The sequence below is a fragment of the Micromonospora sp. B006 genome, assembly GCF_003408515.1.
Lineage (GTDB): Bacteria > Actinomycetota > Actinomycetes > Mycobacteriales > Micromonosporaceae > Micromonospora > Micromonospora echinospora_A.
In genome coordinates, this window is the sequence record NZ_CP030865.1 from 4,540,787 (window position 1) to 4,770,230 (window position 229,444).

The window sequence follows — 229,444 nt, forward strand, 5'->3', positions numbered from 1 at the left end:
ACGTGCCCCAGCTTCTGCGGGAGGAGCGCGAGGCGTTCGTCGCCTACCGCGCCTCCTTCCTCGACTGACGCCCGCCCCGATCGGAGAACTCGTTTCATGCTCACTCTCTGTCAGGCACTGAACAGCGGCCTGCGCCGCGCCATGGAGGACGACGACAAGGTCCTCCTGATGGGCGAGGACGTCGGCCGCCTCGGCGGCGTCTTCCGGGTCACCGACGGTCTCCAGAAGGACTTCGGCGAGGCCCGGGTGGTGGACACGACCCTCGCCGAGTCCGGGATCATCGGCACCGCCATCGGCCTGGCGCTACGCGGGTACCGCCCGGTCTGCGAGATCCAGTTCGACGGCTTCGTCTACCCCGCGTTCAACCAGATCGTCTCGCAGCTGGCCAAGATGCGGGCCCGCACCGGCGGCCGTACCGCCCTGCCGGTGGTCGTGCGGATCCCGGTCGGCGGCGGCATCGGCGCGGTGGAGCACCACAGCGAGTCGAACGAGGCCTACTTCGCGCACACCGCCGGGCTGCGGGTCGTCTACTGCGCCAGCCCGGACGACGCGCACTGGATGATCCGGCAGGCCGTCGCCGGTGACGACCCGGTGATCTTCTACGAGCCGAAGCGCCGCTACTGGGTGAAGGGCGAGGTGACGCCGGAGGACGCCGGGCCGCCGCTGCCGCTGGACCGCGCCCGGGTCGTGCGCCCCGGCGCCGACGTGACGCTGCTGACGTACGGCGGCACTGTCGCCACCTGCGTCGCCGCCGCCGAGGCCGCCGCACAGGAGGGACGTGACATCGAGGTGATCGACCTGCGGTCCATCTCCCCGCTCGACGTGGCGACAGTCGAGGAGTCGGTCCGCCGTACCGGGCGGGCGGTGGTGGTCCACGAGGCCCCCACGTTCGCCGGATTCGGCGCCGAGGTCGTCGCGCAGGTGACGAGCCGGTGCTTCTACTCGCTGGAGGCGCCGGTCGAGCGGGTCGGCGGCTTCAACCTGCCGTACCCGCCCGCAAAGGTCGAGGAGGAGTACCTGCCCGACCTGGACCGGATCCTCGACGCCGTCGACCGCGTCCTCGCCGCCTGAAGGGAGAGGTATCCATGACCGTTCAGCAGTTCCGCCTTCCCGACGTCGGCGAAGGGCTCACCGAGGCCGAGATCGTCACCTGGCGGGTGGCACCGGGCGACCCGGTCCGCCTCAACGACATCCTGGTGGACATCGAGACCGCCAAGGCCGTCGTCGAGCTGCCCAGCCCGTACGCCGGTGTGGTGGACCGCCTCCTCGCCGAGGAGGGCCAGACCGTCGACGTCGGTTCGCCGATCATCGCGATCCGGGTGGCGGGCGACGGCCCGGCGGCCACGCCCGCCGACGAGCCCGCCGCCGAGCCGCCGACCGGAGACGGACCGACCGCCGACGAGCCGGCGGCGGAGCGTACCGCGGTGCTCGTGGGCTACGGGGTGTCCGCCCAGGCGCGGACCCGCCGGCCACGCCGCGCCACGCCGTCCGTCCGCCCGGCCGAGCCGGCCCGCGGGCCGCACACGTCCCGGCCGCCGGTGCTCACCAAGCCTCCGCTGCGCAAGCTCGCGAAGGACCTCGGTGTGGAACTGGCCGACGTGCGCGGCAGCGGTCCCGGCGGTCTCATCACGCGCCAGGACCTGCTCGACCACACCACCGTCCGGACGCCGGCGGCCGACCACCGGCGCGACGAGCGCCTGCCCGTACGCGGAGTGCGCAAGGCGACGGCGGCCGCCATGGTCGCCAGCGCGTTCACCGCGCCGCACGTCACGGAGTTCCTCACCGTCGACATGACCGGCACCGTCGAGTTCGTGGACCGGCTGAAGCAGGACCCGGCCTTCCAGGGCGTGAAGGTCAGCCCGCTGCTCGTGGCGTCGCTGGCGCTGCTGGACGCGATCCGCCGGTACCCCGACGTCAACGCCCGGTGGGACGAGGAGAACCAGGAGATCGTCCGGTTCGCCGACGTCAACCTCGGTATCGCCGCCGCGACGCCGCGCGGCCTGCTGGTGCCGAACGTCAAGGCCGCGCAGACCCTGGCCGTACGGGATCTCGCGGTCGCCCTGAACGAGCTGGCGGGCACCGCGCGGGAGGGCCGCACCCGTCCCGCCGACCTGTCCGGCGGCACCATCACCATCACCAACATCGGTGTGTTCGGAGTGGACGCCGGCACCCCGATCCTCAACCCCGGTGAGGCGGCGATCCTCTGCCTCGGCGCGCTGCGCCGCATGCCGTGGGTCGTCGACGAGCAGGTCGTTCCCCGGTGGACGGTGCAGTTGTCGCTGTCCTTCGACCACCGGCTCGTGGACGGGGAACTGGGCAGCCGGGTGCTCGCCCACGTCGGGCGGTTCCTGGAGGACCCGCTGTGGGGCCTGGCCCTGCGCTGAGGCCCCGGCAGACAGACGGCGCGTGGACGGACAACGAGGTCCGTCCACGCGCCGTCGCCGTACGCGCCGCGCGTCAGTCCACGACTTCGAACCCGACTCCGGCCGACGGCCGCGGCGCGACGTCGTCCGCCGTCGCGATGGGCTCGCCGACCTCCTCGGACGCGGCGAGCCGGAACCGCACGTACTCCAGTTCGCCGGAGAACTCGTGCCGGGCCGGGTAGCTCGGCGACACCGGCGAGTGGATGCTGCGCCCGACGTCCATGCCCGCGAACCCGTGGAAGAACGGCAGCAGCTGCGGGAACAGCGCCTCGCCCGCCGCCTCGCCGTCCACGTACAGCCGGCCGACGCCCTGGCAGTCGGCGGTCTTCGTCAGCTCGAAGGTCAGCTCCACCGGCCCCAGCGGCAGCTCGCCCTCGGACCGCAGCACGTGGTGGGTGCCGAGGTGGTTGTACTCGTACACCAGGTGGTTGTCCTTGATGTGCAGCACGTACCCGCCGCTCACGTTGCCGAGCACCACGATCACGCCGCCCTGCGCGGCGTCGGTGCGGCGCACCCGCGCGGTGATCGCGTGCGAGCGGTTCATCGTCGGCGGCACCGCCGCGCCGGAGACCGTCGGTACGCCCGCCAGGTAGGTGAAGACCAGCCGGTCCCGCACCGACCCGGGGCGTGGCACCCGGGCCCGGATCGCGAATCCCCTGTCGTCCAGCGGCAGCACGTCGTAGCGGGCCGCCTCGATCCAGAACTCCTCGATGAGACGCCGCAGCACCTCCGGGTGCTCGGCGGCGAGGTCACGGCTCTCGGTCGGGTCCTCGTCGATCCGGTACAGCTCCCAGCGGTCCTCGTCCCACGAGGTGCCGCGCTCGTGGAACGCGACAGCCTTCCAGCCCTGGTGGTAGATGCCGCGGTGGCCGAACATCTCGAAGTACTGGCGGTCCCGCGACGGCGGCGCCGCCGGATCACGCAGCCCGTCGCGGAAGCTGCGGCCGTGCAGCGGCATCTGCGGTATGCCCCGGCGCACCGCGGGCGGCTGCACCCCGACCAGGTCGAGCACCGTCGCGGTGACGTCGATGCTGTGCTGGAACTGCGTCCGCACCTGCCCGCCGGGCACGTCACCGGCCGGCCAGCTCAGCACGAACGGCACCCGGACCCCGCCCTCGTGGGTGTGCTGCTTGTAGCGGCGGAACGGGGTGTTGCTGACCTGCGCCCAGCCCAGCGGGTAGTTGCTCTGCGCCCGCGGGCCGCCGATCTCGTCGATCCGGTCCAGGCTGTCCTGGAGGTTCTCCGGCACCCGGTTCTGGAAGGCGGTGGGGTTGAGCGTGCCGAGCGGCGTGCCCTCGGGGCTCGCCCCGTTGTCCGACATGACCACGAAGATCGTGTTGTCGAGGCGGCCGATCCGCTCCAGGAAGTCGACCAGGCGCCCGAGCTGGGCGTCGGTGTGGTCGACCATCGCCGCGTACGCCTCCTGCATCCGGGCGAACAGGCGCCGCTGCTCCGGCGGCACGTCGTCCCACGGCACGACGCCGGGGTTGTGCGGTGGCAGCGGCGCGTCCGGCGGGACGATGCCCAGCCCGATCTGCCGCCGGTGCCGGTCCGCGCGGATGACGTCCCAGCCCCTGTCGTAGCGGCCCCGGTACTTCGCCAGGTACTCCGGCGGCGCCTGGTGCGGCGCGTGCGCGGCGGCGTACGCCAGATAGAGGAAGAACGGCTTCTCCGGCGTGAACGAGGTCTGGTCCCGGACGAACCCGATGGCCCGGTCGGTCAGGTCCTCGGTGAGGTGGTAGCCCTCCTCCGGGGTGGCCGGCGGGTCCACCTGGTGGTTGTCGTAGACCAGCTCCGGATAGAAGTTGTCGGTCTCGGCCTCCAGGAAGCCGTAGTACCGCTCGAAGCCGCGGCCCAGCGGCCACTGGTCGTACGGCCCCGACGGCGTGGTGTGCTCCAGCGGCGCGACGTGCCACTTGCCGACCGCCATGGTGTTGAAGCCGGCGTCGGCGAGCATCTCCGCGACGGTGGCGGCGGCGTGGGTGATCCGGCCCCGTCCACTGGGGAAGCCGCTGTCGAAGTTGGACAGCATGCGCATGCCGACGCTGTGGTGGTTGCGGCCGGTGAGCACGCTGGCCCGGGTCGGCGAGCACAGCGGCGAGGTGTGGAAGTTGGTGTACCGCAGCCCGGACGCGGCCAGCCGGTCGATCGTCGGGGTGTCGATCTCGGCGCCGAAGCAGCCGAAGTCGGCGAACCCGACGTCGTCCAGCAGCACGTACACCACGTTCGGGGTGCCCGCGGCGGCAGACGGCGGCGCGCTCCAGTGCTCCGTCGACTCGTGGTAGGTGCGTCCGATCGTGCCCTCGTACGGGGGGTCCGCCAGCGAACTGGTCACGGTACGCCTCAGCCGGCCGTCGTGCCGCCGTCGAGGACGAGCGTGTGGCCCGTCACCATCCGCGCCTCGTCGCTGGCGAGGAACACCACCGCGTCGGCGGAGTCGCGCGGCGTCGCCATGCGGCCCAGCGGGATCGACGCCCGGAAGTTCTCCCGGGCGCTGTCCGGCACGTCGCCCATGCCGCCCAGGAACGCCGAGAGCATCGGCGTCTCGGTCGCCGCCGGGGCGATCGCGTTGACCCGGATGCCGTGCGGCGCGAGTTCCAGCGCCAGCGCCTTCATCAGGCCGATGACGCCGTGCTTGGCGGCGGTGTACGGCGCGTACCGGGGGCGGGCGATGACGGCCTGAAGGGACGCGGTGAACACGATCGAGCCGCCGCCGGCCTCGATCAGCGGCGGCGCGGCGGCCTGCGCGGTCCAGAACGCGCCCTTGAGGTTGACGTCGATCACGCGGTCCAGCGTCGCCTGGTCGACCTCGTCCAGCGGGCCGGTGAACGGCGTACCCGCGTTGGCGTGCATGAGGTCGAGCCGCCCGAACCGCTCGACGGCGGTCTCGACGGCGGCGCGGCAGTCAGCGGCGCGGGTGACGTCGCAGGCGACGCCGACGACGGCGGACCCGAAGCCGGCGGCCGCCTCGGCGGCGCGGTCGCCGTCGAGGTCGGCGATGACGACGCGCGCCGCCTCCTCGACGAGCCGGCCGACGGTCGCCAGTCCGATGCCGCTGGCGCCTCCGGTGACGACGGCGACGCGGTCAACCAACCTCATGTGCTGCTCCTGTTGAATCGGTCCAGGAGGTCGCCGCTCAGGGTGGGCACCGCGGACAGCAGCCTCTGGGTGTAGGGGTGCTGGGGGTCGGAGTAGATCGATTCGGTGTCACCCGTCTCGACGATCCGGCCCTGGTTCATCACCGCGATCCGGTCGCAGAGATACCGGACCACGGACAGGTCGTGGGAGACCAGGATCAGGGTCAGCTTGAACTGCTCGGCCAGGTCGGTGAGCAGATTGAGGATCTGCGCGCGCACCGACACGTCGAGCGCGCTGACCGGCTCGTCCCCCACGATGACCTTCGGCCCGGCCGCGAGGGCGCGGGCGATCGCGATGCGCTGCCGCTGGCCGCCGGAGAACTGGTGCGGGTAGCGGGTCACCGCCTCCTCGGGCAGGCCGACGGAGTGCATCAGCTCGGCAACGCGGGCCCGGTGGTCGCCCGGCAGGCGCAGGGCACGCATCGGCTCCGCGATGATGTCCGCGACGCGCATCCGCGGGTTCAGCGACGACATCGGGTCCTGGAGCACCATCTGCACGTCGCGCCGCAGGAACGCGAGCTTCCGCTCCGGTACGCCACTGATGCGCTGGCCGTTGTAGAACGCGGTGCCCGACGTCGGCTGGTCGAGAGCCATGAGGATGCGCGACAGCGTGGACTTGCCGGAGCCGCTCTCCCCCACGATCCCGAACGCCTCGCCCTCGTGGACCTGCACGCTCACGCCGTCCAGCGCGCGGATCGGCTGCCCGGGCGTCCGCAGGGACCGCCGGGGGGACCGGTACTCGCGCACCACGTCGACGGCTTCCAGCAACGGGGTCGTGGTCATGCGCTGGCCTTCCCGCTTCCTAGGGGCTGGTCGCTCTCGATCGGGTGGTGGCACGCGGCCCGCTGCGTGCTGCCGGGCGGCGCCGTCAGCAGCGGCACGGTGCGGCAGACGTCGTCGGCGCGCGGGCAGCGGTTGCGGTACACGCAGCCGTCGGGGAAGGACCCGAGCGACGGGACCCGGCCCGGGATGGTCGACAACCGGCCACTGCCGTCGGTGCTCTCCAGCACGGTGGACGCCCGCAGGCCCGCCGTGTACGGGTGCCGGGGCGAGTCGAAGACGGTGGCCACGTCGCCGTGCTCGACGATCGAGCCGCCGTACATGACGAGCAGTTCCTCGCAGATGCTGGCGACCACCGGCAGGTCGTGCGTGATCAGCAGCAGGGACGCGCCCTCCTCCCGCACCAGCGTGTCCATCAGCCGCAGCATCTCCGCCTGCACCGTGACGTCGAGCGCCGTGGTCGGCTCGTCCGCCACCAGTACGGCGGGGTCGCACGCCAGCGCGATGGCCAGCACGACGCGCTGGCGCTGGCCGCCGGAGAGCTGGTGCGGGTACTTGCGCGCGGTCCGGTCGGGCTCGGGCAGCTGGACCCGTTCGAGCAGTTCGACGGCGCGGGCGGAGGCCGCCGCGCGGCTCATCCCCTTGTGCAGCCGCAGCGACTCGGCGACCTGGTTGCCGACCCGCATCAGCGGGTTCAGCGCCGTCATCGGCTCCTGGAACACCATGGCGATGTCGTTGCCGCGGACCGCGCACATCTGCTTGTCGGACAGGTCGAGCAGGTTCCGGCCGTTGAGCAGCACCCGCCCGGACGCCGTCACGCCGTGCGGCAGCAGGCCCATCAGGGCGAGCGCGGTCAGCGACTTGCCGCAGCCGGACTCGCCGATGAGCCCCATCCGGCGGCCCCGCCCGATCTCGAACGAGACGCCCTTGACGGCCTGGATGTCGTGGACCTTGACGACGAGGTCCTCCACCACGAGCCCGCTCACGCCGGTCACCGTCCTCTCAGCCGCGGGTCGAGGGCGTCGCGCAGCCCGTCGCCCATGAGGTTGAAACCGAGCACCGACAGGGCGATGGCCAGACCGGGCCAGACGGCGAGCATCGGCTGCACGACGAAGTAGTTCTGGGCCTCCTGGAGCATCCGGCCCCAGGTGGGGGTCGGCGGCGGGGTGCCGTACCCGAGGTAGGACAGTGCCGCCTCGGCGAGCACCGCGTGCGCGAACGACACCGACGCCTGGACGATCAGCAGGGCCGCGATGTTGGGCAGCACATACCGCACCATGAGCACCACGCCCCGGCGCCCGTAGCTGCGCGCGGCCAGCACGAAGTCGCTCTGCAGCACCTGCATCGCGCCGGCCCGGGTGAGGCGGCCGAACACCGGGACGTTGGCGACGCCGATCGCGATCATGCCGGTGAGCGTGGAGGCGCCGAAGCCGGCCGCCAGGATGATCGCCAGCAGGATGGCCGGGAAGGCGAAGACGATGTCCAGCGCCCGCATCACCGGCTCGCTGAGCCAGCGGTGCCCGGTGGCGGCGAGCAGACCCAGCGGTACGCCGACCGCCGCGGCGATCGCGACGGCGACCACACCGACGAACAGTGTGGTCCGCGCGCCGACGAGGAGCTGGCTGACGATGTCCCGGCCGAAGTGGTCGGTGCCGAGCCAGTGCTCGCCGCCCGGGGAGAGCAGCGTCTGCGACGGGTCGACCCGGGTGGGGTCGTACGGCGTCCAGAGGAACGACACCAGCGCGGTGAGGACGACCAGGCCCACCAGGCCGGCGCCGATCACCAGCGTGAGGTTCCAACGGCGGCGCGGCTTGACGGGGCCGGCCACGACGACGTCGGCGGTGGCGTCCGGTGGGGCGTCGGCGACTGATGTCATGCCTTGCTCCTCAGCCTGGGGTCGACCGCGTGGTAGACCACGTCGACGACGAAGTTGATCAGAAGCACCGCGGCCGTCAGCACCATCACCGTGCCCTGCACCTTGAGCAGGTCGCGGTTGCCGACGTCCTGCAGCAGCATCCGGCCGAGACCGGGCAGGCCGAAGACGTTCTCGATCACGACGGTGCCGATGAGCAGCGTCGCCAGTTGCAGACCGAGGACGGTGATGACCGGGATGGCCGCGTTGCGCAGCGCGTGCCGGGTCAGCGCCTGCGAGCGGCTGAGACCCTTGGCCCGCGCGGTCTGGATGAAGTCCTCCTGCATGACCTCGACCACCGCGGACCGGACATAGCGCATCAGGATCGCGCCCTGCGCCACGCCGAGGACCAGCGCCGGCATCAGCAGGGCCCGCACGGCGCCGCCGAAGTCGTCCCACCCGGTGAACCCGCCGGCGGGCAGCCACTGCAGCTTCACCGCGAACACGGTGATGAGCAGGATGCCGAGCCAGAACGACGGAACGGCGATGCCGACCTGGCTCAGCGCCGACAGCGCCGTCCCGATCGCGGTGCGGCTCTTCACCGCGGCGAGGATGCCCAGCGGTACGGCGATGAGCAGCGCCAGCGTCATCCCGGCCAGGATGAGCGGCACGGTGACGCCGAGCTTGTCGGAGATCTCCGAGCCGACCGACACCCCGCTGAGCGGCGAGATCCCGAAGTCACCGCGGATCAGGCCGCCGGCCCACTCCATGTACCGCTCGGTGAACGGCCGGTTCGTCCCGAACTGCTCCCGCAGCGCCTCCAGCGCCTCCGGGGTGGCGTTGACGCCGAGCATCGCCTGCGCCTGGTCGCCCGGCAGCAGCGACAGCATCGTGAAGACGAGGATCGACGCGGCGAACAGCGACACCGCGAGGATGGCCAGCCGCCGGACGAAGTAGATCACCATGCGTGTGTGCTCCCACTCCGAGTCATGGCCTGATCATCACCATCTTGGTCACGGTCAGCTCCTCCATGGCGAAGCGCGGTCCCTCCCGGCCGATGCCGGAGTCCTTGACGCCGCCGTACGGCATGTTGTCGGCACGGAAGCCGGGCACCTCGTTGACCAGCACGCCACCCACGTCGAGTCGGCGTACGACGTCGAGGGCCACCGCCAGGTCGCAGGTGAAGACGGCGGCCTGGAGCCCGTAGCGGGACCGGTTGACCAGCTCGACGGCCGCGTCCATGTCCGGCACCGAACGGACGCACACCACCGGCCCGAAGATCTCCTCCGCCCAGCACTCGGCGTCCTCGGGGACGTCGACGAGCACAGTCGGTTGCAGCACCCGGCCCTGCGCCGTACCGCCGGCCAGGCAGCGCGCGCCGCCGGCGACCGCGCGGTCCACCCACGAGTGGACCCGCTCGGTGGACGCCTCGTCCACCAGGGCGGACACGCGGGTGTCGGCGGACCGGGGGTCGCCGGTGGTGACCGTCTTCAGCAGCGGCTCGAGACGCTCCAGCAGCGCCTCGCGGACCGGCTCCTCGACGATCACCCGCTGGACGCTGATGCACGCCTGACCGGAGGCGTAGAACCCGCCCCGTACGACCGCTTCCGCGGCCCGGTCGAGGTCGGCGTCGCGGCCGACGACGAGCGCCGCGTTGGACCCGAGTTCCAGCAGCACCTTGCGCGGGGCCGCGGCGCGGGCGATCTGGTGGCCGACCTGCGCGGACCCGGTGAACGACACGGCGGCGACGCGCGGGTGGGTGGTCAGGAGCTTGCCGACCTCGACGCCGCCGGTGACGAGCTGGACGCCGGCGGCCGGGCAGCCCGCCTTGCGGAACAGGTCGATCAGCACCAGCGTGGCCAGCGGCGTGTTCGGCGCCGGCTTGACGATCACCGGGCAGCCCGCCGCCACCGACGGCGCGACCTTGTGCGCGGCCAGGAGCAGCGGGTAGTTGAACCCGGTGATGCCGACGACGACACCGACCGGGCGGCGCACCCAGAAGCCGAGCATGCCCTCGCCGGCCGGCTGCATGTCCAGTGCCACCGTCTCGCCGGTGAGGTGGCCCACCTCCTCGGCCGCCGTCTCCAGCGTGACCAGCGTGCGGGCGACCTCGACCCGGCAGTCGACAAGCGGCTTGCCGGTCTCCAGGACCAGCAGCTCGGCGAGGTCGTCGGCGCGGGCGCGGATCTCGGCGGCGACTGTCGTGAGGATGGCGCGCCGCCGGTGACCGGGCAGGCCGGCCATCTCCGCGGCTACCTCGTGCGCGGCCTCGACAGCCGCTTCCGCGTCGGCGGGGTCACCCCAGGGCGCCTGGGTCACGGTGCTGCCGTCGTACGGGAAGCGCACCGGCGCGGTCTGCGCGGTGGTGGTCCAGCCGGAGCCGATCGGCAGTCCGGCGGGCAACCCGGCCAGCAGCTCCTGCGCGGTCACGACGCCTCACCCGCCCGCGCGCCGGTGGCGCCGGTCAGGAAGGCCAGCGCCGCCTCGGCGTACACCCTGGTCTTGCGGACGATGTCGTCGACCTCGACGTACTCGTCGGGCTGGTGGGCGATCCACTTCGGGCCGGGGCCGTACACCACGTTCGGGATGCCGCTGTCGCGCCACAGGATGGTGCCGTCGGTCGCGCCGGGCACGCCGCCGAAGACGGGCGCCGTACCGGTGACGGCGCTGTGCGCCTGCGCCACGGCAAGCGAGATCGGGTGGTCCTCCGGGGTGACCGCGCACGGCCGGTCGTCGACGACCTCGACGGCGAAGCTGACACCGTGCCGGGCGCCGATGGCGTCGGCGTCGGAGCGCACGCGCGCGGCGAGCGCGGCGTGGTCGACGCCGGGCACGGTCCGGCAGTCGACGCCGAGCACGGCGCGGCCGGGGATGACGTTGAGCTGGTCGGCGGAGCCGGCGTCCAGGACCGTGGGGGTCAGGAACGTCAGGCCGAGGTGCTCGTGCTCCCCCGGGTCGGCCTGCAGCTCCTTCTGGTACCGGCCGAGCGCGGCGACCAGTTCGGCCACGGCGGGGACGGGGTTGCGGCCGTGCTGCGGCATCGCGCCGTGCGCCATCTTGCCGGTGCAGGTGACCAGCAGGCGGACCGCGCCCTTGGCGACCGCGCAGATCTCCTCGGCCTCCGGCTCGCAGATGATCGCGGCGTCCACCTCGCGGGCCAGGGCCGTGGTGGTGAAGTGCTTCGCGCCGAGCATCTGGCCCTCTTCGTCCACCAGGGCCGCCACCACGATCCGGCCCGGGAACGGCCCGGCCAGCTCGACGGCCCGGGCCGCGTGGATCATCGCGGCGACGCCGGCCTTCATGTCGGCGGAGCCGCGACCGTACAGCCGCCCGTCGACGATGTCCCCGCCGAACGGGTCGACCGTCCATTCCTCGGGAGAGCCCTCGGTGACGACGTCGGTGTGCCCCTCGAACATCAGCGTCGGGCCGGGCAGGCCGCCGTCCACCACCGCGACGACGTTGGGCCGCCCGGGGACGACCTCGGTGACCTCCGGCCGCCAGCCGAAGCCCCGCATGATCTCCGCGACGAGTTCCGCCACGGGCTGCTCGCTCCGCCCCTGCGCGGTGTCCCAGGTCGAGGGGATGCGGACCAGGTCCTGGGTGAGCGACACGACGGCTTGCTCGTCCACGAGATGGCCGGCGCGGAGGGAGGCATGGGTGTCCGACGTCATGGCGTCGGAGGTTACGAACTCCGACCCCGGAGGGGAACGTCCAGTTTCCGGGCCGGTGGGGGTACCAGTCGTGGCCGGACCTGCTCTTCTACGGCCGCGGCGACCCGCCGGACCCCCTCGTCGATCCGGTCCAGCGGCATCACCTGGTAGCCCAGCCGCAAGTGGTGACGCGGGGTGGGGCGGGTCGTCCAGTACGGCTCGCCGGGGTCGAGCAGGACGCCCTGGCGGCGCAGGTCGACCGCGAGCTGCCCGGCGTCCAGCCCCGGCGGCCCGGTGATCCACCGGGCCAGGCCGCCGCGCGGCACCGGCTGCGGCCCCCAGCGCACGTGCCGCTCGATCGCGCCCGCCATCTCCTCGTACAGCCCCTGGTAGTGGGCGCGGATGCGGCGCACGTGGCGGGCGAGGTCGCGGCTGGCGATCATCCGGGCGAGGGCGCGTTGCATGGGTCCGGGCGGGTGGCGCAGCACGTAGCGGGAGCGGGCCCGCATGGCCTCCACCAGCGCCGGGGACGCCACCACGTAGCCGAGCCGCAGGCCCGGCGCCAGTAGCTTGCTGAAGCTGCCGAGGTAGACGACGCGGTCCTCGTCGTCCAGCGCCCGCACCGCCACCGCGGGCATCCCCCGGAACGTCATCTCCGGGTCGTAGTCGTCCTCGATCACCACCGCGTCCGCCGCGCCGGCCCGGCGCAGCAGCTCCTCCCGCCGGGACGCCGACATCGTCGCGCCGGTCGGGTACTGGTGGCTCGGCGTGACGTACACCAGCTCCGCGCCGTGCAGGTCGGCCGGCAGGTCCTCGACGACGAGGCCGTCCTCGTCCACCCGGCCGGGCACCACGTCGGCGCCCGCCATCTGCATGATCGTCCGCGCGTCGGGGTAGCCCGGGTCCTCCACCAGTACGACGCTGCCCGGCCGGACCAGGACGCTCGCCAGCAGGTGCAGCGCGTGCGTCGAGCCCAGCGTGATCATCACCTGGTTCGGCTCGGCAGAGATGCCACGCGACGGCAGCACGTGCTCACAGAGCTGGCGGACGAGCTGCGGGTCGTCGGCCTGGCCGGCGTCCCCGATCACCCGGGACAGCCCGTCCTGCCGCAGCGCCTCACGCTGCGCCCGCTCCCACGCGCCGGTGGGGAACATGCCGGGGTCCGGCTGGCCGACGACGAACGGGAACGGCGCCCGCGACCACGCCGGGTCCCGGTGCACGGGGGTGGGCGGCGGCTCGGGCAGCCGCGCCTGCCAGTCGATGGGCCGCGTCGCGGAGCGGGAGGTCCGCCGCGCGGCCCGCATCCGGACCACCGCTTCGGAGGAGACGTAGAGGCCGCGCCGGGGGACGGTCGCGATCAGGCCCTGCTCCATGAGGCGGTCGTACGCGGTCAGCACCGTGTTCCGGGAGACGCCCAGCGCCTCGGCCAGACGGCGCGTGCTCGGCAGCGGGCCGTCGTCGTACTGCCCGGCGAGGATGGCGTCCTCGAGCCCCGTGATGATCTGCTCGTAGAGCGGAACCGTGCTCTGCGGGTTGACCGGCAGCAGGAAATCCGCCATCTCGACCTCCCCACCTCTCGCGGGGATCTCGCCTCGTCCCGTCGTCGCACTCCCGTGCACACCATCCGCGTCCCGCTGGTACTAGCCTAGCCGGAGACCTGGACCTGTTGCGGAGGGCCCGATCCCGCCACTCTTGGCCGGGCGATGGCAGGTGACGGTCTCCTGCACGCGGACAGGGGTGGACTAATGAGCGCCCAGCGAATCGCGCTGGTGCCCGGCGACGGCATCGGGCCCGAGGTCACCGCGCAGGCGGTCAAGGCGTGCGACGCCGCCGCCCAACGGTTCGGGCTGGACCTGGTCTGGGAAGACTACGAACTCGGCGCGGACTACTGGCGGATCACCGGCCAGGTCGTGCCGCCGGACGTGGAGCAGGAGCTGGCCAAGGCGGACGCCATTCTCTTCGGCGCCGTCGGCGACCCGTCGGTGCCACCCGGCGTGCTCGAACGCGGCCTGGTCATCCACCTGCGGACCGCCTTCGACCAGTACGTCAACCTGCGGCCGGTCAAGCTGCTGCCCGGGGTGCCCTCGCCCATCGGCGGGCTGCGTCCCGAGCAGTGCGACCTGGTGATCCTGCGGGAGAACACCGAGGGCGCCTACGTCGGCGCCGGCGGCTTCATCCACCGGGGCAGCCCGGACGAGATCGCCACCCAGGAGTCGGTCAACACGCGCAAGGGGGTCGAACGCCTCATCCGGCACGGTTTCCGGCTGGCCCTGACCCGCCGCAAGCACGTGACACTGGTGCACAAGGCGAACATCCTCACCTTCGCCGGCGACCTGTGGCAGCGGACCTTCGAGGAGGTCGCGGCGGAGTACCCGGAGATCGCGGTGGACTACGTGCACGTCGACGCGATGTGCCTCTACCTGGTCACCCAGCCGGAGCGGTTCGACGTGGTGGTCACCGACAACCTGTTCGGCGACATCATCACCGACCTCGGCGCGGCCGTGCAGGGCGGTCTCGGCCTGGCCGCGAGCGGCAACCTCAACCCGACCGGGTCGGCGCCGAGCATGTTCGAGCCGGTGCACGGCTCCGCGCCCGACATCGCGGGCCGGGGCTGGGCCAACCCCGCCGGCTCGATCCTCAGCGCCGCGCTGATGCTGGAGCACCTGGGCCACCCGGAGGCGGCCCGCAGCCTGGAGGACGGGGTGAAGGCGGTGCTGCCGCGCCTGGGCGCCATGCGCGGGCCGGAGATGGGCATGTCGACGGAAGACTTCGGGGACGCCGTCGCCGCCGCCATCAGCGAGGACGCGTACCAGGCGGACGCCCTGCCGGCGTAACACGGATGTGAGCACCGAATCGGCTGAACCGGACGACGGCGGGGACCTCACCCCGCCGTCGCCGTGTTGCGCGCCGAAACGCCCGCCCGCGCCCGGCGCCGGCGCGCCGTCGGGTGCGAGCGCCGTCCGTTCGGGGGGTACGGACGGCCTCGTCGCGCTGCCCGGCGGCGCGTTCCTCATGGGCACCGACGATCCGGAGGGCTTCCCGGAGGACCTGGAAGGGCCGGTCCGCCCGGTGACGGTGGCCCCGTTCGAGATCGCCGCGACACCCGTGACGAACCGGCAGTTCGCCCGCTTCGTCGAGTCGGCCGGCTACCGCACCGACGCGGAACGGTACGGCTGGTCCTTCGTCTTCCATCTGCTGCTGGCGCGGTCCGCACGCCCGTACGTGCTCTACGCCGCGGTGCCGGGGGCGCCCTGGTGGCTGGCGGTCGAGGGCGCGCACTGGGCGGCCCCGGACGGGCCCGGCTCGGGCCTGTCGGGACGCGAGCAGCATCCGGTCGTCCATGTCTCCCAGCGGGACGCCGAGGCGTACTGCGCGTGGTCCGGGACGCGACTGCCGGCCGAGGCCGAGTGGGAGTACGCGGCCCGCGGCGGGCTGTCCCAGGCGCGCTTCGCCTGGGGCGACGAGCTGACTCCGGACGGGCGGCACCGGTGCAACATCTGGCAGGGCGCCTTCCCTGCTGTCAACACCGCGGACGACGGTTTCGTGGGCACCTCTCCGGTGACCGCGTTTCCGCCGAACGGCTACGGGTTGTACGACGTCGCGGGCAACGTTTGGGAACTCACGGCCGAACCCTGGCGCGACCGCCGAGGACGCATCTCACCAGGTGAGAGCGTCATCCGGGGCGGTTCATACCTCTGCCACGACTCCTACTGCAACCGTTACCGCGTGGCCGCACGGAGTCGGACCACCGTTGACTCCTCAAGCGGCAACACCGGATTCCGCGTGGCACGGTAGTCAGACGCCGATTGGTACCTGCCGACCCCGCTGAACTGGCCCTTTTGCATCGGGTACCACGCTCCTAGTGTCCCGCCTCACAGGCTACGAGCGCCCTTGGCGTTCTTCGCGATGGGACACACGAATGAATCGGCTGAAGATAACGCTGCCCGCCGTGCTGCTCGCCACGGCGCTGGCTCTGACCGCGTGCAGTAGCGATGGTGACTCCGAGACCACCACCGGCGGTGGCGGTTCCGGCAACGGTACGGTCACCCTCGGTGCCTACCTGGAGCCGGTGAGCCTCGACCTGACCGCCGAGGCCGGCGCCGCGATCCCGCAGGTCCTGCTCTACAACGTGTACGAGGGCCTGGTGCGCCAGAACGCGGACACCGGTGAGGTGGAGCCGCTGCTGGCCAGCGAATGGAAGATGTCCGACGACGGCACCAAGTACACGTTCAAGCTCCGCGACGGCGTGACCTTCCACGACGGCCAGAAGCTCACCGCGCAGGACGTGGTGTGGAGCTTCAAGCGGGTGACCGCGGAGGGCTCGACGAACCCGTTCAAGTCGCAGATGACGGTCGTGAAGACCGTCGAGTCGCCGGACGCCTCCACGGTGGAGGTGACGCTGTCGCGGCCGAGCCAGAGCTGGCTGTTCGACGTCGCCGGCCGCGTCGGCGTGGTGCTCAAGGAGAACGCCACCGACCTGGGGACGAAGCCGAACGGCACCGGCCCGTTCAAGTTCGACAAGTGGAACCGGGGCGACAGCATCACCCTGGTGCGCAACGACGGCTACTGGGGTGAGAAGGCGAAGGTCGCCACCGCAGTCTTCCGGTACATCACCGACGCCAACGCGCTGAACAACGCGATGCTCTCCGGTCAGCTCGACATCGTGGCGAACATCCAGGCGCCGCAGCTGCTCGAGGTGTTCAAGGGCAACAAGCAGTTCGAGGTGGTCGAGGGCAAGACGACCGGTGAGGTCGTCCTGTCGATGAACAACAGCAAGGGCCCGCTGGCCGACGCCCGGGTGCGCCAGGCCATCCGCCACGCGATCGACCACGACGCGCTCATCAAGACCGTCTGGTCCGGGTACGGGACGAAGATCGGCAGCATGGTGCCGCCGAGCGACCCGTGGTACGAGGACCGCACCGGCGACTTCCCGCACGACCCCGCCAAGGCCAAGCAGCTGCTCGCCGACGCCGGTCACGCCAACGGGCTCACCCTGACCATGGACGTCCCGCCGCCGGGGTACGCCCGCGCGTCGGCGCAGTTCGTCGCCTCGCAGCTCGCCGAGGTCGGCATCAAGGTGACCCAGAACAACGTCGAGATGCCGCAGTGGCTCGACAAGGTGCTCGGCAAGGCCAACTACGACCTGTCGATCATCGCGCACGTCGAGCCCCGTGACCTGGTTCGCTACGGCCAGCCGGAGTACTACTACCGCTACAAGAACCCGGCCGTCACGCAGCTCATGAACGAGGCCGACACGGCCCTGGACGCGGCGACCCGGGACAAGAAGTTCGCCGAGGCCGCGAAGGTCATCTCGCAGGAGGCCGCCAGCGACTGGCTCTTCCTGCTGCCGAACCTGGCGGTGATCCGCGACGGCGTCGAGGGCTACCCGAAGGACGCGGTGACCCAGTCCTTCGACGTCACCAAGGTGTCGAAGAAGTAACCCAGCTCCACGCACAGAAGGACCTGGTGGGCCCCGCCCACCAGGTCCTTCTTCGCATTCCCCACCCCCGCCCTCCTCGCCTTCCCTCCCCGCTCCCCGCTCCCCGCTCCCCGCTCCCGGCTCCCGGCTCCCGGCTCCCGGCTCCCGGCTCCCGGCTCCCGGCTCCCGCGATCTTGCAATTGCGGCCCTCGGCGTGGGGGATTTACCCCTTTCGCCGGGGCGCAAAGTGCAAGATCGACGGCCTGGAGGGGCGGACGCCGGATCCGCAGTGCCGCCGGCGCAGCGTGGCGACCCCTCCAAGGCAGGCGAATCGTCCTGCCGGCCCGCAGCGCGCGTTGCGTCGAGCGTCGAGCGTCGAGCGTCGAGCGTCGAGCGTCGAGCGTCGAGCGTCGAGCGTCGAGCGTCGAGCGTCGAGCGTCGACATGAGAATCGCCGAGCCAGGGCTGAACAGCGCACGCCCGCCTCGGCGTACGAGCACCAGCGCGCGGCGCAGGAGCCTGTGGAGGGCAGTCATCCCGACCCGCGTCCGCATACCCAGCAACGGGTCTGCTGCGAGGGTCCCGGCCCGTGCACGGCCCACTCCGTCGATCTTGGAGTTGTGGTGCCAAGAATGCCCCGTAAGCGAAGTGCGCGAGGGACCACAACTCCAAGATCGACGGGGCGCCGCCGAGCGCACCCCGGCCGCACCGGCCGAGCGCACCACGAACGCACCCCCGGGCGGGCTGAGGAACACAGCGAGGCGGGTCCCGTCCGGTATGGACGGAACCCGCCTCGATCGTTCACTCGCGCCTAGCTACCGGCGCGACGGTGAGACAGGGGGTGCGTGTCAGGCGAGCTGGTCGGAAGCCTGCCCCCGGCGGCGACCCCGCAGGTGCATGCCCAGCAGGCCGACGCCCAGGATGCCCGCGGCCAGCAGGCCGGTGGTCACGCCGGTCGGGACGCTGGGGCCACCGGCGTTACCGGAGGCGAGAACCATGCCGTTCTGCGAGTCCTGCTGAGTGGTGTTGCCGGCCGGAGCAGCCTTGGGCTTGGGCTTGCCGTTGTCGGCGGCGGGCGGCGCGGGGACCGGGGTCTGCGCCAGCGCCTGCGACGCCTGGGCGAAGGTCTCCGGGGTCACGGTCGGGGCGTTGCCCTGGGTACGCCACTGCTTCAGCTGCTTCATGCCCTTGCAGGCCGAGGGGTAGCGGTCGCAGTAGCTGGTGGTGTTGCCGATGCTCTCGGACGAGAGGACGGCCTTGGCGATGGCACGGGCCAGCGTGCTGGCGCCCGCGTTGAAGATGGCGTTCAGCTGACGGGTGTCGGCCGGGTCGTTGATCTGCAGCGCCTCGCCCTTGCCGGTGGAGACGGCGAAGACGGTGTCACCGTCGCCCAGGGTGTGGATCGGGCTGATCGCGCGGGCCATGCCGTCGTGCGCGTTGCCGGACATCCGCTGGGCGGCGGCCTTCTCCAGCGGCGCGTTGGTGGCGACCACGGCGATCGTGGTGTTCGCCGGCTGCTGGGCGGCGGTGCTCGGCGGGTTGCACTCCTTCTTCTTGGGAGCCTTGTAGCCGGCGAACTCGTCGCCGATGCCGAACTTGACGCCGTACAGGGTGCAGTCGGCCGGGTCGACCGGGGAGCCGGCCGGGTTGACGATCACCATGGCGCCGACGTAGATGCCGTCACCGAGGTGAACGCTGGCGGTGCCGACGCCGCCGCGCAGGCCGCCGCCGCGGGCGCCGGTGCCGCCGCCGACGCCGCCCTGACGGACCGGACCGTCCGAGGTGGCCTGCGCCGCGAGGTAACCCCACTCGGCGGAGGTACGCGCCTTCGGGTCACCGCCGCGGCCGAGGTCGAAGATGTCCGCGGCCGGGACGATCGGGGCGACGCCGCCGGCGCCGACGCGTACGCCCTCGCCACGGTCCTCGAGCCAGCGGATGATGCCGTTGGTGGCGGACAGCCCGTACATGCTGCTGCCGCCGAGCTGGATCGCGTTGACGCCCGGGTTCGAGTTGAGCGGGCTGAGGAGGTCGGTCTCCTTGGTGGCGGGGGCACCGCCACGCTGGTCCACGCTGGCCACCGACATCTGCGGCATGTACACGACCGAGGTGCCGGTCAGGTACGGGGCGATGTCGGACTGAACCTGGCCGACCTGGATTCCGGGAACGTCGGTGATGGCGTTGTGGGCGCCCGGCGCGCCGGCGGCGGGATTGGCCGACGCGGGCGAGCCGCTGACGAGCACGAGTCCCGGACAGACCAGGGCAGCCGCGGCGAGCGCGGCAAATCTGGACGACTTCATGGAGCTTCTCCCATGCGAAGCACTGCGACTCCCGCCCAGCTTGGGACGGTCGCGGCATTGGTCAACTGCGGAGTCCCCCGTGTACACGACGGTGATGTGGGGGAGGCTACTGGTCAGACCAGTTGAAGGGAAGAGCCGCTCAGTTAATGGCCGATCTTGCATCATCCGAGGTCAGGCCACATCGGGTTGTTTCAGAGCAATACGTCCACCATCGAGCGCCGGGGCTCCGGCACGTACTCGGTGTAGTAGCGGTGCAGCTCCTCGCGGGTCAGCCGGGCGACCTCGTCGGCCTCGCCGGCCCGCATCGCGTCGAGGACGCGACGGTGGTGGGCGAGCGTGCGCTCCATCAGCGCCTCGCGGTCCGGAGCCTCGGCGAGCTTCGTGGAGATCAGGTCCAGCACCATGCTGCGCACCGCGTCGAGGCAGAGCACGAGCAGCTCGTTGCCCGACAGGCGGGCGACGTGCTCGTGGAAGCGGACGTCCGCGGCGCTGAAGGCCTCGTAACCGTCGGCCATGGCGTCCCTCATCCCCGCCAGCGCCTGCTCCAACTCGTTCAACTCGGACGGTGACGCCAGCCGGGCGGCGACCGACCCGGCCGCCGATTCGATGATCATGCGGAACTGGAGCAGCTCCGCCACGCCGAGCCGCCGGCTTTCCACGACCCGGGCGAACAGCTTGCGCATCGCCGAGGCGGTCGACGCGATCACCTGGGGCCCGAGCGGGTCACCCGGGCGGGAACGGATCAGGCCGCTGCTCTCCAGGACGCGCAGCGCCTCGCGCACGGTGGACCTGCTGACGTCGAACTGGGTCGTCAGCTCGCGCTCGCTGGGCAGCCGGTCCCCCGGCCGCAGGTCCCCGGCGGCGATCCGCTCCTCGACCTGCCGGACGATCCCCTCGTACGCCCTCACGGTGCGCACTGGAGCGAACGAGACACCCTTCGGCATGGCGAACCTCCCGACGCACGGCGGCCTCGCGCCGCTAAGAACAACGGTACGGGTCGTTGGCCCGTCGGGCGGGGAGGGTCAGGCCGCGGGAGGCGGCGAGCCCATCGACACGTCGTCGACCTTGATGTTGATCTCGTCGACCCGCAGCCCGTACGCCTCGACGGCGGACGCGACAGCGATCCGCACCTCGTCGGTCACCTGCGGAACCGGGTGGCCGGCCTCGATCACGAGGACCAGGTTGATCACGGCTGCGCCGTTGGTGACGTGGGCCGTGCAGCCCCGCCGGGCGTCGCCGACCTGGTCGAGCCCGACCCGGTCGAGCACCGCGTTGAAGAACCGGGCCACGTCACCGCCCAGCTCGGCCACCCCGGGCACCCCGCGGGTGGCGGCCACCGCGATCTTCTCCACCACCTCGTCGGAGACATGCGTGGTCCCGCCCGCCACCGCGTCCGGCGTCACCTGAAGTTCCTGGGTCGCCTCGTCAGCCATGCTCTCCCACCCGTCGCACCGCCCCGCGCCGACGGCGTGGGGCGGTGCGAGCGTACTGGACGGAGGCGGTCCGCAGTGGACGGACGCGCGGTTCAGCGCGCCCCGGCCGACTCCAGCTCGCCGATCCCGTCCAGCCCGCCGGAGGCGCCCGGCACCGGGTGCGGCCCGGCGTCACCAGCTGCCTGCTCGCGGCGCCGCAACCACCGGTCGACGCCGAGGTTGAGCAGCAGGCCGACCGCGGCCCAGACCGCCACGACGGCCAGGTTCCGCCCGACGCCGACCCCGCCGAAGTAGACGAGCGACCGGGCCGTGTCCACAGCGGCGGGCAGCGGTAGGACGCCCTGGAGCGTCCGGAAGAACTCCGGCACCATGTAGACCGACAGGCCGCCGCCGGACGCGGGCACCCCGGCCATCATCAGCACCACCATCATCGGGATGATCGCGGCGAGGCCGAAGGTACGGGTGAACACGGCGGTCACCAGCGACACGGCGAAGATGGTGAGCGCGCCGAAGCCGATCATCTCCGGGGCGTGCCCGTTGACCGCGCCGATGATCACGTCGAACAGCAGCCACAGCCAGGCGGACATGCCGATCGCCCATCCGCCGAGGATCGGCAGGAACTGGCGCAGCCGCCGGATGTGCGGCGCTCCGCCGCGGAGCACTGCCAGCATCAGGAAGCCGGACATGATCCAGGACATGCCGACGTACAGGCTGTTGCTGCCCATCGTGTCGGTCTCGCTGAGCGGCGCCACGTCGGTGACCGCCAGCGGCGTCTGCTGCCCGGCGGCGACCTGGCGGAACATGGTCTGCACCATCATGTGCTGGCTGGACCCGGCGGCCGACGACGAGTACAGGGTGGCCTCGCCGCCCGGCGTCGCGGGCAGCACGTACGCGGCGACCAGGTCCTGGGCGAGGATGCGCTCCCTCGCCTCGTCCACCGACGCGGCCACGGAGATGTCGGCGACCCCGCCGAGACCGGCCCGCAGGCCGGCGGCGACCTGCTCCGCCTGCTCAGGGACCGCGGCGACCACCGCCACCGGGATGTCGTGCGGCTCGGGCTTGTGCATGGAGAAGCTCATCAGGCCCACCACGGCGACCAGGATGCTCAGCGGGAACGCCGCCACCGTCACGTACCGGAACCGCTTGGACCGCGGCGGGCCGCCGGCGAGCGCGGGCAGCGGCGTGTCCGGACCGTCGACCTGCGGCGCCTGCGGGATCGGCGCCCCGCCGCGCTCCTTGAGCAGGCAGAGCAGCACGGCGGCGACGATCCAGGCGGCGAGCGTCAGCAGGTGGACGCCGATGCCCCGACCGTCGAAGTAGAGCGCCGACCGCAGCGCCTCACCCGCCGCCGGCAGGGGCAGCACCCCGTGCAGGAACTGGAAGAAACCGGGCATCGTGTCGACCGGCAGCGCCAGGTTCGACGCGGGCATGCCCAGCACGACGAAGAACAGCATTCCGAGCAGGACCGCCAGCGGCCCCATCACCTTGGTGAAGAGCAGCTGGGCGAGACCGACGGCACCGGTCGTGAGCATGCCGACGCCGAGGAACGTGAGGTAGTGGCCGTCGACCGCGCCCACACCGGGTCCGAGGATCAGCCAGATGATCGTGCTGGTGAGCGCCGACCAGCCGGCCGCCAGCGGAACGAACCGCCGCAGGCGCAGCAGGTGCGGGGTGGCCATCAGGAGCATGCTCAGCGGTACGTAGCCGGCGAGCATCATGCCCATCGCGGCGAACAGCACCGAGATCCCGGCCCGGTCGTCGTCGGGCAGCGGCGCGACGTCCTCGGTCGTGGACGCCCACTGCTGCTGCACGGCGACCGGGGCGAGGAGCTGTTGCGCGGTGGCGGCGCGGGAGGCGCCGGCCGCCGACGCGGTGATGATTGTCGCCTGGTCCGACCCCGCGGCCGGGAGCTGCAACGCCCCGCTGATCTCCCGGTCCCGCAGGAGTTCCACGGCGGCGTCCCGGGACGCGACCAGCCGGGCCTCGGCCGGATCGCCGGGGGTGGCGTTGAGCGCGTCCACGACGCCCTGCGCCTGGGCGCCGCTGCCGACCACCGCCAACGGCATCTGCCGGGGGTGCGGTGAGTGCATCGTCGCCATGTAGGTCGCGAACATCATCGTGACCATGAGGAACGGCATGACGAAGAGGGCGACCGAGCGGACGATCCGCTCCTTGCGGTCGGCGGCGTTCGGCTCGGCGGTCGCCGGGTCGGTGGTGGGCTGCACAGGCATGCTCCGGAGGGGGTTCGCGGCTGCGTCGGCAGCCAGATGTAAGTCAAGTGACTTACGAAGTGTAGGCGACGCCGGCGCCGGACCACGAAACGACTAGGTTTGGCCTGCGCCACAGTCGGCGCGCGAGCCACGAGGAGAGGTGCGTTCATGGCACGGTCGGAGGCAGCCCGCGCCGCCCTGCTCGACGCCGCGGAACGCCTGTTCGCCGAGGAGGGGATCGCTCAGATCTCCGACAGCCGGGTGGCCGAGGTGGCGGGCAACACCAACCACTCCGCGGTGCGCTACTACTTCGGCGGGCGGGAGGGTCTGCTGCGGGCACTGGTCGCCCGGCACGTGGACGCCCTCGCCGAACCCCGCCGGGCGATGCCCGAGCAGCCCGACTCCGTCCTCGGCGACGTACGCAGTCTCGTGCAGCCGTCCATGGCTGTGCTCGCGAGCCTGCCCAGGCCGAGCTGGCGGGCCCGCTTCCTCGCCCAGGCCCTGCACGACCCGACGCTGCGGGTGCTGATGCGCGAGGCGTTCGAGTCGGCCTTCGTCGACCTGCCGGCCCGCGCGTCGCTGGCGTCGCGTCTGGCGCACCTCGACCGTGGGGTGGTGGCCGGCCGGTCGGCGCTGATCGCCCGCATCGTCATGACCGCCACCGCCGAGGTCGAGGCCCGGGCCGAGCAGGAGGGGCAGGACCCGCACTGGCTGGACGTCGGCGACTTCCTCGCCGACGCCATCGCCGGCATGCTGGCGGCTCCGGTCAGCCGACCCGGAGCCGCCAATCCACTCACCGACGCGGAACTCTGAGCCCGGAGGCGGACCGGCGGAACCCGGCGGCCCGAGCCTTCAGGAGCCGAGCTGCGCGAGCAGGTCCTCGGCTGCGGCGTACGGGTCCAGGGCGCCCTCGGCGACCTTGGTGGCGAGCGTCGGGAGCTGCGTACCGTCGCGCAGCGAGCCGATCCGGGCACGCAGCACGCCCAGCGCGATCGCCTCGATCTCGGCGGCGGCCCGCGTCTCCCGGCGGCGGCGCAGTTCGCCGTGGCGCTCCAGCCAGTCGCGGTGCTTGTCGATCGCGGCGGCGATGTCGTCGATGCCCTCGGCGCGGGCGGCGATCGAGCGCACCACCTGCGGACGCCACTCCCCCGGCCCGCGCTCGCCGAGCGCGATCATGCCCTGGATGTCGCGGACCGTGGCGTCGGCGCCGTCCCGGTCGGCTTTGTTGACCACGAAGACGTCGGCGATCTCCAGGATGCCGGCCTTGACGGCCTGGATCGCGTCACCCATGCCCGGCGCGAGCAGCACCAGCGTGGTGTCGGCGAGCGAGGCCACCTCCACCTCGGCCTGCCCGACGCCGACGGTCTCGACGAGCACCACGTCGCAGCCCGCGCCCTCCAGCACCCGCACCGCCTGCGGCGTGGCGGCGGAGAGCCCGCCCAGGTGGCCTCGGCTGGACATCGAGCGGATGTAGACGCCCGGGTCCGTCGCGTGGTCCTGCATCCGGACCCGGTCGCCGAGGATGGCCCCGCCGGTGAACGGGCTGGACGGGTCGATCGCCAGCACGCCGACCCGGTGACCGCGCGCCCGCAGCGCCCGGACCAGCTCGTTGGTGGTGGTCGACTTGCCCACCCCGGGCGAGCCGGTCAGGCCGACGACCTGGGCCTGCCCGGCGTACGGCGCGAGCGCCGCCGCGACCTGCGGCAACACCTCGTCACCGGACTCGACCAGGGTGATCAGCCGGGCCACCGCGCGGGGGTCACCCGCGCGGGCCCGCTCGACAAGCATGGGTACGTCCCGGCTGCGGCGCACCGGGCCGGTGGCCGCCGCCGGGGCGTTCTGTACGTCACTCACAGGTATCAGCTATCAGCTCTCGTCGCCGTTCGGCACATGGATGATCAGCGCGTCGCCCTGCCCGCCACCGCCGCAGAGCGCCGCCGCGCCGGTGCCACCGCCCCGGCGCTTCAGCTCCATCGCCAGCGTGAGCACGAGCCGGGCGCCGGACATGCCGATCGGGTGGCCGAGCGCGATGGCGCCGCCGTTGACGTTCACCTTGTCGGTGCCAACCCCGAGGTCACGGGCGGACTGGATGCCGACTGCCGCGAACGCCTCGTTGATCTCGATGAGGTCGAGGTCGTCGACGCTCAGGCCGCCCTTCTTGAGGGCGTGGTTGATCGCGTTGGACGGCTGCGAGTGCAGGGAGTTGTCCGGGCCGGCCACGTTGCCGTGGGCGCCGATCTCGGCCAGCCAGGTGAGCCCCAGCTCCTTGGCCTTGGCCTTGCTCATCACCACGACGGCGGCGGCGCCGTCGGAGATCGGCGAGGAGCTGCCGGCGGTGATGGTCCCGTCCTTGGTGAAGGCAGGGCGCAGCTTGCCGAGCGACTCGGTGGTGGTGTCCGGCCGGATGCCCTCGTCCTCGCTGATCACCACCGGCTCGCCCTTGCGCTGCGGAATGACCACCGGGGTGATCTCCTCGGCGAAGTGCCCGTTCTTCTGGGCGGCGGCGGCGCGCTGGTGGCTGGCCGCGGCGAACGCGTCCTGCTCCTCGCGGGTGATGCCGTGCTTCGCGCCGTGCCGCTCGGTGGACTCGCCCATCGAGCAGCAGTCCCAGGCGTCGGTGAGGCCGTCCAGGGCCATGTGGTCCTTGACCGCCACGTCGCCGTACTTGTAGCCCGAACGCTGGCCGAGCAGCAGGTGCGGGGCGTTTGTCATCGACTCCATGCCGCCGGCCACCACGACGTCGAACTCGCCGGCCCGGATGAGCTGGTCGGCGAGCGCGATCGCGTCCAGCCCGGAGAGGCAGACCTTGTTGATGGTCAGCGCCGGGGTGGACATCGGGATGCCGGCCTCGACGGCAGCCTGCCGGGCCGGGATCTGTCCGGCGCCGGCCTGGAGCACCTGCCCCATGATCACGTACTGGACCTGCTCGGGCGCGACGCCGGCGCGCTCCAGGGCCGCCTTGATCGCGATGCCACCGAGTTTGGTCGCGGGGAGGTCCTTGAGGTTGCCCAGCAGGCGCCCCATCGGGGTCCGCGCGCCGCTGACGATCACCGAAGCCATTGCCTGCCTCCGAGGGGTGCCGACCTGTACGCCTTAACGATTGTTCGGTCAGACTAGCGTCATGGCTGAGAACTCCCCCGTCGAGCCCGCTGCCGAGTTTGTCACAGACATCGGCCTGCGCCGCATCGACCACGTCGGGATCGCCGTTGGCGACCTGGACGCCGCGATCGACTTCTACCAGCGCACGTTCGGCATGCGCTGCGTGCACACCGAGACCAACGCCGAGCAGGGCGTACGCGAGGCGATGCTGGCGGTCGGGCCGGACGCCTCCGGCGGCATGGTGCAGTTGCTCGCGCCGCTGTCCCCGGACACCACGATCGGCAAGTTCCTGGACAAGCGCGGCCCGGGCATCCAGCAGGTCGCGTACACGGTGGCGGACATCGACGTGGCCTGCGCGGCGCTGCGCGAGCGCGGCGTGCGGCTGCTGTACGACGCCCCCCGGCGCGGCACGTCGAACTCCCGGGTCAACTTCGTGCACCCGAAGGACGCCGGCGGCGTGCTGATCGAGCTGGTCCAGCCCGCCTGAGGCGCAAGGAAGGGCCCCTTGTTAACAGACGTCTGTTAACAAGGGGCCCTTCCTAACAAGTGGGAACGCGCGCGGCAGTGCGCGCTTGCGCGTTCCCACGGACACCTCCACTCATCGGCCGATGCAGTTTTTCACAGAGGGCTTCCCGCTTTAGCTACCGTTAAGTAACGTCCGCCGGAACAGCAGCGGCGACCGGTGCCGAATGTGTCGATTGCCGACATGGCGGTCCCGTCGCACCGGCGCCGACGATGGCAGCACCCCTGCCCGCGTCGTGCGGGTGTGGACTAACGGGAGGTCACCGTGCAGGACATCCTCGAAGCGATCATGGCGGCGGAGGGTTCGTCGCAGCCGGAGCGGGAGCTCGCCGGGCTCGCCGGCCTGCCCGTGCCGGAGAGCTACCGGGGCGTGGTGGTGCGCGCCGAGGACACCCGCATGTTCGACGGCATGGCCACCCGCGACAAGGACCCGCGCAAGGCGCTGCACGTCCAGGAGGTGCCCACCCCGGAACTGGGCCCGGGTGAGGCCCTGGTCGCGGTGATGGCCAGCGCGATCAACTACAACACGGTGTGGACCAGCATCTTCGAGCCGCTGCCCACGTTCAAGTTCCTCCAGCGCTACGGCCGGCTCTCCGAGCTGACCCGCCGCCACGACCTGCCGTACCACGTGGTCGGCTCGGACGCCGCCGGCGTGGTGCTGCGTACCGGGCCGGGCGTGACCAAGTGGAAGGCCGGCGACGAGGTGGTCGCGCACTGCCTGTCGGTCGAACTGGAGGACTCCGCCGGCCACGACGACACGATGCTCGACCCGCAGCAGCGGATCTGGGGCTTCGAGACCAACTTCGGCGGCCTCGCCGAGCTGGCGATCGTCAAGGCCAACCAGCTGATGCCGAAGCCGCGCCACCTGAGCTGGGAGGAGGCGGCCAGCCCGGGGCTGGTCAACTCCACCGCGTACCGGCAGCTCGTCTCGCACCACGGCGCGAACATGAAGCAGGGTGACGTGGTGCTGATCTGGGGCGCCTCCGGCGGCCTCGGCGGCTACGCCACCCAGATGGCGCTCAACGGCGGCGCGATCCCGGTCTGCGTGGTCTCCTCCCCCGAGAAGGCCGAGCTGTGCCGCAAGATGGGCGCCGAGCTGGTCATCGACCGCACCGCCGAGGGGTTCAAGTTCTGGTCCGATGAGCAGACCCAGGACCAGGACGAGTGGCGCCGCTTCGGTGAGCGCATCCGCGAGCTGACCGGCGGCGAGGACCCGGACATCGTCTTCGAGCACCCGGGCCGGGAGACGTTCGGCGCCAGCGTCTACGTCGCCAAGAAGGGCGGCACGATCGTCACCTGCGCCTCCACCAGCGGCTACATGCACCAGTACGACAACCGCTACCTGTGGATGCACCTCAAGCGGATCGTCGGCAGCCACTTCGCCAACTACCACGAGGCGTGGCAGGCCAACCGGCTGGTCGCGCTCGGCAAGGTGCACCCGACCGTGTCGAAGACGTACGCGCTGGAGCAGACCGGCCAGGCCGCGTACGAGGTGCACCGCAACGCGCACCAGGGCAAGGTCGGCGTCCGGTGCCTGGCCCCCGCCGACGGGCTCGGCGTCCGCGACACCGAGATGCGCTCGCGGCACGAAAGCGCGATCAACCGCTTCCGCGGTCACTGACCGTACGGTCGTCCCGGATTGCCTTTCGGACGACCCGGGCGCCATTCGACCGGCGTACGCACAAAGGGCCGCGGGTGCCGACCCGCGGCCCTTTTCGCGCCGCCTTCCCCGCAGAAGCCCGACCCGCCCGACCCGCCCGGGAGCTGCCAAGATCGCCAATTGGTCCGGTCCCGCCGGCCGACCGAGTTGACCATGTAAACAGGACGCGAAAGGTGCCGACCGCTCTTGCGAACCACCCTGGGGCGTCTGCCAGTATGTCCCAATGCCCCAGCAGCAGTCCTCCCCTCTCGCGTTCTTCGATAACGCGAACTCGCAGCCCGATTTCACCGTCGGCCTGCGCGGTTACAACACCAACCAGGTCGACGACTTCATCGGCCGCCTCACCGCCGCCCTGAGCCAGTCCGAGCAGGCCCGCGCCGAGGCCGAGCAGCGGATGAACGACGCTCAGCGCCGGCTGCGGCAGGCCGAGCAGCGCCAGAGCGCGCTCGAGCAGAAGCTCACCGAGACCAACAAGCAGCTCGAGGAGAACAGCCGGCCGACCCTGTCCGGCCTGGGCACTCGCGTCGAGCAGATCCTGCGGCTGGCCGAGGAGCAGGCCAACGACCACCGCAACGAGGCCAAGCGCGAGTCGGAGGGCATCCTCTCCGCCGCCCGCCTCGAAGCGCGGGAGATCACCGACAAGGCGCGCGCCGAGGCGGCCGCCATGAAGGCCACCGCCGAGCGCGAGGCCGGCAGCGTCCGTACCGCCGCCGAGCGCGAGGCCGCCGAGGTCCGGGTGCAGGCCCGCCGCGAGGCCGACACGCTGCGCGCCGACGCCGACCGGGAGACCAAGCAGCTGCGTACGGTCACCGCGCACGAGGTGGCCGAGCTGAAGTCGACAGTCGAGCGGGAGGTCGCCACCCTGCGCGCCACCGCCGAGCGGGAGATCACCCAGCAGCGGGCCAAGGCCGCCCGGGAGGCCGAGGAGAAGCGCGCCGAGGCGACGAAGCTGCTCACCGACGCCCGCGACAAGCGCGACAAGGACCTGCAGGCGCTGGAGCTCCAGCTCGCCGAGCGGCGGGAGAAGGCCGAGCGCGAGGAGTCGGAGCGGCACGCCGCCCAGGTCTCGCAGACCCAGAAGCTGGTGAACGAGGCCGAGCAGCGGGCGCGCGCCGCGCAGGAGCGGGCCAAGGAGATCGAGCAGCGGGCCGAGGCCCGCCGGGTCGAGTCCGAGCGCACCGCCAACGAGACCGTCGACAAGGCCAAGGCGCTGGCCGACAAGACGCTCAACGAGGCGCGTGCCGAGGCGCAGCGGGTGCTCAACGAGGCCCGTACCGAGGCCGAGCTGACCACGCAGGCGGCCCGCCGCGAGGTCGAGGACCTGACCCGCCAGAAGGACGCCGTCACCTCGCAGCTCGGGCAGATGCTGTCCGGCCTGGCCGGCATCGTGCCGGGCGTCCCGGCCGGCGGCAAGGGCGAGACCCCGAAGGCCGACGCCTCCGGGCAGAAGGTGACGGCCGAGTCGGCCGGCTGATCGATTCACCCGCTGTCGGGGGCATGAGCCACGGCGCGGGGTGACGCCGGGTGACCGGTGTCGCCTCGCGCCGTCATGCTGTGCGGGCCCGTTTCGCCAGGAGGGTGAAGTAGCTCCCAGAAGGGGCGTCCGTATCGCCCCAGCAGAACCGGATGCGTGTGAGGATGGGGTCATGTCGCACGGCGAGGAACTGTTCGCGCTCGGCGGGGACGTGACGACGGAGCCCAGCTTCGAGTCCGCCCTGCGGGGGTACGAGAAACGGCAGGTCGACCGCTACGTCGCTCGCGCGGAGCACGAGATCGCGGCGCTGACCACCGAGCGGGAACAGGCGTACACGCAGATCCACAAACTGGCCGGTCAGGTCGAGGTGCTCCAGCGCGACCTGGCCCAGGTGCGCAAGCAGGCGGCGGTGGTGGACCGGGCGTCGTTCCGGCACCTCGGTCCGCGTGTCGAGCAGATCCTCACCATGGCCGAGGAGCAGGCCGACGAGATCCTCGCCGCCGCCAACGAGGAGATCGAGGCCCGCCGGGCCGCCGCCGAGCACATCGTCGAGGAGGCCCGGGAGCAGGCCGCCCAGGCGCTGAAGGACTTCGAGATCGCGCTGGCCGCCCGCCGGTCCGAGGAGGAGCGGCACACCGCCGCCCGCAAGGCCGAGGCCGAGGCCACGCTCAAGGCCGCCAAGGACGAGTCGGCGACGCTGCGCAAGAGCGCGCAGGACGAGTCGGAGAAGCTGCGCGCCGCTGCCCGGGACGAGGCCGAGAAGCTGCGCCGGACCGCCCAGGACGCGCTGGCGAAGGCCCAGCAGGAGGCCACCCAGCTCCGCGACACCGCCAAGGAGATCCACTCCCGCGCCCAGCAGGAGGCGGCCCGGCTGCGCGAGACGGCCAAGGAGGCGCTGGCCAAGGCCCAGCAGGAGGCGAGCCAGCTCCGCGAGGCGGCCAAGGAGGTGCACGCCAAGGGCCAGCAGGAGGCCAAGCGGCTCACCGACGCCGCCGCCGAGGCCGGCCGGGCCTCGCACGCCAAGGCGCTGGCCGAAGCCAAGAAGATCGTGGACGACGCGGAGGAGGCCGCCAAGGCCACCCGCGGCCGGGCGCGCACGGAAGCCAACCGGCTCACCACCGAGGCCGCCGAGGCGGGCAAGCGCAACCGCGCCGAGGTCGAGGCGTACGTGCAGCGCATGCGCACCGAGACCGAGACGTACGTGCAGCAGTCCCGCGCCCAGACCCAGCAGGAGCTGGGCGCCTGGCGGGCCGGGGTGGAGAAGGAGGTCGCCGAGCGGCGGGACAGCGCCGAGCGGGAGCTGGCCCAGCGCCGGGCCGCCGCCGAGCAGGAGTTCGCCAAGCGCCGCGACGAGCTGGACAAGCAGCACGCCAAGCGCCAGGAGGAGCTGGAGCAGGCGTTCACGACCCGCCGCGACGAGATCGAGCGCACCGCCGCCGACGTCCGGCAGGCCGCCGAGGCCGACGCGCTGAGCATGCGGCAGCAGGCCGAGCTGGAGGCCGCCGAGCTGCTGCGCCGGGCCGAGGAGGACGCCACCGCGCAGCGCCGCAAGGCCGACGAGCACGTCGCGGCCTCGCGCCGCCAGTTCGAGGAGTACGCGGCCACCACCCAGCAGCACCTCGCCACCACCCAGCAGCACCTGGCCGCCACCCAGCAGGAGGTGGCCGCCGGCCGGCAACAGCTCGCCGGCGTGATGCTGGAGATCGCCAAGGCGCAGCAGGAGCTGGCCGACCTGCGCACCGAGACGTGGAAGTCCCGGCAGGAGTCCGACGACCTGGAGCGGCAGCTCACGGACCTGCGGAGCGAGGCCGGCTCGGCCGGCATCACGGCCACCCCGGTCGACCCGGACGACCTCGCCACCGCCGCCTCCACCGGCCGGTCCACGGACGACGGCAAGCCGGCGGGCGAGGGCACGCCGGTCGGCAGCGGCGCGGAGACCGTCGGCGACACCCCTGCTGGCGGCGGTGCGGCGGTGGCCGCGAAGGGCACCGCCACCGCGGTCCCCAACGGCGCCGGGCCGGCCAAGGGTGACGGCGAGCCCGCCGACGCGGGCAAGGCGAAGCCGGTCGGCGAGCCGGTGACCACCATGGACTCCTCGGCCGGCGCGGGCGTCGACGGCGAGCCCACGGTGGCCGCCGTACCGGGTGAGGGTGGGCGCGGCGCCACCCCCACGAAGATCACCAGCACCGGTGAGAACGGCAAGCGCCCGACCAAGCCGACCACCGACGAGCGCAGCGCCAAGCCCAGCACGGTGACGGTCGACAAGGACTGACCCACCCGCCTCCGCCGCGCCACCTCGGGGAGGTGGTGGCATCCGCCTCACCCGGACCACGCCACCTCCCCGGACTGGCGGGCCCAGCGCCACGTCGGCGAGGTGGCGGCATCCCACCCACCCGGACCACACCACCTCCCCGACCTGGCGAGCCCAGCGCCACTTCGGCGAGGTGGCGGCATCCCACCCACCCGGACCACGCCACCTCCCCGACCTGGCGGGTGACCCGCGCCAGGACGGCCCGGCGGGACAGCCCGGCGGGAAGTGGTGGTGGGATGGTCGGGGCGGACGGCGAGGACTACCCTGCGGGCAGAGGGCCGCGCGTCGGGCGTGGACGGCACCGGCGGACGAGCCGGGCAGCGCGGGAGCCGGGAGGCACGGGTGTCGCAGGAGGGTTCCGCCGTCCCGGGTGACGAGGCGGCGACCGTGAACCCCACCGGCGAGGCGGAACCCGCGCGCGACGCCACGACCGCCGCCGGCGACCCGAGATCCGGCACGGACACGAGCAGCGGACGGCCCGCCGACGTCGAGCCGGGCGAGTTCGAGCCGAGCGGCCGGTTCGGCGTGCCGGGGCGTCCGCTGCGACGCAGCGCCTTCCTGATCGGCTTCACCGGCGCGCTCGGCGTGCTGCTGGCGTACGCGCTGTTCCTGGGCGTGCGCAACGCCGCGGGCATCCTGGTGCTCGTGGTGATCGCGCTGTTCCTCGCGGTCGGCCTGCACCCGGCGGTGGTCCGGTTGCGCCGCTGGGGCCTGCCGCGCGGGCTGGCGGTGGCGGTGGTGACACTCACCCTGCTGCTGCTGATCGTCGCCGGCCTGCTGGCCCTGGTGCCGCCGGTGGTGACCCAGTCCGGCCAGTTCATCCAGCAGTTGCCCGGCTACGTCGAGGAGCTGCGCCGCAATCAGACCGTCAACGACCTCGTGGTCCGCTACGACGTGATGGAACGGGTCCAGGCGGCGGCGAACGCGGACAACGTCGAGCGGGCGCTCGGCGGTGTGCTCGGCGGGGCGCAACTGATCTTCGGCACGCTGTTCCGCCTGCTGACCGTGCTGGTGCTGACGATCTACTTCCTGGCGTACTTCGACAGGATGCGCGAACTCGGGTACGCGCTGGTGCCGCGCACCCGCCGGGAGCGGGTCCGGCTGATCGGCGACGAGATCCTGACCCGGGTCGGCGCGTACATGGTCGGCGCGCTCGCCATCGCGGTGATGGCCGGGGTGAGCACGTTCGTGTTCGCGCTCGCGGTCGGCCTGCCGTACCCGTTCGCGCTCGCCGTGGTGGTCGCGGTGACCGACCTGATCCCGCAGATCGGGGCGACGCTGGGCGCGGTCGTGGTGACGCTCGTCGGGCTCGCCACCGACCTGCCGGTGGGCATCGCCTGCCTGGTGTTCTTCGTGGTCTACCAGCAGATCGAGAACTACCTGATCTACCCGAAGATCATGCGCCGGGCGGTGTCGGTGAACGAGGTGGCCGCGTTGCTCGCCGCGCTGCTCGGGGTGTCGCTGCTGGGCGTGGTGGGCGCGCTCATCGCGATCCCCACGGTGGCCGCGTTGCAGCTGATCCTGCGCGAGGTGGTGCTACCCCGCCAGGATGCCCGCTGAGCGGCTACTCGGCGCGCCGCTGGGCCGGGCCGGGCACCGGGGTGTCGGCGAACGCGGCGACAGTGCGGTCCGCGTACGCGCTGACGTCACCGGTCTCCATCGGGCCGTCCCAGGTGGTCGGCAGCGGCAGCGGTACGCCCGGGGCGACCCGCCGGACGATCTCGTCCAGCGCCTTCTCCGCGTCGCCGACCCAGAGGTGCTTGGCGCCGTCCACGCCGACCACCTCGGCCTGCGGCACGGCGGCGAACCGCTGCCCGGCCTCCTCCGGCCGCAGGTAGTCGTCGAACTCGGGGACCAGCGCGGTGAGCGGCTTGCCCGTCTCGGCCCAGACCGCCAGGTCCTCCGGGGCGGAGTAGCGCAGCGGCGGGGAGAGCAGGATCGCGCCGGTCACCGCCGGGTCGCAGCCGTACTTCAACGCCAGGTCGGTGCCGAACGACCACCCGACCAGCCAGATGTTCGGCAGCTCGTGGAACTCGGCGTACTCGATCGCGGCGGCCACGTCGAACCGCTCGCCGACCGCGCCGTCGAAGGCGCCCTCGCTGGTGCCGCGGACGCTGCTTGTGCCCCGGGTGTTGAACCGGAGCACTGCCAGGCCGGCGAGCGCGGGCAGCCGCCAGGCCGCCTTGCGGAACACGTGGCTGTCCATCATCCCGCCGTGGGTGGGCAGCGGGTGCAGGCAGACCAGGGTGGCCGACGGCTCGCCCTCCAGCGGCCGGGCCAGCTCACCGACGAGCGTCAGCCCGTCGGCGGTGTGCAGCTCGATGTCCTCCCGGCGACCGGGCAGGATCGACGACGCGCGAATCGGAGTGCTCACGCCTGCCAGTCTCCCGTGTCGGCGGCCCAACCGCCCACCGGGACGGGAACCGGGTGATCCAGATCGCTCAGCCGTAGCGTGGGGCGCCCCGGCCGCGCTGGAGGTTCGGGCCACGCCGGTCCCGGGCCCGCCAGCAGCCGGAGTGCCAGTGCCGGCGGTCGGTCAGGTCGCCCCGGTCGTCCGCCGGCCAGGCCACCAGGTGCGCCGTCCCCGGCCGGATCTCCTGGTCACAACCGGGACAACGGTACGTCTTGACTGACGCGCCGCCGCTGATCGCGCGTATCTGCCAGTCGCCGTCGCGCCACTGCTGCACGGTCGGCACGCCGTGGCGGGCACGCTCGGCGTCCACGGCGGCGATCTCGTCCCGGCGGGGGCGGTTGCGACGGGGGCTCACGGTCACCAAGCGTACGGGCCGCCGGCCGGACCGGCCCGGGTCGGGCGGCCCGGCCGACGGGCGTCAGCGCCAGGTCTGCGGGTCGGTCAGGTCCTGCGCCACCCGTGTTCCGGCCAGCACGCTCGCCGCCTCCGTCTCGGTGAAGTCGATCTGCCCCTTGGGCGGGTCCTCCGGCCACTGCCAGCCGAACGTGGCGGTCAGGTGCGCCTTCGGGATGCCGAGCAGTTCGAGCTGGTGTCCGTCCGGATAGAGGTAGGCGGGCCGACCGCCCACCGTCCGGTCGGCCCGGGTGACGTCCCGGGCGATCTGCGCCCCGTAGACCAGTCTCACCTCCATCGTCGCCGCCGGCGACCGCACGAGCGTGAGAACGACGGTGAGGCCGCCCGGGAAGGCACTGGCTTCGACCTCGCAGGTTGCCACCCGGGCGTCCTGCGGCACGGCGCCCAACCGCAGGGGCGCGTCGCACCGGCGTGCCTCGTTCCAGCGGATGGCGCGCACCGCCTCGGCCAGCGCGTTCCGGTCGCCGCCGAGCATGCTCGCCCGGGCGTACAGGCCGGGAACCGGCTGCCATGCCCGGACCACGCCGCCGGCCCCGACCCGGAACTCCCGGACCTTGCCGTCGAACGTCACCGGGATCGCTCCCTCGGCGCCGGGAAGGCCGTCGAGCAGGAGTTCGTCCACCGCCCGGGCGTCCGGGCTCACCTCGACGAGCACCGGTTTCCCGCCACCGACGCGGTACCGGATCGACTCGGTCCGGTTCGAGCCGAAGACGGCCCACCGCAGGTAGCGGGCCCGGCTGGTGTCCACCCCCAGGTGCAGCACCTGCGGGTCGGTGCCGACGAGTTCGGGACGCTGGTCGGCGGCCGGCACCCCGTCGGCCTTCGGCGGCACCGGCGCGCCGGCTGTCGACGTCGCGGCCGTCCAGGGCATCCGCCCGGCCAGCCCACCCACGTCCGCCCGGATCACGCCGCTGAGACCGAGCACGCCGACAAGCGCGAGCGCGGTGCCGGCGGTGGCCCGGCGGCGTACCTGCCGGCGCCGGCCGAGCGCGCGGGAACCGCGCAGCAGGCGTCCGGTGTCTGTCTCCCCTTCGGCCTGCTCCCGCAGCACCGAGGCGATCCGCTGGTCGAGGTCGGTCACAGCCGGCTCCCCTTCGTCGTCGGGACGCCGCAGCGCTCCCGGAGGTGGGCGAGCGCCCGCATCGCGTGGGTGCGGACGGTGACCGGGGAGCAGTCGAGGATCTGGGCGATCGTGGCGTCGTCCAGATCCTCGTAGTAGCGCAGCACCAGCACGGCGCGCTGACGGTCGGGCAGGGCGCGGATCAGCCGCCACATCTCGTCCCGCTCCGCCGCCTCGCCACCGAGGTCGCCGCGCTGCGGCCGGTCGGCGAACGTGTCGACGGCCAGCTCGCGGCTGGACCGCCGTCGCCACCAGGACGTGTTCGCGTTGACCAGCATCCGGCGCACGTACACGTCGGGCCGGTCGACCCGGGCGATCTTCCGCCAGTGCACGTACGCGCGGGCCAGCACGTCCTGCGTGAGGTCCTCGGCCCGGTGCGCGTCGCCGGTGAGCAGCCGGGCCAGGCGCAACAGCGCCGGACCGCGGCTGCCGACGTACTCCTCGAATGTCACACCCGGAAGACGCCGTCACCGCCGCCGGGCGTTGACCGGGATCAGCGCCGGGTGTGGTCGCGGAAGCCGCGGCCGGTCTTGCGGCCCAGGTAGCCGGCCGTGACCAGGTGCTCCAGCAGCGGCGCCGGGGCGAAGCCGGGCTCGCGCAGCTCCAGGTACAGCTCCCGCTGGATGGCCAGCGAGACGTCCAGGCCGACCACGTCGAGCAGCTCGAACGGGCCCATCGGGTAGCCGCAGCCGAGCTTCATCGCGTAGTCGATGTCGTCGGCGGTCGAGTAGCTGGCCTCCAGCATCTTCACCGCGTCGTTCAGGTACGGGAAGAGCAGCGCGTTGACGATGAAGCCGGACCGGTCGCCGCAGACGACGCCGGTCTTGCCGAGCTTCGCGCAGACCGCGCGGGCGGTGGCCGACGTCTCGGCGGAGGTGCGGATGGTCTGCACGATCTCCACCAGCGGCATGATCGGCGCCGGGTTGAAGAAGTGCAGGCCGATCACGTCGGCCGGGCGCTGGGTCGCCATCGCCACGTCGATCACCGGCAGCGACGAGGTGGTGGTGGCGAGCACGACGCCCGGCTTGCAGATCTCGTCGAGGCTGGCGAACAGCGCCTTCTTGACGCTCAGCTCCTCGATCACGGCCTCGACCACCAGGTCGACGTCGGCCAGGTGGTCAAGCGTCGCGGACCAGGTGATCCGGCCGAGCGCGGCGTCCCGGTCGGTCTCGCTGAGCTTGCCCCGCACCACGCCCTTGTTGAGCGAGGTCTTGACCGCCTCGCAGACCTTCGCGGACTTCTCCGCGCCCCGGGTCACCGAGATGACCTCGTAGCCGGCCTTCGCGAAGACCTCGATGATGCCGGTGGCCATGGTCCCGGAGCCGACCACGCCGACCTTCGCGATGCCCCGGGCGCCGTCGGCGAGCGCGGCGTCCCCGGCCGGCGGCGTGTACTCGTCGGGTACGACCTTCGGCGAGCCCGGCCGCTCGTAGGTGTAGAAGCCGCGACCGGACTTCCGGCCGAGCAGCCCGGCGGTGACCATCTGCTTGAGCAGCGGGGCCGGTGCGTGCCGGCGGTCCCGGCCGCCGCGCCGGTACATCGTGTCGAGGATCTCGTACGCGGTGTCCAGGCCGATCAGGTCCATCAGCGCCAGCGGGCCCATCGGCAGGCCGCAGCCGAGCTTCATGGCGGCGTCGATGTCCTCGCGGGTGGCGTAGCGGGCCTCGAACATGCCGACCGCGTGGTTCAGGTAGCCGAACAGCAGCGCGTTGGCGATGAACCCGGCCCGGTCGCTGATCGTCACGTCGACCTTGCCGAGCCGCTCGCAGAGCGCCTCCACGTCGGCGACCACGTCGGCGGAGGTGACCACCGTGCGGACCACCTCGACCAGCTTCATCACCGGGGCCGGGTTGAAGAAGTGGATGCCGATGACCTGGTTGGGCCGGGTGGTGGCGACGGAGATCTCGGTGACGCTCAGCGAGGACGTGTTGGTGGCGAGGATCGCCTCGGGCTTGCAGACCCGGTCCATCTCGGCGAAGATCCGCTGCTTGAGGTCGAGGTGCTCGGGCACCGCCTCGATCACCAGGTCCACGTCGTGCAGCGCGTCCAGCCCGACCCGGAAGTCGACCCGCGCGAGCAGCGCGTCCCGGTCAGCCTCGGCGAGCTTGCCCTTGGCGACGGCCCGGTCGGTGGAGCCGGTGAGCGTGACCCGGCCCCGCTCCACCGCGGCCTCGGAGATCTCGACTGCTGTGACGTCGAGGCCGTTGCGGGCGAACACCTCCACGATGCCGGCACCCATGGTGCCCAGACCCACCACGCCTACCCTGGTGAACTCCCGCGCCACGACCGGCCTCCCCTGGCTCGACTCCGCCGTCCGCGACATGAACGGCCGCTAAGGTTATGGGCCGGAGTCTGCCACGTGACGCTGTGTTGTCGAGACGCCGTGGGATATTTCACGCACCCCGCCTCAGGCGGTGGCGTTCTCCCCGGCCAGGGCCAGCAGTTCGGCGACGAATTCCGCCGGTCGCTCCAGGTGCGGGCTGTGCCCGCAGCCCGGCAGCACCACCTCCCGGTACGCCCCGCCGGCCGCCGCGTACCGCTCCAGCACCGCGCGGGTCTGCCCGACCATCGGCTGCGGCGGGCACTCCTGCGCGCCCGGCCAGCCGGGCACCACACCGAGCTGACCGAGGTACGCCAGGTCGAACAGCGAGGTGTCCGAGACGATCACGTCGGCGTCGCCGCGTACCCAGGTCACCGGCGGCTTGACCGGCACGGCGACCAGCTCGTCGGCGAGCCGGAAGTGGGCCGGGGCCAGCGCGTTGAGCACGCCGCGTCGCCCGCAGGCGGTCCCCGGCCAATGATCCGACGCCACGGCCGTGCCCGGGTAGTTGTCGTCGCCGGTGGCGGTGGTCAGCATGCTCTCCAGCAGCAGGTCCTCGTGCTCGCCCAGCGTGGCCGGGTCGGCCACGTACGCGGCACGCAGCACCGCGCGCGGGCTGGTCGGGCCGTCCGCGCCCCGGTCACCGGCGGCGAGCCGGGCCACGAAGTCGGGGTTCGCGCCCCCGGCGCCGGTGCCGGCGAAGTCGGGCGTGGTCGGGGTGCCGTCGAGGTCCCGGGTGCCGCCGAAGCCGTACGGGGACACCGGCGCCTCCAGCAGCAGCCCGGACACCCGCTCGGGGTGGCCGACGAGCAGCCGCATCGCCACCCCGCCGCCGAGCGAGTGCCCGACCACCACCGGCCGGGCGCCGGGCGGGAACAGCCCCGGGACGTCCAGCAGCGCGGCCACGTCGTCGGCGAAGTCGTCGAGCCCTCGGGTGGCGTCCACGGGCGCGGTGTCCGTCTCGCCGTAGCCGCGCAGGTCTGGGGCGACCACCCGCAGCGTGTCCGGCAGGCGGGCCAGCAGCGGTTCCCAGAAGGCGGAGGAGGAGACGTTGCCGTGCACCAGCAGGACCGGCACGCCGTCCGGCGGACCGGCCACGCGGACCGACTGGGTGATGCCGTTGGCCTGGACCGTCTGCCGTGCGCTGCGCATCCGCGCATGCTGGCACGCGCGGGTGGGCCCGGTCCATGTGCCCCACCACCACACCGCCCCACCCGAGCGTGGCGCACGCCCCCTTACCGCGTCGATCATGAAGTTGGCGGCGACAAATCGGACGCGGAACGGCGCCAACTTCATGATCGACCGGGGGCCGAGTGGCGGGGCGCGCGCCCCGGGGAGGGTCTAGTGGGCGTCGGCCGGCTGCGTCTCGCGCGCCTCGATCGGCTGACGGGGTGCCGGGACCGGCAGCGGCAGGGTCGGGCGCTGGTCGCGGCGCATCGCGCCGAAGCTCATCCCGACCGGGTCGGTCCGGGCCACGCCCGGGTCGTAGAGGCGCAGGTCGGTGCGGCCCAGGCGGACCACGTCCCCGTCGGCGATCGGCACGCTGCCCGTGATCCGGGTGTCGTTGAGCCAGGTGCCGTTCGTCGAGCCGAGGTCGGTGAGCAGCACCCCCTCGGGCGTGGCCCGGACGGTGGCGTGCCGCCGGCTCAGGTGCGGATCGGCGAGCACGATGTCGGCGGTCGGCGCGCGGCCGATCACCTGCGCGTCCCGGCCGACCCTGAAGGTGAGCCCTCGCATCGCCCCGCCGGACACCGTCAGCAACGGCATCAGCTCCGGATGCTCCTGCATGGACAGTCGACCTCCACCCCACATCGCCCCGCGGCGTCAGCCTGCCACCTCACCGTAGTGGCTTGCACCACCGCGCGGTCACCCCCGCGACCCCGGCCGGTCATCTCCCGTTCGCCGTTTCGGACGGCACCTCCGTCGATGTGACGGGCTGATCGTCCGCGCAGCGTACGGCCCGTCCGCACCTACCGGCGAGTAATCTTCGGGTCTAGACTTCGGCCATGACCGCAGTGCATGTGCCGGGCGCCCCGCTCATCTCCGAGGGTCGACTGGTGTCGACCAGCCCGGCCACCGGCGCTGAGGCCGGTCGATTCCCGCTGGCGGCCGAGGCGGACGTGCGTGCCGCCGTCGACCGCGCCCGGGAGGCCGGCAACTGGTGGGCCGGGCTCGGCTTCGCCGGCCGGCGGGACCGGCTCCAGCGCTGGCGCGGCGTGCTCGCCCGGCGGATCGAGGAACTGGCCGACCTGATGCACGCCGAGGGCGGCAAGCCGGTCGGTGACGCCGTCGTGGAGATCCTCACCGCGCTGGAGCACATCGACTGGGCGGCCCGCAACGCGCAGCGGGTGCTCGGGCCGCGCCGGGTCCGGTCCCGCCTGGTCCTCGCCGAGTTCACCGGTCACCTGGAATACCAGCCGTACGGCGTGGTGGGCGTGATCGGTCCGTGGAACTACCCGGTCTTCACCCCGATCGGCTCGGCCGCGTACGCGCTCGCGGCCGGCAACGCCGTGGTGTTCAAGCCGAGCGAGTACACCCCGGCGGTCGGTCAGTGGCTGGTCGACCGGTTCGCCGAGGTGGTGCCGGAGCAGCCGGTGTTCCAGGCGGTGCACGGCTTCGGCGCGGTCGGCGCGGCGCTGTGCCGCTCCGGCGTCGGCAAGGTGGCGTTCACCGGCTCCACCGCCACCGCGAAGCGGGTGATGGCCGCCTGCGCGGAGACGCTCACCCCGGTGCTGCTGGAGGCCGGCGGCAAGGACGCGATGATCGTGGACACCGACGCCGACCTGGACGCCGCGGCGGAGGCGTGCGTCTGGGGCGGGATGACGAACGCCGGCCAGACCTGCATCGGCATCGAGCGGGTCTACGCGGTCGACCAGGTCTTCGACGCCTTCGTGGAGAAGGTGGTGGCGAAGGCCGGGCGACTCACAGTCGGCGCCGACGGGACCGACCTCGGCCCGATCACCATGCCGTCGCAGATCGACATCATCCGCCGGCACATCGACGACGCGCTGAGCCGGGGCGGCCGGGCGGTGCTCGGCGGCCCGGACGCGGTCCAGCCGCCGTACGTGCACCCGACGGTGCTCGTCGACGTGCCGGAGGACTCGGCCGCCGTGCAGGAGGAGACGTTCGGCCCGACGCTCGTCGTGAACCGGGTCCGCGACGTGGACGAGGCGGTCGAGCGGGCCAACGCGCTGCCGTACGGGCTCGGGGGTTCGGTCTTCGGCCGGGCGCGGGCGGTGGCGGTCGCGCGGCGGCTGCGCTCCGGCATGGCCTCGGTCAACTCGGCGCTGACCTTCGCCGGCATGTCGACGCTGCCGTTCGGCGGCACCGGCGAGTCCGGCTTCGGCCGCATCCACGGCGAGGAGGGGCTGCGCGAGTTCGGCCGCCCGAAGTCGGTCACCCGCCGCCGGGCCCGCTCGCTGCTGCCGGCGATGACGTTCGAGCGCACCCCGGCCGACATCGCCCGTATCGTCAAGATCGCCAAGCTGATGTACGGCCGGGGCCGCTGAGGCAGCGCCTCAGAACAGCGTCAGCTCGTCGCGCTCGATGCCGCGCAGCTTGTCGTAGTCGACCACCACGCAGCGGATGCCCCGGTCGGTGGCGAGCACCCGCGCCTGCGGCTTGATCTCCTGCGCGGCGAACACGCCGGCCACCGGCGCGAGCAGCGGATCGCGGTTCATCAGCTCCAGGTAGCGGGTGAGCTGCTCCACGCCGTCGATCTCGCCGCGCCGCTTCACCTCGACCGCCACCGCGCCGCCGGTCGCGTCCCGGCAGAGCAGGTCGACCGGCCCGATCGCGGTCATGTACTCCCGCCGGACCAGCGTGTAGCCCTCCCCCAGCGTCTCCGGGTTCGCGGCCAGCAGCTCCTGCAGGTGCGCCTCGACGCCGTCCTTGCGCAGGCCCGGGTCCACGCCCAGCTCGTACGACGTGTCCTGGAAAATCTCCTCCAGGGTGATGCGCAGCTCCTCGCCGGCCTTGTTGACCACCCGCCACACGCCGGGCGCCTCCTCTAGCCGGCAGGGCGGGCTCATCCAGTTCAACGGCTTGTACGCCCGGTCGTCCGCGTGGATCGACACCGAGCCGTCCGCCTTCACCATGAGCAACCGGGTGGCCGGCGGCAGGTGAGCCGAGAGCCGTCCGACATAGTCCACCGAGCACTTCGCAATGACCAACCGCACCCGCCGAGGGTAGCCGAGCCCTCGGCGGACGCCGACGAGCGCCACTGGCGTACCGGTGCCATATTGAGATCGTGCTCGAAGTCCTCACCGGTTCCGGTCTGGCCGCCTCGGCGGGCCTGAACGCCTACATCCCCCTCCTGCTGATGGGTCTGCTGTCCCGCTACACCGACCTGGTCGAGCTGCCCAGCGGCTGGCAGTGGCTCGGCAACGGCTGGGTGGTGCTGATCCTCGCCGTCCTGCTCGTGGTCGAGACCGTGGCCGACAAGGTGCCGGTGGTCGACCACGTCAACGACGTGGTGCAGACGGTGGTCCGGCCGACCGCCGGCGGGCTCGCGTTCGGCGCGGGCGCCGGCTCGGAGACGGTCACCGTCAGCGACCCGGACACGTTCTTCTCCACGCACCAGTGGGTGCCGGTGGTGGTCGGCGTGCTCATCGCGCTCGGCGTGCACCTGCTCAAGGCCGCCGCCCGGCCGGTCATCAACGCGACCACGGCCGGGGTGGGCGCGCCGGTGGCCAGCACCGCCGAGGACGCGACGAGCGTGGTCATGTCGGTGGTGGCGCTGCTGCTGCCGGTGCTGGTGCTGGTGTTCCTGCTCGGCCTGGTGTTCTTCGTACCCTGGCTGTTCCGCCGCCGCCGGGAGCGGCGACGGGAGCGCGCCGCCGCCCGGGCGGCCGGCTTCCGCGTCTGACCCGCGCCGACTCCCGAAACCTCTAAAATTAGGGCAAGACACCCAAGGAGGTACGGGAAGATGACCGCGTCGTTGGAGATGCCCCGGGTCCAGGAGTGCGCCGTCCGGTCCTGCGCCTACAACCACACGAACGACTGCCACGCCTTCGCCATCACGATCGGCAGCAGCGACCACGCCCACTGCCACACGTTCGTGGAGATGCCGGTGCGCGGCGGCATCGACCAGTTGGTCGCGCAGGTGGGGGCGTGTTCGCGCGCCGACTGCCGGCACAACGCCGACCTGGAGTGTCACGCCCCGGCCATCACCGTCGGCCCCGACATGGACATGGCCGACTGCATGACCTACCAGAGCCGCTGACCCACCCGGGCGTTAAGAAGGGGCCCCTTCTCTACCGGAGGCGTTAACAAGGGGCCCTTCCTTTCACCCCAGCGCGTTGGCGTCGCGGATCACCGTTACCAACTCGTCGATGATGCCGGTGAGCGCGAAGTCCTTCGGCGTAAACACCCGGGCCACCCCGGCCGCCCGCAGCGTCTCGGCGTCGGCGGCCGGGATGATCCCGCCCACCACCACCGGCAGGTCGCCCCGCCCGGCGGCGCGCAGCCCGTCCAGCACTGCCGGCACGGCCGCCAGGTGCGAGCCGGAGAGCACGGAGAGCCCGACCAGGTCGACGTCCTCCTCCACGGCAGCCGCCACGATCTGCCCGGCGGTCAGCCGGATGCCCTGGTAGACCACCTCGAACCCGGCGTCGCGGGCGCGTACCGCGATCTGCTCCGCGCCGTTGGAGTGCCCGTCCAGCCCCGGCTTGCCGACCAGCAGCCGCAGCCGGCCGCTGCCCAGCTCCCGGGCGGTGGCAGCGACCCGCTCGCGGACCCCGGCGAGTGTCGCGTCACCGGCTGTCCCGACCGCCCCGGCCAGTCCGGTCGGCGCGCGGTACTCGCCGTACACCTGGCGCAGCGCGCCCGCCCACTCGCCGGTGGTGACCCCGGCCCGGACGCATCCGAGCGTCGCCGGCATCAGGTTCGCCGTGGTGGCGGCGTCCGCGCGCAGCTTCGCCAGCGCCTCCTCCACCGCCGCCGCGTCCCGGCCGGCCCGCCATTCGCGTACGCCCGCGGTGGCCGCCTCCTCGACGGCCGGGTCCACCTGCTCGATCGCCTCGGCGCCCGCTGCGGTGAGCGGGGACGGCTCGGTCTCGGTGAACCGGTTGACGCCGATGACCACGTCCGAGCCGGACTCCATCCGGCGGCGCCGGTCGGCGAGCGAGGCAACCAGCGCGCTCTTGAGGTAGCCGGACTCGACGGCGGTGACCACGCCGCCCATCTCCAGCACCTTCTCCAGCTCGACGCGCGCGCCGGAGACGATGTCGTCGACCAGCGCGGTCATCACGTGCGAGCCGGCGAACAGGTCCGGGTACTCCAGCAGGTCCGACTCGTACGCCAGCACCTGCTGCATGCGCAGCGACCACTGCTGGTCCCAGGGGCGGGGCAGGCCCAGCGCCTCGTTCCAGGCGGGCAGCTGCACGGCGCGGGCGCGGGCGTCGCGGGACAGCGTGACGCCGAGCATCTCCAGCACGATCCGCTGGATGTTGTTCTCCGGCTGCGCCTCGGTCAGGCCCAGCGAGTTGACCTGGACGCCGTAGCGGAACCGGCGCTGCTTCGGGTTCTCCACGCCGTATCGATCGCGGGTGATCTCGTCCCAGAGCGCGCCGAACGCGCGCATCTTGGCGATCTCCTCGACGAAGCGCACCCCGGCGTTGACGAAGAACGAGATCCGCTGGACCACGTCGCCCATCCGCTCGGGCGGCACCTGGCCGGAGTCGCGGACGGTGTCCAGCACGGCGACCGCGGTGGCCAGCGCGAAGCCGACCTCCTGCACCGGCGTGGCGCCGGCCTCCTGCAGGTGGTACGAGCAGATGTTCACCGGGTTCCACCGGGGCATCTCGCGCAGCGTGTACGCGATCACGTCGGCGGTCAGCCGCAGCGACGCCGCCGGCGGGAAGATGTACGTCCCCCGGGACAGGTACTCCTTGATGATGTCGTTCTGGGTGGTGCCGGCGCAGCGGCTCAGCTCGGCGCCCTGCTCGGCGGCGACGGTGCCGTAGAGGCCGAGCAGCCACATGGCCGGGGCGTTGATGGTCATCGAGGTGTTCATCTCGGCCAGCGGGATGCCCTCGAACAGCGCCCGCATGTCGCCCAGGTGCGCCACCGGCACGCCGACCCGGCCCACCTCGCCGGAGGCCAGCTCGTGGTCCGGGTCGTACCCGGTCTGGGTGGGCAGGTCGAAGGCGACCGACAGGCCGGTCTGCCCCTTCGCCAGGTTGCGGCGGAAGAGCGCGTTGGTGGCCGCGGCGGAGGAGTGCCCGGCGTACGTGCGCATCACCCACGGGCGGTCCCGCTCGGGCAGCCGTCCCGGCATCGCGTCGTCCATGGCCGGAGTTTAAGTTACCGTTCAGTAAAAGAGAGTGTGGAAAACCACACAACCCGAGGCCCGCACCGGTGGGCCGACGTGCCGGCCGGCCCACCGTACGAGTCACTCGCTGCGGGCGGTCTCCGGGCCGGTGATCCGTTCCAGCAACGGCAGGGTGGCGGCGACGACGGCGAGGCAGCCCAGGACGCCGAGCACCACCACCGCCGCGAACCCGGCCCCCGGCATGCGCAGGTCGTAGTCCATCTGCGCGCGCAGGAACAGGTGTGCGGCGACCAGTCCCATCCCGACCGCGACCACGGCGACGGTCAGCAGCGGCACCACGCTCTCCAGCGTCACCACCCGGCGCAGCAGCCGTACCGGGGCGCCACTGAGCCGCAGCAGGCTGAACGGCCGCTTCCGTTCACTGAGACCGGCCGCCACTGCCACGGCCAGGCTGCACCCGGCGAGCACGAGACCGGCCACCACGACGAGGTCGGCCAGCCGCTGCCAGCCCCGCATCGTGTCGGCGAAGTCAGCCTCGAAGTCGCCGGGCACGTTCGGCGCCACGAAGAAGGTGGGGAACGCGGCTTCGAGGACCGTTCGGGCCCGCTCCACTGCCACCGGATCCTCCGCGTCGACCGCCACCGAACCAGCCGGGAGTCCCGCGAGGGCAGCCGGGTCCACAGGGGACGACGGCCAGACCCGGTCGGCCGAGGCGGACTCCCGCCAGGGGATCAGGCCCGGCGGCACCTCGGCGACGCTCACGCCGGCTGCGCACCGCCCGTACGCGGGCGGGATGTCCGCGCAGGCGATCACACCGGAGTCGCGGCCGTCACCGCGTACCGGGTTCTCCCGGACGAGCACCGGGTTGCGTACCCCGGGAATCGCCGCCAGATCGGCCAGCAGCGTGCCGGGCGCCGGAGCGTCGTCCGTCAGCACCATCGACAGCCGGCCGGCCTCCAGGGAACCCCGGGGCGCGGGACCACGCTCGTACGTGATCGTCCCCATCACGCCCACAGCCACCGTCGTGACGAACAGCGCGAGCATCACGCCGCCCACCGCGCGGAACCCGGCGGCCGGATTGTCGGCGAGCCGGCGCGCGGCGATGAGCGCGGCGGGCCGGCTGGCGCGAGCGGCCATCGCCCGGGCGCCGACCATGGTCAGCCACGGGCCGCCGGTGATCAGCCCGACCATGACCAGCAGCAGGGCGGGCAGAAACAGCGCGGTCTGGCCGTCCGACGTGGGAGGCCGGTACACCAGGGCGAAGCCCAGCCCGGCCAGGCCGAGCGCGAGCGGGATCAGCCGGTACACCCGGGGCGGCCGCGGCGTGACCCGGCGGCTGACACCGAGCGGGGAGATCCGGACCCGGCGCAACGCGATCCAGGCCGCGGCCGCCGCGCCCGCCGGCACGCCGAGCGCCACCAGGACGGCCTCCGGCGCACCGATGGCCATGTCGCCGGGGAAGAACGGCATGCCGGTGAACGGGATGCCGGCGAGCTGCCCGCGGAACGCGAAGAACACCGCGAAGCCGGCCGCCGCGCCGGCCGCCGCCGCGAGCGCGGCCTCGACGGCCGCGACCGCCGAGATCTGCCGGGGCGTGGCCCCGACCAGCCGCATCGCGGCGAACCGTTGCTCCCGGCGGGCGGCGCCGAGCCGGGTCGCCGTGCCGATGAAGACGAGTACGGGGAACAGCAGCCCGCCCGCGACCACGCCGAGAATGAGGTCCACAGCCGCCCCCGGCAGCGCGGCGCCGTTGCCGTCGAGCCGGGTGACCTTCCGGACCTGGTCCAGCCTCCCGACCTGCTCCGGGGTGCCGCCGACCAGGACGAGCAGCGTGTCCGGCGAGGTGAGCGCCGCCGTCCCGACCTCGCCGAGGTCCCGGCCCGGGTAGCGGTCGGCGAGCTGGTCGGCGGGGGCGGTCGCCAGCAGCTTCCGCAGCGCCGGGGAGGCGTAGTACTCGCCCGGCCCCGGAACGCGGGGAACGCCGATCGGCGTGGGCGCGTCCGGACCGGTCGCGGCGACGTCGACGCGGACGATCTGATCGCCCCGGAAGTAGTCGGTCCGGGTGGACCAGAGCAGCGGGTCGGCGGACGCGTCGGCCGTCTCCTGCGGGTACATCGACGCGTAGCGGGTGAGCTGGGCGTCGGTGGCGTGCACACCGGCGAGCGTGGTGAGCAGCAGCCCGGTGCCGACCGCGACGGCGGCGGCGATGGCGACCAGCCGGAGCAGCGCCTCCCGGCCACCGGCGACGGCGAGCCGGAGCGCGAGCCCGATCACGAGGCGACCCCGGCGGGGGCGTTGACCCGGCCGTCCCGCACCATGACCTCCCGGTCGGCGTACGCGGCGATGCGCGCCTCGTGCGTCACCAGGACGACTGTGGTGCCCTTCTCGCGGGCGGCGTCCACCAGCAGCGTCATCACCTCCTCGCCGGTGAGCGAGTCGAGCGCGCCGGTGGGCTCGTCGGCGAACAGCACCCGCGGCTCGGCGACCAGGCCGCGAGCCAGCGCGACCCGCTGGGCCTGCCCACCGGACAGTTCGCCGGAGCGGCGGTGCTCCAGGCCGGCCAGGCCGAGTCGCTCGAACCAGCCCCGCGCGGCGCGCAGCGCCGGGGTGCGGCGGACACCGCGCAGCAGCAGCGGCAACGCCACGTTCTCGGCCGCGGTGAGTTCCGGCACGAGCTGGCCGAACTGGAAGACGAAGCCGAAGCTGTCACGGCGCAACGTGCTGCGGTCGGCCTCGCCGAGCGTGTCGATCCGGGCGCCGTCGAACCGGACCTCACCGGAGTCGGGGCGCAGGATGCCGGCCAGGCAGTGCAGCAACGTCGACTTGCCGGAGCCGCTCGGTCCCATCACGGCGACGACCTCACCGGCCGCCACGGCGAGGCTCGCGCCGCGCAGGGCGGGTGTCTCGCCGAACGCGTACGTGACGTCGCGTGCCTCGATCATCGGGCTCATGGCCGTACCGCCTTTCTCAGGGCGTCCAGCCGGGCGCCCGTCGTCTCGATCCACCGCAGGTCCGCCTCGAGGTGGTAGAGGCCGTGGTCGGCCAGCATCACGTCGACGAGTTCGCCGCTGCGTTTGATCTCCGTGAGTTCGCGCATCCGGCGCAGGTGCGCGGCACGCTGGGTGTCCAGGTACTCCTCGGCCGGGCGGTCCAGCATCAGCGCGAGCACGACCTTGGTGAACAACAGCGTCTGCAGGTGTGGTTCCGGCTCAACCGGCTCGGTCAACCAGTGCTCCACCTCGGTGGCGCCCACGTCGGTGATGACGTAGCGCTTGCGGTCCGGCCCGGCGCCCTGAGCGACGTCGCCGACCACCACCTTGCCGTCGCGGGCCAGCCGGCTCAGCGTCGAGTAGACCTGCCCGTACGGCAGCGGCCTGCCGCGCCCGAAGAAGGTGTCGTAGTCGCGCTTGAGGTCGTAGCCGTGGCTCGGTTCGCGTTCGAGCAGCCCGAGCAGGGTCAGGGGAACCGTCATGACCAGAGACTACACCGAGTGTATACCTCGCGTATATAGCTGACCCGGCAGCGGAACGGGCCACCGCACGACGCACACTTGACGGCATGGAGAACGAGCTCGCGATTTCCGTGCGAGGGCTGCGCAAGGCGTACGGCGACAACGTCGCCGTGGCCGGGGTGGACCTGGACGTCCACCGGGGCGAGGTGTTCGCCCTGCTCGGCCCGAACGGCGCCGGCAAGACCACAACGGTCGAGATCCTGGAGGGCTACCGGCAGCGCGACGCCGGCGAGGTACGCGTCCTCGGCGCCGACCCCGCCCACCCCGACGCCGGCTGGCGCTCCCGGGTCGGCATCGTGCTCCAGGGCACCGGCGAGTTCGACGAGCTCAGCGTCATCGAGGTGGTCCGCCACTTCTCCGGCTTCTACCCGGGCGCCGACGACCCGGACAAGGTGGTCGAGCGGGTCGGGCTGGGCGCCAAGGCAAAGGCGCGTACGCACACGCTCTCCGGCGGGCAGAAGCGCCGCCTGGACGTGGCACTGGGCATCATCGGCCGCCCCGAGCTGCTCTTCCTCGACGAGCCGACCACCGGCTTCGACCCGGAGGCCCGGCGCGAGTTCTGGGAGCTGATCCGGGACCTGTCCGCCGCCGGCACCACGATCGTGCTCACCACCCACTACCTGGACGAGGCCGAGGCGCTCGCCGACCGGGTCGGCGTGATCGCCGCCGGGCGGGTGATCGAGGTCGCGCCGCCGAACGCGCTGGGCAACCGGCAGGAGTCGCTGGCGACCGTCTCCTGGCGTACCCCGGACGGAACGCCGGCCTCGGCGGAGACCGCGACGCCGACGGCGCTGGTGTACGACCTGGCCGCGCGCTTCGGCGGCGAGGTGCCAGGCCTCACCGTGACCCGGCCGACCCTGGAAGACGTCTACCTGCGGATGATCGGACACTCATGACCACCACGACGAACCCCGCGGCACCGGTCACCGCCGCCGCGGCCCGGCGGCCCGGCGCCGGCGCGCTGGCGCTGCGCCAGGGGCGGCTGGAGATCACCCAGTTCCTGCGCAGCCGGGAGTCCGTCGTGTTCACGATGGGCTTCCCGATCATCATGATCCTGATCTTCGCGGCGATCTTCAGCGACGAGATCGCGCCCGGGGTCAGCTACACGCAGTACTTCATCACCGGCATGATCGCGACGGGCCTGATGACAGTCAGCTTCCAGAACCTCGGCATCTGGATCCCGATCGAGCGGGACCGGGGCGTGCTCAAGCGCTACCGCGGTACGCCGATGCCGAAGTGGGTCTGGTTCGCCGGCAAGGTGATCATGGTGGTGGCCATCGGCATCGCCGAGACCGTGCTGCTGCTCGCCGTCTCGGTGGCGATGTTCGACCTGGACCTGCCGCAGACCACCGCCAAGTGGCTGACGTTCGCCTGGGTCTCCGTCCTCGGCGTCACCGCCTGCACGCTCTGCGGCATCGCCATCTCGTCGCTGGCCCGCACCGCCCGCAGTGGCTCGGCCGTGGTCACCCCGGTCGCGCTGGTGCTCCAGTTCATCTCCGGCGTGTTCTTCGTCTTCACCAGCCTGCCCACCTGGATGCAGCAGGTCGCGGCGATCTTCCCGCTCAAGTGGATGTGCCAGGGACTGCGCTCGGTCTTCCTGCCGGACAGCTTCGGCGCGCGGGAGCCGGGCGGCTCGTTCGAGCTGGGCACCGTCGCGCTGGTGCTGGGCGCGTGGTGCGTCATCGGCCTGGTGCTCTGCCTGACCACGTTCCGCTGGACCACCAAGCGCGACGGCTGAGGTGTAAGGAAGGGCCCCCTTTTAACGCCTGCGGTAGAGGAAGGGCCCCTTCTTAACACGCGCCTGGCGGTGGCACACTCGCCGGCATGGCACCCACGCTGACCCGGCGTACCCTGCTCGGCGCCGCCGCCGGCGTGGCCGGCGCCGCAGTGGTCGGCGGCCTGGCCGCCCGGCAACTGGCCGGCCCCCGCCCGGGACCGGCGCCGGCCCTGCCGGACGCACCGGCCGGCGACGAACGGCTGATCCGCATCGCGTCCGCCGCGCGCGGCCGCGAGGTCGACTTCTGGACGGCGGTGCCCGACGGGTACGGCGACGGCCGCGGCCTGCCCGTCTGCCTGGTGCTGCACGGCGCGTCGGCCACCCCGCGCGACTACGGCCGGTTCGGGCTGGCCCGCTTCCTCACCGACGCGGTACGCCGGGGCGCCCCGCCGTTCGCGCTCGCCGGCGCCACCGGCGGGCGGCTGTCCTGGCGCGCCTCCGGTGACGACGACCCGCAGCGGATGGTGCGCGAGGAGGTACCCACCTGGTGTGCCCGGCGCGGCTTCGACAGCAGCCGGCTGGCCGTGTGGGGCTGGTCGATGGGCGGCTTCGGCGCGTTGCTGCTCGCCGAGACGTACCCGAAGTGGCTGCGGAAGGCGGCGGCCTTCTCCCCCGCGGTGAGCCCCGGCGACGCGGTCTTCACCGGCGTGGCGAAGCTGCGCGGCACCCCGGTCGGGCTCTGGTGCGGGCGGCAGGACAACTTCCTCAAAGACGTCCGCGCGCTGGCCCGGGCGCTGCCCGAGGAGCCGGTGCGCGCCGCCTGGGCCGACGGGCGGCACAACTTCGGCTACTGGGGCACCGTCATCCCGGACGCGTTCGCGCTGCTCGGCGCCGCGCTCGACCCGCCCCGGACGTGAACCGCCCCCGGCCGCGCGGGCCGGGGGCGGGACGGCCCGGTCAGTACGAGTAGAAGCCCTGGCCGGTCTTGCGGCCCAGGTCGCCGGCCGTGGCCATGCGCTGGAGCAGCTCCGGCGGGAAGAACTTCTCGTCGGCGGTGTCGGTGTAGATGTTGCGGGTCGCGTTCAGGAGCACGTCCACGCCGGTCAGGTCGACGGTGGCCAGCGGGCCCATGGCGTGGCCGAAGCCCAGCTTGCAGGCGGTGTCCAGGTCCTCGGCGGAGATCACGCCGGACTCGACGAGCTTGACCGCCTCCATCGCCAGCGCGCAGATCAGCCGGGTGGTGACGAAACCGGCGATGTCCCGGTTCACCACCACCACCGTCTTGCCGATCTCCTCGGCGAACGACTTGACGGTGTCCATCGTCGCGTCGCTGGTCTTGTAGCCGCGTACCAGCTCGCAGAGCTTCATCATCGGCACCGGCGAGAAGAAGTGCGTGCCGACGACCGACTCCGGGCGCTCGGTGGCGGTGGCGATCTGGGTCACCGGGATGGCCGAGGTGTTGGTGGCCAGCACCGCGTCCGCCTTGCAGATCTTGTCGAGCGCGCGGAACACCTCGTGCTTGATCTCGATCTTCTCGAAGACCGCCTCGACCACGATGTCCGCGTCGGCGGCCGCCTCCAGGTCGGTGGTCGGGGTGATCCGGCCCAGCGTCGCCTCGACGTCGGACGCCTCGATCTTGCCCTTCTCGGCGAACTTCGTCAGCGACTTCCGGATGCCGTCCACACCGCGCTTCGTGGCCGCGTCGTCGATGTCGCGCAGCGTCACCTGCCAGCCCGCCTGCGCCGCCACCTGGGCGATGCCCGAGCCCATCAGCCCGGCACCGACGACCGCGAGTCGACCCGCCATCTGCTTCTCCCTCGCCGTGTTCTGCAACGTCTGCCAGAACCCTACTTAACGACGGATAAGCACCGGCTGTCAGATGGCCAGGTCCGGCTCCTCCGGCGCGGTGCCGCGTTCCACCTCGACTCCGAGCGCCCGCAGGTCCGCCACGAAGTCCGGGTAGCCCCGGTCGACGTGGTGCACGTGCGAGACCTCGGTCAGCCCGTCCGCGCAGAGCCCGGCGATGATCAGACCGGCGCCGGCCCGGATGTCCGTCGCGCGTACCGGGGCGCCGGACAGCCGCTCCCGGCCGCACACCAGCGCGTGGTGGCCGTCGGTACGGATCTCCGCGCCGAGCCGCATCATCTCGTTGGCGAACATGAACCGGCCGTCGAAGATGTTCTCGGTGATCAGCGAGCCGCCCTCGCTCACCGCCGCCAACCCGATCGCCATCGGCAGCAGGTCGGTGGCGAAACCCGGGTACGGCAGCGTCACCACGTCCACCGCCCGGGGGCGGTCGTCCATCCGTACCCGGAAGGCGTCGCCCCGGGTCTCGACCAGGCCGCCGGCCGCGACCAGCTTGTCCAGCGCGACCTCCAGGTACGCCGGGTCCAGGCCGGTCACCGTCACGTCGCCGCGGGTCATCGCGGCGGCGAACGCCCACGTCCCAGCCACGATCCGGTCCCCCACCGTGGCGTGCCGGACCGGCCGCAACTCGGGTACGCCGACGATGTGCAGCGTCGACGTGCCGGCCCCTTCGATCCGCGCGCCCATCCGGGTCAGCATTGTGCAGATGTCGACGATCTCCGGCTCCCGGGCCGCGTTGTCGATCGTCGTGGCGCCCCGCGCCAGCACCGCCGCCATCACCAGGTTCTCGGTCGCGCCCACGCTCGGGAAGTCCAGCACGATGTCCGCGCCGTGCAGCCCGTCCGGCGCCTCGGCGATGACGAAGCCGTGCTCACCGGAGATCTCCGCGCCCATCCGGGCCAGCCCGGCGATGTGCATGTCCAGGCCGCGCGAGCCGATCGCGTCGCCGCCCGGGTGGGCCACCCGGACGTACCCCCGGCGGGCCAGCAGCGGACCGAGCACGCAGATCGACGCGCGCAGCCGCCGCACCAGGTCGTAGTCGGCCTCCGCGCCCGGCCGCTCCGGCACGTCGATGAGCACCGAGCGGGACCGCTCCACACCGCCGTGGGCCACCATCGGGTCGACCGGGTCGTCCGGGCCGAAACGTACGCCGCAGCCGAGCCGCCGCAGCACCTCGCCCATGATCGCGATGTCGGTGATCCGGGGCACGTTGGTGATCAGGCTGCGGCCGGGCGCGAGCAACGCGGCGGCCATCAGCTTCAGCGCGGAGTTCTTCGCACCCACCACGTGCACGGCGCCGGCGAGCCGGGCGTCACCGCGTACCCGGATGACGTCGACGTCGTTGAGGGCCGGATCTCCCGCGTCCCCTGGCCCTACCGGGCTCGGCCGGGCCGGGATCGTCAGTTCCGGTATCCGTAGGCTGTGCGTCATGGCCGTCCACCTCACGCGCATCTACACCAAGGCCGGCGACGCCGGCATGACCAGGCTGAGCAACAACGAGCAGGTGCCGAAGACCGATCCGCGCATCGCCGCGTACGCGGACGTGGACGAGTGCAACGCCTCGGTCGGCGTCGCGCTCGCCCTGGGGCAGCTCTCGGACGAGCTGCGAGCCGTGCTGGAGTCCGTGCAGAACGACATGTTCGACGTCGGTGCGGACCTGGCGACACCGGTGGAGCCGGACCCGAAGTACCCGCCGCTGCGGGTGACCGAGGAGTACGTCGAGCGCCTCGAGGGCTGGTGCGACGAGTACAACGCGCGCCTGAGCAAGCTCGACTCCTTCATCCTCCCCGGCGGCACCGCGGGCGCGGCACTGCTGCACGTGGCACGGACGACCGCCCGGCGCGCCGAGCGTGCGGCATGGGCGCTGGTCGCACACGACCCCGATCGGACCAGCCCTCTGCCGGCAAAGTATCTCAACCGGCTCTCCGATTTGCTCTTTATCCTGTCAAGAACGGCAAATCCGGACGGCGACGTGCTATGGGTTCCGGGCGGGAAGCGCTGACCATCGGCGGCCTCCATCACGTGGAGGTGTGGGTACCCGATCTCGCGGCGGCCAGTCGTTCCTGGGGCTGGCTTCTCGGCGAGTTGGGCTGGACGCAGTACCAGGGCTGGCCCGCCGGCCGCTCCTGGCGTCTCGGCGCGACCTACCTCGTGCTGGAGGAGTCACCGGCGCTCACCGGCCGCACCCACGACAGGTGCGCGCCCGGCTTGAACCACCTGGCCTTCCACGCCGGCCCGCCGGCCGCCGTCGAGCGCCTGGTAGCCACCGCCCCGGGGTACGGCTGGACGCTGCTGTTCCCGGACCGGCACCCGCACGCGGGCGGCCCGGACACCTACGCCGCCTACCTCACCGACGGGCAGGGGTACGAGGTCGAGCTGGTCGCGCAGACGTGAAAGGCCGGCACCCCGTTGTTCGGGGTGCCGGCCTTTCGCTGCGTCCTAACTTGTTGGTCTTACTTGTTCCAGTGCTGGGCGACGAGGTCGGCGGCCTGCTGCTCCCACTGGGCGTAGTGGTCCGGGTAGGCGGAGACCTGGACGGTCTGGGCGGCCTTGGTCAGCGGCATGTCCTGCCAGCCGTCAACCTGCTTCAGACCCTTCAGGAACGCGGTGGTGGAGTATTCGGGGTCGGTGATCTGCTCGACCGTGCCCCAGCCGGAGGAGGGGCGCTGCTGGAACAGGCCCTGCGAGTCGTGGTCGTTGCGGTCACCGAGGTGGCCGAGGTTCTCCAGCTTCGACTCCTGCAGCGCGGTGGCGATGGACACGACGGCGGCGCGTTCGTCCATGCCGGCCTTCTTCGTGGCCGCGATGATCGCCTTGACGTTCTTGGTCTGCTCGTCGTTGAGGTCGATGCGGGACTGGTTGCCCTGCACGCCGTGCGGGATCAGCTTGTCACCCTGCACGCTCACGCTCACCGGCTTGACGCTGGCGGTGGTGGTGTCGGCCGCGTGGGCGGCGACCGGGCCGGCGAACACGCCACCGGTGAAAGCCAGACCAGCAATACCCAGGATGCTCTTACGCAGAATCGTGTTCATGATGGGGGCTCCATTCGGGGGATCGACGCCCACACCGACAGGGGGTTCGGCGCGGGTACGAGCACCGTCAGGCACTCAACAAAGTCTTCGAGAGTTCGGCTGCTCGCGGGGGCGGGGGGCCTCTACGCGGCGCCGGAAGCATGTCCAACGACCCGCGACCCGGCGTCATTCCCGGGCGCCTCACGCCACCGGCAAGCGGCGCGGGTTCACGTCGTCGGAACCAGGTTCAACGACCGGCCGGGCGCGATGATTCCCGCGGCTCACGCCGCCGGAACCGGACCCAACGATCGGCAACCGGGGGCTGTTCCCATACCCGGCGCCGCCGCCCTGGGGGCGCGGCCTTGCTCGGTCGTTCACCTAGTTACAACGCCCCGCACCCGCCAGCGATTCCACCACGAGACTGCCGCCGGCCACCCCCGAACCGGACATCCATCCCACACACGCCGAACCTTCACCGAGCCCAGTCCGGGCACCTCGCTCTGCGCCCGTGATCAAGGAGTTTGCGGCCTTTTCCGTCCACGAGGACACAAACTCCTTGATCACCCCCGACGGAGCCCTCCCCAGGCACCCACCACAGCGTTGATCATGAGGTTGGCAGCGACATAACCGACACCGGGTGCCGCTAAGTTCATGATCGACGCTCTCGGAGCGGGCTGACCCGAGGCGCCCGCCCCGCCACAGGCCACAGGCCACAGGCCACAGGCCACAGGCCACAGGCCACAGGCCACAGCTGCGATCTTGCACTTTGAGCCCTCGGAGCACCCGATTCGCCGGGTTTATGAGGCACTCAAGTGCAAGATCGCGCGGGGCATCAGGAGCTAGATGGGGCGGCAACTCGTCCCGAACTCGTGGGGCCTCGGCGATCTTGGAGTTGTGGCGCCTCGCATACCTCGTCAAACGGGCATCGTAGGCGCCACAACTCCAAGATCGATGGCCAGGTGAGGGCTGTCGTGCGCGGGCAGCCGGACTGGGCGACCCGGGTGCCGGATCCAGCCGAGGAACAAGGGCCGGGCACGGCTCAAGCCCTGCCCGGCCAAGGTGTGTGGGGGCGCCGCCACTTCGGGGAAGTGGGCGTATCCGAGGCGCTGCGATACCGCCACCTCGGCGAGGTGGAGTCGATCAAGCGGCCGAGGGCCGGGGAGCCACGAACCGAGGGCGACATGCGAACCCACGGCCGAGGTCAGGCGGCGGGCCAGTCCTGGGAGGCCAGACGCGGCGAGACCGCCCCGGGTGGGGCGGCCTCGAGCCAGGACAGGAATCCGGTGACCGTGGAACGCGCCATGGCGATCTCGATCGGCGCGTGGTGGCTGGTACAGCGCAGGATCACCCACTCGGCGGGCATCGACATGCGCTCCTGGCCCTCGGGCAGCCGACGTCGCTCGACCGCCAGCCCTTCGCGGGAGAGCACCCGCTTGGGGCGCAGCGCGAAGCTGAACATGCGGTACCAGCGGAGTTCGTCGCCGACGAAGCGACCGAACCCTGGCGACCAGCCACGACCGTCGAGGATCGTGGAGACGCGGACGCTCAGCCGGATGGTGCCACCGCTACGGGTGAACAGTGCCCGCCGGATGAAGAGGATCAGAATGCCGACGACGATTACCGCTACGCCGATTCCGAACCCTTCGACGATCTCCATCGGCGGGTCGGCTCAGCGGGCCGGGGTGGCGGGGGTCGCGCTCTCGGCGAGCACCGTGACGCCCTCGCCGGTCACCGACAGGAAGCCGCCGGGTACGTCGTAGACGACCTGCTGGCCACCGGCCTGCTTGATGCGTACCTGGCTGGGCTCCGCGAGCTGGCCGAGCAGCGGTGCGTGCCCCGGCAGCACACCGAGCTCACCCTCGGTCGTCCGTGCGACGACCATTTCGGCCTCGCCGGTCCAGACCTTCTCCTCGACGGCTACGAGCTCGACGTGAAGCTGCTGTGCCACGCTGTCTCCTTGCTGCGGCGGCGGATTGCCGAAAGTCTAGTCGCGCCCCCGCGGCCCACCCAACGCGGGTGGTGAGAGCCGGACCACCACGGCCCCGCACCCGCTCAGGCTACTTGGTCTTCTGAATGAAGTCGGGGTGCTCCAGGAGGAAAGCGTCGAGCTGTTCGGTACGCAGAGCGGTGAAGAAGTCCTCCGCCGGTTCGAGCAGCTGCTCGCCCCGGTACGCGTTGCCGGTGCCGATCGAGTCGCCCGGCAGCTTGATCGTCTCGATCGCGTTGGGGCGGATGTCCTTGAGCGCCAGCCCGAAGTCCACCACGCTGTTGCCGCGCCCGTTGAAGACCAGCGACTTGCCGGCGGCCCGCAGCACCCGGTCGAGCTTGACCGGGTTGGTCACCACGTCGGCGCTGAACGCCTGGCTCGCCATCGCCTTGACGAACTGCTGCTGGTGCCGCTGCCGGCCGTAGTCGCCGTCGGGCACGCCGTTCTTCGGGTAGCGCTGCCGGACGTAGTCCAGCGCCTGCCAGCCTTCGAGGTGGGCGTTGCCCTTCTTGTACACCGCCTGCGGTCCGAGGTAGCCGCCGCCACCGGGCCGGAGTTGGCGGGGCGTGCCGTCCGGCTGGAGGTGTTCGGAGCGCACCTCCCGCTCGATGTACATGTCGACGCCGCCCATGGCGTCGACGATCTTCTTGAAGCCGCTGAAGTTGATGATCGCGCCGGCGTCGAAGCGCTTGATGCCGGTGACGTCCTGCACGGTCTTGGCGAGCAGTTCGAAGCCCTGCGCGGTGCTGGGGTTCTGCCCCGGCACGTTGCTGCCGTGCGACATGGCGGCGTTGAGGCGGTCGTTGCCGCCGGAGTAGTCGGCCTTGGAGAAGGCCGGGATGTCCACCCGCAGGTCGCGCGGGAGCGAGAAGAGGTAGCCCCGGTCCATGCTGGCGGGCACGTGCAGCACCATGATCGAGTCGGCGAGCGGCCGGGCGGTCGACGTACGCGGGTCGACGCCGACGAGCAGGATGTTGAGCGGGCCCTTGATGTCGCTCTTCTTCTCGTTGGCGCCGGCGGCCTGGTCGCCGAAGAGGTCAGCCTTGCCAACCGATCCCTCGTAGCGGGCGACCAGGGCGCGGGAGCCGATCAGCACGGAGCCGCTGAGCACCAGCATGACGATGCCCAGGATCGTGCAGACGCGGGCCCACCGGGGCACGCCGCGCCATCGGGACCGCTTGCCGCGGTCAGTGCCGCCCTTACCGCCCACGAGCATCTCCAATCGTCGCGCCCACGGGTAGGAGACGGGCGCGGGGGTCCGTTTGGTTGCAGAGATCAACGGCCGGGATGTGAAGTCGTGTCAGGAACGGTACCGCGCGATCCGGCGAACCGCTTGCCGGAGAACCGGGCATCTGATAGTGCAGCGGCCCGAAACGGCGAGGGCCGCCCCGGCTTTCGCCGGGACGGCCCTCGCTTGTGTGAGCGGGCTCTCAGCCCTCCTCACCCATCAGCTCCTTGGCCTTGGCCTTGAGGTCTTCCAGGCCGCCGCACATGAAGAACGCCTGCTCCGGGAAGTGGTCGAACTCCCCCTCGCTGATCCGGCGGAAGGCGTCGATGGTCTCGGCGATCGGGACCGTCGAGCCGGGCACGCCGGTGAACTGCTCCGCCGCGTACGTGTTCTGCGAGAGGAACCGCTCGATCCGGCGGGCGCGGCCGACGGTGAGCTTGTCCTCCTCGGAGAGCTCCTCGATACCGAGGATGGCGATGATGTCCTGCAGGTCCTTGTAGCGCTGCAGGATCCGCTTCACCTCGGTGGCGACGGCGAAGTGCTCCTCGCCGACGAACTCCGGGGCGAGAATCCGGGACGAGGACGCCAGCGGGTCCACGGCCGGGTAGATGCCCTTGTCGGAGATCGACCGCTCCAGGTTGGTGGTCGCGTCGAGGTGGGCGAACGTGGTGGCCGGCGCCGGGTCGGTGTAGTCGTCGGCGGGCACGTAGATCGCCTGCATCGAGGTGATGGCCTGGCCCCGGACGGAGGTGATCCGCTCCTGGAGCTGGCCCATCTCGTCGGCCAGGGTCGGCTGGTAACCCACGGCGCTCGGCATACGGCCGAGCAGCGTGGACACCTCGGAACCGGCCTGGGTGAAGCGGAAGATGTTGTCGATGAAGAGCAGCACCTCCTGCTTCTTCACGTCACGGAAGTACTCCGCCATGGTGAGCGCGGAGAGCGCGACCCGCAGACGGGTGCCCGGCGGCTCGTCCATCTGGCCGTAGACGAGCGCGGTCTTGTCGATGACGCCGGACTCGGTCATCTCGGCGATGAGGTCGTTGCCCTCGCGGGTGCGCTCACCCACGCCGGCGAAGACCGAGGTACCACCGAAGTTCCGGGCCACCCGGGTGATCATCTCCTGGATGAGCACCGTCTTGCCCACGCCGGCGCCGCCGAACAGGCCGATCTTGCCGCCCTTGACGTACGGGGCGAGCAGGTCGATGACCTTGATGCCGGTCTCCAGCATCTCGGTCTTCGGCTCCAGGTCCGCGAAGGCCGGGGCCTTGCGGTGGATGCCCCACCGGTCGTCGGCCTCGATCGTCTCGCCCTCGGTGAGGTTGAGGCACTCGCCGATCGCGTTGAAGACGTGGCCCTTGACCGCGTCACCCACCGGCACGCTGATCGGCGCCCCGGTGTCACGCACGTCGGTGCCGCGGACCAGACCGTCGGTCGGCTGCATCGAGATCGCGCGGACCAGGTTGTCGCCCAGGTGCTGGGCGACCTCCAGGGTCAGCGTCTTCTCACCACCGGAGAGGGTCACATCGACGTGCAGAGCGTTGAACAGCTCCGGCATGGCGTCGCGCGGGAACTCGGCGTCGACGACCGGGCCGATGACCCGGACCACGCGACCCGTGGCCGTCTTGGTCTCAACTGCGGATACAGTCATCACACTTCACTTCCCGACGCGGCCAGCGCGTTCGCGCCGCCGACGATCTCACTGATCTCCTGGGTGATCCCGGCCTGACGGGCCGAGTTCATCTCGCGCGTGTACTTCTCGATCATCTCTTCGGCGTTGTCGGTGGCGCTCTTCATCGCCCGCCGGCGGGCGGCCGACTCGCTGGCCGCCGACTCCAGCAACGCCGCGAAGATCCGCGTGTTGATGTACTTCGGCAGCAGGGCGTCGAGCAGCGACTCCGGCTCCGGCTCGAACTCGTACGCCGGCAGCGCGCCCTCGGTCCGCGGCCGGTCCTCGACCTGCATCGGGCCGATGATCCGGGTCACCGGGTTCTGCGTCATCAGGGACTTGAACTCGGTGTAGACGATGTGCAACTCGTCCACGCCGAGGATCCCGTCGGCGCCGGCATCCCCGTCCACGTCGTCCGCGCCGGCGGTGAACGCCTTGATCAGCGTGTCACCGACCTCGCGGGCGTCGGCGAACGTCGGCTGCTCCGAGAAGCCGGTCCAGCTTCCGGCGATCTGCCGGCTGCGGAACCGGTAGTACGCCACGCCCTTGCGGCCGATGACGTAGAGCACCGGCTCCTTGCCGTCGGCGCGCAGCCGGGCGATCAGCGACTCGGCGGTCCGGATCGCGTTCGAGCTGTAGCCACCGGCCAGACCCCGGTCGGCGGTCACCAGCAGGACGCCCGCCCGCCGCACCCGCTCGCGCGGGGTGAGCAGCGGGTGGTCGATCCGCGCGTTCGAGGCCAGCGCCGTCAGCACGCCGGTGATCGCCTCGGCGTACGGCAGCGAGGCCGCCACCTTGGCCTGGGCCTTGGCGATGCGGCTCGTCGCGACGAGCTCCATCGCCTTGGTGATCTTCTTCATCCCCTTGGCGGAACGAATCCGCTGCCGGAGAACGCGTACCTGGGCGGCCATCGGATCAGCTCTCGGCCGGGCGGTCGGCGCCGTCGCGCAGGCGGGTCACCGTCTCGCGGGACTGCTCACCCTCCAGCGGCTTGGCCGGCGCCTCGTTGATCCGGACCTCGTCCTCCTTGCCCAGGAAGAGCTGCTTGAACTCGGCGATGGCCGAGTCGAGCGAGGCGATGATGTCGTCGCCCCACTTGTGGTCGGCGATCGAGGCCAGGACGCCCTCGTGCTTGTGCCGCAGGTACTGCAGGAACTCCGACTCGAAGCGGCGGACCTCGCCGACCGGGACGTCGTCCAGCTTGCCCTCGGTGCCGGCCCAGACGGAGACGACCTGCTCCTGCACCGGGTACGGCGAGTAGTTCGGCTGCTTGAGCAGCTCGACCAGCCGGGAACCGCGGTCCAGCTGGGCCCGGGAGGCCCGGTCCAGGTCGGAGGCGAAGGCGGCGAACGCCTCCAGCTCGCGGTACTGGGCCAGGTTCAGCCGCAGCGAGCCGGCGACCTTCTTCATCGGCTTCACCTGCGCGGCGCCACCGACCCGGGAGACCGAGGTGCCGACGTTGATGGCCGGCCGGACGCCCTGGTTGAACAGGTCGGTCTCGAGGAAGATCTGGCCGTCGGTGATGGAGATGACGTTGGTCGGGATGAACGCCGAGATGTCGTTCGCCTTGGTCTCGATGATCGGCAGGCCGGTCATCGAGCCGCCACCCAGCTCGTCGGAGAGCTTGGCGCAGCGCTCCAGCAGACGCGAGTGCAGGTAGAAGACGTCACCCGGGTAGGCCTCCCGGCCCGGCGGGCGGCGCAGCAGCAGCGACACGGCGCGGTACGCCTCGGCCTGCTTGCTCAGGTCGTCGAAGACGATCAGGACGTGCTTGCCGCCGTACATCCAGTGCTGCCCGATGGACGAGCCGGTGTACGGGGCGAGGTACTTGAAGCCGGCCGGGTCGGAGGCCGGGGAGGCGACGATGGTGGTGTACTCCATCGCGCCCGCCTCCTCCAGCGTCCCCTTGATGGAGGCGATGGTGGAGGCCTTCTGGCCGATCGCGACGTAGATGCAGCGGACCTGCTTCTTCGGGTCGCCGGAGCGCCAGTTCTCGCGCTGGTTGAGGATCGTGTCCAGCGCGACGGTGGTCTTGCCGGTCTTCCGGTCGCCGATGATCAGCTGACGCTGGCCGCGGCCGATCGGGGTCATCGCGTCGATGGCCTTGATGCCGGTCTGCAGCGGCTCGTCGACCGACTTGCGGGACATCACGTTCGGGGCCTGGAGTTCCAGCTCGCGGAAGCCCTCGTTGGCGATGTCACCGATGCCGTCGATGGGCTCGCCGAGCGCGTTGACCACGCGGCCGAGGAACGCGTCACCGACCGGCACGGAGAGCACCCGGCCGGTGCGCTTGACGCGCTGACCCTCTTCGATCCCGCCGAAGTCACCGAGGACGACGACACCGATCTCCCGGACGTCGAGGTTCAGCGCCACACCGAGCGTGCCGTCCTCGAACTCCAGGAGCTCGTTGGTCATGGTCGAGGGGAGGCCCTCGACGTGGGCGATGCCGTCGCCGGCGTCGGCGACGGTGCCGACCTCCTCGCGGGAGACGTCGGCCGTGTAGGAGGAGACGTAGCGCTCCAGGGCGCCGCGGATCTCCTCCGTCGAGATGGTCAGCTCGGCCATCCTCTGCTTCCTTAAGTATCAGGGGCCCGGGATACCTAGTACCGACCGGTCCGATGGCGTCGAATCAGGGCTGCTAAGACGCTGGTCAGCGCTTCGCGAGCGCGTTGCGGGTCTCGTTGATGCGGCGCAGGACGGTGCCGTCGTACAGGTCGGAGCCGACCTGTACGCGCGCTCCGCCGAGCACGTCGGGGTCGACCGTCTGCTTGACGGAGACCTCCCGACCGTACATCTCCGAGAGGCGGGCACCGAGGCGTCGCTCCTCGTCCTCGGTCAGCGCGGCCGCCACGGTCACGTACGCGACCTGACGGTCCCGCCGGTCGGCGGCCAGCTCGACGAGCCGGGTGAGCGCACCGGTGAAGGAGCGTCCCCCGAAACCGGCGAGCGCGGCCTCGACGAGGCTGACGGTGACCGGCTGGGCCTTGCCGGCGAGCAGCTGCCGGGCCAGTTCGGCCCGGCGCTCGACCGAGGCCATCGGGTCGGAGAGCGCGTTCGACAGCTCGGCGGAACCACCGACGACCTGCCCGAAGCGGAACAGCTCGTCCTCCACCTCGCCCAGGTCTCCGGACAGGTCCGCGCTGGCGAGCAGCGCTTCCACGCCGAGGCGCTCGACACCGTCGAGCAGCTCGGTCGGGACCGACCAGCGGCCGGAGACCAGCGTGGCGAGCAGGTCGAGCGCTTCCGCGCCGATCCGGCCGCGCAGCATGTCACCGAGCAGGCCGGACCGGTCGGCGCCGGTCCGGGCCGGGTCGGAGAGCGCCCGGCGCAGCCGCGGCTCACGCCGCAGCAGGGCGGCGACGGAGAGGATGTCGTCGGCGGTGGCGGCCACCGCCGACGGCTCCGCGCCGCGGACGTACGCGTCGAGGCGCTCGGCCCCGGCCCGGTACGACTCCCGGCTGGCGGCCTGCATCAGCGGGCCCCCGTGCTCTCGAGATCGCTCAGGAACCGGTCGACGGTGCCCTTGCGACGCGCCTCGTCGGCGAGCGACTCACCGACGATCTTGCTGGCCAGGTCCACCGCGATGGTGCCCACCTCGGTGCGCAGCTCGCGCACGATGGTGGCGCGCTCGGCGGCGAGCTGCTCCTTGCCGGCGGCGATGATCCGGTCGGACTCCTCACGCGCCTTGGCGAGGATGTCCTGCCGGATGCCGTCGGCGTCGGCCCGCGCGTCGTCGCGGATCTTGGCGGCGTCGGTACGCGCCTCCGCGAGCTGGGCCCGGTACTGCTCGAGCAGCTGGTTCGCCTCGGCCTGGGCCGCCTCGGCGCGCTTGATGCCACCCTCGATCGCGTCGACCCGCGCCTGGTACATCGCCTCCATACGGGGCATGACGAACTTCAGCAGGACGAAGACGAGCAGGGCGAAGGAGATCGTTCCGACGACCATCTCCTGCCAGATCGGCAAGATCGGATTGTGCGCGCCTTCGGCGGCGAGATACATGTCAGACCTCCGGGTCGGGAGAGCTCGCGTCAGCTAACGGCGAAGGCGAGCACCAGGCCGAACAGCGCCAGCGCCTCGACCAGGGCGAAGCCCAGCACCAGCCAGGTGCGGTTGTAGCCGGCCGACTCGGGCTGGCGGGCGCTCGACTGGATGTAGGCCGCGAAGACCAGAGCCACACCGATACCGGGGCCGATGGCGGCGAGGCCGTAGCCGATGGTGTTGACGTTGCCACCGATCTCGGCAAGAACGTTCATTGCGGGTATTCCTCCTAGTTCACACGTGAGGGCTCACGTGTACGCGGTCGGTACCAGATGCTTGGCCGGGCCGGGTGCCCGCCGAGCCGGATCTCAGTGCTCGTCGGCCAGCGACGTGCCGATGTAGTTGGCGCTCAGCGTGACGAAGACGTATGCCTGCAGCACCGCCACCAGCGCCTCGAAGAAGGCCATCACGATCGCCATCGCGAAGGAGAAGACCGAGGTCGCCTGGACGAAGACGCTGCTCGACCCGAGCATCACGAAGCCGCCGACGGTGAAGACCAGCAGGAGCAGGTGGCCGGCGAACATGTTGGCGAAGAGCCGCAGTGCCAGGGTGACCGGGCGGACGACGAAGTTCTGCAGGAACTCGATCGGAATCAGCAGGAAGTGCATCGGCCACGGCACGCCGGGCAGGATGAGGCTCTGCTTGAGGTACTTGCCGAGGCCGTGCTTGCGGATGCCGACGTAGTTGTACATGACGTACGAGATGGCGGCGAGCACGATCGGGAACGCGATGTGCGAGTTCGGCGAGATCTGCAGGCCGGGCACGATGCTGAAGATGTTGGTCAGCAGGATGAAGCTGAACAGCACGGTGAGGTAGGGCGCGAAGCGGATGCCCGCGTTGCCCATCTGCTCACGGGCGATGTTGTCCCGGACCAGCCCGTAGACCGCCTCGGCGGCCCACTGTCCCTTGCCCGGCACCAGCTTCGGCTTCCGGTACGCGGCCACGAAGAAGATGATCAGCAGCGCGACGGCGATCCAGATCATGATGCTGAACTTGGTGACCCAGGGGCCGGCCACGTCCGGCGGGTAGAAATCCCCGACGCTGGGGGGCCAGGGAAGGTCCTGGGCGACGACCAGCTGTCCGCTCACCGTGTCATCCTCCGCACTCAACAGACCCGCGCGTGCCGGAACTCAGGCACTGAGCCTCTTCATGATCAGGTAGATCGCCCCGGCCGCGCCGAGCATCATGCCGACGGCGACCCCGATGCCGGCTGGCAGACCGAGGAACCGCTCCGCCAACCAGCCGAGGCCACCCCACATCAGAATGCCGGCGAGCAGGTAACCCACGACGGCGCCTGCCACACCCTCCGACGAGTGCTCGTCGGACTTGCGGGAGTGGGGGTCATCGGCCATGACGTGGCGAACAATATCAGCAGGGGCGCGCGGGGATGTGCGGCACCCCCCACACTGCGGACAGCGTGCGGGCCGTACTGCGGGCGCGTCAACCTGGCGCCACGTTACTCCTGTCGCGCCCGTCAGGGCACCCGCCGTACCGGACAGAATTCGGCGAAGTCACTCGATGTCGTCGCGGCGCTGGAAGGTAGGCAGCGGGGACCTCATCGCCCAGGTCAGGTGGGCGCCGGTCCACACCACCACGGCCGCGATGATCGCCACGCCCATGTCCGGCAGGCCAGGCCAGCCGGTGGCCGCCACGGCGGCCATCACCACGCCCAGGATCACGATTTTGGTGGCGTAGGTGACCAGGCCCACCGACATGATCATCCGAGGGTGGATGGCGTCCGCCCAGGCCACCGAGAGGCTGGAGATCAGGTAGCTGACGATCACCAGCGCCACCCCGGCCGCGAAGCCGGCTGCCCCGGTCGCGCCGCGCAGCAACGCCGCCGCCGGCACCCCCACCACCGCGAGTGCCGCGCACGCCAGCAACGGTAGCCGCAGATGGTTCAGCCGGGCCCGGATCGCGCCGGGCTCACCCGCCCGTGGCGCCGTCATCGGGGGTACGCCGGGAAGGCGGCGACCAGCTCGGTGACCTCGCGGGCCACCCCGGCCAACGTGTCGGCGCCACCGGGAGCGCCGGGATCGGTGCGTACCGCGCGCGCGATCAGCCCGGCGATCCGGCCCATCTCCCCCTCGCGCATGCCCTGGGTGGTCACGCTCGGCGTACCCACCCGGATGCCGGAGGCGACGAGCGGCGGCTGCGGGTCGTACGGGATGGCGTTCTTGTTGAGCGCGATGCCGGCGGCCTCGCAGCGGGCCTCGGCCTCGGCGCCGGTCACGCCCGTCTCGCGCAGGTCGAGCAGCGCCAGGTGGGTGTCGGTGCCGCCGGAGACCGGCCGCAGGTCCTCCGCGGCCAGGCCGTCGGCGAGCGCCCGCGCGTTCGTCACCACCTGGGCGGCGTACGTGCGGAACTCCGGCTGCGCGGCCTCGCGCAGCGCGACCGCCTTGGCCGCCACGGCGTGCATCAGCGGGCCGCCCTGGGTGAACGGGAAGACCGCCTTGTCGATCCGGGCGGCCAGCGGCTCCCGGCACAGGATCATGCCGCCGCGCGGGCCGCGCAGCACCTTGTGGGTGGTCGCGGTGACCACGTCGGCGTGCGGCACCGGGGACGGGATCGCGCCGCCGGCCACCAGGCCGACGAAGTGGGCGGCGTCCACCATCAGGTACGCGCCGACCTCGTCGGCGATCTCGCGGAACCGGGCGAAGTCGATGAGCCGGGGGTACGCGGTCGCGCCACAGATGATCAGCTTCGGCCGGTGCGCCCGGGCCAGGTCGCGCACCTCGTCGTAGTCGATCGTCTCGGTGTCCGGCCGGACGGTGTAGCCGACCGGGTGGAACCACTTGCCGGAGAAGTTCACCCGGCTGCCGTGGGTCAGGTGCCCGCCGTGCGGCAGGTCCATGGCCAGCACCGTGTCGCCCGGCTGCGCCAGGGCGGCGTACGCGGCCAGGTTGGCGCTCGCGCCGGAGTGCGGCTGGAGGTTGGCGTGCTCGGCGCCGAACAGGTCCTTGGCCCGGGCGATGCCCAGCTCCTCGGCGCGGTCCACCTCGGCGCAGCCGCCGTAGTAGCGCCGGCCCGGGTAGCCCTCGGCGTACTTGTTGGTGAGGGTGGAGCCGAGCGCGGCCAGCACCGCGGGCGAGGTGAGGTTCTCGCTGGCGATCAGTTGCAGGCCGCCGCGCAGCCGGTCCAGCTCCCCCAGCACCACCTCGGCGATCTCCGGGTCGACGGTACTGAGCTGCTGGAAGTCCGGCCCCCAGAAGGTGTCCCTCGCGTTCTCCACAGCGAAGGAGTCTACGGAGCCGCAGACTGGAGGCCGTGAGATGCCTCGTCACCGGCGCGACCGGCTACATCGGTGGGCGCCTCGCGCCCCGGCTGCTGGCCGAGGGGCACACCGTACGCTGCCTGGCCCGCACGGCCGGGCGGCTGCGGGACGTGCCCTGGGCGGCCGACGCGGAGATCGTCGAGGGCGACCTGCGCCGCCCGGAGACGCTGCCGTCCGCGTTCGAGGGCGTGGAGGTCGCGTACTACCTGGTCCACTCGCTCGGGCAGCGCGGCTTCGAGGCGGCCGACCGGGAGGCGGCGACCAACTTCGCCGAGGCGGCGCGCGCCGCGGGCGTACGCCGGATCGTGTACCTCGGCGGGCCGGAGCCGGCGGAGCGCGACGGCCTGCCGTCGGCGCACCTGCGCTCCCGGGCGGAGGTCGCGCGGATCCTGCTGGACAGCGGCGTGCCGACAGCGGTGCTGCGCGCCGCGGTGATCATCGGATCCGGCTCGGCCTCGTTCGAGATGCTGCGGTACCTGACCGAGCGGCTGCCGGCGATGGTCACCCCGCGCTGGGTACGCAACCGGATCCAGCCGATCGCGGTCCGGGACGTGCTGCGCTACCTCGTCGGGTGCGCGCGCCTGCCGGCGGAGGTGAACCGGGCCTTCGACATCGGCGGCCCGGACGTGCTGACGTTCACCGAGATGATGCAGCGCTACGCCCGGGTGGCCGGGCTGCGTCCCCGGGTCATCCTGCCGGTGCGCCCGCTCACCCCGTCGCTCTCCTCGCACTGGGTCGGCCTGATCACGCCGGTGCCGAACGCGATCGCCCGGCCGCTGGTGGAGAGCCTGGTGCACGAGGCGGTGGCGCACGAGCACGACATCGCGGCGTACGTGCCGGACCCGCCCGACGGGCTGACCGGCTTCGACCAGGCGGTCGCGCTGGCGCTGTCCAAGGTGCGCGACGCGCAGGTGGAGACGCGCTGGTCGAACGCGAGCGGTCCGGACGCGCCGGCCGAGCCGCTGCCGTCGGACCCGCGCTGGTCCGGTGGCACCGCCTACACCGACATGCGGGAGCGGGCGGTGGACGCGCCACCGGAGGCGCTGTGGCGGGTCATCGAGGGCGTCGGCGGCGAGAACGGCTGGTACTCGTTCCCGCTCGCCTGGTCGGTGCGCGGCTGGATGGACCGGCTGATCGGCGGCGTCGGGCTGCGCCGGGGCAGGCGTGACCCGCACCGCCTCCAGGTCGGCGAGGCGCTGGACTTCTGGCGGGTCGAGGAGATCGTCCCGGGCGAGCTGCTGCGGCTGCGCGCCGAGATGCGGCTGCCCGGCCGGGCCTGGCTGGAGATGCGCGCCGAACCGGACGGCAACGGCGGCAGCAGGTACGTGCAGCGCGCCGTGTTCCTCCCGCGCGGTTTGCCCGGCCACCTCTACTGGGCCTCGGTGGCCCCGTTCCACGCCGTCGTCTTCGGCGGCATGGCCCGCAACATCGCCAAGGGCGCCGAACACCCGGCCGGTTAGGCAGGAGAGCCGCTCGGCAGTGCGGGGCCGAGGAGCAGTCCCCCGTCGATGACGTACTCGGCGCCGGTGATGAAGGCCGCGTCCGGCGACGTGAGGAACAACAGCAGCGCGGTGACGTCGGCGGGCTGCCCGAGTCGCGGGACGGCGAACGGCTCGGGCGAGTAGAAGTCGGCGATCGGGGCGTCGCTGCCGGCCGCCGGCTCGGTGATGAACGGAGTCTCGATCACGCCCGGGTGGATCGCGTTGACGCGGATGTTGTCGCGGCCCAGCTCAAGGGCGGCGGTCCGGGTGAGCCCACGCACCGCCCACTTGCCGGCGACGTAGGGCGCGTAGAAGGCGGTGCCGCCCAAGCCCATGGTGGAGCCGATGTTGACGATCGCTCCTCCCCCCGCTCGCCGCAGCGCCGGGGCGGCTGCCTTGATGCCGAGGAACGTGCCGGTGAGGTTGACGTCGAGGATGCGAGCCCACGTGGCCCCGTCGGTGGACTCGATGAGGGCCGGCGGGTTCTGCACCCCGGCGTTGTTGACCAGGATCGTGAGCGCGCCGAATGCCTTCTCGGTCTCCGCGACGGCGGCGGCCCACGACTCCTCGCGGGAGACGTCCAGGCGGACGAACCGTGCCCGGGGTCCCAGCTCGGCGGCGAGGTCGGCGCCACGCTCGCCATTTGTGGCGCCGATGACGACATTGGCGCCTTCGGCGTGCAGGGCGCGTACGTGGCTGGCCCCCTGCCCGCCGGTGCCGCCGGTCACGAGAACTGTCTGATTGGCGAAGCGGGACATCGGATCCTCCGGTAGGTGCGAGACGACAACCCGGGACCGGGTGGTGAGTCAGGCGACTCACCATGTCGAAGCTACGCCCCCGCGAATGGTGAGTCAACCCACTCACCTCGCTATGATGGCCGCATGACCCCAGCGCCGTCGGCCTATCACCAGCGCGTGGCGGAGGAGAAGCGCGCGCTGATCGTGCAGGCCGCCACCGAGCTCTTCCTGGAGTTGGGCTACGACCGGGCCTCACTGGCGCGCGTCGCCGCCGACGCCGGCGTGTCGAAGGCGACGCTGTTCAAGCAGTTTCCGACGAAAGCGGCACTGTTCGACGCCATCGTCATCGACTCGTGGGCCCGCAACGAGATCGCCGACGTGCCGCCCGCCGGTGACCTGGCGGCCGGCTTGACGGTTCTCGGACGGCACTACGCGACGCTGTTGCGCCGGCCGGAGATGACCGACCTGTTCCGCATCGTGATCGCCGAACTGCCACGCTTTCCCGAACTGGCCAGAGCGCATTTCTCCCAGGGCAAACTGCCGTACTTCGAGTCCGTCCGGATCTACCTCGTGAGCGAGCACGAGGCGGGAGCCGCGGACATCGCCGACCCGGAGATGGCCGCCACGCAGTTCCTCGGGATGATCTCCAATTACCTGCTCTGGCCGAGCCTGGTCCTCCCGGACTGGACGGTCACCCCCGACCGCACGACAGCGGTCGTCGACGAAGCCGTCCGAACCATGGTCGCGCGGTACGGCAGGTCGACGAGCTGACTCTCAGTCGCCGGTGCGCGGGCTGGTGTGCTGGAAGGCGACGGCCTGGCCGGGCGGGACGAAGTCGCGTACCGGCTCGTCGCGCAGCGCCCACGCGAGGATGCGGCCCACCGCAGCGATCTGCCGCTTCTGCACGCCGCCGCCGACCGCGTCCCGGGGGTCGTCCGGGTTCGCGGCGATCGTCGCCACCGAGAGCTGCGGGGTGAACGCGACGACCGTCTCCGTGGCGTTCCGCTCCGAGCTGCCGGTCTTGCCGGCCACCGGACGGCGCAGGCCCGGGGCCAGCTCCTCGGCCGTGCCGCCGTCGCAACGCCGGTACATGGACTGGTCGCCGACCGGGCAGCGGTTGGCGTCGGCCGCCGCGCGGGCGACCTCGGTGTCGAGCACCTGCCGGCAGTCGGTGTTCCCGGCGGCGACCTTCCGGCCCGACGGGTCGGTGATGGAGGTGACCGGCGTGGGCCGGCACCAGGTGCCCTCGGCGGCCACCGCGGCGTACGCCCCGGCCAGGTCGAGCGGCGTGGTGGCGGAGACGCCGAGCGTGAACGGCCCCCAGCTCTTGGCGCCGTCGCGGGCCATCCGTGCGTCGGCCGGGGCGCGGAACACGATGCCCAGCCGCTGGGCCATCTCGACCACCCGGTCCGCGCCGACCCGCTCGGTCAGCCAGGCGAAGTACGTGTTCACCGAGCGGCCGAACGCGTCCCACATGTCCCGGTCGCCGTCCATCCAGTAGGTGTTGGCGTTCGCCGGGCACCACCGGCCGGCACAGCTCGCCGGGCCGGCGCCGACCGGGTACTGCGTGACGTAGACGCGCGGCGCGTCGAACACGGTGTCCAGCGGCAGCCCGGACTCCAGCGCGGCCAGCAGGGCGAACAGCTTGAACGTCGAGCCCGCCTGGTAGCCGGTGATGCCGCCACCGCCGGCCACCAGCTGGTTGACCGTGTTCGGGTAGTTCTGCTGCCCGTCCGGGTTCGCGGCCACGCCGTACGCGCGGTTCACCGCCATGGCCAGCACCCGTCCGGTGCCCGGTTGCACCACAGCGGTCGGCGCGGCGCGCGCGATCGTCTCCGGGTAGACCTCCCGCACCTGCTCGCTCGCCTTGGCCTGCACGTCCGGGTCGAGGGAGGACACGATCGACCAGCCGCCGCGGCGCAGCGTGCGCTGCCGCTCGTCGACGGACTTGCCGAACGCCGGCTGGGCGTTCCACCACTGGGTGAACCAGTCGCAGAAGAAGCCCCAGTCGTTGTGGTCGGCGGGCACCGCGGCGCAGTCGTTCGGCGTGGTGTTGGGCTTGAGGGCCAGCTCCGTCGCCTTCGCCGCCTCGGCGTCGGCCGCGCTCGCCCGGCCGGTCTCCACCATCCGGTCCAGCACGTACGCCCGCCGTTGCAGCGCCGAGTCGGCGTCGCCGTTGATCGGGTCGTCAGCCGGGGACCGGACCAGCCCGGCGAGCAGGGCGGCCTGGGCCAGCGTGAGCCGGTCCGGAGTGGTGGCGAAGTAGCGCTTGCTGGCGGCGGCGATGCCGTACGCCCCGGCGCCGAAGTACGCGATGTTCAGGTAGCGCCCGAGGATCTCGTCCTTGCCGACCTGCCGTTCCAGCGTCAGCGCGTACCGCATCTCGCGGATCTTGCGGCCGACGGTGATCTCGGTGGCGGCGGCGCGCTGCTCCTCGGTCAGCCGGGTGTCCCCGGCCAGCGCGTTGCGCACGTACTGCATGGTCAGCGTGGAGGCGCCCTGACGGGTGCCCTCGCGGCGGTTGGCGGTGAACGCCCGCGCGACGCCGCGCACGTCGACGCCGTGGTGCTCGTAGAAGCGCACGTCCTCAGCGGCCACGATGGCCTCGCGCATCACCGGCGCCACCTCGGCGACCGGCACGTCCACCCGGTCCTCGACGTAGAACGAGGTGATGAGCGTGCGGCCGTCGCTGGCGTACAGGTTGGAGCGCTGCGCCGGCTGTGGCGCCTTGAGCGCCTCCGGCAGCGCGGTGTACGGCATCAGGTTCTTCAGGCCCAGCCCGAAGACCAGCGCGGCCGGCAGCGCCGCGACGGCCAGGACCAGCCCGGCGAGCACGCCGGCGAGCACAACGGTGAACAGCTTGTTGAGATAGGCCCGGTTCATCAGCTCTCCCCGCAGGAGCCGGCCGTACGGACCTGTTCAGAATGACCGGAATGTTCGCTTTTGCCGCCACCTTCCGAGAAAGGCGCAGGAAGTTCGCGAGGAAGGATGAATCTCAGGGCAACAGCGCGGCAGCCAGCGGCTGCACCGTCTCCTCGATCTCGTCCGCGACCCGGCTGAAGCACTGGTCGCCCCGGCCCCACGGGTCGTCCAGATCGTCGGTGGGCAGCGCGGAGGCGTTCTGCCGGGCCGCGTCGGCGGCCGCCACCAGCGCGACGCCGCGCGCGTACACGGCGTCCGGCGTGGGCTCGGCCGGCGGCAGGGCGGACCGGTCCAGCCCGCCGAGCAGGCGGCCGAACTCACCCAGCACGAACGTGCGCGCGGTGGCGTCCGGCCGCAACGCCACCACGTACTCCTGCTGGTCGGCGGTGGCGGTGAGCACCAGGTCGGCGGCGTCGATCAGGTCGGAGCGCAGCCGCCGGGCGGCGAACCCCTCGGTGTCGCCGCCGCGCGAGATCACCTGGCGGGCGGCCGGCGGGTTCATCTCCTCACCCGCGTGCCAGCCGCCGGTGCCGGCGCTGTGACTGTGCACGAGCGCGTCCGACCCGGCCGGGTCGACGTCGAGGCGGGCCAGCCGCTCCCGGACCGCGAGCAGCAGCAGCCGCTCGGCCATCGGCGACCGGCAGATGTTGCCCATGCAGACGTGCAGGACGGTGAAGGGCGGCACTCAGACCCCCCGCTCGTCGAGGATGTCCGGCACGACCTCCCGCAGCTTCGCCAGCGTCACCGCGCCCTCGCGCAGCACCCGCGGCACCTCGCCGGTCAGGTCGACGATGGTGCTCGGCACCGGGTCCACCGCCGGCCCGGCCTCCAGGTAGGCCCGGACGCCGTAGCCGAGCTGGTCACGCGCCTCCTCGGCGGTGAGCGCGGCCGGCTGGCCGACCTTGTTGGCCGACGCCACCGCCATCGGCCCGGTCTCCCGCAGCACCTCCAGCGCCACCGGGTGCAGCGGCATCCGTACCGCCACCGTGCCGCTGCTGTCGCCCAGATCCCAGGCCAGGCTCGGCGAGTGCTCCACCACGATCGTCAGCGCGCCCGGCCAGAACGCCTCGACCAGGTCGCGGGCCGCGCCGGGCAGCGAGAACACCAGGCCGTCGAGCGTGTGCCGGGAGCCGATGAGCACCGGGGGCGCCTGCCGGGCGCCGCCCTTGGTGTCCGCCAGGGCCTTCACCGCGTACGGCGTGAACGCGTCCGCCCCGATGCCGTAGACCGTGTCGGTCGGCAGGACGACGAGTTCCCCGTTCTTGACCGCCTCGATGGCAGCGGCGATGCCGCGGTCCCGGTCGGCGGGCGACCGACAGTCGTAGAGCATCACGAGGAGTCAGTCTGCCACGCCCGGGCGGTCTCGGCGTGGGTGCCGTCCGCCCGCCGGGACGCGCTCGCCCACCGGGGCCGCCCGGCCAGGTCCCGGTGCTCCTCGACGCGGTCGTAGCGGCCGTCGCCGCGCAGCAGCGCGGGCACCGCCGTCGCGTGCGTGTCGTCGTGCTCGATCCCGATCGCGCCGCCCGGGCGCAGCAGCGCGGCGGCCCGGCGCACCACCGGGCGGATCACGTCCAGCCCGTCCGCGCCGCCGAAGACCGCCTCGTCCGGGTCGTGTCCGGCCACCTCCGGCGGCACCGTCACCGACCTCGGCACGTACGGCGGGTTGCAGAGCAGCACGTCGACCCGCCCGGTCAGGTCGGCCAGCAGGGCCGGACCGGTCACGTCGGCGGCCACCACCTCGACCGGCCGGTCCCCCGCGGCGGCCCGGTCGGCCGCGTTGCGCCGCAGCCACGCCAGCGCGGCCGGGGACCGTTCCACAGCCACCACCCGGGCCGCTGGCACCTCCTGCGCCACCGCCAGGGCGATCGCGCCGGAGCCGCTGCACAGGTCGACCACGAGCGGCGCCGTACGCTCCCGGGCCCGCTCGATCCCCCAGCCGGCCAGCAGCTCGGTCTCCGGGCGGGGCACGAACACGCCCGGCCCGACCGCCAGCTCCAGCAACCGGAAGCCCGCCGTGCCGATCAGGTGCTGCAACGGCTCCCGGGTCACCCGCCGTCCGACCAGCGCCTCCAGGTGGTCGCGCTGCGCCGGGGTGAAGCCGTCGGCAAGCGCCAGCCGGCCGCGCGGCACCTGGAGGACGTACGCGGCCAGTTGCTCGGCCTCGGCGCGGGGCGCCTCGACGCCCGCCGCCGCGAGCGCCCGGGCCACCCGGGCGATCACCAGCGAGGGCCGTTCGCGTTCTGTCCCTTCGGACGGGTGTTGCGGGAGTGCTGTCACGCAATAATCATGAAGCGTCGCGGCCCACCTCACGAGCGGGTGCGTCCGGGCGCACACGGCAGGGAGGTCGCGAGTGGGCTGGCTCGACCAGGTCGAGGACCAGGTTGACGCTCTCCGACGCGCTCGGTCACTGCAGGAGGCCAGCCGGTCAGCGGAGGCGTGCGCCCTGCTCGACCGCGTCATCCGCACCACCGGCGACCCGTACGCCCGCGCCGACGCACTCGTGCAACGGCTGTCCGCGCTGATCAATCTCGGCCGGACCGCCGAGTTCACCCGCGCCGTCGAGGACGCCTCCGCCGCCGTACGCGACCTCGCCGAGCCCTACCTGCATGGGCACCTCAACGCGCTCGCCGCGCTCGCCGCCCACCACCAGGGCGCGCTGGACCGGTGCGTGATGCACCTGGTCCGGGCCGCCCGCGCGCTGGGCGCCGACGACACGCCGGACCGGGACACCGCGTGGGGCTGGCACGACCTCGCGATGGCGTACTCGTACCTGAGCTTCCACGGCCACGCGCTGGGCGCGATCGAGCGCGCCCGCGAGGTGGGGCTCAGCGCCGGCATCCCGGAGGAGACGTTCGCCGCGCCGGGGATCCGGCTGCGCAACGCGGTGGCGCTCGACCACAACGGCGACAGCGACGGCTGCCTGCGGGTCCTGCGCGACGTCGCCGGTGACCTGGCCCGGTTCCTGCGCGGCGGGCGGGCCGGCAACCTACGTCCCAGCAGCCTCGCCGCGTACGGCTACGCCGCCGCCCGGCGGGCCGCGCTCGGCGACCGGGTGGAGTCCGCCGGGGACGCCGACCCGAAACGGCTGCTCGGCCACGGCGGCGACAGCGCCCGCGCCCGCGACCTGCGCCAGCTCGGTCAGGTCTGCCTGGCCGTCGCCGCCGACCGCCCGATCGAGGCGGTCACCCGGCTGGACGCGCTCCAGGTCTCCGACGAGACGCTCGGCGCGGCCGAGGCGCCCCGGCTGCGCAGCGTCGCGCTGGCAAGGGCCGGCGACCACGCGGGCGCGCACCGGGCCGACCGGCACGCGTTCCGGCTGGCCGCGCGGCGCAGCGACCGGCTGCGGGACGTCTACATCGACGGCATCGCCGCCCGGATCGACCACGAGGAGATGCGCCGCGAGGCGGCCCGGTACGAGGGCGAGGCGCTCACCGACCCGCTCACCGGTCTGCCCAACCGGCGCCGGCTGGAGCGCTACCTGGGCGCTGTGGTGTCGCGGGGCGAGCGGGTAGTGATCGGCGTCTGCGACCTCGACGGGTTCAAGGCGGTGAACACCCGCCACGGCCACCACTCCGGCGACCTGGTGCTGCAACGGGTGGCCGGGGTGATCAACCGGGTGATGCGGCGCGGCGACTTCGTGGCCCGCTACGGCGGCGACGAGTTCGTCGTGGTGCTGCCCGACACCGTCATGCCGGAGGCGGTCGAGGTGGCCCGGCGGATAGAGGCGGCCGTCCGCACCGAGGACTGGGAGTCCCTGGTGCCGGGCACCCCGGTCGGGGTGACCATCGGTTTCGCCGAGGTCGACGGCAGCACCACTGTGAGCGTGCGGGAGGCGCTCGGCACCGCGTTCGAGCTGGCCGACCGGGAGATGCTGCGCGCCAAGGCGCGACCGCGCGCGAGCTGAGCGGTAAGGAAGGGCCCCCTGTTAACGCCTCCGGTAGAGGAGGGGCCCCCGCTTAACACCCCCAGCGGTCAGCGGCGGGACAACTCCGTCTCGCCGGCCAGGCGGGCCGCGCGGTCCGCCTCGGTCAGCGCGTCGAGCACCCCGTCCAGCTCGCCGGCCAGCGCCAGGTCCAGGTTGTACGCGGTGTAGCCGATGCGGTGGTCGGTGATCCGGTTCTGCGGGAAGTTGTAGGTGCGGATCCGCTCGGACCGGTCCACGGTGCGGACCTGCGCCTTACGGGCGTCTGACGCCGCCGCGTCGGCCTGCTCCTGAGCGGCGGCGAGCAGCCGGGCACGCAGGATGCGCATGGCCTGCTCGCGGTTCTGCAGCTGCGACTTCTCGTTCTGGCAGGAGACCACGATGCCGGTGGGCACGTGGGTGATCCGTACCGCCGAGTCGGTGGTGTTCACCGACTGGCCACCGGGGCCGGACGAGCGGAACACGTCGATGCGCAGCTCGTTCGGGTCGATGGTGACGTCGACGTCCTCCGCCTCGGGCAGCACCAGCACGCCCGCCGCGCTGGTGTGGATCCGGCCCTGCGACTCGGTCACCGGGACGCGCTGCACCCGGTGCACGCCGCCCTCCCACTTGAGCCGGGACCAGACGCCGTTGCCGCCCTCCGGCACGCCCTTGCTCTTGATCGCCAGCGACACGTCCTTGACGCCACCCAGGTCGGAGTCCTGGGCGTCGATCACCTCGGTGACCCAGCCGTGCCGTTCGGCGTACCTGGTGTACATCCGCAGCAGGTCCCCGGCGAACAGCGCGGACTCCTCGCCGCCCTCGCCGGCCTTGATCTCGACGATCACGTCCTTGGCGTCGTGCGGGTCGCGCGGGATGAGCAGTTCCGCGAGCCGTTCCTCCAGCGCCGGCAGGGAGGCGGCGATGGCCTCCGCCTCGGTGGCGAACGTCGCGTCCTCGGCGGCCAGCTCGCGCGCGGCGGCCAGGTCGGCGCGGGCCTGCTCCAGCTCGCCGGCCGCCTTGTGCAGCGGGACCAGTTCGGCGTACCGACGGCCGACGCGCCGGGCGGCGCCCTGGTCGGCGTGGATGGCCGGGTCGGCCAGCCGCCGCTCCAGCTCGGCGTACTCGTCGAGGAGGGCGGCCAGGCGCTCACTGCTCATGCTGCGGATGCTCCTTGGGGATTAAACCGGCGCAAACGGACGAACGCCCGTGCCCGGCGGGAGCCGGACACGGGCGTCGTCGACGGAGCTACTTGGCCTTCTTGGCCTGAACCTTGGCGTACTTCTGCTGGAACTTCGCGACCCGGCCGGCGGTGTCCAGCACGCGCTGCTTACCGGTGTAGAACGGGTGGCAGGCGCTGCAGGTCTCGACGCTGATGGCGCCGCCCTTGGCGGTGCTGCGGGTCGTGAAGGTGTTGCCGCAGGAGCAGCGGACCTCGGTGGTCGCGTACTCCGGGTGGATGTTGGGCTTCATGTCGCCTCGGTCCTTTCGTCGGTGGTCGCCGGGTCGCCGTCGGTGCTCCCCGTCGTCCGCGACGGGCTCGGGCGTGAACCGGAACCGGTGGCCGATTGACCAGTGTGCCATGGGGCTCGCCCACCCGGCACAGGAGGTCCGCCACCCGCAACGCCCGCCCACACTCCCGCATTCCCACCCCCTCCCACCCCTAACTGGTTGATCATGAACTTGGCGGCACCTTCTGTCGCTTTTGTCCAGGTCAAGTTCATGATCAACGGGGCAAGGCCGGGGGGCCGGGGCTCCTCCCCCAGGATGAGGAGCCCCGGCCCCGGGTCAGGCCGCGGGCGCGCGGACCGCTGCGGCGGTGGTCACCGTCGTCTCGGCCTTCACGCCGTTGACTGTCACCGCCAGGAGCACCTGAGCCCCCGGGCGCAACGCGGTCAGCCGGCCGGTGGCCGGGTCGAACCGGGCCACGTGCCACGGCCGTACGCCCGCGGCACCCCCGATGTGCAGGTTCGGCGAGCCGGACCAGTCCGCGCTGACCGGCGCGGCCACCGGCACCTGCCGGCCGCTGGGCTGGGTGAGCGTGGCCGTCACGTCCACGGGCGAGCCCTGGCGCGCCTGCGCGGGCGCGGTCAGCGCGAGCCGGTCGACGTGCGCGTGCGTCTCCGCGCTCACCCACGTCGGGCCCTCGGCCAGCGGGTCACGGCGGGCCCGCTCGGCCTCCCCCGGCGTCACCGGGTCCACCCCGAACTCGGTCCAGCCGGTGAACCCGCCGAGCCCGGCCGGGGTGGACGGGTCCTTGCCCGAGTTGCCGTTGATCACGTACGGCACGCCGTCCACCCGGTCGGCGTGGAACGTGCCGACGTGGCCGTTGACCATCAGCGCGCCCTTGCCGGTGCGGTGCTGGAAGTCGGCCAGCCACTGCTCGACCAGCGCCGCCTCCTTCCGGTCGCCGAGCTGGCTGGCCTTGGCCGGGCTCGGGTCGCGCGGCGGGTGGTGGAACAGCACTGCCACCGAGCCCACCGAGCGGTCGGCGGCGGCCTGGTCGAGCGTCCGGCGCAGCAGCTCCACCTGGTCGAACCCGCCGCCGCGCAGCGACCCGGTGGCGGTGCTCAGCGTGAGGAACCGGGTGCCCCGGTGGTCGAATACGCGCGAGGTGTCCCCGAAGACGCTGCGGAAGTTGTCGATCGGCGCGCCCATGATCTCGTGGTTGCCAGGTACGTAGTGGTACGGCACCTCGCCGCCCAGCTCCTCGTCCAGGATGCGCTTGGCCAGCGCGAAGTCCGCCGGGTAGGCGGTGTCCACGAAGTCACCGTTGATGATCAGGAAGTCCGGCCGGGCGGCGCGGACCTCGCGCAGCGTACGGCGGGCCTGGGCGACCAGGTCGCTGTCCGGGTTCGCGGCGACGAACTGGGCGTCGGAGAGCACCGCGAAGCGCCAGGGCGCCCCGTCCACGGTGCCGTCGCGGACCACCACCCGGTCGGTGCGGTTCGGCTCCGGCGGCGCCTGCACGTCCGGCGGCACCCGGGCGACCAGGTCGTCGATGACCACCTCGCTGCGGTACTGCTTGGCCGGGTCCGTCTCGGCCACGTAGAACCGGCGCACCCGCACCGGGTACTGCACGCCGGGCGGTACGGCGAACTCGACGTACTTCCAGCCGGTCCAGTCCAGGTACGGACCGCGCAGCACGAACTGGGTGTCCTGCGCGTCGTGCAGGTGCAGGCTGGGCCACTCGCCGGTGCCGTTGGCCTTGATCCACATGCCGAACGCCTGCGGCTGGCCGGGTACGTCGATCCAGGCCGGCGGGTCGGCGTACGCGGCCCGGGTGCCGGTGGACTGGCTGAAGTCGTACGACATCCGCAGCCCGGTGCCGGTGTGCCCCTCGGCCGGGGCGACCGCACCGGAGGCGCGGGCCTGGCTGAACTTCCACGACGCGGCGTCGTCGAACCCGGCCACCGGCACGTCGGTGAGCCCGACAGTCACCGGCAGGACCGTGCTGTGGTTGCCGACCCGCGCGGTGACCAGCGCTGAGCCGGTCTCGCGGAGCGCCTCGACGGACAGGTTGCCGTCGGCGGTGGGGGTGATCGAGAGCAGGTCGCTGTCGTACTCCAGCTTCAGGTCGGCCGGCTCGATCGGCGCGGTGTTGCCCTCGGCGTCGTAGCCGACCACGCCGAACAGGCCGCGGTCCCCGGCCCGGTCCAGGCCGACCCGGTCGACGGTGCCGTCGATGCGCGCCAGCGGGCCGAGCACTGTCAGCTCGATCGTGCCCCGGGCGCGTCCGCGCGCGGCGGTGACGGTGCTGCGGCCGGGCACGGCTGCCCGGAACACGCCGTCGCCGTCCACCCGTCCGTGGGTGGCGTGCCAGCGCGGCTCGCCGGCGGCCGGGCCGTACGTCTCGTCGTATCCGGCGGCGGTGAGCCGGCGGGTGAGGCCCGGGAAGACCCGGTCCGGCCGGCCGCCGCGCACCGGCGCCACGCCCGGCGCGGCGGTCGGGTCGCTGGCGGTCTCCAGCCAGTAGCCGGTGAGCCGGCCGCTGCCCTTCGGGGCGTAGACGGCGAGCCCGTTGGGCACCGGCCGCTCGCTGCCGTCGGACGGGCTGTTCTCCACCTGGACCGTGGCCGCGCCCGGTTCCCTGGCCAGCAGCGTGGACGAGCCGCCGCCGTCGAGGTTGAGCGCGTTCGCGGCGCCCAGCTCGGCCATCATGCGGCCCATCTCGGTCTGCGTGACGCCGCGGCTGTCGACCTGCCGGCCGTCCACCGTCAGCATGATCATCTTGCGTCCGTCGGCGGAGAAGCCGACAGCGGTACGCGGAGCCAGCGACTGGTCGGCGATGTCCTGCACCACGCCGTCGCGGACCAGCACGTTGCCGCCGCCCACCGCGGCGCGCAGGTCACCGCCGTCGGAGGCCCGCGTCCGCCAGGACACGTCCACCGCGTCGCCGGGCCGCAGCGCGGCGAGCGCGTCGGCGCCGGCCTCGCGGCCGAGCAGCACGGTGCTGCCGGCCGGGATCGGGCCCTCGCCCGCCGTGGTGGCCACGCTCGCGACCCGGCCGCCGGTCAGCGTCACCTCGACCGTCCGGGCCGCGCCCTCCACGGCCCGCTTGCGGGTGTACGAGCCCCAGAGCGGCGTGAAGACTCCCACGCCGTCGCGCTGCACCATGTTGTTGAACTGGGTGAGCGGCACCGGCCCGGTGGGCAGCGTCGCGGCGCCCTCGAAGCCGACCTCGACGACCCGGCCGATGCCCTGGGCGCTGACGCCCACCGCGTTGGGGTGCCCGGCGACCGGCGACTGCACCAGCTCGCCGGAGCGGATGCCGACGCCCTGGGCGGCGCCGGAGTTGTTGATGTCGAAGAAGTCGCCGTTCACCGCCGCGACCGCGCGGGACCGGTCCACCGCGGCGCGCAGCGGCTCGTCCCGCGTCACCTCGCCCGAGTTCACGTAGTCCACGGTCAGCCCACCGCTCAGATCCGCGGTGAGCGCGTCGGCGCGCAGCCAGCCGGCCGCGTCGTACCTGTCGAAGGAGGTCAGGTTCAGGCCGGGCGCGACCGGCCGGGTGCTCTTGGCGGTCTCCAGGCCGCCGGCCGGCTCCACACCGGCCAGCGCGACGGCGGGGTCGGGACGGGACGAGGCGCGTGGCGCGTCCTCGGCGGCGGTGGCGGCCGGCGGCGCGACGGGCGACGGCCCGGCGGCCGTCGCGGCGGACGGCGTCGGCGCGGTGATGGTCAGCAACGGCGTCAGCAGCAGGACGCCGGCGAGGCGGGCGGGTCGACTGCGGGTTCGCATGGACGACAGTCAACCCGACGATGAACAGAAGTTTCAATACCTAGCGGCTGAACCGAAGGAAAACTTCACCGTGGCGGTGCCGGGAACGCGACGAGGGGCACGGCCGCGTTCGGCCGTGCCCCTCGTTCGTCGTCCGTCAGATCACTCGCCCGGAGTGGACTTCGCGATCTGCATCAGGAACTCGATGTTGGTGCGGGACTGCTTGAGCCGGTCCAGCAGGAGGTCGAGCGCCGCCTGCGAGTCCAGCGAGTGCAGCACCTTGCGGAGCTTGTGGATGATCGCCAGCTCCTCCGGCGCGAGCAGGACCTCCTCCTTGCGGGTGCCGGAGGGGTTGATGTCGATCGCCGGGAAGACCCGCTTGTCGGCGATCTTCCGGTCCAGCTTCAGCTCGGCGTTACCGGTGCCCTTGAACTCCTCGAAGATGACCGTGTCCGCCATGGACCCGGTCTCCACCAGCGCGGTGGCGAGAATGGTCAGCGAGCCGCCGTTCTCGATGTTGCGCGCCGCGCCGAGGAAGCGCTTGGGCGGGTAGAGCGCGGTGGAGTCGATACCACCCGACATGATCCGGCCGCTGGCCGGCGCCGCCAGGTTGTACGACCGGCCGAGCCGGGTCACCGAGTCGAGCAGCACGACCACGTCGTGCCCCAGCTCGACCAGGCGCTTCGCCCGCTCGATCGCCAGCTCCGCGACCGTGGTGTGGTCCTGCGGCGGACGGTCGAACGTGGCCGCGATGACCTCGCCCTTCACCGAGCGCTGCATGTCGGTGACCTCTTCGGGCCGCTCGTCGACCAGCACCACCATCAGGTGGCACTCCGGGTTGTTGCGGGTGATCGCGTTCGCGATCGCCTGCAGCACCATCGTCTTACCGGCCTTCGGCGGCGACACGATGAGCGCCCGCTGGCCCTTGCCGATCGGCATGACCAGGTCGATCACCCGGGTGGTGAGGATGTGCGGCTCGGTCTCCAGCCGCAGGCGCTCCTGCGGGTAGAGCGGGGTGAGCTTGTAGAACTCCGGCCGGCGCTTCGCCTCGTCCGGCTCCATCCCGTTGATGGTGTCCAGCCGGACCAGCGGGTTGTACTTGTCGCGCCGCTGCTCGCCGTCCCGCGCGGCCCGCACGGCGCCGGTGATCGCGTCACCGCGGCGCAGGCCGTACTTCTTGATCTGGGACATCGAGACGTACACGTCGTTCGGGCCGGCCAGGTAGCCGGTGGTCCGGACGAAGGCGTAGTTGTCGAGCACGTCGATGATGCCGGCGACCGGGACGAGCACGTCGTCCTCGCCGACCTGCGGCTCGCGGCCGCCACCGCCACCGCTGTCGCCCTCGCCCCGCTCGCCACGGCCGCGACGGCGGTCCCGGAACCGGCTGCGCCGGCCCCGCCGGCCGCCGCCCTCGTCGTCGTCGCCGTCGTTGTCCCGCTCGGCGCGCTGACCCCGGTCGTTGCGATCGTTGCGGTCGCCCCGATCGTTGCGGTCGTTGCGGTCGTTGCGCTCCGCACGCTCGCCCCGGTCGGCACGCTCGTTGCGGTCGCCACCGCGCTCGGCCCGGTCACCACGGTCGCCGCGCTCAGCCCGGTCACCACGGTCGTTGCGCTCGGCACGCTCGCCGCCACGCTCGGCACGCTCGCCACGCTCGGCCCGGTCGCCGCGCTCGGTCCGGTCGCCGCCGCGCTCGGCACGGTCGGCACGCTCGGTCCGGTCGCCGCCGCGCTCGGCACGGTCGGCACGCTCGCCGCCACGCTCGGCCCGGTCGCCGCGCTCGGCCCGCTCACGGCCTCGGCCCTCGGCCCGCTCGCCGGTCTCGGCGGGAGCCTCCTCGGCACGGGTCTCGGCCGGCCGCGCCTCGGCCGCCGGCGTCTCGGCCGGCCGGGCCTCGGTGGTCGCGGCGGCGGCCCGGCTGCGGCGGCCACGGGTACGACCCTCGGTCGCCTCGGCGGGCGCCTGCTCGGCGGGGCGCGCCTCGGCCCGCTCCTCACGGACCTCCGCGTGCACCTCCTCACGGGCGGGAGCAGCAGCCGCGGCCGCTACCTCGGCGCGCGGTCGAGGGGTCCCGGCGGCGGCGCCGCCCTGCTGCCGCTCGGTGATGGCACTGATCAGCTCGCCCTTGCGCATGCGGGCCGTACCAGAGATGCCGAGCGACGCGGCCAGGCTCTGCAGCTCCGGCAGCAGCATCGCCGACAGGCCGGTGCCGCTCCGGCGACGGCGCGTGGGGGCGGCGGTGGTGGCATCGCCAGCGACGTTGGAAACATCCGACGTCACGTCGGTGGTGTCGCTCAATGGATTCCTTCCCTCGATAGGCCGGAGCTGCCCGGAGTCGTGGAACCAGGTGGCCGGGCGGCCTCGGTGCACCCGCCTCGCATGGACGCGTCGCGGGAGTCTGTGACACAGCAGCCGGTGGTTTCCCGACTCACCACCATCGGTGAGCAGGTCTCGCCGCCTGCGGCGACCTGTGGAAACTGCGGTGCGGCGTGGGCCTTGGGCAGGGGTGACGGGCTGACCGCCGAGAGCTTCGGGGGTGCGCCGAACCGCAGGAAGATCGCATGCTTCGCGGCTGTGCTAGGTCTAGAGCGTAATCAACTCTTCCGACCTGCGGCAACAGGGCCCCGCTCGGCGTGTCAAAGTCTACCCCGGATGACCCGGGCACCGCTGACATCTATCGGCAACTCCCACCGGCGCCAATCTGTTCCCGCCTCGAATCCCACCGGGACCTGGGAAAGCGCCAGCACTGTCGGCCCCGCCCCACTGACCACAGCCGCCACACCCGACGCACGCAGCGCGCCGACGAGCGCCGCGGTGGCGGGCATCCCCGGCGCCCGCTGCTCCTGGTGCAGCCGGTCGACGGTGGCCGGCAGCAGCAGCGCCGGATCGGCCGTCAGCGCGTGCACCAGCAGGGCCGCCCGGCCCGCGTTGAGCGCCGCGTCCGCGTGCGGCACGGTGGCCGGCAGCGCGGCCCGGGCCACCGAGGTCAGGCCCCGCTCGGCGGGCACGAAGACGGTCGGGCGCACGGCCGGCGCCACCGGCAGCGAGACCGCCCGAGCGCCGCCCGGCTCCGTCCAGGCGATCGTGAAGCCCCCGAGCAGGCAGGGCGCGACGTTGTCCGGGTGCCCCTCCAACTCGGCGGCCAGCCGCAGCGCGGCGTCGTCGTCCATCCGCTGCTGGCCGTCGGCCACCAGCGCGCGGGCCGCCAGCACCCCGGCCACGATCGCGGCCGAGGACGAGCCGAGCCCGCGGGCCTGGGGGATGCGGTTCTCGCACTCCAGCGTCAGGCCGGCCGGCTGCGCGCCGAGCGCGTCGAAGGTGGCCCGCATGGCGGTCACGATGAGGTGCCGCTCGTCCGCCGGCAGCTCACCGGCGCCCTCGCCGGTCACCGACACCTGCACTCCGCCGCCGGTCACCTCGGCCGTGACGTCGTCGTGGCGGCCGAGCGCCAGGCCGAGCGCGTCGAAGCCGGGGCCCAGGTTGGCGCTGGTCGCGGGCACCCGGACCCGGACCGGGCCGGGGATGAAGGTCGTCGGCACCGGCTCATGCTAGGACGTCACCCCGACAGCCCGGCCGGACCGCCCGGACCGTGGGACCGGCGGGTCAGCCGGTGCGCTCCGGGGTCGGCGTGTCGACCGGGTCGGTGAGCGAGAGCCGCCGGGTCGCGAACCGCCAGCCGAGCGCGTAGACGACGGTGACCAGGCCGCAGCCGGCCAGCACGGTGCGCTCGTCCACCCGGTCCACCACGAGCGCCACGACCAGCTGGCTCACCGCGATGGCGAGCGTGGCCAGCATCATGTCGGTGGCGAAGACCCGGCCGCGCAGCCGGTCCGGCACCTCGCCCTGCAGCGCGTAGTTGGACAGCACCCAGTTGCTGCCGCCGCCCAGGTGGGCCAGGAAGACCAGGATCAGCACGAGCGGGAACCAGGACACCGCCGAGGCGCCCAGGTAGGCCAGGCCGTACAGCGACATGGACAGCGCCAGGCCGGTGAGCAGCCAGGCCCGGTTGCTGAGCACCCGGCGCATCAGGATCGGGCCGACCAGGGCCCCGGCGCCCCGGGCGGCGAAGAGCAGGCCCGCGCCGACCGCGCCGACGCCGTACACGCCGGCGAGCAGCGGGAAGACGGTCAGCACCCCGTTGCCCAGGCCGACCGCCGACTTCACGGTGACCAGCGCGAGCACGCGCGGGCGCTGGGCGATGTAGCGCAGCGCCTCCCGGATCGCCGCCCAGGTGCGCGGCACCGCGGCCGCCGGGTCGCGCGGCGCCTGCAACGGCCGGCGGATCGACGCGGCCAGGAAGAAGGCGGCGAGCAGGCCCGCGGCGGCCACCCAGAAGCTGACGTACGGGCCGGACGCGGCGCTCAGGATGCCGCCGAGCGAGGCGCCGACCACTGTCATCGTGCCCCAGGCCGAGCCGGCGACCGCGTTCGCCGCCGCCAGGTCCGCCGGGTCGACCACGTTCGGCAGCGCGGCCTGGGCGGCCGGCGAGTAGAACGCCTTCGCCACCGCCACCAGCGCGATCGCCGCCAGCGCCAGCCAGGCCGTCCCGGAGCTGCGCACACCGAGCAGCAGCAGGACACCGGCCAGGGCGGCGACGTTCGCCCCCATCATCACCTTGCGGCGGTCGAACCGGTCGGCCACGGTCCCGGCGTACGGCAGCAGCAACGCGGTGGTGCCGGTGTCCACGGCCAGCACCAACGCGCCCCACACCCCGCTGCCGGTCAGTTCCGGCAGCAGCACCAGCAGCGGCACCATGACGAACCAGTCCGCGCCGAACACCACCAGCTCGGCGATGAACAGATGGCGGAAGTCGCGGTTGCGGACGAGGACGGAGAGGGTGGGCGACACGCGGGCACCCTATCGGGCCGCTCCCCCGCCGGCAGCTCGGCGCAGCAGGTCGGAGACCGTGACGAAGGTGTATCCCCGGGCCCGCAACCCGTCGATCATGTCGGGTAGGCCGCGGAGCGCGACAAGCCGCCGGTCGTCGCCCACGTCGTGCCCGAGCACGATCGTGCCGGGGCGTACGTCGGCCACGATCCGCCGGGCGTGCCCGGCCGGGTCGTGCGGGAACTCGCTCTCGACCATCTGCAGCGTCCAGAGCACCAGCCGGTAGTCCAGGCGGGCCGACGCGTACAGCACCGCCCCGCCCAGGTGCCCCCAGGGCGGGCGGAGCAGGCGCGGGGGCGATCCGGTGGCCGCCGCGATCGCGTCGTGGCTGCGGCGCAGGTCGTCGTAGACCGTCGCGGCGTCCATCCGGGCCAGGTCGCGGTGCGCCCAGCTGTGGTTGCCGACCTCGTGGCCGTCCATCCGGCCCCGGACCAGCGGGGCATGCCGGCGCGCCCGCTCACCGACCAGGAAGAAGGTGGCCGGCACCCGGTGCTCGGCCAGCGTGTCCAGCACCATCGGCGTCCACTGTGGGCGAGGGCCGTCGTCGAAGGTGAGCGCCACCAGGGGTTCGTCGGTGCGTACGCCCCAGAGGACCTGGACCCCGCCGCGGCCGACGTCCTGGTGGCCGTTGCCGAGGGTGGCGCTGGCCGGCCCGCCCGCCAGCGGGAGCCGGCGGTCGGCCACCCAGGTGCTCTCGACAGTGGCGGCCGAGCCGAGCGCGGCGCCACCGAACAGCAGCGCGGACCGGCGCAGCACGGTACGCCGATTCCACCGGCCCGCGACCCCCATCGCGCCCCCGCACCCCACGTAGGCATCAGCTCACCGAGCGTACCGCCGGACAGGGGTCCGGTGTGTCCCGTGCGCCGAGGTGTCGGGAGGGGCCGCGCGGGCCCCTCCCGACCCCGTCACTCGGTGGGGGGAAGCGGGGAACGACGCGTCTTGGGCAGGCGGAGCACCTCGAACTGGTCCGTACCGTCGATCAGCGCGCCCGACGGGCGGGCCGGCGGCGGCGCGACCCCGGCTCGCTCCTCGGCCCGCTCCTCGCCGCCGCCGACCGGCACCGGCACCGGATCGGCCGTCGGCCCCGGCTCGACCGGCTCCGGGGTGCCCCGGCGCCGGGCCCGGAACGAGCCCTTGGTGTGCTCCACCATCGTGTAGAGCGTCGGCACCAGCACCAGCGTCAGCAACGTCGAGCTGAGCAGGCCGCCGATCACCACGATCGCCAGCGGCTTGGAGATGAAGCCGCCCTCGCCGGTCAGCCCCAGCGCCATCGGCAGCAACGCGAAGATGGTGGCGACGGCTGTCATCAGGATCGGCCGGAGCCGGCGGCGACCACCCTCGACCACGGCCTCGGTCACGTCCATGCCCTGGGCCCGGTACTGGTTGATCAGGTCCAGCAGCACGATCGCGTTCGTCACCACGATGCCGACGAGCATGAGCACGCCGATCAGCGCCGGCACGCCCAGCGGCGTACCGGTGACCAGCAGCAGCCCGATCGCCCCGGTCGCCGCGAACGGCACCGAGATCAGCAGGATCAGCGCCTGGGTCAGGCTGCGGAACGTGGCCACCATGATCAGGAAGACGATCGCGATGGCGGCCAGCACCGCGAGACCGAGGTCCGCGAACGCGTCCGCCTGGTCGGCGCTGACGCCGCCGATCTCGTACGTGGCGCCCGGCACGTCCAGCGCGTCCAGCCGCTTCTGCAGCTCCTGCGTGGTGGCGCCGAGGTTCGAGCCGGTCGCCGTGCCGGTGACCGAGACGCTGCGCTCACCGTCGATCCGGGTCACCTGCTGCGGGCCCTCGACCTGGTTGACGTCCGCGATCGCGTCCAGCGGCACCGCGCCGACCGGCAGCGCCCGCAGCTCCTCCACCGTCAGCGGCGGCCGGGCGCCGCTGCTCAGGACCACGGTCTGGGCCGTGCCGTCGAGCGTGACCTGGCCGAGCGGCGCACCCCGGTACGTCTGCGCGACGAGCTGCCCGACGGCCGCCTCGGTGAGCCCGGCGCGGGCCGCGGCCAGCCGGTCCACAGTCACCTCGACGCGCGGCACCTGGGTGGCCAGGCTGGTGGTCACGTCCTCCACGTCCGGCGTGTCGGCCATCGCGGCCCGTACCGCCTCGGCGGCCCGGGTCAGCGTCTCCTGGTCGGCGGCCTGCACCACCACCTCGACCTGGTTGGCGGAGGCGTTCTGCCCGCCGCCGAACGTCAACTCGCCGACCTCCGGGCCGAGCGCGTCGAACTCCTTGCGCAGGCCCTGGCGTACCGTCGCGGCGTCCGTGTCGTCGGAGAGCGACAGCGACCAGGTGGCCCGGTCGCTGCCGCCGCCGGCGAACGGATTGTCGCCACCGCCGGCGCTGACCTGGTAGGTCTCCACCCCGCGGGTACGCCGCAGCACCTCCTCGATCCGCGCGGCGGCCCGGTCGGTGCCGGCGAGCGAGGTGCCGGCCGGCATGTCCTGCCGGATGGCGAGCGTGTCCTGGCCCGAGTCGTCCAGGAAGTTCGTCTCCAGCTTCTGCGCCAGCCCGAACGTGCCCAGCAGCACCAGCAGGCCCAGACCGACGGTCGCCCACCGGGTCTTCCGGGAGCGGGTGGCGAAGTCGATCACCGGCAGGTACGCCCGCTGCAACGGGTTGCGCAGCTCCTTCTCCTCGGCGGCCCGCCGGGCGGCGGCGTCGTCAGCGCGGCCGCGCGGCCGCAGGAACCAGTACGCCAGCACCGGGATGACGGTCAGCGACACCAGGAGCGAGGCGAGCAGCGCCACCGTCACGGTGATCGCGAACGGAGCGAAGAGCTGCCCGACGAAGCCGCCCACCAGGGCGATCGGCGCGAACACGGCCACCGTGGTGAGCGTGGAGGCGGTCACCGCGCCGGCCACCTCGCGTACCGCGGTGAGGATGGCGTCCCGCTTCGGCTCGCCGTACTCCAGGTGCCGTTTGATGTTCTCCAGCACCACGATGGAGTCGTCCACCACCCGCCCGACCGCGATGGTCAGCGCGCCCAGGGTGAGCAGGTTCAGCGAGTAGTCGCCGGACCAGAGCACGATCAGCGCGACCAGCACGGACAGCGGGATGGAGACCGCGGTGACCACCGTGGAACGCACCGACAGCAGGAAGACCAGGATCACCACCACCGCCATGACCAGGCCCAGCAGGCCCTCGGTGGTCAGGCTCTCGATGGACTTCTCGACGAACGGGGCCTGGTCGAAGACCACAGTCAGCTCGGCGTCCGCGGCGGCGCCCAGCTCGTCCAGCCGGTCCCGGATCTCGTGCGAGATCTCCACCGCATTGCCGTCCGGAGCGGCCGTCACCGCGATGCCGAGGCTGGGCTTGCCGTTGGTACGGGTCAACGAGGTCGCCGGCGCGAGCTGCTGCTCCACCGCCGCGACGTCGCCGAGGCGTACCGGGGCGGCGGGCGCCGTGGTGAGCACGATGCCGCGCAGGTCGTCGAGCGTACGGATCGGCGTGCCCACCTGCACCGGCAGCGACCGGTCACCGTCGGCGAGCGCGCCCGCCGGCACCGCAACGCCGTTGCTCTTGAGCGCCGACGCGATGGCGGTCGGCGCCACCCTGGCGGCGGCGAGCTTCGCCGCGTCGGGGGTGATCGTCACGACCTGGTTCCGGGCGCCGGTGACGTCCACCGAGCGGACGCCGTCCAGCGCCTCCAGCTCCGGCACGACGGCGGTGCGCAGCTTCTCCGCCAGCGCCCGCTCGTCACCGTCACCGGTCGCGGCGACCACCACGGCGGGCAGATCGTCGGTGCTGCCGGCGATCACCTGCGGATCGACGCCCTCGGGGAGCTGGGCGTCGATCCGGTTGAGCGCCGTCTCCATCTTGTTCGCGACGTCGTCCAGGTCGGTGCCGAACTCGTACTGCACCTGGACAGTGGCCGAGCCCTCGCGGGAGGTCGAGGTGACCTTGTCCAGGCCCGGGATGCCCTTGAGGCTGTTCTCGATCGGCTCGGCGACCTGGGACTCGACGATCTCCGGCGCGGCGCCCGGGTACGTCGCCACGATGAACGCGGCGGGAAACTCCAGCGACGGCAGGAGCTGCTGCTTCAGCGACGGCACGGCGAACAGGCCGAACGCCGTCGTCACCAACGCGACGAGGGCGATCAGGCCCCGGTTGGCGAGACTGAATCTGGCGAGCAGCGACATCGGCGTTATTCACTCCTGAAGAGGGGTTTGCGGGGCCCTGAGTCTGCCGCACGCCCCGACACTCCCGGCATCCGCCCCAGCCGATGACATTGCCGCCCTCGGGGTCGCCCGCGCCCGCCTTGATCGACTCCACCTCGCCGGGGTGGCTGCGTCCCACGCGCCCCGATCCCGCCACCTCCCCGAGCTGGAGTAGATCAAGGTTCGATCCGGAGGCGCGGACACGCGAGGCGGGCGGGGATGCCCTCGTCGGGCCGACCCGCAAGCGCGGACACGCGAGGCGAGCGGGGATGCCCTCGTCGGGCCGACCCGCAAGCGCGGACACGCGAGGCGAGCGGGGATGCCCTCGTCGGGCCGACCCGCAAGCGCGGATGCGCGAGGCGGGCGGGATGCCCTCGGGCCGACCCGCCACCACCCGACCCTCGGGTGTGGCCACCTTGCCCCACCTCAACCTGCCCGCCCGGGCACTCGGCCCCCGCCCTCACCGTTGATCCACTCCACCTCGCCGAAGTGGCTGCATCCCACCCGCTCGGATCCCGCCACCTCCCCGAAGTGAAGTGGATCAAGCTCGGGGATGCCACCACCTCCCCGAACTGGTGTCGGAAGAGCACGCCTGCCAGGGCGAGGGGCCCCACGCGCTGTTGCGTGCCGGTTGTGGAAGCACGGGAGCGAGGCGAAGTGCGGTCGGCGAGGGCGGGGGCGGGGGCGGGTGGGATGCAACTGTCAGGTCGGCCTGACACCACTCGGCACCCGATGCGGCGGCATGGCCGCCCCACCCACCTCGCTCGGCCTGCCCGCCCGCGCACATCGCTTCCGGCCACGAGCCCACCCTTGATCGACTCCACTTCGCCGAAGTGGCTACTTCCCGCCCACCCCGACCCCGCCACCACCCCGAACTGGAGTGGATCAAGGAAGGGGACTCCACCACCTCCCCGAACTGGAGTCGATCAAGTGCGGAGGAGGCCGCCACTGTCCCAAAGTGGCATGGATCCGGGAGGGGAACCGCCACTGTCCCAAAGTGGCATGGATCCAGGAGGGGGATGCCGCCACGTGCCCCGAAGTGGCCTGGGTCAGGGAGGGGAATGCCGCCACGTGCCCCGAAGAGGCGTGAGTCAGGGAGGGGGATGCCACCACCTGCCCCGAAGAGGCGTGGATCAGGGAGCGGGATGCCGCCACGTGCCCCGAAGAGGCGTGGGTCAGGGAGAGGACTGCCGCCACGCGCCCCGAAGAGGCGTGGATCAGGGAGCGGGATGCCGCCACCTCCCCGAAGTGGCGGCGATCAGGGCGGAGAAATCCCCAAGAAATGAGGTCCGGGAGGGAAGCGCGGAGGCCCCGTGAGGTCCAGCGAGTGCGTCACCAAAGGGCCCCGGAAGGTGTGAACCGGGCCGGGGAGCGCCGCAGGAGACGGAGAGATCAGACCAGGTCGAGGGAACGCGCGGCGGCCAGCGCGTCGTTGGCGATGGTCACCGGCGCGGGCGCGGTCGAGATGGCCCACTCCGGGTCCTTCAGGCCGTGCCCGGTGACCGTGCACACCACCCGCGAACCGGCCGGCACCTTGCCGGCGGCGGCCTGCTGGAGCAGGCCGGCGACGCTCGCCGCGCTGCCCAGTTCCACGAAGACACCCACCTCGCGGGCCAGCAGACGGTACGCCGACAGGATCTCCCGGTCGGTGACCGCCGAGATCAGTCCGCCGGAGGCGTCCCGCGCGTCGAGGGCCTTGGTCCAGCTCGCCGGGTTGCCGATCCGGATGGCGGTGGCGATCGTCGACGGCTCCGGCACCACCTGACCGGTGACGATGGGGGCCGCGCCGGCGGCCTGGAAGCCGTACATCCGGGGGGCCTTCGTGGCGTTGCCGTCGCGCAGGTCCTCGGAGTAGCCCATCCAGTACGCGGTGATGTTGCCGGCGTTGCCGACCGGCAGGCAGTGGATGTCGGGCGCGTCGCCGAGCGCCTCGACGATCTCGAAGGCGGCGGTCTTCTGGCCGTGCAGCCGGTCGATGTTGACGGAGTTGACCAGCGCGACCGGGTAGTCCTGGGCGAGCTTGCCGGCCAGCCCGAGGCAGTCGTCGAAGTTGCCCTGCACCTGGAGCAGCTTCGCGCCGTGCACGAGCGCCTGCGCGAGCTTGCCCAGCGCGATCTTGCCCTGCGGCACCAGCACCGCGCAGGTGATCCCGGCGCGGGCCGCGTACGCGGCGGCGGAGGCGCTGGTGTTGCCGGTGGACGCGCAGATGATCGCCTTGTCACCGGCCTCGACGGCCTTGGAGACGGCGACCGTCATGCCCCGGTCCTTGAACGAGCCGGTCGGGTTGGCTCCCTCGACCTTGAGCCAGACGTCCGCGCCGACCCGGGCGGAGAGCACCGGCGCCGGCAGCAGCGGCGTGTTGCCCTCGTGCAGGGTGACGACGGGAGTCGCGTCGGTGACCGGCAGCCGGTCCCGGTACGCCTCGATCAGTCCCCGCCACATGTCGCGCTCCTCGCCTCTGTCGCCCCGCTCCGGGGCCTGCCAACAGCGTGGACCAGCCTGCCCGGCCGGCCACCGGCACACCCTGCCTTAACCATCAGGCGGGACGCGCTGGTTACGCGCCGCCCTCCACCCGCAGCACGCTCGTCACCGAGCGGACGATGTCCAGTCCGCGCAGCTCACGGACGGTGGCCGCGAGCGCGGCGTCGGGCGCGACGTGGGTGACGATAACCAGTTCCGCGTCGCCGCCGGCCGGTCCCTGCCGGACCGTGGCGATGGACACCTCGTGCCGGGCGAAGACGCCCGCCACCCCGGCCAGCACACCCGGGCGGTCGGTCACGTCGAGGCTGATGTGGTAGCGGGTGAGCGCCTCCCCCATCGGCCGCACCGGCAGGTCGGCGTACGCCGACTCGCTCGCCGCACGCACCCCGGCGAGGCGGTTGCGGGCCACCGCCACCACGTCGCCGAGCACCGCGCTGGCGGTCGGCGCGCCACCGGCGCCCCGGCCGTAGAACATGAGCTGCCCGGCCGCGTCGGCCTCGACGAACACCGCGTTGAACGCGTCGCCGACGCTGGCGAGCGGGTGGGTCAGCGGGATCATCGCCGGGTGCACCCGGACGTTCACCGTCTCCCGGCCCTCCGGGTCGACGCCCCGGGCGGCGATGCAGAGCAGCTTGATCGTGCAGCCCATGGCCTTGGCGCTGGCCACGTCGGCGGCTGTCACCTCGGTGATGCCCTCGCGGTGCACGTCGGCGGCGGTCACCCGGGTGTGGAACGCCAGCGAGGCGAGGATGGCGGCCTTGGCGGCGGCGTCGAAGCCCTCCACGTCGGCCGTCGGGTCCGCCTCGGCGTACCCCAGCTCGGTGGCCTCCTCCAGCGCCTCGGCGAAGCCGGCGCCGGTGGCGTCCATGGCGGAGAGGATGAAGTTGGTGGTGCCGTTCACGATGCCGGTGACCCGGGTGATCCGGTCGCCGTGCAGCGACTCGCGCAGCGGCCGCAGCAGCGGGATCGCCCCGGCGACGCTCGCCTCGTAGTAGAGGTCGGCGCCGCCCTCGGCGGCGGCGTCGTGCAGCGTGGCGCCGTCCTCGGCGAGCAGCGCCTTGTTGGCGGTGACCACGCTCTTGCCGGCGCGCAGCGCCTCGACCAGCCAGCCGCGGGCCGGCTCGATGCCGCCGACCACCTCGACCACCACGTCCACGTCGTCGCGTTTGACCAGCCCGAGCGCGTCGGTGGTGAACAGGGCCGGGTCGACCGGCAGGTCACCGCGGTCACGGCCGAGCCGGCGTACGGCGATCCCGGCGATCTCCAGCGGGGCGCCGATCCGGGCGGCGAGGTCGGCCGACTGCTCGTGCAGCAGTCGGACCACGTCGCTACCGACCGTGCCACAGCCGAGCAGCGCCAAGCGAACCGGTGAGGTCATCCCACATCCAATGCCAGCAGGTCGTCTTCGGTCTCCCGGCGGACGATCAGCCGCGCTCGACCGTCACGGACGGCGACGACCGGGGGCCGCGGGACATGGTTGTAGTTGCTGGCCATGCTCCGGCAGTACGCCCCGGTGCCGGGCACCGCAACAAGATCTCCGGGCTGCACGTCGGCGGGCAGGAATTCATCCTTCACCACGATGTCCCCGGACTCACAATGCTTTCCCACCACGCGGGCGAGCATCGGCTGCGCGGACGACGTGCGATTCGCCATCGTTGCCGAGTACGAGGCGTCGTAGAGCGCGGTACGGATGTTGTCGCTCATCCCGCCGTCCACGCTCACGTACGTGCGCAGGCCGTCGACGTCCTTGACGGTCCCGACGCCGTAGAGCGTGAACACGGCCGGGCCGACGATCGCGCGGCCCGGCTCGACCGACAGGTGCGGCACGGCGAGGTTCTCCGCCGCGCACTCCCCGTCGACGATCTTGCGCAGCCGCTTCGCCAGGTCGTGCGGCGACGCCGGGTCGTCCTGGGTGGTGTACGCGATGCCGAACCCGCCGCCCAGGTCCAGCTCGGGCAGCTCCACGCCCCGGGCGTCGCGGATCTGCGACTGCAGGGCGAGCACCCGGCGGGCGGAGACCTCGAAGCCGCTGGCGTCGAAGATCTGCGAGCCGATGTGCGAGTGCAGGCCGCGTAGCTCCAGCACGTCCTCGTCGAGGATCTTGAACGCGGCCGCGGCGGCGGCCCCGCCCGCGAGCGAGAAGCCGAACTTCTGGTCCTCGTGCGCGGTGGCGATGAACTCGTGGGTGTGCGCCTCCACGCCCACGGTGACCCGGACCAGCACCTTCGGGCGTACCCCGCGCTCGCGGGCCAGCTCGGAGAGCCGGTCGATCTCGGTGAACGAGTCGACGATGATCCGGCCCACCCCGGCGTCGACCGCCCGGGTCAGCTCGGCAACAGACTTGTTGTTGCCGTGGAAGCCGATCCGCTCCGCCGGCATCCCGGCCGACAGCGCGGTGGCCAGCTCACCGCCGGTGCAGACGTCGAGGAACAGGCCCTCCTCGGCGATCATCCGGACCACCGCGCGGCAGAGGAACGCCTTGCCGGCGTAGTAGACGTCCGCGTCCGGGAAGGCCGCGCGGAACTCGCGGCAGCGCTCGCGCAGGTCGTCCTCGTCCAGCACGTACGCCGGGGTGCCGTACTCGGCGGCCAGGTCGCGGACGTCCAGGCCCGCTACGGTCAGCGCGCCGGCGGGGCCGCGCGCGACGTTGCGCGGCCACAGTTGCGGCACCAGGGCGTTGACGTCGACCGGGGGACGCAGCCAGGCCGGCCCCCGGCTGCCGATCTCGCCGTGCAGCGCTCCTGCCTCGTGAGCCCGCATCTACTCGTCTCCGCTTCGCGACTGCGGGGCTCGCAAGCTCACTCCTCGCGCTCGCATGACTACATCCTCTCCGGCGCGGACACCCCGAGCAGGCGCAGGCCGTTGGCGATGACCACCCGGGTGGCGTCGTTGAGCCAGAGCCGGGCCCGGTGGGTGTCGGTGATCTTCTCGTCGCCCTGCGGGGCGATCCGGCAGTTGTCGTAGAACCGGTGGTACGCCTGCGCGACGCTCTCCTCCAGGTAGCGCGCCACCCGGTGCGGCTCGCGCAGCTCGGCGGCGGTGGCCACCACCGCGGGGAACTCGGCGAGCGCCTTGAGCAGCTCGTTCTCCTTGTCGTGGCCGAGCAGCTCGGGCTGGAACGCGGCGGCGTCACCCCGGGTCAGCCCGATCTCGGCCGCGTTGCGGGCCACCCCGGCGGTCCGGGCCGCGACGTACTGGACGTAGTAGACCGGGTTGTCGTTCTTGGCCCGCGTCCACAGCTCCACGTCGATGTCGATGGGCGAGTCGGCCGAGTAGCGGGCCAACGCGTACCGGGCCGCGTCCACGCCGATCGCGTCGACCAGGTCCTCCAGCGTGACCACGGTGCCGGCCCGCTTGCTCATCCGCACCGGGGCGCCGTCGCGGACCAGGTTGACCAGCTGGCCGATGAGGATCTCCAGGTTGCGCGCCGGGTCGTCGCCGAAGCAGGCCGACATCGCCTTCATCCGGCCGATGTAGCCGTGATGGTCCGCGCCCAGCATGATCACGACCCGGTCGAAGCCGCGCTCCCGCTTGTTCAGGTAGTAGGCGCAGTCGGCGGCGAAGTACGTCCACTCGCCGTTGGACTTGCGCAGCACCCGGTCCTTGTCGTCGCCGAACTCGGTGGTGCGCAGCCAGGTCGCGCCCTCGGACTCGAAGACGTGACCCTGCTCCCGCAGCCGGGCCAGCGCCGCGTCCAGCGCGCCCTGGTCATGCAGGTCCTTCTCGTTGAAGTAGGTGTCGAACTCCACCCCGAAGTCGCGCAGCGAGGACTTGATCTCGGCGAACATGAGCTGGACGCCCTCGGTCCGGAACACCTCCTCGGCGGCGTCCGGCGTGAGGTCGAGCACGTCCGGCCGGCGACGGACCACCTCGGCGGCGATCTCCGCGATGTACGCGCCGCCGTAGCCGTCCTCCGGCGCGGGCTCGCCCTGCGCGGCGGCCAGCAGCGAGCGGGCGAACCTGTCGATCTGGGAGCCGGCGTCGTTGAAGTAGTACTCCGTGCCGACGTCGGCGCCGGTGGCGCGCAGCAGACGGCTGAGCGCGTCGCCGACCGCCGCCCAGCGGACCCCGCCGATGTGCACCGGGCCGGTCGGGTTCGCCGAGACGAACTCCAGGTTGATCCGCTGCCCGGCGAGGGTGTCGCTGCTCCCGTACGCCGGGCCGGCCTCGACGATGACCTTGGCGAGCTGGCCGGCGGCGGCCGCGTCGAGGCGGACGTTCAGGAAGCCCGGCCCGGCGATCTCCACCGATTTGATCCCCGGCGCCTTGGCCAGCTCGTCGGCCAGCGCGGTGGCCAGCTCCCGCGGCGGTACGCCGACCTTCTTGCTGAGCTGCAGCGCCAGCGTCGAGGCGTAGTCGCCGTGATCCGGATTACGGGGTCGCTCGACGGTGGTCTGCGCGGGCAGCGCGGCGCGGTCCAGCCCGCGCTCGTCGAAGACGGCGTGGGCTGCGGCGAGGACGACCTCGGCGAGTTCTGCGGGAGTCACTGATCCATGTTATCGGGGGTAGACTCGGGCACCGCGGCGGCGACCCAGCATGTGAACCGGCCCCGCGGTCCCCCTGACCGACCGACCTGACGAGGCACGATGAGCATCAGCACCCCGGGCGGCCCGGAGCGCCGTCCCACCGTGGTCAGCACCGGCAAGAAGCCGGCCGCCGGCCGGCCTGCGGCTGCCGACAAGCCCGCCGCGAAGGCCGGCGCGGGCAAGGCCGGGGGTGGCAAGGGCACGCCACGGCCCGGTGCCGGCGGCAAGGGCCGCAAGCCGATCGCCCCGGTGAAGGTCAGCCAGGGTCGCTCGTGGGGCCCGATCGCCCTCTTCGTCGCGGTCGGCGTGCTGGCCGTGGGCATCGTCGGCGTCGGCGCCTGGGCGGTCTACCAGGGCGGTCAGCCGTGGGAGAAGCGGGCCCAGGCGATCGACGGCATCGTGGACTACCGCGAGAAGGACAAGGACCTGGTCAAGGGCGGCAACCACCAGCCCGGCGCGATCAAGTACGACGTCCTCCCGCCGGTCGGCGGCCCGCACAACCAGGCCTGGCAGAACTGCATGGGTGACGTCTACGACGCCCCGATCGCCAACGAGCACGCGGTGCACAGCATGGAGCACGGCACGGTCTGGATCACCTACCGCCCGGACCTGCCCGCCGACCAGGTGGAGAAGCTCAAGAGCAAGGTGCAGGGCAAGGAGAAGCTAATGCTCAGCCCGTTCGAGGGGCTGGACAAGCCGATCTCGCTGCAGGCCTGGGGCTACCAGCTCAAGGTCGACAACGCCGACGACGGCCGCATCGACGACTTCATCAAGACGCTGCGGGTGAACGCCTCGATCGAGGGCCCGAACGCGCTCTGCGACCAGGGCATCACGGCCACCGGCACCACGCCGCGCGACAACCTGCAGAACACCATGCCCCAGCAGCCCACCCAGTAAGGACGACACCGCGATGACCGCTCCGGCGACCACCGACAGCGAGCTGGACGAGGCTCCGGCCGCCGACCAGGGCGGCCGGGGCGCGATGCGCCGCTACGGCCTGCCGGCGGTGGTCGCCGCCCTCGTGGTCGGGCTGCTCCTCGGGTACGCCGGCGGTCTGCTCACCCCGACGCTGACCCGGCCCGGTGAGAACTCGGCCGAGGCCGGGTTCGCCCGGGACATGACCGCCCACCACAACCAGGCCGTGGCCATGGGCCTGCTGGCGTTCAACCAGGGCCAGGACCCAGAGGTACGCCAGGTCGGCGTCGACATCGCCACCGGCCAGCAGGGCGAGATCGGCACCATGCAGACCTGGCTGCGGTCCTGGAAGCTGGACCCGACCGGCGAGCAGGCGCCGATGGCGTGGATGTCGGACGGCGGCGGGCTGATCAAGGACGGCCTGATGCCGGGCATGGCGACGCCGGAGGAGATGGCGAAGCTGCGGTCCGCGAGCGGCCGCGAGTTCGACGTGCTCTTCCTCCAGATGATGATCCGCCACCACATCGGCGGGGTGCACATGATCGACGGCATCCTCGACCAGGGGCGCGACGACGACGTGCTGGCGGTCGCGCAGGTCATGAAGAACACCCAGCAGAACGACCTGACCAACCTGAGCGCGGCGCTGAAGCGCCTGGGCGGCACCCCGTAACACCACCCGCCACCCCGGCACGATCCCCGAGGCCCGGTCCCCTTCCCAGGGGCACCGGGCCTCACCCGTCCCCGCCCGCCCGCTCCGGCGATCTTGCACTTGCTGCCCCGCTTTGAGAGGGCCGCACGTGCAAGATCGCGGGAGGATGGGTGAAGACGGACCGAGGTCGGCCCGACAGGGAATCCTCGCCGCCTCGCGCGTCCGCGCTTCCGGCTGGGCGCTTGATCGACACCAGCTCGGGGAAGTGGCCGTATCCCCGCCCTTGATCCGCTCCAGCTCGGGGAGGTGGCGGCATCCCCACCCTTGATCGACACCAGTTCGGGAAGGTGGCGAGGTCGAGGTGGGCGGGATGCAGCCACTTCGGCGAAGTGGAGTCGATCAAGAACCGTTCGGACAGGCGGGCCGATCGAGGTAGGACGGGGAGGCCGCGTCGAGGGCGGGTGATGGCCGAGGGCCAGCCCGACAGGGCATCCACGCCCGCCTCGCGCGTTCGCGCCTCCGGTTCGGCGCTTGATCGACAGCTGTTCGGGGAGGTGGCGGCATCCCCGCTCTTGATCCACTCCAGATCGGGGAGGTGGCGGGGTCAGGGTGGGCGGGATGCAACCACTTCGGCGAAGTGGAGTCAATCAAGGGTGGGCTCGTGGCCCGGGGTGATGTGTTCGAGGCATGCGGGCCGGTCGAGGTGGGACGGAGAGGCCACGTCGAAGGTTGGGGCGCGGGGTGATGTACTGGTTTGGGGGTTTGTAACGGTTTGGGGTTAACGGGTTATTGTGGGGGTTGGAGAGTTTTCTACCCACATATCGTGACCAGTTGCGATTCGGGCTCGTTGCCCAAGACGTGGGGGTTGCACTCAGAGACGCAGGGCGGTCGGTGACCAGCTGGTGCCGACGCCACACCATCGGCGGTGACGGAGCGGTGGCAGCCGTCCGTCGCGGACTGCGGCAGGGCGAGCCGGGAACGCTCAGCCGCGAACAGGAACTCGAACTCATCGACGTGCTCCGGGGCGTCCACCCCGACGAGTTCGGCCTCGACGAGGAGCTCTGGACACGGCAGAGCCTGACCGCCCTCATCGAGCGCCGGTTCGGGCTGACGATGGACGCCGGCACCGTCGGGGCGTACCTGCGGGCCTGGGGGCTCGGGCCGCGCGAGCCGCGCGAGCGGGCCTGCGGCCTGTGCGTCAGCGCGGTCGAGCGCTGGGTACGCAGCGAGTACCCGGCGATCACGCGGGCGGCCCAGGAGCACGCCGCCGAGGTCTACTGGATCGGCCGGGTACGCCTGCGCGGCACCATGCCCGCTGCCGACGTGGTCTCGGCGGTCTCCTCGCGGGGACGGGTGCGGTTCATGGTCACCACGCCGTCGGTGGACCCGCCGCTGCCCCGGGACTTCGTGCTGCGGCTCAGCGGCGCCGAGGAACGCACCGTGCACCTGATCGTGGACGGCTCGTGGCCGCGCAACGAGTGGCCCCGCCGGCTGCCCCGGCGCGTCGTGCTGCACCCGCTGCCGAGCTGCGGTCGCGCCGTCGCCGCCGCCTGATCCGACGAAGATCGACTCGCGGGATACCGATTCGGTGATCCGGGAGGGGGTTTGCTACTCTTCTCGGGTCGCTGAGCCCCCGTAGCTCAGGGGATAGAGCACCGCCCTCCGGAGGCGGGAGCGCAGGTTCGAATCCTGCCGGGGGCACCAGATCGGATCACCGCAAGGCCCTTGACCAGCCCGGTCGAGGGCCTTCGTCGTCTCCGGGGTGTGTTGAGCAGTTGTCCCCGAATTCGGGAATGTACAGGTCACAAGCTGGCTAACCTCGCGGTGAACGGGTCGAACCCCAGCACCTGCGAAGGCGAGCCAGTTGCCCGAGACTCCGTTGACCAACCGCCCCAAGATGCACACGGGCGTTCCCTCCTCCCTGACCACCGCGCAACGGTGGGTCCTGCGCGGCACCGCCGTCGCCGACGCCCCCTGCGGGCTGTGGTTCCTCGAAGCGGTGGCCGGCCGTACCGGCACCACGCCGGACGAGCCGATCGACGCGACGGTGGAGGAGCTGATCTCGCGCGGCTTCCTCGTCGACGCCGCCGCCGGGCTGCGGCTGGCCTCGATCGCGCTGCGCGACGACGTACTGCGGGACACCCCGCCCTCGGTACGTCAGGCGCTGCGCGAGGCGGCGGCCGAGGTGCTCGCCGACGCCGGGCGCCCGGCCCAGGCCGCCCGGCAGCTCCTGCGGGTCCTGCCGGCGGTGAGCCGGTCCGCCCGGGCGCTGGCCGCGCGGCTGGCGGTCGACCCGGCGGTCGGTCCCAGCCTCGCCGCGGATCTGCTGCTGGCCGCCCCCGCGCCCGGAGCGGCGGAGGAGCGCCTGACCTGGCTGGTCGACGTCGCCGACAACCTCTATCTGGCCGGCCGGGTGGACGAGACGCTGCGCATGCTGCACCGGGAGGTCGCCGCCGACCGGTACGGGCCACGTCAGCGGGCGATGCTGCTCGGGCGGCTCGGCGCCTACTACGCGACCCAGCGCCCCTCGCTGTCCCTGACGTACCTCGGGCGGGCGCTGAACCAGGAGCTGGACGTCGCGGGGCGGAGCTGGACGCTCACCATGCTGGCGTCGCTGGCGGCCCGGTTCGGGCACCCCGACGCCGCCGAGCTGGTGGCGGCGGCGGAGCGGGCGCACGAGCGCAGCCCCTCCCCCGGCGACGCCATCCGGCTGGCCCTGGCGAACGCGGCCCGGGCCACCGCCACCGGCGACCTGCACCGCGCCGCGCGGATCCTGCGGGAGGTGGACGCGGGCGAGCCGGCCGCCCGTACCCAGGCGATCTTCCTGCGCGTCGACCGGGTGGCGAACCAGATCGCGCTCGGCCGGCACGTCGACGCGGCGACCGCGCTGGACAGCGTCGCCGCGGAGATCGACACGCTCGGGGCGGTGGCGCAGCCGCTGGTGACGGCGCTGGACTGCGTCCTGCGGCTGACCACCGGCGAACTGGCCGAGGCGGAGGCCCGGGCCCGCCTCGCCCTGACCGGACGCGGTGCGGCCCTGCCGGCGCAGGCCCGGGCGGACCTGCTCGCCACTGTCGTGGAGGTGCTGCTGCGCCGCGGTGAGGTGGCCGCGGCCCGGGAGCTGCTGGCGCGGGAACGCCCCGCGGTGGGCTGGCCCGACGACATGCAGTGGTTCCGGCTCGGCTGCGCCGCCGCCGGCGACCCGGACCCGGGCCGGCACGCCGCGCTCCTGGGCGCCGCCTTCGCCGTGCCGGACCGCTCGATGGCGCCGGTGCTGCTGGTACCGCACCACGGTCCGCGACTGGTCCGCGCGGCGCTGGCGCTCGGCGACCGGCGCCGCGCCGAGACTCTCGCCGATCACCTGAAGCGAGCCGCCGGCATGGCGAACAACGCGCTCTGGCGTGGGGTGGCGCACCAGGTCGACGGGCTGCTGACCGGCGATCCGGTGGCGCTGCGCGCGGCGGTGCGGCTGCTCCGCACCACCTCCGCCCGGCCAGCCCTGGCCGACGCGCTGCACGACCTGGCGCGGTCGCCCGGGCTGCCGCCGGCGGAGGCGCCCGGCCTGCTCGCCGAGGCCGCCGCGATGTACACCCGGATGGGCGCCGCGGGCGGCGGGGACGGGACGCGGGACCAGGACGGCACGGCCGCGACCACAGCGGGCGACGACGCCGGCCGCCCGGCCGTGGCCGCGCTGACCCCCGCCGAGCTACGGGTGGCCGAGCTGCTCGCGATCGGCATGACGAAGCAGGAGGCGGCCCGGCACCTGTTCGTCTCGTTCCACACCGTCGACACCCACCTGCGCTCGATCTACGCCAAGCTCGGCGTCCACAACCGGGTGGAGCTGGCGCTGGTCTGGGAGTCCCGGGACAACGGCTGAGCGCGGACGCCACCGGGTCGTGGCGTCCGCGCCCAGCCGCGTTCTCAGTGCCGCTGCAGCGGGCTCTTCGTCTTCGGAAGCGCCTCGATCAGCTCGCGTGGCACGTTGATCGTGTCCGCGACCACCTCCGGCGGGACGTTCGCCAGCCACTGGGCGAGCGACACGTCCTCGAACTTCGCGGTCCGGAACAGCTCCAGGTAGACGAAGGGCTTGTCGCCGATGTTCTCGATGTAGTGGCCCATCGAGATCGGCACGTAGCCCACGTCACCGGTCTCCATGTTGAAGGTGCGCGCGGTGCCGTGGTTGGCGAAGACGCCCATGCGTCCCTTGCCCGAGATCACGTACTGCATCTCCGCGCCGTTCGGGTGCCAGTGCAGTTCCCGCATCGCGCCGGGCTCGATCTCCACCATGGCGACGGTGGTGGTGATCGCCGCGGCGAAGTTGCTCGAGTCGGCGATCCGTACGCTGCCGCCCTCGAACTTCTCCGGCGTCTGGGCGAGCAGGCTGTGCTTGAACGTTCGGGGCACGTCGCCGGTGGGGCTGAAGACCCGGTCCTCGGCCAGCGGCGGCGGACTCTGGCCCGGGAAGATGTACCGCTCGGACTCGGCCGGGAAGTTGGCCATCTGCTGCATCGTCCAGCCGAAGTTCTTGGCGATGACCTCCCTCGGCACGTGCGAGAAGAAGTCGGTCACCTGGAACGTCGCGTCCTCGGAGTAGCAGCCGTCGTCGAAGACGAGCAGGAACTCCACGCCCTCGTCGTGCGCCTGGATGTGGTGCGGGATGCCGGCCGGGAAGTACCAGAGGTCACCCGCCTTGACGTCCTCCAGGAAGTTGCGGCCCTCCTGGTCCACGGCGGCGATCCGGCAGCTGCCGGTGAGGACGAATGCCCACTCGGACTGGATGTGCCAGTGCAGTTCCCGGTACGCGCCGGGGTTGAGCTTCATGTTCACGATCGCCAGGTCGTGGGCGATCGGCAGGAGACGGTTGGTGACCTCCCGGGTCCAGCCGCCGCTCTCCTGGCGGGTGTGCGACAGCGAGAACGGAAACACCAGGTTGGGCATGAGCCCGTTGTCGGTCGACGGCGGATTCACCAGGTCCGGATGTGACTTGTCGATCGCCGGATTGCGCGGGACCGTTCCGACCATCTGGTGGTCCTTGGGCGATCCCATTCCGCGGCCGTCAGTGGAACTGGGCATGACGAATTTCCTTCCGGGTGTGGGCTGCCTCGTCGGCGGCCCGGGACGGGACGAACAACGCCCGCAGGTACTCCGGGCTCTGAAAGGCCACCGCGAGCGGAATCGCGACACAGAGGAACAGCGACGCCGCAATGCTCCAGACCGGAGCATCCGTGGCGACTCCGGCGACGGCCAGCGTCGCGATCGAATAGAACGTGACGCGGAGTCTGGCGACGGGGAGCACGAACATGCGCTCGGCCTCCTTCGGCTTCGAGTCTTGCCGTCGAGACGCAATTGCGATGCTGCCGAACCGGATACGAATGGTGAATAACGCGATCGCGCTATTCACCGGAAACGACAGGAAACACTTTTCCCGGCACTTCCGCGCATCGCGCGCACCAGCGGTTTCACGGGCTCAGCCAGGGGTAGGGAGGGCGATGTCCAACAAAGCTGAGGATCGCTGGCGGGTGGGGGAATACGACTTCCACGTACCGTTGCTGGCGCTTGCGCTCGCCACCGGCCTCGCCGGTGTGGTCGACGCATTCTCATTCCTCAAGTACAAGGTCTTCGTGGGTATTCAGACCGGCAACGTGGCGTTCGTCGGAATGGGTGCCGCCGATCACTTTCCGCCCTGGCCGGCCGCGGTGGCGTCACTTGTCGCGTTCGGCCTCGGCGGCCTGCTCGGCGCCGGGATCCGCCGCCTGCGCCCGGCCGGCCCGCTCACTCCGCCGGGCATGGAACTGCTCGCCATGCTGGCGCTGCTGGTGCTCTGGGGGGTGGTGGACCGGTCCCTCGACTCGGGTCGCGACTCGCTGACCGAGCGCACCGTCCTGACCGCGCTGCTGGCGTTCCCGGTCGGCATCCTCGGCGGGCTCGTCGTCCGCACGTTCGGCGTGCAGACCGCCACGTCGTACCAGACCGGAACCGTGCTGCGCACGACGAAGGGCATCGCCGACTGGGTGTTCGAGCCGGAGGGCCGGGCCGCGGCCGGGCGGCTCGCCGCGACCGGGCTGCTCTGCCTGGTCAGCTATGCGATCGGCGGGTTCGTGGGCGCGGCCACCGAGACCCGCCCGATCTGGACCATGATCGTTGCCTGGGGCCTGGCCGTCGTGCTCATCGCGTCCACCTGGGGCAAGCACCCGCCGGCGACGGTGACCCGGCGGCGCTGACGCGGGCCGGGCTCACCCGGCCTCGCGCCGGGCCTTGGCGCGCCGCTTGCCCTCGTGCATCGCCTGCACCCGGGCCACCGGGATGGTCCGCCCCTGCTCGGCCAGATCCGCCGGCAGCCGCTGCGGCGCGGGCAGCGCCTCCGCCCAGGGATCCCGGTCGCCCAGCAGCGCGGGCACGCTCCGCACGGTGAAGTCGGCCGGGCTCGCGCTCTCCAGGTCGGTCCAGCCCACCGGGTACGACACCGGGGCGCCGGGCCGGATCCGAGGGCTGTAGGCGGCCACCACTGTCGCCCCGTACGCCCGGGTGGAGTCGACGAAGACGCGGCCGCCGCGGTCGGCGACGATGAACGCGGTGGTCGCGGCTGCCGGGTCGAGCTGTTCGGTACGGACGGCGAGCGCCCGGGTCGCGGCGGCGGCCTCCTCCGCCGTGGTGGCCGGGTCGACCGGCACGATCACGTGCAGCCCCTTCGCCCCGCTCGTCTTCACCGCGCCGGCCAGCCCGGCGTCGGCGAGCGCCTGCCGGACCAGCAGCGCGACCCGCACGGCGGCCGGGAACGAGTCCCCCTCCGGCGGGTCCAGGTCGAGCACCAGGTGGGTCGGGTGCTCGGGCTGCCCGGCACGGCCGAGCGTCGGGTGGTACTCGACCGCCCGCTGGTTGGCGAACCAGAGCAGCGTCCGCCGGTCGTCGCAGAGGGCGTACGAGATCCGCCGGTGCGACGCCTCGGCCCACACCTCGGTGCGGTGGACCCACTCGGGCGTGTACTTCGGCAGGTTCTTCTGCATGAACGGCTCCTGGCCGGGCCGCACGCGCAGCACCGACAGCGGCCGGTCCCGCAGTTCCGGCAGGATCCGGTCGCGCATGGCGTCGAGGTAGTCGACCAGGTCGCGTTTGGTCGCGCCGGCGCCGTCGAACAGCGGCTGGTCGAGGTTGGTCAGCGACACTCCGGCCCGGGTCTCGTCGGCTGCGCCCATCGGACCACCTTCCCGGGCCGGGCCCGGCTCGGCAACCCCGACATGGTGCCGGGCGCGCTTCGGCGGCCGGCACCTGCGACGATCAGGGCGTGGGCGAGGAAGAGGCGAACCTGTGCGAGTCCGGCCCGGCGGAGCAGGCGAGCGCCTGCACGGTGCGGGAGGCGCTGGACCGGGTGGGCGGGAAGTGGGCCATCGGCATCCTGATCGCCGCCTCGTCCGGTCCGGTCCGCTTCACCGAGCTGGAGCGCCGGGTGGAGGGGATCAGCCGCCGGATGCTCACGCTGACGCTGCGCAACCTGGAGCGGGACGGGCTGCTGCACCGGCACGTCCACCCCTGCGTACCGCCGAAGGTCGAGTACACGGCCACCCCGATGGCCCGCGAGCTGCACGACTCTCTGGTGGCGCTGACCAGTTGGGCCGAGCGGCACCGGGAGGCGATCAGCGCGGCCCGGGCCGAGTACGACAGCAGGCACGGCCACCCACCGGCCTGACTCAGTCCCGTACCCGCGTCGCCCAGTCGATGTGGTGGTCGAACAGCCAGGCCTGGGCGGCGCCGCCGTCGCGCGCCAGGTAGCGGGCGGCGAGCGGCATGCCCAGGTCCCGGACCAGCCGTCCGACCGGGCCGGCGACCTTCGTGGTGCTGGTCCGCCGCCCCTGCGCGACGACCCGCTCCACCCGGTCGCGACGCAGCCGCTCGTAGGCCCGGAACGCGGCCGGCACGTCCGGCAGGTCGCGCAGGCAGCGGGCGAGCTGAACGGCGTCCTCGAAGGCCATCGCCGCGCCCTGCCCGGAGGACGGGGCGGCGGTGTGCGCCGCGTCGCCGATCACGATCATGCGGTCGCGGTGCCAGACCGGCATCGTGTACGCGCTCACGCCGGCCGGCCGCCACACGCTCGACGGGTGGCTCGCCGACGCGCTCGCCACCCCCGCCCGGGAGTTCCCGGAGTTCCCCGCCGCGCTGTCGTTCCTGCCGATCCTGCCGCCCGAGGAGGCGGCCCGGCGGCTCGACCAGCGGGCCGCCGCCATCGAGGCACGGTTGCGCGAGCGTGAGGCGGCACTGGCCGGGGTACGACTGCCCCGGCTCTTCCTGATCGAGGACGAATACCAGCTCACGGCGCTCCGCGCCGAACTGGACTGGGTACGCGGGCTCGTCGCCGACCTGCGCTCCGGCACGCTCACCTGGTCGGGCGAGTGGCTCGCGGACTGGACCAGCGCATCGTCCTGATCCTGCGGAAACGGGCCTTTGTGGCGAACACCACGCCCCTGATCTGACCGATCGGTCAGCACCTGACCGATCGGTCAGGCATGCTGGAGGACATGGCGCGCCCGACCCCGGCCACCCACGACGAGCTGCTCACCGCGGCGGCTCGCCGGTTCGCCGTCACCGGCTACAAGGGCACCTCACTCCAGGACATCGCCCGCGAGGTCGGCTGCTCCAAAGCCACAGTGCTCTACCACTTCGCCAGCAAGGACGCGCTGCTCGGCGAGCTGATGGCACCGGCCATCGCGGTGCTGGAGGAACTCGACGCCCGGATCGCCGAGCACACCGGCGCGGACGCCCAGCGCGTCGCGGCGGACGGCTTCGTCGACCTGGCGGTCCGCTTCCGCCGCGAGATCGCGCTGCTGCGGGGCGAGTTCTCCGACCTGCTCCAGCAGCCCACGTTCATGCACATCCAGCAGATCTCCGAACGGCTCGTCGCGGCGTTCGCCGGCTTCTCCGACCGGCCCGAGGCCCGCGTCGCGGCGCTCGTCGTGCTCGCCGGCATCGCCGAGACCTGCGGCGAATTCCTGGACATCCCGGACGAACAGCTCCGTCCCGCGCTGCTCGCCGTGGCGTACCGCGCGCTCGAAGTCTCCAACTGATCCGAACCCCGAGGACAAGGAAGGTCCATGGCGACCCTGCTGTACCGGCTCGGCCGGGCATCTCTGCGCCGACGGCGACTCGTCGCCGTCATCTGGCTCGTCGTACTCGTCGGCCTCGGCCTGGCCGCGGCCACGCTGCGCGGCCCGACGGCGAGCAACTTCACCATGCCCGGCACCGAGTCGCAGAAGGCGATCGACCTGCTCGCCGACCGCTTCCCGGCCGCCAGCGGCGCCACCGGCACGATCGCGATCAAGGCGCCACAGGACGGCGCCCTCACCACGCCCGCCGGTCAGGCGGTGGTCAAGCAGGTCACCGAGCAGGCGGCCACGCTGCCCGGCGTGGTCGGCGCGGTCGACCCGTACCAGGCGCAGGCGCTCACCCCGGACGGCCGGTACGCGCTGATCCAGGTGCAGTTCGCCGGCGGTGCCGACGAGGTCACCGACGAACAGCGCGACGCGTACGAGAAGGTCGGTGAGCAGGCCGAGGCGCAGGGCTGGCAGATCGCCCCCGGCGGCGAGGTGCTCAACGGTGAGCCGGAGGTCGGCTCGACCGAGGCGATCGGCGTGCTGGTCGCGGCGATCGTCCTGGTCATCACGTTCGGCTCGCTCGTGGCGGCCGGCATGACCATGCTGAACGCGCTGATCGGCGTGGGCGTCGGCATGGCCGGCCTGTACGCGCTCAGCGGCGCGATCGAGCTGACCAGCACCGCGCCGATCCTGGCGCTCATGCTCGGCCTCGCGGTCGGCATCGACTACTCGCTGTTCATCACCTCGCGGCACCGGCAGAACCTGCTCGACGGGCACTCCCCCGAGGAGGCGGTCGGCCGGGCGGTCGGCACCGCCGGCTCGGCGGTGGTCTTCGCCGGCGCCACGGTGGTGGTGGCGCTCGCCGGCCTGGCCGTGGTCGGCATCCCGTTCCTCACCGTGATGGGCCTGGCCGCGGCCGGCACCGTGACGGTGGCCGTGCTGGTGGCGATCACGCTGGCCCCGGCGCTGCTCGGCTTCGCCGGCAACAAGGTGCTGCCGCGCAAGCTGCGTGACCGCAAGGCGGTCGAGGACCCGGCCACCGGCTCGGAGGACCGCTCCGGCTTCGGCTTCCGCTGGGCGAACTGGGTCACCAGGTTCCGCATCCCGGTCATCCTGGTCGGGCTGCTCGGGCTCGGCCTGCTCGCGATCCCGGCCCAGGACATGCGCCTGGCGCTGCCGGACGCCTCCGCCGCCGCCGAGGGCACCCCGGCCCGGGTCAGCAGCGACCTGATCCGGGAGGGCTTCGGTCCCGGCTTCACCGGCCGGCTCGCGGTCGTCGTGACCGCCGACTCGCCGCAGGACACCCAGGCCGCTTTGCCGCAGGTCACCGCGCTGATCCAGAAGACCGACGGGGTGCTCGCGGTGGCCCCGCCGCAGGTCGACCCGTCGGGGCGTACCGCGCTGCTCGGCGTGATCCCGGAGACCGGGCCGACCGACGAGGCCACCGAGACGGTCGTGCACGACATCCGCAAGCAGGTCGCCGGCATCCAGAACGCCGACGTGCTGCTCACCGGCGTCACAGCGGTCGGCATCGACGTGTCCGAGAAGCTCTCCGACGCGCTGCCGGTCTACCTGCTGCTGGTGGTGGGCCTGTCGATCCTGCTGCTGATGCTGGTGTTCCGGTCGATCCTGGTGCCGATCAAGGCGGCGCTGGGCTTCCTGCTCACCGTGGCGGCCACGTTCGGCATCACCGTCGCGGTGTTCCAGCAGGGCCACCTGGCCGACCTGGTCGGCCTGGACACCCCGGCCCCGCTGGTCAGCTTCCTGCCCATCCTGCTGATCGGCATCCTGTTCGGCCTGGCCATGGACTACGAGGTCTTCCTGGTCTCCCGGATGCGCGAGGACTTCGTGCACGGCGACACCGCGCAGCAGGCCACCATCAACGGCATGGGACACGGCGCCCGGGTGGTCACCGCCGCCGCGCTCATCATGATCTCGGTGTTCGGCGGCTTCGTCTTCCTGGAGGACCCGATCATCAAGTCGATGGGCTTCGCGCTCGCGATCGGTGTCGCCATCGACGCGTTCGTGGTCCGGATGACCATCGTGCCGGCGGTCATGTCGCTGCTGAACAACGCGGCCTGGTGGCTGCCGCGCTGGCTCAACAAGATCCTGCCGAACGTGGACGTCGAGGGTGAGGGCCTGCGCGCCCACCTCGCCGACAAGCAGCACGCCGAGGTGTGAGCCGTACCGGGTGGGGTCCGACGGGGCCCCACCCGGTCACACGCCCGCCGGGTACGTCTCCATCTCACCCGGCGTCACGTGCGTCGGCAGCGGGTGCAGCGCCGTGGTCTCGTCGCACCAGACGAGCGCGTCGTAGCGCTCGCCGAGCCGGGTCGGCACGTAGTTGCCCCAGGACTCGAAGCTCGGGTCGTACACCACCCCGATGGCCCGGTGGTCCGCCTCGCCGGTCACCCACTCCGGCTGGTCGTCGCCGCCGAACACCAGCACCGCCCGCTCCGGCATCAGCTCGTGCAGCCGGTGCTCCACCGAGCCCTCCCGGGCCGGCGGCACCACCATCGCCTCGGCCGGGGAACCCCAGCGGGGTGCGGCGATCACGCTGCCGCGCCAGCTGCCGAAGCCGACGAGCGCCACCGCGTCCCGGCCGTGCCGTTCCCGGCCGAGCTGCCCGATGTTGACCATCCCGTCCGCCGCCATGTCGGTGGCCCGGGCGTCGCCGACGTGCGTGTTGTGCGCCCACACGATGCCCCGCGAGCCCGGCCCGTACCGGTCGAGCAGCCGGTCGAGCGTGTCGGCCATGTGGATGTCCCGGACGTTCCACGACTCGGGGCCGCCGCCGACCATGGCCCGGTAGTACCGCTCCGCGCCGGCCACCACCTCCGCGTTCTGCCAGGCCGAGAAGCGGTCCGGGCCGTCCGCGGCGGCCTGTTCCCGGGTACGCGCCAGCAGCCGGACCACCTCCTCCTCGCACCGGGCGGAGACGAACCGGCTGGCCATGCCGTACTCCTCGACGCGCTTGCCGTACGGCTCGAAGCAGCGGTACGCCTCCTGGGCGGCCTCCAGCGAGGCCGGATCCTCCTCGCCCAGGTAGTCGAAGATGGCCTGCATCGACTCCCAGAGGGAGTACACGTCCAGCCCGTGGAAGCCGGCCCGCTCTCCCTCCGGGCGTTCCAGGTTCCACGCCCGCAACCAGCGGCAGAAGCGGGCCACCTCGGCGTTCGCCCACATCCACGTGGGCCAGCGTTCGAACCGTTCCAGTGCGGCCAGCGGATCGGCCGACCCTCCGGGGGCGCCCACCACCGACCGGTGCACCCGGTCGCAGTCCGGCCAGTCCCCCTCCACCGCCACGAAGTCGAAACCCTGTTCGGCGATGAGCCGCCGGGTCAACTGCTCCCGCAGCCGGTAGTAGTCGTAGCTGCCGTGCGTCGCCTCACCGATCATCACCACGCGGGCGTCCCGCACGCGGTCCAGCAAGGGGTCGAAGTCGCTCGGCGCGCCGAGCCGCTGTACCAGCATGTTCGCGGCTACCCGGGGCCCGCCGCAGCAAACCGCCGCCACCGAGTCCGACGGCGGGCGTACGGCGGCGGGCGTGCGGCGGACGCGGCCCGGTCCCGGCTGCGGGCATGGTGCCGGGCTCAGTGGGTAGCCGGGCGGCATGACCGTCACCGGCGCGCAGTTGCGGGAGTTCCTGGCCGGGCTGGACTACCCGGTCTCCCGGGAGGACCTGGTCCGCTGGGGCCAGGAGAACGGTGCCAGCACCGAGGCGCTGCAGGCGCTGCGGTCCCTGCCGGCCGAGGAGTTCCAGTCCCCCACCGAACTGGGCGAGGCGCTCGTCACGCTCGCCGGCGCCTGACCGGCAGGTGTTAAGAAGGGGCCCCTCCTCTACCGGAGGCGTTAATAAGGGGCCCTTCCTTACAGCTCGACGGTGCGGCCCTGCGCGCGGGCGGTCTGCGCGGCGTCCAGCACCGCCACCACCTCGCGGCCGAACCGCACGTCGCAGCGGTGGTCGCGGGTGCCCGCGTCGACCTCCTCCAGCAACTGGTCGAGCGCGGCGCCGAACGCCTGGAGCACGCTGCCGTCGCCGGGCGGGACGCTCTCGGTGCCGTTCTCGCCGAAGAAGACGAAGTCCCGGGTGACCGCCTCGGACGGCGCGTCCAGGGTGAGCGACAGCGAGCTGGTCGCGCCGCCGTCGTGGGTGAGCAGCAGGTGCACCAGACCGCTCGGGCCGTCCATCGCGGCGACCCGGGTGACCCGGCCGAGCACCGGCAGGATCAGCGACAACGCGTGCGGGCCGATGTCCCAGAGCGCGCCGCGCTCCCGCCGCCAGGTCGAGTCGCCGTACGGGTTCCCGGGCTGGAAGATCGACGCGAACATGGTGGCGCGGGCGTGCTGCCAGCCGCCGGCCGCCGCGGTCGAGGCGAGGAACCCGGTGACGTTCGGGTGGAAGCGCTGGGTGAAGAAGACCACCGAGGCGACACCGGACGCCTGGGCCGCGTCGACCACCCGGTCGGCGTCGGCGAGGTCAAGCGCCAGCGGCTTGTCCAGCAGCAGGTGCCGCCCGGCGGTGGCGGCGCGGACGGCGATATCGGCCTGCACGTCCGGCGGGAGCGCCACGGCGATCGCGTCGCAGGCGTCGATCAGCGCGTCGACGTCGGTGAACGCCGGTACGCCGTGCCGGGTGGCCAGTTCCTCCGCCTTGGCGGGGTTGCGCCCCCACACCCCCGCGAGCCGGGCCCGCGGATGCGCCTCGATGGCCGCCGCGTGCGTCTGCGCCGCCCAGTAACCCGTGCCGAACAACCCGAACCGCACCCGGACCCCCTGCCGTCGACGTCCGCCACCGGCGCACGCCGGGACCGTGATCCACGCTAGTCCTCCCGCCCGTCCGGCGCGCCTCGACCCGGCGGGCGGGCAGCTACTACACCGGTTAGTAGGCTGTGCCGGTGAACGACACTGTGTCGACGACCGCCGCGGCGGCCGCCGGATCCCCGGTGGACGGGCCGCTCGCCACGGTCGCGATCGTGATCTCGCTGGCGGTCGCGCTCTGGGCCCTGGTGGCTGCGGTACGCCACCGGCCGCCAGACCGGATCCAGTTCGTCGGCCTGGCCGTGCTGGAGGTGGCGCTGCTCGCGCTGACCGTGGTCGCGCTCGTCGCGCTCGGCGGCGGGGAGCGTCCGGGCGAGCCCGGCGCGTTCTTCGGCTACCTGGCGACGCTCGTCTGCCTGCCGCCGCTGGCCTGGGTGCTGGCCCGGATGGAGCCGACCCGCTGGGGTTCGGGCATCGTGTGCGCGATCTGCCTGGTCACGCCCGTGGTGGCGGTACGGCTCCAGCAGACCTGGGAGGCAGTCGGTGGCTGAGACCACGACCGAGCAACGCGCCACCAACCGCGGTCCGGGCCGGCTGCTGATCGCTGTCTACATCGTCTTCGCCATCGCCGCGACCTCGCGGGCCGGCTTGCAGATCGCCACGAAGTTCGACGAGGCGCCGGTGGCGTACCTGCTGTCCGCGGTGGCGGCGCTGATCTACATCGTGGCGGCGGTCGGGCTGGCCCGGGCCGGGCACGCCGGCCGCCGGGTCGCGCTGGCCTGCTGCGCCGTCGAACTGGTCGGGGTGCTCGGCGTCGGCGTGCTGAGCCTCGCCGACAAGGAGCTGTTCCCGGACGAGACGGTCTGGTCCGGCTTCGGCAGCGGCTACGGCTACGTGCCGCTGGTGCTGCCGGTGCTCGGCCTGTTCTGGCTCTGGCGCACGCGGCGCGACCCCGCCTGAGGGGGATCGCGCCGGGAAGGGCCGGGCCCGGTCAGTCCTTCGGGCCGCCGGCGACGTAGATGACCTGGCCGGACACGAAGGACGCGCCCTCGCTGGCCAGGAACGAGATGGTGTGCGCGACGTCCTCCGGGCGGCCGGGGCGGCGTACCGGGATCTCGGCGGCGGCGTGCTTCTTGAGATCGTCGAAGTCGACCTTCATCCGGGCCGCGGTGGCGGCGGTCATGTCGGTGACGATGAAGCCCGGCGCGACCGCGTTGACTGTGACCCCGAACGGGCCCAGCTCGATCGCGAGCGTCTTGGTGAAGCCCTGGAGGCCGGCCTTGGCGGCCGAGTAGTTCGCCTGGCCCCGGTTGCCCAGGGCGGAGGTGCTGGACAGGTTGACGATCCGGCCCCACTTCGCCTCGACCATGTGCTTCTGGGCCGCCTGGCTGAACAGGAACGCCCCGCGCAGGTGCACGCCCATGACCGTGTCCCAGTCGCCCTCGGTCATCTTGAACAGCAGGTTGTCCCGCAGCACACCCGCGTTGTTGACGAGCACGGTCGGGGCGCCCAGTTCGGCGGCGATCCGCTCCACGGCGGCCTCGACCTGGGCCCGGTCGGACACGTCGGCGCCGACGCCGAGCGCCCGGCCGCCGGCCGAGCCGATGGCGTCCACCGTCTCCTTGGTGGCGGACTCGTCGATGTCGACCACGGCGACGGCCATGCCGTCGGCCGCCAGCCGGCGGGCGGTCGCCGCCCCGATGCCGCGCGCGGCTCCGGTCACGATGGCGACGCGGGGCTCCTCCGACATGCTTACCTCCCGGTAACTTGTGGCTCGATCGAAGGAGCTTAACCCGCCGGTACGCCTCCCCTACCGCTCGTGGCCCCGGCAGAGCCGGATCCACCGGTAGCCGTACCCGCCGAGCTTGAGCCGGTCGAGCTTGCCCACGTCCTCGTAGTTGCGGTCGCTCAGCACGTCGATGGGCAGGTCCGCCTCCGGCGCCAGCGTGCTCAGGTCCACCTCGACGTCTTCAGTGCCGAGGTTGTGCAGGAAGACCATCGTCGCGGTACGCCCGTCGGCGCGGTGCGCGAGCACGCCCGGCGGCATCGCCACGTCGATGTGGGTGGTGCTGCCCGAGCCGGTCTCCGGTGCTTCCCGCAGCGTCCGGATCATCCGCTCGAACCAGCCGAGCAGCGACCGCGGGTCCTTGCGCTGGGCGGTGACGTTGACCTTCTGGTAGCCGTACTCGCCCTTGTCGATGACCGGGCGGACCAGCTTCTCCGGCTCGGCGGTGGAGAAGCCGGCGTTGTCGGCGTAGGACCACTGCATCGGGGTACGGATCGCGTCGCGTCCGTCCAGCGACAGGTCCTCCCCCATGCCGATCTCCTCGCCGTAGCGCAGCACCGGCGTGCCCCGCAGCGAGAACTGGAGCGAGTACGCCAGCTCGATGTGCCGGCGGTCGTTGCCGAGCATGGGCGCCAGCCGGCGGCGGATGCCCCGGCCGTAGAGCTGCATGTTCTCGTCCGGCCCGAACTTCGCCAGCACGTCGTTGCGCTGGTCGGCGGTGAGCCGGGACAGGTCGATCTCGTCGTGGTTGCGCAGGAACGTCGCCCACTGGCCGCCGGTGGGCAGCTTCGGGGTGTCGCGCAGCGCCTCGATGATCACCTCCGGGTCCTCCCGGGCCAGGGCGAGCATCAGCCGGCCGTTGAGCATGAAGTCGAAGAGCATGTGGATCCGGTTGCCCGAGCCGCTGCCGTCGCCGAAGTAGACGGGCAGCTCGTCCGGCTCGACGTTCGCCTCGGCCAGCAGGACCGCGTCGCCGCGCCGCCACTGCACGTGCTGCCGGAGGTCGGTGATGAAGTCGAAGTCCTTCGGCGAGTTCGGGTTGCCCGGCTCGGTGCGCTCGATGATGAACGGCACCGCGTCCATCCGGAAGCCGGCGACGCCGAGCTGGAGCCAGAACGACGTGATCTTCTTGATCTCCGCGCGGACCTTCGGATTCTCGATGTTCAGGTCCGGCTGGAACTTGTAGAAGCGGTGGTAGAACCACGCCTTGGCGGTCCGGTCGTAGGTCCACGTCTCGTGCTGCTCGCCCGGGAAGACCATGCCCTGGTGGCGGTCGGCCGGCTCGTGGTCGGCCCAGACGTACCAGTCCCGGTACGGCGAGTCGGGCGAGGACCGGGCGGACTGGAACCACGGGTGCTGGTCCGAGGTGTGGTTGACCACCAGATCGATGATCACCCGGATGCCCCTGTTGCTCGCCTGGTGCAGCAGTTCGGCGAAGTCGCCGAGCGTGCCCAGCCGCGGGTCGACGTTGTAGAAGTCGGTCGCGTCGTACCCGTCGTCCTCGTTCGGCGAGGGATGGATCGGGTTCAGCCAGAGACACGTCACCCCGAGCCGGGCCAGGTAGTCCAGGCGCCCGATCAGGCCCTGGAAGTCACCCACCCCGTCGCCGTCGGAGTCCGCGAAAGTGTCGACGTCGAGGCAGTAGACGACCGCCTCCTGATACCACCTGTCACCCATGCGAGGACTACTTCTCCGAACGCGCGCGGCGGCAAACCCGGTACGGTGCCGGGATGAGCGAGGAGGCGTACGACTGGTCCGCCGGCACCTGGCTGAACCCGCCCGAGCGGGCCGAGCCGGACGGTCGCGGCCTGCTTGTCGAGCCGCGCGGCGGCAGCGACTTCTGGCGGCGCACCAGCTACGGCTTCGTGCACGACGACGGCTCGGCGTTGCTCGCTCCGTTCGGCGTGGACACCGCCGTGGAGGTGTCGTTCCGGCTCGACTACTCCGTCCAGTTCGACCAGGCCGGCGTGCTGGTGCGGGTGGACGAGCGGCGGTGGGCCAAGGCCGGGGTCGAGGTGAGCGACGGCGTCCCGCAGGTCGGCGCCGTGGTCACCGACGAGTTCTCCGACTGGTCGGTGGCGCCGGTGCCGCAGTGGTCCGGCCGGGAGGTGACGGTCCGGGTGAGCCGGGCCGGCGACGCGCTGACCGTCCGGGCCCGGTGCGACGACGAGCCGTGGCGGCTGGTCCGCGTCGCGCCGCTCGACCCGGCGGCGCAGGCGTCGGCCGGGCCGTACTGCTGCTCGCCCAGCCGGGGCGGCCTGCTGGTCCGCTTCACCGGCTGGCGGCGGGGTCCGGCGGACGCCGCGCTGCACCCGGAGGGCTGAGTCACAGGTGTGGCGGCCGCCTGTCCGGGTAACACCTTCGGATCTCCGGCTCTCGCGTGGAAGGACCGACATGGCCCTGGCCCAGGACGTCGACCCGAACCAGTTCACCGGGCTGACCGGCTGGGTGGCGAGTGTGATCGACTCGCTCGGCGCGGTCGGGGTGGCGTTCCTGGTGGCGCTGGAGAGCATCATCCCGCCGATCCCGAGCGAGATCGTGCTGGCGATGGCCGGCTACCTGGCCGCCGAGGGCCGGTTCAACCTTGTGCTCATCGTGGTCGCCGCGACTGTCGGCTCGCTGGTCGGCGCGCTGGTGCTCTACTGGCTCGGCGCGGCGCTCGGCGAGGAGCGGCTCAAGCGCTGGCTGGACCACATTCCGCTGGTCGACCTGGAGGATCTGGAGAAGGCCGACCGCTGGTTCGAGCGGCACGGCCGGTGGGCGGTGCTGATCGGCCGGGTGGTGCCGGTGGTCCGCAGCCTGGTGTCGATCCCGGCCGGCGCGAACCGGATGCCGCTCGGCGAGTTCGTCCTGCTCACCACGCTCGGCAGCGGAGTGTGGAATGCCCTGATCGTCGGCGCCGGCTACGTCCTCGGCTCGCGGTGGGAGGACGTCGACAGGTACAGCCAGTGGTTCAACTACGCGATCTTCGCCGTCTTCGGTTTCATGATCGTGAGCTGGGCGGTGAAGAAGGTGCGCCGGCGGCGCGCCCGGCAGTCGGTGACCACCGGGCGCTGACCGCGGCGCGGGTTCAGAAGCCGGCGGTGATGCCGGTGAACTCCCAGGTGTTCTGCGCGATGCCGGAGCAGTTGGCGACCACGCCGCCACCCGGGCAGGGCCGGTCCCGGTTGACCGACCAGAACGTGAACCGCGCCAGGCCGCGCGCCTTGGCCCAGTCGCGGATCTGCGTCCAGGTGGCCGGCGAGGTCAGTTCCTGCTGGTCGGAGAGGCCGTTCATGCCGGACAGGCCCATGTGCGCGTACGCGGTGGCGTCCGACCAGCCGAACGCGTTCTTCAGCGCGGTCTTCAGGCCCTCGGCCGCGTTCACCGTGTTCTGGTACATGTTCGCGCCGCCGCCGAAGTCGAACGGCATGATGGTGAACACGTCGATCCCGGCGCCCTTGGCCGCCGCCTGGTTGATCAGCCGGGTGCCGTAGTAGGACGGCCCGGTGGTCGAGGTGCCGAACGTGATGATCGTCTTGATCCCCGGGTTGTTCTGCTTGACGATCTTCAGGGCGTCCAGGATGCGGTCCTGCACCACCTCGTTCTCGAACTCGTCGCTGTTCTCGATGTCGATGTCGATGGCCTTCAGCCCGTACGCGTTGATGACCTGCTGGTACGCGCCGGCCAGCGCGGCGGCGGTCAAGCAGTTCGGGCCGAGCTTGTTGCCGCTCCAGCCGCCGAAGGACGGGATGACGTCGCCGCCGGCCGCCTTGATCGCGGCGATGGTGGCGGCGTGCGTGCCGCCGGTCAGCGGGCCGTTGCCGTCCCAGGCCGGGGTGCAGCCGCCGCCGGAGAGCACGAACGCGATGGTGAACCACTTGATCCCGGTCGCGCCCATGACCGTGGACGGCGCGGGCGGGTCGCCCCAGCCCGGGTAGAGGTAGGGCGCGGCGGCCATCGCGCCCCCGCCGCCACCGGTGCAGCCGCTGGTGGTGGCCGCGACCGCCGCCGACTTCGCCGACTCGCCGCTGCCGTTGTACGCGGTCACCGTGTAGCTGTGCCCGCTGCACGCGGCCAGCCCGGAGACGGTGGCCGACGTGCCGGTGACGGTGGCCTTGACCGTGCTGCCCTCGTACACCCGGTATCCGGTGACGGTGCCGGAGACCGCGTTCCAGGCGAGCGAGACCGACGACGCGGTGGTGCCGGTGACCCGCAGCCCGCCCGGCGTGGCCGGTGCGCCCGGGTTGCCGGGGTTGCCGCCGCCGGCGCAGGAGGCGCCGTTGACTGTGCAGTTCACCGGATCGCCGGTGCCGCTGACGACGAAGCCGAAGCTGGTGCTGGCGCCGGGGGCGAGCGCACCGTTCCAGGACTGGTTGACGGCGGTGACGTGCTGGCCGGAGGTGGTGAGGCGGGCGTCCCAGAACGAGCCGAGCGTGCTGCCGGACGGCAGGTCGAACTGGACGTTCCACGAGGAGATGGCGGCGGAGCTGTCGTTGGTGACTGTGAACCGGGCCTCGTACCCGCTGCTCCAGCTGGAGGTGCGGACGAAGGCCGCGGTGGCGGCGGAGGCGGGCGGCGCGGCCAGCAGGGCACCGGCGACCACGGCGGTGGTCAGCGCGGCGGCGAGCGTCGCCAGGCGGGGGCGGAGTCTCACGGCGTCCTCCAGGGGACGGGCGGGGGTGGAGAGGGATTCACAACCGTCGACGTGCGCCTATTATTAAGAGTGTTAACTGTTTCTGTCCAGCACCGGTTCGACGCGACCCGGGCCGGAGCCCGGGTCGCGTCCCGACCGGGCTAGCGGCGGAAGGTGAACCAGTTGACGTTGACGAAGTCGGACGGCTGGCCGCTGCTGAACGTCAGGTAGACGGTATGCCGGCCGGTCACCGTGCTGACGTTGCCCGGCACCGAGCGCCAGGTCTGCCAGCCGCCGGTGTTGCCGACCGCGAAACTGCCGATCGGCGGCGCGGTCGGGCTGTCCACCCGGACCTCCACCAGCCCGCTCACGCCGGACGCCGCGCCGGAGGCCACCCGGGCCACGAAGTCGCGCGGCGGCGTGGAGCCGAAGTCGACGTTGTCGTAGCGGGCCCAGTCGCCGTTGGCGAGCCAGCCGATGTCCTGCCCACCCTCGGCGCACGTCTCCACCTCCACGCCGTTCTGCGCGTTGAACGACTCGGCCTGGATCGTCGAGTACGCGTCGCGCACCCCGCCCGGCGGCGGTGTGGTCGGCGTCGGCGACGGGTTGCTCCCGCCACCGCGGGTGTAGACGGCCACGTAGTCGACGAGCATCGACCGGCCCGACACGGTCGACGCGGTGGGCGTCGCCGATCCGGCCACGCCGTCCGGGAAGCCGCCGCCCATCGCCACGTTGAGCAGCAGGAAGTAGCCGGCGTGGTTGGTCATCTGACTCCAGTACGGCTCACCGATCTGGTTCTGCCCGACGGTGTGGAAGAGCTGGCCGTCGACGTACCAGCGCAGTTGCTGCGGGCTGACCGAGGCGTCCCACTCGAACCGGTAGGTGTGGAACGCCGACTGGCAGGTGCTGCCCGGGCAGGCCCGGGACGCGCCGATGCCGTTGAACTCCCCGCACGGGCCGCCCGGCGCGACGCCGCAGTGCAGCACGCCCCAGACCGAGTTGATCCCGTTGACGTTCTCCATCACGTCGAACTCGCCGATGCCCGGCCAGTTCTGGTAGTTGCCCCGGTACGGCGAGCCGAGCGCCCAGAACGCCGGCCAGTACCCGGACGCCGCCGTGCCTGTGACGTTCGGCATCTGGATCCGGCCCTCCAGGGCCAGCACGCCGCCCGACGGCGCCTTGAAGTTCGAACGCACCGTCTCGATCCGGGCCGAGGTCCAGCGGCCGGCCGAGTCGCGCAGCGGCGTGATGCGCAGGTTGCCCGAGCCGTCGTGGGCCAGATTGGCGGTGCTGGACGTGTAGGTCTGGATCTCACCGGTGCCCCAGTTGGCCGGTCCGCCCGGGTAGCTGGTGCCGGTGTCGATGATCCAGTTGGCGGACGAGGGCAGCGTGCCGGCCGAGCCGGTGAAGTCGTCGCTCCACACCAGGCTCCAGCCGGACGGAGTCGGCGGCACCGCCGCCTGGGCGGTCATCGAGACGCCCGCGAGCGCGGTGGTGAGCGCCAGCACGCCCGCGGCCAGGGCGAGGCGGCGGCGTGATCGGGGCACGGTGGCGGAGGCGGCCGGAGCCGCCGGGATCGGGTTCATTCGGGGTGCCTCTCTGCGGGGACGGGTCCGGGAGAGCGCTCTCTGACGCGATTTCTACGCCCCGCCCCCGCACTTGTCAACGCTTGTCGATGGCTGCCGCCGGCTGCGGGCGACGCAGCACCACCTGCTCCAGCGCGGTCCACGCCGTGGTGGTGACCAGATAGAGCACGGCCGCCAGCGGCACCACGAGCGCCACCAGCACCGTGCCGTACGGCAGCAGCGGCAGCAGTCGCCCGAGCACCGCCGCGCCCGGACCCTCGGCAGGCGTCCCGGCCACCGTGCCGGTGGCGGCCGCCGCCCGGCGCATCCGCCGTGACGACCACCAGGCCAGCGCGAGCAGCGCGGCCAGCAGCACCCCGAACACCAGCGGCACCGGGCCGGACAGGCCGTCGCCGAGGTGCCACCCCAGCGGTACGCCGGCGAGCCGCTCCCCCAGCAGCTGCGGCGCCCCGTCACCGGTGGCGAACACGCGGTACATGACCAGGAAGAACGGCGCCTGCAACAGCGCCGGCAGGCAGCCCGCGACCGGACTGGCCCCGGCGTTGCGGTAGAGCGCGAACACCTCGCTCTGCAGGCGGGCCGGATCGTCGGCGTACCGGCGCTGGAGTTCCCGTACCTCGGGGGCGAGCGCGGTGCGACGCCGCTCCCCGCGGACCTGGGCCACTGTCAGCGGCGAGATCAGCAGCCGGACGGCGGCGGTGAACAGGACGATGGCGGCGGCTGTCGCGGCACCGCCGGTGAGCGGGGCCAGCACGTCGGCGAGCCAGGTGACGACGGTGGCCGCGGCCGAGGCCGCGGAGTGCAACGGTGCGAAGGCGAGCATGGGTGGACCCCTCGGTGACGATTCCGGGTGTCCCGGGCGGCGACGTGCCGCGTGGCGGGACGGATGACGACGGAATCGGCCGCGAAAGCCGGGCACAGGTGCCGGCGACCCGCCGACGCGGATCGGAAGGTGGCTACGCGGCCGAGGGGCGCAGGCCGGGCGCGCGGGGGCGCGGACGCCCCGGCGCGTTCGGGTCGACCTGCCGGGGCACCCCGCGACGGCGGGCGCGGGCCCGCAGCGCGGCGGCGAACCGGGTGCCGGGCGGCGCGGGCAGCGCGCGGACCCGCAACGCGAGCAGGGTGGCCAGCAGCAGCGCGGCGGCGACGGCCGCGCTGGCGAGCAGCCCGGCCGGCCGGTCCGCGAACAGGGCGAGCGCGTACGCCCACGTCCCCGTCAGCACCGCCAGCATCGCCGCCACGCGACCACGGTAGCCCGCCGTGTCACGCCCTGCTGCCCTGCGCGCACACCGGCGGCGCGTGGCCCGAACGGGCGAACCGGCGCCGACACGCCGTCCGGCGCGTTTCCCGGCACGGACACGGTGGGTAACAGGGCCTCGACCACGCGGCACGGTGCCGTGGGCGGTCCGGAGAGACGGTGGTGACGATGAGCGGCTCAGTGGCGGAGCGGGAACGGAGCGCCGAGACCGGCGGGACCGACCTGCTGACAGTCGGCGTCGAGGAGGAGTTCCTGCTCGCCGACCCGCACACCGGGACCGCCGTACCCGCCGTCGACCTGGTGATGGAGCAGGTTCCGGCCGAGCTACGGGGTCAGGTGGAGCGCGAGTTCCAGACCAGCCAGATCGAGATCGGCAGCCCGCCCGGGCTCGAACTCTCCTCGATCCGGCACTCGCTGTCGATGCTGCGCGCCGAGCTGGCCGACGCGGCCGAGCGGGCCGGCGTACGGCTGCTCGCGATCGGCACCGGACCGGTCGACGGGCCGGTGCCGCCGGTGGTGGACAAGCCCCGCTTCGACCGGATGATCGAGCGGTTCCGGCTGCTGGTGCCCGGCCCCGGCAACAACGGCATGCACGTGCACGTCGGCATCCCGGACCCGGACACCGGCGTGCAGGTGCTCAACCACGTCCGGCCGTGGCTGCCGATCCTGCAAGCGGTCACCGCGAACTCCCCGTTCTCCCGCAGCGAGGACACCGGGTACGCGAGCTGGCGCTCGGTCGAGTGGGAACGCTGGCCGTCGGTCGCGCCCACCCCGTACCTGGAGTCGCACGAGCACTACGAGCGGCTGATCCGGCAGCTCATCGCCAGCGGCGTGATGCTGGACGAGGGGATGCTCTACTGGTACGCCCGGCTCTCCGCCAAGTACCCCACCGTGGAGATCAGGATCGGCGACGTCTGCCCGACAGTGGACGACGCGGTGCTCGTCGCCGCGCTGGTCCGCGCGCTCGTGGCGACCGCGCTCACCGACATCGCCGCCGGCCGGCCGGCCGTCAACACCGACCACCACCTGCTCGTCGCGGCGCACTGGCGGGCCGCCCACGACGGGCTGGAGGGCGAGGGCGTCGACCTGACCGACGGTGAGCTGCGCCCGGCCTGGGAGCTGCTGGACCGGCTGGTCGACCGGCTGCGCCCGGAACTGGAGCGGCACGGCGACCTGGACCGGGTGACCGACCTGCTGGGCGGGCTGCGCCGGCACGGCAGCGGCGCGGCCCGGCAGCGGGCGGTGTTCGCGCGTACCGGACGGCTCGTCGACGTGGTCACGGACGTGGCACGCCAGACCCATGGCTGAGCGGCCGCACGGCCGTGGCCCGGCGTGACAGGATGGGCGGCGTGGCGGAGCGCATGATCGTCATCGGCGGCGACGCCGCCGGTATGTCGGCGGCGTCGCAGGCGCGTCGCCGCCGCGACCGGACCGACCTGGAGATCATCGCGTTCGAGCGCGGGCACTTCACCTCCTACTCGGCCTGCGGCATCCCCTACTGGGTGAGCGGCCTGGTGGAGGACCGGGACGAGCTGGTCGCCCGCGACCCGGCGACGTTCCGCGACGAGTTCGGCATCGAGGTCCGTACCCGGCACGAGGTCACCGCCGTCGACCTGGACCGCCGCGAGGTGATCGTGCGGGACCTGGACGGCGGCGGCGAGGTCCGCGCCGGTTTCGACACCCTGGTGTACGCCACCGGCGCGTCCCCGGTGCAGCCGGACTGGACGCGCGACGACGTGGCCGGGGTGTTCGGCGTGCAGACGCTGGACGACGGCGCGGCGCTCATCGACTGGCTCGAAGGCAAGCCCTCGCCCCGGCACGCGGTGGTGGTCGGCGGCGGCTACGTCGGCGTCGAGATGGCCGAAGCGCTCGTGCAGCGCGGGCTCTCGGTTCAACTTCTGGAGCAGGCCGACCAGCCCATGTCGGCTGTGGACCCGGACATGGGCGAGCTGGTGGCCGAGGCGATGCGCGCCACCGGCATCGGCGTCCGCACCGGCCTCACCGTCACCGGGCTGGAGGAACGGGACGGCCGGATCTCCGCCGTGGTCACCGACGAGGGACCGATCCCGGCGGACGTCGTGGTCCTGGGTCTCGGGGTACGCCCCAACACCGCGCTCGCCGAGGCCGCCGGCCTGCCGATCGGCCCCTCCGGCGGGGTCCGGACGGACCGCCGGATGCGGGTGCCGGGCGTGCCCGGCGTCTGGGCGGCAGGTGACTGCGTGGAGTCGCTGCACCGGGTCAGCGGCATGCCGGTGCACATCCCGCTCGGCACACACGCCAACAAGCAGGGCCGGGTCGTCGGCATCAACATCGGCGGCGGGTACGCCACCTTCCCCGGCGTGATCGGCACCGCCGTGACCAAGGTCTGCGAGCTGGAGGTGGGCCGGACCGGGCTGCGCGAGCGGGACGCGCTGGAGGCCGGCTTCGAGTTCGTCACAGTGCTGGCGCAGTCGACGAACCGGGCCGGCTACTACCCCGGCTCCCGGCCGATGACCGTCAAGCTGCTCGCCGAGCGGCCCAGCGGACGGCTGCTCGGGGCGCAGATCGTCGGCTGGTCCGAGGCGGCCAAGCGGATCGACGTGCTCGCGGTGGCGCTGTGGAACGGCATGACCGTGGACGAGATGACAGCGCTCGACCTGGGGTACGCGCCGCCGTACGCCCCGGTGTGGGATCCGGTGCTGATCGCCGCCCGCAAGGCCGTCGACGCCCTCGCCGCCGTGTAAGGAAGGGCCCCCTCTTAACGCCTCCGGTAGAGGAAGGGCCCCTTCTTAACACCTGGATTTGTCGGTGCCCGGCGTTAGCGTGTGCGCGTTGCCGGTTCGGCACTTCCCCTCGGAGGTAAACCCCCATGTCCCAGGAGACGACCTACCTCGAACTGTCCGAAGTGGACGGTAGAGCGCACAAGTTCTACGAGGTGGTGGTCGACGACACCGCGATGACCGTGCGCTACGGACGCATCGGCGACCAGGGCCAGGTGAAGACGAGCACCTACCCGGACAACGCCCGCGCCCGCGCCGCCGCCGCGAAGAAGATCGGCGAGAAGGTCCGCAAGGGGTACGCCCCGGCGGTGCGCGGCATACGCCAGAAGCGGACGGTCTCGCGCCGGCAGATCGTCAGCACCCGCTCCACCGCCCGCACCGCGCCGGTCCTCTGGCGGTACGCCTCGGGCGCCCCCGCCTTCGGCATCTTCGTCGACGACCGGCACTGCATGGTCGGCAACGAGCACGGCGTGATCACCACGCTCGACCACGACGCCCGGCTGGTCAGCCAGGTCCGGCTCCCCGACGGGGTGAAGTGCATCGTCGCCGACGACGCCTGGGTCTACGCCGGCTGCGACGACGGCAACGTCTACGACCTGTCCGGCAAGGTGCCCCGCGCGGCGTACGCGATCGCGCCCGAGATCGACATCTACTGGCTGGACATCCACGACGGCGTGCTGGGAGTGTCCGATCGCGACGGCGGCATCGCGGCGGTCGACCACGAGGACGAGTTCCTCTGGCGCCGGCCGGGGCGGGGCCGGTCCGCGTGGATGGTGCGCTGCGACGCCGACGCGATCTACCACGGTCACTCGCAGGGGGTCACCGGCTACGACTGGCGTACCGGGCGCGAACTGTGGCACACCGGCACCGGGGCGGTCCTCTTCGGCTGGCAGGAGCGGGACGCCGTGTTCGCCGGCACCGGCACCCGCGAGGTGGTCCGCCTGCGCAAGGACGGCCGGGCCGAGCAGACGTACCGCTGTGACGCAGCGGTCTTCTCCTGCGCCACCGCCGAGGGCGGCCGGTACGTGTTCGCGGGCGACAGCGCGTCCTCGATCTACTGCTTCGACCAGGCCGGCAACCGGCTGTGGAAGCTCGGCACCGGCTGCGGCTCGGCGTACTCGATGCAGTACCACGACAACCGGCTCTACGTGGTCACCACGAGCGGCCACCTGGCCTGCATCGACGCGAGCGAGGCGGCGATCCGGGCGGCCGAGGCCGGCAGCGTCCCGGACGTGGTCGACGTCAAGGCGCCGGCCCGGCTGCCCGAGCCGGCCGCCTGGACGTCGGTCGAGGTGACCACCGACGAACGCGACGGCGTGCTGGTGCAGTGCGTCGAGCAGGGCGGCCGGCTGCGCGTCCACGTCCTGGCCGACGGCTACCGGCGGGACTGGCCGGTGCAGTTCCCCAAGGGCATCCGCGAGCCGGGCGCGCGCTTCCTGGTCACCGAGATCCGCGAGTCCGGCCGGGGCGGCTTCTACCGGGCGTACGGGGACATCCGCCGGCTGCGGTGAGCCAGCAGCCGGGTCGGAGGGCGGGTCGGCCGGGGGCCTCGGCCGACCGTCCCGGCGAATCGACAGGTCGACGGGGCAGCCGGCAACGCATCGACGGAGTACGGTACCGACAGGAAAACTCTCCGTTATGGGTCGACCTCGGAAGGGGCACCGACATGCGAGTGTGGCGCATGGCCGCGACGGCTCTTCTCCTGCTGCCCGGCGGTGTCCTCGTCGCCGCGCCACCCGCAACAGCCGCGCCACCCGCAACCGCCACGCCCTCCGCAACCGCCACGCCTTCCCCTGCGGCCGCGGCGGACCAGACGCCACCGGTGCTGGTGGACGTCACGGTCTCACCCGACGCGGTCTCCGTCTCGGGCGTCGACCTGGTGCCGGTGACGGTGAGCGCGCACCTGACCGACGACACCGGCGTCGTCGAGGCCTACGAGATGGACGGCAGCAAGCTGCCCCACGTCGGTCTGCGCCTCGTCGGCACGGACCGCACCGACGGCGCCGAGTTGTCGCTCACCGCCGGCACCCCGCAGGACGGCACCTGGAGCGCGACGATCCACGTGCCGTCGACCTGGAACGGCACCTGGGAGGTCCACCACCTGGTGGCGACGGACGCCGCCTGGAACCGGCTCGACGTCGACCCGTCCGCCTCGGCGGACACCAGGCTGGAGGTCACCGGCACCCACCGGCCCGCGGCCACCATGCGTCTCACCCCGGACCCGCTGGTCGGCGACGGCCCGCTGACCGTGGCGGGACGGTTCTACTACGAGGACACCGGCGAGGGTATCGGCAACCAGCCGATCTTCTTCGGCACCGACAACCTCTGCGTCGAGTATCACAGCGAGCCCAACGGCACCACCAAGGCCGACGGCACGTTCTCCCGGACCTATCCGAAGGGCGACCGCTATCTCAAGTGCGTCGGCATCATCCGTCCGTCCCCCTCGGAGATCTCACCGCGCTACATCGTCGTCGCGGCTGACCATCCCCGGGTGAAGCCGACAGTCACGGCGAAAGCGAACCGCACCACTGTCAGGCCCGGCACCACAGTCACCTTCACCGGCGTGGTCAAGCCCGACGACAGCATGGACATCGAACTCCAGCAACTCCAGGGCAGGACGTGGCGGAAGGTAGCCGCCGGGTGGGCGCACGGCGATAACAACGCGTACCGCATCACCATCACGCCGAAGACACCCGGCACCTTGCGCTACCGCGTAGTCGTCCCGAGTGAAGACCCGGCGACGGTCGGCGTGTCCGAGGTGGTCACGGTACGCGTGTCGACACCCGGCAGCGAGCCCTCGCCGGGCGGCGGCGGAGGCGGTGGCACCGTCGGAGGCGGAGGCACCGGAGGGCTTCCGATCACCGGTCCCGCCACCGCGCCGCTGGTGGCCGGCGGCGCAGCGCTCCTGATCGTCGGCGCCAGTCTGATGCTGCTGGCCCGCCGGCGCCGGCCGACCCCGAACCCGACCCCGACCCCGACCCCGACCCCGACCGGGCGATAGACCAACGGGCGGTAGGCCGGGCAGGACGACTGCCCCGGACGGAAGGCCGGACGGACGGAAGGCCGGACGGAAGGCCGGACAGGCAGAAGGCCGACGGGTACCGGGCCGGGCACGACGACTGCCCCGGCCCGGCTCCCCGGCGCCGAGTCACACCGCCGCCGGTCCGCAAGCTAGCGAGGATCTCGGCGTCGACTCAGCTGGCGCGGCACGGCCAGCATCGAGCGCGGCACCCCTCGCCCCCGCCCGCACCCGCACCCGCACCCCTCAACGCCTGCCCGTTGATCAAGGAGTTAGGGGCAGACTCCTGGCGCTCCGGTGACACGAACTCCTTGGTCAACGCCGGTGCCGAGTGGTGCCCGCAGGCCGACAGCCGCGATCCGGCTTGATCAACACCAGCTCGCCGAAGTGGTGGCATCAACAGCTCTGCGATACCACCATCTCGGCGAGCTGGTGTTGATCATGGACAATGATGCCGCCACTTCGGGGAAGTGGAGTCGATCAAGCCACGGCGGGGGTCTTCTGTTCGTCTTGTCCGCCTCCGGTGAGCGCGCTGATGGGGGATCTTGGAGGATTCAGGCCCACTGGGGACGTTTCGGGAGTCGAAGACGCTGACACGATCACAGTCGGGCTGATCTTGCCTCGCCGGTCACGTCGGCGATGGCCGGGCGGCCGCGAGCGGCGTCTCCTCGGCGCGCGCGTTCGCGCATGCCGCGAGCCTCGCCGGTGAGCGGTACGACGTCCCCCTGATCGGGCCGGGCGGCGCCGAGGGCCTCGCTCGGCCAGGATGGCCGGATGCGGTGTGACATTCCCGAGAGCCTGCGCTGGGTCGAGCGGACGGAGACCGGGCGGGCGTGGCTCGCGGAGCTGCCGGACCGGCTCGCCGCGTGCGTCACGCGGTGGGAGCTGACGATCGGGCCGCCGTTCGGGTACGCGTTCGCGTCCCTGGCACTGCCCGCGACGCTGCCCGACGGGACGCGGGCGGTGCTGAAGCTCCAGTACCCGGACGACGACAGCCGCCACGAGGCCACCGCGTTGGCGCACTGGGACGGCCGGGGTGCGATCCGGCTGCTCGCCCACGATCCCGGCCGGCGCGCGTTGCTGGTCGAGCGCTGCGACCCGGGCACCCCGCTGTACGGCCTGCCGCCCGACGCCGCGCTGGACGTGGCGGTCGCGCTGCTGCCCCGCCTCGGGGTGCCGGCCGGGCCGCCGTTCACTCCGCTCGCCGAGGAGGCGGCCGGCTGGGCGGAGCGGATGCCGGGCAACTGGCGGCGGGCCAACCGCCCGTACGAGCGGCGGCTCCTCGACGCCGCGCTCGGGCTGCTCGCCGACCTGACGCCGAGCCAGGGTGAGCAGGTGCTTGTGAACCAGGACCTGCATGCCGGCAACATCCTGGCGGCCGGACGCGAACCGTGGCTGGTCATCGACCCGAAACCGCTCGTCGGCGAGCGGGAGTTCGGGGTGGTGCCGCTGGTGCGCGGCGCCGAACTGGGCCACTCCCCGGCGGCCGTCCGGCACCGGCTCGACCGTCTCAGCGCCGAACTGGGTCTGGACCGGGAGCGGGTACGCGGCTGGGCGATCGGCCAGACGGTGGCCTGGAGCATCGGCGGCGATCAGGTCTTCCCCGGCAACGTCGAGGCGGCCCGCTGGCTGCTCAACGAGATGTGAGTCAGCCCGCCTGGCAGGTGGGGCACCAGTACAGGTTGCGCCCGGCCAGCGCGCCCCGGCTCACCTCGGTGCCGCAGACGTGGCACGGCGCGCCGGGGCGGCGGTAGACGTACACCTCGCCACCGTGCCGGTCGACGCGCGGCGCCCGGCCGGTGACCTCCGGCAGGTCGGCGTCGCGCACCGTGTCGATCCGGCCCCGCTCGACCGCGCGGGTCATCAGCGTCACCAGGTCCGCCCAGAGTTCGGCCCAGCCGGCCGCGCTCAGGTCGCGGCCCGGCAGCAGCGGCGGCAGGCCGGCCCGGAACAGCGCCTCGGTCACGAAGATCAGGCCGGTGCCGGCCACCACCGACTGGTCCAGCAGCAGCGCGGCGAGCGGGGTGGGGCTGCGCCGGATCCGCGCGTACGCCCGGTCGGGGTCGGCGTCGGCGCGCAGCGGGTCGGGTCCGAGCCGGTCGCGCAGCGCCGTCACCTCGGGCGGGGTCAGCAGTTCGCAGGCGGTCGGGCCACGCAGCTCCAGCCAGTTCCGGTCGCTGTGCAGACGCAGCCGCACCTGCCCGACCGGGGCCGGCGGCTCCCCGGCCCCGTCGGCGAACTTCCCGTACAGCCCCAGGTGTACGTGCAGCGTCAGCTCGCCCGCGTAGTGGTGCAGCAGGTGCTTGCCGTACGCCTCGGTGCCGTCCAGGACGGTGCCGCTGAGGCGGGCCGCGCCCTCGGCGAAGCGCCCCTGCGGGCTTTCTGCGTGCACCTTGTCGCCCGCGAACAGCTCGGCGTGCCGGGCGGCGAGGCGGTGGATGGTGTGTCCCTCTGGCACAACTGCCAAGCGTAGCCAGCAGATCGGACCGCCGGCGACGTCGGGTCCTGGGACGACATTGAATCGATGTCCGTCGACTGAAAGACTGGCGGCGTAGCGCTCGGGAGCCAGTGCGAGCCGCTCGATCTCGCCGGAGGGACAAGCGCGGGGTGATGCGCCACCCCGGTGCCGGGCAGTCGTCTCCGGCGCTCCGCCGTGCCGCTACGGCGGCGACATCGCGGTCCACCACCACTCCGGCGCCGACCGCCCCCGGTGCCCCCGTCTCGGGAGAAACAGATGCTTCGTACGCTCGGCGCGGCACTGGCCGCCGCCCTCACCCTGACCGGCTGGGCCGCCTCGTCCGGCGTCGTCCGGTCGCCCGCCACCACGACGGTGACGCCCGCCGCGGCGGCGACGCCGACGCCCACGCCCACGTTCGCGTGCCCGCCGGCGCTGCCGGTCACCGGCCAGGTGACCGACGCCACCGCCAGCAGTCTCACCATCACCTACTGGATGGTGCTCAGCCCACCCTGCGGCTACGACCCGCCGCTCGTCGTCAGCCTCTTCACCAGCCGCGAGGACGCCACCGCGTGGCGCGACCCGGTGGCCGAAGCCGTCACGGGGCCGGAGCGCCAGGGAAAGGTGACAGTCACCGGCCTGGCCCCCGACACCGACTACTGGTTCCGGTTCAGCGACACCCACGGCACACGGGATCCGTACGTGATCGGCGGACCGGCCCGGACGTCGGGAACCTGCTCCGCGACGGCCACGATCGACGCCAGCTGGGGCGGTGGCTTCGTCGCCACGGTCACCGTCCGCAACGACGGCACCGAGCCGACACCGGGCTGGCTCGTCTCCTGGCGGTGGTCGGGTGACGAACGCATCCAGTCGGTCTGGGGCGGGGTGGCCGAGGGCGCCGGCCAGGACGCCGCGGTCCGCAACGCCTCCTGGAACGGGACGCTGCGGCCGGGTGGCTCGACGACGTTCGGCATGCTCGTGGCGGCCGGCGCGACGCCCGGCACCATCACGCCGAAGTGCGGCAGGTGACAGCCGTGCGAGGGACGACACGGTGCGCCGGGAACGACCGGGCCGGTGGCAGAAGTCGCCTCCTGGCGGTGGGGGTGGCGCTCGCCGTGGCTCTCGCGGCGACGGTGCTGGGACCGGCGGCGGCGCTGGCGGCGCCGGTGACAGTCACCAACGGCACCCAGTTCACCGACACCACCGGCGCCGTGGTGCACGCCCACGGCGGCGGCGTCCTCAAGGTCGGCGACTACTACTACTGGTTCGGCGAGAACCGCAACCCGGACAACACGTTCCGGGCGGTCTCCGTCTACCGCTCGACGGACCTGCGCACCTGGGAGTTCCGCAACAACGTGCTCACCCAGTCGTCGGCGGCGGAACTACGTGTGGCAAACATCGAACGGCCGAAGGTCATCTACAACGCCGCCACCGGCCGGTTCGTGATGTGGATGCACAAGGAGAACGGGTCCGACTACAACGAGGCGCGGGCGGCGGTCGCCTCATCGACCACGGTGGACGGCGCCTACACGTACCACGGCAGCTTCCGGCCGCTCGGGCAGCACATGTCCCGCGACATCACGCTCTACAACGACAACGGCACCGCGTACATGATCTCGGCGGCCGACGACAACTACGACCTGAACATCTACCGGCTCACGTCGGACTACCTCAACGTGGCCACTCTGGTGGGCAACTTCTGGGACGGCGCGCACCGCGAGGCGCCGGCGATGTTCAAGCGGGGCAGCACCTACTTCCTGCTGACGTCGGGCGCGACGGGCTGGAGCCCGAACCAGGCCCGGTACGCCACCGCGTCCAGCATCTCGGGACCGTGGAGCGGCTGGACCGACGTGGGCAACGGCACCACGTTCAACTCGCAGCCAGCGTTCGTGCTGCCGATCCAGGGCACCTCCGGAACCAGCTACCTCTATCTGGGTGACAGGTGGGCCGGAGCGTGGGGCGGCCCGGCCAACGACTCCCAGTACGTGTGGCTGCCGATCAGCTTCCCGACCGCCACCAGCATGAGCCTGACCTGGTACCCGTCGGTCACCATCGACGCGGCGGCGGGCACCGTCACCGGGAACTCGCCCGCGTACCACCGCGTCACGGCCCGGCACAGCGGCCGGGTGCTGGACGTGATCAACGGGTCCACGGCGAACAACGCCGAGGTCAAGCAGTGGAGCTGGAACGGCGGCGGGAACCAGAGGTGGGAGTTCCAGGACGCCGGCGGCGGCTGGTTCCGCCTCGTCAACGCCGCGAGCGGCAAGTGTCTCGACGTCGCCAACGCGAGCACCGCCGACGGCGCCAACATCATCCAGTACACCTGCGGCAGCGGCGCCAACCAGCAGTGGCAGTGGGCCGCGCGCGACGGCTGGTTCCAGCTGCGGGCCCGGCACAGCGGCAAGTGCCTGGACGTCGTAAACGCCGGCACCGGCGACGGCGCGGACGTCCAGCAGTACACCTGCGGTGCGGGCACCAACCAGCAGTGGTCACGCACCGTGTCCTGACCGGCGGCGATCTCCGCACGCTCCGGCCGGGTCGCTGGAGCGTGCGGAGCGACAGCGGGTGTCGATTTCGGCACACCTGGGTACTTCCTTCCCGTCATGCGCGGCCTCCGCGCCTGGATCAGGAGGTGCCATCGTGAATATCTTGTCCCGCCGGAACCCTCCGGCGACCAGTACCGATACCAACGGCGACGGCGTGGTCGACGAGCGCGACCGGAGTGCGGAGCAGCCGGCCGAGCGGCCCGTGGTCACCGACCGCGACGAGGAGCGGACCACGTACCGCAGCGCCGCCACCGCCACCGAAGACGAGCGCGCCCGGGACGCGGCGACCGACCGGGACGCACGCGACCTCGGCGCCACCACCGACAGCCGAACGACGACCGACGGCCGGACGGCGACGACCGACGGCCGGATCGTGGCGGCCGACGACGAGCGGGACGCGGAGGCACGGCGGCGGGCCGCGGACCGGGGCGCGGCGGCGCGCGCGGTCACCGGCCGCCGTACCGACGCCGACACGCGGACCGTTCCGGTGACCGACGCGCGCACAGTCGGCGCGGCGCCCGCCGCCGAGCGCACCACCGACCTGGACGGCGACGGCCGTGCCGACCGCACCGACCTGGACCGCGACGGCCGCCCGGACCGCACCGACCTGGACCGGGACGGCCGCCCCGACGGTACGGACACCGACGGCGACGGCCGGGTGGACCGCCCGGAGCCGTACACCACGAAGCGTCCCCGGGCCAGCCTGCTCGCCACGCTCGGCCTGATCGTCTCGGTGGTCGGGGCGCTGTTCGTGCTCTCCGGCACGCTCGCCGGGTACGGCATCGGCGTCGGCGCGGCCGGCGCGGTGCTGGCGGTGCTGGGCCTGATCGCCACTCGTCGCCGGCACGTGGCGGGCAAGACCGACGCGCTCATCGGCATCGCGGTCGGCCTGGCCGCCGTGGTGCTCGGCATCGTGGCGATGACCGGCCAGTTCGACTGGCCGACCACCGACGGCGACTGGGTCAGCCGCTTCCGCGAGTGGCTCGACTCACAGTTTGGCAGCTGGTTCTGACGGGCACTGTCCCGATCGCCGACGCGGGGCGTCGGCAGCCTGATCAGCTCCGGTGGTTCACCGGCCGGGCAACACCTCTTTCGGGGGCGGCGGTTCGCCGCCCCCGAAGTGTGTCCGGCGTCGGCGCAATGATCACTCGTCGCTGACCGATTCAACGCAACGATTCGCTGCTCGACGCAACTTCTCGCGGTGGATGTCGTCTACCCGGGCCGCATAACGTTGGACCACGGCGCCAGCCCGTGGGCCGACGGTGGCCGGGCGCGCCCGACACTGGGAGCACGACATGACGATGGACGCCATCCGCCAGCGCTTTCTGATGTGCCGGCCGACGTACTTCGCCGTCGACTACGCGATCAACCCGTGGATGGACCCGACCGCCCCGGTCGACGCCGACCTGGCGATCCGGCAGTGGGAGCAGCTTCGCCGCACGTACCTCGACCTGGGCCACGAGGTCGAGCTGATCGAGCCGGTCGCCGGCCTGCCGGACATGGTCTTCGCCGCCAACGGCGGCACCGTGATCGACGACAAGGCCATGGCGGTGCAGTTCCGCGACCCGCAGCGCGCCGACGAGGCGCCCGCGTACCGGGCCTGGTTCGAGGCCGCCGGCTTCGAGATGTACGACCCGAAGCACGTCAACGAGGGCGAGGGCGACGTCCTGCTGGCCGGTGACCACCTGCTCGCCGGCACCGGGTTCCGCACTGCGCACGCCTCGCACGCACAGCTCCAGGAGACCTTCGGCTATCCGGTGGTGACCATGCAGCTGGTGGACCCCCGCTTCTATCACCTGGACACCGCGCTCACCGTGCTCGACGAGCGCACCGTGGCGTACCTGCCGGAGGCGTTCTCCCCCGGCAGCCGGGCGGTGCTGCGCCGGCTGTTCCCGGACGCCGTCCACGCCACCATGGCCGACGCCGAGGTGCTGGGGCTGAACGCGGTCAGCGACGGCCGGCACGTGGTGCTGCCCGCGCAGGCCACCGACCTCGCCGCGAAGCTGCGCGACCGGGGCTACGAGACCATCGGCATCGACCTGTCCGAGCTGCGCAAGGCCGGCGGCGGACCGAAGTGCTGCACGTTGCGACTCCGTCAGGGAAAGGCGAGCAAGTGATCATCGACGACATGCTGCGGACTCCGTCCGCGGTCCGGGACGCGGAGCGTCACACGGCGCACAACTACCACCCGCTGCCCGTGGTGATCTCGTCGGCCGAGGGCGCCTGGCTGACCGACGTGGACGGCCGCCGCTACCTGGACTGTCTGGCGGGATACTCGGCGCTGAACTTCGGCCACCGGCACCCGAAGCTGATCGAGGCCGCGCACGCGCAGCTCGACCGGCTCACGCTCACCAGCCGCGCGTTCATCCACGACCAGTTCGCCGACTTCTGCCGGGAGCTTGCCGCGCTCTGCGGCAAGGACCTGGTGCTGCCGATGAACACCGGCGCCGAGGCGGTCGAGACCGGCATCAAGGTCGCCCGCAAGTGGGGCTACCGGGTCAAGGGCGTCACGCCGGGCCAGGCCAACATCGTGGTGGCGGAGGGCAACTTCCACGGGCGTACGACCACCATCGTCAGCTTCTCCACCGACTCCGACGCGCGCGCCGACTTCGGGCCGTACACCCCGGGTTTCACAGTGGTCCCCTACGGCGACCTGGCCGCGCTGACCGAGGCGATCGACGAGAACACGGTGGCCGTGCTGCTGGAGCCGATCCAGGGTGAGCAGGGCGTCGTGGTGCCGCCGGAGGGTTACCTGCCGGGCGTGCGCCGGGTCTGCACCGAGCGCAACGTGCTGTTCGTCGCCGACGAGATCCAGTCGGGTCTGGGGCGCACCGGCGCGACGTTCGCCTGCGAGCACGAGGGCGTCGAGCCGGACATGTACCTGCTGGGCAAGGCGCTCGGCGGCGGCATCGTGCCGGTGTCGGCGGTGGCGGCGAACGCCGACGTCCTCGGCGTGCTCCAGCCGGGCCAGCACGGCTCGACGTTCGGCGGCAACCCGCTGGCGTGCGCGGTCGCGACCGAGGTGGTCCGGCTGCTGGCGACCGGCGAGTTCCAGCGCCGCTCGGCCGAGCTGGGCGAGCGGCTGCACGCCGGCCTGCGTGGCCTGATCGGCAAGGGCCTGGTGGCGGTACGCGGGCGCGGCCTGTGGGCCGGGCTGGACATCGACCCGGCGCTGATGACCGGCCGGCAGGCGTGCGAGCTGCTGATGGAGCGGGGTGTGCTCGCCAAGGACACGCACGGCTCGACGATCCGGCTCGCCCCGCCGCTGGTGATCACCGAGGACGAGATCGACCACGCGGTGGCGCAGCTCGCCGCCGTGCTGGCCGCCTGAGGTCGTACGCGAAAGGCGCCGGGACCACGACGGTCCCGGCGCCTTCGCACGCGGGTCACTGACGCGGCAGCCGCATCGCCATGGTCGGCGCCTCGGCCATCACCGAGTTCGGGGTGTACGTGGCGTCGCTGCTCATCTGGGCGGCGCGGCCCACCTGCACGCCCGGGTACAGCTCGATCAGGTCGCCCTCGCCGAGCACCCGGGACTGCTGCGGCGGCAGGGCGATCCGCTCGTTCTCCGCCATCGAGCCGCCCGGTCGCACGCCGGAGCCGTTGGTGCTGGTGTCGGTGACCACCACCTCGCCCACCCGCAGCTCCAGCCGGATGTGGCTGCGGCTGATCCAGCGCCGGGCCTCGTCGTTGAGCCACTGGCCGAGGGTCACCGCGCCCGGCCCCTCCGGCGCCCGGCCGACCGGCACCGGCTCGGTCTCGGTGAGCACGAACCGCTTGCGCACCAGCCCACCGATGCGCACCGCGAGCACCTCGGTACGCGGGCGCGGACCGGCGTCGGAGAGCCGCGCGCCGTGCCGGGGGCAGGTCGGCGCGCCGGTGCGCAGCGTGGGCGGCGGCTGCTCGGCCGGCACCCGGTCCACGGCGGCCAGGTCGGCGAACGCGCCGCCGCCCCCGCCGCCGCCGAACAGCGCGCAACCCGGCTCGGGGCAGCGCCACTTCCGGGAGAGCAGCTTGACACCCGCCGGTGAGCGGCTGCCGGTGGCCGGGTCCTGGCCGCCGCCGACGTGCGCGATGAAGACCGGCCCACCGGCGCCGGGCACCGGGGCGAGCACGCGGCCCGCCTGCCCGACCCACGGGTACCGGCCGACCAGCCCGTCCAGGCGGGCCCGGGTGAGTACCGGCAGGCCCAGCAGGTCGGCCACCTCCAGCATCCGGTCACCGGGCTGATCGAGCACCTCCACCAGGCCGTCGTCGGCCCAGCGGCGGACCACCATCCGCTCGTTGGAGGTCAGGTCGGCGTCGGACAGCAGCGCCCGGTGCACGATCGCGTAGACCGGGACGCTGTCCTCACCGATCTGCCGGGACAGCGCGTCGATCACCATGCCGAGCCGCAGCAGGCTGGCCGGCCGACCGCCGTCCAGGTTCTGCCAGCGGATGACCTCGGCCAGGTCGACCACGGCCCGGGCCAGCGACGGATCAGTGCAGACCCGTCCCTCGATGGCGTCGAGCACCTTGCTGATCTCGAATCTCATGCCGCAGCTCCGCACGATGTCGTCCCGTGACGCGGTCGGGGCCGGTCGGCCCGCCGCGCCGCGCGCCACCACCGTGGCGCGCCCTCCACCATGCGGACCCTACCGGCAGCCGGCCAGGTCAGCCCGCGCGCAGCGGGCGGCCGACGTCGTGCAGGTGCGCCAGCGCCTGCCGGTACGACTCGATCAGCCCGGTCTCCGCGTACGGGACGCCCTGCTCGGCGCAGTACGCCATGACCAGCGGCCGGGCCCGGCGCAGGTTGGCGCGGGGCATGTTCGGGAAGAGGTGGTGCTCGATCTGGTAGTTCAGGCCGCCGAGCGCCAGGTCGACGAACCGGCCACCGCGGACGTTGCGTGAGGTGAGCACCTGCTTACGCAGGTAGTCGAGGTCGTCCTCGTCGGTCGGCATCGGCATGCCCTTGTGGTTCGGGGCGAACGAGCAGCCCATGTAGAGACCCCAGAGCCCTTGGTGCACGGCCACGAACAGCAGCGCCTTGCCCGGGGACATGACCGCGAACAGCAGCCCGAGGTAGCCGGCGGCGTGCGCGGCGAGCAGCAGCGCCTCCACGGCCCGGTGCCGCATCGGCACCCGCCACCTGCCGTCCGGCTCCCGGCCGACCAGCGCCTGCACGCTCGCCACGTGCAGCGCGAACCCTTCCAGCAGGAGCAGCGGGAAGAACAGCCACGCCTGGCGGCGGGCCATCCACCGGCTCAGGCCGCGCGTGGCAGTGGCCTGCTCGTACGTCCAGACCAGCGCGCCCGCGCCGACATCCGGGTCCTCGTCGGTGTGGTTCGGGTTGGCGTGGTGGCGGTTGTGCTTGTCCACCCACCAGCCGTAGCTGAGCCCGACGGCGAGGTTGCCGGCGGCCAGCCCGGCTGCCTCGCTGGGCCCGCGCCGCCGGAACATCTGCCGGTGCCCGGCGTCGTGGCCGAGGAACGCCACCTGCGTGGTCGCCACCGCCATCACGACGGCAAGCGGAAGCTGCCACCACGAGTCGCCGACGAGCGCCACGACGACCCAGCCGGCCACGAAGGCGCCCAGCGTGAGCGCGATCCGCAACGCGTACCGGCCGGGCCGCCGCTCGAGCAGTCCCGCCTCGGCGATCCGGCGCGACAACCGCGCGTAGTCGCTGCCCCGCCGTGCTGCGGGTTCCGTCGACGTGGAAGAAGTCATGTCGCCCCCGATGCCGCGAGCCACGCTCTCGTACGCGACTCTCCGTCACCGATTATGGTGACGGCCGTCGCCGTGGGTAATCCCGCATACCCCCGACTCCGGGGTGGTGCTGTCCCTACCCCGCCGGGCCGGAGCGGCGCAAACGATCTTCGTCACACCGCCGCGAGCTCTCGCGCCGGTGGGCGCACCCCCTCTGACCAGCTAATCTGTACGTAAAGATGAGGGCCATTCATCCGAACGGTCAGCCGTGCCGGACGCACGGTCATCGACAGACGGGAGACAGCGCGGTGCGTGGATTGACAGACAAAGTGGTGCTCGTGACGGGCGGCGGCTTCAGCCCGGACCAGGTCGGCTCCGGGCTCGGCATGTCCATGTGCGTCGAGCTGGCCGCCGAGGGCGCGAAGGTCGTCGTCTCCGACCTCTCCCTGGAGCGCGCCGAGGCGACTGTCACGCGCGTCAAGGAAGCCGGCGGCGACGCGGTGGCGGTGGCGGCCGACGTCACCGACGAGGACTCGGTGCGCGCCATGGTGAGCGCAGCCCTCGACGCGTACGGGCGCATCGACGTGCTGGTGAACAACGCCGGCGTGTTCGGCGCGTACGTGCCGCTGCTGGAGATCGAGAACAACCAGTGGGACCGCGTCATGGAGGTCGACCTGAAGGGCGTCTTCCTCGCGACGAAGGCCACGCTGCCGCACATGCTGGAGCGCGGCAAGGGTGTCGTGATCAACGTGTCGTCGGCGTCCGGCGTGGTCGCCAGCGAGGTCGGCGCGGAGTACACCACCGCCAAGCACGGCGTCATCGGGCTCACCAAGCAGATCGCCTACGACTACGGTCACCAGGGCATCCGCGCTGTCGGCATCGGTCCCGGCGTCATCAAGACCGCCGCCTTCGAGGGCGCGGAGATCACCAGCGACTTTCCGTTCTACGACCTCACCATGCAGGCGCCCGCCGGCCGGTACGGCGAGCCGCACGAGATCGCCCGCGCGGTCTGCTTCCTCGCCAGCGACGACGCGTCCTTCATCCACGGCCACACCATCCCGGTCGACGGCGGTTCGCCGATCAGGTGAGGCGAGCGGACCCGGCATCCGCCCCGGTCGCTCTGCGCGGCGAAGCCCTCTCACCACTGTGCGTGAGAGGGCTTCGCCGCGTGGATCAGCTGAGCCGGGCGACGGCGTCGCGCAGCCGGACCACGTCGCGCCGGCGCCGCTCGTAGGTGGCGGCCAGCCCGATCAGCAGCAGCCCGCCGAGGCCCAGGAAGATCCAGCGCGGCAGCAGGTCCCAGCCCCGGGCCAGCTCGTGCAGCGCCAGCGGCACCAGCGTGGCCGCACCCAGCACCACCGGCGCCTGCCAGCGCCGGGCCGCCCCCGCGAACACCACTGCCACCGCCGCCGCGCCGAGCGCCAGCCGCCGCCACGGCTGCGGCTCAGCGAGGACCAGCACCGACACGAGGCTCGGCAGCAACGCCGCGCCGAGCCCGGGGCCGAGCGCCAGCCAGCTGGTCAGCCCGGGCCGGCGCCGCAGTGCCAGCACCCCGGCGCCCAGGGCGAGCGCCGCCGCCGGCAGCGTGTACGCCTCCAGCACGACCACCCCGCGCGCTGCGAGCACCAGCCAGCCGCCGATCAGCTCGCTGCCCGCCGCGACCGCGGCCAGCACCCGACGCCCGTCCGGCGACTCGGCCCGGCGCAGCACCCGGACCGCGACGGCCACGCCCCACAGCACGCAGACCGCCGCCGCGTGCCGCAACGAGCCGCCCGCGAGCAGCAGCGCGAGCAGCGCCACTGCCTGCGCCGCCGCCTCCAGCGCCCACGCGCCGGCCCGCCCTGCGCTGCCCGGGCCGCCCGATCGCACCCCGCGCAGCAGTGGCGCCGCGTGCAGCGTCACGGCCGCGACGGCAAGGACCGCGAACGCCCCGGTACGCAGCGACTGCCCGGCCGTGAGCGACGCGACGACGGCGAACCCGGTGGCCGCCGCGACGGCGCCCAGCCACCCCACGATCCGGACCACCGCCGGCCGCCCGGCCATCCCGGTCACCGCACCGGCCACCACCAGCACACCGAGCGCGGTGAGCGTCCCGGCCCGGGTGGCGACCAGGCCGCCGAACCCGGGAACCGCCAGCACCACGGCCAGCGGCACGAGCACCGCCCGGTACGCGCCGGTGAGCGCGGCGGCCAGCAGCGCGGCCAGCCCGATCCCGAACGCCGTCGCCGGCACCACCGGCCAGGGCGCGCCGGCCGCCTCGGCCAGGACGGGCAGCGCCACCGCGCCGAACGGCGCCCCGGCGACCCACCACGCGACGCGGCGATCCGTCGCGGCGTACGCCCCGGCGGCGGCGCCCAGGAGCAGCAGCACCAGCCCGGCGCGGGCGGTCTCGGCAGACGCCGCCGCGGCGGCGGGCACCCCGGACCCGGGCCGCACCGGCAAATCCGCGAGCACCAGCAGCACGGTCCGTGCGGTGGCCAGCAACGCCACCACGGCCAGCGCGGCGCCCACCGCGCGCGGGGCGGCCGCCGGCCGGGAGCCGCCCCCGGCGGCGAGCGCCAGCAGGACTCCCGCCGCCGCGTACAGCGCCACCGGTTCCCCGCCCGGCGCGACGAGCGGCACGAGGCCGGTCCCGGCGAGCGCCACGGCGAGCCCCGTCGAGGCGTACCCGGTCAGGTCGGTCCACAGGCGACGGACGGCGAGGACGATGACGACCGGCACCACGACGGCGGCGGTGGCGCCCCGCAGTTGCCACCACAGCGGCGCGCCGAGGCCGAACAGCGCGACGGCCACCGCCGCCGGTACGGCGACCAGCGCCACCGCCAGCGCGACACCGCCGACGACCGGCTGCGCGCCCAGCCCGCGCCGGCCCAGCCCGGCCACCGTCACGCCGAGCAGCGCCGTCACGGCGAGCACCGCCACCGCCCCGGCGGGCGCGGCGAAGCCGACCAGCAGCGCGTGCCCGAGCAGCACCGCACCGGCCGAGGCGGCGACCGGGACGGCCACCCGGCCCGGGCGCGGCCGGGCCACCGCCGCCAGCAGCAGCGCGGCGGCCGTCGCGAGGTCCACGACCAGCACAAGCGGCCACGGCGTCGCCGTCACGGCCGGCGCGGCGAGCGCGACCAGCCCGGCGGCGATCACGCCGACCAGCGGCCGGGCGGCCCGGGGCGTCAGCAGCGCCACCGCGCCGGCGGTCAGCAGCAGGGCCGCCGGGAGCTGCCAGCCCCAGGACGGGACCGGCACGTCCCGCCCGCCCTGCCAGGCCGGGAACGAGGCACTCGCGGTGGCCGCGCCGACCAGGCCGGTGAGCACGACCGCGACCTGGCCCAGCGCGGCGGCCACCGCGAGCGCGCCCACCCGCGGGCCGGTCCGGACCGACGCCGGCAGCGCCCGCACCGCACCGGCCAGCGCCGCGACCACGAGCGCGGCGGCGACCAGCAGCAGCCCGGGACGCAGCTCGGCGACCGGCCGGATCAGCGCGACCGCCAGCACCGGCACCAGCAGCCCGGCGGTCGTCGCCCGCCACGTCCGGCCACCCGCGGTGAGCGCGCCGACGAGCAGGGCCAGCGCCACCACCAGCAGCGGGCCACCGGCCAGCAGCGGCGTGCCCGCCGCGTGGCCGACCGCCAGCGGCACCAGCGCGCAGCCGGCCGCCAGGACCAGCGCCGCGCCGTGCCCGATCCAGCCCAGCGCCTGCCCGGCCACCAGCGCGCCGCGCCTGTCGGAGGTCCGGTGGCGCAGCACGGCCACCACCACGAGGTCGCCGAGCGCCACAGCGGTCAGCACCAGCGCCCAGCCGGCGGCAGTGGGCCGGAACGCCGCAGCGGCCAGCGGCAGCACCGGCTGCGCGAGCAGCCACGCCGCGAACCAGGGCGCGGCGAGGCGGCTGATCAGCCCGTACCCGGCCGCGACGGCCGCGCCGGTGGCCGCGACGAGCGCCGCGTAGCGGCTACCCGGCAGGCCGGTGACCCCGAACAGGTTCACCGACCAGGCGGCGTACCCGTCCAGGACCACCAGCAGCAACCCCACCGAGGCGAGCGTCTCGGCGGTGCCGCGCAGCCCGCGCGCCCGGGCGACGAGCGGCGCGGCCAGGGCCAGCGCGGTGACCGCGAGCAGCACCAGCGCCCGGCCGGTCACCCCGAACGTGGCCCAGGCGACAGCGGTGAACACCACGGCGGCGGTGCCGAGCAGCAGTCCACCCAGGACGAAGAGCAGCCCCTGCACCGCCCGGGTGGAGGTTTCCGCGCCGCCGGGGCGTACCGGAGCGGCGGGCGCAACCACACGCGGCGGCGGCGCCGGCGCGGCGACCGGGAGCGGCGCGGGGCCGGCGGCCTGCGGCACGGGCACGGTGACCGGGCCCGGCACGGGGATCTCCTGACGGATCCGGGCGGCCAGCGCCGACCGCCGCTGCCGGGCCGTGGACAGGCGGCCGGACAGATCGTGGTACGCGAGCCGGGCCGCCTCGACGCGCGGCACCAGCTCGGTGATCTCCCGGTCCAGCCGGATCACCTCGGCGGCGGGCGGATAGGGCGGGCGGCCGCAACCGCGGCATCCGGCGGTGAGGTCGGCCGGAGCGCCGCATCCGGGGCAGGGGTAGCCGGTGTTCTCCACCCGGCCAGCTTCGCGGGCGGCGGGGCGGACGGACAGAGTAGGAGTACCTAGGGCCGGGTCTGCTCGTGCACCCAGGCGGTGTAACCGGGGTTGCCGCTGCCCTCCCGGCTGACCAGGATCTCCGGTACCTCGTACGGGTGGTTGGCGCGGAGCTGGTCGACCAGCGCGTCCACCCGGTCCGGCGCGGTCTTGAACCGCACCTGCCACTCGGCAGTGGTCTGGATCGCCGACTGCCACCAGTAGGTGCTGTCCACCGGCCCGCCCACCTGGGCGCAGGCCGCCAGCCGGCCGGCGACGGCCGCGGCCGCCAGCACGTCCGCGACCCCGCGGGCGTCCACCACAGTCGTCACCACGCAGATCTGGTCCACCAGCGCACCCTACGCGGCGGACCTGGCACCGCGCTGAACACGCGCGGCGATTGCGCTCAGGCGTCGTCTGCCGTGCCGTTGCGGTTGGCCGCGATCCAGGTGTCGATGCGGGCCCACCAGTCGAACAGCCAGTCGATGCGCTCCTGCTTGCCGGCCGGGATCTCCTCCGGCGGCACCGACCAGAAACGCATCACGATCCGCTTGTCCATCGGCAGCTCGCGCCACACGTCGGCGACCGTGAGCATCTGGTCCAGGCCGGTGTGCGCCACGAAGATCACCCCGGCGTCCGGCGCGGCGTCGAGCGCGGCGAGCAGCCCGCCCGGCTGCGGGGCGAGCACGTGCCGCATCCGCTCGGCGCGGCGCGCCATCCGCTCCAGCCCGAGCCCGCGGAGCCGGTCGATCGCGCGCAGCCGCCGCGACGGGGTGAAGTTGCCCCCCTCCGGGAAGATCACGAACGCGTCGTCGTCGTCCAGGCCGGTTGCCAGGTGCCCGACCTGCCGGGTCACCGAGTCGCGCCCGTCCGGCCCGGCCGCTATGAACCGGTTGGGCAGCCGGTTGAGCAGCACGTCGATGGCCGGATCCCACTGGAGCGTCTCCTTGAGCACGATCCGGGGTTCCCGGTTGAACCAGTTCACCAGCGCGTGGATCAGGATGAACGAGTCGCCGGGCCCGGCGTGCCGGCAGACCACCAGTTCGGGGCGGCCGGGCAGGGCGGTGTCCGGGTCGGTGCCGACCACGTCGATGCTCAGCCGCAGCGTCCACCGGGCCTGCCAGAACATCACCCGCAGGAACCACCCGGCGAGCACGTAGTGGGCCCGCTGGAAGGCCGGCGACCGCTTGTAGACGCCGAAGCCCGAGGCCAGCCAGAGCAGGAAGAGGGCGAGCAGCGCGGCGGCGTCCCAGACCAGGTAGACGGTGCCGATCCAGAGCAGCCGCAGCGGGCGCAGCCGCCCCGGCACCAGCGGCGACGCGGCGAGCGCGAGCAGCGCCCAGGCCGGAAGCGTGGTCACCACGAAGAAGGCGAGCAGCACCACTCCGGGCGCGAGCACCAGCCGGCGGAGCCAGCGGGGCGGCAACGGCATCAGCGCTCCAGCGCGGTGTCCAGGTATCGGCGGGAGGCAGTGTACGCGCGACTGATCCGCCGTCCCACCGCCGCGGTGTCCCGGTACGCCCACGGGCTGTCGTCGCGCGGCTCCAGCCCGCCGGTGGGCAGCACGTGCACCTCCACGCCCTCGGGCAGCGCCGCCATCTCCCGCGCGAACCGGTGCCGGCGGGCGATCTCGAACGCCACCTGGGCGATCTCCCAGGGGCGGCGCGGCGGGCTCAGCTCGCGCTCTATCCGGCCCACCTGGAGCACGAAGATCTGCTTCGCGCCGAGCAGCACCGCCTCGCCGACCGGGATCGAGTTGACCACCCCGCCGTCGATGTAGTGCTGGCCGTCGATCTGGGTCGGAGGCAGCAGCCCGGGCACCGAGGCGGAGGCGAGCACCGCCGGCACCAGCGGTCCGCTGTGGAACCAGTGCTCGGCGGCGCGTTCGATGTTCGCGGCGCAGCAGCGGAACGGCACGGCCAGGTCGGCGAAGGTGGTGTCCTCGCCCAGTGTGCTCTCCAGCAGGCGGTACAGCGGCCGGGGCGAGTGCAGATGGGTACGGGCGGCGAACCGGCGCAACTGCCGGGCGACCGAGTCGCCGTACACCTCGCTGGCCTCCGGGGAGGCCCAGAGCCGGACCAGCCGGTCGGTGACCGCCTCGGTCGGGTCGGCGGCCACCAGGGCGCCGTTGACCGCGCCGATCGAGGTGCCCAGCACCAGGTCGGGTTTGATCCGGGCGCGGAACAGGGCGCGCAGCATCCCCACCTCGACCGCGCCGAGCACTCCCCCGCCGCCGAGCACGAACGCCACCGGACCCGCTGCCATGACGTTCATCCTGGCACGCGGCCCACAACCGGCCGGGCGGGCGTCCCCGCTGGTCCCGGCGGTGACCGGGAGCCATCGCGAATGCGCGCCCCGCAATCGACGCCGCGAGGACTGTTGACAGGTAAGACACATTCACGCAACCTGATAGCGCTCCCGAGCCCAGGCAGGTGCGAGCTGATGGCGACACTCCAGGCCGGCCGTCTGCTGGCCCGTCGGTACCGGCTCATCGACCGGATCGGCGCCGGTGGCATGTCGGTGATCTGGCGAGCCCGGGACGAGGTGCTCGACCGGGTGGTGGCGGTCAAGGTGCTCGCGCCCTCACTCGCCGCCGACGCCCGGTTCCGCGACATGGTGCGCGAGGAGGCCCGCTCGGCCGCCCAGCTCGACCATCCACATGTCACGGCCGTGCACGACTACGGCGAGACGGTGGCGCCGGACGGCTCGATCACCTCGTTCGTGGTGATGGAGCTGCTCGCCGGCGAGGAGCTGGAACACCGGCTCACCGAAGGGCCGCTGCAGTGGCCGGCAGCGGTGGAGACCGGCGCCCAGGTGGCCGAGGCGCTCGCCGCGGCGCACCGGCTCGGCATCGTGCACCGGGACGTGACACCGGCCAACGTGATGATGACCCGCACCGGGGCGAAGGTCCTCGACTTCGGCATCGCCACCCGGATCGGGACGCCGGACGACGACGAGGACGGCGGCACGTTCGGCACCCCGGCGTACGTGGCGCCGGAACGGCTGGACGGGGCGCCGGCCCAGCCGGCCACCGACGTCTACTCGCTCGGTGTGCTGCTCTTCGAGACGCTGACCGGGCAGCCGCCGTACCCGGCGGAGACCTGGGAGCAGCTCAGCGCCGCGCTCGCGGAGAGCCCGGAGCCCAGCCTGGACGGCGTACCGGGACTGCCCGGACCGGTCGCGGAGATCTGCCTGCGCTGCCTGGCCCGCGACCCGCGACGGCGGCCCAGCGCGCACCGGGTGGCGGCCGTGCTGCGCGACCAGATGCTGCCCGCCGACCCGCAGGCCGCCACCATGCTGGCGCCGACCATGACGCTGCCCGCGCTGCCGCCCCCGCCTGCTCCCCCGCTACCCGGGCCGGCCGCGGACCCGCTCCCGCCGGACACCCCGGCCGCCGCGCCGGGCCGGCGGCGCGTCCTCGTGCTGGCGGCGGCCGGCGTGGCGGTGGTCGCGGCCGCCGCGCTGCTCGTGCCCGCGCTGACGCCGGACCGGCCGGACGACCCCCGGGTGCTGCCGACCGCCGGGCCGGTCCAGCCGCCGACCACCGTCCCGCCCGCGGCGGCGCCGCCGGTCACCACGGCGCCGGCCGCGCCGTCGAGCGCGCCCCCCACCGGCGGCAACCGCCCGCCCGCGACCGGCCAGGCCGACGCCGCCGAACGCGTCGACGGGCTGATCGAGGCCGGGCTGGCGGAGGGCCAGATCCGCGAGGACGTCGGGGTCGACCTGCGCAACCTGCTGCGCAACGCGGTCGCCGCGAGCGGTGAGGGCGAGGTGACCGCCGCCGTGGACCGGCTCCGCGCCAAGATCGACGAACGTCGGCGCGAGGGCAGCATCACCCCCGGGTACGCGCGGCGACTCGACGCCGCCGCCGCGGAACTCGTGGCCGGGCAGACCTGACGGGTCAGCCCGCGACTGCCGGCGCGACGGCCCGGGGCGCCCGCGTGCCCGCTCGCGCGGCCAGGAAGCCCCGGTAGACCGCCTCGTAGTCGGCGGCCATCCGCCCCACCGAGAAGTTCTCCGCGACGTGGGCGACGGAGTCGGCCGGATCCAGGTCGGCCGCCGCCAGCAGGGCCGCCGGCAGCTCGTCGGCGTCGTCGCAGACGAAGCCGGTGACCCCGGAGCGGACCAGCTCCGGCACCGCGCCCCGGCGCAGCGCCACCACCGGGGTGCCGGTCGCCATCGCCTCCACCATCACCATGCCGAACGGCTCCGCCCACTGGATCGGCATGATCAGGCAGCGGGCCTCCACCAGCAGCCGCCACGCGGCCTCGCGGTCGGCGTTCAGCACGAGCGTGACGTCCTCGCCCAGCAGCGGCCGTACCACCTGCTCCAGATAGCGGCGCTCGCCCGGCTCGTTGCACTTGCCGGCCAGCGTGAGCGGCAGCCCGGCCGCGCGGCACGCCGCGATCGCCACGTCCGGTCCCTTGTCCGGGCTGAACCGGGCCAGCCAGAGCACCGGTCCCGTCCCGGGCGCCCCCTTGCGCGGCACGTCCCGCAGCGGCATCGCGTTGTGCACGGTGCCGGCCCAGGGCAGCCCCGGATTCGCCCGGCGCTGCGCGTGCGAGATGGCGACCAGGCCCACCCCCCGGTCGGTGTTGCCGAGCACCGTGCCGTACTCGCCCACCGGATTGCCGTGCACAGTCGCCACTGTGGGCACCCGGCGGCGTCCGGCCACCAGCGGGCCGATCGTGCTGTGGTCGTGCACCAGGTCGAAGTCCGCCGGGCCGATCAGGCGGTCGACCTGGGCCAGGTGCGCCAGCTCGGGCAGCGACTCGCCCATCCGCTCGTACTGCAACTCGTCACAGGTGGAGACGAAGTCGGCCGAGGTGCCGTGCCCGGTCCCGGCTCCGAACAGCGTCACCGCGTGGCCCCGCTCGACGAGCGCGTCGACCAGCCCCGCGACCAGCGTCTCCAGCCCGCCGTAGCCGGGCGGCGGCACCGACAGCCAGGGCGGCACCACCATCGCGATCCGCAGCGGCCCGGCCTGCCCGCGCTCCGAGGACTGCTGGTTCACGGCCACGAGTCCTCCCCGCTCGGTCCCCGGCGTACCCGCTGGGCCGCGGGTTCCCGGCCCGGCCCGCGGTAAACGACGCCCCGGCGGCTCAGCCGGACACCACGATCCCGACGTGCACCTCGCGTACGCCCGGCAGGGCCCAGGCGGCCCGTTCCGCCTCCTCGCGCTGCCACCAGGCGCCCACCACGCCGTCGAGCACCACCGTGTCGCCGTCGACCCGGGCGTCGATCCGCTCGGTGCCGGTACGCCGCAGCAGCAGGCGGCGCAGGTCGAGGCGCTGCTGCTCGTCGCTGGGCGGGGCCGGGGGCCGTACCTCGATCAGGTTCGTCAACCCGCGTACGCCGCGCAGCCGGCGCAGCTCACGTTCGGCGGTCCGGCTCTGGAAGCCGAACTCCACAGCGCCCCGGAGCATGACCCAGCCGTCGGCGACTGTCACGTCCAGCCGCTCGGCCGGCACGAAGCTGTCCCACTCCAGCGCCCGGCTGGCCGCGATCGCGACGTCGGCGTCGGTACGCCGGTCCGTGGCGGTCAGGTCGACCTCCAGGTCACTGGCGACCGCGCGCACTCCGCGTACCCGGTGGGCGCAACGCTCGACGGCCCACCGCCGCGCGTAGCTGTCCACCCGCCCGGCCAGCGTGACCACGCCCCGGTCGACGGTGACGGCGACCTCGGTGGCCCTGGTCTGCGCGTCCCAGTCCAGTTCGGCGAGGACGTCGCGCTGGATCTGCTGGTCGGTGCGCACGGCGGACGTGATGGTCATGCCCCCAGCGTGGCCCCGGCGCGGGTGAGCCGGTCTCACCCGCGCCGGGTGAGAAAGAGGAGGGGCGGCGGGCGACGGAGCCAACCCCCTTGGCTCCGCCGCCCGCCGCCCAGGAGGGAGGCAGGTCTTCGGACTATGACGTCTCGGCGAGCGTCACGGTTGCGGTCTCGGCGGATCCGTTTCGCTTGTACTCGACCTCGACCCGGTCGCCGACCTTGCCGGCCTGCACCGCGCCGACCAGATCGTTCGAGTCGTTGATCACCTTGTCGCCGAACTTGGTGATCACGTCGCCGCGCTGGATCCCGGCCTTCTCGGCGGGGCTGCCAGGGGTGACGGCGGCGACGAGCGCGCCGCCGTCCTCGGCGCCGTTCACGCTCACCCCGAGCGAGGGGTGGCTGATCTTCTCGCCGCGCTGGAGCTTCTCGGCCACGTCCTTGGCCTTGTTGCTCGGGATGGCGAAGCCCACGCCGATGTTGCCGGTGCTGCCCTGCCCGGCGGTGGCGATGGCGGTGTTGATGCCGATCACCTCGCCCCGGGTGTTGACGAGCGCGCCGCCGGAGTTGCCCGGGTTGATCGGGGCGTCGGTCTGCAGCAGGCCGGAGATCGAGCTGGCGCCCTGCTGCGGGTTCTGCTGGCCGCTGCCCGCCTGGATGGTGCGGTCGCGGGCGCTGAGGATGCCGGCGGTGACCGAGCCCTGCAGGCCGAGCGGGCTGCCCAGGGCGAGCACCTGGTCACCCACCTGCATGGCGTCGCTGTCGCCGAACTTCGCCGCCTTCAGGTCGCTCACCCCGCTGGCCTGGACCACCGCGAGGTCGGTCTTCGGGTCGGTCCCGACGATCTTGGCGGACGCGCTCTTGCCATTGGCGAAGACCACCCGGACGGTGTCGCCGCCGGCGCCGGCGACCACGTGGTTGTTCGTCAGCACGAACCCGTCGGCGCTGAGGATCACCCCGGATCCCTCACCGCTGCCCGTCATGATCGTGACGATGCTGTCCTGGACGGAAGCCGCGATCTTGGGCAGGTCGGCGCTGTTGATGATCGGAGCGGCGGAGTAGGTACGGGTCGGGCCGTCCGGGTCGAGCGCGAGGGCCAGCGCGCCGCCGGCCACGCCCGAGCCGAACATCAGGGCCAGCGCCAGCGCGCCGGCGCCGATGAACTTCCCGGCCCGGCTGGGCCGCGCCGGCTGCGGCGCGCCCCACGGCGGGGTCGGCTGCCCGGCCTGGTACGGCTGGTAGCCCTGCTGCGCGTGCTGCGCGTGCTGTCCCTGGTACGGCTGCGCCTGGTACGACGGGACCGGCCCGCCGCTGTGCGGCGCCGACGGATAGCCGGAGCCGCCCTGCTGCTGGGCCCAGCCGTGCTGCTGCTGGTGCTGGTGCTGCTGGCCGTACCAGGGGTGGTGCTGCTGCGCCGCGGCCTGGTACGGCGTCCCGCCCTGCGGCGGATACGGGCCGGCCGGCGCGGCGGCGGGGTTCGTGGTTCCGGGCTGCGCCGTGGTTCCGGCGGCCGGGGCGTCGGCCAGAACCGGCGCGGCGGCCGGGGTGTTCGAGGAGTCCGACGTCCCGCTCTCGACGCGGGGCAGCTCGGCGGTGTGGTGCGACGGCTCGGCGTCGGCGGGGGCCGGCGACCGCTGCGGATCGGTCTCGTGGTCGGTCATGGCACCAGTTTTCCCCGTGGCACTGTCATCAGCCTGGAATCCGCCTGGAAGTTTTCTGAACGTCACTCGCCCGGCTCCGGCGCCTCGGGCAGCAGCGGCAGCTTCACCCGGAACGTCGCCCCGCCACCGGGAGTCTCGTCCACCTCGACGGTGCCGTGGTGCGCGGCCACGAGCGCGGCCACGATGGCCAGGCCGAGGCCGGTGCTGATCGGCCCGCCCGCCCGCCGGGTACGCGCGGCGTCCACCCGGTAGAACCGCTCGAAGACCCGCTCGGCCTGCTCCGGCGTGAGGCCGGGACCGGTGTCCGCCACCTCCACCACGGCGAGGTTGCCCGCCTCCGCCCGCAGCCGCAGCGTCACCGAGGCATCGGACGGGGTGTGGGTGAGCGCGTTCGTCATCAGATTGCCGATCACCTGGCGCAGCCGGGCGTCGTCGCCGAGCACCACCAGCGGGCCGGCGCCGGGCGCCCGCTCCAGCTCGATGCGCCGGTCCGGGTCGACCACCCGGGCCGCCTCCACCGCGTCCGAGGCCAGCACCGGCAGCTCCACCGGGGCCAGCGCGATCGGCCGTTCCCGGTCCATCCGCGCCAGCAGCAGCAGGTCCTCCACCAGCAGCCCCATCCGGGACGCCTCGTCCTCGATGCGGCGCAGCAGGTCGGCGGTCTGCTCCGGCGCGCGCGCCGCGCCCTGCCGGTACAGCTCGGCGAAGCCCCGGATGGTGGTCAGCGGCGTCCGCAGCTCGTGCGAGGCGTCGGCGATGAACTGCCGCATCCGCTCCTCGGACCGGCGGGCCCGCGCCTCCGACGCCTGCGCGTACGCGGCCGCGTCCCGCGCGCCCATCTCGGCGCTGCGCGCCGCCGCCTCGGAGGCGGCCCGCGCGGTGAACGCGGCCTCGATCTGGGCCAGCATCGCGTTCAGCGCCCGGGACAGGCGGCCCAGCTCCGAGGTCGGGCACGGCCGTCCCATCTCCGGGTCGGGCACCCGCCGGGTCAGATCACCGCCGGCAATGGCAGCCGCCGTACGCTCTATCTCCACGAGCGGCTTCAGGCTGGTACGCACGATCCCGGCGCCGACGGACGCCAGCGAGATCAGCACCGCGCCGCCGACCAGGAGGTCGATCCACACCAACTGCCGCACGGCCATGTCGACATCGGTCAGATGTTCCCCGATCAACGCCATCTGCCCGTTCGGCAACTGGGTGTAGAGCACCCGCCAGCGAACCGAGCTGTCCCGCGCCCGGACGGTAAAAGGGTCTCCCTCCAGTTTCCGGAACCCGCTCACCTCGGTGGGCCAGCTCGGCAGGTCCCGCTCCTGGAACCGATCCGTGTCGTAGGCGATTCCGCCGTCGACCTCTCCGCTGCCCCGGCTGGTCAGCACCACGAGGTAGTCGCTGGGCAACGTGATACCGGTCGGCGGGATCGACTCGAACCGGTTCACCGAGTCGCTCAGCTCGGTGTCGATCTGCCCGACGAGATAGCTGCGCAGGAAATAGGCGGTAGACACGCTGATCACCACCAGGGCCGCGGCCACGAGCGCGAGGACCGAGGCGACGAGCTTCAGCCGGAGCGGGACGCTACGCAGCCTGCCCTTCGCGTCGTGGACGACGTTCACGCCGCCGGCTTGCGTAGCACGTATCCCACTCCCCGGAGCGTGTGGATCAGCCGCGGCTGCGTGTTGTCGACCTTGCGGCGCAGATAGGAGATGTACGACTCGACGATGTTGTCGTCACCGCGGAAGTCGTAGTTCCAGACGTGGTCGAGGATCTGCGCCTTGCTGAGCACCCGGTTGGCGTTGAGCATCAGGTAGCGCAGCAGCTTGAACTCGGTCGGCGAGAGCTGCACCCGCTGACCGGCGCGGTGCACCTCGTGCGTCTCCTCGTCCAGCTCCAGGTCGGCGAAGGTGAGCCGGGACGGCACCTGCTCACCGGTCGCGGTACGCCGCAGCACGGCCCGGATCCGGGCGGTCAACTCCTCCAGGCTGAACGGCTTGGTGACGTAGTCGTCGCCACCCAGGGTGAGCCCGCGGATCTTGTCGTCGGTGGCGTCGCGCGCGGTCAGGAAGACCACCGGGGTACGGGTGCCGCCTTCGCGGAGCATCCGGATGACCTCGAAGCCGTCCAGGTCGGGCAGCATCACGTCCAGCACGACCAGATCGGGCCGGTGGTCCTTGGCGGCGTTCAGCGCGGCGCTGCCGCTGGTCGCAGTGGCCACGTCGAAGCCCGCGAAGCGCAGGCTCGCGGAGAGCAGTTCGAGGATGTTGGGATCGTCCTCGACCACGAGCAGTCGAGCCTCCGTCTGGGTAGCCGCCATGGGCCCCATCATCCGCGCTCCGGCTGCGGCCGCGCTGGGTGGAGCCTGGAAACAACCTGTGAGATCAGCGGAACAGCCGCCGCAGCCCTTCCAGCGCCCCGTCGAGCATCCGGATCGCGGTGCGGAGCTGGTTGTCGCTGAGCCGCCGCGCCCGTACCAGCGCGCCGACCTCGACTGTGAACGCGGCCAGCCGCTTGTCGAACTCGGCGAGCAGCGGCGAGTCGTCCGGACGGGCCGACCCCCCGTCGCCGGCGGGCCGGGCCGTGGCAGAGGCCGTCCACGCGCCCTGCCGGGTCTGCCGGGCCACCTCACGCAGCTCGCGCTTCAGGTCGCGGACCGAGCCGCGTACCTCGTTGTGGATCTCACCGGCCAGCGCGGACAGGTCCTCGACCGCGGCGCCGATGTCGGCCTCCAGGGTCGACAGCTCGTCGGCGCGCTGCCGCAGCTCGGCGCGGCCCGCCTCGGTGATCTCGTAGACCTTGCGCCCGCCCGCGGCGGTGTGCGTGACCAGGCCCTCCGTCTCCAGCCGTTGCAGGCGGGGGTAGATGGTGCCGGCGCTGGGGGCGTACAGGCCGAGGAAGCGGTCCTCCAGCAGGCGGATCAGCTCGTATCCGTGCTTCGGGCCGTCGTCGAGCAGCTTCAGCAGGTAGAGCCGGAGCCGGCCGTGGCTGAACACGGCGGTCACGGCAGTTCCTCCACGTCCTCGGCGGTCGCGACCGGGCGGGCGAGCAGCGCGATGCTGCCGGAGGTCGCGGAGGCCCAGAGCCTACCCGCGCCCCCACCGAGCACGCCGTGGCTGTCCTTGATCGGGCCGAAGCCCCGCGGACCGGCCCCCACCTGGGGGAAGCCGCTGGTGATGCGGCCGGAGGTGGTGTGCAGGTGCACGGTGAGGTCGCTGTCCTCGCGGACCCGCACGGTGATGCTGCCGGAGATGGCGCTGAGCCGGATCTCGCTGCCGCGCGGGTTGTCCAGGTCGCAGGTGATCGAGCCGGAGACGGCGTGGGCGCGGACCCGCTCGGGCGCGCTGTCGGCGAGGATCAGCTCACCGGAGACCGTCTCCAGGTCGAGGTCGCCGCCGATGCCGAGCGCCTCGACCGGCCCGGAGATGACCTTGGCGCTGGTGCGCCCCCGCAGCCCTCGCAGGGTGACCTGGCCGGACGTGACGTCGACCTTGGTGTCCCCGCGCAGGCCGGAGGCGACGAGCGTGCCGTCCACCAGGTGCAGATCGGCGAGGACCTCGGCCGGCACGGCGATCGACACCTCGGCGCGATACCGGCGGTGGAGCGGGCCGAAGGACCAGAGCACCCCCGGCCACCGGGTGGACCGCTCGTGCTGCACGGTCAGCCGGCCGTCGCGCATCTCGACAAGGAGTGGCCGCCGGCCGATCCGGGTGACGTCGACCCGCGCCGGGCCATCGGTGGCGACCACGTTGAGCCGGCCGCTGACCAGCCGGACGTCGAGCCGGGTGACCGGCTCGTCCACCGTGATCCGCTGCGGGCTGTCGACCGTCCAGTTGGCCATGGCGTCCTCCCCTCGACGACGTACCGACCGACGGCACGTCGAGTGACGCGAGGAGCATAACGCGATACATCGCGACTGAACAAGATGCTATCGCGATAGTGTCGCGTCTCCGACGCGCGCCTCGGTCCGCCTCCGTCGCCTCATCCCACTGACAAGGATCACCTTTCCACACCCTGAGAAGCCGGTAGATCTTGGCAGCAAAAGGCCCTCATAGGGGCCCGTTTGCTACCAAGATCTCTGACGGTCCAGGTCCAGCGCTGCCGGGCGGCAGTCGGTGGCGGCCCGGAGCGCAGCGCCTCGGCCACGCGCGCGACGGTGGCGGGCAGGTCGCGCGGCCGGAACCGGTCCACGAAGACGGTGCCGGCGGCGTCGTGCGAACCGGGACGGCCGGTGCGGGGCGGGTGTGTGCGAGGCTGCCGGGCGGACCGCCGGCGAGGGCGCCGGCGGAGCTGAACCCGGAGGTGCGCATGCTGGTCGAGGCCCGTTTCCAGGGACCGGACGGTTCGGGCAACGGCGGCTGGAGTGCCGGGATCTTCGCCGCGCTGATCGACGACCGGGGGCCGGTGGAGGTCACGTTGCGCCGGCCGCCGCCGCTGGACACCCCGCTGACCGCCGCCGACGGCGAGGTACGCGACCCGGACGGCCAGTTGATCGCCCAGGTACGCCGGGTGGCGCCGGTCGAGGCGGTGGTGCCACCGGTGGACCGGGCGACGGCGGAGGACGCCGCGCGGGCGTACCCCGGTCTGCTGGACCACCCTTTTCCCCGCTGTTTCGTCTGCGGCCCGGCGCACCCGGACGGGCTGCGGATCTTCCCGGGACGGCTGCCGGACGGGCGGACCGCCGCGCCGTTCGACGCCCCGGCGGAGGTGACGCCCGCGACGGTGTGGGCGGCGCTGGACTGTCCGGGTGGCTGGGCGGTGCTCGCGCCCGGCCGCCCGTACGTGCTGGGGCGGATCGCCGCGCGGGTCACGGCGCTGCCACGACCCGGCGACGAGTGCGTGGTGACCGGCCTCGCGGTCGGCGGCGAGAAACGGAAGGCCGAGGTGCACACCAGCCTGTACGGTGCGGACGGCGCGCTGCTCGGCCGCGCCCGGGCCACCTGGGTGGCGCTGCCGACCGGCTGATCTCCTCCCTGAGGAGGACGGCGGGTACGCGTCCCGCCTGATTGACCCCCTTGCGCCGGGTTGGAAGGCTGTTGCCGGGTGCCCCCGCAACGGGCGCCCCCACCGGCGCGCGTCACGCCCGCCGGGGCAGGAGAGGAGAATGATGTCCGACGGGCAGCCACGCCCCAGTGCCGGGACCGGCCAGATCATCGTGTCCGGCCTGACCAAGCAATACAAGACCGTCCGCGCGGTGGACAATCTGTCGTTCACCGTCGAGCCGGGCCGGGTCACCGGCTTCCTCGGCCCGAACGGCGCCGGTAAGACGACCACGCTGCGCATGCTGCTCAACCTGGTGACGCCGAGCGCCGGCACGGCGACCATCGGCGGCAGCCGGTACGCCGACCTGGCCGACCCGCTGCGCACGGTGGGCGCGGTGCTGGAGGCGTCCAGCGCGCACAAGGGCCGCACCGGGATCAACCACCTTCGGGTGATCTGCGCGGCGGCCGGCCTGCCGAAGGAGCGCGCCGACGAGGCGCTCGCCCTGGTCGGGCTCTCGCCCGCGGCGAAGCGCAAGTTCAAGGGCTACTCGCTGGGCATGAAGCAGCGGCTCGGCATCGCCGCAGCGATGCTGGGCAACCCGCAGGTGCTGATCCTGGACGAGCCGGCCAACGGCCTGGACCCGGAGGGCATCCGCTGGATGCGCGGCTTCCTCAAGGGTCTCGCCGCCGAGGGCCGTACGGTGCTGGTCTCCAGCCACCTACTCTCCGAGATGCAGCTGCTCGCCGACGATGTCGTGATCATCGCGGCCGGCAAGCTGGTCCGGCAGGGCCCGGTCGACCAGGTGATGGCCTCGATGACGCACGGTGTCCGGGTGCGGGTGCGCACCCCGCAGGCCGACGAGCTGGCCACGGTGCTGCGCGAGCAGTCCGCCACCGTCGACGCCGACCCGCACGGAGCGCTGCTGGTCAGCGGCGTGGACGCCCCGACCGTGGGCCGGGTCGCGCTGGCCGCCAAGGTGGAGCTGCACGAGCTGACCACCGAGCGCCCCGACCTCGAAGGGGTCTTCCTGGAGCTGACGGCCGGAAAGGCGGAGATCCGATGACGCTTGTCCGATCCGAACTGCTCAAGATCCGTACCACCAGCACGTGGTGGATCTTCGGGCTGATCAGCCTGCCGCTCTGGGCGCTGGCGCTGCTGTTCAACTGGTTGCAGACCGACGCGCTGGCCGGCGGCGACCTGGGCGAGGTTCCGGCCGACCAGGCCGACCAGGTGCAGGCGATCTCCAGCGCCGACAGCCTGGCCGCGAACCTCTACACGAACGGCCAGTTCTTCGGCCTGCTCATCGTCCTGCTGCTCGGCATCGTGGTGGTGACCAGCGAGTTCTTCCACCAGACGGTGACCACCACGTTCCTCACCGCGCCGCACCGCACCGCGGTGATGCTGGCCAAGCTGGTCGCGGCCGGCGTGCTGGCGCTGCTGTTCTGGGTCGTCACCACGGCACTGAACCTGATCTTCGGGCCGATGATCCTGAATGCCACCAACGTGGGCACCCAGCTCGGCAGCGGAGAGGTCTGGGCGTCGGTCGCGCTCAACGGCCTGGCCTACCTGCTCTGGTCGGTGCTCGGCGTCGGGCTCGGCGTGCTGATCCGCAGCCAGATCGGCGCGACGGTGACCGGCATCCTGCTCTACCTGGGCGGCACCATCGGCGCGGCGATCGCCATCGGCCTGCTGGCCGGCCGCTTCGGCGACTGGATCAACCAGCTCCAGCTGCTGGTGCCGTCGCTGGCCTCCAGCCTGATGGTGGCCGGCACCGAGATCCCCGGCAACCCGCCCCGCTGGGCCGGCGCCGCGGTGCTGATCGGGTACGCGGTGGTGACCGGTGCGATCGGCATCGCCACCATCCGCAAGCGCGACATCTCCTGACCTCGCCGTCAGGCGGACCCCGGCCGGTGACACTCGTCACTGCCCGGGGTCCTCGTCGTCTAGCAGGAGTCGGTGGATCACGCAGCGTTTGCCGAACTTCTGGCATCTTCTGTGAATCGGACCACCAGCCGGAGGCGAGAATGCCTGCGCCCAGCGCACGGCGTAGCCTTGGCATCGGTTTACCCAGCGTCGGCAACCGGGGGTCACCGGGGGCCACCGTGACATTCACAACCGCGTGAAAGAGGCGATTAGCGGCCGTGTCGACCCAGCAGACTTCGCAGGAGAACCCACTGGCGGGTTTCGGCCCGAACGAGTGGATCGTCGAGGAGATGTACCAGCGCTACCTCGCCGACCCCTCGAGCGTCGATTCGGCCTGGCACGACTTCTTCGCCGACTACCGGCCGGCCCCGGGCGCCGCCACACCGCGCCCGGACGGGCAGGCCAAGCCGGCCGCGAAGCCTGAGCCGGCCGAGCAGCAGGAAGCAGTGGCCACGGTCAAGGAGCAGCCCGCCAAGGCGGAGCCCGCCAAGGCCGAGCCGAAGGCCGCCCCGAAGGCGTCCGCCCCGGCCAAGCCCGCCGCCAAGCCGGCGGCGAAGACCCCCGAGCCGGCGAAGAAGTCCGCACCGGCCAAGCCCGCCGCGAAGGCACCGGCCGCGAGCGCCGCCGGCACCACGACGCTGCGCGGCGTGGCCGCCAAGATCGTTCAGAACATGGACGCGTCGCTGTCGGTCCCGACCGCCACCAGCGTGCGCGCCGTCCCGGCCAAGCTGCTGGTCGACAACCGCATCGTGATCAACAACCACCTCACCCGGGGTCGCGGCGGCAAGGTCAGCTTCACCCACCTGATCGGGTACGCGCTGGTGCGCGCCGTCGTCGAGCACCCGGAGATGAACAACTCCTTCGCCGAGGTCGACGGCAAGCCGGCGATGGTCCGCCCGGAGCACGTCAACCTGGGCATCGCGATCGACCTGGTCAAGCCGGACGGCTCCCGCAACCTGGTGGTGCCGTCCATCAAGGGCTGCGAGCAGATGGACTTCCGGCAGTTCTGGCAGGCGTACGAGGACGTGGTCCGGCGCGCCCGCCGCAACGAGCTGACCATGGAGGACTACTCCGGCACCACGATCTCGCTGACCAACCCGGGCGGCATCGGCACCGTGCACTCGATCCCGCGCCTGATGCAGGGGCAGAGCGCCATCATCGGCGTCGGGGCGATGGAGTACCCGGCCCCCTACCAGGGCATGAGCGAGGCCACCCTGGCCGAGAACGCGGTCAGCAAGGTCATCACGCTGACCAGCACGTACGACCACCGGATCATCCAGGGCGCGCAGTCCGGCGAGTTCCTGAAGGTCATGCACGAGCTGCTGCTCGGCGAGCGCGGCTTCTACGACGGCATCTTCACCTCGCTGCGCATCCCGTACGAGCCGGTGCGCTGGATGCGCGACGTGGCCGTCGACAGCGAGGGCCAGATCAACAAGACCGCGCGGGTGCACGAGCTGATCCACGCGTACCGGGTGCGCGGCCACCTGATGGCCGACACCGACCCGCTGGAGTTCAAGATCCGTAAGCACCCGGACCTTGACGTGCTCCAGCACGGGCTCACGCTCTGGGACCTCGACCGCGTCTTCCCGGTCAACGGCTTCGCCGGCCAGCAGCGGATGAAGCTGCGCTCGATCCTCGGCGTGCTGCGTGACTCGTACTGCCGCCGGGTCGGCATCGAGTACATGCACATCCAGGACCCGGAGGAGCGGCGCTGGATCCAGGAGCGCGTCGAGCGCAAGTACGAGAAGCCGAGCCAGGACGAGCAGAAGCACGTGCTGAACCGGCTCAACGCCGCCGAGGCGTTCGAGACGTTCCTGCAGACCAAGTACGTCGGCCAGAAGCGCTTCTCGCTGGAGGGCGGCGAGTCGCTGATCCCGCTGCTCGGCGAGGTGCTGGAGTGCTCCGCCGAGGCCGGGCTGGACGAGGTCGTCATCGGCATGGCCCACCGCGGCCGGCTCAACGTGCTGGCGAACATCGTCGGCAAGCCGTACGAGAAGATCTTCTCCGAGTTCGAGGGGCACCTCGACCCGCGCTCCACGCAGGGCTCGGGCGACGTGAAGTACCACCTCGGGCAGAACGGCAAGTTCACCACCCCGGACGGCGAGCACGCGGTCAAGGTGTCGGTGGTGGCGAACCCGTCGCACCTGGAGGCCGTCGACCCGGTGCTGGAGGGAATAGTCCGGGCCAAGCAGGACCGGATCGACCTCAAGCTGGAGGGCTACACCGTGCTGCCGCTGGCGGTGCACGGTGACGCCGCCTTCGCCGGCCAGGGTGTGGTCGCCGAGACGCTCAACCTGTCTCAGCTGCGCGGCTACCGCACCGGCGGCACCGTGCACGTGGTCGTGAACAACCAGGTCGGCTTCACCACCGCCCCGGAGTACAGCCGGTCCAGCCTCTACAGCACCGACGTGGCCCGGATGATCCAGGCGCCGATCTTCCACGTGAACGGCGACGACCCGGAGGCAGTGGTCCGGGTGGCCCGGCTCGCGTTCGAGTACCGGCAGGCGTTCAACAAGGACGTCGTGATCGACATGGTCTGCTACCGCCGGCGCGGGCACAACGAGGGCGACGACCCGTCGATGTCCAACCCGGAGATGTACAAGATCATCGACTCGAAGCGCTCGGTCCGGAAGCTCTACACCGAAGAGCTGATCGGGCGCGGCGACATCACCGTGGAGGACGCGGAGGAGCTGCTGCGCGACTACCAGGGGCAGCTGGAGCGGGTCTTCAAGGCCACCCGGGACGCCGCGACCACGCCGCGCCAGCTCAGCCGCCCGGCGCGGGAGGAGGAGCCGGAGCCGCAGGTCGACACCGCCACCGACGCCTCGGTGGTCAAGGCGATCGGCGAGGCGCACGTCAACCTGCCGGAGGGCTTCACCCCGCACAAGCGGATCCAGCAGCTGCTGGAGCGGCGCCGCAAGATGTCCGTCGAGGGCGGCATCGACTGGGGCTTCGCCGAGATCATCGCGTTCGGCACGCTGCTGCACGACGGCGTCACGGTCCGGCTCGCCGGGCAGGACTCCCGCCGCGGCACGTTCGTCCAGCGGCACGCCTCGGTGGTCGACGCCAAGACCGGCGAGGACTACCTGCCGCTGATGTCGCTCACCGCCGACGGCGAGCGGTCGCGTTTCTTCGTCCACGACTCGCTGCTCTCCGAGTACGCGGCCATGGGCTTCGAGTACGGCTACTCGGTGGAGAACATCAACGCGCTGGTGGCCTGGGAGGCCCAGTTCGGTGACTTCGTCAACGGCGCCCAGTCGGTGATCGACGAGTTCATCTCCTCCGGCGAGGTGAAGTGGGGTCAGCGCTCCGCGGTGACGCTGCTGCTGCCGCACGGCCACGAGGGCCAGGGCCCGGACCACACCTCCGGCCGCCCGGAGCGGTTCCTGCAGCTCTGCGCCGAGGACAACATGCGGGTGGCCATCCCGACCACCCCGGCGAACTACTTCCACCTGCTGCGCCGCCAGGCCCTGTCGCCCAAGCGCAAGCCGCTGGTGGTGTTCACGCCGAAGTCGCTGCTGCGGCACAAGCTCTGCGTGTCGCCGGTGGAGGACTTCACCACCGGCACGTTCTCCCCGGTGCTGGCCGACACCGCGGCTCCGGCGCCGGAGCAGGTCAAGCGGGTGCTGCTCTGCTCGGGCAAGGTCTACTACGACCTGTTCCAGGCCCGGCAGGAGCGGGGCGTCACGAACACCGCGATCATCCGGATGGAGCAGCTCTACCCGCTGCCCGTCGAGGAGGTCCGGGCCGCTCTGGCGCAGTACCCGAACGCCGAGGACTTCGCCTGGGTCCAGGAGGAGCCGGCCAACCAGGGCGCCTGGTCGTTCGTCGCGCTGAACCTGCTGGAGCACCTGCCCGAGGTCCGGCTGCGCCGTATCTCCCGGCCCGCCGCCGCCGCTCCGGCGGTCGGCTCGGCGAAGATGCACGAGGTCGAGCAGAACGCGCTGATCGAGGCGGCTCTCCCCCGCCCGTGACACCACCGGCAGCGGCCCGTCCCGACCCGGGGCGGGCCGCTGCCGTACGACGACGAGAGGAACACCGTGTACTTCACCGACCGTGGCATCGAGGAGCTGGTCGAGCGCCGGGGCGACGAGCAGGTGAGCCTGGAGTGGCTGGGCGAGCGGCTGCGCGACTTCGTCGACCTGAATCCGGAGTTCGAGACCCCGATCGAGCGGTTCGCCACCTGGCTGGCCCGCCTCGACGACCCGGACGACGACTGACCGGCGCGGCCGGGCGCGGCCTCAGCCGGTCGCGCCCCGCCCGGCGACCTGGAGATTCCCGGTACGGCGCAGCTTCTGCCAGCCCAGCCGGCCCCCGGTCAGCGCGGTGCCGACGGCCTGGAGCAGCACCAGGTACATCACCTGCCGGTAGACGAACTGCTGCAACGGCAGCACCCAGAGCACGCCGAGCTTCTCCCGGTCCAGCCGGAAGGCCAGCACCGCCGTGACGAACTGGAGCGCGAGCATCACCAGCCAGGCCACCACCGTGTCGCTGCGGTCCAGGAAGATCAGCCCGTAGATGGCGAGCAGGTCGATCACCGGGGCGGCCAGCGGCAGCAGCACGCCGAACAGCGTCAGGAACGACAGGCACCGGCGGCCGAACCGGCCCGACGTTCCGCTCTCGATCACCGAGCGCCGGTGCTTCCACATCGCCTGCATGGTGCCGTAGCTCCACCGGTACCGCTGCTTCCACAACTGGCCGATGGTGGTCGGCGCCTCGGTCCAGGCGCGGGCGGTCTCCTCGTACACGATGTGCCAGCCGGCGCGGCCGACGGCGATGGTGACGTCGGTGTCCTCGGCGAGCGTGTCGTCGGTCAGGCCGCCCACCTGCTCCAGCGCCTGCCGCCGGAACGCGCCGATCGCGCCGGGGACGGTGGGCATGCAGCGCAGCGTCTCGTAGAGGCGGCGGTCGAGGTTGAAGCCGATGACGTACTCGATGTGCTGCCACTTGGCGATCAGGCCGCGACGGTTGCCGACCTTGACGTTGCCCGCCACCACGCCGACCCGGGGGTCGGCGAAGGGCTGGACCAGCCGGCGGACCGATTCCGGCTCGAAGATCGTGTCGCCGTCGACCATGACGATCAGGTCGTGCCGGGCCAGCGCGACGCCGGTGTTGAGCGCGCTCGGCTTGCCGCCGTTGGGCTTGCGGACGACCCGGACGTTCGGCAGCCCCAGCGCCGCGACGATGTCGGCGGTGCCGTCGGTCGAGCCGTCGTCGACCACCACCACCTCGATGCCGCCGGGGTGGTCGCCGCAGGCCAGCGAGCGGACGGCCGCGGCGATGCCCTCCCGCTCGTTGTACGCGGGCACGATCACCGAGACCGGTTCGGTGACCGGCGGGCCCCACGACCAGTCACGGCGACGGCGACGGCGCGCGTGCCGTGTGGCCAGGACGAACAGCAGCAGCGACCGGCCGACGGTGAGCACCCCGACGAGCACGAAGAAGACACCGAGCACCCCGAACATGCCGTCGGCCACCCGTACCGCGCCGACCAGGACGTGGCCCCGCAACCGCTCGTCGAGCGAGGCCGCCGTGTGCCCGCCCACCGGGCCGGACACACCCGCGGCCGCGAACGTCTGGTTGAGTCCCTCGCTGACGGTGGTGAAGCGGTAGCCGCGTTCCAGCATCGCCGGGATGTAGCGGTCCAGCGCGGCCACCGTGCTGGACCGGTCGCCGCCCGAGTCGTGCCAGAGCGCGACGGTGCCGGCCGTCCCGTCCGGCGTGGCGTTCGCGATCATCTCCTCGACCGGGGGCAGCTCCCAGTCCCGGCTGTCGACGTCGTTGACGACCGTGAGGTAGCCCAGTTCGCCCGCCTGCCGCAGCATCGGCCAGTCCCGGTCGGTGTAGGCGTCCGCCCGGGACGAGTACGGGAAACGCAGCAGCGACGGCCGGACACCTGTGGTGCTGGCGATGGCGAGCTGCGTCTGCGCGTACTCCAGTTCGCGCCGCCACTCCGGCAGCGCTGCGAGGTCGGGATGGGTGAACGTGTGCACGCCCAGCTCGTGCCCCTCGGCCACCAGCCGGCGGGTCACCTCCGGGTTGCGGACGACCTGCGAGCCGACGACGAAGAAGGTTCCCTTGACCTGGTACTTGTCCAGGACGCGCAGCACCTCCGGCGTCCACCGCGGGTCGGGTCCGTCGTCGAAGGTGAGCGCGATGGTGCGCGGCGGCAGGCGGTGCGACTGGGTCCGGCCCTCCGCGCCGACGTTGACGATCGGGCCGCCCCCGACCACCGAGCTGGGAACCTCCCGCTGGCTGCCGGGCGTCACCCGGTTGTCCGGTACGAACGCGGCGTTCGTGTACGCCTCGACGACCAGCAGGCCGCCCAGGACGACCACGACCATGGCGACCAGGGCCCAGCTCGGCCGGGGCAGGAGACGCCGGCCGCGGGACCGGCGCGGGCCGGGGATCTGCGGCGCGCCGGGGATCTGCCGGACGTCCAGCACGACTGTGGGCGCGTCGTCCGGCTGCCGGCGGGCGGCCCGCACACGGCGGGGGTCCAGCGTGACTGTGGGCTGCTCGCTCGTCGGCGGGTTCGGACGGGCGGGCGCCTGGTCACTCATCGGCGGGTGCGGCGGGTTCGGCGGGCGGGTCGACGGCGGGCGGCGGCACCTCGGCGGTGGGGGCGGTGGGCGGCGCGGTGGTGGGCGGCGCGGTGGTGGCCGGCGTCTGGACGGGCCGGGGCGCGGTCGGGGCGGGCCGGGTCGGCCGTTGAGACCGAGGGCTCGGCGAGACCGTGGCGGCGGGGGCGACGGAGGTGGCCGGCGCCCGCGCCGGAGCGGTGCGGATGTCGGTGGGCGCGTCCGGAGCGGGACGGGTCGGCGCGGGCGCGTCCGACGGGTTCGGCGAGGGCAGCCGCTGCTCGCTGGTCGGCTCGACGAACGGGATGACGGTGTCCGGGCTGATCGGCCCGCCGGCGAAGCTGGCTCCGACCATGACCGTGTAGATCACACCCGCCGCGCCGGCGCAGTAGGCGAGACGGCGAAGCCGCCGGCGTCGCCGCCCGCTCGGGTCGACGAAGACGGGGGGCGATTCCGGTACGACAGGAATCAGTGCGGTCGGGCCTTCCACCAGCCAAGTGTAGATGCGAGGAATTCCCACCTTCTCTCCCGGCTAGCCGTGCTGACCAGGCAGAACGGACAGCACCGACCTCGATCTTGTAGGTTGGGTGCCGTGGCTCGCAGCGTGTACCTCACCGGCGTCGGCTCGGGCGGGGGAAAATCGACAGTGGCGCTCGGGCTGGCCGAGCTGTTGTCCCGGCAGGTGGAACGGATCGGCGCGTTCCGGCCGCTCGTCGCCGGTGACGGCACCGACCCGATCCTGGCCCTGCTCACCGAGCGCTACCGGATGGAACTGCCGGTCGACGAGCTGTACGGCGCCACGTACGCCGAGGCGAGCGCGCTCGTCGCGGACGGCCGCCGGGAGGAACTGATCTCCCGGATCGTCACCCGCTACCGGGAGGTCGAACGCCGCTGCCCGGCGATAGTGGTGGTCGGCAGCGACTTCGCCTACGGCGACGGCACCGGCCCCCGTGAGCTGGCCTTCAACGCCCGGCTCGCGACCGAGTTCGGCAGCGTCGTGGTGCCCGTGGTGGACGGGTTCGCGCAGGAGCCGGAGGCGATCGCGGCGGCGCTGCGCGGCGCGTACCACGATCTGGTCGACCTCGGCGCGACGGTGATCGCGGCGCTGGCCAACCGCGTGCCGCAGCCGATGACGCTGCCCGAGCTGCCGGTGCCCGCGTACGCGATCCCGGAGGTGCCGACCGTGTCGGCGCCGACGGTGGCCGAGGTGGCGGCGGCGCTGCGCGGCACTGTGCTCACCGGCGACGAGACCGCGCTCGACCGCGACGTGCTCGACTACGTGGTCGGCGCGGCGCACGTGCCGACGCTGCTGGACCACCTCACCGACGGGGCGCTGGTGATCACCCCGGGCGACCGCGCGGACCTGCTGGTGGCCGCCGGCGCCGCGCACGTCGCCGGGCAGGTGTCGCTGGCCGGGCTGGTGCTCACGCTCGGCGAACAGCCCGACCCGCGCGCCATGCGCCTGGTCGAGCGGATGAACACCGGGCTGCCCGTGCTGTCGGTGCCCAGCGACAGCTACGACACGGTGTCCGCGTCCAGCCGCATCGAGGGCCGCCCCAGCACCGCCAACCCGCGCAAGGTCGAGGCCGCGCTCGGCGCGTTCGAACGCTGCGTGGACACCGACGACCTGGCCCGCCGGCTGCGCGTCAGCCGTTCCGCACGGGTCACCCCGCTGATGTTCGAGAACGACCTGATCGACCGGGCCCGCGCCCAGCGCCGCCGGCTCGTGCTGCCCGAGGGCGCCGACGAGCGGATCCTGCGCGCGACCGAGGTGCTGCTGCGCCGGGGCGTCGCCGAGATCACCCTGCTCGGCCGCCCGGACGAGATCGCCCGCCGCACCCGGGAACTGGGCGTGGACCTCGGCGACGCCCAGGTGGTCGACCCGGCGACCAGCCCGTGGCGGGACGAGTTCGCGCAGGCGTACGCGCAGTTGCGCGCCCACCGCGGCGTCACCGTGGAGCTGGCACACGACATCGTCGCGCAGGCCAACTACTTCGGCACGATGATGGTGCAGACCGGCCACGCCGACGGCATGGTCTCCGGCGCCACCCACACCACAGCCGCCACCATCCGGCCGGCATTCGAGATCATCCGGACCGTGCCCGGCGTCTCCGTCGCCTCCAGCGTCTTCTTCATGCTGCTCGCCGACCGGGTGCTCGTGTACGGCGACTGCGCCGTCAACCCCGACCCGGACGCCGACCAGCTCGCCGACATCGCCATCTCGTCGGCCGACACCGCGGCCCGGTTCGGCATCGAGCCGCGGGTGGCGATGCTGTCGTACTCCACCGGCAGCTCCGGCGCCGGCGCCGACGTGGAGAAGGTCGCCGCGGCCACCAAGCTGGTCCGGGAACGCCGGCCCGACCTGCTGGTCGAGGGCCCGATCCAGTACGACGCGGCGATCGACCCGCAGGTGGCCGCCACCAAACTGCCGGACAGCCCGGTCGCCGGGCGGGCCACCGTGTTCATCTTCCCGGACCTGAACACCGGCAACAACACGTACAAGGCGGTGCAGCGCTCGGCCGGGGCGGTGGCGGTCGGGCCGGTCATGCAGGGCCTGAACCGGCCGGTGAACGACCTCTCCCGGGGCGCCACCGTGCCGGACATCGTCAACACGGTGGCGATCACCGCCATCCAGGCCGCCGCGGAGGCGTCGGAATGAGCCGCATCCTGGTCCTGAACAGCGGATCCTCGTCCGTCAAGTACCGGCTGTACGACGGCGACGACGTCCTCGACAAGGGCACAGTCGAGCGGATCGGCGAACCCGGAGGCGGGCCGGCCGACCACGAGAGCGCGGTCCGGGAGATCATCGGCCGCCTCGACCTGACCGGGCTGGCCGGCGTCGGCCACCGGGTGGTGCACGGCGGGCGGAAGTTCAGCGAACCGGTACGCATCGACGACGCGGTCGTCACCGCCATCGAGGACCTGGTGCCGCTGGCCCCGCTGCACAACCCGGCCAACCTCGCCGGCATCCGGGTCGCGCTGGAGGCGCTGCCGGACACCCCGCAGGTGGCGGTCTTCGACACCGCGTTCCACCACACGCTGCCCGAGGCCGCCGCGACGTACGCGATCGACAAGACCACCGCCGAGCGGTACGGCGTCCGCCGGTACGGCTTCCACGGCACCTCGCACGCGTACGTCTCGCGTCGCGTCGCCGACCTCCTCGACCGCCCGTACGACGAGCTGAACACCGTCACCCTGCACCTGGGCAACGGGGCGAGCGCGTGCGCGGTCCAGGGTGGCCGCAGCGTGGCCACCTCGATGGGCATGTCACCGCTTGAGGGCCTGGTGATGGGCACCCGCAGCGGCGACCTCGACCCGACAGTCATCTTCCACCTGCGCCGCGAGGGCGGCATGGGCGTCGACGACATCGACGACCTGCTCAACCACCGCAGCGGTCTGCTCGGGCTGACCGGCGCCAACGACATGCGTGAGGTGCTGGCCCGCCGCGACGCCGGTGACCCGGACGCGACGTTGGCGTTCGACGTCTACTGCCGGCGCATCACCGGCTACGTCGGCGCGTACTACGCGCTGCTCGGTCGGGTCGACGCGATCGCGTTCACCGCCGGGGTCGGCGAGCACGCCGCGCCGGTACGGGCGGCGGCGCTGGCCGGGCTGGACCGGCTCGGCATCGCCGTCGACCCGGCGCGCAACGACGGCCACGGCGACCGGGTCGTCTCGCCGGACGGCGCGGAGGTGGCGGTGCTCGTGGTGGGCACCGACGAGGAGCGGGAGATCGCCCGCGAGACCCGCGAGGTGCTCGGCACGGCCTGATCGCGTTCTGGGCGACGGTGCCTTAGATGCCGCCACCTCGGGGAGGTGGGGTGGTCCGGTGCTTCGGATGCCGCCACCTCGGCGAAGTGGCGTGACCCCGATGCTCCAGGTGCCGCCACTGTGGGGAGGCGGCGTGATACCGGTGCGCCCGATGCCGCCACCACGGCGAAGTGGCATCACCCCGGCGCTCCAGGTGCCGCCACTTCGGGGAGGCGGGGTGGTCCGGTGCCGCCGATGCCGCCACCTCGGCGAAGTGGCGTGACCCCGATGCTCCAGGTGCCGCCACTGTGGGGAGGCGGCGTGATACCGGTGCGCCCGATGCCGCCACCACGGCGAAGTGGCATCACCCCGGCGCTTCAGGTGCCGCCACCTCGGGGAAGTGACGTGATCCCGTGCGCCCGATGCCGCCACCTCGGCGAAGTGGCGTGACCCCGGCGCCTCAAGTGCCGCCACCTCGGGGAGGTGGCGTGGTCCGGTGCGCCCCTGCCGCTGCCGGCGTGCGGCGTGCGGCGTGCGGGTCAGCCCAGGGCGATCCAGGCGACGAGGGCGACCACCACGACGACGGCGACGGCCACACCGGCGATCAGCGGTACCCGGGACGGCGCCGACGCCGACGCGGCCGGCTCGGGCGAATCGACGAACGCGCGGAACTGCGCTGTGTTGCCACTCGGGTCGGTGTAGTTCTCAGCCATGCGGGTGACCCTAGCGAAGCCGGCCGGACCAGGCCGCCCCGCCGGGCCGGAGCAAGACAACCGGCTCACCCGGCCCGCGCAAACCCGCCCGGCCGGTGGAGGTGTCGCCCGGCCGGGTGGCGGTGGCAGCCGATCCGGACGGCGGGCGCGGGCCGACCGCTCGGCTGCCTACCGTGCAGGTGTGAGGGGGCAGCGGCTGGTGGCCGCGCTGATGACGGCGCTGCTGGCCGGCTGCGGCCAGGCCGTCGCCACGACCGATCCCGTCCCGGCCGGTGTCCGGCCCGCACCCGAGCGCCAGTACGCGGTGGGGATGCGGCAGTTCACGCTCGACCCGGACGGCGCCCGGCCGCTGCCGGTCACCGTCTGGTACCCGGCCGACCTGCCCGCGCCGGCTGCTCCGTCCGCGTCCACGGGTCCCGCCGGGCCTGCCCGCGCCACCGCGCCGATCTCCGCCTCCACGCCCGGCCGGACCACCGCGCCCAGCTCCGCCTCCACGCCCAACTCCGCCACGCCGCCCGGCTCCGCCGGCGCACGTTACTCCGCCACCTCGCCGGGCCGCGCCGGCGGGCCGTCCGGCGCAGACGCTGGGACGCAGGACGGGCCACGGGTGCGGCCGGGCGCGCCGTTCGCGGCGGGCCGGTTCCCGGTGGTCCTCTACAGCCACGGGCTGCGCAGCCTGCCCGCGCTGCACGCCGCGCTGACCAGTCGCTGGGCGGCTGCCGGGTTCGTGGTGGTCGCGCCCACGTACCCGCGTACGAACCTGCGCGCCCGCCACTACACCCGCGACGACGTACGCAACCAGCCGGCCGACGCCTGGCGGCTGGTCCGTCACCTGGTCCGCCTGGGCGCCCGCCCCGGCGACCCGCTCGGCGCGCACCTGGCCGTGGACCGGTTCGCCGCCGCCGGGCACTCGGCCGGCGGTCACACCAGCCTCGGGATGTTCGCCTCCGGGCAACCGTCCCCGTTGCGGGCCGGGATAGTGATCGCCGGTGGCCGGATGGTCGCCGGCTTCTCCCGGCCGCTCGCGCCGATGCTGTTCGTGCACGGCAGCGCCGACCGGATCGTGCCGGAGTCGATCGGCCGGGCCGCGTACGCCCGCTGTCTCGGCCCGGCCGCCTTCCTGAGCCTGCGCGGTCAGGGCCACGGCGAGTACCTGACGCCGGGCCGCTCCGGCTTCGCCCAGGTGCTCGCCACCACCACCGACTTCCTGCGCTGGACGCTCTACGCCGACCGGGCAGCGCTGCGCCGCCTCCCCGCCGACGCGGCAGCCCCCGGTACCACCTTCACCACCCGCTCCCTCCCCGCCTGACCGCACCCCGCCCGGCCCAGCGCCAACGATCATGAGGTTGACGGCGACAAAACGGACAGCAGATGCCGCCAACTTCATGATCGACGCGACCCAGGGCGGGGGTGGGTAGGGTGCGGGCGTGGACGGGCTGGAAGGGCGGCAACTGGACGCCATCCGTGAGGTGGTGGAGGTGGCCGGAGCGGCCGGGATCGACGTCTGGCTGCGTGGCGGCTGGGCGATGGACTTCCACCTCGGCGCGGTGAGCCGCCCCCACGTCGACGTCGACTGGTACTGCTGGCGGCGGGACGCCGACCTGCTTGCCGACCGGCTCGGCGCGCTCGACTGGCGGCCCGACCCCCGGATGCCGGCGACGCTCCAGCTCGACCTGCTCCGGGACGACGTCGAGCTGAGCTTCGCGTACCTCGACCGGGACGCGGCGGGCCGGGTCGTCGTGGGCGCCGGACCGTGGGCGGGCACCGTCCTGCCCGAGGGCATGCTGACCGCCCCACCCGGCCGGATCGGCCCGCTCGCGGCGCCGGTGATCAGCATCGCCGCGCAGATCGAGTTCAAGGAGATGTTCCCGGTCTGGATGCCGGAGCGGCCCCGCCGCGCCAAGGACGCCGCCGACCTGGCCCGGCTCCGGGCGTCGGCGCGCGACCACCCGACGGGCTGACCGGGGCCGGGTCTCAGGCGATCGCGAGGCACAATCGAGTTCATGAGCCGTCGTCCCGTCGCCCTCGTTACCGCCGCCGTGCTCGGCGCCGCCCTCGCCGGCTGCTCGGAGCAGCCCGCCGCCCCGGCCGGGCGGCCCGCTCTAGACACCTCACCGACCAGCGCCACACCGACCCCGCGCGTACCCGCCGGCAAGGCTCCCACCGAGAGCCTCGCGGTCGGCGTACGCCAGGTGAAGCTGAACCGCGACGGCAACCGGCCGTTGCCGGTGACGCTCTGGTACCCGGCGGCGGGCGCGGCCGGTGGCGCGGTCGAGCGCTCCGCCCCGGCGGCCGACGGGCGGTTCCCGGTGGTGCTGTTCAGCCACGGGCTGACCGCCCGGCCCGAGGACTACCAGGTGCTGCTCACGCGCTGGGCGGCGGCCGGTTTCGTGGTCGCCGCGCCACGTTTCCCGCACACGTCCCGGGGCACCGACGGCAACGCGCTGGACGTGCTCAACCAGCCGGCCGACGTGTCGTACGTGCTGACCCGGGTGCTCGCGCTCGGCGAGAAGGCGGGCGATCCGCTGCGCGGCCGGCTGGACCCGGAGCGGGTGGCCGCTACCGGGCACAGCGCCGGTGGCGTGACCACGATCGGCGTGTTCACCGCGGGCCGGGACGCTCGGCTGGACGCGGGCATCGTCTTCTCCGGCACCGCGCTCGGCGTGGGTACCGCGTTCGCCGGCACCGTCGCGCCTCAGTTGTTCGTGCACGGCGAGGCCGACGAGGTGGTGTCGTACGCCGCCGGCAAGGCCGTCTTCGACGCGGTGCCGTGGCCGAAGGCGATGCTCAGCCTGCCGAAGGGCGACCACGGCCGGGCCCTGCTCGGCGACGGCAAGGCGCTGGGCGTGGTCGCGGACACGACAGTGGAGTTCCTCCGCTGGACGCTCTACGGCGACCCGGCGGCGAAGGAGCGCCTCCCCGTCGGCGCCGCCAAGGGCGGCGTGGCCACGCTCGACGACCGGCTGTAAGGAAGGGCCCCTTCTTAACGCCTCCGGTAGAGAAGGGGCCCCTTCTTAACACGCCATCCGCGCGATCCGCACCGCCCGCGCGATCCGCACCGCCCGCGCGATCCGCACCGCCCGCGCGATCCGCACCGCCCGCGCGATCCGCACCGCCCGCGCGATCCGCGCCGGCGGCGCCGTACGCACCGCCCGCGCCATCGGCACCGCCGCCAGCGCCGTACGCCTCAGGCGGTGTGGTCGACGACCACCTTGCCGAAGACGTCGCCGGAGTGCAGCCGCGCGAACGCCTCGGTGATCTCGCTGAACGGCACCACCCGGTCGACCACCGGCCGCACCTCGTGCTCGGCGCAGAACGCGAGCAGTTCGGTCAGCTCGTCCGGGGTGCCCATCGAGGTGCCGAGGATCTCCAGCTGCATGGCGAAGACCCGGCGCAGGTTGACCTTCGGCTCGTGGCCGGAGGTGGCGCCGGAGACCACGATCCGCGCCATCGGGGCGGCCGACTTCAGCGAGTGGTCGAAGGTGGCCGCGCCGACCGTCTCGATCACCACGTCGACCCGTTCCGGCAGCCGCGCGCCGGGCTCCAGCGCGGTCGCGCCCAGCTCGGCGATCCGCTCCCGCTTGGCGGCGTCGCGGCTGGTCGCGTACACCCGCTTGCCGAGCGCGACGCCGAGCGCGACGGCCGCGGTGGCCACGCCACCGCCGGCGCCCTGGACCAGCACCGACTCGCCGTCGGCGACCCGGCCCTTGGTGGTGAGCATCCGCCAGGCGGTGAGCCAGGCCGTGGGCAGGCACGCCGCGTCGGTGGCCGACAGGCCGTCGGGCAGCGGCAGGAGGTTCACCCGGGGTACGGCGACCAGCTCGGCGAACGTGCCCTGGTAGTGCTCGGAGAGGATGGAGACCCCGCGGGGGTCGCCCGGAGTGGGCACCACCGGGTAGATGACGACCTCGTTGCCGTCCGGGTCGGTGCCGACCGCGTCGCAGCCGAGGATCATCGGGAGCTGGTCGGCGGTCAGGCCCACGCCACGCAGCGACCAGAGGTCGTGGTGGTTGAGCGAGCTGGCCCGGACCCGCACGGTGACCCAGTCGTCCTGTGGGTGGGTCGGCTCGGGACGGTCGCCGACGGCGAGCGCGGCAAGCGGGTTGTCGGTGTCGAAGGCCGAGGCGAAGGCAGCACGCATGATCGGCACGGTAACAAGCTGAGCAGCAGTTAAGAAGGGGCCCTTCCTCTACCGGAGGCGTTAGGAAGGGCCCCTTCCTTACATCTCAGCGGCGGGCGACGCCGTCGCGGCGGGCGGCCTCGGCGACCGCTTCGGCCACCGCCGGCGCGACCCGCGGGTCCAGCGGCGAGGGCACGATCGCGTCGGCGGTCAGCGACTCGGCCACCACGCCGGCGATGGCGTCGGCGGCGGCCACCTTCATCGAGTCGGTGATCCGGGTGGCCCCGGCGTCCAGCGCGCCCCGGAACACGCCAGGGAACGCGAGCACGTTGTTGATCTGGTTCGGGTAGTCGCTGCGCCCGGTGGCGACCACCGCCACGTGCCGGGCGGCCACCTCGGGGTGCACCTCCGGGGTGGGGTTTGCAAGCGCGAACACGATGCCGCCGGGGGCCATGCCGGCCACCGCCGCCTCGGGGATCTGGCCGCCGGAGACGCCGATGAGCACGTCCGCGCCGCGCAGCGCCTCGGTGACGTCGCCCTGCCGGCCCTCGGCGTTTGTGAGTTCGGCCAGCTCGGCCTTGGTGCCGGTCAGCTCACGGTGCCGGCCGATGATGCCGCGCGAGTCGCACACCACCACCCGGGCCGGGTCGACGCCGCCGGCGATCAGCATCTTGGTCACCGCGACGCCGGCCGCGCCCGCGCCGCTGACGGCCACCCGCAGGTCGCCGAGCTTGCGGTTGAGCAGCGTCGCGGCGTTGCGCAGCGCGGCGAGCACCACGATCGCGGTGCCGTGCTGGTCGTCGTGGAAGACCGGGATGTCCAGCGCCTCGTCGAGCCGCCGCTCCACCTCGAAGCAGCGCGGCGCGCTGATGTCCTCCAGGTTGATCCCGCCGAACGAGGGCGCGAGCGCCTTGACCGTCGCGACGATCTCGTCCACGTCCTGCGTGTCCAGGCAGACCGGCACCGCGTCGACGCCGGCGAACTGCTTGAACAGCACCGCCTTGCCCTCCATCACGGGCAGCGCGGCGCGCGGGCCGATGTTGCCCAGACCGAGTACGGCGGAGCCGTCGGTGACCACGGCGACGGTGTGCGACACCCAGGTGTAGGTGTCGGCGAGCGCGGGGTCGGCGGCGATCGCCTCACACACCCGGGCAACCCCCGGGGTGTACGCGAGGGAGAGGTCCTCGCGGCTGGTCAGCGGCACGGTGGAGGTGACTGCCATCTTGCCGCCGACGTGCAGGCGGAAGACGGGATCGGCGGGGTCCGGGGGGGACGAAGACATGGTGACTCCAGGATCTGTCGAGCAGACGGACCGGCCGGCGCGGTCAGCGGTGGTCAGCGACCGGCGGCGTGGCGGTGCGGGGGTCACCCGGGCACTTTCCGAGCATAGTCACGCTCCGGCCCTCAGGATGTGAGCGGGGTCATATCGCCCCCTCACCTACCTGCGCCGCACCCGTCCGGGACGTGGCCACCAGCGGGCCACCACCCGGCCCCGGACGTCAGCCACCCCGTACGCCCGGGAGTCGTCGGTGACGAACTCGTTGTCGCCGCGCAACCACCAGCCGCCGTCGCGCGGCTCCACCGCGCGCTTGACGACGAGCAGGTCGGGACGGCTGCGGAAGACCGCGACGACCACGTCCCCGGGGCGCACCGCCCGGCCGCCGGTGCGGACCAGCACCGCGTCGCCGTGACGCAGCGTCGGGGACATGGACGGGCCGGTCACCAGCACCGGCGCCAGCGGGCCGCGCAGTAGCGGAGGTTCGCCGGTGGGCGCCATGTCACCTCCCAGCCCCCGAGGGCGTCTCCAGGAGTAATGTCGTCTTGGATCATCGCAAACAACCCATGGAGGACCCTGATGCGCCTTCCCCGCATCCTCACGCCCCGGGTGACGGCCAGCGCTCACTGCGACCTGCCCTGCGGCGTATACGACCCGGCCCAGGCCCGGATCGAGGCCGAGTCGGTCAAAATGATCTGCGAGAAGTACCAGGCCAACACCGACCCGGAGTTCCGTACCCGCGCCATCCTGATCAAGGAGCAGCGGGCGGACCTGGTCAAGCACCACCTGTGGGTGCTCTGGACCGACTACTTCAAGCCGCAGCACTTCGAGAAGTACCCGCACCTGCACCAGCTGTTCAACGAGGCCACCAAGCTGGCCGGCGCGGCCGGCGCCAAGGGCGGCACCGACCCGGCCAAGGCCGACGAGCTGCTGGCGAAGATCGACGAGATCTCGAAGATCTTCTGGGAGACCAAGCAGGCGTGACGTCGCCCGACGACACGTTGACGATCCGGCCGGTACGTCCTGGGGACGTACCGGCCGTCGTCGCCATGGTGCACGAGCTCGCCGAGTACGAGCGCGCCCCGGAGCAGTGCCACCTCACCACCGAGCAACTCGACGCGGCCCTGTTCGGGGCGTCGCCGGCGCTCTTCGGTCACGTGGCCGTGGACGCGGCGGACCAGCCGGCCGGCTTCGCGCTCTGGTTCCTCAACTTCTCCACCTGGGCCGGCGTGCACGGCATCTACCTGGAGGACCTGTACGTCCGCCCGGCCGCCCGGGGCACCGGCGCGGGCCGGATGCTGCTGGCCGCCCTCGCCGCGATCTGTGTGGAGCGCGGCTACCAGCGGCTGGAGTGGTGGATGATCAACTGGAACCCGGCGGCCCGCTTCTACGCCGCGATCGGCGCCACGCCGATGGACGAGTGGACCCCGTACCGCCTGGCCGGGCCGGCGTTGCGCGAGCTCGCCACGCACGCGACGGCCGCGCCCACGCGGTCGGCCCCCTGACCGGGTAGAGTCCCGCACCGGGGGGAGGAGCCGTGACTCAACTGACCGGGCACCCGACGACTGACGACGACGTCGTCCATCTCACCGTGCCCGCCGACGGTGGTTACCTCGGCGTGCTCCGCACCGCCACGGCCGGCCTCGCGGCCCGGCTCCAGTTCGCCCTCGACGAGATCGAGGACCTGCGCATCGCTGTCGACGAGGCGTGCGCCATGCTGCTCGCCATCGCCACCCGCGACGCCGAGCTGGAGTGCCGCTTCGCGGTCACCGAGGACGCGCTCACCGTCGAGGTGACGGTGCCGACGGTCCGGGGCGCGACGTTGCCGTCGGAGTCGTCGTTCGCCTGGAAGGTGCTCACCGCGCTGACCACCGGGGCCAACGCCCACGCGACCGACGGCCGGGCCACCATCTCGCTGCTGACCCGCCGCGCCGGCGGCTACTGACCGGTCGCGGCCGCCGCTCCCCCGCTCAGCGTTCCGGGTCGCCGAAGCCGAGCGCGCGGTTGGTCGGGCCACTCACGAGCAACCCGACCATGCCGATGCCGAACGCCATGAGCGGCAGGCCGAGCCAGCCCATCCCTCCCTCGATCATGAACCAGCCGACCGGCAGCAGCATGAGCTGAAGCACGATCGCGGGCGCGCGCGCCCCGGCGCGACGGCGGGACAACGCGCCGCCGAGCGCCCAGAGCGCCACCGCGCCGCCGATCGCGAAAGCGGTCACCCACAGCGCCGAGACCAGGTCCGTCGTTTCAGCGGTGAGGTCGGACCAGATGAGCCACACCGCGATCAGCCCGAGCGCCACCGCCTCCGCGCGTAGCAGGAGCACCGCGGCGCGCAGCGTGCCGGGAACCGGGTCGGAGTCGATCGTCACGGGCGCCACGATACCGGTGGGTAGTCGCGGTACAGTGCCGCCCATGCGGGCCGTCCTGGTGGTCAATCCGAAGGCCACCACCACCAGCGAGCGCAGCCGGGACGTGCTGGTCCGGGCGTTGCGCAGTGAAGTCGACCTGTCGGTGCGCTACACGCGCCGGCGGGGCCATGCCATGGACCTGGCCCGGGAGGCCGCCCAGGAGGGCGTCGACCTGGTCGTCACGCTCGGCGGCGACGGCACCGTCAACGAGGTGGTCAACGGCCTGATGGCGGCGGAGCCGCCGACGTTCCGGACCGGGCAGACCTCGGCCGAGCGGCTGCCCGCGCTGGCCACTGTGCCCGGCGGCTCGACTAACGTCTTCGCCCGCGCGCTCGGGCTGCCCCGGGAGTGGCCGGACGGCACCAGCATGATCCTGGAAGGGCTGCGGCTGGGCCGGTCCCGCACGATCGGGCTGGGCCGGGCCGACGACCGCTACTTCACGTTCTGCGCCGGCTTCGGGCTGGACGCGGCGGTCATCCGCCGGGTGGAACAGTCCCGCAAGAAGGGGCGTGTCTCGACTCCGGCGCTCTACTTCCGCTCCACCGCGAGCCAGTACTTCGTCGGCTCGGACCGCCGCCACCCGTCGATCACGCTGGAGCGTCCGGGCGAGGCGCCGGACACGGAGCTGGCCACGGCGATCATCCAGAACACCGCGCCGTGGACGTACCTGGGCGACCGGGAGATCAACCCGAACCCGGAGGCGTCGTTCGACCTCGGGCTCGACGTGCTGGCGCTGCGGCGGCTGCGGGTGGCCAGCACGGCCCGTACGGCGGCGCAGTTCTTCTCCCGGAAGCCGGATCCGCACGGCAAGCAGGTGCTGCGTCTACACGACCTGGCGGAGTTCACCCTGCGCTCGGAGCGCCCACTGCCGTTCCAGATGGACGGGGACTACCTCGGCGAGCGGGAGAAAGTCCGATTCACCTCCGTGCCGGCGGCACTGAGAGTAATCTGCTAGGTCTCGGGTACTCCACTCGGTTGACGCGGATCCCCCCGCCGCGCGGGCGCGGTGGCCGCCACGCCGAGGAAGGGTGCCGGAAATGTCAGCAACGTCACGCAGACCGTACTACATTGATTATCGACTGTGGCACGCCGGGTAACCAGGACCCTGGTAAACCCGGACAAATGGGTGGTGAGCCCGCTCACTGTTCGGAGTTTTTCCGAGCGGCACCCTTGACATCGCTGTAGTTCGTGAAAGTATTCACAAGCGAACTCGTGTTGCCGGGACATTGCCTGGATATGCTCGTTCGGTTGAGCTGTTCCAGCAGGTCCAGGCACCCCACAGCCTGCTCACGCTGCGCCGAATTGATGGATGCTGAACGTCACCATTCGGCAATGCGGACGCATATAGCAATAACAACGAAGCGTTTACTGGCCACCACTAAGAATGAGGAGTGTTGCCGCCATGGACTGGCGCCACGATTCGGTCTGCCGCGACGAGGACCCGGAGCTGTTCTTCCCGATCGGGACGTCCGGCCCGGCCCTCCTTCAGGTGGAGCAGGCGAAGGCCGTCTGCCGGCGCTGCCCCGTGACCGACCAGTGCCTGCAGTGGGCGCTGGAGTCCGGTCAGGACGCCGGCGTCTGGGGCGGGATGAGCGAGGAAGAGCGCCGCGCGGTGAAGCGCCGCGGCGGTATCCGGGTGCTGCGCGCTCACTCCGCCTGACCCGTACCACTCGCGACGCCCCGGCCGGGATTCCGGCCGGGGCGTCGCGCTGTGTCCGGGCCGGTCAGGCCGCCACCGTGTCCACGCGCCGCCGGACCAGGTCCGCCAACTCCGGCAGGTCGGTCAGCGGCTCCGCCACCGCCACCGCGCCCGCCGACCGGGCCGCCGCGCGTACCCCGTCGTGGAACCGGCCCGGCGCCAGGAAATAGGCCGCCACCGCGACCCGGCGGGCCCCCGCCGCGCGCAGTCGCGCCACCGCGCCGCCGACCTCCGGCGGCGCCGCCGAGGCGTACGACACGCGGCACGGCACGCCCAGCCCGGTGCCGAACGCCGCGGCGACCCGACCCACCGAGGCACGCGCGGCCGGATCCCGGGTACCAGCGGCCGCCAGCACCACCGCGTCCAGCCCGGCCGGCTCGTCGCCGGTCGCCTCCGCCAGGCGGCGGCGCAACCCGTCCAGCAGCCCGCCGTCCACGCCGGCGCCGGCCGGCCCCAGCACGTCTGTCACCCGTACCTCGATGTCCGCGCCCGCCGCCGCGACCGCCGCCGGGATGTCGACCTTCCGGTGGTACGCGGCAGTCAGCAGCAGCGGCACCAGAACCGCCCGGGAGTGGCCGGCGGCGGCCAGCCCGCGCAGCACCTCGGCCGGCCCCGGATCGGTGTGGTCGAGCCAGCTCGGCAGCACCGCACGACCGGGCCAGGTGTCCGCCACGGCCCGGGCCAGCGCCCGGGTCGCCTCGGCCGCCCGAGGGTCCCGGCTCCCGTGCGCGGCGAGCACCACGGGCGGCCCGGCCCTCAGGTGTGCAGGCCGCACTCGGTCTTCTCGAACATCGCCCAGCGACCGGAGCGCGGGTCCTCCCCCGCCTTCGTCCGCCGGGTGCACGGCCAGCAGCCGATCGAGCCGTAGCCGCGGGCGAACAGCTCGTTGACCGGGATGTCGTACCGGGCCACGTACGCGTCCACCTCCCGCTGCGTCCAGGCCGCGATCGGGTTGACCTTGACCTTGCCGCGCCGCGCGTCGAAGCCCACCACCGGCGTGTTGGCCCGGGTCGGCGACTCGTCCCGGCGCAGCCCGGCGGCCCACGCGTCGTACCCGGACAGCGCCCGCTCCAGCGGCTCCACCTTGCGCAGCTGGCAGCAGTCGTCCGGGGACCTGTTGAACAGGCGCGGGCCGTACTGGCCGTCCTGCTGGCCGACTGTCATCCGGGGGCGGATCGAGCGCACCCGCACCGGCATCCGGCGGGCCACCTCGTCGCGGACCCTCAGCGTCTCCGGGAAGTGCAGCCCGGTGTCCAGGAACACCACGTCGACGCCGGGGGCGACCCGGGACACCAGGTGCGCCACCACCCCGTCGGCCATCGAGCTGGTCACGCAGAACCGCTCGCCGAACGTCTCCGCGGCCCACCGGGCGATCTCGATCGCGGGCGCGTCCGCCAGTTCCCGGCCGGCCTCCTCGGCCAGCGCGCGCAGCTCCTCCGGGTTGCGGCGGGCCGGGCCGGCCTCGCCGATCAGGCCGAGGCCGGCGGCGGAGACGAGGCCGCTCACCGGGTCACCGCCCGGCTCAGCAGGCCGGTGAACTTCACCGCGAAGACCCGCGCGCAGGCGTGGCACTCCCAGGCGCCGTGCCCGGCCTCGTGCGGTCGCAGGTCCTCCTCGCCGCAGTACGGGCAGTAGAGAGGCGCAGACCGAGCGTCGCTCATCGCAACTCCTCCTCGTCGACTCTGATCACCCAGTTGGCGAACGTCTCACCCTCGGTCCGGCCGGCCAGGTAGCGGCGGGCCAGCCGTTCCACGTACTCCGGAAGCTCCTCGGCGGTGGTCTTCAGGCCGCGCAGCTTGCGGCCGAAGCCGGCGGTCTGCCCCTGGGCCATGCCGAGGCCGCCGCCGAGATGCACCTGGAAGCCCTCGACCTGCCGGCCGTCCGGGCCGACCACGAGCTGGCCCTTGAGCCCGATGTCCGCGACCTGGGTGCGGGCGCAGGCGTTCGGGCAGCCGTTGAGGTGGATGGAGATGTCCGCGTCGAAGTCGCGCAGCCGCTCCTCCAGGCGCGCGACCAGCTCCTCGCCGCGCCGCTTGGTCTCGACGATGGCGAGCTTGCAGAACTCGATGCCGGTGCAGGCCATCGTGCCGCGCCGCCACGCCGACGGCCGGGCCTCCAGGCCGATCCCGCGCAGCGCCGCGACCAGCGAGTCGGTCCGCTCCGCCGCCACGTCCAGCACCAGCAACTTCTGGTACGGGGTGAGCCGCACCCGGCCGCTGCCGTGCGCCTCGACCACGTCGGCGAGCTGCGCCAGCTGGGTGCCGGAGACCCGCCCCACCACCGGGGCCGCGCCCACGTAGTTCGCGCCGTCCCGCTGCGCGTGCACGCCGATGTGGTCGACCGGCTTCGCCGGCAGGTCCGCGGCCGGGCCGTCCAGCAGCGTGCGGCCCAGGTACTCCTTCTCCAGCACCTCCCGGAACCGCTCCACGCCCCAGTCGGCGACCAGGAACTTCAGCCGGGCCCGGTTGCGCAGGCGGCGGTAGCCGTAGTCGCGGAAGATGCCGACCACGCCGGCCCACACGTCCGGCACCTCGTTCAGCGGCACCCAGACGCCGAGCCGCTTGGCGAGCATCGGGTTGGTGGAGAGCCCGCCGCCCACCCAGACGTCGAAGCCGGGACCGTGCTCCGGGTGCTCCACGCCGAGGAACGAGATGTCGTTCGCCTCGTACGGGGTGTCGACCAGCCAGGAGATCGAGGTCTTGAACTTGCGGGGCAGGTTGGAGAACGCCTTGTCGCCGACGTACCGGCGGACGATCTCGTCGATCGCCGGGGTCGGGTCGAGCACCTCGTCCCGGGCCACCCCGGCCACCGGGCTGCCGAGCACGATCCGGGGGCAGTCGCCGCACGCCTCGGTGGTCTGCAGGCCGACCGACTCCAGCCGGCGCCAGATCTCCGGCATGTCCTCGACCCGGATCCAGTGGTACTGGATGTTCTGCCGGTCGGTGATGTCGGCGGTGTCGCGGGCGAACTCGCGGGAGATGTCCGCGATCACGCGGAGCTGGGCCAGGTTGAGCTGGCCGCCGTCCACCCGGACCCGGAGCATGAAGAACTCGTCCTCCAGCTCGTGCGGCTCCAGCACTGCGGTGCGTCCACCGTCGATGCCGGCCTTGCGCTGGGTGTAGAGGCCCCACCAGCGGAACCGGCCGCGCAGGTCCTGCGGGTCGATCGAGGCGAAACCGCGGTGGGCGTAGATGTTCTCGATCCGGTCCCGCACGTTCAGCGGGTCGTCGTCCTTCTTGATCCGCTCGTTGGGGTTGAGCGGCTCTTTGTGCCCGAGCGCCCACTGGCCCTCGCCGCGTGGCCGGCGGGGCGCACGGGCGGCGGGCGCCGGGGAATCGGGTCGGGTCGGGGTGCTGCTGACCGCCATCGCGGCGTCCTCCATTGCTTGCTGCGGTGCCTGCGAGCGCGGACGCGACGGCCGGCCCGAGAGTGGGCCGTGGACGGCGATGTCGATGACGGCCGGCGCGAGTGCGCGCCCGAGACGGATGGGTCGGGCGTCGTCAGTAGGCCGGACAGATCGCGCTGCGCACGCGGCCGTAATCGACGTGGCGGCGAGCCACGAAGCGGCGGACGACAGCGGCGGTCATGTGCCTCATGCTGCCACACCACGCCCTGCCCGACCACAGCTCCGCACTGTGATCCCACATCACGGGCCCCACCGAGATCGACTCTCATCCACTCCCCCTCCCCCCCCTCCCACCCCCTCCCCGGTGATCATGAGGTTGGCGGGGACAAAAGGGACGGTGAGTGCCGTCAACTTCATGATCGACGGGCTCGGGGCGGGTGAGGGTTGGGCGGGAAGGGGTCGGGTGGGTGGGAATTGGTGGAGCGGGCGGGTGAGCGGGAGTGGGCGTGTGACGCTGCGTGGGTGAGGAGGTTCGCGCCCGCGTCTGTTCGCGCCCGTCCCGGCTGGGCGGTGTGGGTGGCGCCGGGGCTGCTCACGCTCGCCGTGACGCTGGCCGGGATCGGGCACGCCCAACCCTGGCGGGACGAGCTGGCCACCTGGAGCGCGGCCACCCGCCCGCTTTCCGACCTGGCCCGGATGACCCGCACCATCGACGCCGCCACCGGGCCGTACTACCTGCTCATGCACGGCTGGACCGCAGTGGCCGGCACGTCACCGACGGCGCTACGCCTGCCCTCCGCGCTCGCCATGGCCGTGGCCGCCGCGCTCACCGGCCGTCTCGGCGCGGTGCTGGTCGGCCGTCGCGCCGGGCTGCTGGCCGGACTGCTGTTCGCGGTCCTGCCGGCCACCTCGCGGTACGGGCAGGAGGCCCGCCCGTACGCGCTCGCCACGCTGTTCGCGGTACTGGCCACGCTGCTGCTGGTCGAGGCGCTGCGCCGGCCGGGGCGGTGGCGCTGGGCGAGGTACGCCGCCGCGGTCGCCGCGCTCGGGCTGCTCCACCTGCTCGCGCTCACGCTGCTCGCCGCGCTCGCCCTGGTGGTGCTGCTGATCGCCGTACGGGGCGCTGCGGGGGTCGTCGATCCGCCCGGCCAGTCCCGAGCCCAGATGCCCGACGCGAGCCGGCCACGCCGCAGACACCTGTGGCGTTCCACCCAGCCACGAGATCGAGCGCGAGTGGAGCACCACGGGTGTCACGGCGCCCCGCAGACACCCACGGCGTTCCACCCAGCCACGAGATCGAACGCCGGTGGAACGCCACGGGTGTCACCGCATCCCGGGAGCAGGGAGCACGGCACGGACGCGTCGGAAGCGGAACCGCAGGACGTGACCGGCGAGGCTCGCAAGGCGTGGGCGCCCGGCCGACGGGCGCTGGCCGGCTGGCTGCTGGCGCTGGTGCCGGCCGTCGTGCTCGTCACCCCACTGGCACTCGTCGCCCGGGGGCAGCGCGGTCGACAGCTCGACTGGGTCGGCCCGGCGCGCCTGCCCGACCTGGCGGCGCTACCCGGTGCGCTGGCGCAGAGCGGCGTCGTCGGCGGTTTCGTGCTCGCGCTCGCGGCGCTCGGCGTGGCCCGGCTCGGTCGCCGGGCGCTGCTGCCGGCCGCCGCCGTGCTGCTGCCGGTGCTGCTGGTGTTCGCCGCCGGAACGATGGTGCCGCTCTGGGTGACCCGCTACCTGGTCTTCACCGTGCCGTTCGCCTGCGTACTGGCCGGCGCCGCGCTGGCTGTCGCGCGGGTCACTCCCGCACCGGCCCGAACGCCGGCAACAGCAACGCCCGCTGAACCAGCGCGCACGGCGACACCCGCCGCAGCCGGCCGCACTGCCGCGCCCGTGGAAGCAGAGCAAGGGCCGACGTCGCCGCGCGGACGGATCGCGGCGGGAATCGCGGTGGTGGTCCTGGCCGGACTGCTCGGGCTGCCCGATCAGGCGGCGCTGCGCCGCACCCACGAGTGGCCGCGCAGCGCACCCGTCGACTACGCGGGCGCGGCCGGGATCATCCGCGCCGGGCAGCGGCCGGGCGACGCGATCGTCTACTCGCCCCGGGACGGGTGGCTGTTCCCGGATCTCGGGGTGGCGTACCACCTGGGGTCGAGGCTGCCACGCGACGTGCTGGTGGTCCGCGACCAGCGTCAGGACGCGAGCCTCTGGGCCGTGGAGTGCGACGACCCGGCGCGGTGCCTGGCCGGGGTGGACCGGGTGTGGCTGGTGGTCACCGGCCGGCGCACGGATCCGGTGGCGGCGGTGCCGGGCGCGAAGGGCGACGCGTTGAGCGCGGGCTACACGGTGCAGCGGGTGTGGCCGCGGCCGGGGATCACAGTGGCCCTGCTCGTCCGGTGAGGCGGTCGGTGGTGCCGCGGGCCAGCGGTACGACGATGGCCGCCTCGGTGCCGCCGTCGGCGCCGTTGCGCAGCTCGATGGTGCCGCGCAGCTCGCCGGTGACCAGCGCCCGGACGATCTGCAGGCCCAGGTTGCCGCCGCGCTCGGCGTCGAACTGCTCGGGCAGCCCCCGGCCGTTGTCGCTGACCGTGACGTGCAGTTGCTTACGGGCCCGGTGCGCGGAGACCACCACCTCGGGCCGGGGCGCGGAAGCCGCCGCCTCCGGCCGGGGCACGGCGACCGCCGCGTCCGCCGGCGAAGGCGTGGCAGCCTCCTCGTCGGCCGGCGGGAAACCGTGCTCGACGGCGTTGAGCAGCAGCTCGTTGAGGATCATCACCAGCGAGGTGGCGATCTCGGCGGGCAGTATGCCGAAGCTGCCGCGGCGGCGCATGCCGACCGTCACCTCGGTGGCGGCGACCTCGGTGGCGGCGCTGGCCACCCGGTCCACGATGCCGTCGAACTCGACCGCCTCGTCGCTGGACATGGAGAGCGTCTCGTGCACCAGCGCGATCGAGGCGACCCGGCGTACCGATTCTTCGAGCGCGACCCGGGCCTCGGGCATGGAGACCCGCCGGGCCTGCAGGCGCAGCAGCGCGGCGACGGTCTGGAGGTTGTTCTTCACCCGGTGGTGGATCTCCCGGATGGTCGCGTCCTTGGTGATCAGGGCGCGGTCGCGGCGGCGTACCTCGGTGATGTCGCGGACCAGCACCAGCGCGCCGATCGGCACTCCGGCGGGCATCAGCGGCAGCGCCCGGGTGAGCATGGTGGCGCCGCGGGCGTCGATCTCCCGCCGGGGCGGCGCCTCGCCGCGCAGCGCGGCGAGCACGGCGTTGCCCGCGTCGGTGCCTTCCAACGGGTCGCCGGCCAGCCGGCGGTGCAGCTTGGCCAGGTCCTCGCCGACCAGGTGGGAGGCGTAGCCGAGGCGGCGGTACGCGGACTGCGCATTCGGGCTGGCGTAGGTGACCTTGCCGTTGGCGTCGAGCCGCACCAGGCCGTCGCCGACCCGGGGCGCCGAGGTGGTCTCGCCCGGGTGGCGGGGCGGCGGGAACGTGCCGTCGGCGATCATCTGGGCGAGGTCGTCGGCGGTGGTGAGGTAGTTCAGTTCGAGCTGGCTGGGGGTGCGCGCGGTGGACAGGTTGGTGTCCCGGCCCACCACGGCGATCACCTCGCCGGCCTCACCGTCGCCGGTGCGCAGCCGGACCGGGATCGCCTCGTGGCGGGCCGGGACGTCGCCGTACCAGACCGGGTCGCCCTCGCGCCAGATCCGTCCCTGCCGGTAGGCCACCTCCAGGTGGGCCACCTCGGCTCCGCCGACGATCCGCCCGACCTGGTCGTCCAGGTAGGCGGTCGGTGCGGTGGTGGGACGGACCTGGGCTACGCAGAGGAACGTGCCGTCGCCGTCCACCGGCACCCAGAGCAGCAGGTCGGCGAAGGACAGGTCGGACAGCAACTGCCAGTCGCCGGCGATCCGGTGCAGATGGTCGATGTCGGCCGGCCGGAGCGCGGTGTGCTCCTCGGCGAGGTCACGGAGGGTGGACACGCCCCACAGCGTGCCACGCCGGACCTCACATCGTCGCCGTGACCTTCTTCAAGCCGCGCGGCGCGTCCGGATCCTCGCCCCGGGCCAGGGCCAGGGACAGCGCGAGTCGTTGCAGCGGCAGGATGTCGAGCAGCGGCGCGTACCGCTCGTCGACCTCGGGCACCGCCATCCGGGTCTCGCCGATCTCAGCGGAGCCGACCACCACCACGTCGGCGCGACGCTCGCCGAGGCGGGGCAGGACCTCGCGCATCGACGTACCGCCGGGGCCGGAGCCGACCACGGCGAGCACCGGCACGTCCGGGTCGGTCATGGCGAGCGGGCCGTGCAGCAGGTCCGCGCCGGAGAAGGCGAGCGCCGGGAGGTACGAGGTCTCCATCAGCTTCAGCGCCGCCTCCCGGGCGGTCGGGTACGCGTAGCCCCGGCCGGTGGTGACGAGCTGGGCGGCGAACCGGTAGCGCGGCGCGAGCCGGGCCGGGGTGTCGTCGGCGAGCGTCCGCGCGGCCAGCTCGGGCAGGCGGCTCAGTGCGGCCCGCTCCTCGGCGGGCAGCACGCCGTCGCCGGCGCGTACCCCCTCGACGAGCATGAGCAGCGCGAGCAGCTCGGCGGTGTAGGTCTTGGTGGCGGCGACCGCCCGTTCGTGGCCGGCGGCGATGTCCACGCTCAGCTCGGCGGTCTCGACCAGCGGCGAGCCGGGGTTGTTGGTGACGGCCAGGGTGAGCGCGCCGGAGGCGCGGGCGACCCGCAGCACCTCGGCGAGGTCGGGTGAGCCGCCGCTCTGGCTGACGCCGACGACGAGCGCGTCGGAGAGGTCGGGCCGGGCGCCGAAGACGGTGATCGCGCTGGGCGAGGCCAGTCCGGCGGGCAGTCCGAGGCGGATCTCGGTCAGGTAGGCCGCGTAGAGCGCGGCGTGGTCGGACGTGCCCCGGGCGGTGAACACCACGTGCCGGGGGCGCCGTTGCGCGACGACGGCCGCGACCTCGGCGATCGCCGCGGCGTGCTCGGTGGAGAGCAGGCGCTCGTAACCGGCTGGCTGCTCGTCGATGTCGGCGGCCATACCGGCCCCTGGACGCGTCACTCCAGACCTCCTCCTGCGCGTTTCTCGCGCGTTCGATGCTCAGTCTTGCACGTTTGAGAGATACCGAGCAACGCAACGAACAGAAGTGCGCAGTGGATCACCATTCCACGGAAGATCCCCTAGGCTTGCCCGGCTGACCGACCCGACCGGCGGAAGGACGACGTGCCCGAGGACGACGCCGCGCTCTCGGCGGAGGAGGAACTCGCGCTGGCCCGGCTGGCGCTGGGTGAGGGCGACCTGCGGCACGCCGCCGACCACATCGCCGCCGCGCTGGTCCGCTCCCCCACGCTGCCCGAGGCGCACGAAGCACTCGCCCGGCTGAACGCGGCCAGCGGCGGGGACCTGGGCCTCTTCCCGCTCGGTCAGCAGGCGTTCGTCGGCGCCGTGGTGGCCCGCGCGCACCTGCTCGCCGCCGCCGGCCGCCCCGCCGAAGGGCTCGACCTGCTGGCCGCCGCCACCGGCTACGCGCCCGCCGCGCCATGGGCCGCCGTGCCCTGGGTGACCGCCGCCGACCTGCCGGAACGCCTCGATCCCGAGCGCACCGCCCGAATCCTCATGCAGGTCTGCGCGGCGGCGCCCGACCCCGCGCCGCGCCGGCTGCGCGAGCCGCTGCAGCCGTACCTCACGCTGGCCCGCAACGCGATCACCGTGCATCCGGCCCACCCGCTGCTGCTGGGCGCGGCGTCCGCGCTGGCCCGGCGCCTCGGCGAGGTCGCCCTCGCCGTCACCTGGGCCACCCGGGGGGTACGCGCGGAGCCCACCAAACTCGGCGAGGTGTGGCTCGGGTACGCGTACCGCAGCGCCGGCCGGACCGCCGAGGCGCTCGCCGCACTGGAACGCGCTGTCGCGCTCGACCCCGACGACCTCGCCGTCTACGCGGACATCGCCGGCACGCTCGCCGACCACGGCCGGCTCGACGCGGCGCTGGGCTGGATCGACCGGGCGCTGGCGAAGGACCCCGCCTTCGACTGCGCCGTACACACCGCCCACCGGCTGCGCTACCTGCGCGACGGCGACGTGGACCACCTGGTGGCGCTCGCCGACTTCGTCCGGGAGCACCCCGACGACACGCACGAGCACGGCGACCTCGCCGAGTGCTGCCGGGGGCGACCCTGGCTGGGTCAGGTCACACCGGCCGGTGACGAACTCGCGTCCCCTGACGGACCCGCCCCCTCGGCGGCCGCGGTACGACGGCTCCAGCACCTGGCGCACCCCGCGTGGGCGCACCCCCCGGCCGCGTACGACGCCGCCGTCGGGCTGGCCACCGTGGACCTCACCGATCTGCTCGCGCTGCTGGCGTACCCGCCCGAAGCGCCGGCCACCGCGCTGGGCCGGGTACTCGGCGGACAGGACCCGGCACTGTGGAAACGCTGCGCGCAGGTCTGGGCCTGCCTCGGCCTGCTGCACCACCGCACCGACGAGCCGTGGGAGTCGTCGACCCGCCGACGGGTGCTGCGCGAACTGGCCACCGGCCCCGGCCCGGCCGCCGACGCGGCGCTGTTCGCCCTGGTCACCGCCGCCTGGGTAGACCCGGCCACCCGTGCCGACGTGGCCGCCGTGGTGGCCGGCCGACTCACCGAGGTGGCATCCGGCGCCGCCCGGCGTACCCCGGTGGCGGTGTCGCTCGCGTACCTGGCGCGGGCCACCCCGGCCCTCGATCCGGCCGCCCGTGCCACCGCCGACTCGCTCATCGCCGGCGCCGCCGGCGGCCCGCTGCGCCGTCTCTGGCGACGCCTCACAGCCGTGTTCCGCCGAGGCTGACCGCGCAGACGCGCCCGCGCCACCCCGAGGTGGCCCACCCTGGCCCTCACCACCTCGCCGAGCGCCGCCACTCCCCGAGCTGGCGCGATCACCCCACCTCGGACCCCGCCACTTCCCCGAACTGGCGGGCATCGCGCGGCGACCACGACCCCAGGCCCACCCCGCACACCAGCTCCCAGGGGCCGGGACCCCGCCACCTCCCCGAGATGGCGCAATCAACCCACCCCGAACCCCACCACCACCCCGAACTGGCCGCCACCGGCCACCCGGAGCGGCCCCGCCGAGCACCCGCAGCCCCGCCACCTCCCCGAGATGGCGCAATCAACCGACCTCGGACCTGACCACTACCCCGAACTGGCGGGCAGCGGGCGGCAGCGGCCGGCACCCGAAACACCTCGCCGGCCACCAGCAGGCCACCACCTCTCCGAAGTAGCGCGACCAACTCAACCGGACACCACCACTTCCCCGAACTGGCAAGCACCGCGGCGACCACGGCCCCAGGCCCACCCCGCACACCAGCTCCCAGCGCCGGTGCCCCGCCACTCCCCCGCAATGGCGCGATCAACTCACCCCGGACCTGACCACTGCCCCGATCTGGGGAGCACTCGGCACGGGCATACATCCACACCCCGCCATCTCTCCGAAGTAGCGCGATCAACTCACCCCGGACCCCACCACTTCCCCGAACTGGCGAGCACGGCGCGGCGACCACGGCCCCAGGCCCACCCCGCACACCAACTCCCAGCGCCGGTGCCCCGCCACCTCCCCGAGATGGCGCGGTCAACCCACCCCGGACCCCACCACTACCTCGAACTGGCGAGCACCCGGCACCCGGGCACCGGCACCGGGCACCGGGCACCGGGCACCGGGAACACCTCGCCGACCACCCAGACACCCACTGGCCCGCCACCTCCCCGAGGTGGCGCGATCAACTCGCCTGGGACCCCGCCACTTCCCCGAACTGGCGGGCAGCGGGCGCAAGGCATCCCGGTACCAGGCACCGGGGCACCTCGCTGGAGTGGATACGCGGCGGCCCCGCGTACCCCCGGGGTGGGGGCGCGGGGCCGCGGCGGGTGCGTCAGGCGACCGGGGCCTTGCCGAGCGCGGTCTCGGCCTCGTCCTCCGGGGTGGCGCCGGCCGGCCGCACGTCGTTCGTCGCGCGCAGCGGCACCTCCTTGATGAACCAGGCGAGCACCGGCACGGCGACGGTGAAGAGGACCGCCCAGAAGAAGACGTGCGAGATGGCGTCGGCGAGGCCGCCGAGCACCGCCTCGCGCACCGGACCGGTGAGCCTCTTGAGGGCCTCCAGGTTCATCGCGCCGCCCTCGCCGCCACCCGAGCCCGCGAACGCGGGACCGGCCGCCGAGTCGGCGAGACGGTTGGCGAAGATCGCGCCGAAGAGGGAGACGCCGAACGAGCCGCCGATGGACCGGAAGAACGTGGCGGCGCCGCTGGCCGCGCCGAGGTCCTTCTGCTCGACGCTGTTCTGGGCGATGAGCATCGAGGTCTGCATCAGGAAGCCCATGCCGACGCCGAGCACGACCATGTAGAGCGAGGACTGCGCCTTGCTGGTGTCCACGTCCAGCAGGCTGAGCAGGCCCATCCCGGCGGCCATCACCACGCCGCCGACGATCGGGAAGACGCGGTAGCGGCCGGTCCTGGTGATCGTCCGGCCGACCACGAGCGACACCACGAGCATGCCGAACATCAGCGGGAGCAGCAGCAGGCCGCTGTTCGTGGCCGAGGCGCCCTGGACGGTCTGCTGGTAGAGCGGCAGGAAGTTCATCGCGCCGAACATGGCGAAGCCGAGCAGGAAGCCGATCACCGAGATCAGCGCGAAGTTGCGGTTGGCGAACAGGCTCAGCGGCAGGATCGGCTCGGGCGCGCGCCGCTCGACGAGCGCGAACGCGACGAGCGCGACCGCCGCGAGCACGGCGAGGCCGAGGATCTGCGGCGAGGCCCAGGCGTACTGGTTGCCGCCCCAGGTGGTGACCAGCACGATCGCGGTGATGCCCACCGACAGCAGCGCCGCGCCCAGCCAGTCGATCTTGTGCTCGGTGCGGTACTTCGGCAGGTGCATGGTGGTGGCCAGGACCAGCAGCGCCACGCCGCCCAGCGGCAGGTTGACGTAGAACGCCCAGCGCCAGGAGAGGTTGTCGGTGATGAAGCCGCCGACGAGCGGCCCCGCGACCATGGCGATGGCCATGATGCCGGCGATCATGCCCTGGTAGCGGCCTCGCTCGCGGGGCGGCACCAGGTCACCGATGATCGCCATGACGCCGACCATCAGGCCACCGGCGCCGAGGCCCTGCACGGCGCGGAACGCGATCAGCTCGATCATGCCGTTGTCGCTGCCGCCGAAGACGCCGGAGCCGGACATGCCGCACAGCGCCGAGCCGACCAGGAACACGACGACGGCGGTGAGGAAGACGGCCTTGCGTCCGTACAGGTCGCCGAGTTTGCCCCAGATCGGCGTGGAGACCGTCGTGCCCAGCACGTACGCGGTGACCACCCAGGTGAAGTGGTCGGCGCCCCCGAACTCGAAGACGATCCGCGGCAGCGCGGTGCTGACGATCATGTTGTCGAGCATCGCGAGCATCATCGCGATCATCAGGCCGAACAGGACGACGCGGATGTTGGGTCTCGCGGCGACCTGGGCTTGTTGACTCATCGGTAGGCTCCCCCGCAGATCATGTGATCAACTTACTTGCCGCCCGGCTAGTTGACTTACTAGCCGGACGGTAAGCTGAGGACGGTCGGACGTCAAGCGGATTGGAAGGAAGTCGGCTGGTGAGGGAGACCACAGGGGGCACGCGGCAGCGCATCCAGGCCGTCGCCTTGGAACTCTTCACCGAGCATGGCTACGAGAAGACCTCGCTGCGGGAGATCGCCGAGCGGCTCGGCGTCACCAAGGCGGCGCTCTACTACCACTTCAAGAGCAAGGACGAGATCGTCACCAGCCTGGTCGACGACCGGCTGCGCCGGATGGACGAGCTGATCGCCTGGGCCGCCGACCAGCCGCCCACCCTCGCGACCCGGCGCGCCCTGCTCGGCCGGTACGCCGACAGCATGTTCGCCGGCGACCTGCCCCAGGTGATGCGCTTCTTCGAGCAGAACCAGACGGTGCTCAAGAGCCTGGTCGCCGGCCAGCAGATGCGGGACCGGATGATGCGGCTGGCCCACGAGCTGTGCCGGGGCGACGACTCGCCGGCCGCCCAGCTCCGCGCCGCGCTGACGCTGTTCGCGGTGCACAGCAGCTGGTTCGCGGTCCGGGCGCCCGGCATCACCGACGACGAGCGGAAGCGGATCGCGCTCGAGGTGGCCGACGAGCTGCTCGCGAAGATCGGCGAGACCGGATCGGACGGCGGGGACCGGGACGGGCCGGCGGCCTGAGCCGCGCCCGGCTCAGCGCGCCGCGGTCAGGTCCAGCCGCAGACCGAGCAGGTCGATGCCGGGCAGCGGCGACCAGTCCTTCTCCGGCAGCCGGACGAAACCGAGCCGGTCGTAGAGGCGGTGCGCGTTCGCCGCCATGCCGGCGCGTACGCAGATCACCACAGCCGTGCAGCCCAGCTCCGCCGCGCGTGCCACGCACGCGGCCGCGAGCAGGGCGCCCGCGCCCCGGCCCTGCGCGGCCGGATCCACCGCGAGCATCCGGAACTCGGCCTCACCGGGACCGGAGAGTTCGGCGTACGGCGTGCCGGGCAGCACGAACGTCACCGCGCCGAGCACCTGGCCGGTGGTGTCGTCGACGGCCACCAGCACCTCGCCGGTCCGGGCTCGGGTGGCCACGTCGGCGAGCACCGGCGCGTACTCGCTCTCGTCCTTGAGCTGGCCGTCCGCCTCGTACGCGGCGACCGTCAGCCGCGCCACGGCGGGGAAGTCCGCCGGCTCGGCGCGGCGCACCAGCAGGGCGGTCAACCGATCTCCGCGATCAGGTCGCCGTCCTGCACCACGTCACCCTCGTTGACGGCGAGCTTCTGCACCACGCCGTCGGACTCGGCGACCACCGGGATCTCCATCTTCATCGACTCCAGGATGACGAGCGTGTCGCCCTCGGACACGGTGTCGCCGGCCGACACCACGACCTTCCAGACGTTCGCCACCATCTCGGCGCGGATCTCCTCGGCCATGTCCCGGCCCTCCCTCTTCCCGACAGCTCCCCGACAGTCCTGCGAACGGTATCCAATCATGACGCCGGTCACGCCCGGCCGCGCACCACCGGCACGCGATCCGCCCCACCGCGCTCCGGTGAGCGGCGGCGGCACTAGCATCGTGCGGGTCGGCCACCGGCGAGCCGGGGAGCCACACCGCGACCTCCGCCGCGCTCACCCGCGGACGGAACCGTGACCAGCACAAGGAGGCAGAGCATGGCGAAGAAGGCCCGCAAGAAGAAGGCCCGTAAGAAGAGCAGCGCCAACCACGGCAAGCGCCCCAACTCCTGATCATCGGGATCAGCGCGGCACCTGCCGGAAACGCGGAACGGCCCGGGTCCGATCATTCGGACCCGGGCCGTTCCGTCACTTGTCAGTCGGCCAGTTCGCGGGACTCGGTGGTCTCGAAGACCACCAGCTCGGTCAGCCGCAGGCGCAGCCGCTCGCGCAGCTTCTCCGGCGCCGCCTCGTTGCCGCAGCACCGGGCCACTAGCGCCTTGACCTCCTGCTCGATGCCGTACTCGCGCAGGCACGGCCCGCACTCGTCCAGGTGGTGCCGGATCAGCACCCGGCGCTCCTCGCCGCACTCCAGGTCGAGGTAGAGGTAGACCTCGGCGAGCACCTCGCGGCAGTCCGTCTCGTGCGGTTGTCCACAGCTCACGGTCACACCTCCCGGCTGGCGGCGGCGGTCGAACCCTTCTTCGACGAGGCGGCGCTGAAACCGCGCTCCGCCGCGTACTGCTCGAGCAGCTTCCGCAGATTACGTCGGCCGCGGTGCAGGCGGGACATCACGGTGCCGATCGGCGTGCCCATGATGTCGGCGACCTCTTTGTAGGAGAAGCCCTCGACGTCGGTCAGGTAGACGGCCAGGCGGAACTCCTCCGGCAACTGCTGGAGGGCCTCCTTGACGTCGCTGTCCGGCAGCCGGTCGAGCGCCTCCGTCTCGGCCGAGCGCAGGCCGCTGGACGTGTGCGACTCGGCCTCGGCGAGCTGCCAGTCGGTGATCTCCTCGGTCGGCGCCTGGATGGGCTGCCGCTGCCGCTTGCGGTAGGTGTTGATGTAGGTGTTGGTCAGGATCCGGTAGAGCCAGGCCTTCAGGTTCGTGCCCTGCTCGAACTGGTGGAAGGCGGCGTACGCCTTCAGGTACGTCTCCTGAACCAGGTCCTCCGCGTCGGCCGGGTTGCGGGTCATCCGCAGACCGGCCGCGTAGAGCTGGTCGACGAAGGGCATCGCGTCCCGCTCGAAGCGGGCCCTGCGCTCGTCCGTCTTTTCGGTGGTCAACCGCACATCCCCTCGCGTCGGATGCTTTCCCGCCGAGGATACGCGTACCCACATTCCGGCAGATTCACTTCCGGAGTCTGTGCCGGTGCTCACGACCGACGCCGCCGCGGGCCACTCCGGCGCGTCGAGCAGCCGCTTGAGCTGCCGCTCGTCCCGTTCGTCCCGTTCCCGGCTCCGTGTCTGTATCGGCACCGGTCACCCCCCTCGCGCTGGCACTGTCGTCGTCCACAGGGAGGTAACGCGAGGTACGGGGTGCGGCATTCCACAGGTCCCACCCGATCCTGGCCCCGGCGGCGGCCGCGACCGCCGCTGGGACCAGGAAGGGCCTGGGAGGGTGGCCCCGGCGCGCCCGAACCGGGCGGCCGGCACCAACCGGTGCAACGACCCGCTGCGGGCGACGGTCACGGCGCGGGCCGCCGGTCAGGACAACCATCCGCGTACGCGCAGCCAGTCCCGGACCACGGCGGCCGTGCCGGCCGGGTCGCCCCGCAGGTCGTGCCGCTGTCCCGGCCGGACCACCACCTCGATCCCGGGGCCGGGCTCGGGTACGCCGAACGGGTCCCGGTCGCCGTTGACCACGAGCGTGGGCAGTCCGGTGAGCAGTTCCGCGGCCCGGGAGCGTTCCGGCCGCCCCGGCGGGTGCAGCGGGAACGCCAGTGCCACCACACCTGCCGCCCCGGTGGCGACGGCGGTGCGGCAGGCCACCCGGGCGCCGCTGGACCGGCCGCCGACCACCCAGTCGCGCACCTGCGGGGCGCGCCGGCGAAGCTCGGCCAGCACGGCCGTCCACGCCTCGTCGAGGTGTCCGGCGGGAGCGGGCGCGCGCCGCCCGGCGACCCGGTACGGCTGGGTCACCAGGGCCACCCCGGCTCCGGCGTCGCGTACCGCGTCCCGGACCGCCGTGAGGTCCGGCGCGTCCACGTCGCCACCCGCCCCGTGACCCAGCACCAGCACTGTCGCGCCGCCGGTGGGCGGGTGGAAGCGGAACCGGGCCCGTCCCCGGGGCGTGTCGATCTCGTCGTCGTGCCGCACCGGCCCATTCTGCGCACGCCGGGCGGGCCGGCGGCGGCAGGGCGGGAGAACCGCTCGTCGCCCGGGGCCCGTGAACGGGCCCCGGGCGACGAGGGATCAGCTCAGCGGCACCAGGGTGAGCAGGCGGTCACGCACCGGCGGGCCGGCGTCGTCGATCGCGTCCGGATCGGGTTGCACCTCGCTACGCCAGGCCACGAGCATGGCTCGCCGCTCGCGCGGCGTGGTGCCGCCCCAGACGCCGTGGCAGTCGCCCACCTCCAGCGCCCAGGCCAGGCAGGAGCCTTGGACGTCACACGTGCGGCAGAGTGCCACCGCCGCGTCGGCGGGCTCGTTGGGCGCCGGGAAGAACGTCTCCGGATCGACGTTCTGACAGGTGCCTCTGGTGCGCCACGCCTCGTCCTGGCGTCGTTCGTGCAGAGCCCGCAGCAGTCGTGGGTCGCGCCGTGCTGCGGCGACCTCGTGCGGGCGGGGCATGCGTGCCCGTGTCAATACACCCACCTCCCCCGTGGGACCGGCGAAGATCTTTCAGCAAGATCGATGGGTGTCGTCGCCCCGTGCGAACCGACGCCCATCACCGGCGCTGTGTTCTATCGCATTCGCATACGTAAGGACAAGAGTCTTCAATGAAACTGACTGAACGTCCGGGCGACTTTTCTGGAGAAACCCCGGCAAACGGGGTGCGTCGATGTGGCGGAGCGTGATCAGAACAGGGTCGGCCCGGAGGCCGCCTGCACGCCCTCCGGGGACACCCGCGCGATCAGCTCGGGACCGTCGTTGCGGACGTCGCCGACCGCCCGGGAGACCGGGCGGATCTCCAGCCCGGCGAGCAGTCCGGCGTCGGGCGGCGTGAGCAACCCGGCCGGGTCGTCGGCGGGGCCGAGCCAGTCCGCCCAGCGGTCCGGCGCCAGCAGCAGCGGCATCCGGTCGTGCACCTCGGCCAGCTCGCCGACCGCGGCGGTGGTGAGCACGCTGAACGTGAGCCGGGCCTGCCCGGCCGACTCCCACGTCGACCAGATGCCGGCGAAGGCGAGCACCGAGCCGTCCCGGGGCGTCATGAAGTAGGGCTGCCGCCCGCCACCGGCGAGCCGGACCCACTCGTACCACCCGTCGGCCGGGACCAGGCAGCGGCGGCGGGCGAAGGACGGCGCGTACGCCCGGCTGGTGGCGATCGTCTCGGCCCGTGCGTTGATCATGCGGGCGGCGCCGGCGGCGCTGCGCGACCACTGCGGCAACAGCCCCCAGCGGCCGAGGGAGAGCAGCCGGTGCCCCTCCGGAGCGAGCCGGACCAGCGGCACCGGATCGGTCGGGGCGACATTGAAGTCCGGCCCCACCCCGCCGGTCTCGTCAGCCGAGGAGAAGAGCGCGCTCAGGTCACCGGCGCTCCGGGTCGTGGCGTACCTCCCGCACATGGCGCCCACGCTAGCTCCATCCGGACACTTCGGCTGTCCCGCCCAACGGGAGCAGCGGCCGCGGACGGTTCCACCGGGCCGGGAACTTGGCAGAATGTGACCGTGGGGAATCCGACCGCGACACGTCAGCCGCAACCATGGACCGCGCCGACCGCGAGCGACCCGGTCGCCGCGACGCTGCGCCTGCCCGGCTCCAAGTCGATGACCGCCCGGGCCCTGGTGCTCTGCGCGCTGGCCAGCGGGCCGTCGACACTGGCCCGGCCGCTGCGCGCCCGGGACACCGAGCTGATGGCCGGTGGCCTGCGCGCACTCGGCGCCCACATGTCGATCTCGGACGACGACCGCTGGCTGGTCCGCCCCAACCCGCTGGCCGGCCCGGCGCACGTCGACGTCGGCCTGGCCGGCACCGTGATGCGCTTCCTGCCCCCGGTGGCGGGGCTGGCCGCCGGCCGGGTCACGTTCGACGGCGACCCGCACGCCCGCACCCGCCCGCTCGGCCCGCTGATCGGCGCGCTGCGGGCGCTCGGCGTCCGCATCGACCCCCCGCCGACGGGCAGCCTGCCACTCGTCGTGCTCGGCGCCGGCCGGGTGGCCGGCGGCGACGTGGTGATCGACGCCTCCGCCTCCAGCCAGCTCGTCTCCGGCCTGCTGCTCGCCGCGCCCCGCTTCGACAGGGGCGTCGTGGTCCGGCACGAGGGGCCGCAGGTGCCGTCCGCGCCGCACGTACGGATGACGGTGCAGATGCTGCGCGCCGCCGGCGCCGCCGTGGACGACACCACGCCGGACGTCTGGTCCGTCGAGCCGGGCCCGCTGTCCGGGCGCGGCTGGGAGATCGAGCCCGACCTCTCCGGCGCCGCGCCGTTCTTCGCCGCCGCGCTCGTCACCGGCGGCGAGGTGACGCTCCAGGACTGGCCGCGCAGCAGCCTCCAGCCGGTCGAACAGCTGCGGGAGCTGCTGCACCGGATGGGCGGCGAGGTGACGCTCGGCACCGGCGGCCTGACCGTGCGGGGCACCGGCACGGTACGCGGGCTGGACGCCGACCTCTCCGACGTCGGCGAGCTGACCCCGGTGCTGACCGCGCTCACGCTGCTGGCCGACGGCCCGTCCCGGCTCACCGGCATCGGCCACATCCGGGGCCACGAGACCGACCGGGTCACCGCGCTGGCGAAGGAGTTCACCGCGCTCGGCGCGGACATCACCGAGACCCCCGACGGCCTGGAGATCCGGCCCCGCCCGCTGCGCGGCGGGACGTTCCGCACGTACGCCGACCACCGGATGGCGCACGCCGCCGCGGTGGCCGGGCTGGCCGTCCCCGGCATCGAGGTCGACGACGTGGCGTGCACCTCCAAGACCATGCCGGAGTTCCCGGCACTATGGTCGGGGATGGTGACCGGCAAGAACTGACAGCGGGGGGACGTCCTGGCGACGAAGCGGCGGGAGTACGACGAGGACGACGTCCGGGTCCGACCGGGCAGATCGTCGCGGCCGCGTACCCGCACCCGCCCTCAGCACGCCGACGCCGTCGACGGGTTCGTCATCGCCGTCGACCGGGGCCGCTACACCTGCGTGCTCGCCGGCGCCGGGCCCGACGCCCCGCTCGTCACCGCCATGCGCGCCCGCGAGTTGGGACGCAAGTCGGTGGTGGTGGGCGACCGGGTGGGGCTGGTCGGGGACACCTCCGGGGCGCCGGGCGCGCTGGCCCGCATCGTGCGCATCGCCGAGCGGACCTCGGTGCTGCGGCGTACCGCCGACGACGACGAGACCACCGCCGAGGGACGGCTGGAACGGGTGGTCGTAGCGAACGCCGACCAGTTGGTGATCGTCAGCGCGCTCGCCGACCCCCCGCCGCGTACCGGGTTCATCGACCGCTGCCTGGTGGCCGCGTACGACGCCGACATCGAGCCGCTGCTCTGCCTCACCAAGGCCGACCTGGCCGGCCCGGAGGCGGTGCTCGGCTACTACACCGAGCTGGAGCTGCCGTACGTGCTGATCCGCCCGGACTCCGACCTGGCCGCGCTCCGCGCGCTGCTCGCCGGCCGGGTGTCGGTGATGGTGGGCCACTCCGGGGTGGGCAAGTCGACGCTCGTCAACCGCCTGGGCCCGGACGCCGAGCGGGCCGTCGGCACGGTCAGCGCGATCGGCCGGGGCCGGCACACGTCGACGAGCGCGGTGGCGCTGCGCCTGCCGCCGGAACCGGACACCGACGGCGACACCGGCTGGATCGTCGACACCCCGGGCGTACGCAGCTTCGGGCTGGCCCACGTGTCCGCCGAGAGCCTGCTGCACGGCTTCCCCGACCTGGTCGAGGCGACGGTGGACTGCCCGGCCAACTGCCCGCACACCGCTGACGAGGCGGACTGCGCGCTGGACGCCTGGGTGGCCGCCGGGAAGGCGGACGCGCGCCGGCTCGCCTCGTACCGGCGGTTGCTGGCCTCCCGCAGCGGCGAGGGCGACCCGCGCGAGCCCGAGCGCAACCCCGGCGACCCGCTCGCCGGGTCCTGACCGGCGTCGCCGGCCGGACCTATGGCGCCGGGCCTCGCCGGTACGCTGACCCACCATGATCGATCCCCGGCCGACTCCACGGCCTCTGCCCGCCGAGCGGGTGCTGGAGCTGGCCGCGCCGATGCTCGCCGAGGTGGGTGGCGAGTGGCGGATGACCGACGGGCCGATGCTGCGGTCGGGGTCGCTGGGCGTCCGGGTCCTTCCACCGGACAGCGACGACTACCGTCACCTGGACCTGGAGCTCCTGCTGAACGCGGACCGGCCGGACGTGCCGACCATCGTCGACTGCACGCTCGGCCTGGCGGCCGACCCGGTCGAGGCGGCCCGCCAGGCGATCGGCGCGTGGATCGAGACCTGCCTGGTGACGGTCCTGGAGATGATCGAGCAGCGAGGGCGGCTGGCGAGCCACTTCAGGTCGGGCGACAAGGGCGGGTTCGCCGGCTGGCATGCGATCGTCGGCGGCGTGACCGGATGGTCCGCCGACGGATCGCAGCACAAGCAGGAGTGGTTCGCCGAGGCGATGCCGTGGTCGACCCTGGCGCCGGTGATCGCGGCCGGGCTGGACCGGCCACATCTCAACGGCGTTCGCATGCTGGTCGGCCAGGGTGGTGACGTCACCGAGTGCGAGGTGCGGATCAACGGCCGACGGCACGAGCCGTCCGCCGCCGCGCTCGCCGCTCTGGACTGGCCGCGCACCGACCGTTTCGGTCTGGCACGCACCTTCGTCCTCCTGGTCGGCCCCGACTGAGGCGGTGACAGCGCTCGGGTGACGCCCCGACGACCGACGGTCGTGGTCACGCCACTAGCGTGTCGGACATGACCGGGTACGCCGACGACCTCGCCCTCGCCCACCTGCTCGCCAACGCCGCGGACGCGGTCTCCTCGGCCCGGTTCCGCGCGCTGGACCTGCGCGTCGAGTCGAAGCCGGACCTGACCCCGGTCTCCGACGCGGACACCGCGGTGGAGCGGGAGATCCGCGCGCTGCTGGCCGCCCACCGTCCCGGCGACGGCCTGCTCGGCGAGGAGTACGGCGAGCAGCCGCCGGCCGGTCCGGACGGGCGGCGCTGGGTGATCGACCCGATCGACGGCACGAAGAACTTCGTCCGGGGCGTACCGGTCTGGGCCACGCTCATCGCGCTGCTGGAGCACGACCGGCCGGTGCTCGGCCTGGTCTCCGCCCCGGCGCTGGGCCGCCGCTGGTGGGGCGCGCTCGGCGCGGGCGCGTTCGCCGGCACCGGACCGGCGAACGGCACACCGATCCGGGTCTCCGGCGTCACCGCGCTCGGCGACGCGAGCTTCTGCTACTCGTCGCTGACCGGGTGGGAGCAGGCCGGCCGCCTCGACGCGGTGCTCCAGCTCATGCGGGACACCTGGCGCAGCCGCGCGTACGGCGACTTCTACGGTTACATGCTGCTTGCCGAGGGTGCGCTGGACGTGATGGTGGAGCCGGAGCTGTCGCTGTGGGACATCGCCGCGCTGGTGCCGATCGTCACCGAGGCGGGTGGCCTGATCACGGATCTGGCCGGTCGGCCGGCCCCGGCCGGCGCGGATTCCGCCGACATCAGCGCCGTGGCCAGCAACGGCGCGCTGCACGACGACATCCTGGCCCGGCTCGGCCGTCCAGCCGAGCGCTGACCCAGGAAGAGCCTCTATCCTCGCCAGGTGGTTTCCTCCGGTTGGTGCTTCCTGGCAGCGATGATCATCGCGTACGGCTTCGCCAACCTTCTCCAGTCGGTCGCCGCGGCGCGGACAACTGTGCACCACACGTTCGACCCGGGGCTGCTGCTGCGCCTCGCCGGGCACCGGACGTACCTGATCGGTCTGGCCTGCCAGGTCGTCGGCTTCGTGCTGGCGTTCCTGGCCCGCCGCGACCTGCCGCTGTTCCTGGTGCAGGCGAGCGTGGCGGCCGGGCTCGGGGTGACCGCCGTGCTCGGCGTGCTGGTGCTCAAGTGGCGGTTGCCGGCCTCCGAGGTGGTGCTGCTGGTGCTGCTGTTCGCCGGCATCACCGCGCTCGTGCTGTCGGCCCAGCCGGCCCCGTCGCGGCAGCTCGGCACCGCCGGGCTGGTCGGCCTGGCGGTGGCGGTGGCCGCGATCGCCGTGTCCGGCTTCTTCGCGGCCCGGCTGCACGGCGCGCTCGGGTCGGTGGTGCTCGGCTCACTTGCCGGGATGGCGTTCTCCGCCGCGGCGGTGGCGGCCCGCCCGCTCGCGTCGGCCGGCTCGGCGGAGGCGTTCGTCCGCGACCCGCTGCTCTACCTGCTGATCGTCCACTCGGTGATCGGGCAGTTGCTGCTCGGCCTGGCCATGCAGCGGGGGTCGACGACGGCGGCGGTGGCCGCGATGGACGCCGCCGGCGCGGTGCCCGCGGCGATCGTCGGCCTGCTGCTGCTGAACGACAAGATCTGGCCCGGGCGGGAGTGGCTGGCCGGCCTGGGCTTCCTGGTCACGCTCGCGGCGGTGGTCGGCCTGACCCGGTACGCCGAACCGCAGCACCACCACGCCAGCGCCCGCGACCGCCAGAAGGCGACAGCGGCCGGGATGGTGCCCGTTCAGGCCGCCTCGACCGGTCCCCGTTCCGAGACGGCCACCTCGACCGGCGGCGTCACCTCGACCGGCGTCGGCTCGATGGGCGTGGCCGGCCGGCGACGCCCGATCACCCGCTCGTAGAGGCGTTCCAGCGCGGTGGCGGTACGTTCCCAGGTGTAGCTGCACCGGACCCGGTCCACAGCGGCGTGCCCGTACGCGAACCGTCCGGCGTTGTCCGACAGCAGCCGGCGCAGCGTGACCCCGAGCGTGCGCACGTCACCCGGCGGCACCAGCTTGCCGGTCACCTCGTCCACCACCGCGTCGGCGATGCCGCCCATCGCGTACCCGACCACCGGCACGCCGCAGGCCATCGCCTCCAGCGACACCCGCCCGGCCGCCGCGTAGTGCGGCGTGCAGGCCACCACGTCGGCGGAGCGGTACCAGGTCGCCATCTGGTCGTGCGGCACCGCGCCGACCAGCTTCACCTGCTCCGCCACGCCGGCCCGCTCGGCCAGCTCACGCAGCCGGCGCGCCTCGGCGTGCCCGTCCAGCCGCTCGGCCGGCGGGCCACCGGCGATCACCAGCTCCGCGTCGCCCACCAGCCGCATCGCGCGGATCAGGTCGTCCTGCCCGTGCCCGGGCGCCAGCCCGCCGACGGAGAGGATCCGGGGCCGCTGGTCCCGGGGCGCCGCCTCGCCGTCCGGGTGGAACTGGCCGGTGTCCACCCCGGTCGGCACCATCGCCACGGCGGTGCGTTGCAGGCCCATCCGGGTCAGCTCGTCGACCTCGTCGTTGCACTGGGCCACCGCCACGTCCACCGCCCGGGTCAGCGCCCGTTCCAGCGGGATGCGCTCGCCCGGACCGCCGTAACGGGGCCCGAGGTGCCGCAACTGCTCGACGCCGAGCGAGTGGAACGTCTGCACCACCGGGATGTCGGTGGCGCGTACCGCGTGGGCGGCGGCCAGCCCGCCGACCCAGTAGTGGCCGTGCACCACGTCGGGGGTCCAGTCGCCGGCCCACTGCCCGGCCAGCCAGCGGCCGTACTCGGCGACGAAGGGCACCAGCTCGGCGGTGGAGAGCACGTCGGGCGGCCCGACCGGCACGCGTTCCACCCGGTAGCCGTCGAGTTCGGTCAGGGCCGGCTGGGCGGCGGCGGCACGGCGCTCGTACACGCGGACGTCATGGCCCCGGGCGGCGAGCTCCGCCGCCACGCGCGCAATGTGCTCCTGCGTCCCGACGGTGGGACCGTCGGTGGACGAGCCGGCGTGCGCGCATACAAGGCCGACGCGCATGGTGCACCTCCATGCGTTTCTCGCGTAGCGGGGTCTCCGGTCAGAGCGTCCCATTAACCCAGGTCCGGCGCGCCCAAACCTGGCAGATCGGCATCACCGGGCCACCGCCGTCCCGCGAGCGGGACGGCGGACCGAACGCGATCACCGTCGAAATCGGTCGGCATGACCGGGCGGTCCGGGGGTACCGCCGGAGAATGCCGCTCACCCGCAGCCTCTCCGACGCCACAGTCGTCATCACCGGCGCCTCCAGCGGGATCGGCGCGGCGACCGCGTACGCGCTGGCCCAGCGGGGCGCCGACGTGGTCCTCGCCGCCCGGACCGAGTCCGCGCTGCGCCGGGTGGCGGCCAGCTGCCGGGAACTGGGCGGACGGGCCCTCGTGGTGCCCACCGACGTGACCGACCCGGAGGCGGTGGAGCAGCTGGCGGCGCGGGCGGTGGCCGAGTTCGGCCGGATCGACGCCTGGGTCAACAACGCCGCCGTGGGCACCGTGGGGCTGTTCGACGAGATCCCGGTGGCCGAGTTCCGCCGGGTGGTGGACGTGAACCTGCTGGGGGCCGTGTACGGGACGCGCGCGGCGCTGCCCTGGCTGACCGCGGCCGGTGGCGGGGTGCTGGTGAACAACGCGTCGGTGCTGGCCGAGGTGGCGATGCCGTACCAGTCGGCGTACAACGCCACGAAGCACGCGATCCGCGGGCTGGCCGACACCGTGCGGCAGGAGCTGCGGGTGACCGGCCGGGGGAACATCTCGATCTGCACCGTGCTGCCGGCCACCATCGACACGCCGTTCTTCCGGCACGCGGCCAACCACACCGGCCGGGAGCTGACCCCGCCACCGCCGGTGTACCCGCCGGAGATGGTCGCCGAGACGATCGTGAAGCTGCTGCGCCGGCCCCGGCGGGAGGCGTACGCGGGCGGCGCGGCCCGGCTGATCGGGCTCCAGTGGCGGCTCGCCCCGGCGCTGGCCGAGCGGGTGCTCGGCTGGTACACCGCGCGCACCCAGTTCGGTCCCGGCGTACGCGCCGACTCCACCGGCGCCGTCTTCGCCCCTGCCGGGGCGGCCGAGCGTACCGACGGCTGGTTCGGGCGGCGTGGTCAGTTGCTGCGGCTCACCGCGGCCGTCGGCCTGGCGGCCGGCACCGCCGTGGGTACGGCGGCGGCGATCAGCCGCCGGTCCCGGGTGGGTCGGCCGTGAGTCCCGCCGACCGGACCGATGCGCGGGCGGCGGCCGAGGTGCACAATGGGGCGATCATGCCGACGGATGCGCGTTGCCTGGTGGAGACCGACGATTCCTCCGCGAGAGTCCGGCTGACCGGTGTGCTCGACCGGGCCGAGGTGGAGGCCGTACGGGAAGCGCTGCTGGCCCGGCTGTGGCAGCGCCCTGGCCTGCTGCTGGTCGACCTGTCCGGGGTACGGATCCCCGACCCGCTGGCCCGCGAAGCGCTCGACGAGGTCTGCCGGGCGGTGGCCGACTGGCCCGCCAGCGAGATGCTGCTCGACCCCGACGGCGCGCCGCCGGACCCGCCGCTGGACCCGCTCGGCGTCGAGCTGCCCCCGGTGGTCGAGGCCGCGCGCGAGGCGCGGTCGCTGGTCGCCGCCGGGTGCCTCCGGTGGGGCCTGCCGGAGCTGGTCGAGCCGGCCTGCATCGCGGTCACCGAGATGGTCAACAACGTGGTGGCGCACGCCCTGACCCCGATGACGCTCCGGCTGGCGCCGCGCGGCAACGCGCTGCACGTGGCCGTCCGCGACCACTCGGCCGGGCAGCCCGCGTACGTGGGGCCGGCGGCGGCGGACGCGCTGGGCGGGCGCGGGCTGCTGCTCATCGACACGGTGGCCCGGCGCTGGGGCAGCACGCCGCTGCCCGACGGCAAGGTGGTGTGGTGCGTGCTGTACGTCGAGGACGAGGCGGCGGTCCGCAACTGAGGTGCCCTTTCGCACCGTTGCTCCCGATCCACCCGGCCGGTTGCGGTTAGGGCGGGGAGCCCAGTGGGTAGTTCCCGGGCATGCGCGACGACGAGTACCCCACCCCCGTGTCCGATCCCGAGGCGGCGGGCCTGCCCGACACCGCCGACGACGACTCCACCGCCAACGACGACGTGCTCACCGGGCGCGAGGCGGACGGCCCCGAGCCGGCGCAGCTCCCCGGCGACCGCACGCCGGTCGCGGTGGACCAGTTCGGCACCACGGCGGAGGAGCAGCTCGACGGCGAGTCGCTGGACTACAAGCTCCAGCGCGAGCAGTACGAGCGTCCCGCCGACGACCCGCTCGCCGGCCCGGTCGACCCGGACATCGCCGCCGAGGCGGACAGCGAGGAGGCCGCCGCGCAGGCCCAGCTCGACGCCGACGTGATCGACCCGGGCCCGGTCTCCGACCCGGACTCCCCCGTGTCCGTGTACGACCACGGCCAGCTCGGCACCGTCGCCGACCACCAGGTGGGCCGGCTGGTCGAGCCGGACGAGGGCGCGCACACCGACCAGGAGACCGACAACGTCGCCTACGACGCGGGCGCGGCCGGCGGCGGCGCCAGCGCCGAGGAGCTGGCGGTGCACGAGACCCGGGCGCCGGAGGCGCACTAGCTAGCCGTCCAGGCCCCGCTCGATGGCGTACCGGGTCAGCTCGACCCGGTTGTGCAACTGGAGCTTGCCCAGGGTGTTCTGCACGTGGTTCTGCACGGTCCGGTGGGACAGGCCCAGCCGGTCGGCGATCTGCTTGTAGGACAGCCCCTTGGCGACCAGACGCAGCACCTCGGTCTCCCGTTCGGTGAGCCGGGGCGCGTCGTCGTGCGGGGCGGGCGGCGTCGCGGCCAGCCGCCGGTACTCCCCCAGCACCAGCCCGGCCAGGCCGGGCGTGAACACGGGCTCACCGGCCGCCGTCCGGCGGACCGCGTCCAGGAACTCCGCCGGGGCGGCCGACTTGACCAGGTAGCCGGTGGCGCCGGCCTTTACCGCGTCCAGCACGCCCTGCGGCTCGCCGCTGGCCGAGAGCATCAGCACCCGCACCTCGGGCAGCGCCGCGCGCAGTCCCCGGATCACCTCGACGCCGGAGATGTCCGGCAGCTGGAGGTCGAGCACGACCAGGTCGGGGCGGGCCGCCGCGGCCACCCGTACCGCCTGCCGGCCCTCGCCGCTGGTCGCCACCACCTGGTGACCCGCCTCGGTGAGGTCGCGGGCCACGCCCTCGCGCCACATCGGGTGGTCGTCGACCACCATCACCCGGATGCTCACCCGCGGCTCCTCGGCACGATCAGCTCGATCTCGGTGCCGGCGCCCGGCGCGGACATGATCCGCACCTCGCCACCCAGGTCGGCCACCCGGCCCTGGATGGACTGCGCCACCCCGAGCCGCCCCTGCGCGGCGGCCTCCGCCAGCCGCCCGGCCGGGATGCCCGGCCCCTCGTCGCGTACCGAGACGGTCACCGTCTCCTCCTCGTCCTCGATCAGCACCCAGGCCCGTCCACCGGCGTGCCGGGCCACGTTGTCGAGCGCCGCGCCGACCGCCGCGCCCAGCTCACCGGCGGCCCGCGCCGGCAGCGGCACCGGCGTGGCGGGCGCGGACACCACGACAGTGGCCGAGGCGTACCTGTCGATCAGGTCGCGCAGGTCCTGCTCGGCCCCGGCCGGGTCCGGCGGCGCGCCCGCCCGGCCGATGAGCGCCCGCAGCGCCGCCTCCTGCTCGCCGGCCAGCCGGGCCAGCTCGGCCGCCTCGCCGTCCAGGTCCGCGCCGCGCCGCCGGACCAGCGCGAGCACCTGGAGCACGGAGTCGTGGATGTCGCGGGCCAGCCGCTCCCGTTCCCGGGTCGCGGCCTCCAGCTCCACCGCCCGCTGCAACCGCTCCTCCGCCTGCACCGCCAGCCGCGCCACGTGCCCGACCACCACACCGGCGAGCAGCATCAGGATCGCCCCGGTCAGCGCGGACGGGCTGATCCGGTCCCGGGTGGCGAGGTCGGCGCCGCCGAGCACCAGCGCGGCCACCGCGCCACGCCGCCGCCCGCCGGAGACCGCCCAGGCCAGCACCGGCCCGGCCAGCCAGGCGGCGGTCAGCATCGGCACACCGGCGGCGAGCGCCGCCCGGCCGACCACCCAGGGCGTGACCAGGATGATCGCCAGGACCACACCGAGGTCGGCCAGCAGCAGCGGCCAGCGCCGCCCGGCCGGGCGGCCGTAGCCGGCCGCCGTCACGCCGCTCCAGGCCAGCATCGCCAGCAGGACGCCGCCCGCGGCGACCGGGTGCGCGTAGCTGCCCGCGTCGCGCAACACGACAAGTCCGACGTACGCGAGCGCGGCGAAGCGGAACACCGCGATGGATCGCCAGAACGGGCCCTCGAGACCGGAGGACGACGGCATGTGCGTCACCATGTCACAGCCGGTCGAGGGGGCCCCGGCCGGTGCGGCCTGGGAAACCCTGACGTACGGTTGAAATGCCGCGAAAGTCGTCGAGAACCATCGTCGGGACGGGGTCATGACAGACGCAGAACTCCCCGCACCGCGTACGGTTGTGCCCATCGAACCTTCCCTCCTTCTCGCCACGGCCTTCGGCCAGGCGCAGGTGACCGAGCTGCGGCACTCGGTGACGTCCTGCGCGCAGGGCTCGGGCCTGTCCGGTCAACGGCTGGACGACTTCGTGCTGGCGGTCAACGAGCTGATCACCAACGCGGTGCGGCACGGCGGCGGACGGGGCTGGTTGCGGCTCTGGCAGCGCGGCGACGAACTGGTCTGCGAGGTCGCCGACCACGGACAGGGGATCAGCGAGCGACGGCTGCGCGACCGTGACCGGCCGGCGCCGGACACCGCCGGCGGCTGGGGCCTCTGGCTGGCCCGCGAGCTGAGCGACACGATGGAGGTGGAGACCGGCGACGCCGGCACGGTCGTCCGCATCACCGCCGCGCTCGCCACCCGGCAGTCCGCCACCGGCCCGCGGGACGGCTGACCGGCCGGACATGCCGCCCGGCCGCAGAGGGTCAGGCGAAGAGGGCGCTGACCGACTCCCCGTTGTGGATCCGCCGCATCGCCTCGGCCAGAGCCGGCGCCACCGACAGCACCTCCAGCTTCGGCACCCGCTTCTCCGCCGGGATCGGCACCGTGTTGGTGCAGACGATCTCCAGTACGCCCTCCTGCCCGCTCAGCCGCTCCAGCGCCCCGCTGGAGAAGAGCCCGTGGGTGCACGCGAGCCGGATCGAGCGGACCTGCCGCTCGCGCAGGTGCGAGATCAGCTCGATCACCGTGCTGCCCTTGGCGATCTCGTCGTCCAGCACGATCACGTCCCGGTCCGCCACGTCGCCGATGATGGTGCTGATCTGCACCCGGTCGTCGCTGAAGCGCTGCTTCGCGCCGGCCGCCACCGGCGTGCCGAGCATCCGGGCGAACGCGGCGGCCTCCTTGGCGTTGCCCAGGTCCGGCGAGACCACCACCGCGTTGCTCAGGTCGTGCCCCTTGAAGTGCGCGGCCAGCTCGCGCAGCGCGTGCAGGTGGTCCACCGGGACGCTGAAGAAGCCGTGCACCTGCGGCGAGTGCAGCGTCATGGCCAGCACCCGGTGCGCGCCGGCGGAGGTGAGCAGGTCGGCGACGAGCCGGCCGCCGATGGAGATGCGCGGCGCGTCCTTCTTGTCCGACCGGGCGTACGCGTAGTGCGGCAGCACCACGGTGATCCGGGCGGCCGACGCGCCCCGGGCCGCGTCGATCATGAGCAGCAGCTCGACCAGGTGCTCCTGGACCGGCGGCACCAGCGGCTGGATGAGGAAGACGTCGCGCTCCCGGCAGTTCGCCTGCAACTGCACCTCCAGGCAGTCGTTGGCGAACCGGGACACCCGCACCGGATGCAACGGGACGTGGAGGTGGGCGCAGATCTCGGCGGCGAGGACGGGATGGGCCGACCCGCTGAACACGGCAATGTCACGCACGTCTGTTGATCGTACGGGCCGCCGGAGGAAGACGGTGGACACTGGCGGCGGGTACGGTGCTGCCGTGACCGCAGAGTTCGTCGCCGCCATCGACCAGGGCACCACGTCGTCGCGCTGCATCGTCTTCGACCGGGCCGGCGAGATCGTCGCCGTCGCCCAGCGCGAGCACCGGCAGATCTTCCCCCGGCCCGGCTGGGTGGAACACGACGCCGAGGAAATCTGGACGAACGTCGAGCACGTGGTGCGCGAGGCGCTGGCGAGTGCCGACATCGGCACCGAGATGCTGGCCGCGGTGGGCATCACCAACCAGCGGGAGACCACTGTGGTGTGGGACCGGGCGACCGGCCGCCCGGTGGCGAACGCGATCGTCTGGCAGGACACCCGCACCGGCCCGCTGCTGCGTGAGCTGGCCGAGACGTACGACCAGGAGCGGCTGCGGTCCCGCACCGGCCTGACCCCGGCCACCTACTTCGCCGGGCCGAAGCTGCGCTGGCTGCTCGACAACGTCGACGGGCTGCGCGAGCGGGCCGAACGCGGCGAGGTGCTGTTCGGGACCATGGACAGCTGGCTGATCTGGAAGCTGACCGGCCGGCACGTCACCGACGTGACGAACGCCAGCCGCACGATGCTGATGGATCTGGAGACGCTCGACTGGGCCCCGGAGCTGCTCGACGCGCTGCGGATCCCGGCCGCCGTGCTGCCCGAGATCCGCAGCTCGGCCGAGGTGTACGGCACCGCGCAGGGGGTGCTGGCCGGCGTGCCGGTCGCCAGCGCGCTCGGCGACCAGCAGGCAGCGCTGTTCGGGCAGACCTGCTTCCAGCCCGGCGAGGCCAAGTGCACCTACGGCACCGGCAGCTTCCTGCTGCTCAACACCGGCGCCAGCCCGGTGCCGTCGCGGCACGGCCTGCTCACCACCGTGGCGTACCGGATCGAGGGCCAGCCCGCCGTGTACGCGCTGGAGGGCGCCATCGCGGTCACCGGCTCGCTGGTGCAGTGGCTGCGCGACAACCTCGGCCTGATCTCCAGCGCCCCGCAGGTCGAGGAGCTGGCCCGCACCGTCGACGACAACGGCGGCTGCTACGTGGTGCCGGCCTTCTCCGGCCTGTTCGCCCCGCACTGGCGCAGCGACGCCCGGGGCGTGATCGCCGGGCTGACCGGCTACATCACCAAGGGGCACCTGGCCCGCGCGGTGCTGGAGGCGTCCGCCTTCCAGACCCGCGAGGTGGTTGACGCCATGAACGCCGACTCCGACGTGGCGCTGCGGCGGCTGCGGGTCGACGGCGGGATGACCGGCAACGAGCTGCTCATGCAGTTCCTCGCCGACGTGCTGGACGTGCCGGTCGTACGGTCCCGGATCACCGAGACGACGTGCCTCGGCGCCGCGTACGCCGCCGGTCTGGCCGTCGGGTTCTGGCCCGACCTGGCCACGCTGCGCGAGAAGTGGCGCTCGGACGCGCAGTGGACGTCGACGATGGACCCGGCGCACCGGGAGCGGGAGCTGCGCCAGTGGCACAAGGCGGTCCAGCGCACGCTCGACTGGGCCGAGTGAGCGTCAGTCCCAGCGGTTGCCGGTGAGCTTCTCGTACACCTCGACGTAGCGGGCCCGGGTCGCCTCGATCACCTCGGCCGGCACCTCCGGCGCGGGCGGCTGCTTGTCCCAGCCGGCGGCCGTGGCCCAGTCCCGCACGTACTGCTTGTCGTAGGAGAACTGGGCGCGGCCCGGCTGGTACGACTCGGCCGGCCAGAACCGGGACGAGTCGGAGGTGAGCACCTCGTCGCCGAGGACCAGCGTGCCGTCCGCCGCCCAGCCCAGCTCCAGCTTCGTGTCCGCGATCAGGATGCCCCGCTCGGCGGCGATCTCCGCGCCACGCCGGTAGACGTCGATGGTGATCTGCCGCAGCCGCTCCGCCAGCTCCGGCCCGACCTTGTCGACCACCTGCTCGTACGTGATCGGCTCGTCGTGTTCGCCCTTCGGGGCCTTCGTCGTCGGCGTGAAGATCGGCTCGGGCAGGATCGACGCCTCCACCAGGCCGCGGGGCAGCGGCACCCCGCAGACCGAGCCGGAGCGCTGGTACTCGGCGAAGCCGCTGCCGGTCAGGTAGCCCCGGGCCACGCACTCGACCGGCACCATCTCCAGCCGCCGGCAGCGGATCGCCCGGCCGGCGAACTCCGCCGGCACGTCAGTCGCGGAGATCACGTGGTTCGGCACCAGGTCGGACAGCTGCTCGAACCACCACAGCGACAGCGCGGTGAGCAGGCGGCCCTTGTCCGGGATCGGGGTCGGCAGCACCACGTCGTAGATGGAGACGCGGTCGGTGGCGACCAAGATCAGGTCCTCGCCGTCGGCGTAGACGTCCCGGACCTTGCCCGAGTGCAGAAGTTCCACGGCGCTAGTACACCATGACCGGCGGGGGCGGCCCGGCGCGCCCACCGGCGGTCCAGCCCGGCGTTGACACCCCGCCGGGGGCCGGTGAAATGATCCGTCCACCGACGTTCGGAGAGAGATCCGTGCCCGCAGCGCAGTCCGTACCCCGTCCCGGCCTCGACCGACGACGGCTTCTCGGCGCGCTCGCCGGGCTTCCGCTGCTCGGCGGCGGGCTGCCGGCGCTGGCCGGGTGCAGCCCGGAGGAGACGGCCGCCGACGACGGGCCGGTCGAGCTGTCGGTGTTCTGGTGGGGCGGCGAGCGGCGGGCGGCGGCCACCGAACAGGCGCTGCGCCTGTACTCGCAGCAGAACCCCCGGGTGAGCTTTCGGGTCACCTGGCAAGGGCTGAGCGGCTACTACGACCGGCTGGCCACCCAGGCCACCGGCGGCAACCCGCCGGACCTGTTCCAGATCGACGACACCCTGCTCGCCGAGTACGCCGGCCGGGACATCCTGCTCGACCTCAGCCCGTACGCCGCCGACGGGCGGATCGACCTGCGCGAGGTGCCGGCGCAGCTGGCCCGCTACGGCCAGGTGGACGAGCGGACAGTGGGCGTGCCGGCCGCGCAGACCAGCGCGGCGCTGGTGTTCAACCGCGCGCTGCTGCGCCGGCTGGACCAGCCCGAGCCGCGCACCGGCATGTCCTGGAAGGAGTACGTCGCCTGGGCCGCCCGCGTGACCCGCGCCTCCGGCAACCGGGTGGCCGGCGCCATGGACGCGTCCGGCGACTACCGGGCGCTCTGGCTCTGGCTGCGCGGCCAGGGCAGCGAGATGTACCGGGGGCGGCAGCTCGGGTTCAGCTCGGCCGAGCTGCTCGACTGGTTCGAGTTCTGGGAGGTGGCCCGCTTCAGCCGGGCCACCCCGAGCGCGGCGCTGGTCGAGCAGGCGGACAGCGGCGAGCTGGCCCGCCAGCTCGTGGTCACCGGGCACACCGCCGCCTCCTTCGCCTGGTCGCACCAGTTGCCGGAGCTGCAACGCCTGACCGACGACGAGCTGGCGGCGGTGGCCCTCCCGGGCACGCCCGCCGCCCAGTGGCCCCGGGCGTCGATGTACTGGGCCGCCTTCCAGGGCACCCGCCACCCGGAGGTGGTGGTGAACGTGATCGACTTCCTGACCACGAACGTGGCCGCCGGCCGGCTCCTCGGCGTGGAACGCGGCCTCAACGCCAGCAAGCAGGTGCGCTCGTTCGTCGTCGCGGACGTGACCGACCGGTCCGAGAAGCGGATGGCCGCGCTCGGCGCCGAGCTGGACGAGCTGGCCGGCCCGTCACCCACGCCGCCGCCCAAGGGACACGCCAAGGTCCGCACCCTGCTGATCGACGCGGCCGAGAGCATCCGCGGCAAGCGCTCCGGCGCCCGCACCGCGACATCCCGCTTCATGGCTCAGGCCAACGCCGCCCTGGCCAGCTGACCCTCTCCCCTCCGCCCGCCCCGGAAGGGCGACCGGGCGGCGGGGAGGGCGGGCGCGGGTGTGAGGTCAGCGCGGGGGGCGGTTGCGGCGGTTGCGGGTGAGCAGCACCACCAGCAGCACGATGCCGCCGACCACCACGAGGCAGCAGAGCAGGCCGAGGAAGCCGAACCCGCCGCGGGAGCGACGGCGCGCGGCCTCCACCACGATCTCGCCGGTGCCCGACGACGCCCAGGCCGCGACCGGCACGAACACCGAGAGCACGACCGTACCGAGGACCGCGCCCAGGCGGCCCCACCACTTGTTCCATGCAGACATGCCCCCATCCTCGCCGAGACACGCAACCGGGGCACGGAGGACGGGGCGGATGTCGCCGGACACGGCGAAGGGCCCCGGAAAGAATTCCGGGGCCCTTCGTCACGAGTAGCGGGGACAGGATTTGAACCTGCGACCTCTGGGTTATGAGCCCAGCGAGCTACCGAGCTGCTCCACCCCGCGTCGGCTCGTAAAGCTTATCGCACTCCGATCCTGGAGATCAGCCGGGTCCCCGATTCCGCGGCCGGGCTGCGCGCGGACCGGCGGCAGGCGGGAACGGCGAAGGGCCCCGGAGAGAACTCCGGGGCCCTTCGTCACGAGTAGCGGGGACAGGATTTGAACCTGCGACCTCTGGGTTATGAGCCCAGCGAGCTACCGAGCTGCTCCACCCCGCGTCGGCTCGATAACCGTAGCGCACCGACCCGGGGCGGCGCAAAACGGGTACTCAGTCCAGCCACCGCCGGATCGCCTCGACCGCCCGGCGGCTGTCCGCGTCGAACTGGGCGCGCTCGGTCGAGGTGCTCTCCCAGCCCTGTTCCCACAGCACCGTCACCACGTCACCGACGCGGATCGCGCGGATGAGGTGCACCTCGTCGCCGCCGCTCGGATCGCCGTTCGCGTCCCGGTACGGCGTCCGTGTCTCGAACAGCACCGACTCGTCGCCGTATCCGGTGTCGGGCAGCAACTGCTGCCGTACCGTCACCGACGGCCGCCCCCGGGCGGGCTGCTCGGGGCAGGCCCGGACCGCCGCGCGCAGCTCGGCCAGCGCCGCGCCGGCGCCGCCGGCCCGGTAGATCGTGATGCTGTGCCGGTAGTTGCCGGACGGCACCTCGTCGGCTGGGGCCCCGGTCCGGCGGTACGGCAACGACCGGGCCCGCTGCGCCACCACCCGCTCGTCGGCGGGGCTCGCGCCGCAGAGCACCGGCAGCACCGGTCCCGGGCCGAAGTAGTGGCCGGTGCCGGCGTCGTTCGCGGCGGGCATGACGAAGAACGCCCGGTCCGGGACGGTGGTCGGGGTGGCCGGGGCCGGAGGCGTGGTGGTCACGGCCGGGCTCCGCGAGCCGGGCGTACGGCCGACGGTCGGCGACGGCGGGGGCGGTGACGACGGCGCGACCGAGGGCGTGGCGGTGGACGGCCGCGGGGTGGGCGTACCCGCGGGCGGCGGAGCCGGGTTCGGCGCCGGCCCGGCGGCGAGCACCAGCTGACTGCCGGCCACCGTGCCGCCGACCAGCCCGGCCACCGCCAGTACGGTCAGCGCGGCGCGGCGCCGGGCCCAGCGGTCGGCGCTGCGGCGCAGCCGGTCCGGCGCGGGCAGCACCCGCTCGTCGGTGTCGGCGGCGAGGGACCGGTAGTAGCGGTGCAGTTCAGGCGACATCGTTGACCTCCAGCTCCTCGGCGGCGACGCCGGGCAACAGCTCGGCCAGCCGGGCCCGGCCCCGGGACAGCCAGGACTTCACAGTGCCGGCGGGTACCCCGGCCTCCCGGGCGATCTCCTCCACCGGCAGGTCGAACAGGTAGTGCAGGGCGAGCGCCTGCCGGTGCCGGGGCGGGAGCTGCCGCAGCGCCCCGACCAGCAGCACGGTGTCCTCGCCCGGCGGGCCGACGTCGGGCGGTGGCCCGGTGCGGCTGGCCGCGAGGCGCCACCCGCGCAGCCGCCGGAACCGGTCGGTCGCCAGCCGGCTGATCACCAGCCGCAGCCACGCCTCCGGGGCGGGGTGGGCGGCGAGCTTCGCCCACTGCCGCCAGGCCCGCGCGTACGCCTCCTGCACGAGATCCTGGGCCTCGGCCGGGTCGCCGGCCACCGCGTAGCCGTACCGGACGGCCCGCCCCGACGTGCTGCGGTAGAAGTCGTCGAAGCTGCTCGCGTCCCGCATGTGCCCTCCCGCCCCCACACGTCCACCTGCACTGTTGACGGCGCAGTGGGGTCCGGGGTTGCGGGCGGGGAGTCCGGAAGACGACACGAGCCCGGGTCCGGGTGACCGTTGCGGTCCCGGACCACGGGCTCGTGGTGTCGGCTCGGCGTCAGCCGCTCGGTGTGGGCGCGGGCGACGTGGGCGCCGGCGGCGAGGCGCTGCCGGACGGCGCCGGGTTGCCCGAGCCGTTGGCGGCGGCCTGGGCCTGCTGGAACGCGCTCATCGCCTCGTCCAGCGCCTTCAGCGCGCGGCCGTACCGCTCGAAGTCGCCGGACGCCTGCGCGGCCTTGACCTCGCCGATCGCGGTCTGCACCCGGGCGGCCGCCTGAGCCAGCTCGCCGGTCACCGGCGGGGTGTTGGTGTCGCCCCCGGTCGGCGTCGGCGTCGGCGTCGGCGTCTCGTTGTCGTCGGTGCTCGGCGGCGGGTTGTTGTTCGGCGCCCGCTTGCCCTGTTCGACGAGCTGCTTGATGCCGTCGTTGAGGTTGTTGGCGAGCACCACGTACGAGCCGCCGTCACCGTAGGAGAGCAGCACCTTCTGCAGCAGCGGGTACGCGTCCTGGTTGCTGCTCTTCACGTAGACCGGCTCGACGTAGAGCATGCCGTCGGCGAACGGCAGCGACAGCAGGTTGCCGTACTGCACCTGGGCCTGGTTGGAGGAGAGCAGGTTGAGCTGCTGCCGGATGTCGCCGTTGTTCGTCATCTGCTGGTGCACCTGCGTCGGCCCGGAGATCCGGGTCTGGTCCGGCAGCTCCAGCACCTCCAGCTGGGGCTTGCCGTCGACGTACGAGCCGGAGACCAGCGCGGCGAGGTTCTGCCGCCCGTTCGGGGTGACCGCGGAGGTCAGCTGGAAGCGTGGCCCCTCCTGCCCGGGGAACTGGGTGAAGAGGTAGTACGGCGGCTGCTTCTGCCCGCTGTCCGGCGCGTCCGGCACGTTCGGCACCTGCCAGAAGTCCTGGCCGGAGTAGAAGTCGCCCGGGTCGGTGACGTGGAACTTGGTGAGCAGGTTGCGCTGCACCTTGAACATGTCCGCCGGGTAGCGGAAGTGCTCGGCCAGCTCGGCCGGGATGTCGCCCTTGGGCAGCACCAGGTCGCCGCCGAACGCCTTGTTCCACGCCTTGAGCACCGGGTCGGTGTCGTCGTACGAGTAGAGCTTGACCGTGCCGTCGTAGGCGTCGACTGTCGCCTTCACCGAGTTCCGGATGTAGTTGACGTTCTCCCGGGCGAGCTGGAACGTGCCCCGGCCGGTCAGCTCGTCGGCGGTCTCCGCCTGGAGGTTGACCCGCTCGGCGTACGGGTAGGTCGCCGCCGTGGTGTAGCCGTCGATGATCCACAGGACCCGGCCGTTCACGACCGCCGGATACGGGTCGCCGTCGAGCGTGAGGAACGGCGCGACCTTCTCCACCCGGTCACGCGGGTTACGCACGTAGAGCAGCTTCGAGTTCTCGTTGACCGCCTCGGAGAGCAGGAAGTTCGGCTCCTGCTCCTTGATCGAGTAGAGCAGGCGGCGCGGGAACGAACCGATCTTGACGCCACCCTCGCCGCTGTAGGTGTAGTACTGCTCGCCGCCGGTGGAGGTGGGCCGGTCGAACTCGACGTTGCGGTCGCCGTTCTGCCCGACGATCGCGTAGTCCCCCGGCTCCATCCGCTCGCCGTAGTAGATCCGCGGCTGCTGGGCCGGGATCTCCTCGGCCGGCGAGGAACACGCCTCCTGCGCCTTCTCGCCCAGGAAGCCGGAGACGAAGTACGGCTGCCCGCCGCAGACCACCTGGTTCGCCGGGGCGGCCACCAGGCCGTACCCGTGGGTGTAGACGGTGTGGCGGTTGATCCAGTTGCTCTGCTGGTCGGTCAGCTCGCCGTAGTTGATCTCACGGACGCCGACCACGTAGTCGGAGGTCTTGTCCTTGACCGAGTACCTGTCGATGTCCAGCTTCGAGCCGAAGTCGTAGAAGCCGCGGACCTGCTGGAGCTGGGTGTACGTCTCGGAGACCAGCTGCGGGTCGAGCAGCCGGATGTTCTGCACCACCGAGGTGTCGGTGGCCAGGCTGGCGGGTGGAACGAGATTGCTCGCCGCGTACGGTGTGGTCTTCGTGCCTTCCAGGCTGAACGCGGTACGGGTGGCCTTGATGCTGCGTTCGATGTACGGCGCTTCCTTGTCCCGGGCGCTCGGCTTGACCTCGAACGTCTGCACGGCCCACGGGTAGATGCCGCCGATCGCGACAGCGGAGACGCCGAGCAGGGCGAGCGAGATGCCCGGCCAGACCAGGTTCCGCATCACCGCGTTGGAGAACACGATGATCGCCAGCGCCACCAGGACGGAGATCCAGGCGAGGATCTCCTTCGCCGGCAGCAACGCGTTCACGTCGGCGTAGCCGGCGCCGTAGAGCTTGGCGCCCTCGTTGTACTCCAGCAGCATGGCCCGCCGGTCCAGCACGTACGCGATGGCCTTGAGCAGCACGAAGACCGCGACCAGCGAGCTGAGGTGGGCGCGGGCGGCGTTCGTCATCCGGTCGCCGACGCCCTGGAGCCGCACCCCGCCGAAGATGTAGTGCACGGCGAGCGCGCCGAGCAGGGCCAGCACGACAGCGGTGAAGCCGACACCGAGCAGGTAGCGCCAGAACGGGAGCTGGAAGACGTAGAAGCCGACGTCGATGCCGAACTCGGGGTCCTTCACGCCGAAGTCGCCGCCGTTGCGGAACAGCAGCCACTGGCTCCACCGGCTCTGCGCGGACAGGCCGGCGAACAGCCCGACGACGGCGGCGGCGAGCGCGATCCAGGTGCCGAGCCGGGGGCTCAGGAGCATCCGGTAGCGCTCCAGCGTGGCCTGCTCGGCCGAGTGCGGGCGCATCCGGGGCCGGAGCCGATAGGCCAGCCAGAGGTTGCCGGCGACGATCAGCGCCATGCCGACACCGATCACCAGGAACAGCAGCAGCCGGGTGGCGAGGACACCGGTGAAGACCTGGGTGTAGCGGACCTCGTCGAACCAGAGCCAGTCCGTCCACGCGTTGACGCCCCAGCCGAGCAGGGTGAACAAGACGAACACCCCGACCAGAACACCGATGGTGACGCGTCCGCGTCGGCTCATCCTCGGCAAGGGACTGCTACGCATGACCACTGTTGGCTCCGCACGCTCGATGTGATCGGCTCCGACCAGGCACCAAGAGTACGGGGTCTTCCTGAGCACGTCGGGTCAAGGTCACGTCACGATCGGCACAGCAGCCGTGGTCCCGGCCGGTTCAGCAGCGCGTCGGCTGTCCCCCGGCACGCAGCGCCTCGAGCGCCGTCAATGCGTCGTCCAGCGTGGCGACCTTCAGCATGGGCAGGCCCGGCTGCGGGTTGCGGACGGCCTCGGCGCAGTTGTCGGCGGGCACCAGGAACGCGCTCGCGCCGGCCTCCTTGGCGCCGACGAGCTTCTGGGCGATGCCGCCGATCGGGCCGACGCGGCCCTCGTCGTCGATGGTGCCGGTACCGGCGATGATCTTGCCGCCGGTCAGGTCGGCCGGCTCCAGCTTGTCGATGATGCCGAGCGAGAACATCAGCCCGGCGCTCGGCCCGCCGATGTCCCCCAGGTCGATCTTGAGGGTGAAGGGGTGCGGCTGCTGCTGGTCGATCTCCACGCCGATCCGCGGCCGGCCGTCCTGCTCCTGACTGGTCACGGTGGCCGTGCCGGGAGTGTCGCCGCGGGTGTAGCCGATCTTCAGCGCGGTGCCGGCCGGCTTCGCCCGGATCAGCTCGGTGAGCTTGGCCGCGCTCGTCACCGGCACCCCGTCGACAGAGGTCAGCACGTCGTCGGGCCGGAGCACGTCGACCGACGGACCGCCCGGCGTGACCGCCTTGACCAGCACCTTGATCGGGTAGCCCAGCTCACGCAGGGCGGCCGTCTCGGCGCTGGTCTGCGAGTTCTGGAAGTCCTCGGCGTTGCGCTTCTCGACCTCCTCCTGCGACTGCCCCGGCGGGTAGACCAGCTCGCGCGGCACCACCGCCTCGTCCGAGGAGAACCATCCGGCCAGCGCCGACCGGAGCCGCACTGTCGGCTGCACACCGACCGTGGTGAGACGGAGCTGACCGGCGGACGTCGACGTCGCGCGGCCGGTCACCTGGATGACCTCCTTGCCGTCCTCGGTGCCCAGCGTGTTCACCGTCGGACCGGGGCCGAGCACCACGTACGGCAGCGGCACGCTCAGCACGCCGACGCTGAGCAGTGCGGTGAGCAGGGCACCGAGAAGGACGGTCACGCCGCGACGTCTCATGCGCCAGAGCGTACCGATCCGTACCCCGCCGCCCGGCGCGGTGACCCGAGGACTTCGCCCTCAGCGCAACGCCGAGTGGCACGACCTGCGGCGGCGCGCGCGTACCGTAGAGGTCGTGCCTGATATTCCGTTCGGTTTCGCGCTCCCGGGTGGTCAACCACCGGACCCCAACGATCCCGCGGCGATGCAGCAGTTCATGTCGCAGTTGCAGCACCTGCTCTCGGCGCCGGGCAGCGGGCCGGTCAACTGGGACCTCGCCCGGCAGGTAGCCGCCAGCCAGCTCGCCGCCGCCGGCGACCCGGCGGTCTCGCCGTTCGAACGCAACGCGGTCGAGGAGGCGCTGCGGATCGCCGACCTCTGGCTGGAGCCGGCGACCTCGTGGCCCTCCGGCATCCGCACCTCGGTCGCCTGGAACCGCAACGAGTGGATCTTCAAGACGCTCGACGTGTGGCGCAAGCTCTGCGACCCGGTCGCCAGCCGGATGGTCGGCGCGATGGGCGACCTGGTGCCGCCGGAGGCCCGCGCCCAGCTCGGCCCGATGCAGTCGATGGTCGCCACGCTGGGCGGCGCGCTCTTCGGCGGCCAGCTCGGCCAGGCGCTCGGCTCGCTCGCCGCCGAGGTGCTCTCCGCCGGTGACATCGGCCTGCCGCTCGGCCCCGCCGGCACCGCCGCGCTCGTCCCCGCGAACATCAAGGCGTACGGCGAGGGCCTGGAGCTGCCCGAGGACGAGGTACGCCTCTACGTGGCCCTGCGCGAGGCCGCCCACCAGCGGCTGTTCCAGCACGTGCCGTGGCTGCGCGGGCACGTGCTGACGGCTGTGGAGAACTACGCCGCGGGCATCCGGGTCAACCGGGAGGCGATCGAGGAGGCGATGGGCCGGGTCGACCCGACCGACCCGGAGTCCATGCAGGCGATCGCGCTGGAGGGCATCTTCACGCCCGAGGACACTCCCGCGCAGAAGGCGTCGCTGGCCCGGCTGGAGACCGTCCTCGCCCTGGTCGAGGGCTGGGTCTGCCACGTCGTCGACAGCGCCGCCGGTGACCGCCTCCCCAACGTCGTACGCCTCGGCGAGGCGTTCCGCCGCCGCCGCGCCGCCGGTGGCCCGGCCGAGCAGACGTTCGCCGCGCTCGTCGGTCTCGAACTGCGGCCCCGCCGGCTGCGCGAGGCCACGGTGCTGTGGGCGGCGCTGACCGAGCACCGCGGCATCGCCGGCCGGGACGCGATCTGGGGCCACCCGGACCTGCTGCCCTCCGACGACGACTTCGCCGCGCCGGAGGCGTTCGCCGCGACCAGCACCGATCTCGACGACGAGCTGGCCAACTTCGACTTCTCCGCGCCGGGCGCCCCGGAGGAGAAGTCCCCCGGCGAGGACGACGACAAGCGCTGACGCGGTACGCGAACGGGCCCGCACGGTTCCACCGTGCGGGCCCGCCCACATCCCGCCCACATCCCGCCCCGCTCGCCCTCGCCCTCGCCCTCGCCCGCCGATCTTGGAGTTGTGGCGCCCAGGATGCCCGAGTGGCGCCCTTTGCGAGGTGCCACAACTCCAAGATCGGCGGAGTGGCGGTGCGCGGCCGCGGGTGAGGCAGCGGGTGGGGGCGGCAGGGGTCAGGCGGGGCGGCCGGACAGCAGGGCCCGGGTGGCCTCCCAGCCCTCGACGGCCAGGTCGAGCGCGGCCAGGTCGGCGGGGCCGCGCATCCGGCGCCAGCCGGCGGTGACCGCCACGTCCCCCGGGCTCGGCGCGGCCCGGCGCACCTCGGCCGGCCCGGTCGTGTCCAGATCCAGCGCCGGCAACCACGCCGGTACGGGCAGTCGCGCCGCCACTCCCAGCAGCCCGGTTCCGCTTCCCTCGGCCGGGGCCACCGCCACCGGCCGGGTGGTCAGCGGCCGCAGCAGCTTGCCGAGCGTCAGCCCGGGCACGTCCGGCGCGTCGGCTGCCACCACTGCGACCTGGTCGTAGACCGCCGCCGAGCCAACAGCGGCGAGCGCCGCGAACACCGCGTTCGGCGTCGGTTCCGGCACCTCGTACACCGGGGTGCCGGGCCAGACCACGGCGTCGGCCAGCCATCGGTCCGGCGCGGTGACCGCGACGGCGGTCTCCACCTCGTTCAGCGTGGCCAGCAGGTCCACCACGTCCTCGGCGAGGGCGGTACGCCATCGCGCCGGCTCGATTCCGGGCGGCGTCCAGGTCACCGGGCCGAGCAACGCCACCACCACACGTCGGGACACCCGCCGACCCTAACCCCGGCCCCCCGCCGACCTCGCGCCCGCCCGCGCGGTACGCGGATCCCGCCCGTTCTCGACGATCATGAGGTTGGCGGTGACGAAACGGACGGATCAACAGGTCAACCTCATGATCGACCGCGCGGAGCCGGGGCCGAGGGGGGCGGGGGCGAGGGCGAGGGCGAGGGGCGGTCAGGGGATGGCGGCGGTGGCGGCCACGCCCTCCAGGTAGCCGCGGGCCCGTTCCGCGCGCGGGTACCGGGCGACCAGCGCCCAGAACTCGGCGTTGTGGCTGGGCACGATGAGATGCGTCAGCTCGTGCAGGAGGACGTAGTCGATCACCCAGTCGGGCATGTCCTGGATCCGGTGCGAGATCCGGATGGTGCGGTCGGCGGGGGTGCAGGAGCCCCAGCGGCCGTTCTGATTCGTCACCCAGCGCACGCTCGCGGGCACCGCGGCCGAGCCGTACTCGGGAAGGTAGCTGTCGATCAGGCGGCCGGCGCGGGCGAGCAGTTCGGCGTCCGAGCGGGCGAAACGGCCCTCGCGGGCGGCGAGCCGGGCCAGCATCCGGTCGACCCACTCGCTCTCCTCGGCCCGGGAGAACTGGTCGGGGATCAGCACGACGACGCGCTCGCCGTCCCGGTACGCGGACACCGTGCGCCGCCGGCGCTGGCTGCGCCGTACCTCGACGACGGGCTTCCGCGTCACGGCCATTACCGGCCCGCGCAGCCTCGGTTGACTGTCACGATGGAAAGCTAATGCGTACTGACCAGGACTCCGCAAGAGTCAACACGACGACACGCGCCCGGAAAATGGCGGTTGATTGTCAGGAGTCCAGAAAAAATTCTTTGCGATGGTAGGTGACCATCACCTAGCACCCCTCTGCAACGTTAAGTGATCTACGGTGAGTGACCGGCGTCAGGGGCACACGAAGGGGATCTGGGCTCTTTTACCCGGCGTGTCCGCGCGAAACTGACTTATCCGACGTAACTCGGCATGCACACTCTCGACGTCGACTTGCTCACAGAGTCGGCGTACAGCTGACATGGAACCGCCCAGACCTGGGTAGGGTCCGCCAACCACGGTCAGGTGACTGATCGTGGAGAACCCCCCGGCGCCGACGTCACGTTCGGCCGCAGGGAGACCCGCCGGGACACTTCCGGCGGACGAGACGAGGAGGCTACCGTGGCCGACCAGGCCCAGACCTACAACGGTTACTGCGTGAAGTGCAAGGAGAAGCGGGACTTCGAGGGGCACGTGGAGGTCTCGAAGACCGGCATGAACATGGCCAAGGGCAAGTGCCCGGTGTGCGGCACAACAGTGAACCGCATCCTGGGGAAGGCCAAGGTCTGACCCGAACCGCGCACACGGGGAGGGTGGCCGAGGGCCACCCTCCCCGTCGTGTAGCCGACACAGTTACCGGCTAGTTGTGGAAAACCGGCGAGATCCTGTGGACAACGCTGGCCACGGCTCGCCGCACCTGTGGACAACGAACGACGGAGCGCGTGGAAACGGTCACGATCAGTGGCGTGACCGACTCGACACCGCTCGTCCGCCCGACCCTGCTGCCCGGCCTGACCCGGCTCTGGCGCGACCGCCGCACGCTCCAGCTCGGTGAGCCGCCCGGCCGGGCGGTGCTGCTGGAGATGTCCTCGCCTGGGACGGCCCGCCTGCTCGACCTGCTCGACGGCACCCGCAGCGAACGCGCCGTGCTGGCCGAGGCGGGCGCCGCCAAAGTCCCGCCCGACGAGGCACGCGCCCTGCTCGACACGCTCCGGGACGCCGGGCTGGTGGTGGCCGCCCAGGCCCTGCTTCCCCGTGACCTCGCCGGAGCGGTCCGGGCCCGGCTGGTCGCCGAGGCCACCGCGCTGGCGCTCGCGTCGCCCGATCTGCCGGGCACACCGGCCCGGCTGCTGCGCCGCCGCCGTGCCGCCCGGGTGCTTGTCACCGGCACGGGACGACTCGGCGCGGCGGTCGCCGTCGCGCTGGCCCAGGCCGGCGTCGGGCACGTCGTACCCGATCTGGCCGGCCCGGTCGGCCCCGGCGACCTGGTCGGGACCGGCCTGACCGCCGCTGAGCTGGGCCGGCCGCTGGCCACGGCGGTACGCGCGGCGCTGGACCGGTGCGCGCCCGGAACTGTCACCGGCCCGTCTCGGGCGACCCGGCCGGATCTGGTGGTGCAGCTCGGCGTCGACCGTCCGGCCGAGCTGCTGGCCAGCGGCTACGCCCGCCGGCGCCAGCCCCACCTGCTGCTCGACCTGCGCGGCGGCGTACCCGTCATCGGTCCGCTGGTCCGCCCGCCGGTCGGTCCCTGCCTGCGCTGCCTCGACCTGCACCGGGGCGACCGGGATCCGGACTGGCCCGCGCTCGCCGCACAGCTCGCCGCCGACCGGGGCGAGCGGGCGTGCGCCGCCACCACCCGGCTGGCCGCCGCCGCATTCGCCACGGCCGAGGTGCTGGCGCAGCTCGACGGCGGCCATCCGGAGACCCTTGGCGGCGCCGTGGAGATCCCGGGCCCGGGCCGCGTCCGTCACCGACGGTGGCCGCCGCACCCCTCCTGTGGCTGCTGCCGGCGTCGCCCGATCCGGTCGGCCCCGGCCGCTCCCGGCCGCACGGCAGCAGCGGAGGCCCTGAGTCGGTAACAATGGCCGGGTGACCGACATCCCGCGCCGGGCCGTGTCCCGCACCGCCAAACTCGCCGCCCTGCCGCTCGGATTCGCCGGTCGAACCGTCCTCGGCATGGGCAAGCGGGTGACCGGGCTCGCGTCCGACGTCATCTCCGCCGAGATCCAGCAGCGCACCGCCGAGCAGCTGTTCAGCGTGCTCGGGCAGCTCAAGGGCGGGGCCATGAAGTTCGGCCAGGCCCTGTCGGTGTTCGAGGCCGCGCTGCCCGAGGAGGTCGCCGCGCCGTACCGGCAGGCGCTCACCAAGCTCCAGGAGGCCGCGCCGCCGCTTCCTGCGGCCACCGTGCACAAGGTGCTCGCCGAGCAGCTCGGCCCGGACTGGCGAGACCGGTTCGTGGAGTTCAACGACACTCCGGCCGCCGCGGCCAGCATCGGCCAGGTGCACCGCGCGGTCTGGCGCGACCCCGGGTACGGGCCGAACGGCGGCCCGCTGCACCGGGACGTGGCCGTGAAGATCCAGTACCCGGGGGCCGGTGACGCCCTGCTCGCCGACCTCAAGCAGCTCTCCCGGCTCGGCGGCATGTTCCGGGCCATCCAGCCGGGGCTGGACGTGAAGCCGCTCCTGGCCGAGCTGCGCGAGCGCATCACCGAGGAACTGGACTACGAGCTGGAGGCGGAGTCGCAGCGGGCGTTCGCCGCCGCGTACGCCGACGACCCGGACATCTTCATCCCGGAGGTGCTCGACGCCGCGCCCCGGGTACTGATCACCGAGTGGGTCGAGGGCATCCCGCTGGCCCAGATCATCCGGGAGGGCACCGAGGAGCAGCGCGACGAGGCCGGCCGGCTGATGGCCGAGCTGCACCTCTCCGCGCCGGAGCGGGCCGGGTTGCTGCACGCCGACCCGCACCCGGGCAACTTCCGGCTGCTGCCGGACGGGCGGCTCGGTGTGATCGACTTCGGTGCGGTGGCCCGGATGCCGCAGGGCACGCCGGAGCCGATCGGCCGGATCGCCGCGCTCGCGCCGCAGGGGGACGCCGACGCCGTGGTGGAAGGGCTGCGCGACGAGGGCTTCGTCAGCCGCACCGAGTCGATCGACGCCCCGGCGGTGCTCGACTTCCTCCGCCCGATGCTGGAGCCGATCGCGGCCGACGAGTTCCGCTTCACCCGGGCCTGGCTGCGCGCCGAGGCGACCCGGCTGGCCAGTCCCCGCTCCCCCGCCTACCAGCTCAGCCGGCAGCTCAACCTGCCTCCGTCGTACCTCATGATCCACCGGGTCACGCTGGGTTCGATCGGGGTGCTCTGTCAGTTGGAGGCGAAGGCGCCCTACCGGTCCATCCTGGAACGCTGGCTGCCCGGCTTCGCGCCGGTGCCCTGAGCACCGGCTGAGCACGCAACGGCGAAGGGGCGGTGACCAGCAGGTCACCGCCCCTTCTTCACGCGATCGTTCTACAGGACGCCCAGGTCGCGGGCCGACTGGCTGCGACTCCGCATGGCGACGTTACGGGCGGAACGGGTTGCCTCAGTGCTCGTGGTGGTGCGACCGGCCTGAGGCCGGCGCATTCGGGCCCTGGACAACGCTTCGTGAAGTAGTTGCATCTCAAATCCGTTCGGCAGGTTCAGCATCAGGGTTTCTCTCTCAGGTCGGCCGGTGGAGGGACACCGGCATCGGTCGGTTTCGGAACGTAGGTGTGTCAGGCTGCCAGCCGGACGGCGCTACGCGACTCGGACAGCCCACTGGCCGCCAGTCGCGCCTCCGCCTCGACCCGGAGCTGGGCGTCACGGGCGAGGTCCTCCTTGCGCGGACGGCCACGGGGCCGCTTGCGCGGGACGACCGCGCCACGCTCGAAGATCTCGCCGCCCCAGACGCCCCAGGGCTCGGCTCGCTCGACGGCACCGGCCAGGCACTCGACGCGCAGCGGGCAGTCCCCGCAGAGCGACTTGGCCAGCTCCAGCTCGGCGGGCGAGTCGGAGAACCACAGGTCGGGGTCGAACTTCCGGCAGGGCAGGTTCGCCTCCACCTCGACGCTCACGTCGAGTGGGGCCAACGCCAGACTCATCCTCCGGTCACCTCTCTCTCACTTCGATCTCGTGGATCGCATTCCGACGTACTTCGGCGGGGCAAAAAACTGAGGCCGCGGATCCCGGTAGCGGGTTCCGCGGCCTCGAGGTGAGCCGGTGTCTGATGGATCAGACCGGTCTACCTCGAGGTGGAACGCCGCGGACATCCGTGCGCTTCTTGGCGCCATCGATGCCCATGCCCGCGAAGCCACTGGTCCCCTCGACTCCGGCGATCGGCGCAACGGTCAGGTTCAGCTCGGCCTGAACCTGGACCTGGTGCACCTGCGGAGCCGACGGTCGAGCAGCGAGGGCCACCCGGACGGCCGACAGCGGAGCGACGGCAGACGGCATCGCCGCGAGACGCTCATAGTTGAAGATCTTCACTGGTGCCACCTCCCTACTCTCCTCGTGCCGACCGTGGACTCATCCCCGTTGAGCAGCCAGAACGGCGCCGCTCGCGAGGTGTGTCATGAGGCTATTCCTCGCCCTCGGGCGAGGGCAAACGATTTACGGCTACTTTTCAGAAGTTTTCTGTGAGCAGACCTCGTCCACCGTGGCACCCGCTACCAGGGCGAGCACCGTATCACCGTAAAGCCCGACTTTTCGGGGCCCGATCCCGGCGATCGCCACCAGTTCCTCGGTCCGGCCCGGCTTCCGTTCGGCCAGCGCGGTGAGCGTGGCGTCGGTGAAGACCACGTACGCCGGCACCTTCTGCGCGCCCGCCACCCGCTGCCGCCACTCGCGCAGCCGCTCGTACAGCTCCTCGTCGATGTCCGACGGGCAGGTCGGGCAGCGGCCCAGTTTGCGGTCCGCGCCGGCGAGCAGCGTGGCGCCGCAGATCCGGCACGAGACCACCTGCGGCCGGCGCCGCTCGGCCCGCCGTGCCGGACCGGCGCCGCCGGCCCGCTCACCGCCGCCGGACCGGTCGAGCTGGGGCAGGAAGCGGGAGGGACGCCGGGCCCGTCCGCCGGGCGAGCGGGCCGTGGCGTACGACAGCCAGAGCCACTCCCGGGCCCGGGTGATCCCGACGTAGAGCAGCCGCCGTTCCTCCTCGACCTGCTCCATGGTCTTCGCGTACGTGGTGGGCAGCGTGCCCTCGGCCAGCCCGACCAGGAACACCGCGTCCCACTCCAGCCCCTTGGCCGAGTGCAGCGAGGCGAGCGTGACGCCCTCGACTGTGGGCACGTGCTGCTGGGCGGCCCGCCGGGCGAGTTCCTCGGTGAACCCGGTCAGGCCGGGCTCCTCCTCGGCCTGCGCCGCGTACTCCTCGGCGAGCTGAACCAGCGCGGCGAGCGCCTCCCACCGCTCGCGCGCGGCGCCGCCGGGCGGGGGCGCGTCGGGCGCCCAGCCGACAGCGGTGAGCCCGTCGACCACGGCGGCTCGCAGCGGCGTGTCGGCGGGCGCCGACCGGGTGGCGGCGCGCAGCGCGATCATCGCCTGGCGCACCTCGGGCCGTTCGAAGAACCGCTCCGCGCCCTGGAGCACGTACGGCACACCGGCCTCGGAGAGCGCCTTCTCGTACGCCTCGGACTGCGCGTTGGTGCGGAACAGCACGGCGATCTCCCTCGCCGGGGTGCCGCCCGCGACCAGCGCCCGGCAGCGGGCGGCGACCGCGTTCGCCTCGGCCGGCTCGTCGGTGAAGATCCGCAGTTCCGGCTCCGGGCCGGGCCGGCGCTGGCCGTGCAGCTCCAGCCGCAGCCGCGCCTCGGCGCCCCGCGCCTGGGAGATCACCGCGTTGGCGAGCCCGACCACCTGCGGGGTGGAGCGGTAGTCGCGGACCAGCCGGACCACAGTCGCGCCCCGGTGCAGCCTGGGGAAGTCGACCAGGTACGACGAGGTGGCCCCGGTGAACGAGTAGATCGTCTGGCTGGCGTCGCCGACCACGGTGAGGTCGTCCCGGCCGCCCAGCCACGCCTCCAGCAGCCGCTGCTGGAGCGGGTTGACGTCCTGGTACTCGTCGACCACGAAGTGCCGGTACTGGTTGCGCACCTGCTCGGCCACGTCCGGGTGCTCCTCGATGCCCCAGACCGCCGCGCGCAGCATGTCCTCGAAGTCGATCACACCGTTGCCGCGTTTGAGCCGCTCGTACGCGTCGAACACGTCGGCCACCCGGGCCGGCTCGTACGGCGTCTCGCGCAGCGCCTTGGCCGCCGCGACCACGTACTCCCCCGGCTCGACCAGTGACGACTTGGCCCATTCGATCTCGGCGGAGAGGTCACGCGCGGCGGCCCGGTCGGCGCGCAGCCCGACCTTGGCGGCGGCGAGCGTGACCACCCGCACCTTGCTGTCCAGCAGCTCCGGCATGGCCCGCCCGGCCAGCAGCCGGGGCGCGAAGTAGCGAACCTGGCGCAGCGCCGCGGCGTGGAACGTGCGCGCCTGCACACCCTGCACCCCGAGCACTGTGAGGCGGCTGCGCATCTCGGCCGCGGCGCGGGCGGTGAACGTGACCGCCAGCACGTGCCGGCCGGCGATGTCGCCGGTCAGCGCCCGGTACGCGATCCGCGAGGTCACCGCCCGGGTCTTGCCGGTGCCGGCGCCGGCCAGGATGCAGACCGGCCCGGCCGGGGCGGTCACCGCGGACCGCTGCTCCGGATCCAGCCCGGCCAGCACCCGTTCCGCACCTGAGTGAACGCCCACAGCAGGGAATCATCCCAGCATCGTGTGACGTTGCAGCGGTTAGCCTGGCCTGATCGGACCGGGCGCGAGCCACCCCTTGGAGGACCAGACCATGTTGACGATGTATTCCACCCCGTGGTGCGGCTACTGCCACCGGCTGAAGTCGCAGCTCGACCGGGAGGGCATCGCGTACGAGGTGGTCGACATCGAGCAGGACCCCGCGGCCGCGGACTTCGTGATGAGCGTCAACGGCGGCAACCAGACCGTCCCGACGCTGCGCTTCGCCGACGGCAGCGCCCTGACCAACCCCTCGATCACCCAGGTCAAGCAGCACCT

The 229,444-nt window shown here is 72.9% G+C and carries 206 protein-coding genes, 3 tRNA genes and 1 pseudogene (2 of these 210 cut by a window edge); 85 read left to right on the top strand and 125 right to left on the bottom strand.

Translation table 11 applies throughout. From position 1 onward, the window contains the following. The 3 genes in view from MicB006_RS20345 to MicB006_RS20355 are tightly spaced (at most 28 nt apart) and all read left to right on the top strand, a layout consistent with a single transcriptional unit that may run on beyond the window. A protein-coding gene (locus tag MicB006_RS20345; protein ID WP_116508225.1) for a thiamine pyrophosphate-dependent dehydrogenase E1 component subunit alpha crosses the window boundary here: on the top strand, positions 1-68 show its final stretch. The gene continues 1,063 nt to the left of window position 1, outside the view; 68 of the gene's 1,131 nt are visible here — the last part of the coding sequence; its start codon lies beyond the left edge, outside the window; its stop codon occupies positions 66-68. A 28-nt stretch (positions 69-96) separates the two neighbouring features. Then, on the top strand, positions 97-1,071 hold the full coding sequence (locus MicB006_RS20350) for an alpha-ketoacid dehydrogenase subunit beta (protein WP_030503857.1): 975 nt from the start codon (positions 97-99) through the stop codon (positions 1,069-1,071). A gap of 14 nt (positions 1,072-1,085) precedes the next feature. Beyond that, the gene (locus MicB006_RS20355; protein ID WP_116508226.1) at positions 1,086-2,384 is read left to right on the top strand and encodes a dihydrolipoamide acetyltransferase family protein; all 1,299 of its coding nucleotides are present in this window, start codon (positions 1,086-1,088) and stop codon (positions 2,382-2,384) included. Positions 2,385-2,457: 73 nt separating this feature from the next. Here MicB006_RS20355 and MicB006_RS20360 read toward each other — a convergent pair whose 3' ends face one another. From MicB006_RS20360 to MicB006_RS20400, 9 genes are read right to left on the bottom strand one after another with little or no spacing between them, the layout of a single operon-like run. Further along, a complete protein-coding gene (locus MicB006_RS20360; protein ID WP_116508228.1) occupies positions 2,458-4,758 on the bottom strand; it encodes an arylsulfatase in 2,301 nt (766 codons plus the stop codon). Positions 4,759-4,766: 8 nt separating this feature from the next. Then, entirely contained in the window at positions 4,767-5,522 is a 756-nt protein-coding gene (locus MicB006_RS20365; RefSeq protein ID WP_116508230.1) for an SDR family NAD(P)-dependent oxidoreductase, read from the bottom strand. Then, the gene (locus tag MicB006_RS20370; RefSeq protein ID WP_116508232.1) at positions 5,519-6,343 is read right to left on the bottom strand and encodes an ATP-binding cassette domain-containing protein; all 825 of its coding nucleotides are present in this window, start codon (positions 6,341-6,343) and stop codon (positions 5,519-5,521) included. Before MicB006_RS20370 ends, MicB006_RS20365 begins: the two co-directional genes overlap by 4 nt. Further along, positions 6,340-7,326, bottom strand: a complete 987-nt coding sequence (locus MicB006_RS20375; RefSeq protein WP_225980430.1) for an ABC transporter ATP-binding protein — start codon at positions 7,324-7,326, stop codon at positions 6,340-6,342. Before MicB006_RS20375 ends, MicB006_RS20370 begins: the two co-directional genes overlap by 4 nt. A gap of 5 nt (positions 7,327-7,331) precedes the next feature. Further along, positions 7,332-8,216, bottom strand: coding sequence for an ABC transporter permease (locus tag MicB006_RS20380; RefSeq protein ID WP_116508235.1), 885 nt, complete (start codon positions 8,214-8,216; stop codon positions 7,332-7,334). After that, positions 8,213-9,157 (bottom strand): ABC transporter permease, encoded by a 945-nt coding sequence (locus tag MicB006_RS20385; RefSeq protein WP_073830544.1) that lies wholly within the window; start codon positions 9,155-9,157, stop codon positions 8,213-8,215. The genes MicB006_RS20380 and MicB006_RS20385 overlap by 4 nt, the downstream gene beginning before the upstream one ends. Before the next feature lie 22 nt (positions 9,158-9,179). Then, positions 9,180-10,622, bottom strand: a complete 1,443-nt coding sequence (locus MicB006_RS20390) for an aldehyde dehydrogenase family protein (protein WP_116508237.1) — start codon at positions 10,620-10,622, stop codon at positions 9,180-9,182. Then, positions 10,619-11,863 (bottom strand): M20 family metallopeptidase, encoded by a 1,245-nt coding sequence (locus tag MicB006_RS20395; RefSeq protein WP_116508239.1) that lies wholly within the window; start codon positions 11,861-11,863, stop codon positions 10,619-10,621. The genes MicB006_RS20390 and MicB006_RS20395 overlap by 4 nt, the downstream gene beginning before the upstream one ends. An 11-nt stretch (positions 11,864-11,874) precedes the next feature. After that, positions 11,875-13,401: a PLP-dependent aminotransferase family protein gene (locus tag MicB006_RS20400; RefSeq protein WP_116508241.1), complete on the bottom strand. Its 1,527-nt coding sequence runs from the start codon at positions 13,399-13,401 to the stop codon at positions 11,875-11,877. A 186-nt stretch (positions 13,402-13,587) separates the two neighbouring features. Between MicB006_RS20400 and MicB006_RS20405 the strand changes: the two genes are divergently transcribed. From MicB006_RS20405 to MicB006_RS20415, 3 genes are all read left to right on the top strand, one after another. Further along, positions 13,588-14,676 (top strand): 3-isopropylmalate dehydrogenase, encoded by a 1,089-nt coding sequence (locus tag MicB006_RS20405; protein WP_116508243.1) that lies wholly within the window; start codon positions 13,588-13,590, stop codon positions 14,674-14,676. A 7-nt stretch (positions 14,677-14,683) separates the two neighbouring features. Next, a complete protein-coding gene (locus MicB006_RS20410) occupies positions 14,684-15,637 on the top strand; it encodes a formylglycine-generating enzyme family protein (protein WP_116508244.1) in 954 nt (317 codons plus the stop codon). A 124-nt stretch (positions 15,638-15,761) separates the two neighbouring features. After that, on the top strand, positions 15,762-17,282 hold the full coding sequence (locus MicB006_RS20415; protein WP_116508246.1) for an ABC transporter substrate-binding protein: 1,521 nt from the start codon (positions 15,762-15,764) through the stop codon (positions 17,280-17,282). 826 nt (positions 17,283-18,108) lie between these two features. Here MicB006_RS20415 and MicB006_RS20425 read toward each other — a convergent pair. The 4 genes from MicB006_RS20425 to MicB006_RS20440 form a co-directional block, all read right to left on the bottom strand. After that, positions 18,109-19,557: a P1 family peptidase gene (locus MicB006_RS20425; RefSeq protein ID WP_116508250.1), complete on the bottom strand. Its 1,449-nt coding sequence runs from the start codon at positions 19,555-19,557 to the stop codon at positions 18,109-18,111. Between the two features lie 191 nt (positions 19,558-19,748). Continuing rightward, positions 19,749-20,465 (bottom strand): FadR/GntR family transcriptional regulator, encoded by a 717-nt coding sequence (locus MicB006_RS20430; protein WP_225980431.1) that lies wholly within the window; start codon positions 20,463-20,465, stop codon positions 19,749-19,751. A gap of 114 nt (positions 20,466-20,579) precedes the next feature. Next, complete coding sequence (locus tag MicB006_RS20435) at positions 20,580-20,990, bottom strand: Asp23/Gls24 family envelope stress response protein (RefSeq protein WP_116508254.1); 411 nt, start codon at positions 20,988-20,990, stop codon at positions 20,580-20,582. A gap of 92 nt (positions 20,991-21,082) precedes the next feature. After that, positions 21,083-23,221 (bottom strand): ABC transporter permease, encoded by a 2,139-nt coding sequence (locus tag MicB006_RS20440; protein WP_225980432.1) that lies wholly within the window; start codon positions 23,219-23,221, stop codon positions 21,083-21,085. Between the two features lie 147 nt (positions 23,222-23,368). Between MicB006_RS20440 and MicB006_RS20445 the strand changes: the two genes are divergently transcribed. Continuing rightward, the gene (locus tag MicB006_RS20445; protein ID WP_116508258.1) at positions 23,369-24,013 is read left to right on the top strand and encodes a TetR/AcrR family transcriptional regulator; all 645 of its coding nucleotides are present in this window, start codon (positions 23,369-23,371) and stop codon (positions 24,011-24,013) included. A 39-nt stretch (positions 24,014-24,052) separates the two neighbouring features. Here MicB006_RS20445 and meaB read toward each other — a convergent pair whose 3' ends face one another. Next, entirely contained in the window at positions 24,053-24,988 is a 936-nt protein-coding gene (gene meaB / locus MicB006_RS20450) for a methylmalonyl Co-A mutase-associated GTPase MeaB (RefSeq protein ID WP_370013501.1), read from the bottom strand. Between the two features lie 78 nt (positions 24,989-25,066). Further along, entirely contained in the window at positions 25,067-26,260 is a 1,194-nt protein-coding gene (locus MicB006_RS20455) for an acetyl-CoA C-acetyltransferase (RefSeq protein ID WP_116508262.1), read from the bottom strand. Positions 26,261-26,321: 61 nt separating this feature from the next. Between MicB006_RS20455 and mce the strand changes: the two genes are divergently transcribed. From mce to MicB006_RS20485, 5 genes are all read left to right on the top strand, one after another. Continuing rightward, positions 26,322-26,786: a methylmalonyl-CoA epimerase gene (mce, locus tag MicB006_RS20460; RefSeq protein ID WP_116508264.1), complete on the top strand. Its 465-nt coding sequence runs from the start codon at positions 26,322-26,324 to the stop codon at positions 26,784-26,786. 300 nt (positions 26,787-27,086) lie between these two features. Further along, complete coding sequence (ccrA, locus tag MicB006_RS20465) at positions 27,087-28,442, top strand: crotonyl-CoA carboxylase/reductase (RefSeq protein ID WP_116508266.1); 1,356 nt, start codon at positions 27,087-27,089, stop codon at positions 28,440-28,442. 262 nt (positions 28,443-28,704) lie between these two features. Next, a complete protein-coding gene (locus tag MicB006_RS20470) occupies positions 28,705-29,955 on the top strand; it encodes a DivIVA domain-containing protein (RefSeq protein ID WP_073830529.1) in 1,251 nt (416 codons plus the stop codon). 172 nt (positions 29,956-30,127) lie between these two features. Beyond that, positions 30,128-32,227: a hypothetical protein gene (locus MicB006_RS20475; RefSeq protein ID WP_116508268.1), complete on the top strand. Its 2,100-nt coding sequence runs from the start codon at positions 30,128-30,130 to the stop codon at positions 32,225-32,227. Between the two features lie 381 nt (positions 32,228-32,608). Continuing rightward, complete coding sequence (locus MicB006_RS20485; RefSeq protein WP_116508271.1) at positions 32,609-33,826, top strand: AI-2E family transporter; 1,218 nt, start codon at positions 32,609-32,611, stop codon at positions 33,824-33,826. Between the two features lie 4 nt (positions 33,827-33,830). On the opposite strand, the gene MicB006_RS20490 is transcribed toward MicB006_RS20485, so the two are convergent. The 7 genes from MicB006_RS20490 to MicB006_RS20520 all read right to left on the bottom strand — a co-directional run bounded on the left by MicB006_RS20490 (position 33,831) and on the right by MicB006_RS20520 (position 40,321). Further along, positions 33,831-34,640 (bottom strand): alpha/beta hydrolase, encoded by an 810-nt coding sequence (locus MicB006_RS20490; RefSeq protein ID WP_116508272.1) that lies wholly within the window; start codon positions 34,638-34,640, stop codon positions 33,831-33,833. Between the two features lie 67 nt (positions 34,641-34,707). Further along, on the bottom strand, positions 34,708-35,040 hold the full coding sequence (locus tag MicB006_RS20495) for a hypothetical protein (RefSeq protein WP_073830526.1): 333 nt from the start codon (positions 35,038-35,040) through the stop codon (positions 34,708-34,710). Positions 35,041-35,097: 57 nt separating this feature from the next. Further along, positions 35,098-36,174: a hypothetical protein gene (locus MicB006_RS20500; protein ID WP_116508273.1), complete on the bottom strand. Its 1,077-nt coding sequence runs from the start codon at positions 36,172-36,174 to the stop codon at positions 35,098-35,100. After that, a complete protein-coding gene (locus MicB006_RS20505; protein WP_116508274.1) occupies positions 36,171-36,665 on the bottom strand; it encodes a SigE family RNA polymerase sigma factor in 495 nt (164 codons plus the stop codon). The genes MicB006_RS20500 and MicB006_RS20505 overlap by 4 nt, the downstream gene beginning before the upstream one ends. Positions 36,666-36,706: 41 nt before the next feature. Then, positions 36,707-38,497 carry a 3-hydroxyacyl-CoA dehydrogenase family protein gene (locus tag MicB006_RS20510; RefSeq protein ID WP_116508275.1) on the bottom strand — a complete coding sequence of 597 codons (1,791 nt, stop codon included), beginning with the start codon at positions 38,495-38,497 and terminating at the stop codon, positions 36,707-36,709. Between the two features lie 123 nt (positions 38,498-38,620). Next, positions 38,621-39,685, bottom strand: a complete 1,065-nt coding sequence (locus MicB006_RS20515) for an alpha/beta fold hydrolase (RefSeq protein ID WP_116508277.1) — start codon at positions 39,683-39,685, stop codon at positions 38,621-38,623. 189 nt (positions 39,686-39,874) lie between these two features. Then, positions 39,875-40,321, bottom strand: a complete 447-nt coding sequence (locus MicB006_RS20520) for an FHA domain-containing protein (RefSeq protein WP_116508278.1) — start codon at positions 40,319-40,321, stop codon at positions 39,875-39,877. 218 nt (positions 40,322-40,539) lie between these two features. Between MicB006_RS20520 and MicB006_RS20525 the strand changes: the two genes are divergently transcribed. Further along, positions 40,540-42,042 (top strand): aldehyde dehydrogenase family protein, encoded by a 1,503-nt coding sequence (locus MicB006_RS20525; protein WP_116508279.1) that lies wholly within the window; start codon positions 40,540-40,542, stop codon positions 42,040-42,042. Between the two features lie 9 nt (positions 42,043-42,051). Here the strand turns inward: MicB006_RS20525 and nucS are convergent, their stop codons facing one another. Then, entirely contained in the window at positions 42,052-42,711 is a 660-nt protein-coding gene (nucS, locus tag MicB006_RS20530; protein WP_116511659.1) for an endonuclease NucS, read from the bottom strand. 71 nt (positions 42,712-42,782) lie between these two features. Between nucS and MicB006_RS20535 the strand changes: the two genes are divergently transcribed. Together MicB006_RS20535 and MicB006_RS20540 are read left to right on the top strand one after the other, a co-directional pair. Beyond that, positions 42,783-43,400: a DUF4126 domain-containing protein gene (locus MicB006_RS20535; RefSeq protein WP_073830519.1), complete on the top strand. Its 618-nt coding sequence runs from the start codon at positions 42,783-42,785 to the stop codon at positions 43,398-43,400. Positions 43,401-43,460: 60 nt separating this feature from the next. Beyond that, positions 43,461-43,757 carry a DUF1540 domain-containing protein gene (locus MicB006_RS20540; protein ID WP_116508281.1) on the top strand — a complete coding sequence of 99 codons (297 nt, stop codon included), beginning with the start codon at positions 43,461-43,463 and terminating at the stop codon, positions 43,755-43,757. 63 nt (positions 43,758-43,820) lie between these two features. Here the strand turns inward: MicB006_RS20540 and MicB006_RS20545 are convergent, their stop codons facing one another. From MicB006_RS20545 to MicB006_RS20560, 4 genes are all read right to left on the bottom strand, one after another. Next, a complete protein-coding gene (locus tag MicB006_RS20545; protein WP_116508282.1) occupies positions 43,821-45,824 on the bottom strand; it encodes a protein meaA in 2,004 nt (667 codons plus the stop codon). Between the two features lie 102 nt (positions 45,825-45,926). Further along, positions 45,927-48,080 (bottom strand): FtsX-like permease family protein, encoded by a 2,154-nt coding sequence (locus MicB006_RS20550; RefSeq protein ID WP_116508283.1) that lies wholly within the window; start codon positions 48,078-48,080, stop codon positions 45,927-45,929. After that, positions 48,077-48,757 (bottom strand): ABC transporter ATP-binding protein, encoded by a 681-nt coding sequence (locus MicB006_RS20555; RefSeq protein WP_116508284.1) that lies wholly within the window; start codon positions 48,755-48,757, stop codon positions 48,077-48,079. The genes MicB006_RS20550 and MicB006_RS20555 overlap by 4 nt, the downstream gene beginning before the upstream one ends. Further along, entirely contained in the window at positions 48,754-49,278 is a 525-nt protein-coding gene (locus MicB006_RS20560; RefSeq protein ID WP_116508285.1) for a PadR family transcriptional regulator, read from the bottom strand. The genes MicB006_RS20555 and MicB006_RS20560 overlap by 4 nt, the downstream gene beginning before the upstream one ends. 86 nt (positions 49,279-49,364) lie before the next feature. Between MicB006_RS20560 and MicB006_RS20565 the strand changes: the two genes are divergently transcribed. From MicB006_RS20565 to MicB006_RS20575, 3 genes are all read left to right on the top strand, one after another. Continuing rightward, positions 49,365-50,213: an ABC transporter ATP-binding protein gene (locus MicB006_RS20565; protein WP_116508286.1), complete on the top strand. Its 849-nt coding sequence runs from the start codon at positions 49,365-49,367 to the stop codon at positions 50,211-50,213. Next, complete coding sequence (locus MicB006_RS20570) at positions 50,210-51,055, top strand: ABC transporter permease (protein ID WP_116508288.1); 846 nt, start codon at positions 50,210-50,212, stop codon at positions 51,053-51,055. Before MicB006_RS20565 ends, MicB006_RS20570 begins: the two co-directional genes overlap by 4 nt. 86 nt (positions 51,056-51,141) lie before the next feature. Then, positions 51,142-51,951: an alpha/beta hydrolase family protein gene (locus MicB006_RS20575; protein ID WP_116508289.1), complete on the top strand. Its 810-nt coding sequence runs from the start codon at positions 51,142-51,144 to the stop codon at positions 51,949-51,951. A 40-nt stretch (positions 51,952-51,991) separates the two neighbouring features. Here the strand turns inward: MicB006_RS20575 and MicB006_RS20580 are convergent, their stop codons facing one another. Then, positions 51,992-52,840, bottom strand: a complete 849-nt coding sequence (locus tag MicB006_RS20580) for a 3-hydroxyacyl-CoA dehydrogenase family protein (protein WP_013475365.1) — start codon at positions 52,838-52,840, stop codon at positions 51,992-51,994. A gap of 69 nt (positions 52,841-52,909) precedes the next feature. Next, positions 52,910-54,331 carry a UDP-N-acetylglucosamine 1-carboxyvinyltransferase gene (gene murA, locus MicB006_RS20585; RefSeq protein ID WP_116508290.1) on the bottom strand — a complete coding sequence of 474 codons (1,422 nt, stop codon included), beginning with the start codon at positions 54,329-54,331 and terminating at the stop codon, positions 52,910-52,912. On the opposite strand from murA, the gene MicB006_RS20590 reads away from it, so the two are divergent. Both MicB006_RS20590 and MicB006_RS20595 read left to right on the top strand, forming a co-directional pair. Then, positions 54,330-54,902 carry a cob(I)yrinic acid a,c-diamide adenosyltransferase gene (locus tag MicB006_RS20590; protein ID WP_116508292.1) on the top strand — a complete coding sequence of 191 codons (573 nt, stop codon included), beginning with the start codon at positions 54,330-54,332 and terminating at the stop codon, positions 54,900-54,902. The two genes, murA and MicB006_RS20590, sit on opposite strands and share 2 nt — an antisense overlap. Further along, positions 54,878-55,294, top strand: a complete 417-nt coding sequence (locus MicB006_RS20595) for a VOC family protein (RefSeq protein WP_116508294.1) — start codon at positions 54,878-54,880, stop codon at positions 55,292-55,294. The genes MicB006_RS20590 and MicB006_RS20595 overlap by 25 nt, the downstream gene beginning before the upstream one ends. 59 nt (positions 55,295-55,353) lie before the next feature. On the opposite strand, the gene MicB006_RS20600 is transcribed toward MicB006_RS20595, so the two are convergent. From MicB006_RS20600 to glyA, 14 genes are all read right to left on the bottom strand, one after another. Beyond that, positions 55,354-55,932, bottom strand: a complete 579-nt coding sequence (locus MicB006_RS20600; protein WP_116508296.1) for a hypothetical protein — start codon at positions 55,930-55,932, stop codon at positions 55,354-55,356. 1,180 nt (positions 55,933-57,112) lie between these two features. Further along, on the bottom strand, positions 57,113-57,568 hold the full coding sequence (locus MicB006_RS20605) for a DUF2550 domain-containing protein (protein ID WP_073828656.1): 456 nt from the start codon (positions 57,566-57,568) through the stop codon (positions 57,113-57,115). A 12-nt stretch (positions 57,569-57,580) separates the two neighbouring features. Next, the gene (locus MicB006_RS20610; RefSeq protein ID WP_073828657.1) at positions 57,581-57,859 is read right to left on the bottom strand and encodes a F0F1 ATP synthase subunit epsilon; all 279 of its coding nucleotides are present in this window, start codon (positions 57,857-57,859) and stop codon (positions 57,581-57,583) included. Between the two features lie 109 nt (positions 57,860-57,968). Beyond that, positions 57,969-59,114 (bottom strand): LCP family protein, encoded by a 1,146-nt coding sequence (locus MicB006_RS20615; protein WP_116508298.1) that lies wholly within the window; start codon positions 59,112-59,114, stop codon positions 57,969-57,971. Positions 59,115-59,328: 214 nt separating this feature from the next. Continuing rightward, a complete protein-coding gene (atpD, locus tag MicB006_RS20620) occupies positions 59,329-60,774 on the bottom strand; it encodes a F0F1 ATP synthase subunit beta (RefSeq protein ID WP_116508300.1) in 1,446 nt (481 codons plus the stop codon). Further along, positions 60,774-61,703 (bottom strand): F0F1 ATP synthase subunit gamma, encoded by a 930-nt coding sequence (locus MicB006_RS20625; protein ID WP_030504728.1) that lies wholly within the window; start codon positions 61,701-61,703, stop codon positions 60,774-60,776. The genes atpD and MicB006_RS20625 overlap by 1 nt, the downstream gene beginning before the upstream one ends. 4 nt (positions 61,704-61,707) lie before the next feature. Then, positions 61,708-63,357, bottom strand: coding sequence for a F0F1 ATP synthase subunit alpha (gene atpA, locus MicB006_RS20630; protein ID WP_116508302.1), 1,650 nt, complete (start codon positions 63,355-63,357; stop codon positions 61,708-61,710). 85 nt (positions 63,358-63,442) lie between these two features. Next, positions 63,443-64,264 (bottom strand): F0F1 ATP synthase subunit delta, encoded by an 822-nt coding sequence (locus MicB006_RS20635; RefSeq protein ID WP_116508304.1) that lies wholly within the window; start codon positions 64,262-64,264, stop codon positions 63,443-63,445. Beyond that, positions 64,264-64,791: a F0F1 ATP synthase subunit B gene (locus MicB006_RS20640; RefSeq protein WP_018789140.1), complete on the bottom strand. Its 528-nt coding sequence runs from the start codon at positions 64,789-64,791 to the stop codon at positions 64,264-64,266. Before MicB006_RS20640 ends, MicB006_RS20635 begins: the two co-directional genes overlap by 1 nt. 29 nt (positions 64,792-64,820) lie before the next feature. Beyond that, positions 64,821-65,045 (bottom strand): ATP synthase F0 subunit C, encoded by a 225-nt coding sequence (gene atpE / locus MicB006_RS20645; protein ID WP_018789141.1) that lies wholly within the window; start codon positions 65,043-65,045, stop codon positions 64,821-64,823. Between the two features lie 93 nt (positions 65,046-65,138). Next, positions 65,139-65,918, bottom strand: a complete 780-nt coding sequence (atpB, locus tag MicB006_RS20650; protein WP_073828662.1) for a F0F1 ATP synthase subunit A — start codon at positions 65,916-65,918, stop codon at positions 65,139-65,141. A gap of 42 nt (positions 65,919-65,960) precedes the next feature. Continuing rightward, positions 65,961-66,182 carry a hypothetical protein gene (locus MicB006_RS20655; protein ID WP_073828663.1) on the bottom strand — a complete coding sequence of 74 codons (222 nt, stop codon included), beginning with the start codon at positions 66,180-66,182 and terminating at the stop codon, positions 65,961-65,963. Positions 66,183-66,341: 159 nt separating this feature from the next. Next, positions 66,342-66,779, bottom strand: a complete 438-nt coding sequence (locus MicB006_RS20660; protein ID WP_116508305.1) for a hypothetical protein — start codon at positions 66,777-66,779, stop codon at positions 66,342-66,344. Next, positions 66,776-68,062 carry a serine hydroxymethyltransferase gene (gene glyA / locus MicB006_RS20665; RefSeq protein WP_116508307.1) on the bottom strand — a complete coding sequence of 429 codons (1,287 nt, stop codon included), beginning with the start codon at positions 68,060-68,062 and terminating at the stop codon, positions 66,776-66,778. The genes MicB006_RS20660 and glyA overlap by 4 nt, the downstream gene beginning before the upstream one ends. A gap of 35 nt (positions 68,063-68,097) precedes the next feature. Here glyA and MicB006_RS20670 point away from each other — a divergent pair, with 35 nt between their 5' ends. Next, positions 68,098-69,564 (top strand): SDR family oxidoreductase, encoded by a 1,467-nt coding sequence (locus MicB006_RS20670; RefSeq protein WP_116508309.1) that lies wholly within the window; start codon positions 68,098-68,100, stop codon positions 69,562-69,564. Here the strand turns inward: MicB006_RS20670 and MicB006_RS20675 are convergent. Further along, positions 69,561-70,343, bottom strand: coding sequence for an SDR family NAD(P)-dependent oxidoreductase (locus tag MicB006_RS20675; RefSeq protein WP_116508311.1), 783 nt, complete (start codon positions 70,341-70,343; stop codon positions 69,561-69,563). The two genes, MicB006_RS20670 and MicB006_RS20675, sit on opposite strands and share 4 nt — an antisense overlap. A 123-nt stretch (positions 70,344-70,466) precedes the next feature. On the opposite strand from MicB006_RS20675, the gene MicB006_RS20680 reads away from it, so the two are divergent. Beyond that, positions 70,467-71,093 carry a TetR/AcrR family transcriptional regulator gene (locus MicB006_RS20680; protein ID WP_116508313.1) on the top strand — a complete coding sequence of 209 codons (627 nt, stop codon included), beginning with the start codon at positions 70,467-70,469 and terminating at the stop codon, positions 71,091-71,093. Positions 71,094-71,096: 3 nt separating this feature from the next. Here the strand turns inward: MicB006_RS20680 and MicB006_RS20685 are convergent, their stop codons facing one another. From MicB006_RS20685 to prmC, 4 genes are all read right to left on the bottom strand, one after another. Then, positions 71,097-73,205, bottom strand: a complete 2,109-nt coding sequence (locus MicB006_RS20685; RefSeq protein ID WP_116508315.1) for a transglycosylase domain-containing protein — start codon at positions 73,203-73,205, stop codon at positions 71,097-71,099. A 112-nt stretch (positions 73,206-73,317) separates the two neighbouring features. Next, entirely contained in the window at positions 73,318-73,929 is a 612-nt protein-coding gene (locus MicB006_RS20690; RefSeq protein WP_116508316.1) for a phosphotyrosine protein phosphatase, read from the bottom strand. Next, positions 73,930-74,574: an L-threonylcarbamoyladenylate synthase gene (locus tag MicB006_RS20695; RefSeq protein ID WP_116511660.1), complete on the bottom strand. Its 645-nt coding sequence runs from the start codon at positions 74,572-74,574 to the stop codon at positions 73,930-73,932. It abuts the gene before it with no gap. Beyond that, on the bottom strand, positions 74,574-75,464 hold the full coding sequence (prmC, locus tag MicB006_RS20700; protein WP_116508318.1) for a peptide chain release factor N(5)-glutamine methyltransferase: 891 nt from the start codon (positions 75,462-75,464) through the stop codon (positions 74,574-74,576). Before prmC ends, MicB006_RS20695 begins: the two co-directional genes overlap by 1 nt. 130 nt (positions 75,465-75,594) lie before the next feature. Between prmC and MicB006_RS20705 the strand changes: the two genes are divergently transcribed. Beyond that, a complete protein-coding gene (locus MicB006_RS20705; protein ID WP_073828672.1) occupies positions 75,595-77,148 on the top strand; it encodes a diguanylate cyclase in 1,554 nt (517 codons plus the stop codon). Between the two features lie 68 nt (positions 77,149-77,216). Here the strand turns inward: MicB006_RS20705 and prfA are convergent, their stop codons facing one another. From prfA to argS, 12 genes are all read right to left on the bottom strand, one after another. Further along, positions 77,217-78,305 (bottom strand): peptide chain release factor 1, encoded by a 1,089-nt coding sequence (gene prfA / locus MicB006_RS20710; RefSeq protein WP_073828673.1) that lies wholly within the window; start codon positions 78,303-78,305, stop codon positions 77,217-77,219. 88 nt (positions 78,306-78,393) lie between these two features. Then, positions 78,394-78,618 carry a 50S ribosomal protein L31 gene (gene rpmE, locus MicB006_RS20715; RefSeq protein ID WP_073828674.1) on the bottom strand — a complete coding sequence of 75 codons (225 nt, stop codon included), beginning with the start codon at positions 78,616-78,618 and terminating at the stop codon, positions 78,394-78,396. Positions 78,619-78,933: 315 nt separating this feature from the next. Further along, positions 78,934-82,386, bottom strand: coding sequence for a phosphodiester glycosidase family protein (locus MicB006_RS20720; protein WP_116508320.1), 3,453 nt, complete (start codon positions 82,384-82,386; stop codon positions 78,934-78,936). A gap of 141 nt (positions 82,387-82,527) precedes the next feature. Beyond that, positions 82,528-84,660, bottom strand: a complete 2,133-nt coding sequence (gene rho / locus MicB006_RS20725) for a transcription termination factor Rho (RefSeq protein ID WP_116508322.1) — start codon at positions 84,658-84,660, stop codon at positions 82,528-82,530. Between the two features lie 338 nt (positions 84,661-84,998). Next, positions 84,999-85,901: a homoserine kinase gene (gene thrB / locus MicB006_RS20730; protein WP_116508324.1), complete on the bottom strand. Its 903-nt coding sequence runs from the start codon at positions 85,899-85,901 to the stop codon at positions 84,999-85,001. Between the two features lie 64 nt (positions 85,902-85,965). Continuing rightward, positions 85,966-87,210 (bottom strand): MFS transporter, encoded by a 1,245-nt coding sequence (locus MicB006_RS20735; protein ID WP_116508325.1) that lies wholly within the window; start codon positions 87,208-87,210, stop codon positions 85,966-85,968. A 9-nt stretch (positions 87,211-87,219) separates the two neighbouring features. Then, complete coding sequence (locus MicB006_RS20740; RefSeq protein WP_116508327.1) at positions 87,220-88,038, bottom strand: polysaccharide deacetylase family protein; 819 nt, start codon at positions 88,036-88,038, stop codon at positions 87,220-87,222. Between the two features lie 116 nt (positions 88,039-88,154). Beyond that, positions 88,155-91,400 carry an efflux RND transporter permease subunit gene (locus tag MicB006_RS20745; protein ID WP_116508329.1) on the bottom strand — a complete coding sequence of 1,082 codons (3,246 nt, stop codon included), beginning with the start codon at positions 91,398-91,400 and terminating at the stop codon, positions 88,155-88,157. 1,410 nt (positions 91,401-92,810) lie between these two features. Next, positions 92,811-93,860 (bottom strand): threonine synthase, encoded by a 1,050-nt coding sequence (gene thrC, locus MicB006_RS20750; RefSeq protein WP_043328624.1) that lies wholly within the window; start codon positions 93,858-93,860, stop codon positions 92,811-92,813. Positions 93,861-93,972: 112 nt separating this feature from the next. Next, the gene (locus MicB006_RS20755; protein WP_116508332.1) at positions 93,973-95,277 is read right to left on the bottom strand and encodes a homoserine dehydrogenase; all 1,305 of its coding nucleotides are present in this window, start codon (positions 95,275-95,277) and stop codon (positions 93,973-93,975) included. After that, on the bottom strand, positions 95,274-96,659 hold the full coding sequence (lysA, locus tag MicB006_RS20760; protein WP_116508334.1) for a diaminopimelate decarboxylase: 1,386 nt from the start codon (positions 96,657-96,659) through the stop codon (positions 95,274-95,276). Before lysA ends, MicB006_RS20755 begins: the two co-directional genes overlap by 4 nt. 59 nt (positions 96,660-96,718) lie before the next feature. Beyond that, positions 96,719-98,386 carry an arginine--tRNA ligase gene (gene argS / locus MicB006_RS20765; RefSeq protein ID WP_116508335.1) on the bottom strand — a complete coding sequence of 556 codons (1,668 nt, stop codon included), beginning with the start codon at positions 98,384-98,386 and terminating at the stop codon, positions 96,719-96,721. A 99-nt stretch (positions 98,387-98,485) separates the two neighbouring features. Here argS and MicB006_RS20770 point away from each other — a divergent pair, with 99 nt between their 5' ends. The 5 genes from MicB006_RS20770 (at position 98,486) to MicB006_RS20790 (ending at position 103,866) form a co-directional block, all read left to right on the top strand. Then, the gene (locus tag MicB006_RS20770) at positions 98,486-99,322 is read left to right on the top strand and encodes a DUF3105 domain-containing protein (RefSeq protein ID WP_073828684.1); all 837 of its coding nucleotides are present in this window, start codon (positions 98,486-98,488) and stop codon (positions 99,320-99,322) included. 13 nt (positions 99,323-99,335) lie between these two features. Further along, positions 99,336-100,010 (top strand): DUF305 domain-containing protein, encoded by a 675-nt coding sequence (locus MicB006_RS20775; protein WP_116508337.1) that lies wholly within the window; start codon positions 99,336-99,338, stop codon positions 100,008-100,010. 837 nt (positions 100,011-100,847) lie between these two features. After that, positions 100,848-101,543 carry a winged helix-turn-helix domain-containing protein gene (locus tag MicB006_RS20780; protein WP_073828686.1) on the top strand — a complete coding sequence of 232 codons (696 nt, stop codon included), beginning with the start codon at positions 100,848-100,850 and terminating at the stop codon, positions 101,541-101,543. A 75-nt stretch (positions 101,544-101,618) separates the two neighbouring features. Continuing rightward, positions 101,619-101,693 (top strand) — tRNA-Arg (locus MicB006_RS20785). Positions 101,694-101,853: 160 nt separating this feature from the next. Beyond that, the gene (locus MicB006_RS20790; RefSeq protein WP_225980435.1) at positions 101,854-103,866 is read left to right on the top strand and encodes a helix-turn-helix transcriptional regulator; all 2,013 of its coding nucleotides are present in this window, start codon (positions 101,854-101,856) and stop codon (positions 103,864-103,866) included. 44 nt (positions 103,867-103,910) lie between these two features. Here MicB006_RS20790 and MicB006_RS20795 read toward each other — a convergent pair whose 3' ends face one another. Both MicB006_RS20795 and MicB006_RS20800 read right to left on the bottom strand, forming a co-directional pair. Continuing rightward, positions 103,911-105,011 carry a cupin domain-containing protein gene (locus MicB006_RS20795; protein ID WP_116511663.1) on the bottom strand — a complete coding sequence of 367 codons (1,101 nt, stop codon included), beginning with the start codon at positions 105,009-105,011 and terminating at the stop codon, positions 103,911-103,913. 34 nt (positions 105,012-105,045) lie between these two features. Continuing rightward, positions 105,046-105,390 (bottom strand): hypothetical protein, encoded by a 345-nt coding sequence (locus MicB006_RS20800; protein WP_225980436.1) that lies wholly within the window; start codon positions 105,388-105,390, stop codon positions 105,046-105,048. A gap of 88 nt (positions 105,391-105,478) precedes the next feature. On the opposite strand from MicB006_RS20800, the gene MicB006_RS20805 reads away from it, so the two are divergent. Further along, a complete protein-coding gene (locus MicB006_RS20805; protein ID WP_116508339.1) occupies positions 105,479-106,210 on the top strand; it encodes a DUF1275 family protein in 732 nt (243 codons plus the stop codon). A 12-nt stretch (positions 106,211-106,222) separates the two neighbouring features. Here the strand turns inward: MicB006_RS20805 and ligD are convergent, their stop codons facing one another. Further along, positions 106,223-107,182 carry a non-homologous end-joining DNA ligase gene (gene ligD, locus MicB006_RS20810; RefSeq protein WP_116508340.1) on the bottom strand — a complete coding sequence of 320 codons (960 nt, stop codon included), beginning with the start codon at positions 107,180-107,182 and terminating at the stop codon, positions 106,223-106,225. Positions 107,183-107,271: 89 nt separating this feature from the next. Here ligD and MicB006_RS20815 point away from each other — a divergent pair, with 89 nt between their 5' ends. Next, a complete protein-coding gene (locus MicB006_RS20815; protein WP_116508342.1) occupies positions 107,272-107,673 on the top strand; it encodes a helix-turn-helix domain-containing protein in 402 nt (133 codons plus the stop codon). A 1-nt stretch (position 107,674) separates the two neighbouring features. Here the strand turns inward: MicB006_RS20815 and MicB006_RS20820 are convergent, their stop codons facing one another. After that, positions 107,675-108,106 carry an NAD(P)/FAD-dependent oxidoreductase gene (locus MicB006_RS20820; protein ID WP_225980437.1) on the bottom strand — a complete coding sequence of 144 codons (432 nt, stop codon included), beginning with the start codon at positions 108,104-108,106 and terminating at the stop codon, positions 107,675-107,677. On the opposite strand from MicB006_RS20820, the gene MicB006_RS32410 reads away from it, so the two are divergent. The 3 genes from MicB006_RS32410 to MicB006_RS20835 all read left to right on the top strand — a co-directional run bounded on the left by MicB006_RS32410 (position 108,015) and on the right by MicB006_RS20835 (position 111,253). After that, positions 108,015-108,407 carry a hypothetical protein gene (locus MicB006_RS32410; RefSeq protein WP_225980873.1) on the top strand — a complete coding sequence of 131 codons (393 nt, stop codon included), beginning with the start codon at positions 108,015-108,017 and terminating at the stop codon, positions 108,405-108,407. The genes MicB006_RS20820 and MicB006_RS32410 overlap by 92 nt on opposite strands. A gap of 92 nt (positions 108,408-108,499) precedes the next feature. Then, positions 108,500-109,045, top strand: a complete 546-nt coding sequence (locus MicB006_RS20830) for a TetR/AcrR family transcriptional regulator (RefSeq protein ID WP_073829320.1) — start codon at positions 108,500-108,502, stop codon at positions 109,043-109,045. 27 nt (positions 109,046-109,072) lie between these two features. After that, the gene (locus tag MicB006_RS20835; RefSeq protein WP_116508348.1) at positions 109,073-111,253 is read left to right on the top strand and encodes an MMPL family transporter; all 2,181 of its coding nucleotides are present in this window, start codon (positions 109,073-109,075) and stop codon (positions 111,251-111,253) included. 36 nt (positions 111,254-111,289) lie between these two features. Here the strand turns inward: MicB006_RS20835 and MicB006_RS20840 are convergent, their stop codons facing one another. Further along, positions 111,290-112,546 carry an erythromycin esterase family protein gene (locus MicB006_RS20840; RefSeq protein ID WP_116508350.1) on the bottom strand — a complete coding sequence of 419 codons (1,257 nt, stop codon included), beginning with the start codon at positions 112,544-112,546 and terminating at the stop codon, positions 111,290-111,292. Between the two features lie 139 nt (positions 112,547-112,685). On the opposite strand from MicB006_RS20840, the gene MicB006_RS20845 reads away from it, so the two are divergent. Then, positions 112,686-112,883, top strand: coding sequence for a DUF2795 domain-containing protein (locus MicB006_RS20845; protein ID WP_116508352.1), 198 nt, complete (start codon positions 112,686-112,688; stop codon positions 112,881-112,883). Between the two features lie 59 nt (positions 112,884-112,942). On the opposite strand, the gene MicB006_RS20850 is transcribed toward MicB006_RS20845, so the two are convergent. After that, positions 112,943-113,839, bottom strand: coding sequence for a Gfo/Idh/MocA family protein (locus tag MicB006_RS20850; RefSeq protein WP_116508354.1), 897 nt, complete (start codon positions 113,837-113,839; stop codon positions 112,943-112,945). Positions 113,840-113,970: 131 nt separating this feature from the next. Here MicB006_RS20850 and MicB006_RS20855 point away from each other — a divergent pair, with 131 nt between their 5' ends. After that, positions 113,971-114,384: a hypothetical protein gene (locus MicB006_RS20855; RefSeq protein WP_083664740.1), complete on the top strand. Its 414-nt coding sequence runs from the start codon at positions 113,971-113,973 to the stop codon at positions 114,382-114,384. Then, positions 114,377-114,852 (top strand): annotated as a pseudogene (locus MicB006_RS20860) (hypothetical protein). The gene MicB006_RS20855 and the pseudogene MicB006_RS20860 overlap by 8 nt, the downstream one beginning before the upstream one ends. Here MicB006_RS20860 and fabG read toward each other — a convergent pair. Continuing rightward, positions 114,825-115,583, bottom strand: coding sequence for a 3-oxoacyl-ACP reductase FabG (fabG, locus tag MicB006_RS20865; protein ID WP_116508358.1), 759 nt, complete (start codon positions 115,581-115,583; stop codon positions 114,825-114,827). The pseudogene MicB006_RS20860 and the gene fabG overlap by 28 nt on opposite strands. Positions 115,584-115,643: 60 nt before the next feature. After that, a complete protein-coding gene (locus MicB006_RS20870) occupies positions 115,644-117,296 on the bottom strand; it encodes an alpha-amylase family protein (protein WP_116508359.1) in 1,653 nt (550 codons plus the stop codon). A 53-nt stretch (positions 117,297-117,349) separates the two neighbouring features. Between MicB006_RS20870 and MicB006_RS20875 the strand changes: the two genes are divergently transcribed. Then, positions 117,350-117,943, top strand: coding sequence for a DUF1349 domain-containing protein (locus tag MicB006_RS20875; protein ID WP_116508361.1), 594 nt, complete (start codon positions 117,350-117,352; stop codon positions 117,941-117,943). Between the two features lie 70 nt (positions 117,944-118,013). Next, positions 118,014-118,676 carry a DedA family protein gene (locus MicB006_RS20880; protein ID WP_116508362.1) on the top strand — a complete coding sequence of 221 codons (663 nt, stop codon included), beginning with the start codon at positions 118,014-118,016 and terminating at the stop codon, positions 118,674-118,676. A 13-nt stretch (positions 118,677-118,689) separates the two neighbouring features. Here MicB006_RS20880 and MicB006_RS20885 read toward each other — a convergent pair whose 3' ends face one another. The 4 genes from MicB006_RS20885 to MicB006_RS20900 all read right to left on the bottom strand — a co-directional run bounded on the left by MicB006_RS20885 (position 118,690) and on the right by MicB006_RS20900 (position 123,052). Then, on the bottom strand, positions 118,690-120,255 hold the full coding sequence (locus MicB006_RS20885; RefSeq protein WP_116508364.1) for a cellulose binding domain-containing protein: 1,566 nt from the start codon (positions 120,253-120,255) through the stop codon (positions 118,690-118,692). A gap of 140 nt (positions 120,256-120,395) precedes the next feature. After that, positions 120,396-121,820: a carbohydrate-binding protein gene (locus tag MicB006_RS20890; RefSeq protein ID WP_116508366.1), complete on the bottom strand. Its 1,425-nt coding sequence runs from the start codon at positions 121,818-121,820 to the stop codon at positions 120,396-120,398. Between the two features lie 76 nt (positions 121,821-121,896). After that, positions 121,897-122,643, bottom strand: coding sequence for a membrane protein insertase YidC (locus MicB006_RS20895; protein ID WP_116508368.1), 747 nt, complete (start codon positions 122,641-122,643; stop codon positions 121,897-121,899). A 133-nt stretch (positions 122,644-122,776) separates the two neighbouring features. Further along, on the bottom strand, positions 122,777-123,052 hold the full coding sequence (locus tag MicB006_RS20900; RefSeq protein ID WP_116511667.1) for a DUF6412 domain-containing protein: 276 nt from the start codon (positions 123,050-123,052) through the stop codon (positions 122,777-122,779). A 185-nt stretch (positions 123,053-123,237) separates the two neighbouring features. Between MicB006_RS20900 and MicB006_RS20905 the strand changes: the two genes are divergently transcribed. From MicB006_RS20905 to MicB006_RS20925, 5 genes are all read left to right on the top strand, one after another. Continuing rightward, positions 123,238-124,386 carry a glutamate--cysteine ligase gene (locus tag MicB006_RS20905; protein ID WP_116508370.1) on the top strand — a complete coding sequence of 383 codons (1,149 nt, stop codon included), beginning with the start codon at positions 123,238-123,240 and terminating at the stop codon, positions 124,384-124,386. A gap of 41 nt (positions 124,387-124,427) precedes the next feature. Further along, positions 124,428-125,801 (top strand): FAD-dependent oxidoreductase, encoded by a 1,374-nt coding sequence (locus MicB006_RS20910; RefSeq protein ID WP_116511669.1) that lies wholly within the window; start codon positions 124,428-124,430, stop codon positions 125,799-125,801. Between the two features lie 125 nt (positions 125,802-125,926). Then, positions 125,927-127,348 (top strand): WGR domain-containing protein, encoded by a 1,422-nt coding sequence (locus tag MicB006_RS20915; protein ID WP_116508371.1) that lies wholly within the window; start codon positions 125,927-125,929, stop codon positions 127,346-127,348. 155 nt (positions 127,349-127,503) lie between these two features. Then, a complete protein-coding gene (locus MicB006_RS20920; protein WP_152037859.1) occupies positions 127,504-128,838 on the top strand; it encodes a hypothetical protein in 1,335 nt (444 codons plus the stop codon). 792 nt (positions 128,839-129,630) lie between these two features. Further along, a complete protein-coding gene (locus MicB006_RS20925) occupies positions 129,631-130,503 on the top strand; it encodes an aminoglycoside phosphotransferase family protein (protein WP_116508375.1) in 873 nt (290 codons plus the stop codon). Position 130,504: 1 nt separating this feature from the next. Here MicB006_RS20925 and MicB006_RS20930 read toward each other — a convergent pair whose 3' ends face one another. After that, positions 130,505-131,314: an Fpg/Nei family DNA glycosylase gene (locus MicB006_RS20930; protein WP_116508377.1), complete on the bottom strand. Its 810-nt coding sequence runs from the start codon at positions 131,312-131,314 to the stop codon at positions 130,505-130,507. Positions 131,315-131,590: 276 nt separating this feature from the next. Between MicB006_RS20930 and MicB006_RS20935 the strand changes: the two genes are divergently transcribed. The 5 genes from MicB006_RS20935 to rocD all read left to right on the top strand — a co-directional run bounded on the left by MicB006_RS20935 (position 131,591) and on the right by rocD (position 137,188). After that, entirely contained in the window at positions 131,591-132,340 is a 750-nt protein-coding gene (locus MicB006_RS20935; RefSeq protein ID WP_116508379.1) for a cellulose binding domain-containing protein, read from the top strand. Between the two features lie 5 nt (positions 132,341-132,345). Further along, complete coding sequence (locus MicB006_RS20940; protein ID WP_116511671.1) at positions 132,346-133,818, top strand: RICIN domain-containing protein; 1,473 nt, start codon at positions 132,346-132,348, stop codon at positions 133,816-133,818. Positions 133,819-133,951: 133 nt separating this feature from the next. Beyond that, complete coding sequence (locus tag MicB006_RS20945) at positions 133,952-134,869, top strand: DUF4190 domain-containing protein (RefSeq protein ID WP_116508381.1); 918 nt, start codon at positions 133,952-133,954, stop codon at positions 134,867-134,869. 289 nt (positions 134,870-135,158) lie between these two features. Continuing rightward, positions 135,159-135,974 (top strand): dimethylargininase, encoded by an 816-nt coding sequence (gene ddaH / locus MicB006_RS20950; RefSeq protein WP_192900316.1) that lies wholly within the window; start codon positions 135,159-135,161, stop codon positions 135,972-135,974. After that, positions 135,974-137,188: an ornithine--oxo-acid transaminase gene (gene rocD, locus MicB006_RS20955; protein ID WP_192900317.1), complete on the top strand. Its 1,215-nt coding sequence runs from the start codon at positions 135,974-135,976 to the stop codon at positions 137,186-137,188. Before ddaH ends, rocD begins: the two co-directional genes overlap by 1 nt. A gap of 55 nt (positions 137,189-137,243) precedes the next feature. Here rocD and MicB006_RS20960 read toward each other — a convergent pair whose 3' ends face one another. Together MicB006_RS20960 and MicB006_RS20965 are read right to left on the bottom strand one after the other, a co-directional pair. Continuing rightward, complete coding sequence (locus MicB006_RS20960) at positions 137,244-138,392, bottom strand: FHA domain-containing protein (protein ID WP_116511675.1); 1,149 nt, start codon at positions 138,390-138,392, stop codon at positions 137,244-137,246. A 118-nt stretch (positions 138,393-138,510) separates the two neighbouring features. After that, the gene (locus MicB006_RS20965) at positions 138,511-139,563 is read right to left on the bottom strand and encodes an acyl-CoA desaturase (protein WP_116508385.1); all 1,053 of its coding nucleotides are present in this window, start codon (positions 139,561-139,563) and stop codon (positions 138,511-138,513) included. A gap of 287 nt (positions 139,564-139,850) precedes the next feature. On the opposite strand from MicB006_RS20965, the gene MicB006_RS20970 reads away from it, so the two are divergent. Next, on the top strand, positions 139,851-140,630 hold the full coding sequence (locus tag MicB006_RS20970) for an SDR family NAD(P)-dependent oxidoreductase (RefSeq protein WP_116508387.1): 780 nt from the start codon (positions 139,851-139,853) through the stop codon (positions 140,628-140,630). 85 nt (positions 140,631-140,715) lie between these two features. Here MicB006_RS20970 and MicB006_RS20975 read toward each other — a convergent pair whose 3' ends face one another. Genes MicB006_RS20975 through MicB006_RS20990 form a run of 4 tightly spaced genes read right to left on the bottom strand, consistent with a single transcriptional unit; the run spans position 140,716 to position 146,436 of the window. Beyond that, a complete protein-coding gene (locus MicB006_RS20975; RefSeq protein ID WP_116508389.1) occupies positions 140,716-144,153 on the bottom strand; it encodes an SCO7613 C-terminal domain-containing membrane protein in 3,438 nt (1,145 codons plus the stop codon). A gap of 47 nt (positions 144,154-144,200) precedes the next feature. Further along, positions 144,201-144,521, bottom strand: a complete 321-nt coding sequence (gene cutA, locus MicB006_RS20980; protein WP_073828716.1) for a divalent-cation tolerance protein CutA — start codon at positions 144,519-144,521, stop codon at positions 144,201-144,203. Positions 144,522-144,577: 56 nt separating this feature from the next. Next, positions 144,578-145,603, bottom strand: a complete 1,026-nt coding sequence (locus MicB006_RS20985) for a 1-acyl-sn-glycerol-3-phosphate acyltransferase (protein ID WP_116508391.1) — start codon at positions 145,601-145,603, stop codon at positions 144,578-144,580. Continuing rightward, positions 145,603-146,436, bottom strand: coding sequence for a patatin-like phospholipase family protein (locus MicB006_RS20990; RefSeq protein ID WP_073828718.1), 834 nt, complete (start codon positions 146,434-146,436; stop codon positions 145,603-145,605). Before MicB006_RS20990 ends, MicB006_RS20985 begins: the two co-directional genes overlap by 1 nt. A gap of 177 nt (positions 146,437-146,613) precedes the next feature. Here MicB006_RS20990 and MicB006_RS20995 point away from each other — a divergent pair, with 177 nt between their 5' ends. Further along, positions 146,614-148,068, top strand: coding sequence for a serine/threonine-protein kinase (locus MicB006_RS20995; protein ID WP_116508393.1), 1,455 nt, complete (start codon positions 146,614-146,616; stop codon positions 148,066-148,068). A gap of 4 nt (positions 148,069-148,072) precedes the next feature. On the opposite strand, the gene MicB006_RS21000 is transcribed toward MicB006_RS20995, so the two are convergent. The 7 genes from MicB006_RS21000 to MicB006_RS21030 all read right to left on the bottom strand — a co-directional run bounded on the left by MicB006_RS21000 (position 148,073) and on the right by MicB006_RS21030 (position 155,428). Next, positions 148,073-149,185 carry a glycosyltransferase family 4 protein gene (locus MicB006_RS21000; RefSeq protein ID WP_370013502.1) on the bottom strand — a complete coding sequence of 371 codons (1,113 nt, stop codon included), beginning with the start codon at positions 149,183-149,185 and terminating at the stop codon, positions 148,073-148,075. Between the two features lie 88 nt (positions 149,186-149,273). Next, on the bottom strand, positions 149,274-149,945 hold the full coding sequence (locus tag MicB006_RS21005; protein ID WP_116508396.1) for a BON domain-containing protein: 672 nt from the start codon (positions 149,943-149,945) through the stop codon (positions 149,274-149,276). Positions 149,946-150,078: 133 nt separating this feature from the next. Continuing rightward, a complete protein-coding gene (locus MicB006_RS21010; protein ID WP_116508398.1) occupies positions 150,079-151,599 on the bottom strand; it encodes a S1C family serine protease in 1,521 nt (506 codons plus the stop codon). 62 nt (positions 151,600-151,661) lie between these two features. Then, positions 151,662-153,209: a HAMP domain-containing sensor histidine kinase gene (locus MicB006_RS21015; RefSeq protein ID WP_116508400.1), complete on the bottom strand. Its 1,548-nt coding sequence runs from the start codon at positions 153,207-153,209 to the stop codon at positions 151,662-151,664. Continuing rightward, positions 153,206-153,907, bottom strand: coding sequence for a response regulator transcription factor (locus tag MicB006_RS21020; RefSeq protein WP_116508402.1), 702 nt, complete (start codon positions 153,905-153,907; stop codon positions 153,206-153,208). Before MicB006_RS21020 ends, MicB006_RS21015 begins: the two co-directional genes overlap by 4 nt. 64 nt (positions 153,908-153,971) lie before the next feature. Then, the gene (locus MicB006_RS21025) at positions 153,972-154,592 is read right to left on the bottom strand and encodes a PadR family transcriptional regulator (RefSeq protein WP_073828724.1); all 621 of its coding nucleotides are present in this window, start codon (positions 154,590-154,592) and stop codon (positions 153,972-153,974) included. Further along, the gene (locus MicB006_RS21030; RefSeq protein WP_073828725.1) at positions 154,589-155,428 is read right to left on the bottom strand and encodes a DUF4097 family beta strand repeat-containing protein; all 840 of its coding nucleotides are present in this window, start codon (positions 155,426-155,428) and stop codon (positions 154,589-154,591) included. The genes MicB006_RS21025 and MicB006_RS21030 overlap by 4 nt, the downstream gene beginning before the upstream one ends. 467 nt (positions 155,429-155,895) lie before the next feature. Between MicB006_RS21030 and MicB006_RS21040 the strand changes: the two genes are divergently transcribed. From MicB006_RS21040 to MicB006_RS21060, 5 genes are all read left to right on the top strand, one after another. Continuing rightward, entirely contained in the window at positions 155,896-156,552 is a 657-nt protein-coding gene (locus MicB006_RS21040) for a hypothetical protein (RefSeq protein ID WP_116508404.1), read from the top strand. Between the two features lie 139 nt (positions 156,553-156,691). After that, a complete protein-coding gene (locus MicB006_RS21045; protein WP_370013359.1) occupies positions 156,692-157,633 on the top strand; it encodes an ABC transporter ATP-binding protein in 942 nt (313 codons plus the stop codon). Then, positions 157,630-158,454 (top strand): ABC transporter permease, encoded by an 825-nt coding sequence (locus tag MicB006_RS21050; protein WP_116508405.1) that lies wholly within the window; start codon positions 157,630-157,632, stop codon positions 158,452-158,454. Before MicB006_RS21045 ends, MicB006_RS21050 begins: the two co-directional genes overlap by 4 nt. A 257-nt stretch (positions 158,455-158,711) precedes the next feature. Next, positions 158,712-162,467, top strand: coding sequence for a multifunctional oxoglutarate decarboxylase/oxoglutarate dehydrogenase thiamine pyrophosphate-binding subunit/dihydrolipoyllysine-residue succinyltransferase subunit (locus MicB006_RS21055; RefSeq protein WP_116508407.1), 3,756 nt, complete (start codon positions 158,712-158,714; stop codon positions 162,465-162,467). A gap of 66 nt (positions 162,468-162,533) precedes the next feature. After that, positions 162,534-162,713, top strand: coding sequence for a DUF6104 family protein (locus MicB006_RS21060; RefSeq protein ID WP_030503218.1), 180 nt, complete (start codon positions 162,534-162,536; stop codon positions 162,711-162,713). Positions 162,714-162,734: 21 nt separating this feature from the next. Here the strand turns inward: MicB006_RS21060 and MicB006_RS21065 are convergent, their stop codons facing one another. Together MicB006_RS21065 and MicB006_RS32050 are read right to left on the bottom strand one after the other, a co-directional pair. Further along, the gene (locus MicB006_RS21065; protein ID WP_116508409.1) at positions 162,735-165,056 is read right to left on the bottom strand and encodes a bifunctional polysaccharide deacetylase/glycosyltransferase family 2 protein; all 2,322 of its coding nucleotides are present in this window, start codon (positions 165,054-165,056) and stop codon (positions 162,735-162,737) included. Next, complete coding sequence (locus MicB006_RS32050) at positions 165,049-165,564, bottom strand: hypothetical protein (RefSeq protein WP_192900111.1); 516 nt, start codon at positions 165,562-165,564, stop codon at positions 165,049-165,051. Before MicB006_RS32050 ends, MicB006_RS21065 begins: the two co-directional genes overlap by 8 nt. Positions 165,565-165,657: 93 nt before the next feature. Between MicB006_RS32050 and pta the strand changes: the two genes are divergently transcribed. Both pta and MicB006_RS21080 read left to right on the top strand, forming a co-directional pair. Next, positions 165,658-167,733 carry a phosphate acetyltransferase gene (gene pta / locus MicB006_RS21075; protein ID WP_116508411.1) on the top strand — a complete coding sequence of 692 codons (2,076 nt, stop codon included), beginning with the start codon at positions 165,658-165,660 and terminating at the stop codon, positions 167,731-167,733. Then, positions 167,730-168,845 carry an acetate/propionate family kinase gene (locus MicB006_RS21080; RefSeq protein WP_116508413.1) on the top strand — a complete coding sequence of 372 codons (1,116 nt, stop codon included), beginning with the start codon at positions 167,730-167,732 and terminating at the stop codon, positions 168,843-168,845. Before pta ends, MicB006_RS21080 begins: the two co-directional genes overlap by 4 nt. Before the next feature lie 518 nt (positions 168,846-169,363). Here the strand turns inward: MicB006_RS21080 and MicB006_RS32055 are convergent. After that, entirely contained in the window at positions 169,364-169,537 is a 174-nt protein-coding gene (locus MicB006_RS32055; RefSeq protein WP_166457193.1) for a hypothetical protein, read from the bottom strand. A gap of 181 nt (positions 169,538-169,718) precedes the next feature. Between MicB006_RS32055 and MicB006_RS21085 the strand changes: the two genes are divergently transcribed. From MicB006_RS21085 to MicB006_RS21095, 3 genes are all read left to right on the top strand, one after another. After that, positions 169,719-170,846 carry an alpha/beta hydrolase gene (locus MicB006_RS21085; protein ID WP_116508414.1) on the top strand — a complete coding sequence of 376 codons (1,128 nt, stop codon included), beginning with the start codon at positions 169,719-169,721 and terminating at the stop codon, positions 170,844-170,846. 118 nt (positions 170,847-170,964) lie between these two features. Beyond that, a complete protein-coding gene (locus tag MicB006_RS21090) occupies positions 170,965-171,498 on the top strand; it encodes a nucleotidyltransferase domain-containing protein (RefSeq protein WP_116508415.1) in 534 nt (177 codons plus the stop codon). Positions 171,499-171,540: 42 nt separating this feature from the next. After that, complete coding sequence (locus tag MicB006_RS21095) at positions 171,541-172,506, top strand: chlorophyllase (RefSeq protein WP_116508416.1); 966 nt, start codon at positions 171,541-171,543, stop codon at positions 172,504-172,506. 45 nt (positions 172,507-172,551) lie between these two features. On the opposite strand, the gene MicB006_RS31845 is transcribed toward MicB006_RS21095, so the two are convergent. The 4 genes from MicB006_RS31845 to MicB006_RS21110 all read right to left on the bottom strand — a co-directional run bounded on the left by MicB006_RS31845 (position 172,552) and on the right by MicB006_RS21110 (position 175,434). Then, positions 172,552-172,698, bottom strand: coding sequence for a hypothetical protein (locus MicB006_RS31845; protein WP_225980438.1), 147 nt, complete (start codon positions 172,696-172,698; stop codon positions 172,552-172,554). 26 nt (positions 172,699-172,724) lie between these two features. After that, a complete protein-coding gene (locus MicB006_RS21100) occupies positions 172,725-173,678 on the bottom strand; it encodes a zinc-binding dehydrogenase (RefSeq protein ID WP_073829326.1) in 954 nt (317 codons plus the stop codon). An 85-nt stretch (positions 173,679-173,763) separates the two neighbouring features. Continuing rightward, entirely contained in the window at positions 173,764-174,939 is a 1,176-nt protein-coding gene (locus tag MicB006_RS21105; protein WP_116508417.1) for an NADP-dependent malic enzyme, read from the bottom strand. 156 nt (positions 174,940-175,095) lie between these two features. Next, positions 175,096-175,434, bottom strand: coding sequence for a S24 family peptidase (locus tag MicB006_RS21110; protein WP_073828736.1), 339 nt, complete (start codon positions 175,432-175,434; stop codon positions 175,096-175,098). 78 nt (positions 175,435-175,512) lie between these two features. Here MicB006_RS21110 and sodN point away from each other — a divergent pair, with 78 nt between their 5' ends. Genes sodN through MicB006_RS21125 form a run of 3 tightly spaced genes read left to right on the top strand, consistent with a single transcriptional unit; the run spans position 175,513 to position 176,878 of the window. Next, positions 175,513-175,917 carry a superoxide dismutase, Ni gene (gene sodN, locus MicB006_RS21115; protein ID WP_073828737.1) on the top strand — a complete coding sequence of 135 codons (405 nt, stop codon included), beginning with the start codon at positions 175,513-175,515 and terminating at the stop codon, positions 175,915-175,917. Next, positions 175,914-176,438, top strand: coding sequence for a GNAT family N-acetyltransferase (locus tag MicB006_RS21120; RefSeq protein ID WP_116508418.1), 525 nt, complete (start codon positions 175,914-175,916; stop codon positions 176,436-176,438). Before sodN ends, MicB006_RS21120 begins: the two co-directional genes overlap by 4 nt. 32 nt (positions 176,439-176,470) lie before the next feature. Then, positions 176,471-176,878, top strand: a complete 408-nt coding sequence (locus MicB006_RS21125) for an ATP-binding protein (RefSeq protein WP_030503230.1) — start codon at positions 176,471-176,473, stop codon at positions 176,876-176,878. Between the two features lie 25 nt (positions 176,879-176,903). On the opposite strand, the gene MicB006_RS21130 is transcribed toward MicB006_RS21125, so the two are convergent. After that, complete coding sequence (locus MicB006_RS21130; RefSeq protein ID WP_073828739.1) at positions 176,904-177,305, bottom strand: hypothetical protein; 402 nt, start codon at positions 177,303-177,305, stop codon at positions 176,904-176,906. A gap of 43 nt (positions 177,306-177,348) precedes the next feature. Here MicB006_RS21130 and MicB006_RS21135 point away from each other — a divergent pair, with 43 nt between their 5' ends. Both MicB006_RS21135 and MicB006_RS21140 read left to right on the top strand, forming a co-directional pair. Beyond that, positions 177,349-178,299: a diacylglycerol kinase family protein gene (locus MicB006_RS21135; protein WP_030503232.1), complete on the top strand. Its 951-nt coding sequence runs from the start codon at positions 177,349-177,351 to the stop codon at positions 178,297-178,299. A gap of 447 nt (positions 178,300-178,746) precedes the next feature. Continuing rightward, positions 178,747-179,004, top strand: a complete 258-nt coding sequence (locus MicB006_RS21140; RefSeq protein WP_116508419.1) for a WhiB family transcriptional regulator — start codon at positions 178,747-178,749, stop codon at positions 179,002-179,004. Between the two features lie 64 nt (positions 179,005-179,068). On the opposite strand, the gene MicB006_RS21145 is transcribed toward MicB006_RS21140, so the two are convergent. The 4 genes from MicB006_RS21145 to MicB006_RS21155 are packed head-to-tail and all read right to left on the bottom strand — an operon-like array spanning position 179,069 to position 182,410. After that, complete coding sequence (locus MicB006_RS21145; protein WP_192900112.1) at positions 179,069-179,818, bottom strand: sirohydrochlorin chelatase; 750 nt, start codon at positions 179,816-179,818, stop codon at positions 179,069-179,071. Beyond that, entirely contained in the window at positions 179,800-180,549 is a 750-nt protein-coding gene (locus MicB006_RS21150) for a phosphoadenylyl-sulfate reductase (protein ID WP_116508421.1), read from the bottom strand. The genes MicB006_RS21145 and MicB006_RS21150 overlap by 19 nt, the downstream gene beginning before the upstream one ends. Then, the gene (locus MicB006_RS32060; RefSeq protein WP_013288361.1) at positions 180,546-180,704 is read right to left on the bottom strand and encodes a hypothetical protein; all 159 of its coding nucleotides are present in this window, start codon (positions 180,702-180,704) and stop codon (positions 180,546-180,548) included. The genes MicB006_RS21150 and MicB006_RS32060 overlap by 4 nt, the downstream gene beginning before the upstream one ends. Further along, positions 180,701-182,410, bottom strand: coding sequence for a nitrite/sulfite reductase (locus tag MicB006_RS21155; protein ID WP_116511678.1), 1,710 nt, complete (start codon positions 182,408-182,410; stop codon positions 180,701-180,703). Before MicB006_RS21155 ends, MicB006_RS32060 begins: the two co-directional genes overlap by 4 nt. A gap of 501 nt (positions 182,411-182,911) precedes the next feature. Between MicB006_RS21155 and MicB006_RS21160 the strand changes: the two genes are divergently transcribed. Continuing rightward, positions 182,912-184,783, top strand: a complete 1,872-nt coding sequence (locus MicB006_RS21160; protein WP_225980439.1) for a glycosyltransferase family 39 protein — start codon at positions 182,912-182,914, stop codon at positions 184,781-184,783. On the opposite strand, the gene MicB006_RS21165 is transcribed toward MicB006_RS21160, so the two are convergent. Next, positions 184,758-186,362: a PAS domain-containing sensor histidine kinase gene (locus MicB006_RS21165; protein ID WP_116508423.1), complete on the bottom strand. Its 1,605-nt coding sequence runs from the start codon at positions 186,360-186,362 to the stop codon at positions 184,758-184,760. The genes MicB006_RS21160 and MicB006_RS21165 overlap by 26 nt on opposite strands. Before the next feature lie 25 nt (positions 186,363-186,387). Then, positions 186,388-187,416 carry an SIS domain-containing protein gene (locus tag MicB006_RS21170; RefSeq protein ID WP_116508424.1) on the bottom strand — a complete coding sequence of 343 codons (1,029 nt, stop codon included), beginning with the start codon at positions 187,414-187,416 and terminating at the stop codon, positions 186,388-186,390. A gap of 183 nt (positions 187,417-187,599) precedes the next feature. Between MicB006_RS21170 and MicB006_RS21175 the strand changes: the two genes are divergently transcribed. After that, positions 187,600-189,198 carry a tetratricopeptide repeat protein gene (locus MicB006_RS21175; protein WP_116508425.1) on the top strand — a complete coding sequence of 533 codons (1,599 nt, stop codon included), beginning with the start codon at positions 187,600-187,602 and terminating at the stop codon, positions 189,196-189,198. Between the two features lie 1,078 nt (positions 189,199-190,276). On the opposite strand, the gene MicB006_RS21180 is transcribed toward MicB006_RS21175, so the two are convergent. Further along, on the bottom strand, positions 190,277-191,869 hold the full coding sequence (locus tag MicB006_RS21180) for an MDR family MFS transporter (RefSeq protein WP_116508426.1): 1,593 nt from the start codon (positions 191,867-191,869) through the stop codon (positions 190,277-190,279). A 119-nt stretch (positions 191,870-191,988) separates the two neighbouring features. Between MicB006_RS21180 and MicB006_RS21185 the strand changes: the two genes are divergently transcribed. Next, positions 191,989-192,591 (top strand): TetR/AcrR family transcriptional regulator, encoded by a 603-nt coding sequence (locus MicB006_RS21185; RefSeq protein ID WP_116508427.1) that lies wholly within the window; start codon positions 191,989-191,991, stop codon positions 192,589-192,591. 12 nt (positions 192,592-192,603) lie between these two features. On the opposite strand, the gene MicB006_RS21190 is transcribed toward MicB006_RS21185, so the two are convergent. Together MicB006_RS21190 and MicB006_RS21195 are read right to left on the bottom strand one after the other, a co-directional pair. Continuing rightward, positions 192,604-193,116 carry a GNAT family N-acetyltransferase gene (locus MicB006_RS21190; protein ID WP_116508429.1) on the bottom strand — a complete coding sequence of 171 codons (513 nt, stop codon included), beginning with the start codon at positions 193,114-193,116 and terminating at the stop codon, positions 192,604-192,606. Then, positions 193,113-193,328, bottom strand: coding sequence for a biotin/lipoyl-binding carrier protein (locus MicB006_RS21195; protein ID WP_013288370.1), 216 nt, complete (start codon positions 193,326-193,328; stop codon positions 193,113-193,115). Before MicB006_RS21195 ends, MicB006_RS21190 begins: the two co-directional genes overlap by 4 nt. Positions 193,329-193,565: 237 nt before the next feature. On the opposite strand from MicB006_RS21195, the gene MicB006_RS32815 reads away from it, so the two are divergent. Then, positions 193,566-193,640 (top strand): 50S ribosomal protein bL37, encoded by a 75-nt coding sequence (locus MicB006_RS32815; protein WP_369752275.1) that lies wholly within the window; start codon positions 193,566-193,568, stop codon positions 193,638-193,640. Between the two features lie 82 nt (positions 193,641-193,722). Here MicB006_RS32815 and rsrA read toward each other — a convergent pair whose 3' ends face one another. The 5 genes from rsrA to MicB006_RS21220 form a co-directional block, all read right to left on the bottom strand. Further along, the gene (gene rsrA / locus MicB006_RS21200; protein ID WP_073828748.1) at positions 193,723-194,010 is read right to left on the bottom strand and encodes a mycothiol system anti-sigma-R factor; all 288 of its coding nucleotides are present in this window, start codon (positions 194,008-194,010) and stop codon (positions 193,723-193,725) included. A gap of 2 nt (positions 194,011-194,012) precedes the next feature. Further along, positions 194,013-194,822: a sigma-70 family RNA polymerase sigma factor gene (locus tag MicB006_RS21205; protein WP_116508430.1), complete on the bottom strand. Its 810-nt coding sequence runs from the start codon at positions 194,820-194,822 to the stop codon at positions 194,013-194,015. A gap of 228 nt (positions 194,823-195,050) precedes the next feature. Continuing rightward, complete coding sequence (locus tag MicB006_RS21210; RefSeq protein ID WP_073828750.1) at positions 195,051-195,662, bottom strand: alpha/beta family hydrolase; 612 nt, start codon at positions 195,660-195,662, stop codon at positions 195,051-195,053. 96 nt (positions 195,663-195,758) lie between these two features. Next, complete coding sequence (locus MicB006_RS21215; RefSeq protein WP_030503699.1) at positions 195,759-196,151, bottom strand: WhiB family transcriptional regulator; 393 nt, start codon at positions 196,149-196,151, stop codon at positions 195,759-195,761. A 212-nt stretch (positions 196,152-196,363) separates the two neighbouring features. Next, positions 196,364-197,071, bottom strand: coding sequence for an SOS response-associated peptidase (locus MicB006_RS21220; protein ID WP_116508431.1), 708 nt, complete (start codon positions 197,069-197,071; stop codon positions 196,364-196,366). A gap of 102 nt (positions 197,072-197,173) precedes the next feature. On the opposite strand from MicB006_RS21220, the gene aroA reads away from it, so the two are divergent. The 5 genes from aroA to MicB006_RS21245 all read left to right on the top strand — a co-directional run bounded on the left by aroA (position 197,174) and on the right by MicB006_RS21245 (position 202,237). Further along, complete coding sequence (gene aroA / locus MicB006_RS21225) at positions 197,174-198,475, top strand: 3-phosphoshikimate 1-carboxyvinyltransferase (protein WP_116511680.1); 1,302 nt, start codon at positions 197,174-197,176, stop codon at positions 198,473-198,475. Positions 198,476-198,637: 162 nt separating this feature from the next. Next, complete coding sequence (gene rsgA / locus MicB006_RS21230; protein WP_116508433.1) at positions 198,638-199,573, top strand: ribosome small subunit-dependent GTPase A; 936 nt, start codon at positions 198,638-198,640, stop codon at positions 199,571-199,573. Positions 199,574-199,628: 55 nt separating this feature from the next. Then, positions 199,629-200,321 carry a DUF6348 family protein gene (locus MicB006_RS21235; RefSeq protein WP_043328492.1) on the top strand — a complete coding sequence of 231 codons (693 nt, stop codon included), beginning with the start codon at positions 199,629-199,631 and terminating at the stop codon, positions 200,319-200,321. A gap of 68 nt (positions 200,322-200,389) precedes the next feature. Beyond that, positions 200,390-201,208 carry a histidinol-phosphatase gene (gene hisN / locus MicB006_RS21240; RefSeq protein ID WP_116508435.1) on the top strand — a complete coding sequence of 273 codons (819 nt, stop codon included), beginning with the start codon at positions 200,390-200,392 and terminating at the stop codon, positions 201,206-201,208. A 60-nt stretch (positions 201,209-201,268) separates the two neighbouring features. Beyond that, on the top strand, positions 201,269-202,237 hold the full coding sequence (locus tag MicB006_RS21245; RefSeq protein WP_192900320.1) for a hypothetical protein: 969 nt from the start codon (positions 201,269-201,271) through the stop codon (positions 202,235-202,237). Here the strand turns inward: MicB006_RS21245 and MicB006_RS21250 are convergent. Next, positions 202,120-203,388: a glycosyltransferase gene (locus tag MicB006_RS21250; protein ID WP_116508439.1), complete on the bottom strand. Its 1,269-nt coding sequence runs from the start codon at positions 203,386-203,388 to the stop codon at positions 202,120-202,122. The genes MicB006_RS21245 and MicB006_RS21250 overlap by 118 nt on opposite strands. 194 nt (positions 203,389-203,582) lie before the next feature. On the opposite strand from MicB006_RS21250, the gene MicB006_RS21255 reads away from it, so the two are divergent. From MicB006_RS21255 to MicB006_RS21265, 3 genes are all read left to right on the top strand, one after another. Next, on the top strand, positions 203,583-204,581 hold the full coding sequence (locus MicB006_RS21255) for an SDR family oxidoreductase (protein ID WP_116508441.1): 999 nt from the start codon (positions 203,583-203,585) through the stop codon (positions 204,579-204,581). A gap of 56 nt (positions 204,582-204,637) precedes the next feature. Next, positions 204,638-205,309 carry an ATP-binding protein gene (locus MicB006_RS21260; protein WP_116511682.1) on the top strand — a complete coding sequence of 224 codons (672 nt, stop codon included), beginning with the start codon at positions 204,638-204,640 and terminating at the stop codon, positions 205,307-205,309. An 80-nt stretch (positions 205,310-205,389) separates the two neighbouring features. Further along, complete coding sequence (locus MicB006_RS21265) at positions 205,390-205,962, top strand: DUF5709 domain-containing protein (protein ID WP_073828755.1); 573 nt, start codon at positions 205,390-205,392, stop codon at positions 205,960-205,962. Here MicB006_RS21265 and MicB006_RS21270 read toward each other — a convergent pair whose 3' ends face one another. Together MicB006_RS21270 and macS are read right to left on the bottom strand one after the other, a co-directional pair. Beyond that, positions 205,963-206,595, bottom strand: a complete 633-nt coding sequence (locus tag MicB006_RS21270) for a response regulator transcription factor (protein ID WP_192900321.1) — start codon at positions 206,593-206,595, stop codon at positions 205,963-205,965. A gap of 11 nt (positions 206,596-206,606) precedes the next feature. After that, positions 206,607-207,728: a MacS family sensor histidine kinase gene (gene macS, locus MicB006_RS21275; protein WP_116511684.1), complete on the bottom strand. Its 1,122-nt coding sequence runs from the start codon at positions 207,726-207,728 to the stop codon at positions 206,607-206,609. 115 nt (positions 207,729-207,843) lie between these two features. Between macS and MicB006_RS21280 the strand changes: the two genes are divergently transcribed. Then, on the top strand, positions 207,844-208,311 hold the full coding sequence (locus tag MicB006_RS21280; RefSeq protein ID WP_116508445.1) for an ATP-binding protein: 468 nt from the start codon (positions 207,844-207,846) through the stop codon (positions 208,309-208,311). A 31-nt stretch (positions 208,312-208,342) separates the two neighbouring features. Here MicB006_RS21280 and MicB006_RS21285 read toward each other — a convergent pair whose 3' ends face one another. Further along, positions 208,343-209,281 (bottom strand): ribose-phosphate pyrophosphokinase, encoded by a 939-nt coding sequence (locus tag MicB006_RS21285; RefSeq protein WP_073828758.1) that lies wholly within the window; start codon positions 209,279-209,281, stop codon positions 208,343-208,345. 64 nt (positions 209,282-209,345) lie between these two features. Here MicB006_RS21285 and glpK point away from each other — a divergent pair, with 64 nt between their 5' ends. Further along, positions 209,346-210,830 (top strand): glycerol kinase GlpK, encoded by a 1,485-nt coding sequence (glpK, locus tag MicB006_RS21290; RefSeq protein WP_225980440.1) that lies wholly within the window; start codon positions 209,346-209,348, stop codon positions 210,828-210,830. Positions 210,831-210,833: 3 nt separating this feature from the next. Here glpK and MicB006_RS21295 read toward each other — a convergent pair whose 3' ends face one another. Continuing rightward, positions 210,834-211,667: a phosphoribosylaminoimidazolesuccinocarboxamide synthase gene (locus tag MicB006_RS21295; protein ID WP_073828760.1), complete on the bottom strand. Its 834-nt coding sequence runs from the start codon at positions 211,665-211,667 to the stop codon at positions 210,834-210,836. Between the two features lie 122 nt (positions 211,668-211,789). On the opposite strand from MicB006_RS21295, the gene MicB006_RS21300 reads away from it, so the two are divergent. Next, positions 211,790-213,115, top strand: a complete 1,326-nt coding sequence (locus MicB006_RS21300; RefSeq protein WP_116508449.1) for an ABC transporter substrate-binding protein — start codon at positions 211,790-211,792, stop codon at positions 213,113-213,115. A gap of 66 nt (positions 213,116-213,181) precedes the next feature. On the opposite strand, the gene MicB006_RS21305 is transcribed toward MicB006_RS21300, so the two are convergent. From MicB006_RS21305 to MicB006_RS21335, 7 genes are all read right to left on the bottom strand, one after another. Next, positions 213,182-213,430 (bottom strand): hypothetical protein, encoded by a 249-nt coding sequence (locus tag MicB006_RS21305; protein WP_091422247.1) that lies wholly within the window; start codon positions 213,428-213,430, stop codon positions 213,182-213,184. A gap of 106 nt (positions 213,431-213,536) precedes the next feature. Then, positions 213,537-213,610 (bottom strand) — tRNA-Met (locus MicB006_RS21310). 138 nt (positions 213,611-213,748) lie between these two features. After that, a tRNA-Met gene (locus tag MicB006_RS21315) sits at positions 213,749-213,822 on the bottom strand. Positions 213,823-213,872: 50 nt separating this feature from the next. Next, positions 213,873-214,802 carry a hypothetical protein gene (locus MicB006_RS21320; protein ID WP_116508451.1) on the bottom strand — a complete coding sequence of 310 codons (930 nt, stop codon included), beginning with the start codon at positions 214,800-214,802 and terminating at the stop codon, positions 213,873-213,875. After that, complete coding sequence (locus MicB006_RS21325; RefSeq protein ID WP_116508452.1) at positions 214,792-215,301, bottom strand: RNA polymerase sigma factor; 510 nt, start codon at positions 215,299-215,301, stop codon at positions 214,792-214,794. The genes MicB006_RS21320 and MicB006_RS21325 overlap by 11 nt, the downstream gene beginning before the upstream one ends. 148 nt (positions 215,302-215,449) lie before the next feature. Next, a complete protein-coding gene (locus MicB006_RS21330) occupies positions 215,450-218,446 on the bottom strand; it encodes a UPF0182 family protein (RefSeq protein ID WP_225980442.1) in 2,997 nt (998 codons plus the stop codon). 127 nt (positions 218,447-218,573) lie between these two features. After that, complete coding sequence (locus tag MicB006_RS21335) at positions 218,574-219,587, bottom strand: PDZ domain-containing protein (RefSeq protein ID WP_192900114.1); 1,014 nt, start codon at positions 219,585-219,587, stop codon at positions 218,574-218,576. A 115-nt stretch (positions 219,588-219,702) separates the two neighbouring features. Between MicB006_RS21335 and MicB006_RS21340 the strand changes: the two genes are divergently transcribed. Continuing rightward, entirely contained in the window at positions 219,703-220,974 is a 1,272-nt protein-coding gene (locus tag MicB006_RS21340) for a zinc-dependent metalloprotease (RefSeq protein WP_083664743.1), read from the top strand. A gap of 221 nt (positions 220,975-221,195) precedes the next feature. On the opposite strand, the gene MicB006_RS21345 is transcribed toward MicB006_RS21340, so the two are convergent. Together MicB006_RS21345 and MicB006_RS21350 are read right to left on the bottom strand one after the other, a co-directional pair. Beyond that, complete coding sequence (locus tag MicB006_RS21345) at positions 221,196-221,816, bottom strand: hypothetical protein (protein WP_116508455.1); 621 nt, start codon at positions 221,814-221,816, stop codon at positions 221,196-221,198. A 186-nt stretch (positions 221,817-222,002) separates the two neighbouring features. After that, a complete protein-coding gene (locus MicB006_RS21350) occupies positions 222,003-222,524 on the bottom strand; it encodes a M48 family metallopeptidase (RefSeq protein ID WP_116508457.1) in 522 nt (173 codons plus the stop codon). A 471-nt stretch (positions 222,525-222,995) separates the two neighbouring features. On the opposite strand from MicB006_RS21350, the gene MicB006_RS32415 reads away from it, so the two are divergent. From MicB006_RS32415 to MicB006_RS21360, 3 genes are all read left to right on the top strand, one after another. Continuing rightward, complete coding sequence (locus MicB006_RS32415) at positions 222,996-223,163, top strand: DUF5679 domain-containing protein (RefSeq protein WP_007464795.1); 168 nt, start codon at positions 222,996-222,998, stop codon at positions 223,161-223,163. Positions 223,164-223,339: 176 nt separating this feature from the next. Then, positions 223,340-224,452, top strand: a complete 1,113-nt coding sequence (locus MicB006_RS21355) for a TOMM precursor leader peptide-binding protein (protein WP_152037860.1) — start codon at positions 223,340-223,342, stop codon at positions 224,450-224,452. Positions 224,453-224,462: 10 nt separating this feature from the next. Beyond that, complete coding sequence (locus MicB006_RS21360) at positions 224,463-225,809, top strand: AarF/ABC1/UbiB kinase family protein (RefSeq protein ID WP_116508461.1); 1,347 nt, start codon at positions 224,463-224,465, stop codon at positions 225,807-225,809. Positions 225,810-226,125: 316 nt separating this feature from the next. On the opposite strand, the gene MicB006_RS21365 is transcribed toward MicB006_RS21360, so the two are convergent. From MicB006_RS21365 to MicB006_RS21375, 3 genes are all read right to left on the bottom strand, one after another. Next, complete coding sequence (locus tag MicB006_RS21365; protein ID WP_073828771.1) at positions 226,126-226,491, bottom strand: WhiB family transcriptional regulator; 366 nt, start codon at positions 226,489-226,491, stop codon at positions 226,126-226,128. 130 nt (positions 226,492-226,621) lie between these two features. Then, positions 226,622-226,876, bottom strand: a complete 255-nt coding sequence (locus tag MicB006_RS21370) for a hypothetical protein (RefSeq protein WP_030503669.1) — start codon at positions 226,874-226,876, stop codon at positions 226,622-226,624. A 129-nt stretch (positions 226,877-227,005) separates the two neighbouring features. After that, positions 227,006-229,129 carry an ATP-dependent DNA helicase UvrD2 gene (locus MicB006_RS21375; RefSeq protein ID WP_116508463.1) on the bottom strand — a complete coding sequence of 708 codons (2,124 nt, stop codon included), beginning with the start codon at positions 229,127-229,129 and terminating at the stop codon, positions 227,006-227,008. A gap of 91 nt (positions 229,130-229,220) precedes the next feature. Between MicB006_RS21375 and MicB006_RS21380 the strand changes: the two genes are divergently transcribed. Further along, positions 229,221-229,444, top strand: the 5' portion of a protein-coding gene (locus MicB006_RS21380; RefSeq protein ID WP_091422205.1) for a mycoredoxin. Its footprint extends 19 nt past the window's final position; 224 of the gene's 243 nt are visible here — the first part of the coding sequence; its start codon is at positions 229,221-229,223; its stop codon lies off the right edge, out of view.

Excerpts from the sequence above, each read along its gene's own strand:
- MicB006_RS20350 (WP_030503857.1), top strand. The coding sequence starts at position 97 with ATGCTCACTCTCTGTCAGGCACTGAACAGCGGCCTGCGCCGCGCCATG.
- MicB006_RS20355 (WP_116508226.1), top strand. The coding sequence starts at position 1,086 with ATGACCGTTCAGCAGTTCCGCCTTCCCGACGTCGGCGAAGGGCTCACC.
- MicB006_RS20365 (WP_116508230.1), bottom strand. The coding sequence starts at position 5,522 with ATGAGGTTGGTTGACCGCGTCGCCGTCGTCACCGGAGGCGCCAGCGGC.
- MicB006_RS20370 (WP_116508232.1), bottom strand. The coding sequence starts at position 6,343 with ATGACCACGACCCCGTTGCTGGAAGCCGTCGACGTGGTGCGCGAGTAC.
- MicB006_RS20380 (WP_116508235.1), bottom strand. The coding sequence starts at position 8,216 with ATGACATCAGTCGCCGACGCCCCACCGGACGCCACCGCCGACGTCGTC.
- MicB006_RS20385 (WP_073830544.1), bottom strand. The coding sequence starts at position 9,157 with ATGGTGATCTACTTCGTCCGGCGGCTGGCCATCCTCGCGGTGTCGCTG.
- MicB006_RS20395 (WP_116508239.1), bottom strand. The coding sequence starts at position 11,863 with ATGACGTCGGACACCCATGCCTCCCTCCGCGCCGGCCATCTCGTGGAC.
- MicB006_RS20400 (WP_116508241.1), bottom strand. The coding sequence starts at position 13,401 with ATGGCGGATTTCCTGCTGCCGGTCAACCCGCAGAGCACGGTTCCGCTC.
- MicB006_RS20405 (WP_116508243.1), top strand. The coding sequence starts at position 13,588 with ATGAGCGCCCAGCGAATCGCGCTGGTGCCCGGCGACGGCATCGGGCCC.
- MicB006_RS20415 (WP_116508246.1), top strand. The coding sequence starts at position 15,762 with ATGAATCGGCTGAAGATAACGCTGCCCGCCGTGCTGCTCGCCACGGCG.
- MicB006_RS20425 (WP_116508250.1), bottom strand. The coding sequence starts at position 19,557 with ATGAAGTCGTCCAGATTTGCCGCGCTCGCCGCGGCTGCCCTGGTCTGT.
- MicB006_RS20435 (WP_116508254.1), bottom strand. The coding sequence starts at position 20,990 with ATGGCTGACGAGGCGACCCAGGAACTTCAGGTGACGCCGGACGCGGTG.
- MicB006_RS20440 (WP_225980432.1), bottom strand. The coding sequence starts at position 23,221 with ATGCCTGTGCAGCCCACCACCGACCCGGCGACCGCCGAGCCGAACGCC.
- MicB006_RS20445 (WP_116508258.1), top strand. The coding sequence starts at position 23,369 with ATGGCACGGTCGGAGGCAGCCCGCGCCGCCCTGCTCGACGCCGCGGAA.
- meaB (WP_370013501.1), bottom strand. The coding sequence starts at position 24,988 with ATGCTTGTCGAGCGGGCCCGCGCGGGTGACCCCCGCGCGGTGGCCCGG.
- MicB006_RS20455 (WP_116508262.1), bottom strand. The coding sequence starts at position 26,260 with ATGGCTTCGGTGATCGTCAGCGGCGCGCGGACCCCGATGGGGCGCCTG.
- mce (WP_116508264.1), top strand. The coding sequence starts at position 26,322 with ATGGCTGAGAACTCCCCCGTCGAGCCCGCTGCCGAGTTTGTCACAGAC.
- MicB006_RS20470 (WP_073830529.1), top strand. The coding sequence starts at position 28,705 with ATGCCCCAGCAGCAGTCCTCCCCTCTCGCGTTCTTCGATAACGCGAAC.
- MicB006_RS20475 (WP_116508268.1), top strand. The coding sequence starts at position 30,128 with ATGTCGCACGGCGAGGAACTGTTCGCGCTCGGCGGGGACGTGACGACG.
- MicB006_RS20515 (WP_116508277.1), bottom strand. The coding sequence starts at position 39,685 with ATGCGCAGCGCACGGCAGACGGTCCAGGCCAACGGCATCACCCAGTCG.
- MicB006_RS20520 (WP_116508278.1), bottom strand. The coding sequence starts at position 40,321 with ATGCAGGAGCATCCGGAGCTGATGCCGTTGCTGACGGTGTCCGGCGGG.
- MicB006_RS20525 (WP_116508279.1), top strand. The coding sequence starts at position 40,540 with ATGACCGCAGTGCATGTGCCGGGCGCCCCGCTCATCTCCGAGGGTCGA.
- MicB006_RS20540 (WP_116508281.1), top strand. The coding sequence starts at position 43,461 with ATGACCGCGTCGTTGGAGATGCCCCGGGTCCAGGAGTGCGCCGTCCGG.
- MicB006_RS20545 (WP_116508282.1), bottom strand. The coding sequence starts at position 45,824 with ATGGACGACGCGATGCCGGGACGGCTGCCCGAGCGGGACCGCCCGTGG.
- MicB006_RS20555 (WP_116508284.1), bottom strand. The coding sequence starts at position 48,757 with ATGAGCCCGATGATCGAGGCACGCGACGTCACGTACGCGTTCGGCGAG.
- MicB006_RS20560 (WP_116508285.1), bottom strand. The coding sequence starts at position 49,278 with ATGACGGTTCCCCTGACCCTGCTCGGGCTGCTCGAACGCGAACCGAGC.
- MicB006_RS20565 (WP_116508286.1), top strand. The coding sequence starts at position 49,365 with ATGGAGAACGAGCTCGCGATTTCCGTGCGAGGGCTGCGCAAGGCGTAC.
- MicB006_RS20570 (WP_116508288.1), top strand. The coding sequence starts at position 50,210 with ATGACCACCACGACGAACCCCGCGGCACCGGTCACCGCCGCCGCGGCC.
- MicB006_RS20575 (WP_116508289.1), top strand. The coding sequence starts at position 51,142 with ATGGCACCCACGCTGACCCGGCGTACCCTGCTCGGCGCCGCCGCCGGC.
- MicB006_RS20580 (WP_013475365.1), bottom strand. The coding sequence starts at position 52,840 with ATGGCGGGTCGACTCGCGGTCGTCGGTGCCGGGCTGATGGGCTCGGGC.
- MicB006_RS20590 (WP_116508292.1), top strand. The coding sequence starts at position 54,330 with ATGGCCGTCCACCTCACGCGCATCTACACCAAGGCCGGCGACGCCGGC.
- murA (WP_116508290.1), bottom strand. The coding sequence starts at position 54,331 with ATGACGCACAGCCTACGGATACCGGAACTGACGATCCCGGCCCGGCCG.
- MicB006_RS20595 (WP_116508294.1), top strand. The coding sequence starts at position 54,878 with ATGGGTTCCGGGCGGGAAGCGCTGACCATCGGCGGCCTCCATCACGTG.
- MicB006_RS20600 (WP_116508296.1), bottom strand. The coding sequence starts at position 55,932 with ATGAACACGATTCTGCGTAAGAGCATCCTGGGTATTGCTGGTCTGGCT.
- MicB006_RS20605 (WP_073828656.1), bottom strand. The coding sequence starts at position 57,568 with ATGGAGATCGTCGAAGGGTTCGGAATCGGCGTAGCGGTAATCGTCGTC.
- MicB006_RS20615 (WP_116508298.1), bottom strand. The coding sequence starts at position 59,114 with ATGCTCGTGGGCGGTAAGGGCGGCACTGACCGCGGCAAGCGGTCCCGA.
- atpD (WP_116508300.1), bottom strand. The coding sequence starts at position 60,774 with ATGACTGTATCCGCAGTTGAGACCAAGACGGCCACGGGTCGCGTGGTC.
- MicB006_RS20625 (WP_030504728.1), bottom strand. The coding sequence starts at position 61,703 with ATGGCCGCCCAGGTACGCGTTCTCCGGCAGCGGATTCGTTCCGCCAAG.
- atpA (WP_116508302.1), bottom strand. The coding sequence starts at position 63,357 with ATGGCCGAGCTGACCATCTCGACGGAGGAGATCCGCGGCGCCCTGGAG.
- MicB006_RS20635 (WP_116508304.1), bottom strand. The coding sequence starts at position 64,264 with ATGCAGGCCGCCAGCCGGGAGTCGTACCGGGCCGGGGCCGAGCGCCTC.
- MicB006_RS20640 (WP_018789140.1), bottom strand. The coding sequence starts at position 64,791 with ATGTATCTCGCCGCCGAAGGCGCGCACAATCCGATCTTGCCGATCTGG.
- atpE (WP_018789141.1), bottom strand. The coding sequence starts at position 65,045 with ATGAACGTTCTTGCCGAGATCGGTGGCAACGTCAACACCATCGGCTAC.
- MicB006_RS20655 (WP_073828663.1), bottom strand. The coding sequence starts at position 66,182 with ATGGCCGATGACCCCCACTCCCGCAAGTCCGACGAGCACTCGTCGGAG.
- MicB006_RS20660 (WP_116508305.1), bottom strand. The coding sequence starts at position 66,779 with ATGACGGCGCCACGGGCGGGTGAGCCCGGCGCGATCCGGGCCCGGCTG.
- MicB006_RS20675 (WP_116508311.1), bottom strand. The coding sequence starts at position 70,343 with ATGTCCCGCTTCGCCAATCAGACAGTTCTCGTGACCGGCGGCACCGGC.
- MicB006_RS20680 (WP_116508313.1), top strand. The coding sequence starts at position 70,467 with ATGACCCCAGCGCCGTCGGCCTATCACCAGCGCGTGGCGGAGGAGAAG.
- MicB006_RS20685 (WP_116508315.1), bottom strand. The coding sequence starts at position 73,205 with ATGAACCGGGCCTATCTCAACAAGCTGTTCACCGTTGTGCTCGCCGGC.
- MicB006_RS20695 (WP_116511660.1), bottom strand. The coding sequence starts at position 74,574 with ATGCTCTACGACTGTCGGTCGCCCGCCGACCGGGACCGCGGCATCGCC.
- prfA (WP_073828673.1), bottom strand. The coding sequence starts at position 78,305 with ATGAGCAGTGAGCGCCTGGCCGCCCTCCTCGACGAGTACGCCGAGCTG.
- rpmE (WP_073828674.1), bottom strand. The coding sequence starts at position 78,618 with ATGAAGCCCAACATCCACCCGGAGTACGCGACCACCGAGGTCCGCTGC.
- MicB006_RS20720 (WP_116508320.1), bottom strand. The coding sequence starts at position 82,386 with ATGCGAACCCGCAGTCGACCCGCCCGCCTCGCCGGCGTCCTGCTGCTG.
- MicB006_RS20740 (WP_116508327.1), bottom strand. The coding sequence starts at position 88,038 with ATGGGGGTCGCGGGCCGGTGGAATCGGCGTACCGTGCTGCGCCGGTCC.
- MicB006_RS20745 (WP_116508329.1), bottom strand. The coding sequence starts at position 91,400 with ATGTCGCTGCTCGCCAGATTCAGTCTCGCCAACCGGGGCCTGATCGCC.
- thrC (WP_043328624.1), bottom strand. The coding sequence starts at position 93,860 with ATGTGGCGGGGACTGATCGAGGCGTACCGGGACCGGCTGCCGGTCACC.
- MicB006_RS20755 (WP_116508332.1), bottom strand. The coding sequence starts at position 95,277 with ATGACCTCACCGGTTCGCTTGGCGCTGCTCGGCTGTGGCACGGTCGGT.
- lysA (WP_116508334.1), bottom strand. The coding sequence starts at position 96,659 with ATGCGGGCTCACGAGGCAGGAGCGCTGCACGGCGAGATCGGCAGCCGG.
- MicB006_RS20770 (WP_073828684.1), top strand. The coding sequence starts at position 98,486 with ATGAGCATCAGCACCCCGGGCGGCCCGGAGCGCCGTCCCACCGTGGTC.
- MicB006_RS20775 (WP_116508337.1), top strand. The coding sequence starts at position 99,336 with ATGACCGCTCCGGCGACCACCGACAGCGAGCTGGACGAGGCTCCGGCC.
- MicB006_RS20795 (WP_116511663.1), bottom strand. The coding sequence starts at position 105,011 with ATGGTCGGAACGGTCCCGCGCAATCCGGCGATCGACAAGTCACATCCG.
- MicB006_RS20805 (WP_116508339.1), top strand. The coding sequence starts at position 105,479 with ATGTCCAACAAAGCTGAGGATCGCTGGCGGGTGGGGGAATACGACTTC.
- ligD (WP_116508340.1), bottom strand. The coding sequence starts at position 107,182 with ATGGGCGCAGCCGACGAGACCCGGGCCGGAGTGTCGCTGACCAACCTC.
- MicB006_RS32410 (WP_225980873.1), top strand. The coding sequence starts at position 108,015 with ATGCGGTCGCGGTGCCAGACCGGCATCGTGTACGCGCTCACGCCGGCC.
- MicB006_RS20830 (WP_073829320.1), top strand. The coding sequence starts at position 108,500 with ATGGCGCGCCCGACCCCGGCCACCCACGACGAGCTGCTCACCGCGGCG.
- MicB006_RS20835 (WP_116508348.1), top strand. The coding sequence starts at position 109,073 with ATGGCGACCCTGCTGTACCGGCTCGGCCGGGCATCTCTGCGCCGACGG.
- MicB006_RS20840 (WP_116508350.1), bottom strand. The coding sequence starts at position 112,546 with ATGCTGGTACAGCGGCTCGGCGCGCCGAGCGACTTCGACCCCTTGCTG.
- MicB006_RS20845 (WP_116508352.1), top strand. The coding sequence starts at position 112,686 with ATGACCGTCACCGGCGCGCAGTTGCGGGAGTTCCTGGCCGGGCTGGAC.
- fabG (WP_116508358.1), bottom strand. The coding sequence starts at position 115,583 with ATGTCGGAGGAGCCCCGCGTCGCCATCGTGACCGGAGCCGCGCGCGGC.
- MicB006_RS20870 (WP_116508359.1), bottom strand. The coding sequence starts at position 117,296 with ATGGGTGACAGGTGGTATCAGGAGGCGGTCGTCTACTGCCTCGACGTC.
- MicB006_RS20875 (WP_116508361.1), top strand. The coding sequence starts at position 117,350 with ATGAGCGAGGAGGCGTACGACTGGTCCGCCGGCACCTGGCTGAACCCG.
- MicB006_RS20880 (WP_116508362.1), top strand. The coding sequence starts at position 118,014 with ATGGCCCTGGCCCAGGACGTCGACCCGAACCAGTTCACCGGGCTGACC.
- MicB006_RS20890 (WP_116508366.1), bottom strand. The coding sequence starts at position 121,820 with ATGAACCCGATCCCGGCGGCTCCGGCCGCCTCCGCCACCGTGCCCCGA.
- MicB006_RS20895 (WP_116508368.1), bottom strand. The coding sequence starts at position 122,643 with ATGCTCGCCTTCGCACCGTTGCACTCCGCGGCCTCGGCCGCGGCCACC.
- MicB006_RS20900 (WP_116511667.1), bottom strand. The coding sequence starts at position 123,052 with ATGCTGGCGGTGCTGACGGGGACGTGGGCGTACGCGCTCGCCCTGTTC.
- MicB006_RS20915 (WP_116508371.1), top strand. The coding sequence starts at position 125,927 with ATGTCCCAGGAGACGACCTACCTCGAACTGTCCGAAGTGGACGGTAGA.
- MicB006_RS20920 (WP_152037859.1), top strand. The coding sequence starts at position 127,504 with ATGCGAGTGTGGCGCATGGCCGCGACGGCTCTTCTCCTGCTGCCCGGC.
- MicB006_RS20925 (WP_116508375.1), top strand. The coding sequence starts at position 129,631 with ATGCGGTGTGACATTCCCGAGAGCCTGCGCTGGGTCGAGCGGACGGAG.
- MicB006_RS20935 (WP_116508379.1), top strand. The coding sequence starts at position 131,591 with ATGCTTCGTACGCTCGGCGCGGCACTGGCCGCCGCCCTCACCCTGACC.
- ddaH (WP_192900316.1), top strand. The coding sequence starts at position 135,159 with ATGGACGCCATCCGCCAGCGCTTTCTGATGTGCCGGCCGACGTACTTC.
- MicB006_RS20960 (WP_116511675.1), bottom strand. The coding sequence starts at position 138,392 with ATGAGATTCGAGATCAGCAAGGTGCTCGACGCCATCGAGGGACGGGTC.
- MicB006_RS20965 (WP_116508385.1), bottom strand. The coding sequence starts at position 139,563 with ATGACTTCTTCCACGTCGACGGAACCCGCAGCACGGCGGGGCAGCGAC.
- MicB006_RS20985 (WP_116508391.1), bottom strand. The coding sequence starts at position 145,603 with ATGCCGTTGCCGCCCCGCTGGCTCCGCCGGCTGGTGCTCGCGCCCGGA.
- MicB006_RS20990 (WP_073828718.1), bottom strand. The coding sequence starts at position 146,436 with ATGGCAGCGGGTCCGGTGGCGTTCGTGCTCGGCGGCGGGGGAGTGCTC.
- MicB006_RS20995 (WP_116508393.1), top strand. The coding sequence starts at position 146,614 with ATGGCGACACTCCAGGCCGGCCGTCTGCTGGCCCGTCGGTACCGGCTC.
- MicB006_RS21005 (WP_116508396.1), bottom strand. The coding sequence starts at position 149,945 with ATGACCATCACGTCCGCCGTGCGCACCGACCAGCAGATCCAGCGCGAC.
- MicB006_RS21010 (WP_116508398.1), bottom strand. The coding sequence starts at position 151,599 with ATGACCGACCACGAGACCGATCCGCAGCGGTCGCCGGCCCCCGCCGAC.
- MicB006_RS21020 (WP_116508402.1), bottom strand. The coding sequence starts at position 153,907 with ATGGCGGCTACCCAGACGGAGGCTCGACTGCTCGTGGTCGAGGACGAT.
- MicB006_RS21030 (WP_073828725.1), bottom strand. The coding sequence starts at position 155,428 with ATGGCCAACTGGACGGTCGACAGCCCGCAGCGGATCACGGTGGACGAG.
- MicB006_RS21040 (WP_116508404.1), top strand. The coding sequence starts at position 155,896 with ATGCTGGTCGAGGCCCGTTTCCAGGGACCGGACGGTTCGGGCAACGGC.
- MicB006_RS21045 (WP_370013359.1), top strand. The coding sequence starts at position 156,692 with ATGATGTCCGACGGGCAGCCACGCCCCAGTGCCGGGACCGGCCAGATC.
- MicB006_RS21050 (WP_116508405.1), top strand. The coding sequence starts at position 157,630 with ATGACGCTTGTCCGATCCGAACTGCTCAAGATCCGTACCACCAGCACG.
- MicB006_RS21065 (WP_116508409.1), bottom strand. The coding sequence starts at position 165,056 with ATGAGTGACCAGGCGCCCGCCCGTCCGAACCCGCCGACGAGCGAGCAG.
- MicB006_RS21080 (WP_116508413.1), top strand. The coding sequence starts at position 167,730 with ATGAGCCGCATCCTGGTCCTGAACAGCGGATCCTCGTCCGTCAAGTAC.
- MicB006_RS32055 (WP_166457193.1), bottom strand. The coding sequence starts at position 169,537 with ATGGCTGAGAACTACACCGACCCGAGTGGCAACACAGCGCAGTTCCGC.
- MicB006_RS21095 (WP_116508416.1), top strand. The coding sequence starts at position 171,541 with ATGAGCCGTCGTCCCGTCGCCCTCGTTACCGCCGCCGTGCTCGGCGCC.
- MicB006_RS31845 (WP_225980438.1), bottom strand. The coding sequence starts at position 172,698 with ATGGCGCGGGCGGTGCGTACGGCGCCGCCGGCGCGGATCGCGCGGGCG.
- MicB006_RS21100 (WP_073829326.1), bottom strand. The coding sequence starts at position 173,678 with ATGCGTGCTGCCTTCGCCTCGGCCTTCGACACCGACAACCCGCTTGCC.
- MicB006_RS21105 (WP_116508417.1), bottom strand. The coding sequence starts at position 174,939 with ATGTCTTCGTCCCCCCCGGACCCCGCCGATCCCGTCTTCCGCCTGCAC.
- MicB006_RS21110 (WP_073828736.1), bottom strand. The coding sequence starts at position 175,434 with ATGGCGCCCACCGGCGAACCTCCGCTACTGCGCGGCCCGCTGGCGCCG.
- sodN (WP_073828737.1), top strand. The coding sequence starts at position 175,513 with ATGCGCCTTCCCCGCATCCTCACGCCCCGGGTGACGGCCAGCGCTCAC.
- MicB006_RS21135 (WP_030503232.1), top strand. The coding sequence starts at position 177,349 with ATGCGGGCCGTCCTGGTGGTCAATCCGAAGGCCACCACCACCAGCGAG.
- MicB006_RS21140 (WP_116508419.1), top strand. The coding sequence starts at position 178,747 with ATGGACTGGCGCCACGATTCGGTCTGCCGCGACGAGGACCCGGAGCTG.
- MicB006_RS32060 (WP_013288361.1), bottom strand. The coding sequence starts at position 180,704 with ATGAGCGACGCTCGGTCTGCGCCTCTCTACTGCCCGTACTGCGGCGAG.
- MicB006_RS21155 (WP_116511678.1), bottom strand. The coding sequence starts at position 182,410 with ATGGCGGTCAGCAGCACCCCGACCCGACCCGATTCCCCGGCGCCCGCC.
- MicB006_RS21170 (WP_116508424.1), bottom strand. The coding sequence starts at position 187,416 with ATGGCCGCCGACATCGACGAGCAGCCAGCCGGTTACGAGCGCCTGCTC.
- MicB006_RS21180 (WP_116508426.1), bottom strand. The coding sequence starts at position 191,869 with ATGAGTCAACAAGCCCAGGTCGCCGCGAGACCCAACATCCGCGTCGTC.
- MicB006_RS21195 (WP_013288370.1), bottom strand. The coding sequence starts at position 193,328 with ATGGCCGAGGAGATCCGCGCCGAGATGGTGGCGAACGTCTGGAAGGTC.
- MicB006_RS21220 (WP_116508431.1), bottom strand. The coding sequence starts at position 197,071 with ATGTGCGGGAGGTACGCCACGACCCGGAGCGCCGGTGACCTGAGCGCG.
- MicB006_RS21235 (WP_043328492.1), top strand. The coding sequence starts at position 199,629 with ATGATCGATCCCCGGCCGACTCCACGGCCTCTGCCCGCCGAGCGGGTG.
- hisN (WP_116508435.1), top strand. The coding sequence starts at position 200,390 with ATGACCGGGTACGCCGACGACCTCGCCCTCGCCCACCTGCTCGCCAAC.
- MicB006_RS21245 (WP_192900320.1), top strand. The coding sequence starts at position 201,269 with ATGATCATCGCGTACGGCTTCGCCAACCTTCTCCAGTCGGTCGCCGCG.
- MicB006_RS21250 (WP_116508439.1), bottom strand. The coding sequence starts at position 203,388 with ATGCGCGTCGGCCTTGTATGCGCGCACGCCGGCTCGTCCACCGACGGT.
- MicB006_RS21255 (WP_116508441.1), top strand. The coding sequence starts at position 203,583 with ATGCCGCTCACCCGCAGCCTCTCCGACGCCACAGTCGTCATCACCGGC.
- MicB006_RS21260 (WP_116511682.1), top strand. The coding sequence starts at position 204,638 with ATGCCGACGGATGCGCGTTGCCTGGTGGAGACCGACGATTCCTCCGCG.
- MicB006_RS21265 (WP_073828755.1), top strand. The coding sequence starts at position 205,390 with ATGCGCGACGACGAGTACCCCACCCCCGTGTCCGATCCCGAGGCGGCG.
- MicB006_RS21270 (WP_192900321.1), bottom strand. The coding sequence starts at position 206,595 with ATGGTGGTCGACGACCACCCGATGTGGCGCGAGGGCGTGGCCCGCGAC.
- macS (WP_116511684.1), bottom strand. The coding sequence starts at position 207,728 with ATGCCGTCGTCCTCCGGTCTCGAGGGCCCGTTCTGGCGATCCATCGCG.
- MicB006_RS21280 (WP_116508445.1), top strand. The coding sequence starts at position 207,844 with ATGACAGACGCAGAACTCCCCGCACCGCGTACGGTTGTGCCCATCGAA.
- MicB006_RS21305 (WP_091422247.1), bottom strand. The coding sequence starts at position 213,430 with ATGTCTGCATGGAACAAGTGGTGGGGCCGCCTGGGCGCGGTCCTCGGT.
- MicB006_RS21320 (WP_116508451.1), bottom strand. The coding sequence starts at position 214,802 with ATGTCGCCTGAACTGCACCGCTACTACCGGTCCCTCGCCGCCGACACC.
- MicB006_RS21325 (WP_116508452.1), bottom strand. The coding sequence starts at position 215,301 with ATGCGGGACGCGAGCAGCTTCGACGACTTCTACCGCAGCACGTCGGGG.
- MicB006_RS21330 (WP_225980442.1), bottom strand. The coding sequence starts at position 218,446 with ATGCGTAGCAGTCCCTTGCCGAGGATGAGCCGACGCGGACGCGTCACC.
- MicB006_RS21335 (WP_192900114.1), bottom strand. The coding sequence starts at position 219,587 with ATGAGACGTCGCGGCGTGACCGTCCTTCTCGGTGCCCTGCTCACCGCA.
- MicB006_RS21350 (WP_116508457.1), bottom strand. The coding sequence starts at position 222,524 with ATGGCCGTGACGCGGAAGCCCGTCGTCGAGGTACGGCGCAGCCAGCGC.
- MicB006_RS21365 (WP_073828771.1), bottom strand. The coding sequence starts at position 226,491 with ATGAGTCTGGCGTTGGCCCCACTCGACGTGAGCGTCGAGGTGGAGGCG.